210 protein-coding genes, 3 tRNA genes, 1 other RNA gene and 5 pseudogenes (2 of these 219 cut by a window edge) are annotated in these 227473 nt (G+C 66.3%); 93 read left to right on the top strand and 126 right to left on the bottom strand.

The window, feature by feature from the left end; genetic code table 11:
• From bamB to ndk, 7 genes are all read right to left on the bottom strand, one after another.
• Positions 1 to 362, bottom strand: the 5' end (the start) of a protein-coding gene (gene bamB / locus DIE15_RS11155) for an outer membrane protein assembly factor BamB (protein WP_057925249.1). Its footprint begins 784 nt before the window's first position; the window shows 362 of its 1146 coding nt (coding positions 1-362); the start codon lies at positions 360 to 362; its stop codon lies off the left edge, out of view.
• Positions 363 to 402: 40 nt separating this feature from the next.
• The gene (locus tag DIE15_RS11150) at positions 403 to 1032 is read right to left on the bottom strand and encodes a tetratricopeptide repeat protein (protein ID WP_124833206.1); all 630 of its coding nucleotides are present in this window, start codon (positions 1030 to 1032) and stop codon (positions 403 to 405) included.
• 55 nt (positions 1033 to 1087) lie between these two features.
• Positions 1088 to 2428 (bottom strand): histidine--tRNA ligase, encoded by a 1341-nt coding sequence (gene hisS, locus DIE15_RS11145; protein WP_057925251.1) that lies wholly within the window; start codon positions 2426 to 2428, stop codon positions 1088 to 1090.
• Positions 2429 to 2448: 20 nt separating this feature from the next.
• Positions 2449 to 3753 (bottom strand): flavodoxin-dependent (E)-4-hydroxy-3-methylbut-2-enyl-diphosphate synthase, encoded by a 1305-nt coding sequence (gene ispG, locus DIE15_RS11140; protein ID WP_027787235.1) that lies wholly within the window; start codon positions 3751 to 3753, stop codon positions 2449 to 2451.
• A 106-nt stretch (positions 3754 to 3859) separates the two neighbouring features.
• Positions 3860 to 4876 (bottom strand): helix-turn-helix domain-containing protein, encoded by a 1017-nt coding sequence (locus DIE15_RS11135; protein ID WP_057925252.1) that lies wholly within the window; start codon positions 4874 to 4876, stop codon positions 3860 to 3862.
• A 191-nt stretch (positions 4877 to 5067) separates the two neighbouring features.
• Positions 5068 to 6207, bottom strand: coding sequence for a 23S rRNA (adenine(2503)-C(2))-methyltransferase RlmN (gene rlmN, locus DIE15_RS11130; protein WP_057925253.1), 1140 nt, complete (start codon positions 6205 to 6207; stop codon positions 5068 to 5070).
• A gap of 55 nt (positions 6208 to 6262) precedes the next feature.
• Positions 6263 to 6688: a nucleoside-diphosphate kinase gene (gene ndk, locus DIE15_RS11125; protein ID WP_011352265.1), complete on the bottom strand. Its 426-nt coding sequence runs from the start codon at positions 6686 to 6688 to the stop codon at positions 6263 to 6265.
• Positions 6689 to 6938: 250 nt separating this feature from the next.
• Here ndk and DIE15_RS11120 point away from each other — a divergent pair, with 250 nt between their 5' ends.
• Positions 6939 to 7637: a Bax inhibitor-1/YccA family protein gene (locus DIE15_RS11120; protein ID WP_006761414.1), complete on the top strand. Its 699-nt coding sequence runs from the start codon at positions 6939 to 6941 to the stop codon at positions 7635 to 7637.
• A gap of 62 nt (positions 7638 to 7699) precedes the next feature.
• Here the strand turns inward: DIE15_RS11120 and rlmD are convergent, their stop codons facing one another.
• Positions 7700 to 9097 carry a 23S rRNA (uracil(1939)-C(5))-methyltransferase RlmD gene (rlmD, locus tag DIE15_RS11115; protein ID WP_124833205.1) on the bottom strand — a complete coding sequence of 466 codons (1398 nt, stop codon included), beginning with the start codon at positions 9095 to 9097 and terminating at the stop codon, positions 7700 to 7702.
• A 217-nt stretch (positions 9098 to 9314) separates the two neighbouring features.
• Here rlmD and DIE15_RS11110 point away from each other — a divergent pair, with 217 nt between their 5' ends.
• Positions 9315 to 10169 (top strand): endonuclease/exonuclease/phosphatase family protein, encoded by an 855-nt coding sequence (locus DIE15_RS11110; RefSeq protein ID WP_124833204.1) that lies wholly within the window; start codon positions 9315 to 9317, stop codon positions 10167 to 10169.
• A 27-nt stretch (positions 10170 to 10196) separates the two neighbouring features.
• Here the strand turns inward: DIE15_RS11110 and DIE15_RS11105 are convergent, their stop codons facing one another.
• The 10 genes from DIE15_RS11105 to ffs form a co-directional block, all read right to left on the bottom strand.
• On the bottom strand, positions 10197 to 10973 hold the full coding sequence (locus DIE15_RS11105; RefSeq protein ID WP_124833203.1) for a 3'-5' exonuclease: 777 nt from the start codon (positions 10971 to 10973) through the stop codon (positions 10197 to 10199).
• Positions 10974 to 10976: 3 nt separating this feature from the next.
• Positions 10977 to 12062 carry an RNA polymerase sigma factor RpoS gene (gene rpoS / locus DIE15_RS11100; RefSeq protein ID WP_057925256.1) on the bottom strand — a complete coding sequence of 362 codons (1086 nt, stop codon included), beginning with the start codon at positions 12060 to 12062 and terminating at the stop codon, positions 10977 to 10979.
• 11 nt (positions 12063 to 12073) lie between these two features.
• Positions 12074 to 12955, bottom strand: a complete 882-nt coding sequence (locus tag DIE15_RS11095; protein ID WP_124833202.1) for a peptidoglycan DD-metalloendopeptidase family protein — start codon at positions 12953 to 12955, stop codon at positions 12074 to 12076.
• Positions 12956 to 12960: 5 nt separating this feature from the next.
• Positions 12961 to 13890: a protein-L-isoaspartate(D-aspartate) O-methyltransferase gene (locus tag DIE15_RS11090; protein ID WP_057925434.1), complete on the bottom strand. Its 930-nt coding sequence runs from the start codon at positions 13888 to 13890 to the stop codon at positions 12961 to 12963.
• Entirely contained in the window at positions 13887 to 14648 is a 762-nt protein-coding gene (gene surE / locus DIE15_RS11085) for a 5'/3'-nucleotidase SurE (RefSeq protein ID WP_057925258.1), read from the bottom strand. Before surE ends, DIE15_RS11090 begins: the two co-directional genes overlap by 4 nt.
• A gap of 218 nt (positions 14649 to 14866) precedes the next feature.
• Entirely contained in the window at positions 14867 to 16072 is a 1206-nt protein-coding gene (locus DIE15_RS11080; protein ID WP_057925259.1) for a CaiB/BaiF CoA-transferase family protein, read from the bottom strand.
• Between the two features lie 48 nt (positions 16073 to 16120).
• On the bottom strand, positions 16121 to 16717 hold the full coding sequence (gene recR, locus DIE15_RS11075) for a recombination mediator RecR (protein WP_014896897.1): 597 nt from the start codon (positions 16715 to 16717) through the stop codon (positions 16121 to 16123).
• A gap of 40 nt (positions 16718 to 16757) precedes the next feature.
• Positions 16758 to 17084: a YbaB/EbfC family nucleoid-associated protein gene (locus DIE15_RS11070; RefSeq protein ID WP_006755698.1), complete on the bottom strand. Its 327-nt coding sequence runs from the start codon at positions 17082 to 17084 to the stop codon at positions 16758 to 16760.
• 94 nt (positions 17085 to 17178) lie between these two features.
• Positions 17179 to 19515, bottom strand: coding sequence for a DNA polymerase III subunit gamma/tau (locus tag DIE15_RS11065; RefSeq protein WP_057925260.1), 2337 nt, complete (start codon positions 19513 to 19515; stop codon positions 17179 to 17181).
• Positions 19516 to 19642: 127 nt separating this feature from the next.
• Positions 19643 to 19741, bottom strand: an RNA gene (gene ffs, locus DIE15_RS11060) — signal recognition particle sRNA small type.
• 403 nt (positions 19742 to 20144) lie between these two features.
• On the opposite strand from ffs, the gene trxA reads away from it, so the two are divergent.
• The 8 genes from trxA to DIE15_RS11020 all read left to right on the top strand — a co-directional run bounded on the left by trxA (position 20145) and on the right by DIE15_RS11020 (position 28769).
• Positions 20145 to 20471, top strand: a complete 327-nt coding sequence (gene trxA / locus DIE15_RS11055) for a thioredoxin TrxA (RefSeq protein WP_006402348.1) — start codon at positions 20145 to 20147, stop codon at positions 20469 to 20471.
• A 194-nt stretch (positions 20472 to 20665) separates the two neighbouring features.
• The gene (gene rho, locus DIE15_RS11050; protein WP_006478662.1) at positions 20666 to 21928 is read left to right on the top strand and encodes a transcription termination factor Rho; all 1263 of its coding nucleotides are present in this window, start codon (positions 20666 to 20668) and stop codon (positions 21926 to 21928) included.
• 132 nt (positions 21929 to 22060) lie between these two features.
• Complete coding sequence (locus tag DIE15_RS11045; RefSeq protein WP_057925261.1) at positions 22061 to 22561, top strand: MerR family transcriptional regulator; 501 nt, start codon at positions 22061 to 22063, stop codon at positions 22559 to 22561.
• Positions 22558 to 24114 (top strand): MFS transporter, encoded by a 1557-nt coding sequence (locus DIE15_RS11040; protein WP_124833201.1) that lies wholly within the window; start codon positions 22558 to 22560, stop codon positions 24112 to 24114. The genes DIE15_RS11045 and DIE15_RS11040 overlap by 4 nt, the downstream gene beginning before the upstream one ends.
• 38 nt (positions 24115 to 24152) lie before the next feature.
• Positions 24153 to 24986 carry a zinc-dependent peptidase gene (locus DIE15_RS11035; protein ID WP_057925263.1) on the top strand — a complete coding sequence of 278 codons (834 nt, stop codon included), beginning with the start codon at positions 24153 to 24155 and terminating at the stop codon, positions 24984 to 24986.
• A gap of 157 nt (positions 24987 to 25143) precedes the next feature.
• A complete protein-coding gene (locus tag DIE15_RS11030; protein ID WP_057925264.1) occupies positions 25144 to 25410 on the top strand; it encodes a type B 50S ribosomal protein L31 in 267 nt (88 codons plus the stop codon).
• Between the two features lie 150 nt (positions 25411 to 25560).
• Positions 25561 to 27393 carry a glycosyltransferase family 39 protein gene (locus DIE15_RS11025; RefSeq protein ID WP_124833200.1) on the top strand — a complete coding sequence of 611 codons (1833 nt, stop codon included), beginning with the start codon at positions 25561 to 25563 and terminating at the stop codon, positions 27391 to 27393.
• Between the two features lie 2 nt (positions 27394 to 27395).
• On the top strand, positions 27396 to 28769 hold the full coding sequence (locus tag DIE15_RS11020) for an MATE family efflux transporter (protein ID WP_057925266.1): 1374 nt from the start codon (positions 27396 to 27398) through the stop codon (positions 28767 to 28769).
• On the opposite strand, the gene lipA is transcribed toward DIE15_RS11020, so the two are convergent.
• The 6 genes from lipA to DIE15_RS10990 all read right to left on the bottom strand — a co-directional run bounded on the left by lipA (position 28766) and on the right by DIE15_RS10990 (position 34872).
• Complete coding sequence (lipA, locus tag DIE15_RS11015) at positions 28766 to 29731, bottom strand: lipoyl synthase (RefSeq protein ID WP_124833199.1); 966 nt, start codon at positions 29729 to 29731, stop codon at positions 28766 to 28768. The genes DIE15_RS11020 and lipA overlap by 4 nt on opposite strands.
• 2 nt (positions 29732 to 29733) lie before the next feature.
• Positions 29734 to 30849 (bottom strand): acetoin dehydrogenase dihydrolipoyllysine-residue acetyltransferase subunit, encoded by a 1116-nt coding sequence (locus DIE15_RS11010; protein WP_057925268.1) that lies wholly within the window; start codon positions 30847 to 30849, stop codon positions 29734 to 29736.
• A 4-nt stretch (positions 30850 to 30853) separates the two neighbouring features.
• Positions 30854 to 31858: an alpha-ketoacid dehydrogenase subunit beta gene (locus DIE15_RS11005; protein WP_124833198.1), complete on the bottom strand. Its 1005-nt coding sequence runs from the start codon at positions 31856 to 31858 to the stop codon at positions 30854 to 30856.
• A 61-nt stretch (positions 31859 to 31919) separates the two neighbouring features.
• The gene (locus DIE15_RS11000; protein ID WP_057925270.1) at positions 31920 to 32903 is read right to left on the bottom strand and encodes a thiamine pyrophosphate-dependent dehydrogenase E1 component subunit alpha; all 984 of its coding nucleotides are present in this window, start codon (positions 32901 to 32903) and stop codon (positions 31920 to 31922) included.
• Between the two features lie 76 nt (positions 32904 to 32979).
• Positions 32980 to 33756 (bottom strand): SDR family NAD(P)-dependent oxidoreductase, encoded by a 777-nt coding sequence (locus tag DIE15_RS10995; RefSeq protein WP_124833197.1) that lies wholly within the window; start codon positions 33754 to 33756, stop codon positions 32980 to 32982.
• A 57-nt stretch (positions 33757 to 33813) separates the two neighbouring features.
• Positions 33814 to 34872 carry an ATP-NAD kinase family protein gene (locus DIE15_RS10990; RefSeq protein ID WP_057925272.1) on the bottom strand — a complete coding sequence of 353 codons (1059 nt, stop codon included), beginning with the start codon at positions 34870 to 34872 and terminating at the stop codon, positions 33814 to 33816.
• A 523-nt stretch (positions 34873 to 35395) separates the two neighbouring features.
• On the opposite strand from DIE15_RS10990, the gene DIE15_RS10985 reads away from it, so the two are divergent.
• Positions 35396 to 37312, top strand: a complete 1917-nt coding sequence (locus DIE15_RS10985) for a sigma-54-dependent Fis family transcriptional regulator (RefSeq protein WP_124833196.1) — start codon at positions 35396 to 35398, stop codon at positions 37310 to 37312.
• 20 nt (positions 37313 to 37332) lie between these two features.
• Here the strand turns inward: DIE15_RS10985 and DIE15_RS10980 are convergent, their stop codons facing one another.
• On the bottom strand, positions 37333 to 37776 hold the full coding sequence (locus DIE15_RS10980) for a carboxymuconolactone decarboxylase family protein (protein WP_057925274.1): 444 nt from the start codon (positions 37774 to 37776) through the stop codon (positions 37333 to 37335).
• Complete coding sequence (locus DIE15_RS10975) at positions 37760 to 38221, bottom strand: MerR family transcriptional regulator (RefSeq protein WP_057925275.1); 462 nt, start codon at positions 38219 to 38221, stop codon at positions 37760 to 37762. Before DIE15_RS10975 ends, DIE15_RS10980 begins: the two co-directional genes overlap by 17 nt.
• Before the next feature lie 286 nt (positions 38222 to 38507).
• Between DIE15_RS10975 and DIE15_RS10970 the strand changes: the two genes are divergently transcribed.
• On the top strand, positions 38508 to 39101 hold the full coding sequence (locus tag DIE15_RS10970) for a helix-hairpin-helix domain-containing protein (RefSeq protein ID WP_124833195.1): 594 nt from the start codon (positions 38508 to 38510) through the stop codon (positions 39099 to 39101).
• A gap of 88 nt (positions 39102 to 39189) precedes the next feature.
• The gene (locus tag DIE15_RS10965) at positions 39190 to 39621 is read left to right on the top strand and encodes a YidB family protein (protein ID WP_057925277.1); all 432 of its coding nucleotides are present in this window, start codon (positions 39190 to 39192) and stop codon (positions 39619 to 39621) included.
• Between the two features lie 132 nt (positions 39622 to 39753).
• On the opposite strand, the gene clpB is transcribed toward DIE15_RS10965, so the two are convergent.
• Both clpB and DIE15_RS10955 read right to left on the bottom strand, forming a co-directional pair.
• Complete coding sequence (clpB, locus tag DIE15_RS10960; protein WP_057925278.1) at positions 39754 to 42351, bottom strand: ATP-dependent chaperone ClpB; 2598 nt, start codon at positions 42349 to 42351, stop codon at positions 39754 to 39756.
• A 156-nt stretch (positions 42352 to 42507) separates the two neighbouring features.
• Complete coding sequence (locus DIE15_RS10955; protein WP_057925279.1) at positions 42508 to 43026, bottom strand: Rrf2 family transcriptional regulator; 519 nt, start codon at positions 43024 to 43026, stop codon at positions 42508 to 42510.
• Positions 43027 to 43301: 275 nt separating this feature from the next.
• Here DIE15_RS10955 and DIE15_RS10950 point away from each other — a divergent pair, with 275 nt between their 5' ends.
• Complete coding sequence (locus tag DIE15_RS10950; protein WP_057925280.1) at positions 43302 to 43862, top strand: group III truncated hemoglobin; 561 nt, start codon at positions 43302 to 43304, stop codon at positions 43860 to 43862.
• Positions 43863 to 43920: 58 nt separating this feature from the next.
• On the opposite strand, the gene DIE15_RS10945 is transcribed toward DIE15_RS10950, so the two are convergent.
• From DIE15_RS10945 to DIE15_RS10915, 6 genes are all read right to left on the bottom strand, one after another.
• Positions 43921 to 44397 (bottom strand): molybdenum cofactor biosynthesis protein MoaE, encoded by a 477-nt coding sequence (locus DIE15_RS10945; protein WP_057925281.1) that lies wholly within the window; start codon positions 44395 to 44397, stop codon positions 43921 to 43923.
• 157 nt (positions 44398 to 44554) lie between these two features.
• Positions 44555 to 44812: a molybdopterin converting factor subunit 1 gene (gene moaD / locus DIE15_RS10935; RefSeq protein ID WP_011885003.1), complete on the bottom strand. Its 258-nt coding sequence runs from the start codon at positions 44810 to 44812 to the stop codon at positions 44555 to 44557.
• 19 nt (positions 44813 to 44831) lie between these two features.
• Positions 44832 to 46079, bottom strand: coding sequence for a gephyrin-like molybdotransferase Glp (gene glp / locus DIE15_RS10930; RefSeq protein WP_124833194.1), 1248 nt, complete (start codon positions 46077 to 46079; stop codon positions 44832 to 44834).
• A 256-nt stretch (positions 46080 to 46335) separates the two neighbouring features.
• Positions 46336 to 47787 (bottom strand): threonine synthase, encoded by a 1452-nt coding sequence (thrC, locus tag DIE15_RS10925; protein WP_057925435.1) that lies wholly within the window; start codon positions 47785 to 47787, stop codon positions 46336 to 46338.
• A gap of 17 nt (positions 47788 to 47804) precedes the next feature.
• Positions 47805 to 49133, bottom strand: a complete 1329-nt coding sequence (locus tag DIE15_RS10920; protein ID WP_057925283.1) for a homoserine dehydrogenase — start codon at positions 49131 to 49133, stop codon at positions 47805 to 47807.
• Between the two features lie 53 nt (positions 49134 to 49186).
• Positions 49187 to 50425 carry a pyridoxal phosphate-dependent aminotransferase gene (locus DIE15_RS10915; RefSeq protein WP_124833193.1) on the bottom strand — a complete coding sequence of 413 codons (1239 nt, stop codon included), beginning with the start codon at positions 50423 to 50425 and terminating at the stop codon, positions 49187 to 49189.
• A gap of 316 nt (positions 50426 to 50741) precedes the next feature.
• Between DIE15_RS10915 and DIE15_RS10910 the strand changes: the two genes are divergently transcribed.
• The 9 genes from DIE15_RS10910 to DIE15_RS10870 all read left to right on the top strand — a co-directional run bounded on the left by DIE15_RS10910 (position 50742) and on the right by DIE15_RS10870 (position 59101).
• Positions 50742 to 51116 carry an Mth938-like domain-containing protein gene (locus DIE15_RS10910; RefSeq protein ID WP_006754746.1) on the top strand — a complete coding sequence of 125 codons (375 nt, stop codon included), beginning with the start codon at positions 50742 to 50744 and terminating at the stop codon, positions 51114 to 51116.
• A gap of 136 nt (positions 51117 to 51252) precedes the next feature.
• Positions 51253 to 52929 carry a glycosyltransferase family 39 protein gene (locus DIE15_RS10905; RefSeq protein WP_124833192.1) on the top strand — a complete coding sequence of 559 codons (1677 nt, stop codon included), beginning with the start codon at positions 51253 to 51255 and terminating at the stop codon, positions 52927 to 52929.
• Positions 52930 to 52942: 13 nt separating this feature from the next.
• Complete coding sequence (locus DIE15_RS10900; RefSeq protein WP_057925286.1) at positions 52943 to 53314, top strand: EamA family transporter; 372 nt, start codon at positions 52943 to 52945, stop codon at positions 53312 to 53314.
• Positions 53315 to 53444: 130 nt separating this feature from the next.
• Positions 53445 to 54596, top strand: a complete 1152-nt coding sequence (locus DIE15_RS10895) for a DegT/DnrJ/EryC1/StrS aminotransferase family protein (protein ID WP_124833191.1) — start codon at positions 53445 to 53447, stop codon at positions 54594 to 54596.
• 6 nt (positions 54597 to 54602) lie between these two features.
• Positions 54603 to 55625, top strand: a complete 1023-nt coding sequence (locus tag DIE15_RS10890; RefSeq protein WP_057925288.1) for a glycosyltransferase — start codon at positions 54603 to 54605, stop codon at positions 55623 to 55625.
• The gene (locus DIE15_RS10885; RefSeq protein ID WP_124833190.1) at positions 55622 to 56569 is read left to right on the top strand and encodes a formyltransferase; all 948 of its coding nucleotides are present in this window, start codon (positions 55622 to 55624) and stop codon (positions 56567 to 56569) included. The genes DIE15_RS10890 and DIE15_RS10885 overlap by 4 nt, the downstream gene beginning before the upstream one ends.
• Positions 56566 to 57621: a bifunctional UDP-4-keto-pentose/UDP-xylose synthase gene (locus tag DIE15_RS10880; RefSeq protein ID WP_057925290.1), complete on the top strand. Its 1056-nt coding sequence runs from the start codon at positions 56566 to 56568 to the stop codon at positions 57619 to 57621. Before DIE15_RS10885 ends, DIE15_RS10880 begins: the two co-directional genes overlap by 4 nt.
• Before the next feature lie 13 nt (positions 57622 to 57634).
• Positions 57635 to 58531 (top strand): polysaccharide deacetylase family protein, encoded by an 897-nt coding sequence (locus tag DIE15_RS10875; protein WP_124833189.1) that lies wholly within the window; start codon positions 57635 to 57637, stop codon positions 58529 to 58531.
• A 108-nt stretch (positions 58532 to 58639) separates the two neighbouring features.
• Positions 58640 to 59101, top strand: coding sequence for a peroxiredoxin (locus DIE15_RS10870; RefSeq protein WP_124614501.1), 462 nt, complete (start codon positions 58640 to 58642; stop codon positions 59099 to 59101).
• 192 nt (positions 59102 to 59293) lie between these two features.
• Here the strand turns inward: DIE15_RS10870 and DIE15_RS38040 are convergent.
• Positions 59294 to 59538, bottom strand: a pseudogene (locus tag DIE15_RS38040) (hypothetical protein); the annotation flags it as partial.
• Between DIE15_RS38040 and DIE15_RS10860 the strand changes: the two are divergent.
• Both DIE15_RS10860 and DIE15_RS10855 read left to right on the top strand, forming a co-directional pair.
• Positions 59434 to 61254, top strand: a complete 1821-nt coding sequence (locus DIE15_RS10860) for a PhoH family protein (protein ID WP_057925292.1) — start codon at positions 59434 to 59436, stop codon at positions 61252 to 61254. The pseudogene DIE15_RS38040 and the gene DIE15_RS10860 sit on opposite strands and share 105 nt — an antisense overlap.
• Before the next feature lie 236 nt (positions 61255 to 61490).
• On the top strand, positions 61491 to 62543 hold the full coding sequence (locus tag DIE15_RS10855) for a C40 family peptidase (protein ID WP_124833188.1): 1053 nt from the start codon (positions 61491 to 61493) through the stop codon (positions 62541 to 62543).
• A gap of 119 nt (positions 62544 to 62662) precedes the next feature.
• Here the strand turns inward: DIE15_RS10855 and DIE15_RS10850 are convergent, their stop codons facing one another.
• From DIE15_RS10850 to DIE15_RS10805, 10 genes are all read right to left on the bottom strand, one after another.
• Positions 62663 to 63673, bottom strand: a complete 1011-nt coding sequence (locus DIE15_RS10850; RefSeq protein ID WP_057925294.1) for an inorganic phosphate transporter — start codon at positions 63671 to 63673, stop codon at positions 62663 to 62665.
• A gap of 10 nt (positions 63674 to 63683) precedes the next feature.
• Positions 63684 to 64310, bottom strand: coding sequence for a DUF47 domain-containing protein (locus DIE15_RS10845; RefSeq protein ID WP_044847234.1), 627 nt, complete (start codon positions 64308 to 64310; stop codon positions 63684 to 63686).
• A 146-nt stretch (positions 64311 to 64456) separates the two neighbouring features.
• Positions 64457 to 65839, bottom strand: a complete 1383-nt coding sequence (locus DIE15_RS10840) for a replicative DNA helicase (RefSeq protein ID WP_044847233.1) — start codon at positions 65837 to 65839, stop codon at positions 64457 to 64459.
• A 142-nt stretch (positions 65840 to 65981) separates the two neighbouring features.
• Positions 65982 to 66434, bottom strand: a complete 453-nt coding sequence (rplI, locus tag DIE15_RS10835) for a 50S ribosomal protein L9 (RefSeq protein ID WP_057925295.1) — start codon at positions 66432 to 66434, stop codon at positions 65982 to 65984.
• 27 nt (positions 66435 to 66461) lie between these two features.
• Positions 66462 to 66737, bottom strand: a complete 276-nt coding sequence (rpsR, locus tag DIE15_RS10830; protein WP_004193360.1) for a 30S ribosomal protein S18 — start codon at positions 66735 to 66737, stop codon at positions 66462 to 66464.
• A gap of 4 nt (positions 66738 to 66741) precedes the next feature.
• Complete coding sequence (gene priB / locus DIE15_RS10825) at positions 66742 to 67041, bottom strand: primosomal replication protein N (RefSeq protein ID WP_006486250.1); 300 nt, start codon at positions 67039 to 67041, stop codon at positions 66742 to 66744.
• Between the two features lie 40 nt (positions 67042 to 67081).
• Positions 67082 to 67456 carry a 30S ribosomal protein S6 gene (rpsF, locus tag DIE15_RS10820; protein WP_006755436.1) on the bottom strand — a complete coding sequence of 125 codons (375 nt, stop codon included), beginning with the start codon at positions 67454 to 67456 and terminating at the stop codon, positions 67082 to 67084.
• Between the two features lie 241 nt (positions 67457 to 67697).
• Positions 67698 to 68594 (bottom strand): anti-sigma factor, encoded by an 897-nt coding sequence (locus tag DIE15_RS10815; protein ID WP_124833187.1) that lies wholly within the window; start codon positions 68592 to 68594, stop codon positions 67698 to 67700.
• Positions 68584 to 69225 (bottom strand): RNA polymerase sigma factor, encoded by a 642-nt coding sequence (locus DIE15_RS10810; RefSeq protein ID WP_057925297.1) that lies wholly within the window; start codon positions 69223 to 69225, stop codon positions 68584 to 68586. Before DIE15_RS10810 ends, DIE15_RS10815 begins: the two co-directional genes overlap by 11 nt.
• A 173-nt stretch (positions 69226 to 69398) precedes the next feature.
• Positions 69399 to 70310: a LysR family transcriptional regulator gene (locus DIE15_RS10805; protein WP_057925298.1), complete on the bottom strand. Its 912-nt coding sequence runs from the start codon at positions 70308 to 70310 to the stop codon at positions 69399 to 69401.
• A gap of 171 nt (positions 70311 to 70481) precedes the next feature.
• On the opposite strand from DIE15_RS10805, the gene gcl reads away from it, so the two are divergent.
• The 4 genes from gcl (at position 70482) to lysM (ending at position 74973) form a co-directional block, all read left to right on the top strand.
• On the top strand, positions 70482 to 72257 hold the full coding sequence (gene gcl / locus DIE15_RS10800; RefSeq protein ID WP_124833186.1) for a glyoxylate carboligase: 1776 nt from the start codon (positions 70482 to 70484) through the stop codon (positions 72255 to 72257).
• A gap of 43 nt (positions 72258 to 72300) precedes the next feature.
• A complete protein-coding gene (hyi, locus tag DIE15_RS10795) occupies positions 72301 to 73110 on the top strand; it encodes a hydroxypyruvate isomerase (RefSeq protein WP_124833185.1) in 810 nt (269 codons plus the stop codon).
• Between the two features lie 26 nt (positions 73111 to 73136).
• Positions 73137 to 74045 (top strand): 2-hydroxy-3-oxopropionate reductase, encoded by a 909-nt coding sequence (locus tag DIE15_RS10790; RefSeq protein WP_260428227.1) that lies wholly within the window; start codon positions 73137 to 73139, stop codon positions 74043 to 74045.
• Positions 74046 to 74502: 457 nt separating this feature from the next.
• The gene (lysM, locus tag DIE15_RS10785; protein WP_124833183.1) at positions 74503 to 74973 is read left to right on the top strand and encodes a peptidoglycan-binding protein LysM; all 471 of its coding nucleotides are present in this window, start codon (positions 74503 to 74505) and stop codon (positions 74971 to 74973) included.
• A 90-nt stretch (positions 74974 to 75063) separates the two neighbouring features.
• On the opposite strand, the gene DIE15_RS10780 is transcribed toward lysM, so the two are convergent.
• On the bottom strand, positions 75064 to 76086 hold the full coding sequence (locus DIE15_RS10780) for an asparaginase (protein ID WP_057925302.1): 1023 nt from the start codon (positions 76084 to 76086) through the stop codon (positions 75064 to 75066).
• 272 nt (positions 76087 to 76358) lie between these two features.
• Here DIE15_RS10780 and DIE15_RS10775 point away from each other — a divergent pair, with 272 nt between their 5' ends.
• The 3 genes from DIE15_RS10775 to DIE15_RS10765 all read left to right on the top strand — a co-directional run bounded on the left by DIE15_RS10775 (position 76359) and on the right by DIE15_RS10765 (position 78243).
• The gene (locus DIE15_RS10775; RefSeq protein WP_057925303.1) at positions 76359 to 76649 is read left to right on the top strand and encodes a PsiF family protein; all 291 of its coding nucleotides are present in this window, start codon (positions 76359 to 76361) and stop codon (positions 76647 to 76649) included.
• Positions 76650 to 76969: 320 nt separating this feature from the next.
• Complete coding sequence (locus DIE15_RS10770; RefSeq protein ID WP_124833182.1) at positions 76970 to 77428, top strand: hypothetical protein; 459 nt, start codon at positions 76970 to 76972, stop codon at positions 77426 to 77428.
• Positions 77429 to 77655: 227 nt separating this feature from the next.
• Entirely contained in the window at positions 77656 to 78243 is a 588-nt protein-coding gene (locus tag DIE15_RS10765) for a YSC84-related protein (RefSeq protein ID WP_057925305.1), read from the top strand.
• Between the two features lie 107 nt (positions 78244 to 78350).
• Here DIE15_RS10765 and DIE15_RS10760 read toward each other — a convergent pair whose 3' ends face one another.
• The 9 genes from DIE15_RS10760 to mltG all read right to left on the bottom strand — a co-directional run bounded on the left by DIE15_RS10760 (position 78351) and on the right by mltG (position 86938).
• Positions 78351 to 79415, bottom strand: a complete 1065-nt coding sequence (locus DIE15_RS10760; protein WP_124833181.1) for a glycosyltransferase family 4 protein — start codon at positions 79413 to 79415, stop codon at positions 78351 to 78353.
• A 260-nt stretch (positions 79416 to 79675) separates the two neighbouring features.
• Positions 79676 to 80851 (bottom strand): AAA family ATPase, encoded by a 1176-nt coding sequence (locus DIE15_RS10755; RefSeq protein WP_124833180.1) that lies wholly within the window; start codon positions 80849 to 80851, stop codon positions 79676 to 79678.
• Between the two features lie 40 nt (positions 80852 to 80891).
• On the bottom strand, positions 80892 to 82064 hold the full coding sequence (locus tag DIE15_RS10750; protein WP_124833179.1) for a mechanosensitive ion channel family protein: 1173 nt from the start codon (positions 82062 to 82064) through the stop codon (positions 80892 to 80894).
• A 96-nt stretch (positions 82065 to 82160) separates the two neighbouring features.
• Positions 82161 to 82517, bottom strand: a complete 357-nt coding sequence (locus DIE15_RS10740; protein ID WP_006485939.1) for a Rap1a/Tai family immunity protein — start codon at positions 82515 to 82517, stop codon at positions 82161 to 82163.
• 123 nt (positions 82518 to 82640) lie between these two features.
• Positions 82641 to 83351: an ankyrin repeat domain-containing protein gene (locus DIE15_RS10735; protein WP_124833177.1), complete on the bottom strand. Its 711-nt coding sequence runs from the start codon at positions 83349 to 83351 to the stop codon at positions 82641 to 82643.
• 43 nt (positions 83352 to 83394) lie between these two features.
• On the bottom strand, positions 83395 to 84174 hold the full coding sequence (locus DIE15_RS10730) for a TatD family hydrolase (RefSeq protein ID WP_014896836.1): 780 nt from the start codon (positions 84172 to 84174) through the stop codon (positions 83395 to 83397).
• 78 nt (positions 84175 to 84252) lie between these two features.
• Positions 84253 to 85281 (bottom strand): DNA polymerase III subunit delta', encoded by a 1029-nt coding sequence (locus tag DIE15_RS10725; RefSeq protein ID WP_057925310.1) that lies wholly within the window; start codon positions 85279 to 85281, stop codon positions 84253 to 84255.
• A 17-nt stretch (positions 85282 to 85298) separates the two neighbouring features.
• Complete coding sequence (gene tmk, locus DIE15_RS10720; protein ID WP_124833176.1) at positions 85299 to 85919, bottom strand: dTMP kinase; 621 nt, start codon at positions 85917 to 85919, stop codon at positions 85299 to 85301.
• Positions 85919 to 86938, bottom strand: a complete 1020-nt coding sequence (mltG, locus tag DIE15_RS10715; protein ID WP_057925312.1) for an endolytic transglycosylase MltG — start codon at positions 86936 to 86938, stop codon at positions 85919 to 85921. Before mltG ends, tmk begins: the two co-directional genes overlap by 1 nt.
• A 77-nt stretch (positions 86939 to 87015) precedes the next feature.
• Between mltG and DIE15_RS10710 the strand changes: the two genes are divergently transcribed.
• Positions 87016 to 88050, top strand: a complete 1035-nt coding sequence (locus tag DIE15_RS10710) for a folate-binding protein YgfZ (protein WP_124833175.1) — start codon at positions 87016 to 87018, stop codon at positions 88048 to 88050.
• Between the two features lie 76 nt (positions 88051 to 88126).
• Entirely contained in the window at positions 88127 to 88972 is an 846-nt protein-coding gene (locus tag DIE15_RS10705) for an NRDE family protein (protein ID WP_124833174.1), read from the top strand.
• A gap of 16 nt (positions 88973 to 88988) precedes the next feature.
• Here the strand turns inward: DIE15_RS10705 and DIE15_RS10700 are convergent, their stop codons facing one another.
• The 6 genes from DIE15_RS10700 to DIE15_RS10675 form a co-directional block, all read right to left on the bottom strand.
• Entirely contained in the window at positions 88989 to 89429 is a 441-nt protein-coding gene (locus tag DIE15_RS10700) for a GNAT family N-acetyltransferase (RefSeq protein WP_057925315.1), read from the bottom strand.
• A 34-nt stretch (positions 89430 to 89463) separates the two neighbouring features.
• Positions 89464 to 90423 carry an alpha/beta hydrolase gene (locus DIE15_RS10695; protein WP_124833173.1) on the bottom strand — a complete coding sequence of 320 codons (960 nt, stop codon included), beginning with the start codon at positions 90421 to 90423 and terminating at the stop codon, positions 89464 to 89466.
• A gap of 61 nt (positions 90424 to 90484) precedes the next feature.
• A complete protein-coding gene (locus tag DIE15_RS10690; RefSeq protein WP_124833172.1) occupies positions 90485 to 91483 on the bottom strand; it encodes an NADP-dependent oxidoreductase in 999 nt (332 codons plus the stop codon).
• Positions 91484 to 91590: 107 nt separating this feature from the next.
• Complete coding sequence (locus tag DIE15_RS10685) at positions 91591 to 92070, bottom strand: PaaI family thioesterase (RefSeq protein ID WP_006753420.1); 480 nt, start codon at positions 92068 to 92070, stop codon at positions 91591 to 91593.
• Complete coding sequence (locus DIE15_RS10680) at positions 92067 to 92384, bottom strand: Dabb family protein (protein WP_057925319.1); 318 nt, start codon at positions 92382 to 92384, stop codon at positions 92067 to 92069. Before DIE15_RS10680 ends, DIE15_RS10685 begins: the two co-directional genes overlap by 4 nt.
• Before the next feature lie 308 nt (positions 92385 to 92692).
• Positions 92693 to 93223, bottom strand: coding sequence for an isochorismatase family protein (locus DIE15_RS10675; protein WP_057925320.1), 531 nt, complete (start codon positions 93221 to 93223; stop codon positions 92693 to 92695).
• Between the two features lie 172 nt (positions 93224 to 93395).
• Between DIE15_RS10675 and DIE15_RS10670 the strand changes: the two are divergent.
• Positions 93396 to 93911 (top strand): annotated as a pseudogene (locus DIE15_RS10670) (hypothetical protein); the annotation flags it as partial.
• Positions 93912 to 94057: 146 nt separating this feature from the next.
• Here DIE15_RS10670 and DIE15_RS10665 read toward each other — a convergent pair.
• The 5 genes from DIE15_RS10665 to DIE15_RS10645 all read right to left on the bottom strand — a co-directional run bounded on the left by DIE15_RS10665 (position 94058) and on the right by DIE15_RS10645 (position 101583).
• Positions 94058 to 95458 (bottom strand): sensor domain-containing diguanylate cyclase, encoded by a 1401-nt coding sequence (locus DIE15_RS10665; protein ID WP_057925322.1) that lies wholly within the window; start codon positions 95456 to 95458, stop codon positions 94058 to 94060.
• Positions 95459 to 95771: 313 nt separating this feature from the next.
• Positions 95772 to 96950 (bottom strand): acetyl-CoA C-acyltransferase, encoded by a 1179-nt coding sequence (locus DIE15_RS10660; RefSeq protein WP_057925323.1) that lies wholly within the window; start codon positions 96948 to 96950, stop codon positions 95772 to 95774.
• Positions 96951 to 96993: 43 nt separating this feature from the next.
• Positions 96994 to 97626 (bottom strand): bifunctional nicotinamidase/pyrazinamidase, encoded by a 633-nt coding sequence (gene pncA, locus DIE15_RS10655; protein WP_057925324.1) that lies wholly within the window; start codon positions 97624 to 97626, stop codon positions 96994 to 96996.
• A gap of 43 nt (positions 97627 to 97669) precedes the next feature.
• Positions 97670 to 99754, bottom strand: coding sequence for a 3-hydroxyacyl-CoA dehydrogenase NAD-binding domain-containing protein (locus DIE15_RS10650; RefSeq protein ID WP_124833171.1), 2085 nt, complete (start codon positions 99752 to 99754; stop codon positions 97670 to 97672).
• A 185-nt stretch (positions 99755 to 99939) separates the two neighbouring features.
• Complete coding sequence (locus tag DIE15_RS10645; protein WP_124833170.1) at positions 99940 to 101583, bottom strand: 3-(methylthio)propionyl-CoA ligase; 1644 nt, start codon at positions 101581 to 101583, stop codon at positions 99940 to 99942.
• 164 nt (positions 101584 to 101747) lie between these two features.
• Between DIE15_RS10645 and DIE15_RS10640 the strand changes: the two genes are divergently transcribed.
• From DIE15_RS10640 to DIE15_RS10620, 5 genes are all read left to right on the top strand, one after another.
• Complete coding sequence (locus tag DIE15_RS10640; protein ID WP_124833169.1) at positions 101748 to 103316, top strand: YdiU family protein; 1569 nt, start codon at positions 101748 to 101750, stop codon at positions 103314 to 103316.
• Between the two features lie 38 nt (positions 103317 to 103354).
• On the top strand, positions 103355 to 103786 hold the full coding sequence (gene msrB, locus DIE15_RS10635) for a peptide-methionine (R)-S-oxide reductase MsrB (protein ID WP_057925328.1): 432 nt from the start codon (positions 103355 to 103357) through the stop codon (positions 103784 to 103786).
• 124 nt (positions 103787 to 103910) lie between these two features.
• Positions 103911 to 104441 (top strand): septation protein A, encoded by a 531-nt coding sequence (locus DIE15_RS10630; RefSeq protein ID WP_057925329.1) that lies wholly within the window; start codon positions 103911 to 103913, stop codon positions 104439 to 104441.
• 1 nt (position 104442) lies between these two features.
• Positions 104443 to 104751, top strand: a complete 309-nt coding sequence (locus DIE15_RS10625) for a BolA family transcriptional regulator (protein WP_057925330.1) — start codon at positions 104443 to 104445, stop codon at positions 104749 to 104751.
• 18 nt (positions 104752 to 104769) lie between these two features.
• Positions 104770 to 105552: a peptidylprolyl isomerase gene (locus DIE15_RS10620; protein ID WP_057925331.1), complete on the top strand. Its 783-nt coding sequence runs from the start codon at positions 104770 to 104772 to the stop codon at positions 105550 to 105552.
• A gap of 172 nt (positions 105553 to 105724) precedes the next feature.
• On the opposite strand, the gene DIE15_RS10615 is transcribed toward DIE15_RS10620, so the two are convergent.
• Both DIE15_RS10615 and purL read right to left on the bottom strand, forming a co-directional pair.
• On the bottom strand, positions 105725 to 106267 hold the full coding sequence (locus tag DIE15_RS10615; RefSeq protein WP_124833168.1) for a GNAT family N-acetyltransferase: 543 nt from the start codon (positions 106265 to 106267) through the stop codon (positions 105725 to 105727).
• Entirely contained in the window at positions 106267 to 110331 is a 4065-nt protein-coding gene (gene purL, locus DIE15_RS10610) for a phosphoribosylformylglycinamidine synthase (protein WP_124833167.1), read from the bottom strand. The genes DIE15_RS10615 and purL overlap by 1 nt, the downstream gene beginning before the upstream one ends.
• Positions 110332 to 110661: 330 nt before the next feature.
• Between purL and DIE15_RS10605 the strand changes: the two genes are divergently transcribed.
• The 3 genes from DIE15_RS10605 (at position 110662) to pgi (ending at position 115295) form a co-directional block, all read left to right on the top strand.
• A complete protein-coding gene (locus tag DIE15_RS10605; protein WP_057925335.1) occupies positions 110662 to 111966 on the top strand; it encodes an FAD-dependent oxidoreductase in 1305 nt (434 codons plus the stop codon).
• A gap of 49 nt (positions 111967 to 112015) precedes the next feature.
• Positions 112016 to 113560, top strand: coding sequence for an NAD(P)H-hydrate dehydratase (locus DIE15_RS10600; protein ID WP_124833166.1), 1545 nt, complete (start codon positions 112016 to 112018; stop codon positions 113558 to 113560).
• 112 nt (positions 113561 to 113672) lie between these two features.
• Complete coding sequence (gene pgi, locus DIE15_RS10595; RefSeq protein WP_124833165.1) at positions 113673 to 115295, top strand: glucose-6-phosphate isomerase; 1623 nt, start codon at positions 113673 to 113675, stop codon at positions 115293 to 115295.
• A gap of 74 nt (positions 115296 to 115369) precedes the next feature.
• On the opposite strand, the gene DIE15_RS10590 is transcribed toward pgi, so the two are convergent.
• The gene (locus DIE15_RS10590) at positions 115370 to 116071 is read right to left on the bottom strand and encodes an ABC transporter ATP-binding protein (RefSeq protein ID WP_124833164.1); all 702 of its coding nucleotides are present in this window, start codon (positions 116069 to 116071) and stop codon (positions 115370 to 115372) included.
• Here DIE15_RS10590 and DIE15_RS10585 point away from each other — a divergent pair.
• Positions 116070 to 116750 (top strand): arylesterase, encoded by a 681-nt coding sequence (locus DIE15_RS10585; protein WP_124833163.1) that lies wholly within the window; start codon positions 116070 to 116072, stop codon positions 116748 to 116750. The two genes, DIE15_RS10590 and DIE15_RS10585, sit on opposite strands and share 2 nt — an antisense overlap.
• Positions 116751 to 116881: 131 nt before the next feature.
• On the opposite strand, the gene DIE15_RS10580 is transcribed toward DIE15_RS10585, so the two are convergent.
• The 7 genes from DIE15_RS10580 to tig form a co-directional block, all read right to left on the bottom strand.
• Entirely contained in the window at positions 116882 to 118816 is a 1935-nt protein-coding gene (locus tag DIE15_RS10580) for a SurA N-terminal domain-containing protein (protein ID WP_124833162.1), read from the bottom strand.
• A gap of 320 nt (positions 118817 to 119136) precedes the next feature.
• A tRNA-Asp gene (locus DIE15_RS10570) sits at positions 119137 to 119213 on the bottom strand.
• 23 nt (positions 119214 to 119236) lie between these two features.
• Positions 119237 to 119312 (bottom strand) — tRNA-Val (locus DIE15_RS10565).
• 206 nt (positions 119313 to 119518) lie between these two features.
• A complete protein-coding gene (gene lon / locus DIE15_RS10560) occupies positions 119519 to 121942 on the bottom strand; it encodes an endopeptidase La (RefSeq protein ID WP_006760949.1) in 2424 nt (807 codons plus the stop codon).
• Positions 121943 to 122139: 197 nt separating this feature from the next.
• Positions 122140 to 123411, bottom strand: coding sequence for an ATP-dependent Clp protease ATP-binding subunit ClpX (gene clpX / locus DIE15_RS10555; RefSeq protein WP_006754177.1), 1272 nt, complete (start codon positions 123409 to 123411; stop codon positions 122140 to 122142).
• Positions 123412 to 123575: 164 nt separating this feature from the next.
• On the bottom strand, positions 123576 to 124229 hold the full coding sequence (gene clpP, locus DIE15_RS10550; RefSeq protein ID WP_124833161.1) for an ATP-dependent Clp endopeptidase proteolytic subunit ClpP: 654 nt from the start codon (positions 124227 to 124229) through the stop codon (positions 123576 to 123578).
• Between the two features lie 140 nt (positions 124230 to 124369).
• Entirely contained in the window at positions 124370 to 125716 is a 1347-nt protein-coding gene (gene tig, locus DIE15_RS10545) for a trigger factor (RefSeq protein WP_057925341.1), read from the bottom strand.
• Between the two features lie 373 nt (positions 125717 to 126089).
• Between tig and DIE15_RS10540 the strand changes: the two genes are divergently transcribed.
• Positions 126090 to 127259, top strand: coding sequence for a glycerate kinase (locus DIE15_RS10540; RefSeq protein WP_124833160.1), 1170 nt, complete (start codon positions 126090 to 126092; stop codon positions 127257 to 127259).
• 62 nt (positions 127260 to 127321) lie between these two features.
• A complete protein-coding gene (locus DIE15_RS10535) occupies positions 127322 to 127771 on the top strand; it encodes a MarR family winged helix-turn-helix transcriptional regulator (RefSeq protein WP_057925343.1) in 450 nt (149 codons plus the stop codon).
• A 252-nt stretch (positions 127772 to 128023) separates the two neighbouring features.
• On the opposite strand, the gene DIE15_RS10530 is transcribed toward DIE15_RS10535, so the two are convergent.
• On the bottom strand, positions 128024 to 129022 hold the full coding sequence (locus tag DIE15_RS10530) for a 2-dehydropantoate 2-reductase (protein WP_057925344.1): 999 nt from the start codon (positions 129020 to 129022) through the stop codon (positions 128024 to 128026).
• A 100-nt stretch (positions 129023 to 129122) separates the two neighbouring features.
• Positions 129123 to 130268: a helix-turn-helix transcriptional regulator gene (locus tag DIE15_RS10525; protein WP_124833159.1), complete on the bottom strand. Its 1146-nt coding sequence runs from the start codon at positions 130266 to 130268 to the stop codon at positions 129123 to 129125.
• Between the two features lie 302 nt (positions 130269 to 130570).
• Here DIE15_RS10525 and DIE15_RS10520 point away from each other — a divergent pair, with 302 nt between their 5' ends.
• The 4 genes from DIE15_RS10520 (at position 130571) to DIE15_RS10505 (ending at position 134312) form a co-directional block, all read left to right on the top strand.
• A complete protein-coding gene (locus DIE15_RS10520; RefSeq protein ID WP_124833158.1) occupies positions 130571 to 131617 on the top strand; it encodes a porin in 1047 nt (348 codons plus the stop codon).
• Positions 131618 to 131639: 22 nt separating this feature from the next.
• Positions 131640 to 132857, top strand: coding sequence for an MFS transporter (locus DIE15_RS10515; RefSeq protein WP_124833157.1), 1218 nt, complete (start codon positions 131640 to 131642; stop codon positions 132855 to 132857).
• A gap of 16 nt (positions 132858 to 132873) precedes the next feature.
• Entirely contained in the window at positions 132874 to 133983 is a 1110-nt protein-coding gene (locus tag DIE15_RS10510; protein ID WP_124833156.1) for a class II histone deacetylase, read from the top strand.
• 98 nt (positions 133984 to 134081) lie between these two features.
• A complete protein-coding gene (locus DIE15_RS10505) occupies positions 134082 to 134312 on the top strand; it encodes a hypothetical protein (RefSeq protein ID WP_057925349.1) in 231 nt (76 codons plus the stop codon).
• A gap of 92 nt (positions 134313 to 134404) precedes the next feature.
• Here the strand turns inward: DIE15_RS10505 and DIE15_RS10500 are convergent, their stop codons facing one another.
• A complete protein-coding gene (locus tag DIE15_RS10500; protein ID WP_124833155.1) occupies positions 134405 to 134701 on the bottom strand; it encodes a hypothetical protein in 297 nt (98 codons plus the stop codon).
• A gap of 439 nt (positions 134702 to 135140) precedes the next feature.
• Here DIE15_RS10500 and DIE15_RS10495 point away from each other — a divergent pair.
• Positions 135141 to 135398 (top strand): annotated as a pseudogene (locus tag DIE15_RS10495) (transposase); the annotation flags it as partial.
• Between the two features lie 244 nt (positions 135399 to 135642).
• On the opposite strand, the gene DIE15_RS10490 reads toward DIE15_RS10495, so the two are convergent.
• On the bottom strand, positions 135643 to 136692 hold the full coding sequence (locus DIE15_RS10490; protein ID WP_124833154.1) for an IS110 family transposase: 1050 nt from the start codon (positions 136690 to 136692) through the stop codon (positions 135643 to 135645).
• 71 nt (positions 136693 to 136763) lie between these two features.
• Here DIE15_RS10490 and DIE15_RS10485 point away from each other — a divergent pair.
• Positions 136764 to 137684, top strand: a pseudogene (locus tag DIE15_RS10485) (IS3 family transposase); the annotation flags it as partial.
• Here DIE15_RS10485 and DIE15_RS10480 read toward each other — a convergent pair.
• Positions 137604 to 138260, bottom strand: coding sequence for a glycine betaine ABC transporter substrate-binding protein (locus tag DIE15_RS10480; RefSeq protein WP_185734419.1), 657 nt, complete (start codon positions 138258 to 138260; stop codon positions 137604 to 137606). The pseudogene DIE15_RS10485 and the gene DIE15_RS10480 sit on opposite strands and share 81 nt — an antisense overlap.
• 880 nt (positions 138261 to 139140) lie before the next feature.
• Between DIE15_RS10480 and DIE15_RS10475 the strand changes: the two genes are divergently transcribed.
• The 9 genes from DIE15_RS10475 (at position 139141) to dmpG (ending at position 146565) form a co-directional block, all read left to right on the top strand.
• The gene (locus DIE15_RS10475; protein ID WP_057925352.1) at positions 139141 to 139458 is read left to right on the top strand and encodes a hypothetical protein; all 318 of its coding nucleotides are present in this window, start codon (positions 139141 to 139143) and stop codon (positions 139456 to 139458) included.
• Between the two features lie 33 nt (positions 139459 to 139491).
• The gene (locus DIE15_RS10470) at positions 139492 to 139824 is read left to right on the top strand and encodes a hypothetical protein (protein ID WP_057925436.1); all 333 of its coding nucleotides are present in this window, start codon (positions 139492 to 139494) and stop codon (positions 139822 to 139824) included.
• Positions 139825 to 139884: 60 nt separating this feature from the next.
• Entirely contained in the window at positions 139885 to 140922 is a 1038-nt protein-coding gene (locus DIE15_RS10465) for a TRAP transporter substrate-binding protein (RefSeq protein ID WP_057925353.1), read from the top strand.
• An 88-nt stretch (positions 140923 to 141010) separates the two neighbouring features.
• Positions 141011 to 141532: a PPC domain-containing DNA-binding protein gene (locus DIE15_RS10460; RefSeq protein WP_057925354.1), complete on the top strand. Its 522-nt coding sequence runs from the start codon at positions 141011 to 141013 to the stop codon at positions 141530 to 141532.
• A 48-nt stretch (positions 141533 to 141580) separates the two neighbouring features.
• The gene (locus tag DIE15_RS10455) at positions 141581 to 143449 is read left to right on the top strand and encodes a TRAP transporter large permease subunit (RefSeq protein ID WP_409364296.1); all 1869 of its coding nucleotides are present in this window, start codon (positions 141581 to 141583) and stop codon (positions 143447 to 143449) included.
• 7 nt (positions 143450 to 143456) lie between these two features.
• Positions 143457 to 143750, top strand: coding sequence for a YciI family protein (locus tag DIE15_RS10450; RefSeq protein ID WP_124833151.1), 294 nt, complete (start codon positions 143457 to 143459; stop codon positions 143748 to 143750).
• A 7-nt stretch (positions 143751 to 143757) separates the two neighbouring features.
• A complete protein-coding gene (locus tag DIE15_RS10445; RefSeq protein WP_124833150.1) occupies positions 143758 to 144552 on the top strand; it encodes a fumarylacetoacetate hydrolase family protein in 795 nt (264 codons plus the stop codon).
• A 13-nt stretch (positions 144553 to 144565) separates the two neighbouring features.
• Positions 144566 to 145513 (top strand): acetaldehyde dehydrogenase (acetylating), encoded by a 948-nt coding sequence (locus DIE15_RS10440; RefSeq protein WP_057925358.1) that lies wholly within the window; start codon positions 144566 to 144568, stop codon positions 145511 to 145513.
• Positions 145514 to 145524: 11 nt separating this feature from the next.
• Entirely contained in the window at positions 145525 to 146565 is a 1041-nt protein-coding gene (dmpG, locus tag DIE15_RS10435; RefSeq protein ID WP_124833149.1) for a 4-hydroxy-2-oxovalerate aldolase, read from the top strand.
• A gap of 63 nt (positions 146566 to 146628) precedes the next feature.
• On the opposite strand, the gene DIE15_RS10430 is transcribed toward dmpG, so the two are convergent.
• The 3 genes from DIE15_RS10430 to DIE15_RS10420 form a co-directional block, all read right to left on the bottom strand.
• The gene (locus DIE15_RS10430; RefSeq protein WP_124833148.1) at positions 146629 to 147522 is read right to left on the bottom strand and encodes a LysR family transcriptional regulator; all 894 of its coding nucleotides are present in this window, start codon (positions 147520 to 147522) and stop codon (positions 146629 to 146631) included.
• Positions 147523 to 147984: 462 nt separating this feature from the next.
• Positions 147985 to 149187, bottom strand: coding sequence for an integrase arm-type DNA-binding domain-containing protein (locus DIE15_RS10425; RefSeq protein WP_124833147.1), 1203 nt, complete (start codon positions 149185 to 149187; stop codon positions 147985 to 147987).
• Between the two features lie 173 nt (positions 149188 to 149360).
• A tRNA-Leu gene (locus DIE15_RS10420) sits at positions 149361 to 149447 on the bottom strand.
• 246 nt (positions 149448 to 149693) lie between these two features.
• On the opposite strand from DIE15_RS10420, the gene hpnD reads away from it, so the two are divergent.
• A complete protein-coding gene (gene hpnD, locus DIE15_RS10415) occupies positions 149694 to 150527 on the top strand; it encodes a presqualene diphosphate synthase HpnD (RefSeq protein ID WP_057925361.1) in 834 nt (277 codons plus the stop codon).
• A 25-nt stretch (positions 150528 to 150552) separates the two neighbouring features.
• On the opposite strand, the gene DIE15_RS10410 is transcribed toward hpnD, so the two are convergent.
• From DIE15_RS10410 to DIE15_RS10400, 3 genes are all read right to left on the bottom strand, one after another.
• On the bottom strand, positions 150553 to 151773 hold the full coding sequence (locus tag DIE15_RS10410) for a DUF1501 domain-containing protein (protein WP_057925362.1): 1221 nt from the start codon (positions 151771 to 151773) through the stop codon (positions 150553 to 150555).
• A gap of 67 nt (positions 151774 to 151840) precedes the next feature.
• Positions 151841 to 153241, bottom strand: coding sequence for a DUF1800 family protein (locus DIE15_RS10405; protein WP_124833145.1), 1401 nt, complete (start codon positions 153239 to 153241; stop codon positions 151841 to 151843).
• A 120-nt stretch (positions 153242 to 153361) separates the two neighbouring features.
• On the bottom strand, positions 153362 to 153640 hold the full coding sequence (locus tag DIE15_RS10400) for a hypothetical protein (protein WP_057925364.1): 279 nt from the start codon (positions 153638 to 153640) through the stop codon (positions 153362 to 153364).
• 258 nt (positions 153641 to 153898) lie between these two features.
• Here DIE15_RS10400 and ompR point away from each other — a divergent pair, with 258 nt between their 5' ends.
• From ompR to DIE15_RS10375, 4 genes are all read left to right on the top strand, one after another.
• The gene (gene ompR, locus DIE15_RS10390) at positions 153899 to 154633 is read left to right on the top strand and encodes a two-component system response regulator OmpR (RefSeq protein WP_004192636.1); all 735 of its coding nucleotides are present in this window, start codon (positions 153899 to 153901) and stop codon (positions 154631 to 154633) included.
• A 40-nt stretch (positions 154634 to 154673) separates the two neighbouring features.
• Entirely contained in the window at positions 154674 to 156035 is a 1362-nt protein-coding gene (locus DIE15_RS10385) for an ATP-binding protein (RefSeq protein ID WP_057925365.1), read from the top strand.
• 189 nt (positions 156036 to 156224) lie between these two features.
• Positions 156225 to 156773 (top strand): peroxiredoxin, encoded by a 549-nt coding sequence (locus DIE15_RS10380; RefSeq protein WP_031399305.1) that lies wholly within the window; start codon positions 156225 to 156227, stop codon positions 156771 to 156773.
• A 76-nt stretch (positions 156774 to 156849) separates the two neighbouring features.
• The gene (locus tag DIE15_RS10375) at positions 156850 to 157377 is read left to right on the top strand and encodes a carboxymuconolactone decarboxylase family protein (protein ID WP_057925366.1); all 528 of its coding nucleotides are present in this window, start codon (positions 156850 to 156852) and stop codon (positions 157375 to 157377) included.
• Positions 157378 to 157592: 215 nt separating this feature from the next.
• Here the strand turns inward: DIE15_RS10375 and ispF are convergent, their stop codons facing one another.
• Both ispF and ispD read right to left on the bottom strand, forming a co-directional pair.
• Entirely contained in the window at positions 157593 to 158078 is a 486-nt protein-coding gene (gene ispF, locus DIE15_RS10370) for a 2-C-methyl-D-erythritol 2,4-cyclodiphosphate synthase (RefSeq protein WP_057925367.1), read from the bottom strand.
• Positions 158079 to 158108: 30 nt separating this feature from the next.
• Positions 158109 to 158819 (bottom strand): 2-C-methyl-D-erythritol 4-phosphate cytidylyltransferase, encoded by a 711-nt coding sequence (gene ispD / locus DIE15_RS10365; protein ID WP_057925368.1) that lies wholly within the window; start codon positions 158817 to 158819, stop codon positions 158109 to 158111.
• Positions 158820 to 158927: 108 nt separating this feature from the next.
• On the opposite strand from ispD, the gene mfd reads away from it, so the two are divergent.
• From mfd to DIE15_RS10345, 4 genes are all read left to right on the top strand, one after another.
• A complete protein-coding gene (gene mfd / locus DIE15_RS10360) occupies positions 158928 to 162401 on the top strand; it encodes a transcription-repair coupling factor (RefSeq protein WP_124833144.1) in 3474 nt (1157 codons plus the stop codon).
• Positions 162402 to 162519: 118 nt separating this feature from the next.
• Complete coding sequence (argE, locus tag DIE15_RS10355; RefSeq protein WP_124833143.1) at positions 162520 to 163740, top strand: acetylornithine deacetylase; 1221 nt, start codon at positions 162520 to 162522, stop codon at positions 163738 to 163740.
• 60 nt (positions 163741 to 163800) lie between these two features.
• Entirely contained in the window at positions 163801 to 164820 is a 1020-nt protein-coding gene (locus tag DIE15_RS10350; protein WP_124833142.1) for a threonine/serine dehydratase, read from the top strand.
• 175 nt (positions 164821 to 164995) lie between these two features.
• Positions 164996 to 165424: a DUF3574 domain-containing protein gene (locus DIE15_RS10345; RefSeq protein ID WP_124833217.1), complete on the top strand. Its 429-nt coding sequence runs from the start codon at positions 164996 to 164998 to the stop codon at positions 165422 to 165424.
• A gap of 84 nt (positions 165425 to 165508) precedes the next feature.
• On the opposite strand, the gene DIE15_RS10340 is transcribed toward DIE15_RS10345, so the two are convergent.
• Entirely contained in the window at positions 165509 to 168046 is a 2538-nt protein-coding gene (locus DIE15_RS10340) for a penicillin-binding protein 1A (RefSeq protein ID WP_124833141.1), read from the bottom strand.
• Between the two features lie 439 nt (positions 168047 to 168485).
• Between DIE15_RS10340 and DIE15_RS10335 the strand changes: the two genes are divergently transcribed.
• The 4 genes from DIE15_RS10335 to DIE15_RS10320 all read left to right on the top strand — a co-directional run bounded on the left by DIE15_RS10335 (position 168486) and on the right by DIE15_RS10320 (position 171889).
• Entirely contained in the window at positions 168486 to 169166 is a 681-nt protein-coding gene (locus DIE15_RS10335; protein WP_044843730.1) for a PspA/IM30 family protein, read from the top strand.
• Positions 169167 to 169244: 78 nt separating this feature from the next.
• Complete coding sequence (locus DIE15_RS10330) at positions 169245 to 170435, top strand: M48 family metallopeptidase (protein ID WP_124833140.1); 1191 nt, start codon at positions 169245 to 169247, stop codon at positions 170433 to 170435.
• 234 nt (positions 170436 to 170669) lie between these two features.
• Complete coding sequence (mscL, locus tag DIE15_RS10325; RefSeq protein ID WP_057925374.1) at positions 170670 to 171101, top strand: large conductance mechanosensitive channel protein MscL; 432 nt, start codon at positions 170670 to 170672, stop codon at positions 171099 to 171101.
• A gap of 341 nt (positions 171102 to 171442) precedes the next feature.
• Positions 171443 to 171889, top strand: coding sequence for a hypothetical protein (locus DIE15_RS10320; protein ID WP_027784713.1), 447 nt, complete (start codon positions 171443 to 171445; stop codon positions 171887 to 171889).
• A gap of 77 nt (positions 171890 to 171966) precedes the next feature.
• Here the strand turns inward: DIE15_RS10320 and DIE15_RS10315 are convergent, their stop codons facing one another.
• On the bottom strand, positions 171967 to 172860 hold the full coding sequence (locus tag DIE15_RS10315) for an NAD(P)-dependent oxidoreductase (RefSeq protein ID WP_124833216.1): 894 nt from the start codon (positions 172858 to 172860) through the stop codon (positions 171967 to 171969).
• Between the two features lie 135 nt (positions 172861 to 172995).
• Between DIE15_RS10315 and DIE15_RS10310 the strand changes: the two genes are divergently transcribed.
• Together DIE15_RS10310 and DIE15_RS10305 are read left to right on the top strand one after the other, a co-directional pair.
• Positions 172996 to 173205 carry a dodecin gene (locus DIE15_RS10310; protein WP_006755984.1) on the top strand — a complete coding sequence of 70 codons (210 nt, stop codon included), beginning with the start codon at positions 172996 to 172998 and terminating at the stop codon, positions 173203 to 173205.
• A gap of 224 nt (positions 173206 to 173429) precedes the next feature.
• Positions 173430 to 174359 (top strand): LysR substrate-binding domain-containing protein, encoded by a 930-nt coding sequence (locus tag DIE15_RS10305; RefSeq protein ID WP_057925376.1) that lies wholly within the window; start codon positions 173430 to 173432, stop codon positions 174357 to 174359.
• A gap of 126 nt (positions 174360 to 174485) precedes the next feature.
• On the opposite strand, the gene DIE15_RS10300 is transcribed toward DIE15_RS10305, so the two are convergent.
• Entirely contained in the window at positions 174486 to 175898 is a 1413-nt protein-coding gene (locus DIE15_RS10300; protein ID WP_124833139.1) for an 8-oxoguanine deaminase, read from the bottom strand.
• A gap of 126 nt (positions 175899 to 176024) precedes the next feature.
• Here DIE15_RS10300 and DIE15_RS36955 point away from each other — a divergent pair, with 126 nt between their 5' ends.
• From DIE15_RS36955 to DIE15_RS10285, 3 genes are all read left to right on the top strand, one after another.
• Positions 176025 to 176333: a hypothetical protein gene (locus DIE15_RS36955; RefSeq protein ID WP_160327440.1), complete on the top strand. Its 309-nt coding sequence runs from the start codon at positions 176025 to 176027 to the stop codon at positions 176331 to 176333.
• 77 nt (positions 176334 to 176410) lie between these two features.
• Positions 176411 to 176764, top strand: coding sequence for a hydroxyisourate hydrolase (uraH, locus tag DIE15_RS10290; RefSeq protein WP_124833138.1), 354 nt, complete (start codon positions 176411 to 176413; stop codon positions 176762 to 176764).
• 53 nt (positions 176765 to 176817) lie between these two features.
• Positions 176818 to 178011: a urate hydroxylase PuuD gene (locus tag DIE15_RS10285; RefSeq protein WP_057925379.1), complete on the top strand. Its 1194-nt coding sequence runs from the start codon at positions 176818 to 176820 to the stop codon at positions 178009 to 178011.
• 98 nt (positions 178012 to 178109) lie between these two features.
• On the opposite strand, the gene DIE15_RS10280 is transcribed toward DIE15_RS10285, so the two are convergent.
• Positions 178110 to 178520, bottom strand: coding sequence for an ACT domain-containing protein (locus DIE15_RS10280; RefSeq protein ID WP_057925380.1), 411 nt, complete (start codon positions 178518 to 178520; stop codon positions 178110 to 178112).
• 55 nt (positions 178521 to 178575) lie between these two features.
• Between DIE15_RS10280 and DIE15_RS10275 the strand changes: the two genes are divergently transcribed.
• Complete coding sequence (locus DIE15_RS10275; RefSeq protein ID WP_124833137.1) at positions 178576 to 178788, top strand: hypothetical protein; 213 nt, start codon at positions 178576 to 178578, stop codon at positions 178786 to 178788.
• Between the two features lie 75 nt (positions 178789 to 178863).
• Here DIE15_RS10275 and DIE15_RS10270 read toward each other — a convergent pair whose 3' ends face one another.
• The 11 genes from DIE15_RS10270 to DIE15_RS10220 all read right to left on the bottom strand — a co-directional run bounded on the left by DIE15_RS10270 (position 178864) and on the right by DIE15_RS10220 (position 189074).
• The gene (locus tag DIE15_RS10270) at positions 178864 to 179376 is read right to left on the bottom strand and encodes an ureidoglycolate lyase (protein ID WP_057925381.1); all 513 of its coding nucleotides are present in this window, start codon (positions 179374 to 179376) and stop codon (positions 178864 to 178866) included.
• Complete coding sequence (gene alc, locus DIE15_RS10265) at positions 179373 to 180386, bottom strand: allantoicase (protein WP_057925382.1); 1014 nt, start codon at positions 180384 to 180386, stop codon at positions 179373 to 179375. Before alc ends, DIE15_RS10270 begins: the two co-directional genes overlap by 4 nt.
• A 62-nt stretch (positions 180387 to 180448) precedes the next feature.
• Entirely contained in the window at positions 180449 to 180970 is a 522-nt protein-coding gene (uraD, locus tag DIE15_RS10260; protein WP_124833136.1) for a 2-oxo-4-hydroxy-4-carboxy-5-ureidoimidazoline decarboxylase, read from the bottom strand.
• The gene (puuE, locus tag DIE15_RS10255; protein ID WP_124833135.1) at positions 180967 to 181920 is read right to left on the bottom strand and encodes an allantoinase PuuE; all 954 of its coding nucleotides are present in this window, start codon (positions 181918 to 181920) and stop codon (positions 180967 to 180969) included. The genes uraD and puuE overlap by 4 nt, the downstream gene beginning before the upstream one ends.
• A gap of 150 nt (positions 181921 to 182070) precedes the next feature.
• Positions 182071 to 182907, bottom strand: coding sequence for an aspartate/glutamate racemase family protein (locus DIE15_RS10250; RefSeq protein WP_124833134.1), 837 nt, complete (start codon positions 182905 to 182907; stop codon positions 182071 to 182073).
• A 10-nt stretch (positions 182908 to 182917) separates the two neighbouring features.
• A complete protein-coding gene (locus DIE15_RS10245) occupies positions 182918 to 184402 on the bottom strand; it encodes an NCS1 family nucleobase:cation symporter-1 (protein WP_057925386.1) in 1485 nt (494 codons plus the stop codon).
• A 149-nt stretch (positions 184403 to 184551) separates the two neighbouring features.
• Complete coding sequence (locus DIE15_RS10240) at positions 184552 to 185256, bottom strand: GntR family transcriptional regulator (protein ID WP_057925387.1); 705 nt, start codon at positions 185254 to 185256, stop codon at positions 184552 to 184554.
• A 307-nt stretch (positions 185257 to 185563) separates the two neighbouring features.
• Positions 185564 to 186502, bottom strand: a complete 939-nt coding sequence (gene ldcA / locus DIE15_RS10235; protein WP_057925388.1) for a muramoyltetrapeptide carboxypeptidase — start codon at positions 186500 to 186502, stop codon at positions 185564 to 185566.
• Between the two features lie 108 nt (positions 186503 to 186610).
• On the bottom strand, positions 186611 to 187192 hold the full coding sequence (gene tadA, locus DIE15_RS10230; protein ID WP_124833133.1) for a tRNA adenosine(34) deaminase TadA: 582 nt from the start codon (positions 187190 to 187192) through the stop codon (positions 186611 to 186613).
• Positions 187189 to 187590, bottom strand: coding sequence for a DnaJ family domain-containing protein (locus DIE15_RS10225; protein WP_014896765.1), 402 nt, complete (start codon positions 187588 to 187590; stop codon positions 187189 to 187191). Before DIE15_RS10225 ends, tadA begins: the two co-directional genes overlap by 4 nt.
• Positions 187591 to 187862: 272 nt before the next feature.
• On the bottom strand, positions 187863 to 189074 hold the full coding sequence (locus tag DIE15_RS10220; RefSeq protein ID WP_124833132.1) for an MFS transporter: 1212 nt from the start codon (positions 189072 to 189074) through the stop codon (positions 187863 to 187865).
• A 345-nt stretch (positions 189075 to 189419) separates the two neighbouring features.
• On the opposite strand from DIE15_RS10220, the gene DIE15_RS10215 reads away from it, so the two are divergent.
• Genes DIE15_RS10215 through DIE15_RS10180 form a run of 8 tightly spaced genes read left to right on the top strand, consistent with a single transcriptional unit; the run spans position 189420 to position 196725 of the window.
• Complete coding sequence (locus tag DIE15_RS10215) at positions 189420 to 190187, top strand: GntR family transcriptional regulator (RefSeq protein ID WP_057925392.1); 768 nt, start codon at positions 189420 to 189422, stop codon at positions 190185 to 190187.
• Positions 190187 to 191926 (top strand): fumarate reductase/succinate dehydrogenase flavoprotein subunit, encoded by a 1740-nt coding sequence (locus DIE15_RS10210; RefSeq protein ID WP_124833131.1) that lies wholly within the window; start codon positions 190187 to 190189, stop codon positions 191924 to 191926. The genes DIE15_RS10215 and DIE15_RS10210 overlap by 1 nt, the downstream gene beginning before the upstream one ends.
• A gap of 17 nt (positions 191927 to 191943) precedes the next feature.
• Entirely contained in the window at positions 191944 to 192189 is a 246-nt protein-coding gene (locus tag DIE15_RS10205) for a ferredoxin family protein (RefSeq protein ID WP_006755644.1), read from the top strand.
• A 38-nt stretch (positions 192190 to 192227) separates the two neighbouring features.
• Positions 192228 to 193652, top strand: a complete 1425-nt coding sequence (locus DIE15_RS10200) for an ABC transporter substrate-binding protein (protein ID WP_124833130.1) — start codon at positions 192228 to 192230, stop codon at positions 193650 to 193652.
• A gap of 38 nt (positions 193653 to 193690) precedes the next feature.
• Positions 193691 to 194566 carry an ABC transporter permease gene (locus tag DIE15_RS10195; protein ID WP_057925394.1) on the top strand — a complete coding sequence of 292 codons (876 nt, stop codon included), beginning with the start codon at positions 193691 to 193693 and terminating at the stop codon, positions 194564 to 194566.
• Positions 194563 to 195354, top strand: coding sequence for an ABC transporter ATP-binding protein (locus DIE15_RS10190; RefSeq protein WP_057925395.1), 792 nt, complete (start codon positions 194563 to 194565; stop codon positions 195352 to 195354). Before DIE15_RS10195 ends, DIE15_RS10190 begins: the two co-directional genes overlap by 4 nt.
• A gap of 34 nt (positions 195355 to 195388) precedes the next feature.
• Positions 195389 to 196384, top strand: coding sequence for a HEAT repeat domain-containing protein (locus DIE15_RS10185; protein WP_057925440.1), 996 nt, complete (start codon positions 195389 to 195391; stop codon positions 196382 to 196384).
• On the top strand, positions 196381 to 196725 hold the full coding sequence (locus tag DIE15_RS10180; RefSeq protein WP_124833129.1) for a gamma-butyrobetaine hydroxylase-like domain-containing protein: 345 nt from the start codon (positions 196381 to 196383) through the stop codon (positions 196723 to 196725). Before DIE15_RS10185 ends, DIE15_RS10180 begins: the two co-directional genes overlap by 4 nt.
• 120 nt (positions 196726 to 196845) lie before the next feature.
• Here DIE15_RS10180 and DIE15_RS10175 read toward each other — a convergent pair whose 3' ends face one another.
• The 14 genes and pseudogenes from DIE15_RS10175 to DIE15_RS10110 form a co-directional block, all read right to left on the bottom strand.
• Entirely contained in the window at positions 196846 to 197454 is a 609-nt protein-coding gene (locus tag DIE15_RS10175) for a 2'-5' RNA ligase family protein (protein ID WP_260428225.1), read from the bottom strand.
• A gap of 562 nt (positions 197455 to 198016) precedes the next feature.
• A complete protein-coding gene (locus tag DIE15_RS10170; protein ID WP_057925398.1) occupies positions 198017 to 199249 on the bottom strand; it encodes a Wadjet anti-phage system protein JetD domain-containing protein in 1233 nt (410 codons plus the stop codon).
• Positions 199246 to 202629: an ATP-binding protein gene (locus DIE15_RS10165; protein ID WP_124833128.1), complete on the bottom strand. Its 3384-nt coding sequence runs from the start codon at positions 202627 to 202629 to the stop codon at positions 199246 to 199248. The genes DIE15_RS10170 and DIE15_RS10165 overlap by 4 nt, the downstream gene beginning before the upstream one ends.
• Positions 202616 to 203257, bottom strand: coding sequence for a DUF4194 domain-containing protein (locus tag DIE15_RS10160; protein WP_124833127.1), 642 nt, complete (start codon positions 203255 to 203257; stop codon positions 202616 to 202618). The genes DIE15_RS10165 and DIE15_RS10160 overlap by 14 nt, the downstream gene beginning before the upstream one ends.
• A gap of 2 nt (positions 203258 to 203259) precedes the next feature.
• Complete coding sequence (locus DIE15_RS10155; RefSeq protein ID WP_057925400.1) at positions 203260 to 204714, bottom strand: DUF3375 domain-containing protein; 1455 nt, start codon at positions 204712 to 204714, stop codon at positions 203260 to 203262.
• 10 nt (positions 204715 to 204724) lie between these two features.
• A complete protein-coding gene (locus DIE15_RS10150) occupies positions 204725 to 207304 on the bottom strand; it encodes a DEAD/DEAH box helicase (protein WP_124833126.1) in 2580 nt (859 codons plus the stop codon).
• 294 nt (positions 207305 to 207598) lie between these two features.
• A pseudogene (locus tag DIE15_RS38035) lies at positions 207599 to 208536 on the bottom strand (nucleotidyl transferase AbiEii/AbiGii toxin family protein).
• Positions 208520 to 209341 carry a type IV toxin-antitoxin system AbiEi family antitoxin domain-containing protein gene (locus DIE15_RS10140; protein WP_057925401.1) on the bottom strand — a complete coding sequence of 274 codons (822 nt, stop codon included), beginning with the start codon at positions 209339 to 209341 and terminating at the stop codon, positions 208520 to 208522. The pseudogene DIE15_RS38035 and the gene DIE15_RS10140 overlap by 17 nt, the downstream one beginning before the upstream one ends.
• Before the next feature lie 465 nt (positions 209342 to 209806).
• Positions 209807 to 211426, bottom strand: a complete 1620-nt coding sequence (gene guaA / locus DIE15_RS10135; RefSeq protein ID WP_124833125.1) for a glutamine-hydrolyzing GMP synthase — start codon at positions 211424 to 211426, stop codon at positions 209807 to 209809.
• A 107-nt stretch (positions 211427 to 211533) separates the two neighbouring features.
• Positions 211534 to 212142 carry a hypothetical protein gene (locus DIE15_RS10130; RefSeq protein WP_124833124.1) on the bottom strand — a complete coding sequence of 203 codons (609 nt, stop codon included), beginning with the start codon at positions 212140 to 212142 and terminating at the stop codon, positions 211534 to 211536.
• Positions 212143 to 212148: 6 nt separating this feature from the next.
• Positions 212149 to 213609 (bottom strand): IMP dehydrogenase, encoded by a 1461-nt coding sequence (gene guaB, locus DIE15_RS10125; protein ID WP_044843752.1) that lies wholly within the window; start codon positions 213607 to 213609, stop codon positions 212149 to 212151.
• A gap of 51 nt (positions 213610 to 213660) precedes the next feature.
• Entirely contained in the window at positions 213661 to 213843 is a 183-nt protein-coding gene (locus DIE15_RS10120; RefSeq protein ID WP_124833123.1) for a hypothetical protein, read from the bottom strand.
• A gap of 42 nt (positions 213844 to 213885) precedes the next feature.
• Positions 213886 to 214713 (bottom strand): DUF2182 domain-containing protein, encoded by an 828-nt coding sequence (locus DIE15_RS10115; RefSeq protein WP_057925404.1) that lies wholly within the window; start codon positions 214711 to 214713, stop codon positions 213886 to 213888.
• 30 nt (positions 214714 to 214743) lie between these two features.
• On the bottom strand, positions 214744 to 215508 hold the full coding sequence (locus tag DIE15_RS10110; protein WP_124833122.1) for a DUF899 domain-containing protein: 765 nt from the start codon (positions 215506 to 215508) through the stop codon (positions 214744 to 214746).
• 113 nt (positions 215509 to 215621) lie between these two features.
• Here DIE15_RS10110 and DIE15_RS10105 point away from each other — a divergent pair, with 113 nt between their 5' ends.
• The 3 genes from DIE15_RS10105 to DIE15_RS10095 all read left to right on the top strand — a co-directional run bounded on the left by DIE15_RS10105 (position 215622) and on the right by DIE15_RS10095 (position 218720).
• A complete protein-coding gene (locus DIE15_RS10105; protein WP_124833121.1) occupies positions 215622 to 216842 on the top strand; it encodes a helix-turn-helix domain-containing protein in 1221 nt (406 codons plus the stop codon).
• 30 nt (positions 216843 to 216872) lie between these two features.
• The gene (locus DIE15_RS10100; RefSeq protein ID WP_124833120.1) at positions 216873 to 217556 is read left to right on the top strand and encodes a glutaminyl-peptide cyclotransferase; all 684 of its coding nucleotides are present in this window, start codon (positions 216873 to 216875) and stop codon (positions 217554 to 217556) included.
• A 180-nt stretch (positions 217557 to 217736) separates the two neighbouring features.
• Positions 217737 to 218720, top strand: coding sequence for a DMT family transporter (locus DIE15_RS10095; protein WP_124833119.1), 984 nt, complete (start codon positions 217737 to 217739; stop codon positions 218718 to 218720).
• Positions 218721 to 218793: 73 nt separating this feature from the next.
• Here DIE15_RS10095 and DIE15_RS10090 read toward each other — a convergent pair whose 3' ends face one another.
• Complete coding sequence (locus DIE15_RS10090) at positions 218794 to 219117, bottom strand: RnfH family protein (protein ID WP_057925408.1); 324 nt, start codon at positions 219115 to 219117, stop codon at positions 218794 to 218796.
• Positions 219118 to 219121: 4 nt separating this feature from the next.
• On the bottom strand, positions 219122 to 219559 hold the full coding sequence (locus tag DIE15_RS10085) for a type II toxin-antitoxin system RatA family toxin (protein WP_124833118.1): 438 nt from the start codon (positions 219557 to 219559) through the stop codon (positions 219122 to 219124).
• A gap of 98 nt (positions 219560 to 219657) precedes the next feature.
• On the opposite strand from DIE15_RS10085, the gene smpB reads away from it, so the two are divergent.
• Positions 219658 to 220104, top strand: coding sequence for an SsrA-binding protein SmpB (gene smpB / locus DIE15_RS10080; RefSeq protein ID WP_057925410.1), 447 nt, complete (start codon positions 219658 to 219660; stop codon positions 220102 to 220104).
• 247 nt (positions 220105 to 220351) lie between these two features.
• Here the strand turns inward: smpB and DIE15_RS10075 are convergent, their stop codons facing one another.
• The 3 genes from DIE15_RS10075 to ppsA all read right to left on the bottom strand — a co-directional run bounded on the left by DIE15_RS10075 (position 220352) and on the right by ppsA (position 224438).
• Complete coding sequence (locus DIE15_RS10075) at positions 220352 to 221287, bottom strand: SPFH domain-containing protein (RefSeq protein ID WP_057925411.1); 936 nt, start codon at positions 221285 to 221287, stop codon at positions 220352 to 220354.
• A gap of 33 nt (positions 221288 to 221320) precedes the next feature.
• Positions 221321 to 221755, bottom strand: a complete 435-nt coding sequence (locus tag DIE15_RS10070) for an NfeD family protein (protein ID WP_057925412.1) — start codon at positions 221753 to 221755, stop codon at positions 221321 to 221323.
• Positions 221756 to 222038: 283 nt separating this feature from the next.
• Positions 222039 to 224438 (bottom strand): phosphoenolpyruvate synthase, encoded by a 2400-nt coding sequence (gene ppsA / locus DIE15_RS10060; RefSeq protein ID WP_057925413.1) that lies wholly within the window; start codon positions 224436 to 224438, stop codon positions 222039 to 222041.
• Positions 224439 to 224813: 375 nt separating this feature from the next.
• On the opposite strand from ppsA, the gene DIE15_RS10050 reads away from it, so the two are divergent.
• Complete coding sequence (locus tag DIE15_RS10050; protein WP_057925414.1) at positions 224814 to 225629, top strand: pyruvate, water dikinase regulatory protein; 816 nt, start codon at positions 224814 to 224816, stop codon at positions 225627 to 225629.
• 114 nt (positions 225630 to 225743) lie between these two features.
• Here DIE15_RS10050 and DIE15_RS10045 read toward each other — a convergent pair whose 3' ends face one another.
• The 3 genes in view from DIE15_RS10045 to lpxB are tightly spaced (each overlapping or abutting the next) and all read right to left on the bottom strand, a layout consistent with a single transcriptional unit that may run on beyond the window.
• Entirely contained in the window at positions 225744 to 226526 is a 783-nt protein-coding gene (locus DIE15_RS10045) for an RNA methyltransferase (RefSeq protein ID WP_124833116.1), read from the bottom strand.
• A complete protein-coding gene (rnhB, locus tag DIE15_RS10040) occupies positions 226523 to 227167 on the bottom strand; it encodes a ribonuclease HII (protein ID WP_057925416.1) in 645 nt (214 codons plus the stop codon). The genes DIE15_RS10045 and rnhB overlap by 4 nt, the downstream gene beginning before the upstream one ends.
• Positions 227164 to 227473: the end of a lipid-A-disaccharide synthase gene (lpxB, locus tag DIE15_RS10035; protein ID WP_124833115.1), read on the bottom strand. Its footprint extends 860 nt past the window's final position; the window shows 310 of its 1170 coding nt (coding positions 861-1170); its start codon lies off the right edge, out of view; its stop codon occupies positions 227164 to 227166. The genes rnhB and lpxB overlap by 4 nt, the downstream gene beginning before the upstream one ends.

Below are 227473 nucleotides of genomic sequence, written 5' to 3'. Positions count from 1 at the left end.
ACGAACACGCCGCCCTTCAGCGCACCGACCGCGGTCAGGTTGCCATCGCTGCCGACACCGGCCGACAGGTCCGAACCGACCTTCGAGCGCCACAGCGTCTGGCCCGTCTTCGCGTCGATCTTCTCGACCGAACCGTTCTCGCCCGCCGCGTAGACGGCGTCGCCCACGGCCACCGGCGAGAACAGGTAGCGCCCGCCCTTGCCGACGCTCGCCTTCCAGACCTCTTGCACGTCCATGACGGGCTTGAACTCGGTGAGCGGAGTCGGCACGCGGCGCGCGTCCTTCGACGACGAGCAGGCCGCCAATGCCAGGACAGCCGCCGCGCAGGCTACGGGCACAGCGTAACGTTTCAGCAAATTCATCGGTTAGCGAAGCAGAGTTAAGAGGTTGAGGGGGCCGCGATCAGCCGCCGAGCGCGTCGAGCTTGAACTGCACGAGCTGGCGCGCGGACTGGTCGTCCTGCGACAGGCCGTCGAGCGCGAGCTTGTACGCGGCGCGCGCATCGTCGGTCTTGCCTTGCGCGGCAAGCAGATCGCCGCGACGATCTGCCACGAGGCCCTTGAATGCATCGACCGGCGTGCCGGAGAGCAGCGCGAGGCCCGCATCGTACGCCTTCTCGTCGAGCAGCAGCGATGCGAGACGCAGCTTCGCGATCTGCTTGTACTCGTCGTCCTTGGCATGATCGACGGCCCATTGCAGCTGCGCCTTCGCGCCGGCGGCGTCGCCGGCCGCGTACAGCGTCTTCGCGGCCGCGAGCGCCGTCATCTGCGCATACGGCGTGCTGCCGAACTTGTCTTCCATGTCGGCGGCCGCACGGACCATCGTCGCCTTGTCGTTTGCGGCGGCGGCCTTCTGGACCTGCTCGTACAACCCGGAAGCCTCGGCGGCCTGACGGCGCTGCCAGTAATTCCAGCCGTTGAAGCCGGCCGCGACGACCAGCGCCGCGAGCACGATCCACGTGGTGAGGTTGCCCCAGCGGGCCCACCACGCCTTGAGACTTTCAATCGATTCTTGTTCGTCGTGATAACTCATCGGCGAGCGATTCCTTCCTGTTCAGGCCTTTCTTGTCGAGCGAATGCTAGCGCGATCAGTCGTCGCCGTCTTCGGCGGATGCAACCATCGCATTGATTAGGAATTCGGTCAAGCTTTCGACCGGTACGGTCTGCTGAACGTTCTTTTCCCCTTCCTGGCCCGCACCGCGCAGCGCTTTCACGCCCACCGTACCGTTCGCGACCTCTTCTTCGCCGAAGATCACCGCGAACGCCGCACCGCTTGCATCGGCGCGCTTCATCTGCGACTTGAAGCTTGCCGGCGCGCCGTCGGCGCTGCAGTGGAAAATCACGTCGAGGCCCGTATCGCGCAGACGCTCGGCCGCGATGAACGCCTGTTCGCGCGCCGTCTCGCCCTGGTGCACCACGTACACGTCGACACCTTCCTGCTCGGGCGCGAGATCCTCTTCCTTCAGCAGTTCGAGGATGCGCTCGATGCCCATCGCCCAGCCGCACGCAGCGGTCGGCTTGCCGCCGAGCTGCTCGATCAGGGGATCGTAGCGGCCGCCTGCCGCGACCGTGCCCTGCGCGCCGAGCTTGTCGGTCACCCACTCGAACACGGTCAGGTTGTAGTAGTCGAGGCCGCGCACAAGACGCGGATTGATCTTGAACGGAATGTTGTTCGCGAGCAGCAGGCGCTGCACCCCTTCGAAGTGCGCACGCGATTCGTCGCCGAGGAAGTCGATCAGCTTCGGCGCGTTCTGCGCGATTTCCTGCAGCGCGGGGTTCTTCGTGTCGAGCACGCGCAGCGGGTTCGTATACAGGCGGCGCTTCGCGTCCTCGTCCAGTACATCGGCGAATTGCTCGAGGTACTTGATCAGCTCGACACGGTGCGCGGCGCGCTCTTCGGCGAGGCCGAGCGAGTTGATTTCGAGCTTGATGCCGGTCAGCCCGAGGTCGTCCCACAGGCGCTGGCACATCATGATGATCTCGGCATCCGCATCCGGGCCCGCGAAGCCGAGCGCCTCGACGCCGACCTGGTGGAACTGGCGGTAGCGGCCGCGCTGCGGACGCTCGTGACGGAACATCGGGCCGATGTACCACAGGCGCTTCGGGCCGTCGTACAGCATGTTGTGCTCGATCGACGCGCGCACGACGGCCGCGGTGTTTTCCGGGCGCATCGTCAGGTTCTCGCCGTTCAGCGCGTCGGTGAAGCTGTACATCTCCTTCTCGACGATGTCCGTGACTTCGCCGATGCCGCGCGTGAACAGCTGCGTGTGTTCAACGATCGGCGTGCGGATGTTCTGGTAGCCGTACGCGCGCAGCAGCGATTTCACGGTAGCTTCGAAGAACTCCCACAGGCCGGCATCCTGCGGAAGGATGTCGTTCATGCCTTTGACGCCCGTGAGCTTCTCGATCTTGCGTTTCTGTTCAGTCATCGTTCGTGTGTGTGGACGAATTAGTTCAAGGCCTCGGTGCGGCCGTAATTGCGTGCGACGTAGTCGCTGACGATCTGCTGGAATTCCTCGGCGATCCGCTCGCCGCGCAGCGTCTTGACCTTCTCGCCGTCGATGAAGACGGGCGCGGCCGGGTTCTCGCCCGAGCCCGGCAGGCTGATGCCGATGTTCGCGTGCTTCGATTCGCCGGGGCCGTTGACGATGCAACCCATCACCGCGACGTTCATCTTCTCGACACCCGGATACTCCTTGCGCCAGACCGGCATCTGCTCGCGCAGGTAGGTCTGGATCTGCATCGCGAGCTCCTGGAACAGCGTGCTCGTCGTGCGGCCGCAGCCGGGACACGCGATCACCATCGGCGCGAACGAGCGCAGGCCCATCGTCTGCAGGATTTCCTGGCCGACGATCACCTCACCCGTGCGCGACGCGCCCGGTTCCGGCGTCAGCGAGATGCGGATCGTGTCGCCAATCCCTTCCTGCAGCAGCACGCCGAGCGCGGCCGTCGACGCGACGATGCCCTTCGAGCCCATGCCGGCCTCGGTCAGGCCAAGATGCAGCGCGAAGCCGCAGCGGCGGCCGAGTTCCCGGTACACGGCGATCAGGTCCTGCACGCCGCTGACCTTGCACGACAGCACGATGCGGTCGCGGCCGAGGCCCAGTTCGACCGCACGCTCGGCCGAGCCGATCGCCGACTGGATCAGCGCTTCGTACATCACGCTCTGCGCATCCCACGGCTGCGAACGCGCGCCATTCTCGTCCATCATGCGCGCGAGCAGGTCCTGGTCGAGGCTGCCCCAGTTCACGCCGATCCGAACCGGCTTGTCGTACTTGGCCGCGGCTTCGATCATCTGCGCGAACTGCGTGTCGCGCTTCGCGCCCTGGCCGACGTTGCCCGGGTTGATCCGGTACTTCGACAGCGACTCCGCACAGCCCGGGTAGTCGCGCAGCAGCAGATGGCCGTTGTAATGGAAGTCGCCGACGAGCGGAACGGTCACGCCCATCCGGTCGAGTTGCTCGCGGATCGCCGGCACGGCGGCCGCGGCCTCCGGCGTGTTGACGGTGATACGTACCAGCTCGGAACCCGCATTCGCGAGTTCCTTGATCTGGATCGCCGTGCCGATCGCATCGGCCGTGTCGGTATTCGTCATCGACTGCACGCGCACCGGCGCATCGCCGCCGATCGTCACGAGCTGCCCGCCCCAACGAACATCCACCGCATGCGACACGCGACGCGGCTGATGCCCGCCGAACACCGGCTCGGTTGAACAAATCTGACTGCTGCGTGGGGATTGAGCTTCGGATTGCATCGATAGATCCATTTACGCGGAATGCGCCGCGAGGCGGCGCATGAATTGAAAAAGCGCCGTGCCCTCGCGGCCTGTCCAGGACGGGCCTTCGCCACGGCGCTTGACGTCAGGGCAACGTGAACCGCGCCACGTTACCCCGCGCTGCCGAATATTTTGCCGGATCGACAGGTTTTCCGTCGAACGCGACCGCGTCGAGGCCTGCCTTGTTGCCGATCGTGACCTTGAACGGCCCGGTGCCGGCGACCTGCTTCGTCTCGCCGGCCCGCACCAGCGCCGAGAACAGCTCCTTGCCGTTCTTGTCGCGCACGCTGAACCAGCAATCCTGCTTGACCTTCAGTTCGACCAGCGACTGGCCTGCCGCCACCACGACGCTCGCGGGCTGGGCCGGTACGACCGTACCGTTCGCCACGGCCGTCACGACGGCGGGTTGCGACGCAGGCGCTGCTGCGACCGCCGGAGCCGGTACTGGCGCAGCCGACGCGGCAGCCTGCGGCGCCACGGCGGATGCTACAACCTGCGCCGGAGCATCGTTGCCGGCTGCCGTCGACGCGCCGCCCGCAGCCGCCTCTGCGACGGAAGACGCCGCCGGTGCGCTGGCTGCCGACGCATGTTCTGCATCGCCGCCCTTGAAGCGCGCGAGCCAACTCGACGAATCGCCGCCAGTGTGCCACATGAGTACCGCGATTACCGCGACGACGACGATCGCCGTCCCCCACAGCCACGGATGGTGGCGCGACGAGCTGCCGAGCGGGATCGATACGCGGCCGCGCGGCAAATCCGTCCCCGACGACGCGGGCATCGACAGATCGACTTCCGGCACGCCGCGCTCACGCCGCAATGCCTGCGCAAACGGTTCCGGATCGACGCCGAGCATCTTCGCATAGCTGCGCACAACGCCGAGCGCGAACGTCACGCCGGGCAAATGACTGATGTCGCCTGCCTCGAGCGCACGCAGCTTCTGCGGGGCGACCTTGAGCCGCGCCGACACGTCGTCAACCGTCCAGCCCTTCGCCTCCCGGAGCTGCGCCAGCCGGCCGCCGACGGCTACCAGCGTTTCAAGCCCCGCCGGTGCCGGCTTCGCGGCATTGGTCTCTGCGCCGTTTGTCGGCTGCGGCTCACTCATCCTTGTCCTCGCGTCGATTCTTCTTCACTGGCGAGCACCGCCGGCTCCCGCCGGCCGGCACCCGCAACTGTCCATTTCATGCGCGGCGCCAAGGCGCCGCGACCGATCGCTATTCGCGTGCTGTACCGCCAAAAAGGTTCGGGCATTCGCGGCCAGGCCACCCCGATTGGGCGTCCCCGACCAGCCCCCCGTCAAATCGCCCGAACTTCGATGATTTTTGCTGTTGCGCCCGTTCGCTCCGCCAGGCGCGTGCGGTCCTTCACGGCGCCGGCCAGCTGGCCGCACGCGGCGTCAATGTCGTCGCCACGCGTCTTGCGCACGGTCGTGACGACACCCGCGTCGATGAGGACCTGTGCAAAGCGCTTGATCTGCTCCGGCTTCGAGCGGATGAGGCCCGATTCCGGAAACGGATTGAACGGGATCAGATTGAACTTGCACGGCACGTCACGCGTGACGGCCAGCAGTTCGCGCGCATGCGCCTCGGTGTCGTTGACGCCGTCGAGCATGCAATATTCGAAAGTAATGAAGTCGCGCGGTGCGACCTTCAGATAGCGCTGGCACGCAGCCATCAACTCGCGAAGCGGATGCTTCTTGTTGAGGGGCACCAGCTCGTCGCGCAGCGCATCGTTCGGCGCGTGCAGCGAAACGGCGAGCGCGACCGGCAACTCGGCGCCGAGGCGGTCCATCATCGGCACCACGCCGGACGTCGACAGCGTGACGCGGCGGCGCGACAGGCCGTACGCGTTGTCGTCAAGCATCAGCCGCATCGCGGGCACGACCGCGCTGTAGTTCAGCAACGGCTCGCCCATGCCCATCATCACCACGTTGGTGACGACCCGCTCGGCCTTGCCGTTCGGACCGGGCGCGCGACCGAGCGACGCACGCAATGCAAATTCGGCCATCCGGAGCTGGCCGATGATTTCGGCTGTCGACAGGTTACGGGAAAAACCCTGCTTGCCCGTCGAGCAGAAGCGGCAGTTCACCGCACACCCGGCCTGCGACGACACGCACAGCGTGCCGCGCGTTTCTTCCGGGATGAACACGGTTTCGACCGCATTGCCGTTTCCGACGTCGATCAGCCACTTGCGCGTGCCATCGGTGGAAACGTGATCGCTGGCGATCTCGGGCATCACGATCGACGCGCGGCCCTTGAGTTTCTCTCTCAAGGACTTCGCGAGATCGGTCATGCCGTCGAAGTCGCCAGCGTTGTACTGGTGGATCCAGCGCTGCAACTGCTTGGCGCGGAACGGCTTCTCGCCGAGGCTGCCGCAGTACGCGACAAGACCCTCGGCATCGAAGTCGAGAAGATTGACGGAAGTTTCGCTCGTCATGATGTGCTGCCTTGCCGCGTGCGCTGAATCCTGCCTACTTGCTGCCAGCCAGGGCTTAGCGCGAGTAAACGTTCATTTCCGGGAAGAAGAATGCGACTTCGACCGCTGCCGTTTCTGCAGCGTCCGAGCCATGCACTGCATTCGCGTCGATGCTGTCGGCGAAGTCGGCGCGGATCGTGCCCTTTTCCGCCTTCTTCGGATCCGTCGCACCCATCAGGTCGCGGTTCTTCAGGATCGCGCCTTCGCCTTCCAGAACCTGGATCATCACCGGGCCCGAGATCATGAAATCGACGAGATCCTTGAAGAACGGACGCGCTGCGTGAACCGCGTAGAACTTCTCTGCGTCAGCACGCGACAGGTGTGCCATGCGCGATGCGACGATCTTCAGGCCGGCGCCTTCGAAACGGCTGTAGATCTGGCCGATCACGTTCTTTGCCACCGCATCCGGCTTGATGATCGACAGGGTGCGCTCGATTGCCATAAAAACTCCAAAAAATTAAGAAGTTACAGGTTCAAATGAATCCGCTATTGTAGCACGATCCCGTGTATCATTGCGATTGAACCCTTACACAGCCGAAAGGTTCAGAATCGATATGTTTTTGCGCCGCCCGGCCATTGAAACCTCGCGGCGCGGAACGTATCTTAGCCATAGCTGCTCCGGTTTGCTGCGCCGCACATCGCGCGCGCCGAACCGTCCCCGGACGCCCACGCGTTCAATGTTAGGAGAAACCATGAACGACTATCCGTACAATTTCGGCCGCGGCGGCTCCGTCAGCACCGCGGAGGTTCGCAATCGCGTGCTGCGGAACACGTACTGGCTGCTCGCGCTGTCGATGGTTCCGACGGTGCTCGGTGCATGGGTCGGCGTCGCTACGGGCTTCTCGCTGTTCGCGGCCACGAGCCCGATGATGAGCCTGCTCGCGTTCTTCGCGATCGCGTTCGGCTTCATGTTCGCGATCGAGCGGACGAAAAACAGCGCGGCCGGCGTATTCGTGCTGCTCGGCTTCACGTTCTTCATGGGCCTGATGCTGTCGCGCCTGCTGAGCTTCATCCTCGGCTTCTCGAACGGCCCGTCGCTGATCATGCTCGCGTTCGGCGGCACCGGCATCATCTTCGCCGCGATGGCGACGATCGCCACCGTCAGCAAGCGCGATTTCTCGGGGCTCGGCAAGTGGCTGTTCATGGGCGTGATCGTGATCCTGCTGGCCTCGGTCGCGAACATCTTCCTGCAGCTGCCGGCGCTGATGCTCACCGTGTCGGTGCTCGCGATCGCGATCTTCTCGGCCTACATGCTGTTCGACGTCCAGCGCGTCGTGAACGGTGGCGAAACGAACTACATCTCGGCCACGCTCGCGATCTACCTCGACCTGTACAACGTGTTCACGAACCTGCTCGCGCTGCTCGGCATCTTCGGCGGCAACCGCAACTGACGTTCGCCGCATCCCATGAAAAAACCGGCCCGAGGGCCGGTTTTTTTACGTCCGCCGCCCGCTCAGTCGCGCTCGAACAGCGCGATCGATTCGACGTGCGACGTATTCGGGAACATGTTCACGACCCCGGCGCCCTTCAGGCGGTAGCCGGCCTCGTGCACGAGCAGGCCTGCATCGCGCGCGAGCGTGGACGGGTTGCACGACACGTAGACGATGCGCTTCGGCAGCGGACCTTCGCCGCTCTGCGCGATTTCGGCCAGCGCCTTCGACACGGCGAGCGCGCCTTCGCGCGGCGGGTCGATCAGGAACTTGTCGAATGCGCCGAGCGCACGGATGTCGTCGCCCGTCACTTCGAACAAGTTCCGGCACGCGAACGTCGTGTGGCCGTCGACGTCGTTTTCGCGCGCATTCGCGAGCGCGCGCGTCGTCAGCGTTTCGCTGCCTTCGATGCCCATCACCTCGCGCGACAGGCGCGCGAGCGGCAGCGTGAAGTTGCCGATCCCGCAGAACAGGTCGAGCACGCGATCGTCGCGCGACGGCGCGAGCAGGCGCAGCGCGCGGCCCACCAGCACGCGGTTGATCTGATGATTGACCTGCGTGAAGTCGGTCGGCTTGAACGGCATGCGGATGCCGAACTCCGGCAGCGTGTAGTCGAGCGGCACGTCGAGCGGATAGAACGGCGTCACCGTGTCCGGGCCCTTCGGCTGCAACCAGAACTGCACCTTGTGCTCGTCCGCGAACGCGCGCAGCAGTGCTTCGTCGTCCGCATTGATCGGCTCCAGCACGCGCAGCACGAGCGCCGTGACTTCCGAACCGACCGCGAGCTCGATCTGCGGCATCCGGTCGCGGATCGACAGCCCCTCGACGAGCCGGCGCAGCGGCACGAGCATTGCCGACACGTGCGGCGGCAGCACTTCGCAGCTCGTCATGTCGGCGACGTAGCTGCTCTTCTTCTCATGGAAGCCGACCAGCACGCCGCCCTTCTTCGCAACGTTGCGCACGGTCAGGCGCGCACGGTAGCGGTAGCCCCACGACGGGCCGTGGATCGGCGCGAACATCGTCTCGGCGCGCAGCTTCGACAGGTGCCACAGGTTGTCCTCGAGCACGCGCTGCTTGATCGCGACCTGCGCGCGCATCTCGAGATGCTGCATCGAGCAGCCACCGCAGGTGCCGAAGAATTTGCATTTCGGCTGCGTGCGCAGCACGCTCGGGCGCAGAATGTCGACAACGGTCGCCTGCTCATAGCTCGGCTTGCGACGGTAGCTCGAATACGTCACGCGTTCGCCGGGCAGCGCGCCCTCGACGAAGATGACCTTGCCCGGCGTGCCGTCCTCGGTCGCCGTGCGGCCGACACCGCGCGCTTCCATGTCGAGCGATTCGATCTCGAGAACCGGGGCAGGCCCGGGCGCGACGGGCGCATTTTTCGATTTGCGCGCAGAAGTGGGGACGGCTTCGGACACCAGCTTTTCCTGACAAAACGTTGAAGAAGGCGAGATTGTAGACGACGAAAGCCCGCATCGCCCGCTTTCGTCGCGCAAGCATCGAGACTGACGCACCGATCGCGCCACGCAATGCGGAAAACGGCCTGAAGGCATGCGCCCCAAGCCGCCCAACCACATGCGCGGCGCCTCGTCGCGCCAAGCGGCGGTACAACTTCGGCTCGCAGGAGACTCGACCATGCGACTGATCGACTGGAACATTCAATGGGGTCGGGACGCGGACGGCGTCGTCGACCTCCCGCGCACCATCGCCGCCGCCCGCCTGCTCGACGACTTCGACGTGCTGTGCCTGCAGGAAGTCACGCGCGGCTTCGGCGCATTGCCCGGCCAGCCGGGCCCCGACCAATTCGCCGAACTGGCGGCGCTGCTGCCCGGCTATACGATCGTCGATGTGATCGGCGCCGACCTGCCGGCGCTCGAACCCGGCGCGCCACGCCGTCAGTTCGGCAATGCGATCGCGACGCGGCTGCCGGTCGGGCGCGTGCTGCGCCAGTTGCTGCCGTGGCCGGCCGACGCCGGCACGCCGTCGATGCCGCGCGTCGCGCTGGAGGTCGAACTGGCGACGCCGTCAGGCCCGCTGCGGGTCGTCACGACGCACCTCGAATACTATTCGGCGCGCCAGCGACTCGCGCAAGTCGACGCGCTGCGCGCTCGGCACCAAGAGGCGTGCGCACACGCGGACCGGCCCGCGCCGGCCGAGAATGCGACGGGGCCGTTCAGCGCAACCGGCCAGCCGCGCGACGCGATCGTCTGCGGCGATTTCAACAGCGCGTTCGGCAGCGACGCGTACCGGCGCCTGCTGGAGCCGGTCGCCGACGCGCCGCCGTTCGTCGATGCGTGGGTCGCCCGACACCCGGGCCGCACGCCGCCGCCGACCGCCGGCGTTTACGACACGGTGCAGTGGTCGGAGGGGCCGCTCGCATGCGATTTCGTGTTCGTGACCGATACGCTGCTGCCGCGCGTCACGCGCTGCGAGATTGACGGCGACGCGCGCGCGTCGGATCACCAGCCGGTCGTGCTCGAACTCGATTGAGCACGGTTTCGACGCCGGCCGTCCGCGTCAAGCGTCGAAACCGGCCAGATATTCGGCCCAATGCGCCGCGGGCTCCTGCGCAAGCGAATTTTTCACGAGCAGGATCTCGTCCGCATATTCACTCGGCGTCAGGCCGCCGCGCATCAGCTGGAAGCGGCAATAGAGCAGATAGGTATTGACGACGTCGGTTTCGCAGTAGTTGCGGATTTCCTCGATCCGCCCGTCCTGGAATGCCGGCCACACCTGGCTGCCGTCCATCCCGAGCTTGCCCGGGAAGCCGCACAGCTTCGCCAACGCGTCGAGCGGCGCATTCGCGCGTGCCTGATACATCGCGAGCACATCCATCAGATCGGTATGCCGCGAGTGATAGCGCGCGATGTAGTTGTTCCACTTGAAGTCGCGGTCGTCCTCGCCAAGATCCCAGTAACGGGTCGCGGGGATCCCGTGCACGAGCGCACGGTAGTGGAGCACAGGCAGATCGAAGCCGCCGCCGTTCCATGACACGAGCTGCGGCGTGTATTTCTCGATCACGCGGTAGAACGACTGGATCAGTGCCGCCTCGTTGTCCTGCGGCGTCCCCAGCGAACGCACGCGGAAACCGTTGTTGTCGCGGAACACGCAAGAGATTGCCGCGATGCGCTGCAGATGATGCGGCAGAAAATCGCTGCCGGTCTTCTCGCGGCGCGCGGCGAACGCATGTTCGGCCACCGCGGCATCGTCGAGCGTCGCGGGCAGGTCTTCCAGACGGCGAATGCCGTCGACATCGGGAATGGTCTCGATGTCAAAAACGAGAATCGGAGTCATCAGTTACAGAACGGCGTCCTTGCGCACGCCATTGGAGGCGAAGAACCGCTTGAGGCGCACCAGCGCTTCCTGCTGGATCTGCCGCACGCGCTCGCGCGTGAGCCCCATCTCGTCGGCTAGCTCCTCGAGCGTGGCCGGTTCGATGTGGTTCAGGCCGAAGCGGCGCTCGATCACGTGCCGATGCTTGTCGGACAGCCGCGACAGCCACGCGCGCGTGAGCGTCTCGAGCTCGCGATGCTGCACCTCGGCATCGGGCGACTGGCTCTGATCATCGGGCAGCAGGTCGAGCAGGCTGCTCGCGGGATCGAGGTCGAGCGGCGCGTCGAGCGACGCGGTGTGCTCGTTGAGCGCGAGGATGTCCGTGACTTCCTCGGCGGTCTTGCCGGTGAGATAGGCGATGTCGTCGATGCTGGCTTCGCGGCGTTCTGCCGCCTCGCCCGTCGACATCGAATTCTTTTCGAGGTGGCGCTTCGCGCGCAGCACCTGGTTCAGTTCGCGGATCACGTGCACCGGCAGGCGCACGGTGCGGGCCTGGTTCATGATCGCCCGCTCGATGCTCTGGCGGATCCACCACGTCGCATAGGTCGAGAAGCGGAAGCCGCGCGTCGGGTCGAATTTCTCGATCGCGTGCATCAGGCCGAGGTTGCCTTCCTCGATCAGGTCGAGCAGCGGCACGCCGCGGTTCAGGTAACCCTTCGCGATGCTGACGACGAGACGCAGGTTGCGCTCGATCATCACCTGCCGCGCCTCGAATTCGCCGGCCTTCGCAAGACGGGAATAGCGCTGCTCCTCCTCGACGGTCAGGAGCGGCTTCACGCTGATACGGTTCAGGTAATGCTGGATCGTGTCGGCCGTGAGTTCGGCCTGCAGCAATGCGCGGAAATCGTCGACGTCGGGCGCGGCTTCCGTACGGCCTTCGCGCTCGTCGTCGCCGTCCGCTTCGGCGTCGCTTGCCTCGGGATCACGTTCGTTTTCCGCGACGTCGTCTTCGTCGTCCTTCGAAGCGCCAGCTCGCTCCACCGATGCTTGCGTGGCACGACTGATCTTCTCAGACCCGGCTTGCGGCTCGTGGCGCTTCGATTTCGGCATGGTCGTCTCGGTTATTGAGGCGGCAAATACTTCAGCGGATCGACAGGTTTACCCTGCCGGCGAACCTCGAAATGCAGCATCACGCGGTCGGCATCGCTGTTACCCATCTCGGCGATCTTCTGCCCCTTCGTTACCGCGTCCCCCTCTTTTACCATCAAAGCGCGATTGTGTGCATACGCTGTGAGGTAAGTTGCATCGTGTTTGATGATAATGAGGTTGCCGTAACCACGCAGGCCATTGCCCGAGTAGACGACGCGGCCGTCGGCCGCCGCCTTTACGGCTTCACCGGACGTGCCGCCGATATTGACGCCCTTGTTCTTTGCGTCGTCGAAGCCGTTCAGCACGGGACCGCGCACGGGCCACGCAAACGTCACGGGGCCGCTCGGCGCTGCTGCCGTATCGCTCGATGCGGCAGCAGCCGGCGGCGTGATCGCGGACGACGAGCCTGCGGCCGGGGTCGCGGGACCGCTGCTGAGCGGTGCGGTCGCGACGGCGGCGCCGGCGATCGGTGCGGCAGCCGGCGAGCCGGCAACCGCAGCGCCGCCCGGCGGCGCGACACGCAGCAGTTGGTCGACTTCGATCTGGTTCGGGTTCACCAGGTTGTTCCACGTGGCGATGTCGCGATAGTTCTGCCCGTTCTCGAGTGCGATCCGGTACAGCGTGTCACCCGGTTTCACACGGTAGAAGCCGGGCGGCGGCGGGCCGAGCGGCACCGCCGGCTGCGCGGCAGCGGTCGTGCCGAGCGATCCGGAGCGGTCGACGACGGGCGCGTTGTCGAGCCGCGTCGCACAGGCGGCCAGCAGCGTGGAGAACGCAGCCACACAGATCGCGCGCTGGGCGAACGTGAGCGGTTCCCTGGTTCGGTGGTTTTGCATCGCGCGCAACATACTCATCGGTTTCAAATCACTCCGGATTTTAAAGGGACAAAGAAAACGCGATCAAGCCGCGACTCTCGCCATTGCGCGTGCGCGACGCGCTCGACAAGCGTGAGCACCTGATGCTGCCCGCTCTGCGCGCCGACCGGCGCGACGAGCCGCCCACCGATCGCGAGTTGCTCGAGCAGCGCCTGCGGCACGTCGAGCCCCGCCGCAGCGATCACGATCGCGTCGAACGGGGCCGCGGACGGCAGGCCGACACGCCCGTCGCCATAATGCAGACGGATGTTCGGCACGCGCAGCGGCCGCAGGTTCAGCTTTGCGCGCTCGTAGAGCGGCTTGATGCGTTCAATCGAATACACGTCGCGTGCCACGTGACTCAGCACCGCGGCCTGGTAGCCGCAACCGGTGCCGATCTCGAGGACGCGCTCGAGCGTGCGGCCAGCTGTCGCGAGCTCAATCATGCGCGCGACGACCGACGGCTTTGAAATCGTTTGCTGGTGGCCGATCGGCAACGCGGAATCCTCGTAGGCCTGCGTCGCGAGCCCCGGATCCACGAACATGTGGCGCGGCACCGCGGCCATCGCATCCAGCACACGCGCGTCGGTTACGCCGTTCGCGCGCAGGCGTTCGACCATGCGCTCGCGCACACGTTCCGAGGTCAGTGCGAACGCACCGGCCGGCGCGACGCTGGGCGCGGCCGGCTTCGGCAGCGCGGGCTTCAGCACGGTCGGCTTCGGCGTGGTTGCCGGCTTCGCGGCGGCCGGGCCGGGCAGCGCTCGGGCAGCGCTCGTTTTCACCGCCACCGGCTTGAGCGCGGCTGCGGGCTTGTCGACGGCCTTCGGTGCCGCGATCGCCGCATGGCGCTCGCCGGACCGGCCCTCCGATTTGCGTGGCGCTCGCTTGAGATCTTCGAGCGCGAGCGGAAACCGCTTCGCGCGCTCGCCGCTCATGAAGCCCGCCCTCCTGCGCGCGCCCATTCGCGCGTTGCAGGCAGCATTTGTGTATGCGTGAGATCGAGCTGCAGCGGCGTGATCGATACGAAACCGTTTGCGACGGCGTGGAAATCGGTGCCTTCGCTCGCGTCCAGCGCCGCACCCGCGGCGCCGATCCAGTAGACCGGCTCGCCGCGCGGGTCGGTCTGGCGAATTACCGGCTGGGACGGGTGACGCTTGCCGAGGCGCGTGACCTTCCAGCCTTTCAGTTCGTCGTACGGCAGATTCGGAATATTGACGTTCAGCAGCGGCTGACCAGGCAGCGGGTGCGCGAGGTAATGCTCGACGATTTCCGCAGCGACGCGCGCCGCGTCCCCCAGATGCGCCCAGCCCTTGTCGGCCAGCGAGAACGCGATGGCCGGCACGCCGAACATGATGCCTTCGGTCGCGGCCGCAACCGTCCCTGAATAGAGCGTGTCTTCGCCCATGTTCTGGCCGTTGTTGATCCCCGACACCACGAGGTCCGGCCGCGCATCGGCCATCCCCGTCAACGCGACGTGCACCGAATCGGTCGGCGTGCCGTTCACGTAGAAGAAACCCGTATTCGTCGCGCGCTGCACCGACAGCGGCCGCGACAGCGTGAGGGAATTCGATGCGCCGCTGCAGTTCTGCTCGGGCGCGATCACCGTGAGGTCGGCCAGCGGCTGCAGCGCGTCGCTGAGCGCGGCGAGACCGGGGGCGAGATAGCCGTCGTCGTTGCTGAGTAGGATTCGCATCCGGCGATTGTAACCGAGGAAAGATGGCGCGAGAGCGACAGTCCGGCGGCCGCGGGCGGGTCCGCACGCACGATGCGCGTGCGGTGCGCCGCCGCGTTGCGCGGCGGTGTTCTGCGAATTCGAGAAAATGCCGGCCGCACGCAGCTTTCCGTCCTGAAGAAAGTGTCGAGCAATCCCCCTCGGGTAAACCTGACGCGCAGCGCCAGGTCTCGCGGCGCTCAGATCGCGCCGGCTTCGCGCAGCGCGGCGATCGCCTGCGCGTCGTAGCCGAGGCCGCGCAGCACCTCGTCCGTATGCTCGCCGAGTTCGGGCCCGAGCCAGCGCGTTTCGCCCGGCGTGTCGGACAGCTTCGGCGTGATGTTCGGCAGCGGAATGTCGGTGCCGTCGGCCAGTTTGAAACGCTGGATCATCTGCCGTGCGACGAACTGCGGATCGGTGAACATGTCGGCAGCACTGTAGATGCGCCCGGCCGGCACGTCGGCCGCGTTGAGCACGGCCAGCGCGTCGTCGATCGTGCGCGGCGCGAGCCACGCGGCGATCGCGTCGTCGATTTCCTGCGTGCGCGGCACGCGTCCGTCGTTCCGTGCGAGTGCAGGATCGTCGGCGAGATCGTCGCGCTCGATCGCCTTCATCAACCGCTTGAAGATCGGGTCGCTGTTGCCGCCGATCACGATGCTGCCGTCGCAACACGCGTAGGTGTTCGACGGTACGATGCCCGGCAGCGACGCGCCGGTGCGCTCGCGCACCATCCCGTACACGCCGTACTCGGGCACCACGCTTTCCATCATGTTGAACACCGCTTCATACAGCGCAACATCGACCACCTGCCCCGCACCGCCGTTCACCTTGCGATGGTGGAGCGCCATCAGTGCGCCGATCACACCGTGCAGCGCGGCGATCGAATCGCCGATCGAGATGCCGATACGCGGCGGCGGCAGGTCCGGATAGCCGGTGATGTGGCGCAATCCGCCCATCGATTCGGCAATCGCACCGAAGCCGGGCCGGTCGCGGTACGGGCCCGTCTGCCCGTAGCCGGACAGGCGCACCATCACGAGACCGGGGTTGTCGGCCGACAGCACGTCGTAGCCGAGCCCGAGCTTCTCGAGCAGGCCCGGGCGGAAGTTTTCGATCACGATGTCGGCCTCGCGCGCGAGCTGCCGCGCGATCGCCTTGCCGGCATCGGATTTCAGGTTGAGGGTGACCGATTTCTTGTTGCGCGCCTGGACCGACCACCACAGCGACGTGCCGCCCTGCTCCGGATGCAGCTTGCGCCACTTGCGCAGCGGGTCGCCGCCGTTCGGATCCTCGATCTTGATCACTTCCGCGCCGAATTCGGCAAAGAGGCGCGACGCGAACGGCCCCGCGATCAGCGTCCCGAATTCGAGCACTTTGACGCCCGCGAGCGGGCCCTGGCTGGTGCTCATGTGTCTCCCTGACATGAGGAACGACGCCGCCGGCCGGCGGCGCCCTGCTTACATCGTGCGGCGGTCGAGCATCGCGCGGGCGATGGTGCCCGCGTCGACGTATTCGAGCTCGCCGCCCACCGGCACGCCGCGCGCGAGGCGCGTGACCGCGAGCCCCCGCGCCTTCAGCGTCTGGCCGAGGTAGTGCGCGGTGGCTTCGCCCTCGTTCGTGAAGTTGGTCGCGAGCACGACCTCCTTGACGATCCCGTCGGACGCGCGCCGCACGAGGCGGTCGAAATGGATTTCCTTCGGGCCGATCCCGTCGAGCGGGCTCAGCCGCCCCATCAGCACGAAATACAGCCCGCGATACGTCATCGTCTGCTCGAGCATGATCTGGTCGGCCGGCGTCTCGACGACGCACAGCAGCGTCGGATCACGCTCCTCGTCGCTGCACACCTCGCAGATCTGCGCTTCCGTGAACGTGTTGCACTTCTCGCAGTGCTGCAGGTGCTCGGTCGCGAACAGCAGCGACCGGCCGAGCCGCTCCGCGCCCTCCCGATCGTGCTGCATCAGGTGGTACGCCATGCGCTGCGCGGATTTCGGCCCGACGCCGGGCAATACGCGCAACGCTTCGACGAGCGCGGACAGGGCGGACGGCTGTTTCATACGGCGGCTGAAGGCTGAACGGGCTGAACGGACGCTGTGCTCAGAACGGCAGCTTGAAGCCCGGGGGCAGCGGCAGGCCCGACGTCATGCCGCTCATCTTTTCCTGCGACGTCGCTTCGGCCTTGCGCACGGCATCGTTGAACGCGGCCGCGACCAGATCCTCGAGCATGTCCTTGTCATCCGCGAGCAGGCTCGGGTCGATCGCCACGCGACGCACTTCGTTGCGGCAGGTCATCGTCACCTTGACGAGGCCCGCACCCGACTGCCCTTCGACTTCGATCTGCGCAAGCTGCTCCTGCATCTTCTTCATGTTTTCCTGCATTTGCTGCGCTTGCTTCATCAATCCGGCGAGGTTGCCTTTCAACATGGGAATACTCCTTCTTGATCGTGTGAAAACCGGCCCGCGGCGCGTGCCGGTCAATGTGTGCGGGCGTGATTGTGCCTGTCGCGGTGCAATGCGTTCAATGCAGCGTCGGCGGCGTGCCGTCCGGCGTCGAATCGGCGAGCGGCCGCACCGAGCCCTCGACGATGCGCGCGCCGAAGTCACGCACGAGTTGCTGGACGAACGGATCGCCATGGATGTCCTGCTCGGCCTCGCGCTGGCGTGCCGCGCGTGCGGCTGCATCGAGCGCCGCCGCGGTGCGCCGCGCGGGCCCCACCTCGACCGCGACCTCGACCGGCTTGCCGAGCGCGTCGGCAAGCGCGGCCTTCAGCTTCGCGACCTGGGCGGCGTCTGCATACTGCGGCACCGGCACGGACAGTTTCAACGTCGTCGCATCGACGGCCGTCAGTTCGCTGTTGAACGCGAGTTGATAGGCGACACCCTTCAGCGACAGCCGGGCGGCAAGCGCCGGCCATTCACCGTCGAAGCCGACCGGATCGAGCGCGATCGCGGGCGGCAGCGGACGCGTGTCGACCGGTGCGGACGGGCGAGCTTCCGCCGGCGTCGGCGCAATGCGCACGTCGTCGGGACCGCTGTCGAATACCGGGACGAAGCCGTCGTCGGCCGCGCCGCCGAACATCTCGTCGGCGCTGAGCGGCACGTATTCGTCCGGCGGGATGTCTTCCCACGGCGGCGGCGCCTGGCGCGCATCGGCAGCCTGCGGTGCGCGAGCCGCCGCACGCGGCGTCGGCACCTGCACGGCAGGACGCGACGACGCCGGTTTCTCGACGGCCGGCTGGGCTGCCGCCGGCTTCGGCGCGGCGCCCGCCCGCGAGCGGTCGGACGACACGCGCATGCCGGCATTGCGCAGCACGTCCAGTGCGGCAGCAGCGCCGCCGCGGGCCGACGGACGCGCGGCCGGCGCAGCACGCGGCGCCGGTTCGGCGGGCGCTGCAGGTTCGTCGATGCGTTTGGCGGCTGCAGGCGTTTCGGATTCGTCGCGGACGGCCGGCGGCACATCGCTCGCCGCTGCCGTCCGAGGTGCCGGATTCGCTTGCGGCTGTGCTGCGGCCGGCGCTTCGGCCAAAGCCGCTGCCGGTGTCGAAGCGGGCTTCACGGCAGGCGAAGTCACTGCATCGTCAGACTGGGCCGGCGACGGGCGCGCCGCGGGCGCGACCGGAGCGGCAACTTGCGGGCGCGCTGCCTCCACGGCAGCAGCCGGTGCCGACGGTGACTTGGGCGCGGTCGCCGATGCAGCGGCGGCCGCCGCACGCGGCGCGGGTGCGGCACGCGGCATGGCCGGCTGGCCGCCCGGCACACTGCCGGTGCCGACGGCCGGCTCGAATGCGAGCATCCGCAGCAACGTCATCGTAAAACCGGCGTATTCGTCCGGCGCAAGGCCGAGCTCGGCACGTCCGACCGTCGCGATCTGATAGAACAGCTGAACCTGCTCGGGGCTCAGCGTCTGCGCGAAGCGACGCAGATCGGCCGCTTCCGGCCATTCGTCGAGCACCGAGCCCGGCGCGAACTGCGCCCATGCGATCCGGTGCAGCAGGCTCGCGAGATCCTGCAGCGCGGTGGAAAATGACAGGCTGCGCAGCGACATCTCGTCGGCGATCGCAAGGATCTCCGGGCCGTTGCCGGCCGCGAGCGCATCGAGCAGGCGCACCATGTAGGTCTGGTCGAGCGCGCCAAGCATGCCCGATACCGCCGATTCGGTCACTTCGTTCGCCGAATAGGCGATCGCCTGGTCGGTCAGCGACAGCGCATCGCGCATGCTGCCCTGTGCGGCGCGCGCGAGCAGACGCAGCGCCTGCTGCTCGAACGAGATCTGTTCTTCGCCGAGGATCCGTTCGAGATGCGACACGATGTGCCCGGCCGGCATCTGCTTCAGGTTGAACTGCAGGCAGCGCGACAGCACGGTGACGGGAATCTTCTGCGGATCGGTCGTCGCGAGAATGAACTTGACGTGCGGCGGCGGCTCCTCGAGCGTCTTCAGCATCGCGTTGAACGCGTGGTTCGTCAGCATGTGCACTTCGTCGATCATGTAGACCTTGAAGCGTGCATCGACGGGCGCGTAAACCGCGCGCTCGAGCAGCGCGGCCATCTCGTCGACGCCGCGGTTGCTCGCCGCGTCCATCTCGACGTAGTCGACGAAGCGGCCTTCGTCGATCTCGCGGCACGAGCGGCACACGCCGCACGGCTGCGACGTGACGCCGGTTTCACAGTTGAGCGCCTTCGCGAAGATCCGCGACAGCGTCGTCTTGCCGACGCCGCGGGTTCCGGTAAACAGATAGGCGTGATGGAGACGCCCGCCGTCGAGCGCGTGCGTGAGCGCCCTGACGACGTGCTCCTGGCCGACGAGCGAAGCGAAATCCTTCGGACGCCACTTGCGTGCGAGAACTTGATAGGTCATCGAGAAATTGTATCAGTAACGCTGCATCGCGCCGACACGCGAAACGGTGCGGAAGACGGGCAAAGCGAGGGCAAAACGGAGAATGACGCAGAAATAAAAAACGCCCGGCGAACGGGGCGAGAAGAAAGGTGACGAGCCCAACCCTCGGCACTGGCGGAAAACGATTGTGGCTGCTTCGTTCCCGACCTGACCAGGTTCACCGCCCCACCATGCGAGGAGGCCCGTCACGGCATATTCTATCATCGCTTCCAGCCGAATGCGACCGTTTGTTCGCAACAATGCGAATGATCGAGCAAACCGGCGCGCGCGTGGGCGCATGGCGCCGGTTCAGGCACGCAGGAAGTTACCGCGCCTCTTGCATTTTGCGGGCCTGCCTCCACCTTCGGAGCGCAACGGTCGAACGGCGCGTCGTACCCCTACTCGCGTAGCGGCTACTATCGCCGCCCGCAGCAGATAGCAATTTAGGCTAATATGACGCCCGAACGACCCGCGAGCCGCGCCATGCAGCGCTTACGCCCTTCCTTCCGGAGAGCGGAGTGACCTGCCGCAGCGGCCGGCAGCCGACAGGCCGCCGGAGCGCCGCAACGCGCCAAGCAGGCAGTCCCCGAACCGTAAGAGGTATTGACCCAATGAGCGAACAGATCAAACACATCAGCGACGCATCGTTCGAACAGGACGTCGTCAAATCCGACAAGCCCGTGCTCGTCGACTTCTGGGCCGAATGGTGCGGCCCGTGCAAGATGATCGCCCCGATCCTCGACGAAGTCGCGAAGGACTACGGCGACAAGCTGCAGATCGCAAAGATCAACGTCGACGACAACCAGGCAACGCCTGCGAAGTTCGGCGTGCGCGGCATCCCGACGCTGATCCTGTTCAAGAACGGCGCAGCTGCCGCACAGAAGGTCGGCGCGCTGTCGAAGTCGCAGCTCACCGCATTCCTGGACAGCCACCTGTAATACCGGCCGTTCCGCGGACGTGTTGTCAACCGGCAACACGTCCGCCGTCAAGCCGCCGATCGGCCGCTCAGGCACGAATCGGCGTATGCTAGAATCAAAAAACGTCTACAAGACGCATTAAGTCTCAGAGCGCCTCCGCTCGCCCTCCTCCCTTATTTCTTTTCGTCGCTTCTCCTCCCTGGCGGGTTCTCCGTATGCATTTATCCGAGCTCAAGTCTCTGCACGTGTCCGAACTGATCGAAATGGCCAATGGCCTGGAGATCGAAAACGCGAACCGCCTGCGCAAGCAGGAGCTGATGTTCGCCATTCTCAAAAAGCGCGCCAAGACGGGAGAGACGATCTTCGGCGACGGTACGCTCGAAGTGCTGCCGGACGGTTTCGGCTTCCTGCGCTCGCCGGAAATGTCGTACCTCGCGAGCACCGACGACATCTATATCAGCCCGTCGCAGATCCGCCGCTTCAACCTGCACACCGGCGACACGATCGAAGGTGAAGTCCGCACGCCGAAGGACGGCGAGCGCTACTTTGCGCTGGTGAAGGTCGACAAAGTCAACGGGCAGCCGCCCGAGGCCTCGAAACACAAGATCATGTTCGAGAACCTCACGCCGCTGCACCCGAACAAGCCGCTGTCGCTCGAACGCGAAATGCGCGGCGAGGAGAACGTCACGGGCCGCATCATCGACATGATCGCGCCGATCGGCAAGGGCCAGCGCGGCCTGCTCGTCGCGTCGCCGAAGTCGGGCAAGACCGTGATGCTCCAGCACATCGCACATGCGATCAAGCAGAACCACCCGGACGTCATCCTGTTCGTGCTGCTGATCGACGAGCGCCCTGAAGAAGTGACCGAAATGCAGCGTTCGGTCGCCGGCGAAGTGATCGCATCGACGTTCGACGAACCGGCCACGCGTCACGTGCAGGTCGCCGAAATGGTGATCGAGAAGGCCAAGCGCCTCGTCGAAATGAAGCACGACGTCGTGATTCTGCTCGACTCGATCACGCGTCTCGCACGCGCGTACAACACCGTGATCCCGGCATCGGGCAAGGTGCTGACGGGCGGTGTCGACGCAAACGCACTGCAGCGTCCGAAGCGCTTCTTCGGTGCGGCGCGCAACATCGAGGAAGGCGGCTCGCTGACGATCATCGGCACCGCGCTGATCGAAACCGGCAGCCGCATGGACGACGTGATCTACGAAGAATTCAAGGGCACCGGCAACATGGAAGTGCACCTCGAGCGCCGTCTCGCGGAAAAGCGCGTCTATCCGTCGATCAACCTGAACAAGTCGGGCACGCGTCGCGAAGAAATGCTGATCAAGCCCGAGATCCTGCAAAAGATCTGGGTGCTGCGCAAGTTCATCCACGACATGGACGAAGTCGAGGCCATGGAATTCCTGCTCGACAAGATCCGCCAGACGAAGAGCAACTCCGAGTTCTTCGACCTGATGCGTCGCGGCGGCTGATCGCCCTCGCCCCGCCACGAACGGCCGCCCGCGCATTTCGCCCGGCGGCCGTTTTTCCGGCCCAACCTGTACGTGAACGTGCAGGTTGATCTATAATCGCGTCACCATTCCGACCGAAGCCGCGCCATCCCCATGCCGAACGACGCCTCCCCTTCGCTGCTGACCGTGAGCGATGCCGCATCGCGGCTCGGCGTCACGCCGCGCACGCTGAAGTATTACGAAGAGCGCGGGCTCGTCACGCCGTCGCGCAGCGGCGGCCGCTATCGCCTTTACGACGAAGCCGATCTCGAACGCTTCGCCCGCATCTTGCGGCTGCGCGCGCTCGGCTTTTCGCTGCACGGCATCACCGAGATGCTCAAGCGCCCGCTCGAAGAAACAGGCGACGGCCGGCGCCGCTATTCGGACGCATCATTACGCGACATCCGCACGGGGCTGGCCGAGCAGATCGACACGCTCGACCAGCGGATCGCGGCCGTCCAGCGCGAACTGAAGGAAGCCGTTGCGCTGCGCAAGGAACTGCAGCACGACATCGACTACATCGAGCGGCGGCTCGCCGGTGAAAACCCCGACGCGCTGATCGCGCAGCGGCAGGCCGAAGCCGGCACACGACGCGCGCGCAAGGATCGGGAATGAACGTCGCGCCCGGTCGCTCGCCGCTGTGGAGTCGCGCGAACCTGCGCGCAGACCTGTTCCCGTGGGCGCTCGCGCTCGTCACCGGCATCGACTATTTCGACAACGCGACCTTCTCGTTCTTCGCAAGCTACATCGCGGGCGGTATCAACGCGTCACCGGACGAACTCGTGTGGTCGTCGAGCGCGTATGCGGTCACGGCCGTGCTCGGCATCCTGCAGCAGCAATGGTGGGTCGACCGGCTCGGACATCGCCGCTACGTCGCCGGCTGCATGCTGATGTTCTCGTTCGGCGCGATCGCGGCCGCACTCGCCGACACGTCGCTCGAACTCGCGTTCGCGCGCGGCTTCCAGGGCTACTTCATCGGCCCGATGATGGGTGCGTGCCGGATCCTGATCCAGATCAGCTTCAAACCGCAGGAACGGCCGCCGGCCACGCGCGCGTTCCTGGGCATGATCCTGCTCGGCAGCGCGCTTGCGCCGATCGTCGGCGGGCTGCTGGTCGCGCATTCGACGTGGCGCGCGCTGTTCGCATGCACGGCACCCGCGGGCATCGCGTTCGCGATCCTCGCGCTCCTCACGTTGCCCGATTCGGGCAGGACGCGCGACGACGAACGCGGCTCCGGGCATTTCTGGCCGTACGTCGTGTTCGCGCTCGCGCAAGGTGCGCTGCAGATCGTGCTGCAGCAGGTGCACTACCAGCTCTACAGCGGCTCGCCGATGCTGATCATGCTGACGTTCGCCGGTCTCGGCGCGCTCGCGTGGTTCGCCTATCACCAGTGGAACCATCCGACGCCGCTCGTGCGGCTGCATGCGCTTCGCGAGCGCACGTTCCAGGTCGGGCTGCTGCTGTACATGTTCTATTACTACGAGTCGACCGGCTTCAGCTACCTGACCTCCCGCCTGCTCGAAGGCGGGCTCGGCTATCCGGTCGAGAACGCCGGGCGCCTGGTCGGCACGATGTCGCTGATCTCGGCGACGGCGCTGTTCGCCTACCTGCGCTATGCGAAGCACGTCACGCACAAGAAATGGTTCGTGGTGCCGGGTTTCGCGATCGCGATCGTCGCCGCGCTATGGATGACGCGGATGACGCCGCAGGTCGGCGAGGCCGCACTGATCGTCCCGCTGCTGCTGCGCGGGTTGCTGTTGCTGTTCATCGTGCTGCCGGTCGCGAACCTGACGTTCCGCATCTTCGCGATCGACGAATACACGCACGGCTACCGGCTGAAGAACATCGTGCGGCAACTGACGATCTCGTTCGCGACGTCGTCGGTGATCATCGTCGAGCAGCACCGGCTGGCCGTGCATCAGACGCGGCTCGTCGAGCGCGCGAGCGTGTTCGATCCGCTGTTCCAGCAGACCGTCGACGCCCTCGCACGCAGCTATGCGGCCGCCGGCCATGCACTGAACGAGGCGCACGCCCTCGCGATCGCGTCGATCGCGAGGATGGTCGCGCAACAGGCGTCGTTCCTCGCGTCGCTCGACGGTTTCTATTTCCTCGCGGGCGTCGCGCTGGTCGGCGGCCTCTTCGCGGCATGGCAAAAAGAGATCGATTGAGTTAAAAGTCAGGCTTTGGATTTTCCCGCGCTGCCTCCATGCTCTCGAAACTGACCCGCTGGTTCGACGACCGTCGACGCGACCGCGCGCTGCGCAGCCATTCGATTCCCGATGCGCTGTGGCAGGACACCGTCGCGCGCCTGCCGTTTCTCGACGCGCTGCCGCCCGGCGACCTGAGCCGGCTGCGCGAGCTGACGAGCCTGTTCATCGCGAAGAAGTCGTTTTCGACCGCACACGGGCTCGAGCTGACCGACGAGATGATCGTCGCGATCGCCGCGCAGGCGTGCCTGCCCGTGCTGAATCTCGATTTGTCGCTGTATGACGGCTGGGTCGGCGTCGTCGTGTATCCGGGCGAATTCGTGATCCGCAAGACCGTGCAGGACGAGGACGGCGTCGTCCATGAAGTCGAGCAGGACGCGAGCGGCGAAGCGTGGGAAGGCGGCCCGGTGATCCTGTCGTGGGAAGACGCACAGATGACGGACGGCCGCGACGCGTACAACGTCGTGATCCACGAGTTCGCGCACAAGATCGACATGGTCAACGGCGAAGCCGACGGGTATCCGCCCCTCTTTCGCCGCTGGCACGCGCCGCACCTCGACGCGCAGGCGTGGGCCGACGTGTTCGAGCATGCGTACGACCAGTTCTGCGCACGGGTCGACGCGGTGCCGGATCGCGCGTGGACACGCTTCGAACGGGAATCGCTGATCGATCCCTATGCAGCCGATCACCCGTCGGAGTTCTTCGCCGTGTGCAGCGAGGCGCTGTTCGTGCGGCCGCGCGCGTTCGAGTCCGAATTTCCGGAGCTCTACCGGCTGCTCGCCCGCTACTACCGACAGGATCCGGCCCGGACGGGCGCCCTCGACGCGCGCTGAAAATTATTCGTCAACCGTCTGATTTTCTGGCATAATCGCCGTTTTTCGACCTTAGGCAAGTGGCTCGCGCCGGGCTTGACGTCGGCTGAATCGCGCAAATTCGTGCGATCCGGCACGGCAAGCGGCGGGTTGGCTACCGCTCTCACCAAGGAACATCATGAAACCTGGCATTCACCCGGACTACCGCGAAGTCGTCTTCCAAGACATGTCGAACGGCTTCAAGTTCATCACGCGCTCGACGATCCAGACGCGTGAAACCATCGAACACGAAGGCAAGACCTACCCGCTCGCCAAGATCGAAGTGTCGTCGGAATCGCACTCGTTCTACACGGGTCAGCAAAAGATTATGGACACGGCAGGCCGTGTCGAGAAGTTCAAGAACAAGTTCGGCGCACGCGCCAACGGCAAGGCTACTGCAAAGTAAGCTTTGTACCGATCCGGTGGTTGCAACGCACCGGTACCGCACGAAAGGGCAGCCCAGGCTGCCCTTTTTTGTCTCCGCTCGCCGGGAAACTGCCAACCGCCGGCCGGCGCCCGGGCAATCGTCTGACGCGCAACGGCCGGCGCGTCTACAATGCCGGATGCTCGAATCCGGCTCGTCCGCGCACGACCGCGCCGGCCGCCCGCTCATAACAAATCGCTCATCTGCATGAAGCCTGTCGTTCGTCTCACCGCCTCCGCCACGCGCGCGCTGCCGCGCTGGCTGCTGCTCACGCTCTGCCTCGTCTACGCGGCGTTCGGCCTGTTCGGCCGCGACCCGTGGAAGAACGAGGATGCGGCGGGCTTCGGCGTGATGTGGACGATGGCCACCGGCGGCTGGCATGACTGGCTGCTGCCGAATCTCGTCGGCAAGTTCATCACGACCGACGGGCCGCTCGGCTACTGGCTCGGCGCACTGTCGATCCGCGCACTGGCGCCGTGGGTCGACGCGAGCAACGCGTCGCGCGTCGACACGGGCGTGCTGTTCTGCGTCGCGTGCGCGTTCGTCTGGTACGCCGCCTACCTGCTCGGCCGGCGCGCCGAGGTTCAGCCGTTCAAGTACGCGTTCGGTGGCGAACCGGAACCGCGTGACTACGGCCGCACGCTCGCCGACGGTGCGCTGCTGATCCTCGTCGCGTGCTTCGGGCTCGCGGAGCGCGGCCACGAAACGACACCGCAACTCGCGCAGTTCGCGTGGATCGCGATGCTCGTGTACGGCATCGTGCGCGGCATCGACAAACCGATGCAAGGGGCGCTGTGGTGGGGCGTCGCGATCGGCCTCGTCGGCCTGTCCGGCAACCCGGTGCTCGTCGTCGCGCTGCTCGCCGGCACGGCTGTGCTGTGGCTCGTCACGCCGGAGATGCGCAACCTGCGCCTGCCGCTGATCGGCGTGCCGCTCGGAGCCGCGATCTTCGCGCTGTGGCCGCTCGCCGCCCTCAACGCGGCGCCCGACGACGCCGCGTGGTTCTTCAACCAGTGGATCCACGGCAGCCTGATGCGCTTCTCGGGCCCGCCGACCGCGGTGCTCGGCTATGCGGCGAAGAACCTGCCGCTCTTCACGTGGCCCGCGTGGCCGCTCGCAATCTGGGCCTGGTGGAGCTGGGCCGGCATGCGCCGCCGCGCGCACGTCGCGATTCCGCTGTCGGTCGTGGTGCCGCTCATCGCGCTCGTGATCCTGCAGAGCCAGCAGTCGAACCGCATGTACATGCTGCTGCTGCCGCCGCTCGCGGTGCTCGCCACCTTCGCGCTGCCGACTCTCAAGCGCGGCGCGATCAATGCGTTCGACTGGTTCGCGGTGCTGAGCTTCACGATCCTCGGCACCTTCGTGTGGCTCGTGTGGCTCGCGTCGCTCACCGGCTTCCCGCATCCGCTCGCGCGCAACCTCGCGCGCCTCGTGCCGGGCTACGAGCCGCACTTCAAGATCCTGTCGTTCATCTGCGCGGTGATCGTCACCGTGTGCTGGTGCCTGCTCGCGCGCTGGCGCATCTCGCGCCAGCCGAAGGTGCTGTGGCGCAGCGTCGTGCTGTCGGGTGCGGGCACCACACTGATGTGGGTGCTGCTGATGACGCTGTGGCTGCCGATCGTCAACTACGGCCGCACCTACAGCGACGTCGCGCAACAGATCGCGTCCCATTTGCCGAAAGACTATGAGTGCATCTCGCCTGTCCGGCTCGGCGATGCGCAGATCGCGACCTTCGCGTACTTCGGCGACATGCACTTCGAATTCTCCGGCGACTGCGACGTGATCCTGCGCCAGGACCGCGCAGACTTCGGCGAGCCCAGCGCGATGTCGCAATACGTGTGGCGTCTCGTGTGGGAAGGCCGCCGCGTCGCCGACCGGGACGAGCGCTTCCGCCTGTACGAGCGTATCGAGCGGCCGACGACGCCCGTCAAGCGCCGCGGCCCGCGTCACCGGACGGTCGATTGACGATGTTCGCCGACATCCGTCGGATCGTCGGTCTCGCATGGCCGGTGCTCGTCGGCCAGCTCGCGATCATCGCGTTCGGCGTGATCGACACGGCGATGGTCGGCCGCTACTCGGCCATCGACCTGGCGGCGCTCGGGCTCGGTTCGTCGATCTATGTGTCGGTCTATATCGGGATGACGGGCATCCTGTCCGCGCTGCAGCCGATCACCGGACAGCTGTACGGCGCGCGGCGCTATGCGGAGATCGGCGAGGAAGTCCGCCAGGCGCTGTGGCTCGCGCTGATGCTCGCGGTGCCCGGCTTCCTGCTGCTGCATTTTCCCGAACCGCTGCTGCACATCGCCCATGCACCGCCCGCGCTGCACGACCGCACCGTCGATTACCTGCGCATCCTGTCGTACGGCCTGCCGGCGAGCCTCGTGTTCCGGATCTACAACGCACTGACCAATGCGGCCGGCAAGCCGCGCCTCGCGATGATCCTGCAGGTCGGCGCGCTGCTGCTGAAGTTTCCGCTCAACGTGTTGTTCATCTTCGGCGGGTTCGGCGTGCCGGCCCTCGGCGGCCCCGGTTGCGGGCTCGCGAGCACACTGATCAACTGGGCGCTCGCGCTGATCGGCTTCACGCTGCTCGCGAAGCTCGACGTGTTCGCACCGCTCACGATCTTCGCCCGCTTTTGCTGGCCCGTATGGGCGCGCCAGAAGGCGATCCTGAAGCTCGGCGTGCCGATGGGCCTGTCGTACCTGATCGAGGTCACGTCGTACACGTGCATGGCGCTTTTCATCGCGCAGTTCGGCACAACGACGCTCGCCGGCCACCAGATTGCCGGCAACATCGGCGCGGTGCTGTACATGACGCCGCTGTCGATCGGCGTCGCAGCCTCGACGCTCGTCGCGCGCGCACTCGGTGCCGGCCGCCCGGACGAGGCGCGCCTGCTCGGCCGGCACAGCGTGATGCTCGCGTGCGGGATCGCGGCCGCTTACGGCGTGCTCGTGTTTACGCTGCGGCCGCTGATCGTCAGCGGCTACACGCCGAACCCGGCCGTCGCCGCCGCCGCGCTGCCGCTGGTCGCGATCGTCACCTGCTACCACTTCTTCGATGCGCTGCAGATCACGTCCGCATTCGTGCTGCGCGCGTACAAGGTCGCGGTCGTGCCGACCGTGATCTATGCGGTCGCGCTGTGGGGCGTCGGGCTCGGCGGCGGCTACGTGCTCGGCTTCGACGTCGGCGGCATCGCGCCGGCATGGCTGACCGGCGCGCGCGGCTTCTGGTTCGCGAACACGGTCAGCCTGATGCTCGCGGGCGCGGGCCTCGCGCTCTACCTGCGACACGTCAGCCGCGCGCAGCTGTCCGTTAGCGCAGACACTCGGCCCGCGGTTTAAGCATCCTCCAGCACGTCGGCCGCGTGATAAGACGATCTCACGAGCGGGCCGGCAACGACTTCCCTGAAACCGAGCGCGAGCCCCTCGTCGCGCCACGCGGCGAACGCCTCGGGGCTCACGTAGCGCCGCACCGGCAGATGGTGCGCGGACGGCGCGAGATACTGCCCGAGTGTCAATACGTCGACCTCGTGCGCACGCAGGTCGCGCAGCGTGTCCCGCACCTCGTCGTCGCGCTCGCCGAGCCCGAGCATCAATCCCGATTTCGTCACGAGCGTCGGCCGCGCGGCCTTCGCCTGCGCGAGCAGTTCGAGCGAACCGCGATAGTCGGCGCCGGGCCGCGCCGCCCGATACAGCGACGGCACGGTTTCGATATTGTGATTGAACACGTCCGGCCACGCCGACGACAACGCATCGAGCGCACGTGGAACGCGGCCGCGGAAATCGGGCGTCAGCACCTCGACGCCGATGCCCGGCACGCTCGCGCGCACCGCCGCGATGCAGGCGGCGAAATGCGCGGCCCCACCGTCGCGCAGGTCGTCGCGATCGACCGACGTGATCACGACGTAGCGCAGCCCGAGCGCCGCGACCGCGGCGGCGAGCCGCGCGGGCTCGTCGGGATCGAGCGGATCAGGGCGGCCGTGTGCGACGTCGCAGAACGGGCAGCGCCGCGTGCACAGCCCGCCCATGATCATGAAGGTCGCGGTGCGCTGCGCGAAGCATTCGCCGATGTTCGGGCACATCGCCTCCTCGCAGACGGAATGCAGCCGGTGATCGCGCAGCACGGCCGCCATGTCGGCGACCGCCCCGCCCATCATCGGCCGCGCCCGCAGCCACGGCGGCTTCGGCAGCGCCGCGCCGACCGCGGGCTCGACGCGCACCGGAATGCGCGCGAGCTTGTCGCGGCTCCTCGCGCCCGGCTGGCCGAGCGCGGTAAGGCTGGGTCGTTCGAGCGCGGCGGCCATCGTCAGTCTCCGAGAAACGCGACGATCAGGCGGTTCACGTCGGCAGCCGCCTCCATCTGCACCATGTGACCGCTGCCGGCGATTACCTCGGCCCGCACGCCATCCGGCAAGCCCTGCGCATGCTGCGCGGGAATCACCTGGTCACGCTCGCCCCAGATCACGAGCGTGCGCGGCGCGAGCGACCCGACGCGATCGCGGAACACGCGCCGCTGGGTCGCGCCGTCGAACGCGGCGTTCGCGATCTTCTCCAGCGCGACCTGCACGCCTTCGAGCCGCTTGTACTTGACGAGATCCTCAACCAGTTGGCGCGTGACGAGCGCGCCGTCCGCGAACAGCGCGCCGAGGTGCGGCTTCAGCGTATTGCGGCTGTTGCCGGCGACGAAGCCGTCGATATAGCTGCGGTTGATGTCGGTGCCGAGCCCGGCGCTCGCGATCAGCGTCAGCGACGCCACACGTTCCGGCGCTCGCTCGGCCGCCGCCATCGCGACCGCGCCGCCCATCGAATGGCCGATCAGGTGCGCGCGGTCGATGTGTTGCGCATCGAGCAGCGCGAGCACCGCATCGGCCAGTTCGTCGAGGCTGCCGGTGTCGACCGCCTTGCCCGACTCGCCGTGCCCGGGCAAATCGAGCGCCCACACGGGCCGGTGCGCGGCGAGTTCCGCATGGTTGAACAGCCAGTTGTTCAGGTCGCCGCCGAAGCCGTGGATCAGCACGGCGGGCGTGCCCGAACCATCGCCCAATTTCAGGAACCGGACCGTGCGTCCGCCGATCTGCGCTTTCTCGGGCTGCGGGCCCGCCGCGTCGTCGGCGGCCTCGCTCGGCGTGAAATCGCGCTGGAAATCGGCGATCGCCGCATCGATGTCGGCATCACTTGCGTCGGCCGCCGCCACCACGCCGAGCAGCGCACCGACCGGCAGCGTCTCGCCCTCCTGCGCGACCTGCCGGCGCAGCGTGCCGTCGAATGCGCACTCGACGCCCGACGAAATCTTGTCGGTCTCGACGTCGAGCACTTCGTCGCCCTTCGTCACGCGCTCGCCAATCGCCTTCAGCCAGCCGTTGACCTGCCCCTGCTCCATCGACAGCCCCCACTTGGGCATCGTGATCATGTGAATCGACATCGTGTCAGCTCCTCGTCTTCAGTACCGCCTGCGCGATTGCGTCGGCGGACGGGATGTACAGGTCTTCCAGCACGCCGGCGAACGGCGTGGGCGTATGCGGTGCGGTCACCAGCTCGATCGGCGCCTTGAGCGACCGGAACGCGCGCTGCGCGACGAGCGCGGCGATGTCGGTCGCGATCGAGCAGCGCGGGTTCGCCTCGTCGACGACCACCACATGCCCGGTGCGCTCCGCGCTTTCGAGGATCGTTTCCTCGTCGAGTGGCGACGTCGTGCGCAGGTCGATCACGTCGACCTGGATGCCGTCCTTCGCGAGCTTCGCGGCCGCGTCGGTCGCGAGATGCACCATCCGCCCGTACGTGACGATCGTCGCGTCGTCGCCGTCGCGCACGACATTCGCCTCGCCGAACGGAATCGCATAGGATTCCTCAGGCACGTCGCCTTCGCGCGTGTAGAGCAGCTTGTGTTCGAGGAAGATCACGGGATCGTTGTCGCGGATCGACTGGATCAGCAGCCCCTTCGCGTCGTAAGGCGTCGACGGGCATACAACCTTCAGCCCCGGGATATGCGTAAACAGCGACGTGAGCATCTGCGAATGCTGCGCGGCCGCGCGCAGGCCGGCGCCGTACATCGCGCGGATCACGACCGGCGTCACGGCCTTGCCGCCGAACATGTAGCGGAACTTCGCCGCCTGGTTGAAGATCTGGTCGAAGCACACGCCCATGAAATCGATGAACATCAGCTCCGCGACGGGCCGCATTCCGCACGCGGCCGCGCCGACCGCCGCGCCGATGTAGCCGCCTTCCGACAGCGGCGTGTCGAGCACGCGGCCCGGAAACTTGTGGAACAGCCCCTTCGTCACGCCGAGCACGCCGCCCCATGCATCGTCCTCGCCCGGCGCGCCCGCGCCGCCTGCATTGTCCTCGCCCATCACGATCACGCTGTCGTCGCGCGCCATTTCCTGCGCGAGCGCCTCGTTGATCGCCTGCGAATAAGTGATCTTCCTTGCCATGTCTGTCTCCTGGGATATTCGGTTCGCCGTGCCGGCTGCCGGTTGCTGGGTCAGGCCGCGTTCACGGGTACGACACGTACACGTCGGTCAGCAGGTCGGTTGCGTCGGGCAGCGGCGCGGCTTTCGCCTGCGCGACCGCGTCGTCGATCAGCGCCTTCACCTGCGCATCGACCGCGCGCAGGTCGTCGGTCGTCAGCGCTTCGGCACGCACGACGCGCGTTTCGAAATGCTTCAGGCAGTCCTTCTCGTCGCGCAGCTTCTGCACTTCGCCCGGCGCGCGGTAGGTCTGCGCATCGCCTTCGAAGTGTCCGAAGTAGCGCGTGAACTTCACCTCGACGAGCGTCGGGCCGCCGCCGTTGCGCGCGCGTGCAACCGCTTCGCCGAGCGCCTCGTGCACCGCGAAGAAGTCGAAACCGTCGACGATCACACCCGGCATTCCGAAGCCGTTCGCACGATCGGCGATGTTGTCGGTCGCGACCGACCAGCTCGACGACGTCGCTTCCGCATAGCCGTTGTTTTCGGCCACGAAGATCGCCGGCAGCCGCCACACCGACGCGAGGTTCATCGATTCGAAGATCACGCCCTGGTTCGACGCGCCGTCGCCGAAGAAGCACACGCCGACGCCGCCCGTCTTCTTGTGCTTCGCCGCCAGCGCGGCACCGCACACGAGCGGGCCGCCCGCGCCGACGATCCCGTTCGCGCCGAGCATCCCCATCGACAGGTCGGCGATGTGCATCGAGCCGCCCTTGCCGTGACAGACGCCGGTCTTCTTGCCGTAGATCTCGGCCATCATCCCGTGCACGTCGACGCCTTTCGCGATGCAGTGGCCGTGCCCGCGGTGCGTGGTCGCGACGTAGTCCTCAAGACCGAGGTGCAGCATCGTGCCGACTGCAGATGCCTCCTCGCCCGCATACAAATGGACGAAACCGGGGATTTCGCCGGTCGCGAACTCGACGTGCAGGCGCTCCTCGAATTCGCGGATCGTGCGCATCAGCCGGTAGGCGTCCAGCAGCTTGTCCCTGCTGAGCTGTGTCGAAACGGTCATGTGTGTCTCCTGGTAGGTCTGACTGCGAATGCCGCCGCGGCAACGCCCCGGCGACGGATTGCACGGCCTGCGGCCGTCAGTGGAACGTGAAGCCGCCGTCGACGTTGACGGACTGGCCCGTCACGTTGTCCATCGTCGCGAAGAACAGCGCGAGCCGGCCCATGTCTTCCGGCGTCTGCGCGCGGCCCTGCGGAATCAGCGTCAACTGGTGCCGCTGCCACGACGCCTCGACCGTTTCGCCGTCGGTCTTCCACTCGTCGGACAGCCGGTCCCACATGTAGGTACGGACGATGCCGGGGCAGATCGCGTTGACGGTCACGCCGTCGCGCGCGAGCTCCTTCGCGAGCGCATTGGTGAAGCCGACGACCGCGAATTTCGATGCGCTGTAATGGGCGAGATTCGGAAAGCCTTCCTTTCCCGCGATCGACGCGACGTTGATGATCCGGCCGCGACCCTGCGCCTTCAGATACCCGAGCGCCGCCCGGCAGCCGAGGAACGTGCCCTTTGCGTTCACGTCCATCACGAAATCCCAGTCACGCTCTGTCAGTTCAGCGACCGGATGAATGCTGATCACGCCCGCACAATTCACAAGGATGTCGAGCCCGCCGAGTTCGGCGATCGCCTGTGCGACCATCGCGTCGACCTGTGCGGCCTGCGTGACGTCGACCTTCGCAATCATCGCTCGGCGGCCCAGCGCGCGCACCTCGCGCGCGGTGGCGCCGAGCGCGTCGTCGAGCAGATCGGCCAGCAGGATGTCGGCGCCCGCACCGGCGAGCGACAGCGCAATGCCGCGGCCGATGCCGCGCGCGCCGCCCGTGACGATGGCGACCTGTCCTTCGAGAGGGGTTGTCATGACGATGTCTCCTTGATGATCGTTATGGATGTCGAAGTCTTGCGTGAAACCGGATGCTCATTCGAGCCACGCGCCGGCGTCGCGCAATACCTGCCGAGACGACGCGTAACGCAGCGTGCGGCCGACATCGACCGTCAGCGGCCCGCACCAGTCGAGCGCGATCTCGTAGCGGTCGCCGCGCGCGACCTCGATCTCGCGCTCGCCATCGAACGCGAGCGTGCCGTGCTCGAACGGAATCATCTGCCACGCCCCCGGTTCGAGCCGTTCGCAGCTGCGCATCACCACGCGATCGACGCGGCCGGGGGCGATCGGCGCGACGAGCGGCGTGCCGGCTGTCTTGCCGTCGGCGGCGAAGCGCATCGCAAGCCCGTGCGGCGCGCTGCGCTCGAGCGGCGCCCACGCGCCGCCGAGTGCGGACAGCCCGATGCCGTCCGGCTCCGCGAAGGTCAAGTAGAGCGTGTCGATATCGTCGGGCGCCGAAATCGCGCGCGCGCCGATGAAGCGCTGGCGTGCCGCGCACACGTCGACGAGCGCGATCTCCTCGCGCCCCGCGTTCGCACCCGCGACGCAGCGCACGACAAGCCGCTTGTTGCGCACGAACGCGACCTCGGCCGGCACGGCGCCGGTCGCGGCGAGTCCTGCCGCGACGCCCGCGACGGTCGCCTCGCGATGTTCGGGAAACGCGTTGTTGGTACCGGTGGACAGCGCGACGAGCGGTGTCGCACCGCAATGCGCGGCCACCGCGCGATGGGTGCCGTCGCCGCCGAGCACGACGATCAGCGCGACTTCCATCCGGTTCATGTACGCGGCGCCCGCCTGTGTGTCTGCGACGGAATCCGAGATCGGCAGGTCGACGAATTCGACGTCGGGCCAGCGCTCGTGCGGCGCGACCGCGCGATGCGTATCGAGCGCACGCATCAGCAGCGTCGCGATGCCCGTCCTGTCGCGCAAGGTCAGCACGCGCTCGACGCCCATCGCGCCGAGGCCGGCGAGCAGGCGCACGACCATGTTGGCCTTTTCCGCGGTCGGGAACACGGATGCATGCGTCGTCAGGCGGCGAATGTCGCGCCCCGATGCGGGGTTCGCGATCACGCCAACGGTCACGGGCGTCGTCACGGGCTTGTCTCCATCCAGTGGGCCAGCGCTCGCGCACCGGCCCTGCATGTGTCGTCCGCCGTCATCGAGGGCAGCGGATCGTCTTCGCCGACGCGACTGCGCCGGGCTTGCCCGTGACATCTGCAAGCGGCGTGCCATCGTGTGTGCAATGACCGGGAAACCCGCGCGCAAACTGGCTCGGCGGACATCCACGCCACCGACATCTGCTGCTGTTACAGCTCGGCGCGCCGCGAGACCGCCCCTGCGTCTCACGCCATCGATCGCGCGACACGCCAGCTTCGGCGGCGTAATCGGCGCTGCTGTCCGGCCGGCAACCCCGACGCACCGCGGCGCGGCATGCAACGCCGTGCTCCGGACCCCATCGCGCTCGCCATGCCCGCGCGTCTCAACCGCGCGAGACCGGCTGAGATACCGGTGAGACGAACGTCTCACGCCGCGCGCGTGCTGCGATGCAATGTGATCCGCGCAAGCGGATGTGCTACAAGAAGATCGAATTCCTCGCCGTACGGAACCGGAGCCGACCATGCCCTATGCCGTCCCCCAGGCCCAGCACGCCGACCGTGTGCTCGGCGCGCTCGCCGGACGCCTGCCCGCGCCGGCGGACTCCGCGCGTCTCGTGTCGTCGTGGCAGCGCTCGCTCGAGCGCTACGCGCTCGACCCCTCGTCATCGATCGGCCCGCGCGTGCTCACCGCGGCCGAGCTGCGCGAGGTGCGCGACAAGGAGGAGGCGTTCCTGCGCGCCTCGGGCCAGTGCCTCACGCGCCTGCACGACATGATTCGCGTCGCCGACTACTGCGTGATGCTGACCGACGCGCACGGCGTGACGATCGACTACCGGATCGATCGCGAACGCCGCACCGACTTCCGCCATGCGGGGCTGCACATCGGCTCGTGCTGGTCGGAGAGCGAGGAAGGCACCTGCGGCGTCGCGAGCGTGCTGACCGATCTCGCCCCGATCACCGTGCACAAGACCGACCACTTCCGCGCCGCATTCACCACGCTCACCTGCAGCGCGGCCCCGATCTTCTCGCCGGGCGGCGAACTGATCGGCGTGCTCGATGCGTCGGCCGTCCAGTCGCCCGACGGCCGCGACAGCCAGCGTCTCGTGTATCAGCTCGTGCGGCAGAGCGCGGCGCTGATCGAGGATGGGTATTTCGTGCACAGCACCGCGCAGCACTGGATATTGTTCGGGCATCCGAACCGTCACTACGTCGAGGCACAGCCCGAATGGCTGATCGCATTCGACGAATGCGGCAACATCGTCGCCGCGAACCGGCAGGCGCGCGACGCGCTGCCGGCGCTGCGCGAACCGCGCCATATCGACGAGATCTTCGATGCGACCGAGATGCCGCTGCGCGACGCCGCACGGCTCGATGCGATCGTCGCGCTGCGGCTGCGCGCGACCGGTGCCCCGCTCTATGCGCGACTGCGTGCGCCGCTACGGCGTGCCGGCCGCGAAACCGGCACCGCATCGCGCCGCCCCGGCACCGCGCAGCGTCATGTCGGCGCGCTGACGCCGTTCCTGAACAGCAGCGACGCGCGCGTCGCGCAGCAGGCCGAACTCGCGCTGCGCGTCGCGAGCAAGCGGCTGCCGATCCTCGTGCTGGGTGAAACCGGCGCGGGCAAGGAAGTGTTCGCGCGCGCGATCCACGACGCCGGTGCGCGGCGTGCGCGGCCGTTCGTCGCGGTCAACTGCGGCGCGCTACCCGAAGCGCTGATCGAAAGCGAACTGTTCGGCTACGCGGCCGGCGCGTTCACCGGTGCGCGCAAGCATGGCGCGCGCGGCAAGATCGCACTCGCCGACGGCGGCACGCTGTTCCTCGACGAAATCGGCGACATGCCGCTCACGCTGCAGACGCGCCTGCTGCGCGTGCTCGCCGACGGCGAGGTCGTGCCGCTCGGCAGCGATACGCCCGTGCGCGTCGATCTCGACGTGATCTGCGCGACGCACCGCGATCTCGCGCAGATGGTGGCCGACGGCACGTTCCGCGAGGACCTGTATTACCGGCTGAGCGGCGCAACGTTCGAACTGCCGCCGCTGCGCGAGCGCGCGGACGTGCGCGACGTGATCGCCGCGGTGTTCGCCGAAGAGGCGCAGGCGACCGGCCACGTGCTCATGCTCGACGCGACGCTCGCCGAACAGCTCGCTGCCTATCCGTGGCCCGGCAACGTGCGCCAGCTGCGCAACGTGCTGCGTTATGCGTGCGCGGTGTGCGACGCCGCGCGCGTGACGGCGCGCGACCTGCCGGCCGATCTCGCCGCTCAGCTCGGTGCCGGTCCGGCCGGCGCGCTGCCGGACGACGAACGCAGCCGCATCGTCGCGGCACTCACCGCGCATCGCTGGCGGCCCGACGCGGCCGCGGAAGCGCTCGGCATCTCGCGCGCGACGCTATACCGGCGCATCGCGAAGCACCGGATCGTCGCGCCGCACCGCGCGTAATGCGCGAGCGCGCCTACCGCTCATGCCTCATGCACGGCTGCTTCGCGCGCGTTCGCGGTGTCACCGGTCTCGCCGGCCGCTTCGTCGCGCCGCGTGAACACCTCGTGTGCGGCGAACAGCGCGTTGAGCGCGGCCGGAAAGCCCGCATAGACGGCCATCTGCATGAACACCTCGACGATCTCGTCGCGCGTGCAGCCGACGTTCAGCGCGGCCTCGATATGCACCTTCAGTTGCGGCTGCGCGTTGCCGAGCGCGGCCAGCGCCGCGATCGTCGCGATTTCGCGCGCTTTCAGGTCGAGCTGCGGCCGGCTGTAGATGTCGCCGAAACCGAACTCGACGATCAGCCGCCCGAAGTCCGGCGCGATCGGTGCGAGGGCCGCAATCACGCGCTCACCCACTTCGCCGTCGATTTCCTTCAGTTTGTTCCAGCCGCGCGTATAGCGGTCTTCAACGAGTCGTTCCATTGTGTCCGTCCTGTTCCGATAGAGCGTGAGAAGGTTTTGCCCGTCGTGCCATATCCCGCTCCTGTGCCTCATAGTTCACGATCTTGTCGCTGATCACGTCGAGGCTCGCCTGCAGCTCCGCGATATGCGCGCGCACCGCGTCGCGATGCGCGACCAGCAGGCTGCGCCGCGCACCGAAGGTCGACTCGCCTTGCGCGCGCAGTGTCGCGAATGCCTGCATCTGCGCGATCGGCATGCCGGTCGCCTTCAGGCGCATCACGAAGGCCAGCCAGTCAAGGTCGGCCGGCGCATAGAGCCGGTGCCCGGCCGCCGTGCGCGAAATCGCGCGCAGCAGGCCGGCCTGCTCGTAGTACCGCAGCGTATGCGTCGACAAGCCGGTCATTTCGGCGACCTGGCCGATCGTCAGCGGGCCGGCGGAGGAAGGTTGGGATACGGTTTTCGACATGGCAGGAACAAGGTTAGGAGTTAGAGTTCACTCTAAGTCAAGCCCTGTCGAACAGCCAGCACGACGAATATCGGCGACGCCCCGGCAACACCGTAAAGAATGGTCAAAATCGCCGCCCGGCGCGGGTTTCGGTCTTTACAGCGACGCAAGCCTTCAGCAAGATTCGGTCAGCTTGTCTCAAAAAGGGCACGCATTTGTCCTATGCTTAACGGCGACGCCCGGCCAGGCCTCGCGCCGTCGTCCGTTGCAACAGCCATTCATCCGTCAGAACCAGGGAGCCTTTGCCATGCTGAAAAAGCTGCTGATGCTGTTCGTCGCGCTGTCGCTGTCGCTCGCCGCCGGTCTCGCCGCGGCCGTCGAAGTCAACACGGCCGACCAGGCCGCGCTCGAATCGGTGAAGGGGCTCGGGCCCGTGAAGTCGAAGGCAATCATCGACGAACGCACCAAGAACGGCCCGTTCAAGGATGCGGACGATCTCGCGAACCGCGTGAAGGGTCTCGGCACGAAATCGGTCGGGCATCTCGAGGAAAACGGCCTGACGGTCGGCGGCTCGTCGACGCCGCCGAAGGGCGTGAAGCTGTCGAAGCCGGCCGCGACCACGTCGGCCACGACGTCGGCGGGCACCGCGTCGACATCGACGACCGCGACCGCCGGCACGACGGCGACGGCACCGGCCGCGAGCGCACCCGAAGCGGCAACCAAGCCGGCGAAGAGCAAGCGCGCATCGAAGAAGGACAAGGCGGCCGCAGCCGCGGCGGCATCCGCCGACGCGGGCGCGAGCGCGCCGGCCGCAGCGTCGTCCACGAAGGCGGCGAAGGGTTCGAAGAAGAAGAGCAAGAAGGACAAGGCAGCCTCCGCCGCCGCGGCGTCGGGCGCCTGATGTGCGCCGCGCGCGCGACGGCGTGCGCGCGGCATTCGATCAACGGGCGCCGTCGTTGCGGCGCCCTTTTCAGTGAAGGTGAAGAACCATGGGTCTCCTCGACATCGTCGGTGGTCTGATCGGCGGCCAGGCCGGCGGCAACTCGCAAAGCGCACTCATCACGACCGCGCTCGAATTCATCAACAACCAGCCGGGCGGCCTGAACGGGCTGATCGAGAAGTTCAAGGCCGGCGGCGCCGGCGACATCATCGGCTCGTGGGTCGGCACGGGCGAAAACCAGCCGATCTCGGCGGACACGCTGCAGAACGTGCTCGGCTCCGACGCCGTCGGCGCGCTCGCGAGCAAGGTCGGCATCGATCCGTCCCAGGCATCGTCGATCCTCGCGCAGGTGCTGCCGCACGTCGTCAACGGCGCGACGCCGAACGGCGAAGTGCCGGCCGGCGGCCAGGTCGACACGTCGAACGTGCTCGGCGCTCTCACGCAGCTCGCCGGCATGTTCGGCGGCAACAAGCAGGCCTGAGCCCGCACGCACCGCACCGGCTGACGGCCGCGGCAGCTATTTCGGCCGCTCCATATGCAAACACCCCGCCTGAGCGGGGTGTTTGTTTTTGCGCGCCCGGCGCGAACCGGGCGTGCGGCCGATGACCGGCGATCAGTGCACGACGCGGTCGAACACGAACTTGCCGTCGTTGACGTCGACCGGGATCACGTCCTTCGGACCGAAGCGGCCCGCGAGGATCAGCTTCGCGACCGGGTTCTCGATCTCCTGCTGAATCGCGCGCTTCAGCGGTCGCGCGCCGAACAGCGGATCGTAGCCGACCTTGCCGATCTGTTCGAGCGCCGCCGGCGACACGTCGAGCGCCATGTCGAGCTTCGCAAGCCGGTCGTGCAGGCGGGCGAGCTGGATCTTCGCGATCGACTCGATATTGCTGCGATCGAGCGCGTGGAACACGACGACGTCGTCGATCCGGTTCAGGAACTCCGGACGGAAGTGCTGCTTCACCTCGAGCCACACGGCGTCCTTGATCTCTTCCTGCGGAGACCCCGTCATGGCCTGGATCACCTGCGAGCCGAGGTTCGACGTCATCACGATCACCGTGTTCTTGAAGTCGACCGTACGGCCCTGCCCGTCGGTCATGCGACCGTCGTCGAGCACCTGCAGCAGTACGTTGAACACGTCCGGATGCGCCTTCTCGATCTCGTCGAGCAGGATCACGCTGTACGGCTTGCGGCGCACGGCCTCCGTCAGGTAGCCGCCTTCCTCGTAGCCGACATAGCCCGGCGGCGCGCCGATCAGTCGCGCGACGCTGTGCTTCTCCATGAACTCGCTCATGTCGATGCGGATCAGATGCTCTTCCGAATCGAACAGGAACGCCGCCAGCGCCTTGCACAGCTCGGTCTTGCCGACACCCGTCGGGCCGAGGAACAGGAACGAGCCGTACGGACGGTTCGGATCGGCGAGACCCGCGCGCGAACGACGGATCGCATCCGCGACCGCGCTGATCGCCTCGTGCTGGCCAACCACGCGCTCGTGCAGCTTTTCCTCGATGTGCAGCAGCTTCTCGCGTTCGCCCTGCATCATTCGCGACACCGGAATCCCGGTTGCGCGCGACACGACTTCCGCGATTTCTTCCGCACCGACCTGCGTGCGCAGCAGGCGCGGACGCGTCGGGTTGTGCTGCTCCTGCTCTTCGGCCTGCGTAACCTGCTTCAGTTGCGACTCGAGTTGCGGCAGCTTGCCGTACTGCAGTTCGGCGACCTTCTCCAGCTTGCCTTCGCGCTGCAGACGCGCGATGTCGGCCCGCACCTTCTCGATCTCTTCCTTGAGCTGCGCGCTGCCCTGCACCGCGGCCTTCTCGGCGGTCCAGATCTCATCGAGGTCCGCATATTCGCGGCCCAGACGCTCGATCTCTTCCTCGATCAGCTGCAGGCGCTTCTGCGATGCCTCGTCCTGCTCCTTCTTCACGGCCTCGCGTTCGATCTTCAGCTGGATCAGACGACGGTCGAGCTTGTCCATCTCTTCGGGCTTCGAATCGATTTCCATCTTGATCTTCGATGCAGCCTCGTCGATCAGGTCGATGGCCTTGTCCGGCAGGAAACGGTCGGTGATGTAGCGGTGCGACAGCTCGGCCGCGGCGACGATCGCCGGGTCGGTAATGTCGACGCCGTGGTGCAGTTCGTACTTCTCCTGCAACCCGCGCAGGATCGCGATCGTCGCCTCGACGCTCGGCTCGTCGACAAGCACCTTCTGGAAGCGGCGCTCGAGCGCGGCATCCTTCTCGATGTACTTGCGGTATTCGTCGAGCGTGGTCGCGCCGATGCAATGCAGCTCGCCGCGCGACAGCGCCGGCTTCAGCATGTTGCCTGCGTCCATCGCGCCTTCGGCCTTGCCGGCGCCGACCATCGTGTGGATCTCGTCGATGAACACGATCGTCTGGCCTTCGTCCTTCGCGATGTCGTTGAGCACGGCCTTCAGGCGCTCCTCGAACTCGCCGCGGTACTTCGCGCCGGCGAGCAAGGCGGCCATGTCGAGCGACAGCACGCGCTTGCCCTTCAGCGTTTCGGGCACTTCGCCGTTGACGATCCGCTGCGCGAGCCCTTCGACGATCGCGGTCTTGCCGACGCCCGGCTCGCCGATCAGCACCGGGTTGTTCTTGGTGCGGCGCTGCAGGATCTGGATCGAGCGGCGGATTTCGTCGTCGCGGCCGATCACCGGGTCGAGCTTGCCCGCGCGGGCGCGCTCGGTCAGGTCGACCGTGTATTTCTTCAGCGCCTCGCGCTGGCTCTCCGCGTCCTGGCTGTGCACCTGCGAACCGCCGCGCACCGCGGCGATCGCGGCTTCGAGCGCCTTGCGCGTGAGGCCGTGCTGACGGGCGAGCTTGCCGGCTTCGCCCTTGTCGTCGGACACGGCGAGCAGGAACATCTCGCTCGCGATGAACGTGTCGTTGAGCTTCTGCGCTTCCTTGTCGGCCTGGTTCAGCAGCCCGGCCAGCTCGCGGCCGATCTGGATGTCGCCGCCCGTGCCCGTCACTTGCGGCAGGCGCGAAATGGCCTCGTTCAGCGCGCCTTGCAGCGCCTGCACGTGAACGCCTGCGCGCGACATCAGCGAGCGGGCAGAGCCGTCCTGCTGCGCGACCAGCGCCGCCAGCACGTGAACGGGTTCGATGTATTGATTGTCGCGACCTGCCGCGAGACTTTGCGCGTCCGAGAGCGCTTCCTGGAACTTGGTGGTGAGCTTGTCGATTCTCATTTAGTGAGACCTCCAATTTTCGATTAACACCAAGATGAGGATCGTTATACGGGTTTCAAGCGAAATTCGGGTTGATTCAGCGCAAAAATTGCCGGATGGCGATGTGGCGGCCTGCGGGCGCGCCGCGGCCGGCCGAGGAGGGGCTGCGCCGGCGTGTCAGCCGGCTTTCGAGGATGATTCGGCGGACGCAGGCGCGTCATCCACCGACGGCTCGGCACGCACCAGCGCGATCGGACGAATGCCCAGCAGCGCGACGAGCGGCGACGCGGGTACGGCGAGCTCGCCGAGCGTGTGGCGGTCGAGTTCGGTGAAGAACGCGTCGCGCGCGGCCGCCAGCACGCCCTTCAGGCGGCACTGGGGCTCGATCACGCAGCCGCGCGACTCGCCGCCGTCGGCCGAAAAGCAGCCGACCAGCGCGAAATCGCTCTCGGTCGCGCGCACCACCTGCCCGACCGTCAGCTTCAGCGAGTCGGGGAACAGCCGCAGCCCGCCGTTGCGGCCGCGAACGGTATCGACCCAGCCGAGCTCGCCGAGCTGCTGGACGACCTTCATCAGATGGTTCTTCGAGATGCCGTAGGCGTCCGAGATCTCCTGGATCGTCGCGAGCCCCTCGCCGCGCACGGCGAGGTACAACATGACGCGCAACGAGTAGTCGGTGTAGTCGGTGAGTCTCATGAGCGAATACGGAAAATTATCGATCGTGCCCCGATGATGCGAGCCGGGTCAATCGAAGCGCGCGCCGGATCGACTGTCCGGGCCGCTTGACGGCGCCGGGTTGCCGGGACGGCCTGCGCGCAATAAGATGCGTGGCATCTACACATTTTTCAGGCATCAGTGGACGCTATTTTGCGTCAAAATCCTGTCGGCGTCCTGCGCATTGCCCGCGCTGCCGTTCCGCCGGCACGGTGCCGACGCCCCGCCAACGCCCCGATTTTCCGGCCCTTTTTGCCATGACTGCCCTGCCCGCCTCGCCCGATACCGTGCCGGCCCGCCCCCGCGACGCCGAACCGACCGAAGACAACATCCGCGATCTCGTGTACGCGTTCTACGACCGCGTGCGCGCCGATCCGCTGCTCGGCCCCGTGTTCGACGCGAAGCTGAACGGTCGCTGGGACGACCATCTGCCGAAGATGGTCAACTTCTGGTCGAGCCTCGTGCTCGGCACCAAAGGCTATCGCGGCAACGTGCAGCAGGCGCATCAACCGCTCGACGGGATCGAGCCCGCGCATTTCAGCCGCTGGCTGTCGCTGTTCCTGAAGACCGTCGAGGGGCGCTACACGCCGCCCGCGGCGATCCGCTTCATGGAACCGGCGCTGCGGATCGCGCAGAGCCTGCAGCTGAGCCGCTTCGGCTGGGATTATCAGATTCCGCCCGAGCAGCAGGCGCTGCTCGATGCGATCGCACCGCGTCGCCGCGACGCGGGCGACGATCCGCATGCGCTGCCGTCACGCGCCCGCGGCGAGCCGTTTCCGACGAAGATCATCGGGCGCGGCGTCGATCCGGACGCCTGAGCGGCTTGCGACAATCGAACGGCCTGCGGCACAACGCCGCACGCCCCAAACGCTGCGCTCAGCGCGGCGTGTTGCCCGATTCGACGCCCCAGCGCGCGAGCGCCGCATCGTCGGTGCTGCGGGCGTCGACCCAGCGTTCGCCGTCCGGCGTCGTTTCCTTCTTCCAGAACGGCGCCTCGGTCTTCAGGTAGTCCATCACGAACTCGCACGACGCGAACGCGTCGCCGCGGTGCGACGCGACCGTCGCGACCATCACGATCTGGTCGAGCGGCAACAGCCGGCCGACGCGATGCACGATCGCGACGTCGATCCCGGGCCAGCGCCTGCCGGCTTCGGCGGCAATCTTCTCGAGCGCCTTTTCGGTCATCCCCGGATAGTGCTCGAGTTCCATCGCGGCAACCGAATCGCCTTCGTTCAGGTCGCGCACCGTGCCGACGAAGCACGCGACCGCGCCGATCTTCGGGTTGCGCGCGCGCAATGCCGCGACTTCGGCGTTCAGGTTGAAATCATCGGTCTGGATTCGTACGGTAGCCATCGTTCGGTCCTGTCGACCAGAGTTAGCGCTTTAGCGCTTACTCTGGTCCCATGCTTCGCGGTCGACCAGAGTTGGCGCTTGAGCACTTCCTCCGCTCCCATGCTTCGCGGTCGACCAGAGTCAGCGCTTGAGCCCTTCCTCTAGCCCCATGCAAAGCTCAGCCGCCGGTCACCGGCGGAAAAAACGCGACCTCGCAGCCGTCGGTAAGCCGCGTCTCCGGGTCGGTCATCTCGTGATTGCACGCCATGCGCAACGCGCGCCCTTCGGCGAGCGTCTCGGCCCACGCGCCGCCGCGCAGGCGCAGCCATGCGCGTACGTCGCCGACGGTCGTCACGCCGTCCGGCACGTCGGCCTGCTCGTCGGATACGCCTAGCGCCTCGCGCACGCTTGCAAAGAATTTCAGCTGAATCTTCATAGGTCGGGAAGCCATCGCATTACGACAGCAGTTCGGAAAACGGAATGAAACGCACGGTCTCGCCCGCGCTGATCGCGTGCTGCGGCGGATTGTCGATCAGGCCGTCGCCCCAGACCGTCGACGTCAGCACCGCCGAACTCTGGTTCGGGAACAGGTCGAGACCGCCGGCGGCATTGACGCGCGCGCGCAGGAATTCGTTGCGCCGGTCGCCCTTGCTTTGCGAGAAGTCCGCGCGCAGCGACAGCGCGCGCGGCGCGACGTCGCGCACGCCGGACAGGCGCAGCAGGAACGGCCGCACGAACAGCAGGAACGTGACGAAGCTTGACACGGGGTTGCCCGGCAGCCCGATGAAGTGCGCATCGGGGCGTGCGTCGCCGCGGCGCACCGCGCCGAACGCGAGCGGCTTGCCGGGCTTCATCGCGATCTGCCACAGCGCGAGCCGCCCTTCGGCCTCGACTGCCGGTTTCACGTGATCCTCGTCGCCGACCGATACGCCACCGCTCGTCAGGATCACGTCGTGATCGCGCGTGGCCTCGCGCAGCGCGTCGCGCGTCGCGGCGAGCGAATCGGACACGATCCCGTAGTCGGTCACATGGCAGCCGAGCCGCTCGAGCAGCCCGCGCAACGTGAAACGGTTCGAGTTGTAGATCGCACCGGGTTTCAGCGGCTCGCCGGGCATCGTCAGTTCGTCGCCGGTGAAGAACACCGCGACGCGAGTCCGCCGCGCGACCGACAACTGCGCACAGCCGACCGATGCGGCGAGGCCGAGCGCCTGCGGCGTGAGCCGCGTGCCGGCCGGAAGGATCACCGCCCCCTGGCGGATGTCCGCGCCCTGCGCGGTGATCCATTCACCGGCCTTCGGCGTGTGCAGGATCTCGACCGCATCGCCGTCAGCCGACGCCTGTTCCTGCATCACGACGGCGTCGGCGCCGGGCGGCACCGTCGCGCCGGTGAAGATCCGCGCGGCCGTACCCGCCGCGAGTGGCACGGCCGGATGGCCGGCCGGGATCCGCTGCGACACCGGCAGGCGCCGTTCGCCGTGCAGCAGGTCCGCGACGCGCACCGCATAGCCGTCCATCGCGCTCGTATGCATCGGCGGCACGTCGAGCGGCGAGCTCACGTCGGCCGCCAGCACGCGGCCGAGCGCATCGAGCGTCGCGACGGTTTCGGCGCCGGGCAGCGGCTTCGCAGCTTCGAGCAGCGCGGCGAGCGCTTCCGCGGTCGACAGCATCGGCGCGCGCGGCGCCACGGAATTCGGATTCGACATCGATGGAATCGGGGGATCGTTGGAGTCAATACGTCATTGTAGCGACGCCGTCGCGCGGACGTGCGATATGGCGGACATGCGAAAACTGTGATCGGCGCGAAAGCGCGGCACTGGCACTTGTTTCGCGCGGCACCGGACGGCATGCGCGCGCACGGCCGGCGCCAAACGAAACGGCCGGAACCCCGATCCGTGAGACGAATCGGCATTCCGGCCGTCCAGCACCGCCGGCCTTGCGACCCGGTGGCCCGACGCTACGTTACGCGCCCGTATGCGCGGCGATGAAGTCCTTCACCTGCTGCGCGTCGGCCTTCACGACCTCGAAACGCTGCGGCAGCGCCTCGAGCCCGTCGAATGCGGCCGGCCGCTCGGCTTCGCGATCGAGCGCTTCGCGGATCGTCTCGCCGAACTTGATCGGCTGGGCCGTTTCGAGCACGACCATCGGCACGCCCGCATCGAGATGCTCGCGCGCGACCTTCACGCCGTCGGCCGTGTGCGTATCGATCATCGTGTCGTAGCGCGAGAACACGTCGCGGATCGTCGCGATGCGGTCCGGGTGGCTGCTGCGGCCCGACACGAAGCCGAACTCGGCCACGCGCGCGAAATCGCCGCTCGCCGCGAGATCGAACCCGCCCTTCTCCTCGACGTCGCGGAACAGCTGCATCACACGTGCCGGATCGCGGCCGAGCAGGTCGAACACGAAGCGCTCGAAGTTCGACGCCTTCGAGATATCCATGCTCGGGCTGCTCGTGTGATACGTGTTCTCCGCGCTGCGCACGCGATATGCGCCGGTGCGGAAGAACTCGTCGAGCACGTCGTTCTCGTTGGTCGCGACCACGAGCTTCGCGATCGGCAGGCCCATCATCCGTGCGATGTGGCCCGCGCAGACGTTGCCGAAGTTGCCCGACGGCACCGTGAACGACACGCGCTCGTCATTGGACTGCGTCGCCGCGAAATAGCCCTTGAAGTAGTACACGACCTGCGCGACGACGCGCGCCCAGTTGATCGAGTTGACGGTGCCGATCTTCTGCTGCGCCTTGAACGCGTGATCGTTCGATACGGCCTTCACGATGTCCTGGCAGTCGTCGAACACGCCTTCGACCGCGAGGTTGAAGATGTTCGGATCCTGCAGGCTGAACATCTGGGCCGTCTGGAACGCGCTCATCTTCTTGTGCGGCGACAGCATGAACACGCGCACGCCGGCCTTGCCGCGCATCGCGTATTCGGCCGCGCTGCCCGTGTCGCCCGACGTCGCGCCGAGAATGTTCAGCGCTTCGCCGTGCTTCGCGAGCGTGTACTCGAACAGGTTGCCGAGCAGCTGCATCGCCATGTCCTTGAACGCGAGCGTCGGGCCGTTCGACAACTCGAGCAGCGACAGTGCCGCGCCGTTCTCGGTGCCGAGCGTCTTCAGCGGCGTGATGTCGGACGCGTTCTCGCCGTGGCGCGTGTTGCTGTACACGGCCGCCGTGTACGTGCGGCGCGTGATCGCGCGCAGGTCGTCGGCCGGCACGTCGTCGCAGAACTTCGACAGGATCTCGAACGCGAGATCCGCGTACGGCAGCGTGCGCCAGCGCGCGAGTTCGTCGGCGGACACCTTCGGGTACTCGGCCGGCAGGTACAGCCCGCCGTCCTTCGCAAGACCGCCGAGCAGGATGTCGGAGAACGTGTGGCGCTCGCCGATGCCGGCGCCGCGCGTGGAGATGTAGTTCATCATGTCGTTCCTGGCCCTCAGTTCAGCGCTTCCATGCGCAGCTTCGTCACCTTCGAGACCACCGTCGAGAGGTTCTCGATCTGCACGATCGCCGCATTGACGTTCTTCTCGAGCGTGACGTGCGTGATCAGGATGATGTCGGTTTCGCCGTTCGCGTCGTCGACCTGCTCCGACTCCTTCTGCAGCAGCGCGTCGATCGAGATGCCCGATGCGGCGAGGATGCGCGTGATGTCGGCGAGCACGCCCGTCTGGTCGGCCACGCGCAGGCGCAGGTAGTAGCCGCTCGTCACTTCGTCGATCGGCAGGATCGGCGTGTTCGACAGGCTGTCCGGCTGGAACGCGAGGTGCGGCACGCGATGCTCCGGGTCGGCCGTATGCAGGCGCGTGACATCGACGAGATCCGCGACGACCGCCGATGCGGTCGGCTCCGCGCCGGCACCCTTGCCGTAGTACAGCGTCGTGCCGACCGCGTCGCCGTGCACGACGACCGCGTTCATCGCGCCCTCGACGTTCGCGAGCAGGCGCTTCTCGGGAATCAGCGTCGGGTGCACGCGCAGTTCGATGCCTTTTTCGGCGCGGCGCGTGATGCCGAGCAGCTTGATCCGGTAGCCGAGCTCTTCCGCGTAGCGGATATCGGTCGCATCGAGCTTGCTGATGCCTTCGACGTACGCGCGATCGAACTGGACCGGCACGCCGAACGCGATCGCGCTCATGATGGTCGCCTTGTGCGCGGCGTCGACGCCTTCGATGTCGAAGGTCGGATCGGCTTCCGCGTAGCCGAGCTCCTGCGCGGCCTTCAGCGCGGTCGCGAAGTCGAGCCCGCGGTCGCGCATTTCCGACAGGATGTAGTTCGTCGTGCCGTTGATGATGCCCGCGATGTACTGGATGCGGTTGGCGGTCAGGCCTTCGCGCAGCGCCTTGATGATCGGGATGCCGCCGGCGACGGCCGCCTCGAACGCGACCATCACGCCCTTTTCGCGCGCGGCCTCGAAGATCTCGGTGCCGTGCACCGCGAGCAGCGCCTTGTTCGCCGTCACGACGTGCTTGCCGTTCGCGATCGCGCGCAGCACGAGCTCGCGCGCGATGCCCGTGCCGCCGATCATCTCGGCGATGATCGCGATCGACGGATCGTCGACGACCGCGTTGAAGTCGTCGGTGATCTGCGCGGCGCCGGCGTTGCCGCCGAGCGCAGCCTGCGCCTTGGCCGGGTTGCGCACCGCAATGCGCGCAATCTCGATGCCGCGCCCCGCGCGTCGCTTGATTTCTTCCTGGTTGCGGTGCAGCACCGTGAAGGTGCCGCTACCGACGGTGCCGAAGCCCAACAGGCCAACTTTGATCGGTTCCATGCTGCGTGTGATCGATGAGTAAGAGTGAATGAATGCCGGGTGATCCTGTCCGCTCAGACCGAATGGCGCTTGCGGTAGCCGTCGAGGAAGCGCGCGATCCGGTTGATCGAATCGGTCAGGTCGTCGAGATTCGGCAGGAACACCACGCGGAAGTGATCCGGGGCCGCCCAGTTGAAGCCCGTCCCCTGCACGAGCAGCACGCGTTCCTCGAGCAACAGGTCGAGGATGAACTGCTGGTCGTTCTGGATCGGATAAAGCTTCGGATCGAGGCGCGGGAACATGTACAGCGCGGCCTGCGGCTTCACGCAGGTCACGCCGGGAATCGACGTGAGCATGTCGTACGCGAGCTCGCGCTGCTTGTACAGGCGCCCGCTCGGCACGATCAGCTCGTTGATGCTCTGGTAGCCGCCGAGCGCGGTCTGGATCGCGAACTGCCCGGGCACGTTCGCACACAGGCGCATCGACGAAAGGATCCCCAGGCCTTCCAGGTAATCCTTCGCGCGCCGGCGGTTGTCGCCGCCGAGGCCCGACACGGCCATCCAGCCCGCGCGGTAGCCGCACGAGCGATAGCTCTTCGACAGGCTGTTGAACGTGACGGTGATCACGTCTTCCGACAGCGAACCCAGCGCGGTGTGCTCGAGCTCGTCGTAGACGATCTTGTCGTAGACCTCGTCGGCGAACACGATCAGCCCGTGCTGGCGCGCGATCTCGAGCAATTCGAGCAGCAATTCGTCGGAATAAAGCGCGCCGGTCGGGTTATTCGGGTTGATCACGACGATCGCCTTGGTGTTCGGCGTGATCTTGCGGCGGATGTCGTCGAGGTCGGGCATCCACGCGCTCTGCTCGTCGCACACGTAGTGCACGGGCGTGCCGCCCGACAGGCTCACGGCGGCCGTCCACAGCGGGTAGTCGGGCGCCGGCAGCAGCACCTCGTCGCCGTCGTTCAGGAGCGCCTGGGTCGCCATCACGATCAGCTCGGACGCGCCGTTGCCGATGTAGATGTCGTCGAGGCCGACGCCCAGGACGCCCTTTTGCTGCGTGTAGTGCATCACGGCCTTGCGGGCCGAGAACACGCCCTTCGAATCCGAATAGCCGGACGACGCCGGCAAATTGCGGATCATGTCCTGGATGATCTCGTCCGGCGCGTCGAACCCGAACGGCGCGAGGTTGCCGATGTTCAGCTTGATGATGCGGTGGCCTTCTTCCTCGAGGCGCTTCGCGTGCTCGAGCACCGGGCCACGGATGTCGTAGCAGACGTTGAGCAGCTTGTTCGACTTCTGAATCGGTTTCACGACGACACGTTTCCTGGGTTGGCCTTGCGGCCGGGGGACGGGATCAAAACTGGAGAGCGGCCGGTCTGTGCGCGCTGTCTAGACTGGGAAAAAGCGGGCGGTCGGACGCAGCTTGTGGCGACGCACGATGCAAGTGGCGCCCGGGGGCGACCAAAAAGTTATAATTTAGCGGATTTTGGCCGACTTTCGCAATGCACCATGGCCGCTGCGGGCCCGCGCCGTCAGGCGTCCCGCGCGCGCCGGGTCGCGAAACCGGCCGCCCGGGCCCGTGCGGCCCTTGCCAGACATTCCCTCCACGGAACCGCGGAATACCGATTTGAAACTGCACCAGGACACGAGCGGCGCGCTCAACACCGTCACCGGCTACGGCCCCGATTATGTCGACGTCAATCTCCAACGCCACGAAGGCAGCGTCATCGTGCTGCCCGGCGCGCCGGTGCGGGACTGGCCCGTGTCGTCGTTCGACGCGCTCGCGCCCGAGCATTTCGCGATGCTGCTCGACCCGGCACCCGAACTCGTGATCTTCGGCAGCGGCGCGCGGCTGCGCTTCCCGCACCCGCGGCTCGTGGCCGCGCTCACGGCCAAGCGGATCGGCGTCGAGACGATGGATTTCCAGGCCGCCTGCCGTACCTACAACATCCTGATGGCCGAGGGCCGCAAAGTCGCCGCCGCGCTCTTAATTGAACGTTAATCCCCGATGCGGTAAAACTCGGGCCGGCGCACCGGGTCGATCCCCGGATCATCATCCGGATCGATCACCGGCAGCCCGCCCGCCTCCGGCGCAACCCGCCGGCGGCCCATCACAACAACCAACAGGCTGAAAATCCATGAACGATACGCCGTCGAGGCTACCGCTCAATCGCATCACGCTCGCCCTCCTGCTCGTCGCGCTCGCGATCGTCTGGTTCGCGCCGCTCGGGCTGCGCCACCTGATCCCGAGCGACGAAGGCCGCTACGCGGAGATGGCTCGCGAAATGTTCGTCACCGGCGACTGGATCACGCCGCGCTACAACGGCTACAAGTACTTCGAAAAGCCGCCGCTGCAGACCTGGCTGAACGCGCTCACGTTCGCGTGGTTCGGCATCGGCGAATGGCAGGCGCGCCTCTACACGGGCCTCGCCAGCTTCGCCGGCGTGCTGCTGGTCGGCTTCACGGGCGCGCGCCTGTTCAATCCGCTGTCGGGCTTCCTCGCGGCCGTCGTGCTCGCGTGCTCGCCGTACTGGAACCTGATGGGCCACTTCAACGCGCTCGACATGGGGCTCGCGTTCTGGATGGCGCTGTCGCTCTGCGCGCTGCTGCTCGCGCAGCGCCCCGGGCTGCGCGCGAGCGCGGTGCGCGGCTGGATGTGGATATGCTGGGCCGCGATGGCGTTCGCTGTGCTGTCCAAGGGCCTCGTCGGCCTGATCCTCCCGGGCGCCGTCCTGGTGCTCTATACGCTGATCGCCCGCGACTGGGCGCTGTGGAAACGGCTGTACCTGGTGAGCGGCCTCGTGATCTTCTTCGCGATCGTCACGCCATGGTTCGTGCTCGTCCAGCAGCGCAACCCCGAGTTCTTCAACTTCTTCTTCATCGTCCAGCAGTTCCGCCGGTACCTGACCCCCGAACAGAACCGCCCGGGCCCGCTCTATTATTTCGTGCCGGTGCTGCTGGTCGGCTTCCTGCCGTGGCTCTCCGTCGCGTGGCAGAGCATCCGCCATGCGCTGCGCATGCCGCGCCAGCCGAACGGCTTCTCCCCGATGCTCGTGCTGCTGATCTGGAGCGCGTTCATCTTCCTGTTCTTCAGCGCGTCGCATTCGAAGCTGATCTCGTACGTGCTGCCGGTCGCGCCGGCACTTGCGCTGATGATCGGCGCATACCTGCCGCTGATGACCGCCGAGCGGTTCCGCCGCCACCTGCTCGGCTACCTCGTGTTTCTCGTCGTCGCGGCGTTCGGAATCATCTTCCTCGCCTACCAGGGCGACGCACGCACGCCGAACGCGCTGTACCGCGCGTTCCAGATGTGGCTGTACGCAGGCCTCGCAGTCGCGGCCGCGCTGACGCTCGCGGCCGCGTGGCTCAACCGCCGCGCGGGCGTCGCGGCCGCGATCGCCGCGTTCGGCGCCGCATGGCTCGCGTTCGGCACGATCGGCGGCACCGGCCACGACGAATTCGGCCGCTACAGCTCGGGCGCGCTGCTCGCACCCGCCGTGCGCGCCGAACTGGCGAAGCTGCCGCCCGACACGCCGTTCTACTCGATCCAGATGCTCGATCACACGTTCCCGTTCTATATGGGCCACACGACGATCATGGTCCAGCGCCAGGACGAGCTCTCATTCGGGATCTCGGTCGAGCCGAACAAATGGATCCCGACCGTCGGCCAATGGATCGAACGCTGGAAGCAGGAAACCCATGCGCTCGCGATCATGCCGCCCGGCCAGTACGACACGCTGGTCAAGCAAGGCGTGCCGATGCGCGTGATCGCGCGCGACAACCGCCGCGTGATCGTCGAGAAACCGCAATCGTAAGGACGCCCACCGCATGAATCCCGTTTCGTTCGTCTGCATCATCACCGGCGTGATGCTCAACGCCTGTGCGCAACTTCTGCTGAAAGCCGGCGTCAACGCCGTTGGACACTTCGAATTCAGCCGTGCGAACCTCATCCCGGTCGGCCTGAAGATCGCGACCCAGCTGCCGATCATCGGCGGCCTCGGCTGCTACGTGCTGAGCGTCGTCGTCTGGATCCTCGGGCTCTCGCGGGTCGACGTGTCGATCGCGTATCCGATGCTGTCGCTCGGCTACGTGGTCAATGCGTTCGCCGCCTGGTACCTGTTCGGCGAAGTGCTGTCGGTGCAACGGCTCGTCGGCATCGGCATCATCCTGATCGGCGTGCTCGTGCTCGCGCGAAGCTGAGCACGCCCCGCCGCGTTAAGCGTCCGCCTACAAAAAATCACGGTACGAATCCGCCAACCGGTGTTTAATGCCGGTTTCGGGCCGGATCGCCCGACCCCTTTATTACACGCCATTACAGGCCAACGCGTTCATGAGCCAGACTACCGCTCCGTTTCTGCCGTTCACTCGCCCCGAGATCGATGAGGAAACCATCCAGGGCGTCGTCGACGTGCTGCGCTCGGGCTGGATCACCACCGGCCCGCAGAGCCAGAAATTCGAAGCCGCGCTGTCCGAGTATTGCGGCGGCCGTCCGGTCCGTGCGTTCAATTCCGGCACCTGCACGCTCGAGATCGGCCTGCGCATCGCAGGCGTCGGCCCGGGCGACGAGGTGATCACGACGCCGGCGACGTGGGTGTCGACCAGCAACGTGGTCCTCGAGACCGGCGCGACGCCCGTGTTCGCCGACATCGACCCCGTCACGCGCAACATCGACCTCGACAAGCTCGAGCAGGCGATCACGCCGCGCACGAAGGCGATCATCCCGGTCTACCTGGCCGGCCTGCCGGTCGACATGGACCGCCTGTACGCGATCGCACGCGCGCACAACCTGCGCGTGATCGAGGACGCCGCGCAGGCACTCGGCTCGACGTGGCAAGGCAAGCGCATCGGCGCGCTCGGCGACATCGTGTCGTTCAGCTTCCACGCGAACAAGAACCTGACGACGATCGAAGGCGGCGCGCTCGTGCTGAACAACGAGGCCGAGGCGACGCTCGCGCAGAAGTACCGGCTGCAGGGCATCACGCGCACGGGCTTCGACGGGATGGACTGCGACGTGCTCGGCGGCAAGTACAACCTGACCGACGTCGCCGCTCGCGTCGGCCTCGGCCAACTGCCGCACCTCGAGCGCTTCACCGCGCAGCGCCGCGCACTGGCGCGCGCGTATTTCGCCGCGCTCGACGACGGCCCGGCCGTGAAGCTCGGGCTCGGCCTGCCCGTCGCCGATTTCGAGAACAGCAACTGGCACATGTTCCAGGTCACGCTGCCGCTCGACCGGTTGTCGATCTCGCGCGCCGATTTCATGGCGCAGATGAAGGAACGCGGGATCGGCACGGGCGTCCACTACCCGGCCATCCATCTTTTCACGCTGTACCGCGCACGCGGCTTCAAGGAGGGCATGTTCCCCCACGCCGAGCGGTACGGCGCGTCGACCGTCACGCTGCCGCTCTTCACGCAGATGACGGAAGACGACGTGCGTCGCGTGGCCGACGCCATCAACCAGATTTGCGAACAATACGGAAAATAAGCGTACATGAATCACCTTGAAGCACGCGCCGGGCATCCGGGCGCCGCGAACCCGGAAGTATCGGTCATCATCCCCGTGTACAACGAGGAAGACGGCCTGGCTGCGCTGTTCGCGCGCCTGTACCCGGCACTCGACGCACTCGGCACGTCGTACGAAGTGATCCTGATCAACGATGGCAGCCGCGACCGCTCGGCCGCGATGCTGGCGGACCAGTTCCACGTGCGGCCCGACACGACGCGCGTCGTGCTGCTCAACGGCAACTACGGCCAGCACATGGCGATCCTCGCCGGCTTCGCGCAGTCGCGCGGCGACATCGTCATCACGCTCGACGCCGACCTGCAGAATCCGCCCGAGGAAATCGGCAAGCTGATCGCGAAGATGCGCGAGGGCTACGACTACGTCGGCTCGATCCGCAAGCAGCGCCAGGACAGCCTGTGGCGGCGCAAGGCGTCGCAGATGATGAACCGGCTGCGCGAGCGCATCACGCGGATCAAGATGACCGACCAGGGTTGCATGCTGCGCGCGTACAGCCGCCGCATCATCGACACGATCAACGTGTGCGGCGAAGTCAACACGTTCATCCCCGCGCTCGCGTACACGTTCGCGCAGAAGCCGACTGAAATCGAGGTCGCGCACGAGGAACGTTTCGCGGGCGAATCGAAGTACTCGCTGTACAGCCTGATCCGGCTGAACTTCGACCTCGTGACGGGCTTCTCGGTCGTGCCGCTGCAGTGGCTGTCGTTCATCGGCGTGATCCTGTCGCTCGGCTCCGCCGCGCTGTTCGTGCTGCTACTCGTACGCCGCTTCATCGTCGGCGCGGAAGTGCAAGGCGTGTTCACGCTGTTCGCGATCACGTTCTTCCTGCTCGGCGTGATCATCTTCGCGCTCGGCCTGCTCGGCGAATACGTCGGCCGGATCTACCAGCAGGTGCGCGCACGGCCGCGCTACCTGATCCAGGCCGTGCTCGAGCAGCACGACGGCATGCCGGCGGTGCCGGCCGGCACGAACCGCACGGAGGCGTCGCAATGAAGCCGCGCGCCGTCGTCTTCGCGTATCACAACGTCGGCGTGCGCTGCCTGCAGGTGCTGCTGGCACGCGGCGTCGACGTCGCGCTCGTCGTCACGCACGAGGACAACCCGAACGAGAACATCTGGTTCGGCAGCGTTGCGTCCGTCGCCGCCGAGCACGGAATTCCGGTCGTCACGCCAGCCGACCCCGCCGATCCGGCGCTGCACCGCACGGTATCCGACGCACAGCCGGACTTCATCTTCTCGTTCTACTACCGCCACATGCTGCCGGTGGACCTGCTCGCAATCGCGCCGCGCGGCGCGTACAACATGCACGGTTCGCTGCTGCCGAAATACCGGGGTCGGGTACCGACCAACTGGGCCGTGCTGAACGGCGAAACGGAGACCGGCGCGACGCTGCACGAGATGGCCGCAAAGCCGGACGCCGGCGCGATCATCGGCCAGACCGCGGTGCCGATCCTGCCCGACGACACGGCCACGCAGGTGTTCGACAAGGTGACGGTCGCCGCCGAGCAGACGCTCTGGCGCGTGCTGCCCGCGCTGCTCGCGGGCGACGCGCCGCATCTGCCGAACGATCTCGCGAGCGGCAGCTACTACGGCGGCCGCAAGCCGGAAGACGGCCGCATCGACTGGTCGAAGCCGGCCGCGCAGGTCTACAACCTGGTGCGCGCGGTCGCGCCTCCGTATCCGGGCGCGTTCACCGACGTCGGCGGCACGCGTTTCGTGGTCGCCCGCGCACGCCTCGCGGCGCCCGGCAGCGCCGCCGCCTCGGCCGCGGCAGATTTGCCGCCCGGCCTGCACGTAAGCGATAATGCGCTATTCGGCGTCTGCGGCGACCGCCGCGCCCTATCCATTCTCGAGCTGTGGCAGCAGCGCGACGGCAGCGAAGCCGTCGTGACGCCCGCGGAATTCGCGCAGTTCATTCATTCTTCCCGTCATTCATGAAAGCAAAAAAAGTCCTGATCCTGGGTGTGAACGGCTTCATCGGCCATCACCTGTCGAAGCGCATTCTTGAAACCACCGATTGGGAAGTGTTCGGCATGGACATGCAGACCGATCGGCTGGGCGATCTCGTCAACCACGAGCGGATGCATTTCTTCGAAGGCGACATCACGATCAACAAGGAGTGGGTCGAGTATCACGTGAAGAAGTGCGACGTGATCCTGCCGCTCGTCGCGATCGCGACGCCCGCGACCTACGTCCAGCAGCCGCTGCGCGTGTTCGAGCTCGACTTCGAGGCGAACCTGCCGATCGTGCGTTCGGCCGTCAAGTACGGCAAGCACCTCGTGTTCCCGTCGACCTCCGAGGTCTACGGCATGTGCTCGGACGAGCAGTTCGATCCGGATGCATCGGCGCTCACCTACGGCCCGATCAACAAGCCGCGCTGGATCTACGCGTGCTCGAAGCAGCTGATGGACCGCGTGATCTGGGGCTACGGGATGGAAGGCCTGAACTTCACGCTGTTCCGTCCGTTCAACTGGATCGGCCCGGGCCTCGACTCGATCTACACGCCGAAGGAAGGCAGCTCGCGCGTGGTCACGCAGTTCCTCGGCCACATCGTGCGCGGCGAGAACATCAGCCTCGTCGACGGCGGCTCGCAAAAGCGCGCGTTCACGGACATCGACGACGGCATCAGCGCGCTGATGAAGATCATCGAGAACAAGAACGGTGTCGCGTCGGGCAAGATCTACAACATCGGGAATCCGAAGAATAACTTCTCGGTTCGCGAGCTCGCGCACAAGATGCTCGAACTGGCCGCCGAGTTCCCGGAGTACGCCGATCTGGCCAAGCAGGTGCAGCTCGTCGAAACGACATCGGGCGCGTACTACGGCAGCGGCTACCAGGACGTGCAGAACCGCGTGCCGAAGATCGACAACACGATGCAGGAGCTCGCATGGGCGCCGCAATCGACGTTCGACGACGCGCTGCGCAAGATCTTCGAAGCGTATCGCGGCCACGTCGCCGACGCGCGCGCGCTCGTCGAACAGCAAGGCTGACCGGGACGCTCGCTTGGCTCGTATCGTTCTCAAGATCGACGTCGACACGCTGCGCGGCACGCGCGAAGGCGTGCCGAACCTCGCGCGCATCTTCGACCGCTTCAGTGCGCGCGCGACCTTCCTCTTCAGCCTCGGGCCCGATCACACGGGCTGGGCGCTGCGGCGCGTGTTCCGCCCCGGCTTCCTGAAGAAGGTGTCGCGCACGTCGGTGGTCGAGCATTACGGCGTGAAGCAGCTGATGTACGGCGTGCTGCTGCCGGGCCCCGACATCGGCCGCCGTGCGATCGCCGACATGCGCGCGATCCACGAGGCCGGCTTCGAATGCGGGATCCACACGTGGGATCACGTGTACTGGCAGGACAACGTGCGCGTGCGCGATCGCGACTGGACCGCGCGCGAAATGCAGAAGAGCCACGCACGCTTCGTCGACGTCTTCGGCGCGCCGCCCGTCACGCACGGCGCGGCCGGCTGGCAGATGAACGACGCGGCGTTCGAGCAGATCGACGCATGGGGGATGCGCTACGCATCCGACGGTCGCGGCCATTCGCCGTACCTGCCCGTGGTCGGCGGCCGCACGCTGTCGCACGTGCAGATGCCGACCACGCTGCCGACGCTCGACGAAGTGCTCGGCATCGACGGCATCGACACGCACAATGTCGCCGCGCATATCCTGAAGTTCACGGAAACCAACCCGCACGACCAGGTGTTCACGCTGCACGCGGAACTGGAAGGCCAGAAGCTCGCGGCCGTGTTCGAGCAACTGCTCGCCGGCTGGCGCACGCAGGGCCATACGTTTGTGACGATGGGCGATTACCACGCGACGCTGGACCGCGACTCGCTGCCATCGTACCCTGTCACGTGGGGCGAGATCCCCGGGCGCTCCGGCGAACTGATCGTCCAGCCCGACTGAGTTCGCGCGCGCCGGCGCCGCGTGCCGCGCCCTTGCGGCGTGCCGCCGCGACGCCCCGCCGAACCGCGCCGCCCGAGCGGCGCCTTTCCATAACAACAGGAGAAACACGTGTCCGTCGAAGTTGACCGTCAAGTTCCCGATTTCACCGCACCGGCTACGGGCGGCGACATTTCGCTGTCCGACCTGAAGGGCAAGAAGCTCGTCCTGTATTTCTATCCGAAGGACAACACGCCGGGCTGCACGACCGAAGGCCTGCAGTTCCGCGATCTCTATCCGAAGTTCAAGAAGGCCGGCGCCGAAGTCATCGGCGTGTCGCGCGACAGCCTGCGCTCGCATGACAATTTCAAGGCAAAGCTCGAACTGCCGTTCCCGCTGATTTCCGATGCCGACGAAGCACTGTGCGCGCTGTTCGATGTCATCAAGATGAAGAAGATGTATGGCAAGGAAGTGCGCGGAATCGAGCGTTCGACGTTCCTCATCGACGCCGACGGCATGCTTCGCCAGGCATGGCGCGGCATCAAGGTGCCCGGTCACGTGGACGACGTGCTAAGTGCTGTACAAGCGCTTTGAGGCGCGTTATATTGGGCCGCAATGAATGCCAGTTCGCCCCATATTTCTCGTAGCTGCGCCGGTGCCCGTTGCGATGCTTCCCGGCACCTGACGCGCATCACGACGGTATCAGCCGAGCCGCATGTCCCTGTCGATGGGGCAGCGGCTTTTTTTATGGACTGCGCGCCGGCCCTCGGTCCGGCCCTCACCCTGTCAAGGAGCTGATCGACACTTAGGCGAACCGGCTAGACGAAACTCCTGTGCGCCACCGCGCGCAAACTGCATGCGTCTACGTCACGCAGGATGCGATCAGCGGCGCACTTCATGCGACACGATTCCTCCCGAGGGACACCATGCCTTTGCCTACTCCCCCCAGCAAGCTCGGCAGCCTGCTGCCGCCCGACGAATACAAGGCGAAAGCGCGGCCCGCGAAAGCCGCGAAGAAATCCGCCGAAGGGGACGCATCCACAGCCGGTGACTATGGCCCGGCCAGCGTGGCCCAACCGATGACCGAAGCCGCGAACACGGTCGCACCGCTGCGTGCGGTCGCGCCGTCGTCGGCGCAACCGGCCGCAAGCACGCCTGCGCGCGGCCGCAAGACCAAGCAGACGGCAGCGCTGCTGCAGCCGATGCAGGCACCGGCAGAACCCGCGCCCGCCGAAACCGCCGCGCCGGTCGTTGCGCGCAACGACAAGCCGGCCGCTGGTAAACCGGCCGCGACGCCCGCGCGCGATGCCGGCGCCGCGACGAAGTCGCGCAGCCACAAGCCGGCCGAAGCCGAACTGCAAAAGCTGTTCGTGCTCGACACCAACGTGCTGATGCACGACCCGAGCAGCCTCTTCCGCTTCGAGGAACACGACGTCTATCTGCCGATGATGACGCTCGAGGAGCTCGATAACCACAAGAAGGGGATGTCCGAGGTCGCGCGCAACGCGCGCCAGGTGAGCCGCACGCTCGACGCGCTGGTCGCCGACGGCGGCCCGATCTCGACCGGCATTCCGCTGTCGCGCCTCGGCAGCCGCGAGGCGCTCGGCCGGCTGTACTTCCAGACGAAGCTCGCCGACATCGCGCCGGTCGAAGGCCTGCCCGAGGGCAAGGCCGACAACCAGATCCTCGGCGTCGTGCGCGCGCTGCAGCGCGACCGGCCGGATCGCCAGGTCGTGCTGGTGTCGAAAGACATCAACATGCGGATCAAGGCGCATGCGCTCGGCCTGCCCGCGGAAGACTACTTCAACGACCAGGTACTCGAGGACAAGGACCTCCTCTATTCCGGCGTGCGCGAACTGCCGCAGGACTTCTGGACCAAGCATGCGAAGGGAATGGAGAGCTGGCAGGACACGAAGACGGGCACCACGTACTACCGCGTGACGGGCCCGCTCGTCGCGTCGATGCTCGTCAACGAGTTCGTCTATCTCGAACCGCAGAACGGCGAACCGACGTTCCACGCGATCGTCCGCGAGCTGAACGGCAAGACGGCGCTGCTGCAGACGCTGCGCGACTACAGCCACCACAAGAACAACGTGTGGGGCATTACCGCGCGCAACCGCGAGCAGAACTTCGCGCTGAACCTGCTGATGAACCCCGAGATCGACTTCGTCACGCTGCTCGGCCAGGCCGGCACCGGCAAGACGCTCGTCGCGCTCGCGGCCGGCCTCGCGCAGGTGCTCGACGACAAGCGCTACAACGAGATCATCGTGACGCGCGCAACCGTCCCCGTCGGCGAGGACATCGGGTTCCTGCCCGGCACCGAGGAAGAGAAGATGCAGCCGTGGATGGGTGCATTCGACGACAACCTCGAAGTGCTGCAGAAGACCGACGACGCAGCCGGCGAATGGGGCCGCGCGGCCACGCAGGAGCTGATCCGTTCGCGCCTGAAGGTGAAGAGCATGAACTTCATGCGCGGCCGCACGTTCGTCGACAAGTACCTGATCATCGACGAAGCGCAGAACCTGACGCCGAAGCAGATGAAGACGCTCGTGACGCGCGCGGGCCCCGGCACGAAGATCGTGTGCCTCGGCAACATCGCGCAGATCGACACGCCTTACCTGACGGAAGGCAGCTCGGGCCTGACCTACGTCGTCGACCGCTTCAAGGGCTGGGGCCACAGCGGCCACGTGACGCTCGCGCGCGGCGAACGCTCGCGGCTCGCCGACTACGCGTCGGACATCCTGTAACGCGCGACCGGCTCCCCGCCGGCTCTCGACGCCACGCGGCGCTCCATTTCCGGAGCGCCGTTTTTATTTTTGGGGTCGGGAATGTTGGTCATGTTTCGTTACGCAACAACCTCACTTACGCGCGAAACTTCAAGTAAATTCTCAGGAATGGTTGCCTAAGCCCCGCCGGAACGTCTACCATCGGGTCTGTCTGTTGTCATACGATTCGCGAGTGCGCCGCGCTCGTCCGCCTTGCCATGCTTCGAATCTGGGTTCCCGTCGCCGTCGTTTCACTGCTCGCGGCCTGCTCCAGCGTGCCGCCGCAGTCGGCCTCGCGCACCTCCGGCATGAAGATCACGACGCCGCGCGCATTCCCCCCGCCCGCCAATTTCCCGAAATTCGTCGATCACAGCGTCGGCCAGGAAGAAATCTCGATCCAGGCGATGAGCCTCGTCGGCGTGCCTTATCGCTGGGGCGGTAACACGCCAGCGAGCGGCTTCGACTGCAGCGGGCTCGTGCGCTACGTGATCGGCCGCGCGGCAGACGTGAACCTGCCGCGCACGACCGCCGACATGAGCAGCCGCGGCGTGTCGATCGACCCCGACCAGGTCGCGCCAGGCGACCTGATCTTCTTCAATACGACCGGACGCCCGCACTCGCACGTCGGCATCTATGTCGGCAAGCTGCGCTTCGTCAACGCGCCGTCGACCGGCGGCACCGTACGGCTCGATTACCTGACGAACCCGTATTGGGCCAAGCGCTTCGACGGTATTCGCCGTGTCGCGCCGCCGCGCGGCACGCCTGCCCCGTTCGATGCGCCGACCTACGAGGCACGGCGCAACGCACCGGCTGCCGTCGTCACTGCCGCCGCGCAGCGACAGCCTGCCTATGCCGCTCCGCAAGCCAGCTCGGCCCCGTCGGCCGCACCGATCGTGCAAGCCGCACCGGTCGCAGCGACCGCTGCGGTTGCCCCGGCAGCCGCACCCGCCGTCGATCCGTACGAACCGCCGCCGCGCGTGCAGGCCGCTCGGCAGCAGGCAACCTCGGCGAACGGCGACATGACCGCCCTGACCGCCAATGCGGCGGCGTCTGGCCCGGCAGAGGTCGGCACGCAGATTCCGACGACGACGCTGACGGCCGCCCAGGCGGCCGCATTCGATGACGAACCGCCACCCGCGGCCGCCGCACCGTCGCCGCGCACCACCGAACCCGTGCAGGTGCTGCGGGCGTCGACGCAATCCGCGCCCGTCAGTCCGCGCACCGGCACGGCGGACGATCCGATCGCCCGCTTCGCGAACGGAAGTTACTGACGTCGCACATCCTCCGGCGGCAGCCCCGCCATGGGCCACCCCTTTCCCGAGCACCAAAGAAAATGCGCCGCAACCTCGCGGTTTGCGGCGCATTTCGTGTCGATCCGGCAGCGGCGGAATCAGAAGATCTGGTGCCCGAGCCACCAGCCGCCGGCCGCGAACAGCGCGGAAGCCGGCAGCGTCAGCACCCACGCCCACACGATGTTGCCGGCGACGCCCCAGCGCACGGCCGACAGCTTCTGCGTCGCGCCGACACCGACGATCGCGCCGGTAATCGTGTGCGTGGTCGACACGGGAATGCCAAGGAACGACGCGATGAACAGCGTGATCGCCCCGCCGCTTTCGGCACAGAAACCGCCGACCGGCTTGAGCTTCGTGATCTTCTGGCCCATCGTGCGCACGATGCGCCAGCCGCCGAACAGCGTGCCGAGGCCCATCGACAGGTAGCACGCGCCGATCACCCACGCGGGCGGCGCATCGGACGTCGCCGACGCATAGCCCGTCGCGATCAGCAGCATCCAGATGATGCCGATTGTCTTCTGCGCGTCGTTGCCGCCGTGGCCCAGGCTGTACAGGCCGGCCGACAGCAGCTGGAGCCGGCGGAAGCGCCTGTCGACCTTGCTTGGGGCGGTACGGAAGTACAGCCATGACACGCCGAGCATGAACAGCGAGCCGAGGATGAAGCCGAGCAACGGCGAGATGAAGATGAACGCGACGGTCTTGAGCAACCCGTCGATGTTCAGCGAACCCCAGCCGGACTTTGCGAGCGCTGCGCCGACGAGGCCGCCGATCAGTGCATGCGACGAGCTCGACGGAATCCCGTAGTACCACGTGATCACGTTCCAGCCAATCGCACCGACCAGCGCGCCGAACACGACGTAGTGGTCGACGATCTCGGGATCGATCGTGCCTTTACCGACGGTCTGCGCGACCTTCAGGTGGAAAATGAAGTACGCGATGACGTTGAACGCTGCCGCGAACACCACGGCTTGCTGGGGCTTCAGCACCCCGGTCGACACGACGGTGGCGATCGAGTTCGCGGCGTCGTGGAAGCCGTTCATGAAGTCGAATACGAGCGCGACGAGCACGAGCGTCGCGACCATCCATAGGGCGAGTTGTATCGAATGCATCGTGGTCCGCTCAGGCGTTTTCCAGCACGATGCCTTCGATGATGTTCGCGACGTCCTCGCACTTGTCGGTGATCTCTTCGAGCAGTTCGTAGATCGCCTTCAGCTTGATGAGCGTCTTCACGTCGTCTTCCTCGCGGAACAGCTTCGACATCGCCGCACGCAGCACACGATCGGCCTCCGACTCCCAGCGGTCGATCTCCTCGCACTGCTTGAGGATCTGCGCCGACTGCTTCATGTCGGACAGCAATCCGACGGCCTGCTGCACGTGTTGCGCCGACTGCGTGACGATGTGCGCGAGTTGGCTCGCCTCCGACGTGACGGACTGCACGTCGTACAGCGACACGGCCGTCGCGACGTCTTCCATCAGGTCGAGGATGTCGTCCATCGTCGTGATCAGCTTGTGGATCTCGTCGCGATCGAGCGGCGTGATGAAGGTCTTGTGCAGCAGATCGATCGCTTCATGCGTCAGCTTGTCAGCGGCCTTCTCGGCGGTCTGCACGTTTTGCTTGTGAATCTCGGCGTCGGCGAGATTGTCGATCAGCAGTTCGAGTTCGCGGCCACCGGAAACGATGTGCTTCGCGTGCGCGTTGAAGAGTTCAAAGAACTTGCCCTCGGTGGGCATGAATCGACCGAACATGGGATTCCTGAGAGATTGTCAAACGACTGTCACGAAAACGGGCGATATTGTACCGGTTTAGGTCGCGACGCGACGCGCGCATATGCGCGCGCCGGGATTGGATACAACGCTTGGTGAAATAAGGGTTTACATCCGGCGCGGAAGCGTTACTCCCCGTAGAAGTTCTGCGCCCCTGCAAAGTTGTCGAACTTCGTGTATTGCCCCAGGAACGTGAGCCGAACGGGACCGATCGGACCGTTACGCTGTTTGCCGATGATGATCTCGGCCGTTCCCTTGTCCGGGCTGTCCGGATTGTAAACCTCGTCGCGATAAATGAACAGGATCACGTCCGCGTCCTGTTCGATTGCGCCCGATTCACGCAAGTCGGACATCACCGGACGCTTGTTCGGACGCTGCTCCAGCCCGCGGTTCAGCTGCGACAGCGCGATCACCGGCACGTCCAGCTCCTTCGCCAGACTCTTCAGCGATCGCGAGATTTCCGAGATTTCGGTCGCGCGGTTCTCGCCCTGCGACGAGCCCGACATCAGCTGCAGGTAGTCGACGATGATCAGGCCGAGCTTGCCGCATTGCCGCGCAAGACGTCGTGCGCGCGAGCGCAACTCCATCGGGTTCAGGCCGCCCGTCTCGTCGATGAAGAGCTGCGCCTCGCTCATCTTCTGCACCGCGTGCGTCAGCTTCGGCCAATCTTCGTCCGTCAGTCGGCCGGTACGCATCCGGTGCTGGTCGAGCCGGCCGATCGAGCCGAGCATACGCATCACGAGCTGCGTACCCGGCATTTCCATCGAGAACACCGCCACGGGCAACCCATACTCGACCGCGACGTATTCGCCGATGTTCATCGAGAACGCCGTCTTACCCATCGACGGACGCCCTGCCACGATGATCAGTTCGCCGCCGTGCATTCCGGACGTCATCCGGTCGAGGTCGACGAAGCCCGTCGGCGTGCCCGTGACGTCGCTCGGGTTCGCGGTGTGATACAGCGTGTCGATTCGCTCGACGACCTGCGTGAGCAGCGGGCCGATCTCGAGGAAGCCCTGGTTGCCGCGCGCGCCCTCTTCGGCGATCGAGAACACTTTCGACTCGGCCTCGTCGAGCAGTTGACGGACTTCCTTGCCCTGCGGATTGAACGCGTCGGCCGAGATTTCATCGGCGACCGACACGAGCCGGCGCAGCACCGCACGGTCGCGCACGATTTCCGCATAGCGGCGGATGTTCGCGGCGCTCGGCGTGTTCTGCGCGAGTGCGTTCAGGTACGCGAGCCCGCCGACGTCGTCGGCCTTGCCGGACGTGGTCAGCGCTTCGTACACGGTCACGACGTCGGCCGGGCGCGTCGACGCGATCAGCCGGCCGATGTGCTCGTAGATGATCCGGTGGTCGTAGCGATAGAAGTCACCCTGCGACAGGAAGTCGGCAATCCGGTCCCATGCCGCGTTGTCGAGCAACAGGCCGCCGAGCACCGACTGCTCGGCTTCGACCGAATGCGGCGGGACTTTCAGCGATTCGATTTGAGGATCTTGCGGCGCGTTCATGGGTTGGGATTATCGCGAATAACCTACGACGATGCTAGAGAGACGGGCGCCGGCGAACAGGCAATAAAAAAGGCAGGCCCCGGTTGCCCGGGCACCTGCCCTTGTCCGGACGGCGGAAGCCGCCCGGAAAGCTTGCGTACGCTTACGCGTGGTCGCCGATCACGTTGATCGTGACGTCGACGACGACGTCCGTGTGCAGCGCGACCTGAACGACGTGCTCGCCGATCATCTTCAGCGGGCCTTCCGGCATGCGAACTTGCAGCTTCTCGACTTCGAAACCTGCCTTCTTCAGCAGTTCCGCGACGTCGCCGTTCGTGACCGAGCCGAACAGACGGCCGTCGACGCCCGACTTCTGCGTGACTTCGAACGATTGGCCGTTCAGCTTCTCGCCGACTGCCTGCGATGCTGCCAGCTTTTCAGCGGCGATCTTTTCGAGTTCAGCGCGGCGAACTTCGAATTCGGCGATCGCTTCCTTCGTTGCACGGCGAGCCTTGCGGTTCGGGATCAGGAAGTTGCGAGCGTAACCGTCCTTGACCTTGACGATATCGCCGAGGTTGCCCAGATTGGCGACTTTTTCCAACAGAATGATTTGCATTCGAATTCTCCTTATTGCGTCGCCTGATTACGCCTTGTGCTGATCGGTGTACGGCAGCAGCGCGAGGAAACGCGCACGCTTGATTGCCGTATCCAGCTGACGCTGATAGTGCGCCTTCGTACCCGTCAGACGAGCCGGCGTGATCTTGCCGTTTTCGCCGATGAAGTCCTTCAGCGTTTCCGTGTCCTTGTAGTCGATCTGCTCGACGCCGGCTGCCGTGAAACGGCAGAACTTCTTGCGCTTGAAGAGCGGGTTTTGTTGCTGACGACGCTTGTCGAATTTCTTACCAGTCGGGCGGGCCATGATTTCAGTCCTTTCCTATGTCCTGCAATGCAGTGATGTGAAACACCAAGGTTCTCGCGTTGCGGCTTTTCTTTGCCAGGAAGCCCGTGAACAGCGTCTCGACGCCCATTTCACGACTTTCCAGCTTGCCGCTCGCCTCACCGGCCGCCACCGCCTCGATCGTCATTTCGACCTGACGGGGAATGCCTGCTTCGACGACTTCCGTGCGGTGATGCAACGTGGCGCTTGCGATCGGAACACCTGCCGGCGTATATCGCACCGGTGCGCGTTCGACGACGCTCGCCGTCAATTGCAACCTGTTCACGTGAGTGGCGCGCTCCTTGGTGGCTTAATAAGTGACTAACTTAAGCCTGCGCTTCGGTCGGCTGAGCTGCAGCCGCCTTCTTGGCTTCTTCGCGCTGAACTTCCTTCATCATCGGCGACGGGCCGGTCTCGGCCTTCTTCATCTTGACGATGAGGTGACGCAGCACGGCGTCGTTGAACTTGAACGCGTGTTCGAGTTCGTCGAGCGTCGTCTGGTCGCACTCGATGTTCATGCAGACGTAGTGAGCCTTCGCGAGTTTCTCGATCATGTAGGCCAGCTGGCGACGGCCCCAGTCTTCGACACGGTGGATCTGGCCGCCGTGCGTCGTGATCGTGGTCTTGTAACGCTCGATCATCGCGGGCACTTGCTCGCTTTGATCGGGGTGCACGATGAATACGATTTCGTAATGACGCATTACACACTCCTTGTGGATTGAAGCCACCCGGGCGTCTGAACCGGTGTGGCAAGTGAGAAGCCGAAGATTTTAACCCGGATACGGGGCGCACGCAACACCGATCGGCAATTTCCGACCGGATTCGGCCATGTTTTCAAAGACTTGAATCGTGCCGACGGTCGAAACGGCCGTCGGCGTGCCCACCCAGAAATCGGGGCTCGAATATCGCGTGCAGATTCCGGGCCGACGACGCGGCCTGCCGTCACTCGCTGCGCGCCTCGCCAAGCCGCGCGTCGAGCGCCGCCCTGAACTCGGCCAGCGCCGACGGCTCGGCGTCGGTCACGGCCCACCAGGTCATCCCGGCCGCCTCCCAGCGATCGAGCGCGTAGCCCTGCGACACGGTCGCGTACGGCGCGGCCTCCCGGCCAACGCCTGCCGGCCGCACGTACACGTCGATCACGTGCTGCCGGTATCGGTACACGAGTACCGCGACGCGACGCCGCCCGACGTAGTCGAGCCGGCCGCCCGCGAGCGGGAAACCGCTCGCCGACAGGTCCTCGACCGGCGGCGCATAGTCGAGCCGGCCGTTGAACCACGGCTTGACCGTATGCCGGTCGGTCGAAATCACGTCGATGTCGCGCGCCGACAGGCCGGCCCGCACGTGGCTCGCGACCAGCTCGTCGACCGCCTGGTCGGTTTCGGCATGGCGGGCCGACAACGTCACCCCCGCCGCCGCAAGCGCAACCACCAGCGCCACGCCCCAGCCGAGCCCGGGCAGCACCGTGATGCGCGGCCCCAGTCCGGCAGACGCCGGGCGAGCCGATACGCCACGTCCGGCCGGCCACGAGAACCAGCGGCGACCGTTCGGCCGAGGCCGAGGCCGCGCCGCTGCGTCAGGCGGCGCTTCCGACGGGGCCGGCCCGCGCTCCTGCGCACCCCGTCCCGCCGGCAGCGCCGCCAGGATGCCCGCGCGCAGCGCATCCGGCGCGCGGTGATAGTCGGCCTGCCGCACGGCCCGCCCCAGCGCGACGATCCGCTCGCGTTCGCGACGGCACGCATCACACCCCTCGACATGCCGCTGGACGCGCAATGCATCGGGCGCCGACAGCTCGCGGTCGACGTCCGCGTCCAGCAACGCTCGCGCTTCGTTACAGTCCATCGATCGCCTCCGATGCGGTTCCGCTTGGCGACGCACGTCCCGGCACGGGTCCGGACGTCGGCGCCTGCACGCCGCCCAGCAGCGCGGCGAGCTTGCGCCGGCCGCGTGCGAGCCGCGACATCACGGTGCCGACCGGTACGTCGGCAATCGCCGCGATCTCGCGGTAGCTCAGGTCCTCCATCTCACGCAGCACCAGCACCTCGCGGTATTCGGGCGGCAGCTTCGCGAGCGCCGCGTTCACGAGCCGCACGTTCTCGCCGCGCAGCAGATGCGCGAGCGGATCCTCGGTCGCCGGCTGCCAGTCGTCGGGCACGTCGGTATCGTCGAGCGTGTCAGGCAGCGCGACTTCGTGCGCATGCGTGCGCCGCCGCCATTCCGTGTACCAGGTGTGGCGCACGATCGTCAGCAGCCACGGCCGCGCGTTATCGCCGCGACACGAATCGACGAAGCGCAGCGCGCGCATGCATGCGTCCTGAACGACGTCGTCCGCATCGCCCGCGTTGCCGCTCAGCCAGCGCGCGAGGTTGTACGCGGCGTCGAGATGCGGCAGCACGAGCGCGCGAAACCGCTCGCCGCGCGCAACCGCGTCGTCCTCTGCCCGCTCGTCGACCGCCTGTCCGGCTTGCCCCACATGGCCTCCCTGGTCCTGGCGGCCAAAGCCGCGCCCGTCTCGCGTCCGTTCCCGCGCCCGATGCCCGGACAGACCGGCAGCGTGCGCACTCGATGACCTTACCGCCGCTGCGTCGAGTTTATTCCCGCACGAAGCCGACGAAGTGCAAAAAATGCCGGGACCTGCCGCGCCCGTTACGGCGTGCTGCTCCAGTAGCCGGGGCGCGCATACGCTTCGCGCAGGTAGTCGATGAAGTAGCGCACGCGCGCGGGCACGTAGCGCTGCTGCGGATAGACCGCGAGGATGTCGTAGTCCGGCAGCGCGTATTCGTCGAGCACCGTCTCGAGTTCGCCCGTCTCGAGCTGCGCGGCGATCTCCCAGGTCGAGCGCCAGCCGAGCCCGAGGCTCTCGGCCACCCAGCGATGCAGCAGCTCGCCGTCGTTGCAGTCGAGATTGCCGGCCACCCGCATCGTCACGATCTTGCCGTGGCGCTGAAAATACCAGCCGCGGTTCTGGCCGCCCTGCAGATTAAACGCGAGACAGTTGTGCCTGAGCAGGTCGTCGAGCGACTTCGGGCGGCCGTGCTTGCGGAAATACTCGGGGGTGCCGCACACGACGCGCCGGTTCGACGCGAGCTTCACCGCGACGAAGTTCGGATCGACCGAGCCGCCGATCCGGATCGACAGGTCGTAGCCTTCTCGCACGAGATCGACGACGCGATCGGTCAGGTTGAACGACAGCTGCATTTCCGGCTTGTCGGCGAGGAACCCAGGCGCATGGGGCGCAACATGCTTGCGGCCGAACGCGGCCGGCGCGGACACGATCAGGTGCCCGCTGACCGCACGCCGCCCGGCGGCCAGCTCGTTCTCGGCCTGGTCCCATTCGGACAGCAGCCCGCGACAGCGCTCGAGGAATGCGGCGCCCTCCTCGCTGACCACCAGCCGCCGCGTCGAGCGGTACATCAGCTTCACGCCGAGGCGCTTCTCGAGCGCGTCGATACGCCGCCCGAGCACCACCGGTGATACGCCCTCCTCGAGCGCCGCCGCCGCGAGGCTGCCCGCGTCCGCGACCCGCACGAACGTCTCGATCTGCTTGAAACGATCCATCTCCCGTCTCCGTCCCGGCTCCGACACCGGCGGGAAGCCCCGTCCGGCCGTCATTCCATACTTTTAGTTTCGAAATAAGCGACTTCGGCTGATCTTATCAAACCTTTCCTGCGTCCCTAAAGTGTTCCCAACAGACCGATTCGCAAGATCCGCACATTCAAGGAGACATTCATGGCCAAGATGAGAGCCGTCGACGCAGCCGTACTCGTGCTCGAGAAGGAAGGCATCCAGACCGCGTTCGGCGTGCCGGGCGCAGCAATCAACCCGTTCTATTCCGCGATGCGCAAGTCGGGCGGCATCAGCCACGTGCTGGCTCGCCACGTCGAAGGCGCGTCGCACATGGCCGAAGGCTTCACGCGTGCCGCACCGGGCAACATCGGCGTGTGCATCGGCACGTCGGGCCCCGCCGGCACCGACATGATCACCGGTCTCTATTCCGCATCGGCCGACTCGATTCCGATCCTCGCGATCACGGGCCAGGCACCGCGTGCGCGCCTGTACAAGGAAGACTTCCAGGCCGTCGACATCGAGTCGATCGCGAAGCCCGTCACCAAGTGGGCCGTCACCGTGCGCGAGCCGGCGCTCGTGCCGCGCGTGTTCCAGCAGGCATTCCACTTGATGCGCTCGGGCCGTCCGGGCCCGGTGCTGGTCGACCTGCCGATCGACGTGCAGCTCGCCGAAATCGAATTCGACATCGACACGTATGAACCGCTGCCGGTCTACAAGCCTGCTGCCACCCGCGCGCAGATCGAGAAGGCGCTCGCGATGCTCAACGACGCGGACAAGCCGCTGATCGTGTCGGGCGGCGGCGTGCTCAACGCGGCAGCCGAAGACCTGCTCGTCCAGTTCGCCGAAACGATCGGCGTGCCGGTGATCCCGACGCTGATGTCGTGGGGCGCGATTGCCGACGACCACCCGCTGATGGCCGGCATGGTCGGCCTGCAGACGTCGCACCGCTACGGCAATGCCACGATGCTCGCGTCCGACTTCGTGCTCGGCATCGGCAACCGCTGGGCGAACCGCCACACGGGCAGCGTCGAGGTCTACACGAAGGGCCGCAAGTTCGTGCACGTCGACATCGAGCCGACGCAGATCGGCCGCGTGTTCGGCCCGGATCTCGGCATCGTGTCCGACGCGAAGGCCGCACTCGAGCTGTTCGTCGCGGTCGCCCAAGAATGGAAGGCTGCCGGCAAGCTGAAGGACCGCAGCGCGTGGGTCGCCGACTGCCAGGCGCGCAAGCGCACGCTGCAGCGCAAGACGCACTTCGACAACGTCCCGGTCAAGCCGCAGCGCGTGTACGAAGAGATGAACAAGGTGTTCGGCCGCGATACGTGCTACGTCAGCACGATCGGCCTGTCGCAGATCGCCGCCGCGCAGTTCCTGCACGTGTTCAAGGCACGCAACTGGATCAACTGCGGCCAGGCCGGCCCGCTCGGCTGGACGATTCCCGCCGCGCTCGGCGTGCGTGCGGCCGACCCGACCCGCCCGATCGTCGCGCTGTCCGGCGACTACGACTTCCAGTTCATGATCGAGGAACTGGCTGCCGGCGCGCAATTCAAGCTGCCATACGTGCACGTCGTCGTGAACAACTCGTACCTCGGGCTGATCCGCCAGGCGCAGCGTGCGTTCGACATGGACTACTGCGTGCAGCTCGCGTTCGACAACGTGAACGCACCGGAGCTGAACGGCTATGGCGTCGATCACGTGGCGGTCGCCGAAGGTCTCGGCTGCAAGGCGCTGCGCGTGTTCAAGCCGGAAGAGATCGAGCCGGCGCTGCGCCAGGCGCAATCGCTCGCTGAAGAGTTCAGCGTGCCGGTGGTCGTCGAAGTGATCCTCGAGCGTGTGACGAACATTTCGATGGGCACCGAAATCGACGCGATCAACGAGTTCGAGGAGCTCGCCGAGAAAGCCGAGCACGCACCGACCGCGATCTCGATGCTCGACTGAAGCGCACGACATTTTTGACTGACCGACCGAAGAGGCTTAGCTCATGCCGAAGTTTGCTGCAAACCTGACCATGCTGTTCAACGAAGTGCCGTTCCTCGACCGCTTCAAGGCGGCCGCGGACGCGGGCTTCGACGCCGTCGAGTTCCTGTTCCCGTACCCGTATGCAAAAGAGGAACTCGCCGAGCGGCTCGAGACGCACCGCCTGCGCCTCGTGCTGCACAACCTGCCCGCCGGCAACTGGGACCAGGGCGAGCGCGGCATCGCGTGCCTGCCCGATCGCGTCGGCGAGTTCCAGGAAGGCGTCGGCCGTGCGATCGAATACGCGAAGGCGCTGAAGGTGCCGCAGCTGAACTGCCTCGTCGGCATCCCGTCGGCGAGCACGGCGCGCGACAAGACCTTCGTCACGATCGTCGACAACCTGCGCTTCGCCGCCGACGCGCTGAAGCGCGAAGGCATCCGCCTGCTCGTCGAGCCGTGCAACAGTTTCGACATCCCGGGCTTCGCGCTGAACCGCTCGTCCGAAGGGCTCGACGTGATCCGCGCGGTCGGCTCGGACAACCTGTTCCTGCAGTACGACATCTATCACATGCAGCGCATGGAAGGCGAACTGGCCGCGACGATCGAACGCAACCTCGCGTCGATCGGCCACGTCCAGCTCGCGGACAACCCGGGCCGCAACGAGCCGGGTACGGGCGAGATCAACTACGCGTTCCTGTTCGCGCTGCTCGACAGGGTCGGCTATGCCGGCTATGTCGGCTGCGAATACAAGCCCCGCACCACCACGACGGAAGGGCTCGGCTGGCTGCAAAGCGTCGCCGGCTGCGCACCGGGCTCGGCGCGCCGCGCCGCCTGAGATCCGCCCTTCCCGCTTTCGCCCCTATAGGAGACTTACACATGGCAACCATCGGTTTCATCGGCCTCGGCATCATGGGCGCGCACATGGCGCGCAACCTGCTCAAGGGCGATCATCAGCTCGTCGTGAACGGTGCGTTCCCGATCCCGGACGACCTGCGCGCGAGCGCGAAGGTCGTCACGAACTCGACCGAAGTCGCGCAGAACGCGGACATCATCATCTCGATGGTGCCGGACACGCCCGACGTGCGTAACGTGCTGTTCGCCGACGACGGCGTCGCAAAGGGCCTGACGGCCGGCAAGCTCGTGATCGACATGAGCTCGATCTCGCCGCTCGACACGCAGGAATTCGCGAAGCAGATCAACGCGCTCGGTTGCGACTACCTCGACGCGCCGGTGTCGGGCGGCGAAGTCGGCGCACGTGAAGCGACGCTGACGATCATGGTCGGCGGCCCGGAACAGGCATTCGAGCGCGCGAAGCCGCTGTTCGAGAAGATGGGCAAGAACATCACGCTCGTCGGCGACAACGGCGCGGGCCAGACCTGCAAGGTCGCGAACCAGATCATCGTCGCGCTGAACATCGAAGCGGTCGGCGAAGCACTGCTGTTCGCCGCACGCTCGGGCGCCGATCCCGAGCGCGTGCGCCAGGCGCTGATGGGCGGCTTCGCCGCATCGCGCATCCTCGAAGTGCACGGCGCGCGCATGACGAAGCGCACGTTCGATCCGGGCTTCCGCATCGAGCTGCACCAGAAGGACCTGAACCTCGCGCTCGACGGCGCACGCAAGCTCGGTCTCGCACTGCCGCACACGGCGAGCGCGCAGCAACTGTTCAGCGTGTGTGCGTCGCACGGCGGCAAGGCATGGGATCACTCGGCGCTCGTGCGTGCGCTCGAGATCATGTCGAACTTCGAAATCGGCCAGACGCCGGCTGCGTAACGCGGATGCCGCGGCGCGCGTTTCGCTGCAACGGCGAACGCGCGCGACGAATGCTCGCGATCCGGCCGCGGCCGATCGCATCGATGCACGAATACACGTGCATCACGGTGGGGCGTCCCGCCACGCATCGCTGAACGCGTGCGCGACGGGGCGAAAAACGCCGCTCTGGGCTGAGAGCGGCGTGGTGGGGTCCGCAGCGGCACCCGGCGGCGCCGGGGAAGCCTTGGTCGGTCAGACGTCGTCGTCGGGTGTCCGCCTGTCGGATTTCGCGTATTACATTTCTTTACGTTCACGCGTACGATTTTTCATGCAATCGTCGTGATGAACGCCTACACTTTCGCCACGCCTTTCGAGAAATCCGCCGCGCTTGCGCTCACTCCGGTGACCGCGCCCAGCGCGGTGTTTTTTTCGCCACTTCACGGCGCGTTTTCTTTTCAACCACCTAGGGAGTGCAGCGATGGGTCTTCTTTCGTTTATCAAAGAGGCGGGTGAAAAACTGCTGGGTCACGCTGACGCACAAGCGGCGGAAGATCCGAATGCCGCGAACCAGACCGCGGCCGACGCGATCAAGAACTACATCAGCACGCAAGGTCTCGACACGTCGAACCTGACCGTCGCGTTCGACGGCGCGTCGCGCACGGTCACGCTATCGGGCAGCGTCGCCGACCTCGACACGAAGGCGAAGGTCAAGGTCGCGGCCGGCAACGTGCAAGGCGTCGCGGGCGTGAACGACGACGACCTTCAGCCGGACGATCCGGAAATTCAGTACCACGACGTGAAGCCGGGCGACACGCTGTCGGCGATCGCCAAGGAAGTGTATGGCGACGCGAACAAGTATCCGGCGATCTTCGAGGCGAACAAGCCGATGCTGTCGAGCCCGGACCGGATCTACCCGGGCCAGAAGCTCGTGATTCCGCCGCAGTCCTGAGCAATCGCGCAGTAACTGACGCAAAAAAAGGCAGGCCATCGGCCTGCCTTTTTCATGCGCGCCGCGTGCTGCCCGATCGGCGGCCGTCGGTCACAGCATGTCGAATGCGCGTTGCAGCGCATCGCGCCCGTGAATGCCGTTCGCGAGCGCCAGCATCAGCAGCACGCGCGCCTTGAACGGACTCAGCGACCCGGCGCTCACGAAACCGAGCGCATCGTCGTTCGCGGCGCCGTTGCGCATCACGTGCCCCGAGCCGACGCGCGACGCGCGCACCACGGCAACGCCCGCGTTCACCGCATCGGCGAGCGCGGCCTGCAGCGTCGCATGGATCGACCCGTTGCCGGTGCCCGCGACGACGAGGCCGCGCACGCCGGCCGCGACGAGTGCATCGACGGCCGTGCGAGTCACGCCCGCATAGCTCGCGACGACTTCGACCGGCGGCCATGCCGCGGCGATCGCCAGATGCGCATCGCGCGAGCGCGTCACGCGGCGCGCGAATTCGACGCGGCCGTCCTGCACCCAGCCGAGCGCGCCCAGCTCCGGCGACTGGAATGCGTCGACTGCGTAGGTGCTCGTCTTCAGGACGTCGCGGGCGCCGTGGATCCGGTTGTTGAACGCGACGAGCACACCCTGCCCGCGCGCGGCCGGGTGAGCGGCGACCGTCACCGCGTTGAGCAGGTTCAGCGGGCCGTCGGACGACAGCGCGGTAGCCGGCCGCATCGCGGCTGTCAGCACGACCGGCTTGTCGCCGGTCACGACCAGATGCAGCGCGTACGCCGTTTCCTCGAGCGTGTCGGTACCGTGGGTGATCACGATGCCGTCGATCGCCGGATCGGCCATCAGCGCGTCGATGCGCGCGGCGAGCGTATTCCACAGCGGCAGCGCGAGATCCTTGCTGTCGATGCTGGCGACCTGCTCGGCGTCGATGCGCGCGACCGACGCGAGCGCCGGCACCGCGTCGAGCAGGAAATTGACGCCGAGCGCGCCGGCCTGGTAGCCGGCCGTGCTGGCGGCGTCCGGCGCGGCGCCGGCGATCGTGCCGCCGGTGGCGAGTACGGCGATGCGCGGCAGGGCCGTCGCGGACGAAGGGGATGCGGGGTTCGGAGTATTCATGGCCGCGATTGTAATGGCTCGCGGCCGGCATCCGGTAGGTTCTGCATGCATGGCGGGCCGGACGCCGAGCGTCATGGTTTGTCCCGAGCACCGGCGCGCGCACGCACCGTCAACGGCTGCGCGGCCCGCCGCGTTATAGAAAGGCCGTTCTGGTGTTTTCACATTGATTTGCCATAATCGGAGCGCGCGGCGCGATGCGGCCCTGTTGCCGTTGCGCCGGGCTTCGTGACGGCGTCGATATAAAACGCAATTCACCCCATGGGAGTGTCGAAATGAAAATCCAATCGCTCGTAGCCGCAGTGCTTCTCGGCGGCATGCTGGCGTCCCCCGCTTTCGCGGCGAACAGCCAGCAGGACAAGATGAAGGCCTGTAACACCCAGGCCGCCGGCAAGACGGGCGACGAACGCAAGGCGTTCATGAAGGACTGCCTGTCGGCCAAGCCCGCGAAGAAGATGACGCAGCAGGAAAAGATGAAGGCCTGCAACACCCAGGCCGCCGACAAGAAGGGCGACGACCGCAAGGCATTCATGAAGAGCTGCCTGAGCAACCAGCCGGCCGCCTGAGTTCCCGCGCTCCCGCACGAATGCCGCGCACCGCTTTGGCGGGCGCGGCATTTTTGTTTTCGTTGCACGCGCATCGACGCAGGCGATGACGCCGGATACGCCACCGAACCGCCGGACGGCCGGTTCCACACCGCCGCCCCGATACATGCCGCCGTCCTCCCGCCCCGCTTTCCGGGCGCGCCGTGCGAATGCCGCCACATGGTGCGGCAATTCGCCGCGATTTCTTCTATGATGGCTGCAACGCGGCCCATCCAAGTACAAGAAGCGCCATCGGGCCGCCCTCGAGACGGACGCGCACGCCGCGTCAAACGGAGGCATGGATGGCATGGAGACAACACCGCTGGTTCCGCCGCTGGCTGATCGTGATCGTGTTCTGGGCCGTGCCCGTCGCGATCGTCGCCGTGCGCGAGATCCGCGAGGAAATGGCGTACAACAAGGCCGACCTGCAGCTCGCGCTGACCACTTGGCAGCTCACCGACGCGCAGCAGGCCGCGGGCGCCGCCGCGAAGTGCCACGGGGATCCTGACGCGGCACGCGCGGCCGGCTGCCCCGCCGACGTGCTGGCCGCCAACGCGGCTCGCCAACAGGCAGCCCGCGACGAATACGTGGTGCGCCGCAATACGCTCGCCGGTTACCTGTGGCACGCGTTCGTCGGCTACTGGGTCGTGCCGGCCGCGTTCCTGTTCGCGTGCGGTGTCGTGATCGCGCTGATCCGCCGCGCATTGCGGCGCCCGCCGATCAAGCCGCCCACCCCGCCGGCACCGCCCGTCACGCACTGACGCGCGCCGCCGCGCCTGGTTCCCGTTTTTCCTGCCCACCGTCGGCCGCGCGACGCGTCGATGTGCGCGCGCCGATTCGTCCGTTGGCACGCCGCGACATCCTCCAGATGATTTGACGCTTTTTCACGCGCCGACGAAATGGGGTTGTAATCCGCTGTGATATAACTGCCGACGTGACCCGCTCCTGAGCGAGACTCACTCCGAACATCATCCGCTGGAGAAGAACGATGCAAAAACGGAATCTTGTGCTGAAAGCCGCCGCTGCGCTGATCGTCGGCAGCCTTGCGCTCACCGGCTGCACCACCACCCCTGACAAGCCCGACAACGCGGCGACCAACGCGTCGAAGCGTCAGGCGATCGATGCGAGTGTCGATGCCACGCTGTCGCGCCTGTATTCCACGGTCAAGGGTTCGCGTGAACTCGTCGCGAAATCGCGCGGCGTGCTGGTCTTCCCGGACGTGATCCAGGCCGGCTTCATCGTCGGCGGCCAGACCGGCAACGGCGCACTGCGCGTCGGCGGCAGCACGGTCGGCTACTACAACACGTCGTCGCTGTCGGTCGGCCTGCAGGCCGGCGCGCAGTCGAAGGCGATCGTGTTCCTGTTCATGACGCAGGAAGCGCTCGACGAATTCCGCGGCTCGGACGGCTGGGCCGCCGGCGCCGGCGCCTCGGTCGCACTCGTGAAGATGGGCGCGAACGGTGCGGTCGATACGACCACGGCCACCGCACCGGTCCAGGTCATCGTGCTGACCAACGCCGGCCTGATGGGCGACGTGTCGATCAACGGCACGAAGGTCACGAAGCTGAAGATCTGACGCTGCGGCGTTCTCGCCCGTGCGCGCCGCGCGCGGGCGACATGCAAACGGCGATGCCCTCGCGGACATCGCCGTTTTTTTATCCGCGTACCTGGTGCATCAGGGCATCAGGTCGTCGAGTCGATCACCTTGAAGCGCGAGCGCTTCTGCGCGCGGATCAGCGACTGGTACACGTCGACGTACTGCTGCGCCATCCGCCGCGACGTGAAACGCTCCTCGAAGCGCTGCCGCACGCGTGCGCGCGGCAGCAGGTGCAGCCGGTTCACGGCTGCGACCGCACTGATCTCGTCCTCGACGATGAAGCCCGACACGCCCTCGTCCAGCACTTCCGGCACCGCGCCGCGATTGAACGCGATCACCGGCGTGCCGCACGACATCGCCTCGATCATCACCAGCCCGAACGGCTCCGGCCAATCGATCGGAAACAGCAGCGCATGCGCGCCCGACAGGAATTCGGCCTTCTGGTGATCGGCGATCTCGCCGATGTATTCGACGTGCGGCAGCGCGAAAAGCGGCTTGATCTCCCGTTCGAAGTATTCCTGGTCGGCCGCGTCGATCTTCGCGGCGATCCGGATCGGCAGCCCGCACTGGCGCGCGATGCGAATCGCCGTGTCGACCCGCTTCTCCGGCGAGATGCGGCCGAGAAACGCGAGATAGCGCGGCTCGACGGGCTGCGGCAGGTACAGCGTATCGGGCAGCCCGTGGTAGACGGTCGTCAGCCATTTCGCCTGCGGCAGCGGCTGGCGCTGCGAATTCGAGATCGAGATCACCGGCGCGGTGTTGAACGTGTCGAACACCGGTTGCTGTTCGGGCAGGTCGAGCCGGCCGTGCAGCGTCGTCACGAATGGCGTTTCCTGTCGGTTGAAGACAGAAAACGAGTAGTAGTCCATGTGGAAATGGAGCACGTCGAAGTCCTTCGCGCGGCGCGCGACCGTCTCCATCAGCAGCATGTGCGGTGCGACACGGTCGCGGATCGACGAGTCGAGCCGCAGCGCGCGCGGCCACACCGGTTCGAGCTTCGCCCGGGTCGTCGAATCGCCGCTGGCGAACAGCGTCACGTCATGGCCGAGGTCGACGAGCGCCTCGGTAATGTAGGACACGACGCGCTCCGTGCCGCCGTACAGCTTTGGCGGTACGGATTCGGTCAGCGGGGCGATCTGAGCAATTCTCATGGTCCACGTCTCCTGTGTCCTCGTTCGGCCGGCAGGGGGCTCGTCCACTTCCGGCTGCGGGCAGCGCGCCGGCAGGTTATCCCATTATTATTCGCGATCCCGATGCCCGGAAGCGCGGCTCTTTCATTTTATGGGGGTTGTTACAGACAGGATACATTCGTCTCGGGCCCGCCCGCACCGCTTCGGTGCAGCTTGACCGGCGCAGCGGGCGACCGACGGCGTGTCTCTACCGGCAGGCCGCACGCCCGCCGCCCTGCCCGTCAGCGCGACGGCCACTTCCACGGCGGCAGGTCGCGCGTGTCCGCATCGACGAGCACGGTCGCGCCGAGTTGCTTGTCGAGCACCAGCGACTCGCAGCCGGCCTCGCGTTCGAGCGTCGCGATGAGCCGCGCCGCATGCGATACGACCAGCACCTGCGAACGCTGCGCGGCCTGCGCGATCAGCCGGCCAAGCGCCGGCAGCAGATCGGGGTGCAGGCTCGTCTCCGGTTCGTTCAGCACCATCAGCGCGGGCGGTCGCGGCGTCAGCAGCGCGGCCGCGAGCAGCAGGTAGCGCAGCGTACCGTCCGACAGCTCGGCGGCCGACAGCGGCCGCAGCAGCCCCGGCTGGCGCATCAGCACGTCGAAGCGGCCGCGGCCGCCCGGATTGTCGATGTCGATCGACGCCCCGGGGAATGCGTCGTCGATCGCCGCATCGAGCGCGGCGGCGTCGCCGATCTCGCGGATCGTCTGCAGTGCGGCCGCCAAGTCGGCGCCGTCGTCCGCGAGCACCGGCGTATGGGTGCCGATGTGCGACTGCCGGGCCGGCGCCTGCGCGTCGGTCCGGAAGTGATCGTAGAAACGCCACGAGCGGATCCGCTCGCGCACCGCGATCATCTCCGGCGCGCCGACCGGATCGGCGAACTCGGTCATCATGCTGTCGAAACTCGCGACCGGCTGCGGTACCGTGTGCCAGTCGCCCGCACCGGTGCGGGTGCGGATCTGCGCGCCCTGCCGGTCGACCAGCAGCGTCGACGGGCGCAGCAGCGCGCCGCCCCAGATGCATTCGCGCTTCACGACGGGATCGAGTGCGAACTGCGACCGGCTCGGGGTCGGCAAGCCGAGATCGATCGCATAGCCGAAATCGTCGCCCGCGAAACCGAGCTTGAGACTCACGGGGCCGCTGCGCACCGTGCCGGTCACCGGCGTGTCGCCGCTCAGCATCGAGCGAGAAAAGCGCTCGGGGCCGGCCCACAGCGTCGACGGCAGCCCGCCTTCGCGCGCGAGCGACGGAATCACACGCCCCTGCGCGGTGTCGGCCAGCAGCCGCAGCGCGCGGTACACGCTCGACTTGCCGCTGCCGTTCGGCCCCGTGACGACGGTAAGCGCCGCGAGCGGCACGATCAGCTCGCGCAGCGAGCGGTAGTTGGCAACGGCGAGTGTCTTCAGCGCGGTCATGGAGGGAATGTCGGCAGCTATCGCAACCAGGGGCGCGCGTTCAGCGGCCTTCGGTGGCCTTCGGATCGGCCGCGGTGTTGGCCGCCGTGCTGGCGGCGGGCGGCCGCGCATGCGGCCGCTCGGGATTCGGCTCGCCCGGCGCCGATTCGTGCGGATACAACTCCATCCGGCTGCGCGGCAGGCATTGCGGAAAACGCGCCTGCAGATACGCGATCAAGCCCTCGCGCACGCGGCAGCGCAGGTCCCAGCACGCCGACGAATCGACCGCGCTCACGAGCGCGCGCAACTGCATCGCGCGCTCGGTCGCGTCGGTCACCTGCAGCACCTGCACGCGGCCGTCCCACTCGGGCGCCGCATGGACGAGCCGCGCGAGCTCCTCGCGCAGCGGCGCAAGCGGCGTGCGGTAGTCGACCGACAGGTAGACCGTGCCGATGATCTCCGAGCTGCTGCGCGTCCAGTTCGTGAACGGGTTTTCGATGATCCACTGCAACGGAACGACCAGCCGGCGCTGGTCCCACAGCCGCACCGACACGAACGAGCCGGTGATTTCCTCGATGCGGCCCCACTCGCCCTGGATCACGACGACGTCGTCGAGCCGGATCGGCTGCGTGAGCGCGATCTGCAGCCCCGCGATCAGGTTGCCGAGCACCGGGCGCGCGGCGATACCGGCAACCAGCCCCGCGACGCCGGCTGACGCCAGCAGGCTCGCGCCGATCTGGCGCACGTTCGGGAACGTCATCAGCGCGGCGCCCGTGCCGATGATCACGATGAGTACCATCACGGTACGCACGAGCACCTTGGCCTGCGTGTGGACGCGCCGCGCGTGGAGGTTGTCGGCCGCATCCATCGGATGGGCCTGGATGATCGCATCGCCGACCCCGGCCGCGAGCCGCACCAGCAGCCAGGTCAGCGACACGATGGAGCCGACCGCGGCCGCAGTACGCATTCCGCGTACGAACGACATGCCGTCGTCCGCCTGGACCCACAGGAATTCCAGCGCGAGCAGCCCGAGCGTGACGAGCGACGGTTTGTCGATGCAGCGCAGGATCACGCTCATCAGCGGATACGGCTGCGCGATCCGCTTGACGATGCGTGCACCGAGACGATGCACGATCACGACGACGAGTACGACGATAGCCGACACGCACAGCGTGCCGAGCCACGAATGCAACGGCGCATCGGCGATGCGCTGCAGTTCCTCGATTGAAATCATCGGCGCCCGGGATGCTTCTGTTATGAGGCGCAGCGGCCTCGTCCTGGATGCGTCGGCGACGTCCGGGCGGCGCATGCGCCCGAACCCGGCGTCAGATCAGTTGCCGCTTCTGCAGGGAAACGCCTTGCCGAGACCGAGCGACACCGCGGTGCTCGCGTTGTAGTCGGCCAGCTTCGGGTTCTCCGCGATGTACTTGCGCACCGCATCGGTCATCTGCTGCGCCCGGATGTCGGGCGGCAGGCAGAAATACTGCCCGACGCGCGGCCCGGTCGTGCCGCCGATCGCGTCGATGGTGTTGTAGACGCCATCGGCGGCGCCTTCGATGTAGGCCGCGCACGACGCCCGCGACTTGACGTCAGTCTTCGCGCACAGCCGGTCGAGATCCGCGCCCGTGAAAGCCGCCGCCGACAACGGCACGGCAAACGCCGCGGCACAAAACATAGCCCGCAACATGGTGTTCCTTATGTCAATGCGACGCGAGGCCGCTCACTGCGCTGACCGGCGCGGCGGGCCGGACGCCCGCTGCCGGCCGGCTTCCGGCCGGCCGGGCGCGCTCCGCCACCGCGCCGAAAACCGTCATTTTGCACTCTTTTGAGCATCTGCCGGCGCCGATGCGCCGACGCGCACCGTCCGCTTGCTCAGGATATCGATCGCGTCCGGCGCCTTGTAGTGCTTCGCGAACTCGAGTGCGGTGATGCCGAGCTGGTTCTTCACCTGCGGATCGGCGCCCTGATCGAGCAGCAGGTTGACCGTCGTCGCATGGTTGCCGCGGGCGGCCATCATCAGCGGCGTCGTGCCGTTCGGCGACGCCGTGTCGATATAGGCGTCATGGTCGAGCAAGACCTTGACGACCGCGTCCTGGCCGTTGGTGGCCGCGTAGTGCAGCGGCGCCCAGCCCTTCTTGCTGACTTCAGCGCCCTTGTCGATCAGCAACTTGACGAGCCCGACGTCGCCGTTCAGCGATGCGAGCATCAGCGCGTTCTCGCCGGCCTTGTCTTCCTTCTCGAGGTCGACGTTCGGCGTCGTGGCGAGCGCCGCCGCGACCTTGTCGGATTTCTCGCGTGCGGCGATCACGAGCAGCGGGTCGCCGTTCGGCGCGAGCGTGTTCGGATCGAGCTTGCCGCTCTTCAACTGCTTGCCGATGTCGTCGATGTCGTCGAACTTGACCGCCTTGACGATCGCGTCGAGCGACTCGGCATGCGCGCCGGCAGCGGCAATGAGGCTGCTCGCGACGAGCGCGGCGGCGACGAGTGCGCGCTTGGGCAGGTATGTGGTCGGCTTCGTCATTGTTGTGGGCTCCTTCCCTGGGTTGTCGGCTGGACGCGCGTCGTTAGCGGGCGATCTTGAACAGCCGGAAAAAGTTCTGCGTCGTCGCATCGGCCAGCGCCTCGACGGCGATCCCGCGCTCGGATGCGATAAAGCGTCCGACATGGCTGACGTACGCAGGTTCATTCGGCTTGCCGCGATACGGCACCGGCGCGAGGTACGGCGAGTCGGTCTCGATCAGCAGCCGGTCGAGCGGCACGCGCCGCGCGACGTCCTGCACGTCGGTCGCGTTCTTGAACGTGACGATGCCCGACAGCGAGATATGGAAGTTCTGCGCGAGCGCCTGCTCGGCGACCGGCCACGGCTCCGTGAAGCAGTGCATCACGCCGCCCGGCACGTCGGCGCGCTCCTCGGCCATGATCCGCAGCGTGTCCTCCGACGATGAGCGCGTATGGATGATCAGCGGCTTCATCGTCGCGGTCGCCGCACGGATATGCGTGCGAAAGCGCTCGCGCTGCCATTCCATGTCGGCGATCGAGCGGCCTTCGAGGCGGTAGTAGTCGAGGCCCGTCTCGCCGATCGCGACGACCTTCGGGTGCGCGGCCAGCTCGACCAGTTCCGCGAGCGTCGGCTCCCGGGCGTCCTCGTGATCCGGATGCACGCCGACCGACGCATAGACGTTGTCGTGCGCCTGTGCGATCGCGAGCACGTCGGGCAGCGTCTCGAAGTCGACCGATACACACAGCGCGTGCGTGACGTCGTGCTCGCGCATGTTCTCCAGCACGGCTGGCAGGCGGTCGGCGAGACCCTTGAAATTGATGTGACAGTGAGAATCGACGAACATCGTGTTTCCTGAATTCGTAAGACGAGTGCTATGCGCTCGCCGGCAATCGTTGCCCCGCCGGAAGGAAACAATACGCGCTCACGCGAACATTTCCCGATAACCGAGAAACAGTTCCTCAAACACGAGCCGGGCATTGAGCGGATGGTTCTCGACGGTCCGCTGGCGTGTCACGGCTTTCATGAAGCGCGCGAACGCATTCGCGTCGACGGCTTGCGCGCAGCGCGCGAGCGCGCCCGCCTGCATCGGGAAGTAGCGCGGCGCGCCCGCCATCCGCTGCGCGAGCAGATCGTACAGCCAGCGCTGCAGCCAGCCGAGCACCAGCGGCACCGGCAGTTTCTGCAGCGTCTCGCCGCAGGCGAACGGATCGCACGCCGCGCCGGCCGCGAGCTGGCCAAGCGTGAAATCGCGCAGCGGACGGTTCTCGTCGCTCGCGAGCGCCAGCGCGGCAAGCGGCGCGCCGCCGGCTTCGGCGAGCAGCGCGCGCGCATCGTCGACACCCTGCGTCGCAAGCCACGCCGCGGCCGCGTCGGGCGCGGGCACGGTCATCGGCCACTGCCGGCAGCGGCTGATGATGGTCGGCAGCAGCCGGTCGATGCGTGCCGACACCAGCAGGAACACGACGCCGGACGGCGGCTCCTCCAGCGTCTTCAGCAGCGCGTTCGACGCGGCGACGTTCAGCGCCTCGGCCGGATACAGCACGACGACGCGCGCGCCGCCGCGGTGCGAACCGACCCCGCAGAAGTCGAGCAACGCACGCACCTGCTCGATCTTGATCTCCTTGCTCGGCGCGCGCGTCTTCTTGCCGCCGTCGTCCGCGTCGGCCGGCTTCGCGTCGTCGGCCGCGCCCGGCGCTTCGCCCGCGAGCGCCTCGGGCAGCACGATCCGGTAGTCCGGATGGTTGCCCTGCGCGAACCACGTGCAGGCCGCGCAAGTGCCGCACGGCTCGCCGTTCGACTGCGGCGCTTCGCACAGGAAGCCCTGCGCGAGATGCTGCGCGAACTGCAGCTTGCCGATCCCGGCCTGGCCATGCAGCAGCAGCGCATGCGGCCATTGCGGGCGCAGTTGCTGCAAGCGATTCCAGTCGTCGGTCTGCCACGGGTAGATCATTGGTGCTTTCCTTCGTGTTACAGCGCGGCGAGCACGCGTTCGAGCTGCTGACGGATCTCGGGAATCGACTGCGTCGCGTCGACGATCGCGAAGCGGTGCGGCGCCTCTTCCGCGCGCCGCAGATATTCGCCGCGGGTGCGCGAGAAAAACGCGTCCGACTCGCTTTCGAACTTGTCGGGCATGCGCGCGGCGCCGCGACGCTCGCTCGCCACCTGCGGCGCGACGTCGAACAGCACCGTCAGGTCGGGCTGGAACCCGCCCTGCACCCACCGCTCGAGCGTCTCGAGCTTGTCGCGCGGCAGCCCGCGACCGCCGCCCTGGTACGCGAACGTCGCGTCGGTGAAGCGATCGGACACGACCCAGTCGCCGCGTGCGAGCGCGGGCTCGATCACGAGCGCGAGGTGCTCGCGGCGCGCGGCGAACATCAGCAGCGCTTCGGTCTCGAGATCCATCGGCTGGTTCAGCAGGATCTCGCGCAGCTTCTCGCCGAGCTGCGTACCGCCCGGCTCGCGGGTGACGACGACCTGCCGGCCGGCCGCGGCCAGCTTACTCTGAAGGCGTTCGCAGAACCATTGCAGGTGGGTGGTCTTCCCCGCCCCGTCGATGCCTTCGAACGTGATGAATTTACCGCTCGCCATTATTGACCTCGTATGTACTTGTCCACGGCCTTGTTATGATCGCCGAGCGTGTCCGAGAATACGCTCGTGCCGTCGCCCTTCGCGACGAAATAGAGCGCGCTCGTCGGGGCCGGATTGATCGCCGCTTGCAGCGAGGCGACGCCCGGCAGGGCGATCGGCGTCGGCGGCAGCCCACGGCGCGTATAGGTATTGTAAGGAGTGTCGGCCTGCAGGTCGCGCTTGCGCAGGCGGCCGTCGTACGCGTCGCCGAGGCCGTAGATCACCGACGGATCGGTTTGCAGCGGCATCCCGATGCGCAGCCGGTTCGCGAATACCGCAGCGACGAACGCGCGGTCGGCCGCATGGCCCGTTTCCTTTTCGACGATCGACGCAATCGTCAGCGCTTCGTAAGGCGACTTGTACGGCAGCCCCGGCGCGCGTGCGGCCCACGCTTCGTCGAGACGCGTCTGCATCAGGTGGTACGCGCGCCGGTAGATGTTCAGGTCGCTCGTGCCCTTGTCGAACAGGTAGGTATCCGGGAAGAACAGCCCCTCGCCGCTGCCGCGCTGGATCGCGCTGTCCGACGCGCCGATCGCGCGCAGCAGCTCGGCGTCGCTCATGCCGGCCGTTGCATGCGCGAGGTCGGGATTGCCGTCGAGTTCCGCGCGCATCCGTTTGAAGGTCCAGCCTTCGATCACGGTGGCGACGTACTCGTTCACGTCGCCGCGGGCGATCTTCTGCAGCACGTCGTACGGCGTGACGCCGGTCTTGAATTCGTAGTTGCCGGACTTGAGCCGGCTCGACAGCCCGAGCAGGCGCGTCATCGCGACGAAACCGAACGGCTCGATCGGCACGCCGCCGCGCTTGAGCTGCAGCGCGACGCTCTTCACGCTGCTGCGCGGCTTGATCGTGACGTCGAGCGACGCAGCGCCCAGCAGCAGCGGCCGGGTTGCCCAGTAATACCCGCCGCCCGCGCCGGCAGCGGCCACAACGACGGCCAGCGCCACGACCGTCGCGGCGCATTTCTTCAGTAGGGACATGGAAACGTGACTCAGGTAAGACCCATATAATACTTGCTCGCCTTCGTCAAAGTCAGGGTTGACTGTTCCCTCATTCCATGAGCACACCGTTCGCTTCACCGGCCGCCCAGGCCGCATCCGTCTCGCTCCCCGTTTTCCCCCGCGCGTCCGCCGCCGATTTCGACGCGCCGGGCGCCTGCATGCCGCTTGCGCAGTTCGGCGTGATCGACGTGGCCGGCGACGACGCCGCGACGTTCCTGCACAGCCAGCTCACCAACGACATCGAACATCTCGACGCCGCGAGTGCGCGCCTGTCCGGCTACTGCTCGGCGAAGGGCCGCCTGCTCGCGTCGTTCCTCGCCTGGCGCGCCGGTCACGGCGTGCGCCTGCTGGTCTCGAAGGATGTCCAGGCCGCCGTGCAGAAACGGTTGTCGATGTTCGTGCTGCGCGCGAAGGCGAAGCTGACGGACGCGAGCGACACGCTCGCGGTGGTCGGCTTCGCGGGCGACGTGCGCGACGCGCTGTCGGGGATCTTCGATGCGCTGCCGGACGGCGTGCACGTGAAGGTCGACGGCCCGTCCGGCGCGCTGATCCGCGTGCCGGACGCGGCCGGCCGCAAGCGCTACCTGTGGATCGGGCCGCGCGCGGAAGTCGACGCGCGTCTCGCCGCGCTCGCCGGCACGCTGCCGGTCGTGTCGCCGGCCGTCTGGGACTGGCTCGACGTGCGCGCGGGCGAGCCGCGCATCACGCAGCCGGCCGTCGAACAGTTCGTGCCGCAGATGGTCAACTTCGACGTGATCGGCGCCGTTAACTTCAGGAAGGGGTGCTACCCGGGCCAGGAAGTCGTCGCGCGCAGCCAGTACCGCGGCACGATCAAGCGCCGCACCGCGCTCGCGCACGTCGCCGGCGAGACCGACACCGTGCATGCCGGCGTCGAGCTGTTCCACAGCGACGACCCGGGTCAGCCGTGTGGCATGATCGTCAACGCGGCGGCCGCGCCCGCGGGCGGCGTCGACGCGCTCGTCGAGATCAAGCTGGCCGCGCTCGACAACGGCACGGTGCACCTCGGTTCGGCCGACGGTCCGGCGCTCGCGTTCGACGCGCTGCCGTACGCGTGGCCGACCGAAGCGTGACGCACTGACAACCTGTTCGCACGCCGGCCCGCAGATGGCGGCCGGCGCGCGATGTTTCCTGCGAGAGATTCGCCCGATGTGTCTGATTGCCTTCGACTGGCAGCCTGATGCCGCCGCCGGTCCTGTCTTTACCCTGACCGCCAACCGCGACGAATTCTTTCGCCGTACGAGTGCGCCGCTTTCGTGGTGGGAGGACGTGCCGGGCGTGCTGGCCGGCCGCGATCTCGAAGCGGGCGGCACGTGGCTCGGCGTGTCGCGCGACGGCCGCTTCGCGGCGCTGACCAATTACCGCGCGCCGTTCGACATTCGCGCGGGCGCGCCGACCCGCGGCAAGCTCGTGTCCGATTTCCTCCGCGGCCCGTCCGTCGCGCCGCTCGATTACCTCGGCGAACTGGCCGAGCATGCGGCCGTGTACAACGGCTTCAACCTGCTGGTCGGCGACTGGAAGCGGCGCGAGCTCGCATGGTTCTGCAACCGCGCGGCCGAAGGCGAAACCAGTGTCGCCGCGCCGGTCGCGATCGTCGCCGGCGTGCATGCGCTGTCGAACGCGCGGCTCGATACGCCTTGGCCGAAAGTCGTGCGCAAGCGCGCGGAGCTCGGCACGCTGCTGACCGACAACCCGACCCCGTCGCTTGACGAACTGATCGAGCTGATGCGCGATCCGCATGTCGCGGACGACGACGCGCTGCCGCACACCGGCATTCCGATCGAGCGCGAGCGTGCGCTGTCGGCTGCGTTCATCGAGACGCCGGAATACGGTACGCGCGGCACGACCGCGCTGCGCGTGACGATGAAGGAAGGCGTGCGGCTGACGGTCGACATCAAGGAACGCTGCGACGACGACGGCTCGCACCGCACCGTTCGCCCGGGCACGTTCGAGCGCACGTTCACGTTCGACATCGACGCGACGCAGCCGCGCTGAACCTGCGCGTGCGGCGCTAGGGCGCGCGCGCCATCTCGACGTGCGGCACGCCCACTTCGACGAACGGATCGCCGATCGTCGTGAAGCCGTGCCGCACATAGAACGACACCGCGGCATCCAGCGCGTAGAGCCGCACGACCGGCTCGCCGCGGTGCCGCGCCGCATCCAGCAGCGCGTGCAGCACGGCCGATCCGGCGCCCTGCCCGCGCGCGTCGGCCAGCACCGCGACGCGACCGATCGTGCCGGAGCGCAACAGCCGCCCCGTCGCGACCGCGCGGCGTGTGCCGGTCGCCGCGTCGACCCGGTAGGCCACCGCGTGCAGCGACAACGGATCCTCGTCGTCGAGCTCCCATTCCGGCGGAATCCGCTGCTCGCGCACGAACACCGCATCGCGAATGCGCGCGGCATCGCCGCCCAGCACCGTCCAGTCGCCCGTTTCCACCCAGCCGTCGGTCATCGCTTCCTCCGCGCGGCGTCGGGCGCCGCCATCGTCAAACGTCGTCGAATGCGGCCCTGAGCGCCGCCACCGCGTCGGCATGCGCGGCCCGCACCTCGGGCACATAGCCGCCCATCTTGAAGAACTCGTGGATCATCCCCGGATAGCAGGCGAGCGTGACCGTGTTGCCGGCCGCACGCAGCTTGTCCGCATACGCGGCGCCCTCGTCGCTCAGCGGATCGTATTCGGCCGTCGCGATCCATGCCGGTGCGACACCGGCGAACGACGGTGCATCGCGCCTGCCGTCGAGCGGCGCGAAACGCCAGTCGTCGCGATCGGACCGATCGCGCACGTATTGCGTGAAGAACCACTGGATCGTGTCCTGCGTCAGCAGGTAGCCGTTCGCGAGGCGCGCGTGCGATTCGGTGTCCTGGTGGCCCGTCACGCCCGGATAGATCAGCATCTGCAGCGCAAGATCGATGCCCGCGTCGCGCGCGAGCACCGCGCAGACGGTCGCGAGCGTGCCGCCCGCGCTGTCGCCGCCGACCGCGAGCCGCGTCGCGTCGATGCCGAACGCGGCGGCCTCGCGATGCAGCCAGCGCAATGCGTCGTCGGCGTCGTTCACCGCGGTCGGAAACTTGTGTTCGGGCGCGAGCCGGTAGTCGACCGACAGCACCGCGCACTGTGCATCGCGCGCGAACATCCGGCACAGCGCGTCGTGCGTGTCGACGCTGCCGACCGTGAAGCCGCCGCCATGGTAATAGACGAGCGCCGGCAGCGGCTCGGCGAGGCTCGGTTCGACCGGCACGTACAGCCGCGCGCCGATCATGCGGCCGTCGCGCGTCGGCACGACGCAGGCCTCGACCGAATGCATCGGCGCGGGCGCGACGTCGAGGATCGGCGCGCTCTTCTCGTACGCGGCGCGCGCCTGCTGCGGCGTCTGGTGGTGATAGGACGGACGTTTCGCGCGCTCGACCATGTCGAGCACCTGGGCGATCTTCGGATTCAGCGGCATCGGTGAGGACGGCGCGTGCGGCGCCGCGAGCGGACAAGCGTCACATGATGCCATGCGCGGGTCAGACGAGCTGCACGAGCTGCTTGCCGAAATTGCGCCCTTTCAGGAGCCCGACGAACGCCTCCGGCGCCCGCTCGAGCCCGTACGCGATCGTCTCGCGGTAATGCAGTTGCTTCGTCGCAACGAGTTCGCCGAGTTCAGCCAGCGCGGGCGACCACGCGTCGGGATGCTCGAACACGATGAAGCCCCGCATCGTCAGCCGCGAGCGCAGGATCAGGCCCGGATTCGCGAGCGGTACGGGCACGCCGTCGTAGCCGGCGATCATCCCGCACACGGCAATCCGGCCGAACGCGTTCATGCGCGCCATCGTCGCGTCGAGCACCGCGCCGCCGACGTTCTCGAAGCAGCCGTCGACGCCGTCCGGCGTCGCGGCAGCCAGGTCGTCGGTCAGCCGGCCGGCCTTGTAGTCGACGCACGCGTCGAAGCCGAGCGTGTCGACTACGTAGCGGCACTTGTCGGGGCCGCCGGCAATCCCGACCGCGCGACATCCGGCACGTTTCGCGAGCTGGCCGACGACGCTGCCGACCGCGCCGCTCGCCGCACTGACCACGACGGTTTCGCCGGCCTTCGGCGCGATGATCCGGTTCAGCCCGACCCACGCGGTCACCCCCGGCATGCCGGCCACGCCGAGCCATGCGGACAGCGGCACCCGCGACGTGTCGACCTTGCGCAGCCCGCTGCCGGTCGACGTGCCGTATTCCTGCCAGCCGAACTGGCCGACCACCTGCTCGCCGACCGCAAAATCCGGATGCCGGGACTCGATCACCTCGCCCGCCGTGCCGCCGATCATCACCTCGTTCAACGGCTGCGGCGCCGCGTACGACTTCGCATCGTTCATGCGTCCGCGCATGTACGGATCGAGCGACAGGAAGTGGTTGCGCACCCGCAGTTCGCCGTCCGCCAGCGGGGCGAGCGGGGTTTCGACGAGCCGGAAGTTGTCGGCGCTCGCGACGCCTTGCGGGCGCGACCCGAGCAGGATCTGGCGGTTGACCGTGTTCATTGCAGCCTCCCTGGCCTCATTCGCGCGTATCGTCGTCCCGCTGCGCATCCGAGCCTCAAAACGAAACGGCCCTGCCTGTGATCAGGCAGGGCCGCGCGTTCCGGCGCTTACGCGTCGCTCGGGCCGGGCTGGGCATCCGGTGCCGTGCGCGTGCGTTGCCGCTTGATGTCGCGGCCCACCGCGAGCCGCCGCATGTACTTGAACGTGCCGAGCGCCTTCGCGACGAAGTTGCCGTCGCTGTCACGCACTTCGCCTTCGCAGTACGCCATCGTCGTCGAACGATGCATCACGCGGCCATACGCGCGCAGTTCGCCGCGCCCCGGCTGCATGAAGTTCACCTTCATCTCGACCGTGACGACACCGACGCCGTCGTCGGTCAGGCTGCGCGCGGCCATCGCGAGCGCGATGTCCGACAGCGTCATCGTCACGCCGCCGTGCGCGATGCTCCACGTGTTCATGTGCCGCTCGTCGAGCGGCAGCACGATTTCGCTCGCCCCATCCTTCGCGGACACGAGCCGCACGCCGAGCAGATCGACGAACGGACTTTCAATCGACGGGCCGTCCGTCGGGGACGCCGCGTCGCTCATCGTGCCGCGCTTTCGGACAGATAGTCGACGCACTGGCGCGATTCGGCCACCGCAACGACGAATTTCTTCACTTCCTGGTGAACCGGGTGCACCTGATACGCATCGAGCGCGGCCTGGTCCGTGAAATCGGACACGAGCACGACGTCCGACGTCGCGTCGAGGCCCGGCGTCGCCACGCCGACGTCGAGTTGCAGAATACCCGGCACGAGGTCGCGGCAGCCTTCGAGCTTTTCCTTCAGCTTCAGCGCGTTCTGCGCGCGCGTGCCGCCTTCGGCCGATTCCTTCAGCTTCCACATGACGATATGTCTGATCACTTCCGTTGCTCCTGTTCGTGTTGATTCGCCATTCCGGCCGAAACCCTCGCCGGTCATGGATGTTCCACTGCTCCGCCATTCACGCGCGCCGGCAAGCGCGGCCGGCCACGGGAACGCGGATGTCCAAACGGGCATCATTTCACACCTGCGGCAGCGATGCCCGCTTTTTCTCCGCCTCTCTCGCCGATGCCAGGCCCCCGCTCGCGAGTGCCGGCCCGCCAGACTAGCCTGCGCCAACGAACAGTAACCAGAGGCTCGCCTGCCCGGTTGCCGACGTGGCGTTCCGGGCCGCACCCGGACGCCGTGATTCACTTGATCAGTTGCAGCACGTCGCGAAAACGCGGATGCCGGCTGGAGCCCAGCCATTCGAACCCGATCATCTCGACGGTCGCAATCTCCACGCCCTTCGCCCGGAGCCTGTCGATCGCCGCATCGCGATCCACCGTCTTGCGAGAGCCCACGGCATCGCGGACCACCGTGACTTTACGGCCGCTACGCAACAAGCCGAAGGCCGTTTGCAACACGCAGACGTGTGCCTCGCAACCGGCAACGATGACATTGCTGCGCTCGGCCGGAAGCGCATCGGCCAGACCATCCGCGCACGCGTCGAAATGGTCCTTGGCCACGGTCTCCGAGCACAACTCCTTGAGGTCCGACACGTTCTCGCCAAGCCGGAGCGGACTCTGCTCGGTACCGATGACCGGCACCTCGAAGATCCGCGCAATTCGGCCGAGCCGAACGGCCTGTGCCACGACAAGCGTCCCGTCGTGGATCGCCGGCATCAGTCGGGGCTGAAAATCAACCAATACGAGCACTGAATCGTCGGGTACGTGTAGCACCGCGCTTTCTCCAAAATAATGCAAAGGCGATCTCGACCGCCGACGATCGCCGATGAAACGCCCGGCTCCGCGAAGGACCGAAATCGAAAGCGGAGGAAGCCTCCAAGCCTACCAAATTTGTCGGCTTCGACGAGTGAACCGCGGGCATTGCAGTTCGTGACCGGAATTCAAAGGCGGCTTCGCGCTGCTGTTCGGCACGCCGCCGGACGACGAACTCCAGCGGCTCGTCACCGACGTCGGGATGCTGATCGCGAACCCCGCCTATGCGAGCCAGGCGCTGTGGCCGAAGTTCACGAGTTCCGCGTATCACGGCACGGTGATCTGGTCGTGGCAGCAGGCGATGTGGGTCGCCGGGCTCGATCGGCAGCTCGCGCGCCAGGACCTGTCGGACACGACGCGCACGCTGCTGACGCAGGCACGGCAGACGATCTGGCAAGTGATCTCGAACGGACGCGACATGCGCACGTCGGAGATGTGGACCTGGTCATACGTCAACGGCCAGTACCAGACCGATGCATTCGGCACGCGCAGCGCGGATGCGACCGAGGCCAATGCGGCGCAGCTATGGAGCACGACGTATCTCGTGATCCGCGATCCGCAACTGCGCTCGGGCAAGTACTGGTGGCAGGCGTCGCAGCGGATGCGGGATGCGCAGCCCGAGAAAGCGGCGGCCGTTGCGTCGCGATAGATGACCTGCCAGTCAAACGAAAGCCCCGCACGCGGATTCACGTGCGGGGCCTCGTCCAGGTTGTCCGCGAACCGCGGTGTCCGTCACATCGCCCCATCGTGCTGCATTTGCACGCGCCGCGTCGCCGGATGCGCGGCGGTCGTTCGTCAGTGCGCGACCACGCGATTGCGCCCGTCGCGCTTGGCCTGGTACAGCCGTTCATCGACCGCGCGCAGCAGCGCATCGACCGTGCTGCCGTCGACGCCGTACTGCGCGACGCCGACGCTGACCGTCACCTGCACGCGCTTGAAATCCAGCCCGAACGGCGAACTCGCGATCGACGAACGCACGCGCTCGGCCGTCATGCGCGCGCCTTCGAGCGGCATCTCGGGCAACAGCGCCATGAACTCCTCGCCGCCGACCCGCGCAAGCGCGCCCGCCGGACGAATCGCCTCGAGACACTGGCGCACGACGCCGCGCAGCACCTCGTCGCCGATCTGGTGCCCGTACGCGTCGTTGATGTGCTTGAAGTTGTCGAGATCGAGCGCGAGCAGGCAGAACGGCGTGCCGTCGCGCTCCGCGCGGACGATCTCGCGCTCGATCTGCGCGATGAACTGACGGCGATTCGACGCCCCCGTCATCGGATCGGTCGCGGCCATGTACTCGAGCTTCTGGTTCGTGCGCCGCAACTCCTGCAGCGCACTCTCGGTGCGCGCCATCGATTCCGACAGCCGGCTCATCAGGTCCTCCTGGCTGTAGATCGCCGAGAACGAGCGGGTCGTCTGCAGCGCCTGGACGACGCCGTAGCTGAGCAGGAAGAATCCACCCGCGAAGATCGCATGCGCGAGCCACCACATGTGGTTCCACGGCTTGCCGAGCATGAACGCGAGCGACGACAGCGCGAACGCCATGATCGACATGCCGTAGATCACCATCAGCGGCGAACGGATGCGCCGTGCAAGCAGCACGCCGACATTCAGCAGCGAAAACACCAGCGCGCCGCCTTCCATCGACATCCGCGTGCCCAGCGCGCCGGCGATCGGCGAATACGCAATGTACGCAACCGCCACGTTGATGGTCATGAAAAACGCGATCCACGGCAGCCAGGTTCGCGCACGCGTACGCTTCTCCGCGCGATCGGGCGGATCCGAATACGACAGCAGGCCCGTCAGCAACAGGATCGACATCACGAGACGAGACGCGGGTCCGTACAGCAGGAACAGCCAGATATTGTGGTGCGCCATCCCGGTGAAAAGACCGTGCAGCGCGTAGATCATCGCGAAACCGAGAAAGCCGAGTGTCAGCCAGCGCAGCAGCGGCTCGCCGGACGACCGGTAGCACACCCACGTTACGTACGTGACGAACGCGCCCTCGAGGGTTGCGGCCGCGATCGCGATTTCATGGAATGCGTGGCTCTCGAACACGACGTGCGGGTCGCTGAAGAACCACAGATAGCCAATCAGATAGGCCGGCAGCAATGCGAATCCGACCAGCAGGCATTTTGCGTAGAGCCTCGCGGCCGCGCTGACGACGCGCGGCGGTTCCCCGGCTGCATAGATCGTGCTCAATTTATTCCCCGTTCGGTCTGCTGCGTGGTTCGAACGTCCACGGCGCCGGAAACGCACGATGCATCGTCTTCGCCGGCTACCGGAAACGCGCCGCGTGCGGTGGTGCGACGCACGCGCTGGCCCATCCCGCCGAAAGGCAAATGTCAGAGCAAGTATAGATGCGGCAATTCGTTTGACAAGTAAGGGGAAACGGCAACATCGAATCCGCGCCGTTTATCTCCCGACCCTTACGAATCGTATGCAATGGTGCCGATTCGTCGCGCGGTCGCGACTTCCGTCGAAGGAAGCCGCAACCGCCGCACAGCCAAAAAAATCAGATGATTTCGAACAGGCCGGCCGCCCCTTGCCCGCCGCCGATGCACATCGTGACGACCACGTATTTCACGCCGCGCCGCTTGCCTTCGATCAGCGCATGGCCCGTCAGGCGCGCCCCCGATACGCCGTACGGATGGCCGACCGCGATCGCGCCGCCGTTCACGTTCAGGCGGTCGTCAGGAATTCCGAGCGTGTCGCGGCAGTACAGCACCTGCACCGCGAACGCTTCGTTCAGCTCCCACAGGCCGATGTCGTCGACTTTCAGGCCTGCCTGCTTCAGCAGCTTCGGCACCGCGAATACCGGGCCGATGCCCATCTCGTCCGGCTCGCAACCGGCCACCGCGAAACCGCGGAACACGCCGAGCGGCTGCAGCCCTTCGCGCTGCGCGACATCCGCGTTCATCACCACGCATGCCGACGCGCCGTCCGAGAACTGGCTCGCGTTGCCTGCGGTGATCACGCCGCCCGGCACGGCCGAACGGATCTTCGACACGCCTTCGAGCGTCGTGTCGGGCCGGATGCCTTCGTCGGCCGACACCGTCACGTCCTGCGTGAACAGCCGGCCCGTCGCCTTGTCGGCGATGCCCGCGCGCACGGTGATCGGCACGATCTCGTCACGGAAGCGCCCGGCTTCCTGCGCGGCCGCGGCCCGCAGTTGCGACTGCACGCCGTACTCGTCCTGCCGCTCCTTCGCGATGCCATAGCGCTTCGCGACGTTCTCCGCCGTCTGCAGCATGTTCCAGTAAATCTCGGGCTTGTGCTGGACGAGCCAGCCCTCCTGGATCATGTGGTGGTTCATCTCGTTCTGCACGCACGAGATCGATTCGACGCCGCCTGCGACATACACGTCGCCCTCGCCCGCGATGATCCGCTGTGCGGCGAGCGCGATCGTCTGCAGTCCAGACGAGCAGAAACGATTCACCGTCATCCCCGGCACGCTCACCGGCAGGCCGGCGCGCAGCGCGATCTGCCGCGCGATGTTGGCGCCGGTCGCGCCTTCCGGGTTCGCGCAGCCCATGATCACGTCCTCGATGCGCGCGGGGTCCAGCTTCGCGCGTTCGAGTGCCGCGGCGACCACGTGGCCGCCGAGCGTCGCGCCGTGCGTCATGTTGAATGCGCCGCGCCACGATTTCGCGAGCGGCGTGCGTGCGGTCGATACGATTACGGCTTCGGTCATGCGAATCTCCTTCGGTCCTGCTTCATGTCCTGATGGGAATGCGCTACGCCGTCGGGCGCGCGCCCGCGGACGTCACATGTGCGACGCCCGCCGCCTGCATCTGTTGCCATGCGTGCGCGAGCGACCCGTTCAGGTCGATCGCGCGGCACGCATCGTTGATCACTGCGGCTTCGAAACCGGCCGCGCGCGCGTCGAGCGCCGACCACGCGACGCAATAGTCGGTCGCGAGGCCACAACACCACACGCGCTTCGCGCCGAGTTCGCGCAAATAGCCGGCGAGCCCCGTGCGCGTCGTGCGGTCGGCTTCGACGAACGCGGAATAGCTGTCGACCTGCGCGTCGCCGCCCTTGCGGATCACGAGCCTCGCATGCGGGATGTCGAGGTCGCGATGCAGCGCCGCGCCTTCGGTGTCCCGCACGCAGTGCACGGGCCACAGCACCTGCTCGCCGTACGGCAGCGCGAGCGTCGAGAACGGCTCGCGCCCCGCATGGTTCGCCGCGAACGACACGTGTTCGCGCGGGTGCCAGTCCTGCGTGAGCACGACCTGGTCGAAGCGTTGCGCGAGCGCGTTGATCACCGGCACGACCGCGTCGCCGTCCGGCACCGCGAGTGCGCCGCCCGGCATGAAGTCGTACTGCACGTCGATCACGAGCAACACGTCGTCAGTGCGTTTCATTTCAATTCTCCTTGCGAGCCAGGTCGTGCCGTTACGCGGGCCGTCAGCCGTTGAACCCGCGCCCGGCCGCCGCCAGCTCGACGATCGACGGCGCGAGCTGCCACGCATCGCCGTTCGGTGCGGCCGCGTAGTGGCGGATCGCCCGTTCGACGTTGTAGAGGCCGACCATGTCCGCGTACAGCATCGGGCCGCCACGCCACAGCGGGAAGCCATACCCGGTCAGATAGACCATGTCGATGTCGGACGCCTTCGACGCGATCTTCTCCTCGAGAATCTTCGCACCCTCATTGACGAGCGCGAACACGAGCCGCTCGACGATCTCGTCGTCGCCGATCTTGCGCCGCTCGACGCCGCGCTCCTTCGAATACGCGACGACCATCTCGTCGACGAGCGCCGACGGCTTCGCCTTGCGCTCGCCCGGCACGTAGTCGTACCAGCCGCCACCCGTCTTCTGGCCGAAGCGGCCCTGCTCGCACAGGCGGTCGGCGATCTTCGAGTACTGCAGATCGGGCTGCTCGACATAGCGGCGCTTGCGGATCGCCCAGCCGATGTCGTTGCCGGCGAGGTCGCTCATCCGGAACGGGCCCATCGCGAAACCGAACTTCTCGATCGCACGATCGACCTGCGCGGGCAGCGCGCCTTCCTCGAGCATGAAGAGCGCCTGGCGGATGTACTGCTCGATCATCCGGTTGCCGATGAAGCCGTCGCACACGCCCGACACCACCGCCGTCTTGCGAATCTTCTTGGCGACCGCCATCACGGTGGCGAGCACGTCCTTCGCGGTCTGCGCGCCGCGCACGACCTCGAGCAGCTTCATCACGTTCGCGGGACTGAAGAAGTGCATGCCGACCACGTCCTGCGGACGCTTCGTGAACGCGGCGATCTTGTCGACGTCGAGCGTCGACGTGTTCGACGCGAGAATCGCACCCGGCTTCGCCACCGCGTCGAGCTGGCCGAACACCTGCTCCTTCACGCCGAGTTCCTCGAATACGGCCTCGACGATCAGGTCGGCATCCTTCAGGTCGTCGTAGGACAGCGTCGGCGTGATCAGCGCCATGCGCGCGTCGAGCTTCTGCTGCGTGAGCTTGCCCTTCTTTACCTGCGCGTCGTAGTTCTTGCGAATCGTGGCCAGCCCGCGGTCGAGTGCGTCCTGCTTCGTCTCGAGGAGCGTGACGGGCAGCCCCGCGTTGATGAAGTTCATCGCGATCCCGCCGCCCATCGTGCCCGCGCCGATCACGCCGACGCGGCGAATCTCGCGCACCGGCGTATCGGCCGGCACGTCGGGAATCTTGCTCGCCGCGCGCTCGCCGAAGAACGCATGGCGCAGCGCGCGGCTTTCCGGCGTCATCATCAGCGCGACGAAGCCGTCGCGCTCGGCGACGCTGCCCTTGTCGAAGCCGTTCAGCACGCCGGCCTCGATCGCGTCGATGCACTTGTGCGGCGCGGGGAAATTCGGCGCGGCGGCGCGCGCCGAATTGCGCGCGAACTGGATGAAGCCCGCGGCGTTCTCGTGGACGATCTTGCGATCGCGCACGCGCGGATGCGGCCCCTTCTGCGCGCCGACCTTGCGCGCGAATACGACGGCCGCGTCGAGCAGGTCGCCGTCGGCCATTTCGTCGAACAGCCCGCTCGTCGCGAGCTGCTCCGACGGCACCGGCGCGCCCGACACGATCATGTTCAGCGCGGTTTCGAGCCCCACCGCACGCGGCAGCCGCTGCGTGCCGCCGGCGCCCGGCAGCAGGCCGAGCTTCACTTCAGGCAGCGCGACCTGCGCACCGGGCGCCGCGACACGATAGTGCGCGCCGAGCGCGAGCTCCAGGCCGCCGCCCATCACGACGCTGTGCAGCGCCGCGACGACCGGCTTCGCGCTCGCCTCCACCGCGCGGATCACGGTGTGCAGCGTCGGCTCCTGCAGTGCCTTCGGGGTATTGAATTCGGTGATGTCGGCGCCGCCCGAGAACGCGCGGCCCGCGCCGGTCAGGACGATCGCCGTGACCGACGGATCCTGCACGGCGCGATCGAGCGCCTCCAAGACGCCCTGGCGCGTCGACAGGCCGAGCCCGTTGACGGGCGGATTGTTGAGCGTGATGACGGCCACGCCGTCGCGAATCGAGTAATCCACTGCCATCTGCCTGCCTCCATGCATCGCGCGCCGGGGTGGCTGCGCTTCATTGTGCGCGGTCGAACAGCCGCATGTCCGGATCGAACGGAGGCAGCATACAACAAAAAAGCACGGTCGTTCAATTTGAATTTTTTCCCGACCCGGGGGCCGGATCGGGCGACCGCTCGGTGGACCCCGTCGCCGGTCCCGGCTTACGGCTCGCAGACCGCTGTCGGCAGCACGTAGTCGCGGAACGTCTCGCGCAGCTTCAACTTCTGCAGCTTGCCGGTCGCGGTGTGCGGCAGCGATTCGACGAACACGACGTCGTCGGGCACCCACCACTTCGCGACCTTGCCCTCGTAGAACGCGAGCAGCGCGTCGCGGGTCAGGTTCGCCCCCTCGCGCGGCACCACGACGAGCAGCGGACGCTCGGTCCATTTCGGGTGCGCACACGCGATGCACGCGGCTTCGGCGACGCCCGGGTGCGCGATCGCGACGTTCTCGATGTCGATCGAGCTGATCCACTCGCCGCCCGACTTGATCACGTCCTTGCTGCGGTCGGTGATCTGCAGGAAGCCATCGGGGTCGATCGTCGCGACGTCGCCGGTCGGGAACCAGCCGTCCGACAGTGGCGACGTATCGCTCTTGAAGTAGTGATCGATCACCCATGGCCCGCGCACCTGCAGTTCGCCGAACGCTATGCCATCCCACGGCAGTTCGTGGCCGTCGTCGCCGACGATCCGCATGTCGACGCCGCAGATCACGCGCCCCTGCTTCTCGAGCAGCCGGCGCTGCGCGTCGAGCGGCCGCTGCGACTGCGCCCAGTTCAGCTTCGCGAGCGTGCCGAGCGGCGACAGCTCGGTCATCCCCCACGCGTGGATCACGCGCACGCCGTATTCGTCCTCGAACGTGCGCAGCATCGCGGGCGGGCATGCGGAGCCGCCGATCACCGTGCGGTTCAGCGTCGAGAAGCGCACGCCGGCCTCGCGCATGTAGTTCAGCAGCCCGAGCCACACGGTCGGCACGCCCGCGGAGAACGTCACGCGCTCGGCCTCCATCAGTTCGTACAACGACTTGCCGTCGAGGTCCTTGCCGGGCAGCACGAGCTTGCCGCCCGTGAGCGGCACCGCGTACGGCAACCCCCATGCGTTCACATGGAACATCGGCACGACCGGCAGCACCGCATCCAGCGCCGACAGGTTCATCGCGTCGGGCAGCGCCGCACCGTACGCGTGCAGCACCGTCGAGCGATGCGAATACAGCACGCCCTTCGGGTTGCCGGTCGTGCCCGACGTGTAGCAGAGGCCCGACGCCTGCAGTTCGTCGAGGCGTGGCCAGTCGTAGCGGCCGTCCTCGGCGTCGACGAGCGTTTCATAGCACAGGTACGGCGTCGCACCGGACGGCAGGTGCGCTGCGTCCGTCATCGCGACCCAGCCCTTCACGTGCGGGCATTGCGGCGCGATCGCATCGACGAGCGGCGCGAAATTGATGTCGAAGAAGACGTAGCTGTCTTCCGCGTGATTGACGATGTAGGCGATCTGCTCGGGAAAGAGGCGCGGGTTGATCGTATGGCACACGGCGCCCATCCCGCCGATCCCGTAATACGCCTCCAGATGCCGGTAGCCGTTCCAGGCCAGCGTGCCGACGCGCTCGCCCGATTCGACGCCGAGCCGTGCGAGCGCCTGCGCGAGGCGCTTCGCGCGTTGCTCGCAGTCGCGGTACGTGTAGCGATGCAGGTCGCCTTCCACTCGCTTCGACACGATCTCCGTGTCGCCCGCATAACGCGCGGCATGCGCGATCAGCGACGACACCAGCAACGGCATGTCCATCATCTGGCCCAGCAACGGCTTACCCATCGTCTTGTTCTCCCTGAAGGACGCGAATCGGTGACCAGCCTCGAAGCGGTGCGCCTGCCTGCTGCCCGTCCACGGACCGGACAGGCCAGACGCCGGGCGCGCGGGCTACCATGCGGGCGGCGCGGCGCCGCCTTACAATATCGGCTTACCCAGAGGCGCTCAACATGTCGTTTTCCCGAAGCGCAGCCGATACGGCTGACACTCTCCCCGACCTCGCCGCCACGCTCGGCACGCCGGCCGATGACGCGTTCGTCACGCTCGGCGACGCGTTTCATACGCGGCTGCCGGCCGCGCCGTTGCCCGCGCCGTACGTCGTCGGCTTTTCCGACGAAGTCGCGCAGTTGCTCGGCCTGCCGCCCTCGCTCGCGGCACGTCCCGGATTCGCCGAGCTGTTCGCCGGCAACCCGACGCGCGACTGGCCCGCGAACGCGATGCCGTACGCATCGGTGTACTCCGGTCACCAGTTCGGCGTATGGGCCGGCCAGCTCGGCGACGGCCGCGCGCTGACGGTCGGTGAACTCCCCGGCGCCGACGGCCAGCGCTACGAACTGCAGCTCAAGGGCGGCGGCCGCACGCCGTACTCGCGCATGGGCGACGGCCGCGCGGTGCTGCGTTCGTCGATCCGCGAATTCCTGTGTTCGGAAGCGATGCATCATCTCGGTATTCCGACCACGCGCGCGCTCACGGTAATCGGCTCCGACCAGCCGGTCGTGCGCGAGGAGATCGAGACGTCGGCCGTCGTCACGCGCGTGTCGGCGAGCTTCGTGCGCTTCGGCCACTTCGAGCACTTCTTCTCGAACGATCGCCCGGACCTGCTGCGCCAGCTCGCCGATCACGTGATCGACCGCTTCTACCCGGCATGCCGCGATGCCGACGATCCGTACCTCGCGCTGCTCGAAGCCGCGATGCTGCGCACGGCCGACCTCGTCGCGCAATGGCAGGCGGTCGGCTTCTGCCATGGCGTGATGAACACCGACAACATGTCGATCCTCGGCGTGACGATCGATTACGGTCCGTTCGGCTTCGTCGACGCGTTCGACGCGAACCACATCTGCAACCACTCCGACACGAGCGGCCGCTACGCGTACCGCATGCAGCCGCGCATCGCGCACTGGAACTGCTACTGCCTCGCGCAGGCGCTGCTGCCGCTGATCGGGCTGCAGCACGGGATCGCCGATGACGATGCACGCGCCGAGCGCGCGGTCGACGATGCGCAGGCCGTGCTCGCGAAGTTTCCGGAACGCTTCGGCCCCGCGCTCGAACGCGCGATGCGTGCGAAGCTCGGCCTCGAGCTCGAACGCGAGAACGACGCCGAACTCGCGAACAAGCTGCTCGAGACGATGCATGCGAGCCATGCGGACTTCACGCTGACGTTCCGTCACCTCGCGCAGTTGTCGAAGCACGACGCGAGCCGCGACGCGCCGGTGCGCGACCTGTTCATCGACCGCGACGCGTTCGACGCGTGGGCGAACCTCTACCGCGCGCGGCTGTCCGAGGAGACGCGCGACGACGCGGCCCGCGCGGCCGCGATGAATCGCGTGAACCCGAAATACGTGCTGCGCAACCATCTGGCCGAAGTCGCGATCCGGCGCGCGAAGGAAAAGGACTTTTCCGAAGTCGAACGGCTCGCGCAGGTGCTGCGCCGGCCGTTCGACGAACAACCGGAACATGAAGCGTATGCGGCATTGCCGCCCGACTGGGCCGGGTCGCTCGAAGTGAGCTGCTCGTCGTGACCCGCACGACCCGGCCGACCGATCAGGAGAACTCTCACATGTCACACGATTCCGACGATAAAACCTACCCGTACCGGAAGGACGATGCCGAACTGCGCCGCCGGCTCACGCCGATGCAGTACGAGGTCACGCAGCATGCGGCGACCGAGCGCGCGTTCACCGGCGAATACACCGACACCGAGGACGCCGGCATCTATAAATGCGTCGTCTGCAGCACGCCGCTGTTCGAATCCGGCGCGAAATTCCATTCGGGCTGCGGCTGGCCCAGCTACTTCAAGCCGCTCAACGGCGAGGTGATCGACGAGAAGATCGACCGCTCGCACGGGATGGTGCGTGTCGAAGTCCGCTGCAACCATTGCGGCGCGCATCTCGGCCACGTGTTCGAGGACGGCCCGCGCGACCAGACCGGTTTGCGGTACTGCATCAATTCGGCTGCGTTAAACTTCGAGTCCCGACCCGAAAACGAATGAGCGGTGCCGGACGGATCGATCGGGCAGCCTTGCCGGCTGCTCCGATCCCGGACGGTGGCGCCTGGCGGGTCCCCACAACGGTGAAAGGCCGCGCAATGCGGCCTTTCACGCAGCTGCGAGCGCCATGAAATTCCTGTTCGATCTGTTTCCGATCATCCTGTTTTTCGCCGCCTTCAAGGTCTGGGGCATCTTCACCGCCACCGCCGTCGCGATCGTCGCGACACTGGCCCAGGTCGCGTGGGTCGCCTTCCGGCACCGGAAGGTCGACACGATGCTGTGGGTCAGCCTCGGCGTGATCGTCGTCTTCGGCGGCGCCACCCTCGTCCTGCATGACGAAAAATTCATTCAATGGAAACCGACTGTGCTGTACTGGCTGTTTGCGATCGGGCTGTTCGCCGCGCGCTATGCGTTCGGCAACAACCTGATCGAGAAGATGATGGGCAAGCAGCTCACGCTGCCACACCCCGTGTGGGACAAGCTGAATGTCGCGTGGGCGCTGTTCTTCGCGGTGCTCGGCGTCGCGAACCTGTACGTGGTACACAACTTCACCGAATCGCAATGGGTGAACTTCAAGCTGTTCGGCACGACGGGCGCGATGGTCGTATTCATCATCCTGCAGAGCCTGTGGCTCACGAAGTACCTGAAGGACGAATGACATGACCGACGCCTTTCTGAACGCCTCGCCCGACGAACGCATCGCGCTGATCGAAGCGCGCCTCACCGCATCGCTCGCACCGCTGTCGCTCACCGTGCGCGACGACAGCGCGCAGCACGCGGGTCACGCCGGCGCGGCTGCGGGCGGCCACTTCACGGTCACGATCGTGTCGGCCGCCTTCGCGGGCAAGCCTCGCGTCGCGCGGCATCGGCTGGTGTATGATGCGCTCGCTGATGCGATGCAGCGCGGCATTCACGCGCTTGCGATCGTGGCTTACACGCCCGAAGAATTCAACGAATCTTCAATCTAGTCTCAACAGGAATTCCCGATGATCCTGAAATCCCCCCGCCTGTGGGTCGCGGCGGCTGCTTTTGCAGCGGCACCGGCATTCGCCCAGAACATCGCCGTCGTCAACGGCACGCCGATTCCGAAGTCGCGCGCCGATGCGATGGTCGCGCAGCTCGTCCAGCAAGGCCAGACCGACAGCCCGCAACTGCAGCAGGCCGTGCGCCAGGAACTCGTGAACCGCGAAATCCTGATGCAGGAAGCGATCCGCGAAGGCATCCCGAACCGTCCGGACGTGAAGGCGCAGGTCGCCGTCGCGCAGCAGACGGTCGTGCTGCGCTCGATGATCGAGAGCTTCCTGAAGAAGAACCAGCCGACCGACGCGGAAGTGAAGGCGCGCTATGACGATCTCGTGAAGGGTGCCGGCGGCAACCGCGAGTACCACCTGCACCACATCCTCGTCGACAGCGAGCAGCAGGCGAAGGACCTGATCGCGAAGATCAAGGCCGGCGCGAAGTTCGAGGATCTCGCGAAGCAGTACTCGAAGGATCCGGGTTCGGGCAAGAACGGCGGCGATCTCGACTGGTCCGACCCGAAGGCGTACGTACCGGAATTCGCGGCGGCAGCGCAGAAGCTGCAGAAAGGCCAGATGACCGACACGCCGGTGAAGACGCAGTTCGGCTGGCACATCATCCGTGTCGACGACATCCGCGACATCGCCCCGCCGCCGTTCGACCAGGTGAAGGCGCAGATCGCGCAGCAACTCGTGCAGCAGAAGCTGCAGGCGTTCGAGGAAGGTCTGCGCCAGCAGGCGAAGATCCAGTAACGTCGGCGACGCTCGCTTACGCAAAGGCCGCTCTCTGTGGAGCGGCCTTTTTCTTTTTCAGGTGCGCTTGCTTGCGGTCAACCGATCCACACCGCGGCCGCGCACAAGAAAAAGCCGCTTCAAGGCGGCTTTTCAGAACGGCAGGATCACGTACGGGCAGCGCAGCGAACCGCTATGCCGGATAGAACGCAGCGTGATAACGGACCTCCCCCGACGGCCGCGGCGCGGCGTCGTCGAACGCCAGCGCGAGGAAATACTCGGGTGGCGCCCCCGGGAACACGAGATCGCCGGACGGCGCGAAGTTGAAACGCGCGTAGTACGCGGGATCGCCGAGCACGACGCAGCCGCGCGCACCGAGCCGGCGCAACGCGTCGAGCCCCGTGCGCACGAGTCCCGCACCGATGCTCTGGCGCTGGCACTCGGGCCGCACCGCGAGCGGCGCAAGCCCATACCACGCGTGGCTGCCGGCCGGCTCGCCGCCGATCGACACCGGCGAGAACGCGACATGGCCGATCACGCGGTCATCACGCTCCGCAACGAGCGACACGCCGAGCGCGCCGTCCGCGCGCAGCGCGTCGACGATCTGCCGCTCGAACTGCCCGTGCTGCGGTTCGCCCTCGAACGCAGCCACGATCACGCGACCGATCGCCTCGACGTCGCTCGCGCGTTCGTCGCGCAGCGTGACGATCTCGACCGGTGCGTGCGGATCGAACATCAGCCGATCCAGCGGCGTGCGTTACGGAACACGCGCATCCACGGGCTCGCTTCGTCCCACCCTTCCGGATGCCAGCTCATCGTGACCGTGCGGTGCACGCGCTCCATGTGCGGCATCAGCACCGAGAAGCGGCCGTCGGCCGTCGTGACCGACGTGATGCCGGCCGGCGACCCGTTCGGGTTGAACGGATAGCGCTCGGTCGCTTCGCCGCGGTGGTCGACGTAGCGCATCGCGACCGCGACGCGATCGATGTCGCCCTGCTGCGAGAAGTCCGCATAGCCTTCGCCGTGCGCGACCGCCACCGGAATCCGCGAGCCTTCCATCCCTGCGAAGAAGATCGACGGCGACTTCTCGACCTCGACGAACGAGAAGCGCGCCTCGAACTGCTCGGACTTGTTGCGCGTGAACTTCGGCCACGCTTCGGCACCCGGAATCATCGACGCGAGGCTCGACAGCATCTGGCAACCGTTGCAGATGCCGAGTGCAAACGTGTCGGGGCGCGCGAAGAAGGCCGAGAACATGTCGGCAAGGTTCGCGTTGAAGCGGATCGTCTTCGCCCAGCCTTCGCCGGCACCCAGCACGTCGCCGTACGAGAAGCCGCCGCACGCCACCGCGCCCGCGAAATCGGCGAGCGTCGCACGACCGGCCAGCAGGTCGCTCATGTGCACGTCGTGCGCATCGAAGCCCGCGCGGTCGAACGCGTACGCCGTTTCAAGGTGCGAATTCACGCCCTGCTCGCGCAGGATCGCGACGCGCGGGCGAGCGCCCGTCGCAATGAACGGCGCGGCGATGTCGTCGGCCGGATCGAACGTCAGCACCGGCGAGATGCCCGGGTCGGCCGCATCGAGCAGCGCGTCGTATTCGGCATCCGCACACGCGGGGTTATCGCGCAGGCGCGCGATGCGCCAGCTCACTTCACCCCATGCACGATGAAGTTCGGCGCGCGGCGCGTCGAAGATCTTCTTCGCGTCGCGGTACACCTCGATCACGTCGCGATCGTTGACCGTTCCGATCACGTGCGAGCACGCCGACAGGCCGAACTCGCGCAGCGCGCCCAGCACCGCGTCGCGATCGGCCGCGCGCACCTGCACGACGGCGCCGAGCTCTTCCGAGAACAACGCGCGCAGCGTGCGATCCTCGCGACGGCCGCTCGTCTGCTTCGCCCAGTCCTTCGCGTCGCCGTAGTCGGACTCGTGATTCGGGTCGAGCGTCAGCATGTCGACGTTCAGCGACACGCCCGCGTGACCCGCGAACGCCATTTCGCACACTGTCGCCCACAGGCCGCCGTCCGAGCGGTCGTGGTACGCGAGCAGCTTGTCTTGCGCGTTGAGCGACTGGATCGCGTTGAAGAAGCGCTTCAGGTCTTCCGGATCGTCGACGTCCGGCGTCGCATCACCGACCTGCTGCGTGACCTGCGCGAAGATGCTGCCGCCCATCCGGTTCTTGCCGCGACCGAGATCGATCGCGATCAGCACGCTGTCGCCTGCGTCGGCGATGCGGCGCAGTTGCGGCGTCAGGTGACGGCGCACGTCCTCGACCGGCGCGAACGCCGAGATGATCAGCGACACCGGCGACACCACTTCCTTCGCGATGCCCTGCTCGTCCCACTTGGTCTTCATCGACAGCGAATCCTTGCCGACCGGAATGCCGATCCCGAGCGCCGGGCACAGTTCCATGCCGATCGCCTTGACCGTGTCGAACAGCGCGGCGTCCTCGCCGGCCGTGCCGCATGCGGCCATCCAGTTCGCCGACAGCTTCAGCTTGTCGAGCGACGCGATCGGCGCGCTCGCGATGTTCGTGATCGCCTCGCCAACGGCCATGCGGCCCGATGCCGGCGCGTCGATCACCGCGAGCGGCGTGCGCTCGGCCATCGTCATCGCCTCGCCCTTGAAGCCCGCGTAGTCGAGCGCGGTCACCGCGCAGTCGGCCACCGGCACCTGCCACGGGCCGACCATCTGATCGCGCACCGACGTGCCGCCGACCGAACGGTCGCCGATCGTGATCAGGAACGACTTGCTGCCGACCGTCGGGTGCTTCAGCACGTCGACCGCGACTGCCGACAGCGCGACGCCCGTCACGTCGACCGGCGCACGCTCGGTGGCGACACGCGTGACGTCGCGGTGCATGCGCGGCGGCTTGCCGAGCAGCACCTCCATCGGCATATCGACCGGGTACTCCTCGACGCCCGTCGCTTCGTCGTCGACGAGCTTCAGCTCGCGTTCGTCGGTCGCGACGCCGACCACCGCGAACGGGCAGCGCTCACGCGCGCAGATTGCCTCGAAGCGCGGCAGGTCGGCCGGCGCAATCGCCAGCACGTAGCGCTCCTGCGCTTCGTTCGACCAGATTTCGCGCGGCGACAGGCCCGATTCCTCGAGCGCGACCTTGCGCAGTTCGAAGCGCGCGCCCTTGCCCGCGCCGTCCACGATTTCGGGGAACGCGTTCGACAGGCCGCCCGCGCCAACGTCATGGATGCTCAGGATCGGGTTTTCCGCGCCGAGCTGCCAGCAGCCGTTGATCACTTCCTGTGCGCGACGCTCGATTTCCGGGTTGCCGCGCTGCACCGAATCGAAGTCGAGTTCGGCCGTGTTCGCGCCGGTCGCCATCGAGCTCGCGGCGCCGCCGCCCATCCCGATCCGCATGCCGGGGCCGCCGATCTGGATCAGGAGCGAGCCTGCCGGCACGTCATGCTTGTGCGTATGTTGATCGGCGATGTTACCGAGGCCGCCCGCGATCATGATCGGCTTGTGATAGCCATGCACCTTCCCGCCGACGTTCTGCTCGTACACGCGGAAGTAGCCGCCGAGGTTCGGGCGGCCGAATTCGTTGTTGAACGCGGCGCCGCCGAGCGGGCCGTCGATCATGATCTGCAGCGGCGATGCGATGCGATCCGGACGGCCGTACGGGCCATGCGCGTCGTTCGGGTTGCGCTCGCCGACCGGCTGAGCCGCGTCGCGTGCGTTTTCCCACGACTGGCGTGCGTCGGGCAGATCGAGGTTCGACACGGTGAAGCCGGTGAGGCCGGCCTTCGGACGCGCGCCGCGGCCCGTCGCGCCTTCGTCGCGGATCTCGCCGCCCGCGCCGGTCGCCGCGCCCGGGAACGGCGAGATCGCCGTCGGGTGGTTGTGCGTCTCGACCTTCATCAGCGTGTGCGTGAGCTCGGTGTGGCGGCCATAGCGTTCACCAGGCTCGCCGGCCGCACCCGCGTTGCGCGGGAACCAGCGTTCGGCTTCGGCGCCGACCATGATCGACGAGTTGTCCGAATACGCGACGATCGTCCCCTGCGGGCTCAGCTTTTCGGTGTTGCGGATCATCGCGAACAGCGACATGTCCTGCTCCTGCCCGTCGATCGTCCACTGCGCGTTGAAGATCTTGTGGCGGCAATGCTCGCTGTTCGCCTGCGCGAACATCATCAGCTCGACGTCGGTCGGGTTGCGTTCGAGCTTGCGGAACGCGTCGACCAGATAGTCGATCTCGTCGTCGGCAAGCGCGAGACCCAGCTCGACGTTCGCGCGCTCGAGCGCGCCGCGGCCGATGCCCAGCACGTCGACGGTTGCGAGCGGCTTGGCCGGCAGTTCGTCGAACAGGTGCTTCGCGTCGTCGCGCGCGGCGACCACGCTTTCGGTCATCCGGTCATGCAGCGCGGCCGCGACCGCTGCGCGCGCATCGTCGGACAGCGCCTTCTTGCCGCCGAGCAGGCCCGACTTCAGCGTGACCGTGAACTCGACGCCGCGCTCGATGCGGCGTACCTGCGTGAGGCCGCAATGCTGCGCGATATCGGTCGCCTTGCTCGCCCACGGCGAAACCGTGCCGAAGCGCGGCAGCACGACGAAGGTCTCGGCCGTCCCCTTTTCGGCCGCCGGCTCGAACGGCGCGCCGTAGTGCATCAGCGCGTCGATGCGGGCGCTGTCGTCGGCCGACAACGGCTCGACCGCATTGACGAAGTGCAGGAACTGGCCGCGCACCGCGACGATGTTGGCGTCGATTTGCCTGAGCGTGTCGAGCAGACGGGTTTGACGGAAATCGGAGAGGGCCGAAGCGCCGGGAAAACACGAGAAGTGAGCCATGGGCTGGACTGACGTCGATGAGTCGCGCGAGGTGGCGACGTGGGGCGAAAGGAAGGCCGTAATTATACCCGGAAGTCGGTCGCCCCAGACCGGCTGATCGGCACGGGTCGCGCACCGCGACGGTGCACCGGCACCCGCGCGCCCAACCGCCCCGCCGGGCCTGCGTGCGCGGCCGCGGCAACCGGCGGCGGCACGACGGCGGAACAGGATAGGCTCGCGTGGCGCCGGTTCGCGCGATTTTGGCGCTATCATTCCCGGTTCACCGGGCCGCGGGCCCGTCAGCGAATTCTCACCGGGCGGCTTGTGCGCCGCCCGTCATCGAAGCAATCCATGGATGTCATCGTCATCGGCGGCGGAATCAGCGGCGTCGCCACCGCCTACCAGCTGCGCGCGGCCGGCCATCGCGTGTGCGTGGTCGAACGCCACGCGACCGTCGCGCAGGGCTCGACCTACGGCGACGGCGGCACGCTGCTGCCGAGCCCGCTCGACGTCTGGTTCGGCCCGACCTTCATGCGCCAGCGCCAGCCGCGCGACACCGGCATCGTCTACAAGCCGGGCTTCAACGGCGGCGTGCGCCGCTTCGTCAAGCAGCTCGCCGCGCTGCGCGAGCCCGACGCATTCGCCGCGCAGTACGCGCGGCTGCGCCCGCTGATCGACGCGTCGCGCGAGTCGCTCGCCGACATCGAGGCGCGCTTCCAGCTCGAATTCGAGCAGAAACCGGGGATCCTGCACGTCGTGCGCGACCCGCGCGACTGGGAAGCGCTGCAGCCGGCACTCGACCTGCTGCGCACGCTCGACCAGCCGTACCGCGTGCTCACCGCCGACGAATGCGCGGCACTCGAGCCGTCGGTGCCGGCCGAGCCCGGCTTCGCCGGCGGCGTACTGCTCGAGAGCGAGCGCACCGGAAACTGCCCGTTGTTCGCGAAGCTGGTCAAGCAAACGCTCGACGAGCATGGCGTGCAGTTCCGCTTCGGCGCGGACGTCGCCGCGATCCGCGTCGACACCGGCCGCGCCGCGGTCGAGCTCGCAGCGCCGGCCGGGGGCCGGCATGCGACGAAGGCGCGCGAGGTCGACGTGATTTCGGCCGACGCGATCGTGATCGCCGCCGGCGCCGGCAGCCTGCCGCTGCTCGAGCGGCTCGGCTGGCGGCTGCCGCTGCATCCGGTCCGCGCCCATACGCTGACCGCGCCGGTCGCGTACGAAGAACATGCACCGCACCTGAGCGTCGTCGATTCGATCAAGCGGATCTCGATCACGCGCACCCATCAGCGGCTGCGCGTCGGTGGCGGTGCCGTGCTGCAGAGCCTCGCCGACACCGCGAAGCCGCTCCCCGAGCCGCTGTCCGAGGCCGCGCTCGCGCTGCTCGGCCAGGCCGTCCACGACTGGGTGCCGGGCGCCGCGAAGATTTCCGCGGCCCTCTCGTGGCAAGGCACGCAGCTGCTGTCACCGGACGGCCTGCCGGTCGTCGGTCCGACCCCGCATTCGCGCGTGTTCGTCAATTTCGGCCACGGCCCGGCCGGTTGGGGCCTCGCGTGCGGGTCTGCTAAAGTGGTGACCGACTGTCTGGGCGGCGACACGCAGCAGTGGCCCGCCGACACCCTCGCCGCGCTGAGCGCCGCGCGCTTCACGACCTGACCGCCGCGGGCCCGTCCCGGGCGGCTCCCTGCCCGCCGCCATGACCCCGATGACGAATGCCCGCCCGCTTCCCGATCCAGCCCCGCTCGCGCTGCTGCGCGTCGCCGACCTGCGCGCGGCCGAGACGGCCGCAACCGCCGAACTGCCGCCGCACACGCTGATGGGCCGCGCGGGCGCCGCCGCCGCGCGCTGGCTGTCCGAACGGGTCGCCGGCGACGAACGTCCGGTCTGGTTCGCGGTCGGCCCCGGCAACAACGGCGGCGACGCACTGGTCGCCGCCGCGCAACTGCAGCAGCTCGGCGTCGCGACGCAGGCGTGGATGCCGGTGCCGGTCAAGCCGGACGATGCGCAATGGGCGCTCGGCCTCGCGCGCGCGGCCGGCGTGCCGCTGTCGACCGAACCGCCCGCCTCGCTCGACGATTACGCGTGGGTCGTCGACGGTCTGTTCGGCATCGGCCTCGGCCGCGCACTCGACGGCCCGTTCGCCGCACAGGCCGCGCGCATCGCCGCACACACACGAAACGGCGGCCGCGTGCTCGCGCTCGACGTGCCGAGCGGACTGGACAGCGACACGGGCCGGATCGTCGGCGCGGGCGTCGCCGTCGCCGCAACGCATACGCTCACCTTCATCGGCGCAAAGCCGGGCCTTTACACCGGCGACGGCCGCGATCTCGCCGGCGAGATCGACGTCGCGTCGCTCGACGTCGCACCGCCTGCAGCACCCGCCGTCCTGCTGAATGCGCCGGCACGGTTCGCCGCCGCGCTGCCCGCTCGCGCGTTCGCGTCGCACAAGGGCACGTTCGGCAGCCTCGCGGTGCTCGGCGGCGACACCGGCATGTGCGGCGCGCCGATCCTCGCCGCGCGTGCCGCGCTGTTCGTGGGCGCCGGCAAGGTGCATGTCGGCTTTCTCGGCGCCGGCGCGCCGCCGTACGATCCGCCGTTTCCCGAACTGATGCTGCACCCGGCCGACGGCCTCGACCTCGATGCGATGTCCGTGATCGCGGCAGGCTGCGGCCTCGGCACGCGCGAGGCCGCGGCAACCCTCGTGCACGACGTGCTCGCGCACGACGCCGTGACGCTGCTCGACGCCGACGCGCTGAACCTCGTCGCGACCCACGCCGATCTCGCCGCCGCCGTTGCCGCTCGCGGCGCGCGCGGCATCGCGTGCGTGCTGACGCCGCATCCGCTCGAGGCAGCGCGGCTGCTCGGCAGCGACACCGCGACGGTGCAGCACGACCGGCTCGCTGCGGCCCAGGCGCTCGCCGCGCGCTACGCGAGCATCGTCGTGCTGAAGGGTTCGGGCACGGTGATTGCGGCGCCCGACGGCCGCCTCACGATCAACCCGACCGGCAACGCCGCGCTCGCGACCGGCGGCACCGGCGACGTGCTCGGCGGCCTGATCGGCGCGTTGCTCGCGCAGCGCGTCGCCCCGTACGAGGCGGCGCTCGCAGGCGTGTACCTGCACGGCCTCGCGGCCGACACGCTGACCGCGAACGGCACGGGCCCGGCCGGCCTCACCGCGGGCGAACTCGCGCCAATGGTGCGCGCACTGATCAATCGCCTTTTTTACCCGTCGCCGCGCGCCGCCATATAACGCCGCTATACTGGGTGCCCCCGCCGCACGGCGGGTCCTCTCGTCCGCCGGCCATCCGATCCCGATGCGCCGGCGCGGCATTCCTCCCGATTCACGCTTCACTCGAACCGCCATGACGCTGAATTCGCTCCCCGCCTGGACTGCCCTTCAATCCCACTTCGAACAGATCCGCCATGCGCGGCTGCGCGACTGGTTCGCACCGGAAAACGACCGCGCGCCGACCCGTGCCGAACGCTTCACGATCCCCGGCGGCGGCCTTGCGGCCGATTTTTCGAAAAACCGCATCGACGACGACACGCTGCGCCTGCTCGTGCAGCTGGCCCGCGAAGCGGGCGTCGAAGCGCGCCGCGACGCGATGTTCGCCGGCGAGATCGTCAACCCGACCGAAGGCCGCGCCGCGCTGCACACGGCATTGCGCGCGACCGACCCGCACGCGCCGTTCCATGCGCAGGTCAGCGCCGAGCGCGCGAAGATGGCGACCTTCGCACGCGCCGTGCGCAGCGGCGCGTGGACCGGCTACACCGGCAAGCGCATCCGCCACGTGATCAACATCGGTATCGGCGGCTCGGATCTCGGGCCGAAGATGGTCACGCACGCGCTGCACCATGTCGCGACGCCGGAGCTCTCGACGCACTTCGTGTCGAACGTCGACGGCGCCGATCTCGCGCGCGTGCTCGAACAGGTCGATCCGGAAGAAACGCTCGCGATCATCGTGTCGAAAACGTTCACGACGCTCGAGACGATGACGAACGCACGCTCGCTGCGCGACTGGTTCGTCGCGCGCGGCTGCCCCGAGGACGCGCTCGCGAAGCACTTCGTCGGCGTGTCGGCAAACCCGGCCGAAGTCGTGAAGTTCGGGATCGCCGCGGACAACGTGTTCGAAATGTGGGACTGGGTCGGCGGCCGCTACTCGCTGTGGTCGGCGGTCGGCCTGTCGATCATGATCGCGATCGGGCCCGAGCAGTTCGACGAACTGCTCGCGGGCGCGAACGACATGGACCGCCATTTCCGCGAAGCGCCGCTCGAGCGCAACCTGCCGGTGCTGCTCGGCCTGATCGGCATCTGGTATCGCAACTTCTTCGGCTCGCAGAGCTATCTCGTCGCGCCGTATTCGGAAGCGCTGCACTACCTGCCGTCGTACCTGCAGCAGCTCGAGATGGAAAGCAACGGCAAGTCCGCGCGCCTGGACGGCACGTTCGTCGACTACCCGACGTCGGCCGTCACGTGGGGCGAGCCGGGCACCAACGGCCAGCACGCGTTTTTCCAGATGCTGCACCAGGGCCCGACGATCGTGCCGATCGACTTCATCGCAGTGCTCACGCCCGAGCATCCGCTCGCGAGCCATCATCCGAAGCTGCTCGCGAACTGCTTCGCGCAAAGTGAAGCGCTGATGCTCGGCCGCACGCTCGACGAAGCGCGCAAGGTCGCCGGGCCGGCCAAGGAAGCGCTCGCGCCGCACCTGACGTTCCCCGGCAACCGTCCGACGACGACGCTGCTGGTGGATGCGCTGACACCGCGCACGCTCGGCGCGCTGATCGCGCTCTACGAGCACAAGGTGCTGGTGCAGGCGACGGTGTGGGACATCAATCCGTTCGACCAGTGGGGTGTCGAGCTCGGCAAGATTCTCGGCAAGGTCGTCGAAGCCGACCTGTCGGCCGAGTCGGTCGATCCCGCGAAGCACGATTCGTCGACGACCGCACTGATCGAGCGCGCGCGTGCGGCGCTCAAGCGCTGACGCGACGACGTCATGCGCATGCCGTTCGCGCGGGGCGATGTGCCGCGCGAACGGCGCAAGAATTCAGTGTCGCGCTACGCCGCGGGCGGGGCGACGATCCGTCCTGTGTCGAGGGTGACCATCGTCACGCAGCGCCGCGCGAGTTCGGCATCGTGCGTGACCAGCACGAGCGTCGCGCCGTGCGTGCGATTCAGTTCGAACATCAGGTCGATGACCGCGTGGCCCGTGGCCGCGTCGAGGCTGCCGGTCGGTTCGTCGGCGAACAGGATCGACGGATGCGTGACGAACGCGCGCGCGAGCGCGACGCGCTGCTGCTCGCCGCCCGACAGCAGCTTCGGATAATGTGCGGTGCGCTCGCCGAGACCGACCTGTACGAGCAGCGCGCGGGCACGCTCGGCCGCGTCGCGCGCACTGATGCCGCCCTGCAGTTCGAGCGGCAGCATCACGTTCTCGAGCGCCGTCAGGTGCGGCATCAACTGGAACGACTGGAACACGAACCCGACTGCGCCGTTGCGCAGCGCGGCGCGCTCGTCCTCGTCGAGCTGGTCGAGCGCGCGGCCGAGCAGGCGAACCGTGCCGCTCGTCGCGCTGTCCAACCCCGCAAGCAGGCCGAGCAGCGTCGATTTACCCGACCCCGATGCACCGACGATCGCGAGGCTGCTGCCGGGCCGCACGGCGAGCGTGATGCCGTCGAGGATCGTCAGCTCGCCCGTAGCGTCGGCGACCCGCTTGCACACGTCATGGACTTCGATGATCGGATCGGTAATCTTGAACATGGACACGACATTCCGCTGGAAAAGACGCACGGCGCTCGCCGTGCTGCTGGGTACGCTGCTCGCAGTAACCGTGCCCGCGCGCGCCGCGACGGCGGCGGCCTCGGCATCGGGCCAGGGCCGGCCCGCGCTCGTCGTGCTCGGCGACAGCCTGTCGGCCGAATACGGGCTGCCGCGCGACACCGGCTGGGTGGCGCTGCTGCGGCAACGGCTCGCGACCGAGCGAATCGATTATAGCGTCGCGAACGCAAGCGTCAGCGGCGACACCACGAGCGGCGGGCGTGCACGGCTGCCCGCGGTGCTGCAACGGCTCAAGCCGTCGATCGTCGTCGTCGAGCTCGGTTCGAACGACGCGCTGCGCGGCGTGCCGCTCGCGACGACCGAGCAGAACCTGCGCGGCATCATCGCCGATGCGCGGCAGGCACGCGCGAAGGTCGTGCTGGTCGGCATGTACGTACCGCCCAACTACGGGCCCGACTACACGCAGAAATTCCACGCGGTCTATACGCGACTGTCGAAGGAGTTCGGCGTCCCGCTCGTGCCGTTCCTGCTGGCCGGCATCGAGAACAAGCCGGAGATGTTCCAGTCGGACCAGATGCATCCCGCGCAGCAGGCGCAGGGCATCCTGCTCGACAACGTCTGGCCGGCGCTGAAGCCGCTGCTCGGCAAGCCGCGCGGCTGACCTGACGACTCGCCGCCGGAAAGCAAAAAGCCCCGCTTCGCGCGGGGCTTTTTGTCGTTGCGTGCGAAACCGTGAACGACGCTTCGCTTGGTTGCCGCTTGGTTACCGCTTGGTTACCGCCTAGTTGCCGTTCAGTTGCCGCTGTCCTGCGACTGGCTCTGCGTGGTGCCGTACAGCTTCACCTTCGAGCGGTCGCGCAGCGCGGCGAGATACGCTTCGCCCTCGCTTTGCGCTTCGACCTGCGCCATCTGCTGCTGCGCAGCCGCGAGCTGCTGCGGATCGACGGCCGTGCCCGGGATCACCGCGTTCACGCGATAGATCGCGTAGCCGTCCGCACCGAGATCGACACCGACGTACGCCGGCAGCGTCTTCGCATCGATCTTGTAGACGGCACTCAGCGCCGCCGGCGTGAGCCCTTGCGACTGCGTGCGCGACACCTTCTGCGCGGCAGCGAAACCATCGGCCGATTTCGACTTCTGCAGCTCGGCCAGCTTCGCCGCACCGTCCTTCTTCGCAAGTTCCGCAGCCTGCTCGGCGACGACCTTCTGACGCACCGCGTCCTTGATCGCGTCCAGCGCCGGCACGGCAGCCGGCTTGTAGTCGGTCACGCGCGCCGAGATCAGCGTGTTGTTGCCCACGTCGATCGCCTGCGTGTTGTTCTGGTTCTTCACCGAGTCGTTCGCGAACACGGCGGCGAGGAACTTCGGATTGTTCAGCGGGCTCGTCGGCGGCAGTTGCGGATTCGGCGTCGGCGTGACGGTGGCCGTCTGGATCGTCAGCTTGTACTTGTCGGCTGCCGGCTGCAGCGTTTTCGCCTTTTCATACACGGTCGACGTGAAGCCTTCTGCGTTATCAGAGAACGCCTTCGCTGCGTACTGCTGCTTCAGGTCCACCGCGATCTGGTCCTTCACGTCCGCGAACGGCTTGACCACCGATGGCTTCACTTCCGTGGCCTTCAGGATGTGGAAGCCGAGATCCGACTGCACGACACCGCTCACGTCGCCCTGCTTCAGCGCGAACGCGGCATCGTCGAATGCCTTGCCGCCCGCCGTCGAGCCGCGCGTAATGAAGCCGAGGTCGCCGCCCTTCGCTGCCGACGGCGCATCTTGCGAGCTCTTCTGCGCGATCTGCGCGAACTGGTCCGGATGCGCCTTCACGTCGGCCAGCAGTTGTTCGACCTTCGCCTTCGCTGCCGCCTTGTCGGCAGCGCTTGCATCGCTCGCCGCGGCGATGAAGATGTGGCTCACGCGCACCTGCGCTTCCGAGCGGAAGTGCGTCGGGTTGTCGTCGTAGAACTTCTTGACGTCCGCATCGGTCGGTTGCGCGCTTGCGGCGGCAGCGGCCGGCGAATAGACGAGATACTGGATCGTCGCGGTTTCCGGCGTCGCGAAGCTCTGCTTGTGCGCGTCGTAATACGCGGTGAGCTGTGCCTCGGTCGGCTGCACCTTCGCCGCGTAGTCGCTCGTCTTCAGCACGAGCGCCTGCACTTCACGCTGCTGCGCGGCCAGTTCCGACAGGCGTTGCGCCGGGCCCTTCGGCGTGAATGCGCTCGCCACGATGCTTGCGGGAATCTGCTGCAGCGCGAGGCTGTAACGCACGCGCTCCTGATACTGCTCGGGCGTCATCCCCTGGAACGACAGCAGCTGCGCATAGCGCTGGACATCGATCGAACCGTCGGGCTTCTTCAGCGACGCGATCATCGGGTCGCTCATCAGCGCGTCGCGCACGGCGTTGTCGGATGCCGTCAGGTGCAGGCGCTGCGTCTCGTCGGCCAGCACGCGTTGCTGGATCAGGCCGTCGAGCACCTGCTTGCGATGTTCGGGTGTATCGAACATCTTGACGTCGAACTGGCCGCCGAGCGCCTGGCGCGCCTGGTCGATCTGCTGGCGAAATGCGCCGTCGAATTCGACCCGCGTGATCTTGTGCCCGTTGACCGCCGCGACGTTCGCACTGTCGTCGAAGAAGCCGCGGAAGCCTTGGATCCCGACGAAACCCAGCCCCGGCAACACGATCAGGAGCAGGAGCGCCATCATCAGGCGCTGGTGATTACGGAAGAAATCGAGCATGCGTGACGGGAAAATTGGACAAAACGTCCGATATTACAACATACGGGGTAGCACGGGAGAAAAGCAGGTGCGCAACGAACGAGCGCGACCGACGATGCAAATGAAAAAGCCCGCACAAGGCGGGCTTCTTCATTTTCTGGCGGAGCGGACGGGACTCGCCTACATCCCGCAGGCCGCGGCTGCGCGTGCACGCGCAGCCCTTCGAGTCCCGCCGGAAGCCGCGCAGGCGGCTTCCTCCACTCCGCAGTCACGCGCCCGCAAGCGGGCACGAACAGAAATACAAATGAAGAAGCCCGCACGAGGCGGGCTTCTTCATTTTCTGGCGGAGCGGACGGGACTCGAACCCGCGACCCCCGGCGTGACAGGCCGGTATTCTAACCGACTGAACTACCGCTCCTTGGCCTGGCTGAATCGTGAAACTGGTGGGTGCTGAGGGGTTCGAACCCCCGACCTACGCCTTGTAAGGGCGCCGCTCTACCAGCTGAGCTAAGCACCCGTTTCCGATTCGTTCTGGCTGCGATCTGCGTTTCGGCATCAACAACCAGCGAGCCCGCAAGTTTAATTCAATCCCGATCATTTTGCCAAGCCCGCGTGCGAACTTTTTTTTTTCAACGCTCACGCGCACGATTCCAATGCGCATAAAAAAACCCGCGGCCACGCCGCGGGTTTCGCGAACAACCGTCAGCGACGGCGTTCAGGTTCTCAGTGCTTGACGACTTCCGTCGAGCCGGCATCCTTCGCCGCCTCGCCGACGGGCGCCGCAGCCTTCGCCTCTTCTTCCGGCGGCAGCGGGGTCGGCGTACGTTCGAGCGCGAGTTCGAGCACCTTGTCGATCCAGCGGACCGGCACGATCTCGATCGCGTTCTTCACGTTGTCCGGAATGTCCGCGAGATCCTTCACGTTCTCTTCCGGGATCAGCACGAGCTTGATGCCGCCGCGATGCGCCGCCAGCAGCTTTTCCTTCAGCCCGCCGATCGGCAGCACTTCGCCACGCAGCGTGATCTCGCCCGTCATCGCGACATCGGCACGCACGGGAATCCCCGTCAGCACCGACACCAGCGCGGTCGTCATCGCACCGCCGGCGGACGGGCCGTCCTTCGGCGTCGCGCCTTCCGGCACGTGGATGTGGATGTCCTGCTTCTCGAACGCTTCGTCCTTGATGCCCAGACGCCGCGAACGCGAGCGCACAACCGAACGCGCAGCCTCGACCGACTCCTTCATCACGTCACCGAGCGAACCCGTGCGAATCACGTTGCCCTTGCCCGGCATCACCGCGGCTTCGATCGTCAGCAGGTCGCCGCCGACTTCCGTCCACGCGAGGCCCGTCACCTGACCGACCTGGTTTTCCTTCGCCGCGAGGCCGAAGTCGTACTTGCGCACGCCGAGGAACGTATCGAGGTTCTCGCCATCGACCTTGATCGCGCCCGATGCCTTCTTCAGCAGCAGCATCTTCACGACCTTGCGGCAGATCTTCGACACTTCCCGCTCGAGCGAACGCACACCGGCTTCGCGCGTGTAGTAGCGGATGATGTCGCGGATCGCCTGCTCGGTGACGTCGACCTCGCCGTCCTTCAGCCCGTTGTTCTTCTTCTGCTTCGGCAGCAGGTAACGCTGCGCGATGCTGACCTTCTCGTCTTCCGTGTAGCCCGACAGACGAATCACTTCCATCCGGTCGAGCAACGGCGGCGGGATGTTCAGCGAGTTCGACGTCGCGACGAACATCACGTCCGACAGGTCGAAGTCGACTTCGATGTAGTGGTCGGCGAACGTGTGGTTCTGTTCCGGATCGAGCACCTCGAGCAGCGCCGACGACGGATCGCCGCGGAAATCCATGCCCATCTTGTCGACTTCGTCGAGCAGGAAGAGCGGATTGCGCACGCCAACCTTCGCGAGGCTTTGCAGGATCTTGCCCGGCATCGAGCCGATGTACGTCCGGCGGTGACCGCGGATCTCGGCTTCGTCACGCACGCCGCCGAGGGCCATCCGGACGAACTTGCGGTTCGTCGCACGCGCGATCGACTGGCCGAGCGAGGTCTTGCCGACGCCCGGAGGCCCGACGAGGCACAGGATCGGGGCCTTGACCTTGTCCACGCGCTGTTGCACCGCGAGGTACTCGAGGATGCGTTCCTTCACCTTCTCGAGGCCGAAATGATCCTCGTCGAGCACCTGCTCGGCGTTCGACAGATCGTTGTTGACCTTGCTCTTCTTGCGCCACGGCAGGCCGATCAGCGTGTCGATGTAGTTGCGCACGACGGTCGCTTCGGCCGACATCGGCGACATCAGCTTCAGCTTCTTCAGCTCGGCATCAGCCTTCTTCTTCGCTTCCTTCGGCATGCGCGCGGCGTTGATGCGCTTCTCGAGTTCCTCGAGATCCGCACCCTCTTCGCCTTCGCCCAGTTCCTTCTGGATCGCCTTGACCTGTTCGTTCAGGTAGTACTCGCGCTGGCTCTTTTCCATCTGGCGCTTCACGCGCCCGCGGATGCGCTTTTCGACCTGCAGGATGTCGATCTCGGCTTCGAGCTGCGCGAGCAGGTGCTCGAGGCGCTCGATGACCGGGAACATCTCGAGGATGTGCTGCTTCTGGTCGAGCTTCAGCGGCAGACGCTCGGCGATCATGTCGGCGAGACGACCGGCTTCATCGATGCCCGACAGCGACGTGAGAATCTCCGGCGGGATCTTCTTGTTCAGCTTCACGTACTGGTCGAACTGCGACACGATCGCGCGGCGCAGCGCTTCCGTTTCCGCGCTGTCGGCGTGATCGGGCTCGAGCGGCATCACTTCGCAGGAGAACTGCGTCTCCTGTTCTTCGATCGACAACGCCTTCGCACGCTGCAGGCCCTCGACGAGCACCTTCACGGTGCCGTCCGGCAGCTTCAGCATCTGCAGGATGTTGGCGATACAACCGACCTCGTACATATCCTTTTCGGTCGGTTCGTCCTTGGCCGCGGTTTTCTGGGCGACGAGCATGATGTGCTTGCCGCCTTCCATCGCTGCTTCGAGGGCCTTGATCGATTTCGGCCGGCCCACGAAGAGCGGAATCACCATGTGCGGGAAAACGACGACATCCCGCAGCGGCAGCAGCGGGAGCGTGATGCGTTCCGGCGGGAGAAGTTGGGTGCCTGACATTTCATTTCCCCATGAGTGGAATCAATTGTTCGGTAATTGAGGCCGCCACAACGAATTGCAAGCCTTCAAGTGCGGGAAATATTCGGTAAGAAAGTAACCACCGCGTGTCGAGTCAGAGTTACCCACAAGATAAACGAAAAAAAGCCGCCCACGGTCTCATGAACGGCCTTTTTCGCAGAACATCGTCGGCAAGCCGGTCAGTTCGAACCCGCCACCTTCGGCGTGTCCTCATAGATCAGCAGGGGCTTGCCGTCGCCATCGATGACGTTCTCGTCGATGATGACCTTGCTGACCCCTTTCATCGCCGGCAGTTCGTACATTACGTCGAGCAATGCCTGTTCGATGATCGAACGCAAACCGCGCGCGCCGGTCTTGCGGCGGATCGCCTTGCGGGCGACTGCCTGCAACGCGCCCGGCCGGATTTCCAGCTCGACGCGCTCCATCGCGAACAGCTTGTGATATTGCTTGACGAGCGCGTTCTTCGGCTCGACGAGGATCTTCATCAGCGCGGCTTCATCGAGCTTGCCGAGCGTCGCGACCACCGGCAGGCGACCGATCAATTCGGGGATCAGTCCGAATTTGATCAGGTCTTCCGGTTCCGTCTCGCGCAGCACTTCGCCCGCGTCGCGCTCCTGCTTGCTCTTGACCGTCGCGCCGAAGCCGATACCCGTCTTTTCGGTGCGATCGGTGATCACCTTCTCGAGACCGTCGAACGCGCCGCCGCAGATGAACAGGATGTTGGTCGTGTCGACCTGGATGAAATCCTGGTTCGGGTGCTTGCGGCCGCCCTGCGGCGGCACCGACGCCATCGTGCCTTCGACGAGCTTCAGCAGCGCTTGCTGGACACCCTCGCCCGACACGTCGCGCGTGATTGACGGGTTGTCCGACTTGCGGCTGATCTTGTCGATTTCATCGATATAGACGATCCCGCGCTGGGCCTTGTCGACCTCGTAGTTGCAGTTCTGCAACAGCTTCTGGATGATGTTCTCGACGTCCTCGCCGACGTAGCCGGCTTCGGTCAGCGTCGTCGCATCGGCGATCACGAACGGCACGTTCAGCAACCGCGCAAGCGTCTGCGCGAGCAGCGTCTTGCCGGAGCCCGTCGGGCCGATCAGCAGGATGTTGCTCTTCGACAGCTCGACGTCGTCCTTCTTGTCGAGATGCTTCAGGCGCTTGTAGTGGTTGTACACGGCCACCGCGAGGATCTTCTTCGCACGCTCCTGGCCGATCACGTACTGATCGAGGATGTCGCGAATTTCCTGCGGGCTCGGCAGATCCGACCGGGACAGGCTGGCCTCGACGCCGGCGGCAGCCGCCTCGTCGCGAATGATCTCGTTGCAGAGGTCGATGCACTCATCGCAGATGAATACCGACGGGCCCGCGATGAGTTTCTTGACCTCATGCTGGCTCTTCCCGCAGAACGAGCAATACAACAGCTTCTCGCTGTTCGAACCTTTTTTGTCCGCCATGAATGTAGAGCCTCCGGACAGGTAGATGACATGATACGCCGAATGCTCCGAACGCCGCGCCTAGGGCGCGACCGGAGTCGGCTGGATGCGCTTGCCGCAGATGCTCAAGGCACTCGGGACGTAGCAGGGGCGCCGCGCGAATCGGGGCGGCACCCCACTTAAGCTCACGGGCGCTTCAGCAGCACCTGGTCGATCAGCCCGTACGCCTTCGCGTCCTCGCTCGACATGAAGTTATCACGGTCGGTGTCGCGCGCGATGCGCTCGACGTCCTGGCTCGTGTGCTGCGCGAGCAGGTTGTTCAGCCGTTCCTTCAGGTAGAGGATTTCGCGCGCCTGGATCTCGATGTCGGATGCCTGGCCGCGTGCGCCGCCGAGCGGCTGGTGAATCATCACGCGCGAGTTCGGCAGCGCGAAACGCTTGCCCTTCGCGCCCGATGCGAGCAGGAACGCGCCCATGCTGGCCGCGAGGCCCATGCAGAGGGTCGATACGTCCGGCTTGATGAACTGCATCGTGTCGTAGATCGCCATGCCGGCCGACACCGAACCGCCCGGGCTGTTGATGTAGAGGCTGATGTCCTTGTCGGGATTCTCGCTCTCGAGGAACAGCAACTGCGCGACCACGAGGTTGGCGGTCTGGTCGTTCACTTCGCCGACCATGAACACCAGGCGCTCCTTCAGGAGACGCGAATAAATATCGTACGAACGCTCGCCGCGGCCGCTCGTTTCGACGACGATCGGCACCAGCCCCAGCGCTTGCGCCTCGAAACCTTGCGGCGCGTTCGAAGCAAGCATGTCCAGCAATTCAGCGCGAGTGATCATTCAATGAACCTTGTTCGAATGGAAAATTGAACGGAAGGAAGCCGCCCGCTCAATCGCCATATTAATGGCAACCGTGCGCTTGACGTAAAAACGGCGTGCAGGCCGTCGCTCCGACAGCCGGCACGCCGCTAGAGCGACGCTTACGCTTGCGCCGATGCGCTCGCGAGTGCTTCGAAGCTCACTTCCTTGTCCGTCACCTTTGCCTTGCCCAGCACGAAGTCGACGACGTTGCTTTCAACGACGAACGCTTCCATCTCGGCGAGGCGCTGCTGGTTCGAATAATACCAGCGGACCACTTCCTTCGGGTCTTCGTAGCTCTTCGCGAACTCGTCGACTTCCGCGCGGATCTGTTCCGGCTTCGCTTCCAGGCTGTTCGACTTCACGAGCTCGGCCAGCACGAGGCCCAGCTTCACGCGACGCTCTGCCTGCTCGGCGAACATCTCGGCCGGGATCGGTGCGTCCTTCGCGTTCGGCACGCCGCGCTGCGCCAGATCCTGGCGAGCCATTTCGACGAGGCGTTGCTGGTCCTGCTCGATCAGCGCCTTCGGCACGTCGAGTTCGGAAATCTTCAGCAGCGCGTCCATCACCTGGTTCTTGACGATCGACTGCGTGCGGCGCTTCGCTTCACGCTCGAGGTTTTCCTTGATCTCGCCGCGCATCTTCGTCAGGTCGCCGTCTTCGATGCCGAGCGACTTCGCGAATTCGCCGTCGATTTCCGGCAGGTGCGGCCATTCGATCTTCTTCATCGTGACCGTGAATTGCGCCGTCTTGCCCGCCACGTCCTTGCCGTGGTAGTCGTCCGGGAACTTCAGGTCGAACGTGCGCTGTTCGCCAGCCTTCAGGCCGAGCGCCGCCGTTTCGAATTCCGGCAGCATGCGGCCTTCGCCGAGCACGAACGGGAAGTCTTCGGCCGTGCCGCCCTGGAACGCGACGTCGTCGATCTTGCCGACGAAGTCGACCGTCACGCGGTCGCCGTTCTTCGCTGCGGTGTCTGCGCCGCCGTCGCCGTGCTCGCCGGCTTCGCCGCGAGCGTGGAAGTGCACGCGCTGCTTGCGCAGGATGTCCAGCGTGCGGTCGATTTCGGCGTCGCCGATCGACGTCGTCGAGCGCTCGACTTCAGCCGTCGCCAGATCGCCGATCTTCACTTCCGGGTAGACCTCGAACGTCGCGTCGAACGCGTACGCATCTTCAGCCTGTTCCTGCTTCGGCTCGAAGCTCGGCTGGCCGGCGACGCGCAGGTTTTCCGCGCGGCTGATCGTGAAGAATTCCTGGCCGATCTTGTCGCTCAGCACTTCCGCTTCGACCTGACCCGAGTACTGCTGGGCAACCATCTTCAGCGGCACCTTGCCCGGGCGGAAACCCGGCATGCGAACGTTCTTCGCGAGTTTCTGGATACGGGCGTCGATTTCCTTCTGCACGGTGTCCTTCGGCAGGGAAATCGTCACGCGGCGTTCAAGCTTGCCGAGGTTCTCAACAACGTTAGCCATGGCTTCAATCGTCCTAAAATTATTCGAGCGAATCGGGTTTTCCTTGCCGTGCCTGCCTGCAGCGTGAGGTGCGTCACACACACGCCGCGCCGGAGCGCCACGCCATCCCTGCACGCGCCGGATGGCTAGCGCAAGCGGCTCGGAGCACGGCTTTGGCCGGAAGAATCGACTATTCTAGCAAACAATTTTCCTCGCACCGCTAGATCGGCACGACGTACGTGCATACCCGCTGTCCGTGCACGGCGATGTTCGCAGATCGCCGCTATGCCGAACGCCGTATCCACCGCCGGCCCACCATCCTGTAAGCTCCGATTGAGGGTGCGTCGCCGTCACGCCCCCATTCCTCACATCAATTACACCTTCCGGAGACACCATGCCGCAACACCCGTCCGCGCCTGTCGTCGTCATCGCGCCCGATTCGTTCAAAGGCTCGCTTTCCGCCGAGCAGGTCGCGGACGCGATCGCCACCGGCATCCGCCGCGCCCGGCCCGACGCGGTCGTGCGCTGCTGCCCGATGGCCGACGGCGGCGAAGGCACGCTCGACGCGATGCTGGCAGGCGGCGGCACGCGGCGTGCGCTGCGGGTGGCCGGCGCGTCGCTCGCGGCACGCGATGCGGCAGTCGGCGTGATCGACGCGCGCACGGCGATCGTCGAGACGGCCGAGATCGTCGGGATCACCGATGCGGTCGGCATGAGCGTACCGGTCGACGCGCGCAGCACGCGCGGGATGGGCGAAGCGATCCGCACGCTGCTCGACGAAGGCGTGCGCCGCTTCTTCGTCGCACTCGGCGGCAGCAGCACGAACGACGCGGGTGCAGGGCTGCTCGCGGGCCTCGGCCTGCAGTGCTTCGACGCGGCCGGCCAGGCAGTCGAACCCGTCCCGTCCCGGCTCGCCGACATCGCGCGGATCGACGCATCGGGGCTCGATCCGCGCCTGAAGGAAGCGGAATTCGTCGGCATGTCCGACGTCGACAACCCGCTGACCGGCGCGCACGGCGCGACCGCGGTGTTCGGCCCGCAAAAGGGCGTGACGCCTGAGCAGGTCGAGACCCTCGACGCTGCGCTCGGCCGCTTCGCCGACCTGCTCGAGGCCGCGCTCGACCGGCGTCCCACGGGGACTTCCGCTGGTCGTGCCCGCGACTTGCCGGGCGCCGGCGCCGCGGGCGGCCTCGGTTTTGCGCTGCACATGCTGGGCGCGCAGTTCGAAGCCGGCGCGGAAGTCGTCGCACGGCAGGTCGGGCTCGATGCGGCGCTCGCCGGCGCCGACTGGCTGATCACCGGCGAAGGCCGCTCCGACGTGCAGACGCTGCACGGCAAGGCGCCGTTCATCGCCTGCCGTCACGCGCGGACCGCGGGCGTGCCCGCGTCGCTGCTGTCGGGTGCGGTCGACCCGGCCGCGCTGCCGCGCCTGTCCGAACACTTCTCTGGCTGCTTCTCGCCGGCGCCGGGGCCGATCACGCTCGACGTCGCGATCCGCGACGCGGCGAATCTGCTCGTGAACGAAGCGGAACAGTTGACACGGCTGAAGTACGGCGCACACTGACCGTTGACCCGAGCGCGCGATACAGGAACAATCGGGCCCGCCCTTTTTCTTCAGGATTCGACATGAAAGGCCGTCAAGCCGGGCTCGATCAGTTTCTGACCTATCGCCTCCATGCGCTCACGAAGCGATCCGACCGCGGGATCGCCGAGGTGTACCGGTACAAGCTGGACATCTCGCTGCCCGAGGCGCGCGTGATCGCCGCCGTCGGCGCGTTCGGTCCGTTTTCGATCATGGATCTCGCGCGCCACACCAATCTCGACAAAAGCCAGGCGAGCCGCGCGGCAGAAGCGCTGCTGCGCCAGGGGCTGCTCGAGCGCAGCGCGAGCGAGGAGGACGGCCGGATCGTGCTGATCGCGCTGACCACCGACGGCCGCGCGCTGCATCGCAAGATCATGCCGATCGTGCGCAAGTGGAACGAAGGCTTGCTCGCATGCCTGTCCGACAGCGAGCGCCAGGCGTTCGAGCGGCTGCTCGACAAGGTGGTCGCGCACGCGGTCGAACGCGACGAGTGAATCGCGCAGCGGGCGCAATCCGTGCCGCACGCGCGTTGCACATGCGCGGTACACGCACCGGAATTGCCGCGCGGGCCGCGCAGACGCGTCACGAGCGATCCGGCGCCCGCCCGTTTATCCAGACGAATCTGCAGGTCGCCCGAGTCGCGCAAGCACATGGGCGTCGGCCCGGCCTCCCCTGCCGGCCACGTACCGAACGACTGCTCGTCGTTCTTCATCACGCCAGGCCATCCCCGCAGCGATCCCTTTTCGCTATAGCCCGCTGTTCACCGCGCGCTGACGCAGCAGCCCAAGCACCGCGTCGCAATACGGCGTCGGCACGTCGAGCTTGCGACCCAGCTCCGGAAACACGCCGAGGATCGGCCCGATTTCGAGCGGTCGCCCAGCCTCGAAATCCTGCAGCATCGACGTCTTGAACGCGCCGAGCTTGCGCGTCACGGCAATCCGTTCCGGCCCGCTCATCCCCGTATCGAGACCAAGCTTCGCACCGATCGCGGCCGCCTCCTCCATCATTCGCAACGCGAGATCCTGCGTGAACGGATCGTCGAGCAGTTGCTCGGCGGTCGAACCCGTGAGCGCACTCAACGGATTCATGTTCATGTTGCCCCACAGCTTCGCCCAGATCTCGGTGCGGATCACCGGCGTCGATTCGACATCGAAGCCGCCCGAGGCGAGCGCCGCCGCGAACCGCGCGGCAGGCGCGTCGAGCCGCGGATCGGTCGAGCCGATGATCAGGCGATTGCCGCGGCCGCGGCGCACGATACCCGGCGCATCGGTGCTCGACGACAGATGCACGACGCAACCGATCGCCTGCGCGGGCGGCAGCGCCGCCGAGACGGCACCGGCCGGATCGACCGCATCGAGCGGCACGCCGTCGATCGGGCCTGCGAGCCCGTGCGTGAACCACCACGGCAGCCCGTTCATCGCGGCGACGATCACCGTGCCAGGCCCGACCAGCGGCGCGATGCGCGCGGCCAGCGCCGGCAGCGCCTGCGCCTTCAGCGCGATCACCACGTAGTCCTGCACGCCGAGCGCGGCCGCGTCATCACTCGCGCGCACCGGGACCGACGACACGGCGCCCGCCTCGTCGACCACGCGCACGCCGTGCGCGTTCAGCGCATCGAGCGTCGCACCGCGCGCGTATGCGCTCACCGTCATGCCGGCCCGCGACAGCGCTGCCGCGAGCAATCCGCCGATCGCGCCGACACCGACCACCGCCGCGCGCACCGACCCTGAATTCGTGTCGTTCATGATGGAAATCCGTCTGCTGGGAGCTGACGAGCATAACGCCCAATGGTTGCGGATACAACCATTCTCGCGTGTGCCCGCGGCAGGTGTTCGCCTGAGCGATTCAGCGCGGCACGGCGCCCGCCTCCACGGGCTCGTCGTCAACCGGACCGCCCGTCGCGCCGAGCACGCCGGCGATCTGGCTCTTGTCGTGCATGCCGAGCTTGCGGTACGCGCAGCGCAGGTAGTGACGCACGGTCGTCGGTGAAATCGCCATCTGCTGCGCGACCTCCTTGTGCGAGCGCCCCGCACCGTAATAGCGGATCGCAGCCAGTTCGCGCGGGCTGAGCCGGTCAAGCAGCGAACGCGGCCGCGCCTCGATCTGGAACAGCCCCGCGACGGGCACGCACTGGATGCGCAACGCATCGCCGACGAAGGGCTGGCCCGACTGGCGCCGCACATGCGCGACCAGCGGCTCCGGTACGCGCGAGCCCGTCCACGCCGGCCATTCGGTCCGCAGCACGTCGTCGAAACCATGATCGGCGTGATGCAGCACGCCGAAGTTGTCGCACAGCGCGCGTGCCGCCGGCGCAACCGCATCGCCGCGCTCGCGCGTGAGCTGGGCCGTGCGATTGATCGTCAGCGCGGCCGCCAGATGCGGGATCACTTCCTCGAAGCGGCTCGCGTCGTCATCGTTGAACGGACGGTTCAGGCCCTGGCGGTAGATCGACATGAAGGTCGTCAGCCCGAAGCGGCGATCGAGCGTACACACGCACATCAGTTGCGCCAGCCCGTACTTCACGCACCAGTCGCGAAACCGCACGTCGCCCCCCGGCTCGACGATCGACAGACGCACCGCGCGACCATATGCGCCGGGCAGCGTGCGCTGCGCGAACGGATCGCAATCGCGCACGCGTTTCCAGTCGCTGAAGAACGCATGCGGAAGACGGTACAGGAAACTGTTGTGCATCACGGGGCCGGTCGGCACGTGCGTCGCGACGCCGGTCCATGCGGCATCGAACGGGATCAGCGCCTGCAGCAGCGAAAAGAAGCGGCACTCGAATTCGCCGATGCCCGACTGCGCGGCGACCGCGTACAGGTCGAGCAGCATCAGGCCGAGTTCTCGCTGCGCCGCGTCGCCGCGCGTCACACCGTCGAAATCGGCGCGTCGGGACGGCAGCGGCGGCCATGCGGATTCGTCGAGCACGATCGCGGCCGGTACGTCGCGCAGCGCGTCGAGATCCGGCCCGATATCCGTCGTGATCCTCACCTTCCGCTCCCCTGCCCGATCGGGCTGCTGATGCGCGCAACGCAGACCGGCCGATTATAGCGACCGGCATTTTTGGCGGGCCCCGCCGCGGGAACGCGCGACAACCCCATCCATTTGGACGGTACGCCCCGCGTTGCTGCTGCGCAGCACGCCGTGCGGCGGCGTCGCACCATGTCCATGCCGTGCACCGCGGGTTTTCCATACCGTTCATCTGCACGACTGTTCGCCGGCTTTCCTGCTGCGGACACTGCGTCGCGACAACACCAACGACACACGATGCAGGACGGTATGGAGAACCCCACGTGATGACACCTCGCTTCATCCGCACGGCCACGGCCGCCGCGGCGCTCGCCGCTTGCAGCCTCGCCGCGCACGCGCAATCGACCCTCACGCTGTACGGCGCGCTCGACGCCGGCGTGCAGTACCTCACGCATGCCGACGGACGGCACGCGGCCGTGCAGTTGCAGAACTACGGGATCCTGCCGTCGCAGGTCGGACTGAAGGGCAACGAGGATCTCGGCGGCGGCTGGCGCGCGCTGTTCAAGCTCGAACAGGGCCTCAACCTCAACGACGGCACCGCGACCGTCCCCGGCTATGCATTCTTCCGCGGCGCGTACGTGGGTGTCGCGGGCCCGATCGGCACCGTCACGCTCGGGCGGCAATTCAGCGTGCTGTTCGACAAGACGCTGTTCTACGACCCGCTGTGGTACGCGTCATACAGCGGCCAGGGCGTGATCGTGCCAATGACGGCGAACTTCATCGACCACTCGATCAAGTACCAGTCGCCGACGTTCGCCGGCTTCGATGTCGAGGCGCTCGCGGCGACAGCCGGCGTCGCGGGCAATACACGCGCCGGGCGCGTGCTCGAACTCGGCGGCCAGTACACGAGCAACGGATTGTCGGTCAGCGCGGTACTGCATCAGGCGCACGGCGACGCATCCGCAGCGGACGACGCGTCCGCGCGCCGCCGCGAACTCGGCACGCTCGCCGCACGTTATGCATTCGCGACGCTGCCGCTCACCGTCTACGCGGGCGTCGAACGCCTGACCGGCGACCTCGATGCGGCACGCACGATCGTCTGGGGCGGCGCGCGTTACCTGACGCCGGGCGGAATCGGGCTGAACGCGGGCGTCTACCACACCGATTCACGCACGCCGGCGATCGGCCACCCGACGCTGTTCATCGCGAGCACCACCTACGCGCTGTCGAAACGCACCGTCGCCTACGTGAACCTCGGTTATGCGCGCAACAGCGGCCAGAGCGCGCAGACCGTCTACGAATACGACCCGACGCCGCTCGCCGGTGCATCGCAGTTCGGCGCGATGGTCGGCATGTACCACCTGTTCTGATTCCGTCCAGCGAGATCCCTTCATGAAAACCCTTTGCTCCGATGCCGCGCTGCCGTCCGACGGCCGCGCGTCGACTTTCGCGCGCTCGACGCTCGTCGCGCTCGTCGTGTTCGCGGCCATCACGCCGCTGCTGCTGCTCGTCGCGCCGGCCGTCGCCGGACAGCTGGTGACGCAGCTCGGGCTGTCCGCGTCGCAGATCGGCACCTACTTCTTCGTCGAGCTCGGCGCGTTCAGCCTCGCGACCGTGCCGTCGTACCTGTGGCTCGGCCGCGTCGATGCGCGCCGCGTCGCCGCCTGCGCGATCGCGCTATTCGGTGCGGGCAACCTGCTGACCGCGCTGTGGATGCCCGGCTTCGTCACGCTGCTCGCGCTGCGCGCCGTCACCGCGCTCGGCGGCGGCTCGCTGATGGTGCTCTGCATGACCAGCGCCGCCACGAGCGAGAACAGCGACCGCGTGTACGGGCTGTGGGTGGTCGGCCAATTGATCGCGGGCGCGATCGGCCTGTTCGTGCTGCCTCACGTGTTCGCCGCGTTCGGGCTGCGCGCGCTGTACGCCGCGCTGGCCGTGCTCGCGCTGCTCGCGGCACCGCTATCACGCGGCTTTCCATCGATGCTCGGAGTGCGCACCGCGTCGGCACAAGAAGTACGCGGCACCGCGACAGATGCATCGCGACGCTTCGTCGCGCTCGCGATCGGCGCGGTGCTGACGTTCTATCTCGCGATCGGCAGCGTATGGACGTTCGCGAGCCGCGCGGCGGCGCAAGCCGGACTCGATCCGCAGTCGACCGGCAACGTGCTCGCGATCGCGAGCGTGATGGGGATAGCCGGCGCGGCGCTCGCATCGTGCGCGGGCGGCCGGCTTGCGCGGCGCGCGATGCTGGCTGCCGGTTACGCGCTGCTCGCGGCGTCGCTCGTCGCACTCGCCGCGCTGCCGCATGCGAGCGGCTACAGCGCCGCGATCTTCGCGTTCAAGTTCGCGTGGACCTTCGTGCTGCCGTTCATTCTCGCGACCGTCGCGCAGATCGACACATCCGGGCGCCTCGTCGCGACGCTCAATTTCGTGATCGGGGCGGGCCTCGCGGCTGGCCCGCTGCTCGCCGGGCTGCTGCTCGATGCCGGCGGCACGATGCGCGCGCTGTTCGCGGCCGCAACCGCCGTCGCGATCGCGTCGTTCGCCGCGCTGCGCCATATCGATCGCCGCGCACGCGCTGCGACGACTTCCGTTTCCTCCCAACCGTGACAGGTCAAGCTCATCCATGAATCGCACTGCCTTCTTCACCGACGAACGCACTTTCTGGCACACCGGCGGCACGCACGCGCTGTTCTTCCCGGTCGGTGGCTGGGTCCAGCCGCCGTCGAGCGCCGGCTATGCGGAATCGCCCGACTCGAAGCGCCGCTTCCTGTCGCTCGTGCAGGCGTCGGGCCTTGCCGCCCACCTCGACATGCGCTACGCCGCACCGGCCACCACCGGCGACCTGCTGCGCATCCATCCGGCAAGCTACCTCGACGCGTTTCGTGCGCTCAGCGATGCGCACGGCGGCGACCTCGGCGACCTCGCGCCCTTCGGCAAGGGCAGCTACGAGATCGCGGCGCTATCCGCGGGGCTCGCGATCGCGGCGGTCGACGCCGTCGTCGCCGAGCATGCGGCCAACGCGTTCTCGCTGTCGCGGCCGCCCGGCCATCACTGCCTGCGCGATCGCCCGATGGGCTTCTGCCTGCTCGCGAACATCCCGATCGCGATCGAGGGCGCGCGCGCGAAGCACGGCATCGGCCGCGTCGCGGTGATCGACTGGGACGTGCATCACGGCAACGGCACGCAGTCGATCTACTACGACGATCCGGACACGCTGACGATCTCGCTGCATCAGGACCGCTGCTTTCCGCCCGGCTACAGCGGCGGCGGCGATCGCGGCGAAGGCGCGGGCGTCGGTGCGAACCTGAACGTGCCGTTGCTCGCAGGCAGCGGCGACGATGCGTATCGCTATGCCTTCGAGCGGATCGTGCTGCCAGCGTTGGAGCGGTTCCGGCCGGAACTGATCGTCGTCGCGAGCGGCCTCGATGCGAGCGCGGTCGATCCGCTCGCGCGCATGCAACTGCATACCGACAGCTACCGGTTCATGACGCGCGCGGTGAAGGAGGCCGCACAGCGCCACTGCGGCGGGCGGCTCGTGATCGTCCATGAAGGCGGCTATTCGGAGGCGTACGTGCCGTTCTGCGGCCTCGCGATCGTCGAGGAGCTGGCCGGCATGCGCACCGCTGTCGCGGATCCGATGCTCGACCTCGCGATCGCTCAGCAGCCGGGTGAACGGTTCGTCGCGTTCCAGCGCGAGCGGCTCGACGAACTGGCCGTGTCGTTCGGGTTGTAACGCTGTGCCCACGCTACGGGGCCGGCATGCGCCGGCCCTTGCGCGATCGGTGCGGATGGGGTCTCCTGTGCTTTTACACCTGCCAGGCCCTTCTTCAGATGAAATCATCTCCGCGCGAACCCGACACCAACGACAAAGCGCGCCGCCAGCCGTCGAAGCTGGTTCTGAATATCGCCGCCGTACTGGTCGGCCTCGTCACATTCGCGATCGGCGTGGCGTGGTTGATCTATAGCTGGATCGTCGATCGCGAAGCGCAGTATTTCGCGATTCCGCTGGTGTTCTCGGTGCCGGTGATCGTCGCGGTCGCGGTGCGAAGTTTCTGGGATTAGGTCCGCTCAAAACGACAAAGCGCCGCGGTCGGTCGACGTGCGGCGCTTTTCATCAAATGCGGTAACGATATGCGCGGTTTGCCTCGGGCAACTCACAGGCCGGCGTGCCGGCACGGGTTGGGAACTGCACCCTGATACCCGCCGGCGAAACCCAATGCGGAGCCGAGCAGCGCCGTGCCGACCGATTTCAGGACGGTTTCGCCCGACAGCGACACGCCGCTCGAGATCAGTCGGCCCGAGTAGGCCGAGCACTCCGGCGACGATGCGTCGGTCTGCACGGGTTTGGCGCTCCATGCGACATTGTCGGCGGGCGTGGCGGCAAATGCCGGTCCAGCCAGCATCAGCGTCAGCGTCAGAACGGAAATCGACGTGTGTACGATGTTCTTCATCTATACCGTCCTCGGCAAAAAGCGCGTGTCGTGCATGAACAGTGATTACGATATTACGCGATTCGCGCCCCGAATTTCCGTGCGCCCGAGAGATCCCGCGTATCGCGCAGATACAGCCCGGCATCAACAAAAAAGCGCTGCCGGTCAACCGACCGACAGCGCTTCTTCCAGAACGGCCCCGGGGGAGGCACGTTCAACTTCCTGGTCTGAGGCCGACCCGAATCGACCGGCCGGATCCTTTGCCATCAATCAATTGTGTTCTTCTCGCCGAATAGTGGCCCCCATAGTTGCCCCCAATACTCGATGCTGCGGCGCTTGAAGCTCTGTTCGTGTCCTTGGTAACGCTCAATATTCGGCCGTCAGACTATCTGAGCTTCCCCTGAAATTTCGCCTTCCAGCAGGTCGCGTATAAACTCGACCCAAAGGAAGGAAAGTAGAGATGTTCAAGGTACCGCACCAGGTGTACACGGCAGAGTTCAAGGAAGCCGCCGTGCAACGAGTCAAGGACGGGCAAGGCCTGAGCGCCGTATCCCGGGAATTGGGTATGTCGACGCAGACCCTGCGCAACTGGCTGAAGGCCTCGGAGGCCGGCAAGCTCAATGGTCCGGGGGCGAAAGTCGTTACGGCGGAGCAAATGGAGCTCTCGCGGCTGCGAGCGGAGAACAAGCGCTTGCAGATGGAGCTGGAAATCGCAAAAAATGTATGGTCCGCCCCGGCTTTGCAAGCGGGTTCTGTGTGACGAAGCAGTTTGCGTAAATGTATCCGGCCTCTCGCGAGTCAGCCGCTTTTGGCGGCAAGGCCATGATGGGATATGCGCGCTCGGTTCCCAACAAGTGGCTCGACCCTGGAGGCCGTTTTTTTGACCCGGGTTTACCGAACGCCGTTGCACAGTTTCGTCATCAGGTATCAGCCTGCAAACTTGGAAGGGTAATCTTTGTCTCCTATTGCTGTTTCGGTTGCCTAAGATAGAGCGCACCCTCTCTGGTGAGCACGGCCCACGCGATTCGTGCGAGTTTGTTGGCCAAAGCGACGATGACTTTGTTGCGATGGATACCCCTCGCTTCCATTCGGCCTATCCAGGCGCCGAGATGATCTTTTGTTCGATCGAGATGCAGCACACAGGAACGAGCGCCGTGCACGAGCAGCTTGCGCAAATAGGGATTGCCGCGCTTGCTGATTCCGAGCAAGCACTGTTTGCCGCCCGTCGAGAATTCCTTCGGCACAAGCCCAAGCCAGGCAGCCAGATGCCGACCGGATTTGAATTGGGTGCCTGTCCCGGCGAAAGCAGTAATGGCCGTCGCTGTGAGTTGGCCGATACCCGGCACTGATGTCAGTCGGGTGGCAGCATCGTCGGCGCTGGCAATAGATTCGATTTGCTGCCGAAGTTGCAGCAGACGTGCCTCGATGGAACGATATTCCTGCCATAGCTCCTCGAGCAGGCGGCGCATCGACGGAGTCAGGCCGTTTTGGTCATCTGAGAGAATCGACGGCATGTCACGCACAAAGTATGCGGCGCCGACACTGATGGTGAGACCGTATTCGAGCAGAAAAGCACGGGCCTGATTGATGACGGACGTCTTGTTGGAGACGAGTCGTTGCCGGACACGGTGCAGCGCTTGTAAATCGAGCTGGGCCTCTGTCTTTGGCTGCGCGAAGCGCATGGTGGGACGGGAAATCGCTTCGGCAATCGCCTCTGCGTCGATCATGTCCGTCTTGTTGGACTTGACGAACGGTTTGACGAACTGCGCGGGGACTATCCGGACATCGTGACCGGCGAGGGCGGCCTTACGAGCAAGCCAGTTACTGCCAGGGCAGGCCTCCATCCCGACAACTGTTGGTGACGCACGGGCGAGGAATTCGATGAGGCGTTCGCGGGTGAAGCGGCTTCTGAACACCGGCTTGCCAGCGAAATCGAGCCCGACGACGTGAAACGCTGATTTGCCGATGTCGATGCCCATGCGAACCACGACAGGTTTGACAGGCTGACTCATGACACACCTCCTCGGAAGTTGTACGCGTCACCGCCGATTATGCGACTGCGGGAGGGGCGGACCATCCTATTAGCGGCGGCGTTCTTCGCGAAGGACCTCCTGTGAAGTTCGCCTGGATTGACACGCAGTGCCGACAATATCCCGTGTTGGCGCTGTGCGAGGTCCTTGGCGTAAGCGTTAATGGCTATCGCGCCTGGAAGCGCGGCGGCACGCCGGAGCGTCAGCGGCTGACCGATGCGCAGTTGCTCACGTTGATTCGGACGATTCACGCCGAGGTCAAAGGCGCCTACGGCTCGCCGCGCATGACCGAAGAGGTTCGCTCTCGGGGCTTCCCGGCCAGCAAGGCACGGGTAGAGCGGTTGATGAGCGCCAACGGCATTCGAGCCCGCCACAAGCGCCGTTACCGCGTAACAACCGATTCCCGGCACAAGTTGCCGGTCGCACCGAACGTGTTGAACCGCAACTTCACGCCGGCCGAGCCCAATCAGGTGTTCACCTCGGACATCACGTATATCTGGACCGACGAAGGCTGGTTGTATCTGGCGGTCACGCTGGACCTGTTCAACCGGGAGGTCGTGGGCTGGTCGGTCAAGCCGCGTATGACGGCGCAGCTCGTAACCGATGCGTTGACGATGACATGGTTCCGGCGCCGGCCCGCGCCCGGCGCGCTGCATCATTCGGATAGGGGCAGTCAATACGCCAGCCACGACTTCCAGCGCAAGCTGAGTTCGTACGGCATGCAATGCTCCATGAGCCGCAAAGGCAATTGCTGGGATAACGCGCCGACGGAAAGCTTCTTCAACAGCCTGAAGAACGAACGCGTGCATGGCACGAGGTATCGCACGCATCGCGAAGCCGTCGCGGACTTGTTCGAATACATCGAAGTGTTTTATAACCGCAGTCGTCGTCATTCATCGCTTGGCTTCGTGTCGCCAACCCAGTTCATGCAAGACTGGGTTGTGGCTCAGCGGACAAGGGATGCGGCTGCATAACCCCGGGGCCTCTGGAAGGCGAAAAACCGAGGGAACCTCAGATCCCAGATGGGCGGCCCATTCGCTCACCGGCGCGACACGCAACGAATAACCGACCGCCGTCAGTCCGTACGACGACATCACTTTTTCGGATCCGACCATCAGCCCCGACCCCGGACCGACGCCGGCAATATCTTTGTCCATTTTCGAGGCGACGTCCGGTTTGCGAAGATCGTCGATACTGGAAACATCGCTCTCCGGCACATAGGAAGGCACAGCCCAGAAAAGGCGTGCGTCGGTGTACAGCGTCGTCGCCTCAACGAGCTTGTCGGCCAATGGCTGCTGCAGCGGACCATGGGCGTGTGGAAGCCACGATGCGACGAGCACGTCAACCTTGCTCTTGCCCAGCGCGTCGTAAATCTGTGGATGATTTCCGCCAACGATGGTTACGGGGTGACCCAGTCTCTCCAGTACCTCGACAACAACCGCTGCCGCTACTTGATAGAACGTCAAATTGATTTCGCCCACGACCAGCGGGCGTCGAGATTGTTGCGCTTCACTTGCCCGTACAGCGTCAGGTATCAGGCCGATCAGCATCGACATCACCAGAATGTAACCAATCTTGCATCGCCTCATTTATCTCTATTCCGGTGGATTGTGACGGTCACGAAGGTCAAGCGCGCGCGATCGACAGGCTCCGACAGCATCGTTTGTCAAAGCGCAACGCACGCCGCGAAGCAGCCGTCGTGACGATCACTTTCCATCGATCGCCGCTAGCCCGCCGCGGAAACATAGTAGTACTCGTTTCTGCGTTGAATAAAAATGCGCATCGTGCGAAAACTCTTTTGAAAAAATCGGGAAAATTCCTGCGACCGATTCACTCCGATACGCTTGGCTCGGAGTGAATCTACGCATCACCGACAGGTACGCTCATGCAATGCAAACCGGTGGTGCGCACCTCACCGTCCATGCCGTCGCTGTCGTCCGATTCATGAAGGAGGAACAGCAATCAAATGGTCCGTCCGCCATTTTTCATCGACCGGGGATGAAGTGTCATGTATCGCGCCTCGGCCAATGACCGAGGCCGCGCGACAATCATGCCCGCTCCCTGCTCCGGGGTCCTCCCGGAAGCGACATCTTCTTTGGCATTTGAACGGCAGAGATCGTCCCAGGGCATGCCGATCGGCCCTACCCAAGCAATCCAAACGGTCCACATAGTCTCGCAGAGAACGAGACAGCGCACTTCCTCGACGGTCCATTCGTGCCACGTATTCGCTGCCGCATGCGCTCGGCAAGCGTGCATTCCTCTAACGAATCACAGCGATCGTGCCGGCAACTTGCGCTCACGTGTCGTTCGCGCACGCCACCCGGGAAAATCTGATATCTCGATTTGTGCATATGACGACGTAGCGCAATTTCGTACGCTTCAGGCGTCGAGTCGCAACACCTGCGACAGAACATTGACCTGGAGACATCAATGCCTTTGTTTCTGAACGAAGTATGGCTTGGCGACATCAAGCCACAAGTCATGGAAGAGGCCGTGACCTTTTTCGGCAACCTGAGCGTGGGTACCAAACCCGACAACCTTCCGCCCGATCTGCGCATGGTCGCGGGCCCCTGGCTCTCGGCCGAGGAGGCGAAGGTGATGTTCGTTTTCGAGATCGACGACCCGTCGACCATGTTCGATGCCTATGCCGAGCGCGTCATGAGTGGCCTGTTTGCTCACCGCAAGCTGACTCTGTTGTCCGGTTGGGACCAGTTGAAAGCCCATACGGATCGCGTGGCGAACGCCTGATCAGTGCACGTAAACGCCGAAGGAGAAAAGAAGATGCCCAAGTTTTTCAATGAAGTGTGGCTGCGCGACATGTCGCCCAAGACGATGCAAGGCGTAGTGGATTTCCTGGGGAAGCTGCGCGAAGGTGTGCGACCGCACAACCTTCCCGCGGACCTCAAGCTGCTGGCCGGCCCGTGGTTGTCCAACGAAGAAGCAAAGGTCTACTTCGTATTCGAGATCAACGACCCGACCGAAACGTTCGAGGCATTTGCGGAACGTGTGGCCGACGGGCTGTTCCTCAAGCGCCGGCTGACACTGATCCAGGATTGGGATGGCGCCCGGAGCTTCGCCACGTACCTGAGCAATCGACAGCCACTGACGACCTGATACCGCCCGCGTCATCCCGCTGAACACAATAAAAAGGCGGGAACCCACAGGAGACAAGTCATGAGCAGCATCAATAGCGGGCGTCGCCTGGCGCTCAAACAGGGGTTAGCCATTGCAGCGGCTTCGGCCGCCTCGGGCGTGATGTTCAGCCCACGGGCACGTGCGGCCGGGCAAACCTATCATTACAAGCTCGGCATCGCACTGGCACCCGGCCACCCGACCACGGCCAACTTGATCGCAGCAGCAGCCGAGATTGCCCGTGTCTCGAATGGTCGGCTGAACATCCAGGTATTTCCCAACAGCCAGCTCGGCAGCGACACTGACATGATTTCACAAGTGCGCTCCGGGGCCATCGACTTTGTCAGCACCGCGGGGCTCATCTGGGGCACGCTGGTGCCGACGGCATCCATCAGCGGGATCGGCTTTGCGTTTCCTAGCTACGACCATGTGTGGCGAGCCATGGATGGCGAGCTAGGGGCGCATATCCGCGCGGCATTCGCCAGGATCAACCTGGTACCTCAAGCTCGAATCTGGGACCACGGGTTCCGCCAGGTCACCAGCAGCAACCGGCAGATTGCCATGCCGCAGGACTTCAATGGATTCAAGATCCGCGTACCGCTGAGCCCCGCCCTCACCTCGTTGTTCAAGGCGTTTGGTGCCGCCCCCGCCGGCATCAATATGGCGGAGACCTATACCGCGCTGCAGACCAAAATCGTGGACGGACAGGAAAACCCGCTGACCATCCTGGAGACGCAGAAGCTGTACGAAGTCCAAAAGTACTGCTCGCTCACCTCTCACGTGTGGGACGGTTTCTGGCTGGTCGGTAACATGCGCACATGGAACGCCCTGCCCGAAGATTTGCGGCAGATTGCGTCCACGACGTTCGACGCCTATGCCGTCAAACAGCGCCAGGCCGTCGATGCTTTGAACGCACGCCTGCGCGAACAACTCAAGGACCGCGGCATGATCTTCAACCAGCCTGACGTAAAGGCCTTCCGCGACTACCTGAGCAAGGCGGGCTTCTACAAGGACTGGAAGAAGAAGTTTCCGGCCGACACGTGGTCGCTGCTCGAGAAGTATTCGGGCCAGCTCGCTTAGCCAAGTCACGTTCTCTCTACAACCGACCATGGCCGGTGGCATTGAGCCACCGCCAGGGTGGCACTCGCCCGCAAATACAGGAAACGTCATGAACTACATCAAGCGCCTGGCCTCGCTGTTCGTACTCGGCATCACGCTCTCTGCCCCGATGATGCACAGCGCGGTCGCAGCAGACCTCAAAGGCAAGTACATGAAGACCCCCACCGGCTATCTGATGGTGCTTCGCCATGGGGACAACGTGCTGGAAAGTCTGGCCCAACTCGCCCAGGCGGAGAAGATTCCGAGCGCCAGCTTCACCGGCATCGGGTTTATGTCCGAAGCCACGTTCGGCTTCTATGACTTCGACCGCAAGCAGTTCGACCCCAAGACGTTTCGCAATGTCGAGATGGCCAACATGACGGGATCGATTGCATGGAAGGAGGGCAAGCCATCCATCCACGCGCACGGCACAGTCACGGATGGCACGTTCAACAGTGTCGGCGGCCATCTTCTGGGCCTGACGGTTGGTACGGGTTCGTGCGAGATCACGATCATCGTCCATCCCGAGCGTCTGGAACGCTTCGTCGATCCGGAAATCCAGGCCAACGTGCTCGGGTTGCCGCAACGGTAATGGAGGCAAGTCATGTCCATCCATACGGTCGAAGTCGACTCGCAGGCCATGGATCGCCCTGCTGGCACCCCTGAACCGGGAACGCTCGCTCGCGTGCTGTATCTGACAGACAAGGTGTTGGGCGCGGCAACCGCGATCCCGGCCGCGCTGCTGGTGGTGGCGGAAATCGGTGTGCTGTTCAGCGGAGTCTTGAGCCGCTATGCCCTGCACACTCCGTTGATCTGGGTGGACGAGCTCGCCTCACTGCTTTTCATCTGGCTCATCATGCTGGGCTCCGCGGTCGCCTTCCGGCGCGGCGGCCACATGCGTATGACGGCGCTGGTCGATCGCGCCGCGCCCCACTGGCGCGGCGTGTTCGAGCTGGTCGCCACGGTGGCCGCCTTGACGTGGTTAGCGTTGGTCGCCCACCCGGCATACGAATTCGCCAGCGAAGAGGCGCTGGTCACCTTGCCCGCGCTGGATATCTCCAACGCCTGGCGCGCAGCCGCGCTACCCGTCGGCATCGGGATCATCCTGCTGATGAGCGTGGTACGCGTACTGATGACGTCGAGTCTGCGCACGGCACTGGTGGCGATGGTTGCGTGCGTTTGCGTCGTGGGAGCCCTGGTTGCACTGCAACCGCTGCTGCAAGCGCTCGGCAACGCCAACCTGCTGGTATTCTTCGTCGCCATCGTCGGGCTGCTGGTTTTCGCTGGCGTGCCGATCGCCTTCGCGTTCGGACTAGCGACATTCGGCTATCTGTCTCTCACCACCTCGACACCCACTACGGTGATCGTCGGGCGGATGGACGAAGGGATGTCGCACCTGATCCTGCTGGCGGTGCCCCTGTTCGTCTTTCTGGGGGTGCTGATCGAGATGACGTCGATGGCCAAGGCGATGGTGCAGTTCCTGGCCAATCTGCTCGGTCACGTGCGCGGCGGCCTGTCATACGTGCTCATCGGCTCGATGTACCTGGTGTCGGGCATCTCGGGCTCGAAGGCGGCGGATATGGCAGCAATCGCACCGGCCCTGTTCCCGGAAATGAAGAAACGTGGCGCCGAGGACGGCAACATGGTCGCACTACTCGCCGCCACCGGCGCGCAGACCGAAACGGTTCCGCCCAGCCTGGTGCTCATCACCATCGGATCCGTCACCGGTATCTCGATCTCCGATCTCTTCACGGGTGGCCTGTTGCCCGGCATCGTGCTGGCCGCGATGCTCGGCGCAGCGGTGTGGTGGCGCTCGCGCAAATCGAATTGCGCGACCACGGCCAAGGCAAGTTGGACTGCGGTGGGCAAAAGCTTCGTCGTCGCCCTCCCCGCGCTCGCGCTGCCGTTCGTCATTCGCGCTGCCGTCGTGGAAGGCGTCGCCACCGCCACCGAGGTGTCCACCATCGGCATCGTCTACGCGATCGTGGTGGGGCTACTGGTGTACCGCAAGCTCGACGTCCGGAAACTGTGGCCTGCACTCGTGGACACGGCCGCGCTGTCCGGCGCGATCCTGCTCATCATCGGCACTGCAACCGGCATGGCATGGTCGCTCACGCAATCCGGATTCTCCGGCGATCTGGCGGATGCCATGGCGAGGCTGCCGGGCGGCGCTGCCGCGTTCCTCGCAGTCTCCATCATCGCCTTCATGCTGCTCGGCAGCGTGCTGGAAGGGATTCCCGCCATCGTGCTGTTCGGCCCCCTGCTGTTTCCGATCGCCCGCCAGCTCGGCATTCACGACGTGCACTACTCGATGGTGGTCGTACTGGCCATGGGCATCGGCCTCTTCGCGCCTCCGTTCGGCGTCGGCTACTACGCGGCCTGTGCGATCAGTCGCACCCAACCGAGCGAGGGCGTACGCCACATCTGGCGCTACATGATCTCGCTCTTCATCGGCACCGCCCTCGTGGCAGCCGTGCCCTGGATCTCCATCGGCTTTCTCAACCATTGATCTCATCATGAAATTCGCAGCCATCGTCGAGTACGCCAACGAGCCCGAACGTATTGCACAGCTTCGGCCCGCCCATCGCGCCTATCTGCAGGACCTGTTGCAACAGGGGCGGCTGGTGGTCGCCGGCCCCTTTGCAGACGGCAGCGGTGCCCTGTTCGTCTATGAAGTCCCCAATGAGCATGACGCCTCGGAACTCGCCGCCAACGATCCGTTTGCCAAGGCGTCGCTGTTCAAGAGCGTCGTCATGAAGCCCTGGAAACTCGTCTTTTCGTGCCCTGACAACCTGAATCCCTCACTCTAAGGCGCCTATGAACATGGACACCGTAGTACTTGAAAGGCTGGCCACGTCCCTTCGCGAGGCGGCACGGGAGGGTCTTCCCATTCCTCCTGTGCGAGACGAACTGGCCGCGCTCGGCGTGGCCGGCGCCTATGCGGTACAGGAAATCAACACGCGCCACGGCCTCGAAATCGGGCGGCGTCTGACGGGCCGCAAGATCGGCCTCACGTCGCAATCCGTTCAGCAACAGCTGGGCGTGGATTCGCCGGATTTCGGCATGCTGTTCGCCGACATGGAGCTCGCGCCGGATGAGGTGGTCGCCTTGGGGCGCGTGCTCCAGCCGAAGGTGGAAGCGGAAGTGGCCGTGGTACTCGAGCGAGATCTTTGCCAGGAGCATGTGACGCTGTCCGAGTTGATGTCCGCCATTGCGTACGTCGTCCCGGCGGTCGAAATTGTCGGCAGCCGCATCAAGCACTGGGACATCAAGCTCCTGGACACCGTTGCGGACAACGCCTCATCCGGCCTGTACGCGTTGGGAACGCGGCCCAGGAAGCTGTCGGAAGTCGATCTGCGCACGTGCGGAATGCTCATGGAGCGCAAGGGGCAGGTCGTGTCCCTCGGCGTGGGTGCGGCATGCCTTGGACATCCATTAAATGCCGCGCTGTGGCTCGCTCGCAAGATGATCGAAGTGGCGCGTCCCCTCGTCGCGGGCGACGTCATCATGACCGGCGCACTCGGGCCCATGGTCACTATCTCGCCGGGCGACATCATCGAAACCACCATCGCCGGTCTGGGCGTCGTCACAACGGCGTTTGCGGCGACTTGAACGGGAGCACGTCATGTCAAGCAACAAGATCAAGGCCGCCATCATTGGCAGCGGCAATATCGGCACCGACCTCATGATCAAGATCATGCGGCATGCGAAACATGTGGAACTCGCCGCCATGGTCGGCATCGACCCGTGCTCGGAAGGATTGGCGCGTGCTGCACGCCTCGGCATAGCGGTCACGCATGAGGGCGTCGAAGGGCTGACACGCCTGCCTGCCTTCGAAGCCGTCGATCTCGTGTTCGACGCCACCAGCGCCGCCGCCCACATCGTCAATGATCGCTTCCTGCGCGAGCGAAAGCCGACCATACGCATGGTGGACCTGACCCCGGCGGCCATCGGCCCCTATTGCGTGCCGGTAGTCAACGGCGAGTACTGCCTGGACGCGCCCAACGTCAATATGGTCACGTGCGGTGGTCAGGCGACCATTCCCATCGTCGCGGCCGTGTCGCGCGTGGCCAAGGTGCGCTATGCGGAGATCGTGGCGAGTATCGCCAGCCGATCTGCCGGCCCCGGCACTCGCGCCAACATTGACGAATTTACCGAGACCACCACCAGAGCCATCCAGACCGTAGGCGGCGCCGAGCGCGGCAAAGCCATCATCGTGCTCAACCCCGCCGAACCGCCGCTGATGATGCGCGATACCGTCTACACCCTGAGCGAGCAGGTCGACGAGGCACGCGTTGCCCAGTCCGTGCAAGACATGGTGACCGCTGTGCAACGCTACGTCCCTGGGTATCGGCTCAAGCAGGACGTGCAGTTCGACCACGTGCACGATCTGAATGTCCCGGGCCTGGGGCGCATTAGCGGCTTGAAGACCACCGTGCTGCTGGAAGTCGAGGGCGCAGCCCACTATCTGCCGGCCTACGCCGGCAATCTGGACATCATGACTAGCGCCGCCCTGTCGACCGCCGAACGCATTGCCCAGCGCATGGTCGACAGCGACGTCGCCGCTATTTGAAGGAGTTGAACGTGAGCAAGAAAATCTACGTTTCCGACGTCACATTGCGCGACGGCAGCCATGCGATTCGTCACCAATATAGTATCGAGCAGGTCAAGGCGATTGCCGAGGCGCTCGATGCCGCCGGCGTCGATTCGATCGAGGTCGCCCACGGGGATGGGCTCCAGGGGTCGAGCTTCAACTACGGTTTCGGTGCGCACACCGATCTGGAATGGATTGAGGCCGTGGCCGATGTCGTGCGGCAAGCCAAGATCACGACCCTGCTGCTGCCGGGCATCGGCACCGTGCATGATCTCAAAGCCGCATATCGCGCAGGTGCCAGAATCGTGCGAATCGCTACGCACTGCACCGAGGCCGATGTCGCCAAGCAGCACATCGAGACGGCACGCGCGCTGGGCATGGAGGCGATCGGCTTCCTGATGATGAGCCATATGACGACCCCGGCCAAGCTGGCCGCCCAGGCCAAGCTCATGGAGAGCTATGGAGCGACCTGCTGCTACGTGGTCGACTCCGGTGGCGCGCTCGGCATGGAAGATGTCCGACATCGCATACGCGCGTTCAAGGACACACTCAACACTGAAACGCAGGTGGGCATCCACGCGCACCACAATCTGTCGCTGGGCGTGGCGAACTCCATCGTGGCCGTCGAAGAAGGTTGCGACCGTGTCGACGCCAGCCTGGCCGGCATGGGTGCCGGTGCGGGCAACGCGCCGCTCGAAGTGTTCATCGCCGCCGCCGACCGGCTCGGCTGGAACCATGGCTGCGACCTGTTCCGTCTGATGGACGCGGCGGAAGACCTGGTGCGACCGCTGCAGGATCGGCCCGTGCGCGTGGATCGCGAAACGCTCGCGCTAGGCTACGCCGGCGTTTACTCCAGTTTTCTCCGGCATTCCGAAGCAGCGGCCGCCAAGTACGGCATCAAGGCAGTAGACATCTTGGTCGAACTTGGCAAGCGACGCATGGTGGGCGGCCAGGAAGACATGATCGTCGACGTGGCGCTCGATCTGTTGCAGAAGCGAAAGACCGCCGAACCCTCAGTCGCTGTCCCTTGACTCATGGGTTGCGACGGCGGCCACTCCCGAAGGGCCGGCCGCCATCACGCTCGCTGGCGCGGCTCAGGTCTCGCGCTGCGTCAGCTTCCGGATAAGGCCTATGACGGTTCGACTGGCGTGCGTCAGCGGGCGCTGCGTGCTGACCGCAAGCACCAGCGTGCGCGTTAAAACCGGATCGGTGATGCGGCTGACTTGAATCCTCCCCAACTGCATCTCGACGCTCACTGCCTGACGGGTGAGGATAGTGTAGGCGGCACCGTTCGCCACGATCTCGCGCATGGCCGTGAGCGAATCGACTTCTATCTGGGTATTCAGATGCACGCCGGCTTTCTTCGCCTCGTCCAGCAGCATCATGTGAAATCCGTCCGGCGCGCCCGGCAGCACTAGCGGCAAACCGGCCACGTCGGCGAACCTGCAGTTGGGCTTACCCACAACGGGATCCCCGGCGCGGGCAATCAAATAGAGTTCATCCGTCACGAGCGCTTCATCGATCTTGTGGATGCGATCTCCGTATCGAGAAAAGACACCGACGTCTGCGCGCCCGTTGGCCAGCGCCTCTTCAATGTTGCCTGCGAACCCTTCCATCAAGCGCAGGTCGATCTTCGGAAAGTCTGCGCGCACGTGTTGGAATAGCGGACCAACGATCTGCTGGGTGATGGATGACTGCAGCGCGAGCCGCACCGGACCGCTCGGCACGTTCGATTGGTCCCTCACCTCGCTTGCCAGCAGTTCGAACTCACCTAGCAGCGACCTCACACGCGGCATCATGGACTGCCCGAACTCGGTCAAAACGACGCCTCGACCGGTGCGATAGAACAGCTTCGCCCCAATCTCGTTTTCCAAGGCGGCAATGTGCTTGCTGAGTGCAGACTGGGCGATCCCCCGCGATGCACAAACCTTGCTGAGACTACCCGTCTCGACAATGTCGAAAAACAATTGTAGGTGCTTGATGTCCATCCCGAGTCCACAGCCAGAAGATGGCCGGCTCTAGTGAGGAGGCCATGCGCATCTTCCACCACGGAAACCCTACCGGCAATGCGTAGTCAACCTACCCTTCGCCAGACCGCTCATCACGATGAACACGTCCCACAGCAGCCCATCTCCGGGGTCTTCTTTCCGAGCCGTTTCAGCCCTTGATTTCCTTGATGACTGCCGCCAGCTCCGATACCGGCACGACCGTCTCGCCCGTGTCAAAACGAACACCGAACGCTGCGCTCGAAAAACTTGACGCATCAGATCGCCCTGTATTGGCTTGGCGGCAGCTTGGGAAGGGTGAAGCGAGGCCGGACAAACGAGCAGTTTCGCGTTTTCACACAGCCTCGGTCGACAATGGAAGTTGGTCCCTGGACGCCAACGTCAACATTCGGCGCCACGGCTATCGGCTATCGAGGCAGCCGCGAATTGGGCGAGTGCGCATCCCTAAGAAACGGCGGCCACCGGGCCTTGCTTGAGCCGGTCGAGGTAGTCGGCCCACTTCTGCATCATCGCCCGGCGTTCTTTGATGAACCGGGTCCGGTTATATGCGCCGCCGAGCACATCAGGAACCGCGTGCGCGAGTTGATGCTCGATTACTTCCGGCTTCTGCTCAAGTTCCTCATGGAGGATCGTTCTGGCCATCGCGCGAAATCCGTGTCCCGTTATTTCTGTACGTGTGTCGTAGCCGAGTCGACGCAGCGCGGCATTGATAGCGGCATCGCTCATCGGGCGATTCCGATCGCGCGCGCCAGGAAACAAGTAGCGACCGCCTCCGGTCAGCGAGTGCAACTCGCGGAGAATCGCGACCGCCTGAGTCGCAAGCGGTACGAGATGATCGGTCTTCGTCTTCGTGACGCGATAACGCCACTCGGCCTTGTCAAGATCGAGTTGCGACCATTCAGCCTTCCGCAGCTCACCGGGGCGTACGAACAGCAGAGAGGCCAGTTTGAGCGCGCAGAGAACGGGAAAAGTACCGGTGAAGCCGTCAAACGCGCGTAGCATTTCACCCACCTTGATCGGCTCGGTGATAGAGGCGAAGTGAATCGTGCGTGTCGATGGAATTGCTCCGAGCAGGTCACGTGCCGGATCGGCCTTACAGTAACCTTCCTTGATGCCATATCGGAACGCCTGACTGAGTTCCGCACGTACTCGATGAGCCGTATAGCGCGCGCCTCGCGAATCAATACGCTTGAGCAGCGTAAGCACCTCCGGCGCATCGATCTCGGCGATTGGCCGCTTGCCGATCCACGGGAACACGTCATTCCTGAACCGCGCCAGCGTCTTTTCGTACTGCGCGAGTTCGACCGAAACGCGGCGCTCCTCCATCCAAGCGAGCGCGACAGCCTCGAATGAATTCGACGCTGCCAGCTTGGCGGCGCGCTTGTCCGCCTTCTTCACCTCTCCCGGATCAGTCCCTGCCGCGAGACGCTCGCGGGCCTCGGCGCGTCGCTTGCGCGCCGTTTGTAGCGAGACATCGGGATAGACCCCAAGAGAAATCCGCTTTTCCTTGCCGCCGAAGCGGTACTTCAATCGCCACCACTTCCCGCCAGCAGGAGAAATTTCCAGGTACAAGCCGCCACCGTCGAACAAGCGCGTAGGCTTCGCGGCAGGCTTGGCATTCTTGATAGCGGTATCGGTCAGCGGCATGGGGGCAACTCCATGACTGGGACGGGACGCACTTCTATGTTATCCCCAATGTTGCCCCAACTTGCCCCCAGCTTCAACCGGTAATGACCGGAACATCGCCGAATGAAAAAACCCGCGAAGCCTTTAGCTATCGCGGGTTTCAAGAGTTCTCGGGAACAAACCGGAACTTGAGTTGGTGCGTGAGGCCGGACTCGAACCGGCACACCCTTGCGGGCGTCAGGACCTAAACCTGGTGCGTCTACCAATTTCGCCACTCACGCGCATTTCCGTCGCCTGACCGCGCGGCACGCAAGATGCGTTCTCCACGCGCCCGGGACTTCCCGGGACTTCATGCCGACCCGAAAACCGGCACGCCCGATCAGGCGAGCGCGAGATTCTACCTGATCTGTACAACATTGTCTCGCCCCGCCCGGCACCTGCCGGACAGCGGTGCTAGAATGCCGCGCTCGACGTGCCGGCCACGCGCCGGCGCGCGCCCCGAACCCGCCTCCGCCACGATCCCACCCGTGAACTTCGACGACTACTGTCAGCAAAAGGCCGCCCCCGCGGGCTCCAGCGTCTACTACGCGCTGCGCCAGGCGCCGCTCGCCGCCGAACCGCGCCTGACCGCCCTGTTCGCGCTGCGCCGTGAACTCGAGGAAACCGTCAAGGAAACCAGCGACCCGACCGTCGGACACACGAAGCTCGCGTGGTGGCACAAGGAACTCGCGGCGCTCGCTGCCGGCGAACCGTCGCACCCGGTCACGAAGGCGCTCGCGCAGCACCACCCGGCGATCGCCGCCGAAGCCGACGCGCTGCGCACGCTCGTCAATGGTTACGGGATGGATCTCGAACAGGCGCGCTACCTGGATTTCGCGAACCTGCAGCGCTACATCGCACAGGTCGGCGGCACCTTCGCGTCGCTGGTCGCACGCGCGAGCGCCACCAACCCGACCGATCCGCAGCCGTGGGCGGCGGATGCCGGCCACGCGCTGATGCTCGCGCAATTCGTGCAGGAACTCGGCAACGATGCGCGCCATGGCCGCATCTATCTGCCGATCGACGAACTGCAACGCTACAACGTGACCGCGGCCGATCTGCTGAACCGCCGCTACAGCCCGGCCTTCACGGAGCTGTTGCAGTTTCAGACGGCCCGCGCGCGCGAAGCGCTCGCCGCCGCCGAAGCAGCGATCCCCGCTTCCGAACGCCGCGCGCAACGCACGCTGCGCGCGCAGATCGCACTGGCCGGCGCGCTGCTCGACGAAATCGAGCGCGACGGCTACCAGGTGCTGCACCAGCGCATCGCGCTGACGCCGATCCGCAAGCTGTGGATCGCGTGGCGCGCCGCTCGCCGCCACTGACCCGCACCGTACCGCGCGTACGACATCACGCCTTCAGCAGCGGCAGCGTGTCGAAGCGCTGCTGCAGCACGCGCGTCGCATCGAGCCCCCACCATGGCCCGAGCACGGTCGCATAAAGCTGGCGAAAATCGACCGCGACCGGGAGGTTGCCGTTGCCGTCGAGCCGCCCGAGCGCGGGCACCGCACCGTACAGCCCGCCAGCCACGCGGCCGCCCATCACGAAGTGCGGCGCGGCGGTCCCGTGATCGGTGCCGTTGCTCTGGTTTTCGCGCACGCGCCGCCCGAATTCCGCATACGTCATCACGAGCGTCTGGTTCCAGCGCCCGAGTTCGATCAGCGCGCCGCGCATCGCGCTCATCCCTTCCGCGAACTGCTTGAGCAGCGCAGCCTGCTGTCCCGGCTGGTTCTGGTGCGTGTCGAATCCGTTGAGCGTGAGCCGCAGCACCGCGACGCCGTCCTGCGCGCCGGGCCCCGACGCTTCGCATGCCGCGAGCACCTGCATCGCGGTCTTCACCGACGTCCCGAACGTACCGGCCGGAAAGGCCGTCCGGAACTCGCGCATCCCGCCACGGGGGCGCAGCCGGTCTGCCGCCTTCACGATGTCGTTCTCGACGTCGATGATGTGCGCGAGCGCAGGGTTCCGCTCGCGCAGCGACGACGGCTCGGCCAGCCGCGCCGCGCGGATGAACTGTGCGGGATTGACAAGCGCAATCGCGCGCGCGCCGTTCGCGAGGGGCCCCATCTCGGCGCTGCCGAGCACGACGCCGTCCGCCGCAAAGCCCGGCGGCACCGGCGCCTGCACGAACGTGCGCGTGAGCCAGCCTTCGTGCAGGTACTGATCCGAGCGCGACGCGGTATCCCAGATCTCGATCGAACGGAAATGCGACAGATTCGGCTGCGGATAGCCGACACCCTGCACGATCGCGACCTGCCCGTCGCGCCACAGCGGCATCAGCGGCGCGAGCGACGGATGCAGCCCCGCATGCGCGTCGAGCTGCAGCACCTGGTCGCGCTTGATGCCGATGCTGCGGCGGAACTGGTAGTAGAGCGGATCCGCATACGGCACCACCGTGTTGAGGCCGTCGTTACCGCCCTTCAGTTCGACGAGGATCAGCACGTTCGCATAGCCAGCCGCGGGCTGCCGCCCCGCCGCGGCCGTCGATGCGGCCCGCGCGGGCGGCTGCCACAACGACACGCCCGCCGCGGCCGCGGCGCCCGTCAGCGTCAGAAAATCACGTCGGTTCATCGCGCATCCTTCGGTTCGCCGTGCGGTATGGCCACCGCTGCAGCGTGCCTGCTCGTCGTCGTTTCAGTCATTTCAGTTGATAGGCCGGATCCATCAGCAACGCCTCGAGATACGCGCTGCCGGTCGAGTCCGTATCGATCGCCGCGACCGGCGACACCGGCAGCACCGCGTGCTGCAGTTGAAGCTCGGTGGACAATCCGGCAATCGCCTGCGGGCGCGCATGATACTGCGCGAGCCAGCGTTCGAGGTCGAATCGCAGGCCGCCGCGCGCGGGTGCCCGCATGCCGGCCGTCTCGGTCGCGCGGAACACCTGCTCGACGAACTGCTTGCGCGCGAGCAGCGTCGTGCTGTTGATCCACATCGCGCCTCCCGGCCAGCCCTTCACGTTCGGCGGATAGAACAGGTTCTGCCCGAGCGTGCGCACGGTGTTCGCGAGCATCTGCGGATCACCGTAAGCGATGTCGAACAGCCGCACCGACCCGACGACGAACTCGGCTGGCGACTTGACGAGCACGCCGCGATTGCGCGGATCCCAGAATTCGTCGGTCGACCATAGCGCGGCAAGCGCCGCGCGTATGTCGTAACCGCTCGCGCGAAACCGTTCGGCCACGACATCGAGCGCCCCGGTGTCGGGCGTATCGGACACGAACTCGCGCCACAGCTTGCCCGCGATGAAGCGCGCGGTGTCGGGCCGCTTCAGCAGGATGTCGAGAAACCCGTCGCCGTCGAACGTGCCGGTCTCGCCGAGAATCGTCTTGTCGCCCGCGTCGTGCCATTCGGGCCGCACCACGAAGCGCAGCGTATCGGGATCGACGCTCCAGCCGGTCATCGCGCGCGCGGCTTCCGTCACGTCGTGCTGGGTGTATTGCCCTTCGCCGAGCGTGAACAGCTCCATCACCTCGCGAGCGAAATTCTCGTTCGGGCGTCCCTTGCGGTTGCTCGCGCCGTCGAGATACTGAAGCATCGCCGGATCCTTCGCGACCGCATGCAGCAGCGTGCCGAAGTTGCCGAGCGCCTCGCGGCGAAACAGCGCGTTCTGCACGGCCATCGTCTGCGGGTACGGAACCTTGTCCTGCCCGGACGTGAAGTGCCCGTGCCAGAACAGCGTCATGCGCTCGGTGAGCGGCGACGACGTCGCGACCATCTCGTTGATCCATGCCGCGCGCAACGCGTCGTAGCGGCGATTGCGCTCGCGCTGCTCGTCGCGCCGCATGTCGGGTGTAAGCGCCTGACGCTGCGCGCGGGTCGGCGGCAGCTCGGCGAGCCAGTCGGGCCAGGTCGTCACGGGGTTGCGGCGCACGTTGCCGAGCGCATCGGCCACGGCTTGCGCACGTGTCATGCCGACGATGCGGACGACCTCGGCCGGAGCGGGAGAAAAGCCGGTACGGCTCAGGAAGAACAGCGCATCGTCGGCGTCGAGCGGCGCCTGCATCGCGGGCGGTGCCGGGGCGGCAGCGTTCGCTTTCATCGTCGTGGACTCCCGGAACGCACCGGCGGTGCGGATGCCGGTTCAACGGCAGCACGCATGCGAAAGTTGACGGAAAAATTGCTACGGAATCTTCCCGCGCCGTGCGAAGGCGCGTGCGTGTCAGCGCTTGTACAGCTCGCGGACGGCGTCCTCGATGTGCTGGCGCAGCAGGTGGCGCTCCTCGGGCGTCATGTGCCCGTCGCGGCGGTGCTGTTCGAGATCGGGAGGCACGGCGGAACGGACCGCCATGTCGGCGGCGCGGTCGGACTGCGGCACTTTGCCGCGCAGCAGCTTGCGCGACGATGCGCCCTGCTCGGGGCGCTGCGCATACGCGAAGTTCGACGCATATGGACCGGCAAGTGCGATCGTCAGCATCAGTGCAATCCGGGCAGATCGCATGACCGTCCTCGCTTCTTTGGTCGATTTGTTCCCTTCGTCACGCGGCAACCGGTTACCTCTGGTACTTGAAAAACCCTGCGGAATTCGGGTGTACAAAGATGAAAGATGGAGTGCAGGGGAGTATCTACCGAATTTCGGCTTCGAGTAAAGGAATCTCTATAGCCTGCCTTTACTCCGCACGGCACTACGGGTAAATTTTGTAACGGACTGTTACGCACGAAAATACGCAACCGTGCGTGATTTCCCATTCGCGATAAGATGCCGCTCATGGAAACGAAAAACCCCTCCAAGATTCTCGTCGTTGACGACGACCCGCGCCTGCGCGATCTGCTGCGCCGCTATCTCGGCGAGCAGGGTTTCAACGTATACGTCGCGGAGAACGCGACCGCGATGAACAAGCTCTGGGTGCGCGAGCGTTTCGACCTGCTCGTGCTCGACCTGATGCTGCCGGGCGAAGACGGCCTGTCGATCTGCCGCCGCCTGCGCGGCAGCAACGACCGCACGCCGATCATCATGCTCACCGCGAAGGGCGAGGATGTCGATCGCATCGTCGGCCTCGAGATGGGCGCCGACGACTACCTGCCGAAGCCGTTCAACCCGCGCGAACTCGTCGCGCGGATTCACGCGGTGCTGCGCCGCCAGGCGCCGGCCGAACTGCCGGGCGCGCCGTCGGAAACGACCGAGGTGTTCGAGTTCGGCGAGTTCTCGCTGAACCTCGCCACGCGCACGCTGACGAAGTCGGGCCAGGAAATTCCTCTGACGACCGGCGAATTCTCGGTGCTGAAGGTGTTCGCGCGCCATCCGCGCCAGCCGCTGTCGCGCGAGAAGCTGATGGAACTCGCGCGCGGCCGTGAATACGAAGTGTTCGACCGCAGCCTCGACGTGCAAATCTCGCGCCTGCGCAAGCTGATCGAACCGGATCCGGGCAGCCCGCGCTTCATCCAGACCGTCTGGGGCCTCGGTTACGTGTTCATCCCGGACGGCGCCGCCTGATCTTTTTCCTTTCCGGTTTCGCCCGTCCACGGCCCGTCCCATGCGTATCGACCGGCGCCTCCTGCAGCTCGCGTTCGGCGGGCTGTTCTGGCGCACCTTCCTGCTGATCGCGCTGCTGATCTCGGTCAGTCTCGCCGCGTGGTTCCAGAGCTTTCGCGTGATCGAGCGCGAGCCGCGCGCGCAACGCGTCGCGCTGCAGCTCGTCGCGATCGTGAAGCTCACGCGCACCGCCCTGCTCTATTCCGATCCCGATTTGCGGCGCGCGCTGCTGCAGGATCTCGAGAGCAACGAGGGCGTGCGCGTTTACCCGCGCGAGAAAACCGACAAGTTCAAGCTGCAGCCCGACGAATCGCTGAACCGCCTGATCGAACACGACATCCGCAGCCGCCTCGGCGACGATACCGTGATCGCGCAGTCGGTCAACGACATCCCGGGCGTGTGGATCAGCTTCAAGATCGACGACGACGATTACTGGGTCGCGCTCGATCGCGACCAGCTCGACAACGTCACGGGCCTGCAGTGGGCCGGCTGGGGCCTGTTCGCGCTCGCACTGTCGCTGTTCGGCTCCGCGTTCATCACGAGCCTCGTGAACCGGCCGTTCTCGCGGCTCGCGCTCGCCGCCCGCCAGGTCGGTTCCGGCCAGGCGCCGGAGCCGCTGCCCGAGCGCGGGATGGGCGTCGCGGCCGACACCAACCGCAGCTTCAACCAGATGGTGCGCGACCTCGAACAGCTCGAGGCCGATCGCGCGCTGATGCTCGCGGGCATCTCGCACGACCTGCGCACGCCGCTCGCGCGGCTGCGGCTCGAGACCGAGATGAGTCCATCCGACCAGGCGACCAAGGACGCGATGGTCGACGACATCGAACAGATGGACCGCATCATCGCGGCCTTCATCGATTACGCGCGGCCGACCCAGCGCAAGCCGGAGCCGGTCGACCTGTCGTCGATCGCGCAGGAAGTCGCCGCGCGCGTATCGGGCGAGGACGGCGTCGAGATCCGCACGCGGCTCGCGCCGAGCGCGGTGATCGAAGCCGACGAAACCGACATGCGCCGCGTGATCGGCAACCTCGTCGAGAACGCGCGCAAATACGGCCAGAGCCGGCAGGACGGCGTGTCGCGCATCACGCTCGAGACGCGCGTGACGCACGCGCGCGTCGAGCTGTCGGTGAGCGACGAAGGTCCCGGCATTCCCGAGGATCAGTTGCCGCTCGTGATGCGGCCGTTCTACCGCGTCGACACGGCGCGCACCAAGGCGGACGGCACGGGGCTCGGCATGGCGATCGTGCTGCGCCTCGTCGGCCGCTATCGCGGCGCGCTGCGCCTGCGCAACCGCAACCCCGAAGCGGGCCTCGAAGTCACCCTCGAATTCCCCGGCGCCGGCAAGGCGCGTGCGACGGCGTGACGCGTTCGCGCACGCTTCTTGCGGGTCACACTATCGCCGCGGTTGAAAAAAACTATGAGGCTTGTTAGCCAAAATCTATTGAAGCGTCTTGCTAATAGTGTTAAAGTCTACCCCATGCTGTCACATCAACGTTGCAGCACCGAGGTAGCTTGACTCAGTCTTCTTCCCAACTCATACAGGAGTATCCGCATGAAAACCGTGGGCGATAAACTCGAAGCATTCACCGTCGTAGCCGCGAAGCCGGGCTTCAACAACCACGAGGAAAACGGCCAGTCGGCGTTCGAGACCGTCACCGAAGCGTCGTTCCCGGGCAAGTGGAAGATCATCTACTTCTATCCGAAGGATTTCACGTTCGTGTGCCCGACGGAAATCGTCGAGTTCGCGAAGCTCACGAAGCAGTTCGAAGAGCGCGACGCCGTCCTGCTCGGCGGCAGCTCGGACAACGAATTCGTCAAGCTCGCATGGCGCCGTGAGCACAAGGACCTGAACAAGCTGAACCACTACTCGTTCGGCGACGTCAAGGGCGAGCTGATCGACCAGCTCGGCGTGCGCGACAAGGAAGCCGGCGTGGCCCTGCGCGCGACGTTCATCGTCGACCCGGACAACACGATCCAGCACGTTTCGGTGAACAACCTGAACGTCGGCCGTAGCCCGGAAGAAGTCCTGCGCATTCTGGACGGCCTGCAAACGGACGAACTGTGCCCGTGCAACCGCGCAGTCGGCGGCGCAACGCTGTAAGCGCATCGATGCACGAAGCCCGCGGCGCACGTCCTGCCTGCGGGCTTTTTTAACGGCCAACCCATAGGAGATATCAATGGAATTCATCGACTCGATTAAGGCACGCATCCCCGACTACGCGAAGGATATTCGCCTGAACCTCGACGGCACGATCTCGCGCTCGTCGCTCGAAGGCAACGATGCGGTCGGCGTCGCGCTGGCGGCGGCTGTTGCGGCGAAGAGCACGATCCTCGTGAAGACGATCCGCGAAGCCGGCGTGCTGTCGCCCGAAGAGACGAACGCCGTGCTGACGGCGGCCGCGCTGATGGGGATGAACAACACCTGGTATCCGTATGTCGAGATGGCCGACGACGCCGACCTGAAGACGCAGCGTGCCGAGCTGCGGATGGGCGCGTATGCGTCGCACGGCGGCGTCGACAAGCGCCGGTTCGAGATGTACGCGCTCGCCGCGTCGATCGTCGGCAAGTGCCACTTCTGTGTGAAGTCGCACTACGCGCTGCTGAAGAACGAGCAAGGGATGACAACGACGCAACTGCGCGACGTCGGCCGCATCGCGTCGGTGATCAACGCCGCCGCGCAGGTCATCGCCGCCGAAGGCGAGTAAGCGGCCGCGCGGTGCGGCGGCGTTCGACGCCGCACCGGCAGGCACCACGCCGCGGCCGGGCCGCCCCCGGGCCGCCAAACAAAAATGCCACGCAAACGCGTGGCATTTTTTTCATTCCGGCGGCACGACCTGCGCACCGCGTCCGACACCGGCGTCAAACCGGCGTCAAACCGGCGTCAAACCGGTGTCAAACCGGCATCGGCGGCATCAGGCGCTCACGCGCCCTGCTTCACCAGCAGCGCGGCAGCCTGCGCCTCGATGCCCTCGCCGCGGCCGAGGTAGCCGAGCTTCTCGTTGGTCTTCGCCTTCACGTTCACGCGCTCGAGCGGCAGCCCGAGATCGGCCGCGATGTTCGCGCGCATCCCGTCGATATGCGGCGCGAGCTTCGGCGCCTGCGCGATCACGGTGCTGTCGACGTTCTGGATCGTGAAGCCGGCCGCCTTCACGCGAGCGACGCACTCGCGCAGCAGCACGCGGCTGTCCGCGCCCTTGAACGCCGCGTCGGTGTCGGAGAAATGGCGGCCGATGTCGCCGAGCGCCGCCGCGCCGAACAGCGCGTCGGTGATCGCGTGCAGCAGCACGTCCGCGTCCGAATGGCCGAGCAGGCCGCGCTCGTATGGAATCGTCACGCCGCCGATGATGAGGGGGCGCCCCGGGACGAGCTGGTGCACGTCGTAGCCTTGTCCGATTCTGAAATCCATGCGTATTCCGGTTGAGATGTGAGGTGAAAGTCAGGAAGCGTTCGCGGGGCGCGCGAGGATCGCTTCCGCGAGCGCGAAATCTTCCGGGTATGTGACCTTGAAGTTGCGCAGGCTGCCCTGCACGACGCGTGGCGTATGGCCGGCCCATTCGATCGCGCTGGCCTCGTCGGTCAGGTCGTGCCCTTCGCGCTGCGCGCGCAGGATCGCGTCGCGCAGCATGCCGATGCGGAACATCTGCGGCGTCTGCGCCTGCCACAGCGCGTCGCGCGACTCGGTGCGCGCGATCGCGTCGCCGCCGGCCGGCACGCGCTTGAGCGTATCGGCCACCGGCAGCGCGACGATGCCGCCGACCGGATCGTCCTTCAGCGTCGCGACCAGCGTGCGGATCAGCGCCGGCGTGATGCCGGGGCGTGCGGCGTCGTGCACGAGCACCCAGTCCTGGTCGGTCGCGCCGAATTCGGCCAGCTCCAGCAGCCCGTTCAGCACTGAAGCCTGCCGCGAGCCGCCGCCGCAGCGGCGCACCGCGAAGCGCAGGCCCGCGAAGCGGCGCGCGTCGAAGTGCGTGTCGTCGGGTGCGAGGACGACGAGCGTCTGCGCGAATTCGCTGCACGCATCGAACGCGGCGAGCGTGTAATGCAGGAGCGCGCGGCCGGCCAGCGTGCGGTATTGCTTCGGCACGGCCGAACCGGAGCGGCTGCCCGTGCCGGCGCAAGGAATCAGGGCGAAAAGTCGGGGAGTCACGAAAGGGAAACGCCGGAAAGATGAAATCGAGAAGCGGATTTTATAATAGGTCTTTCGTCTCGACCGGCGCACCGCGCCGCGCCCGTGCCCGCCACCCCTGCCGTCCCTATGCCAGACAACGCTTCCACCCCGTTCGCCTCGCCCGTCGCCCGCGTCAAACCGGGCCAGCGGTTCGCCTTCGACGGCGCGCACGGCTCCGCCGACGCACTCGCCATCGCCCGCTATCTCGCCGACAACCGCGACGCGGTCCCGCTCCTTGCGGTGATCTGCGCGAACGCGGTCGACGCGCAGCGGCTGTCGCAGGAACTCCGCTACTTCTCGCCCGATGCACGCGTGCGCCTGCTGCCGGACTGGGAAACGCTGCCGTACGACACGTTCTCGCCGCACCAGGATCTGGTATCCGAGCGCCTCGCGACGCTGCACGACCTCGGCGAGGGCCGCTGCGACATCCTGCTGGTGCCCGCGACCACCGCGCTGTATCGAATGCCGCCCGCGTCGTTCATGGCCGCGTACACCTTCGCGTTCGCGCAAGGCGAGCGGCTCGACGAGGCGAAGCTGAAGGCACAGCTCACGCTGGCCGGCTACGAGCACGTGAGCCAGGTCGTGCGGCCCGGCGAATACTGCGTGCGCGGCTCGCTGATCGACCTGTACCCGATGGGCTCGCCGCTGCCGTACCGAATCGACCTGTTCGACGACCAGGTCGACTCGATCCGCGCGTTCGATCCCGATACGCAGCGCAGCCTCTACCCGGTGCGCGACGTGCGCCTCCTGCCCGGCCGCGAGTTTCCGTTCGACGAAGCCGCGCGCACGGCGTTCCGCAGCCGCTGGCGCGAGACCTTCGAAGGCGACCCGAGCCGCGCGCCGATCTACAAGGACATCGGCAACGGCGTGCCGTCGGCCGGCATCGAGTATTACCTGCCGCTGTTCTTCGACGAGACGGCCACGCTGTTCCACTACCTGCCGCAGGACGCGCATCTCGTGTTCGCCGGCGATCTGGAGGCGTCGATCCGCCGCTTCACGGCCGATACGAAGCAGCGCCACGCGTTCCTCGCGCACGACCGCGAGCGGCCGATCCTCGAGCCGCAGCGGCTATTCCTCTCCGACGAGGATTTCTTCGCGTTCGCGAAGCCGTTCGCGCGCGTCGTGCTGCCGGCGCAGCCGGCCGGCGGCTGGGCGACGGGCCTGCCCGAACTCACGGTCGATCGCCATGCGGACGATCCGCTCGCCGCGCTGCGCACGTTCGTCGAATCGTCGGGCAAGCGCGTGCTGCTGACGGTCGAATCGGCCGGCCGCCGCGAAACGATCCTGCAACTGCTCGCGGAGCATCACCTGCGCCCCGCGTCGAACGACCACTTCGCGGGCTGGCTCGAAAGCGATGCACCGTTCGCGCTCGGCGTCGCACCGCTCGCGAGCGGCTTCGCGGTGCCGGGCGAAGGCTACGCGATCGTCACCGAAACCGAGCTGTACGGCGCGCTCGGCCGGCGCGCGGGGCGCCGCCGGCAGGAACAGGCGAGCAACGTCGACGCGATGGTGCGCGACCTGTCGGAGCTGAAGGTCGGCGACCCAGTCGTCCATGCGCAGCACGGCATCGGCCGCTACATGGGTCTCGTGTCGATGGATCTCGGCGAAGGCGAGACCGAATTCCTGCACCTCGAATACGCGGGCGACAGCAAGCTCTACGTGCCGGTCGCGCAGTTGCACGTGATCTCGCGCTACAGCGGCGCCGATCCGGACAGCGCGCCGCTGCACGCGCTCGGCTCGGGCCAGTGGGAGCGCGCGAAGCGCAAGGCCGCGCAGCAGATCCGCGACACGGCCGCCGAGCTGCTGAACCTGTACGCGCGCCGCGCGGCCCGCGAAGGCCACGCGTTCTCGCTCGATCCGCGCGACTACGTGAAGTTCGCCGAAAGCTTCGGCTTCGAGGAAACGCCCGACCAGGCGGCCGCCATCGCGGCCGTGATCGGCGACATGACGAGCGGCAAGCCGATGGACCGCCTCGTGTGCGGCGACGTCGGCTTCGGCAAGACCGAGGTCGCGCTGCGCGCCGCGTTCATCGCGGTGCTGGGCGGCAAGCAGGTCGCGCTGCTGTCGCCGACCACGCTGCTCGCCGAGCAGCACACGCAGACCTTCGCCGACCGCTTCGCCGATTGGCCGGTGCGGATCGTCGAGCTGTCGCGCTTCAAGACCGCGAAGGAAGTCAACGCGGCGATCGCGCAGATCAACGAAGGCAGCGTCGACATCGTGATCGGCACGCACAAGCTGCTGTCGTCGGACGTGCAGTTCAAACGCCTCGGCCTCGTGATCATCGACGAGGAACACCGCTTCGGCGTGCGGCAGAAGGAAGCGCTGAAGGCGCTGCGCGCGGAAGTCGACGTGCTGACGCTGACCGCGACGCCGATCCCGCGTACGCTCGGGATGGCGCTCGAGGGGCTGCGCGACTTCTCGGTGATCGCGACCGCGCCGCAGAAACGGCTCGCGATCAAGACCTTCGTGCGCCGCGAGGAAGAAAGCGTGATCCGCGAGGCGATGCTGCGCGAGCTGAAGCGCGGCGGCCAGGTGTACTTCCTGCACAACGAGGTCGAGACGATCGAGAACCGCAAGGCGATGCTCGAGACGCTCGTGCCCGAAGCGCGCATCGTGATCGCGCACGGCCAGATGCACGAGCGCGAGCTCGAACGCGTGATGCGCGATTTCGTCGCGCAGCGCGCGAACGTGCTGCTGTGCACGACCATCATCGAGACCGGCATCGACGTGCCGAGCGCGAACACGATCATCATGCACCGCGCGGACAAGTTCGGCCTCGCGCAGCTTCACCAGTTGCGCGGCCGCGTCGGCCGTTCGCACCACCAGGCGTATGCGTACCTGCTGGTCCACGATCCGCAGTCGCTGACCAAGCAGGCGCAGCGCCGGCTCGAGGCGATCCAGCAGATGGAGGAACTCGGTTCGGGCTTCTATCTCGCGATGCACGACCTCGAGATCCGCGGCACCGGCGAGGTGCTCGGCGACAAGCAGTCGGGCGAGATCCACGAGATCGGCTTCCAGCTGTACACCGACATGCTGAACGACGCGGTGAAGGCGCTGAAGAACGGCAAGGAGCCCGACCTCACCGCCCCGCTCGCCGCGACGACGGAAATCAACCTGCATGCGCCCGCGATCCTGCCGGCCGACTACTGCGTGGACGTGCAGGAGCGGCTGTCGCTGTACAAGCGTCTCGCGAACTGCGAGCACGGCGACGCGATCGACGGCATCCAGGAAGAGCTGATCGACCGCTTCGGCAAGCTGCCGCCGCAGGCGCACGCGCTCGTCGAGACGCACCGGCTGCGGCTGGCCGCGAAGCCGCTCGGCATCGTCAAGATCGATGCGAGCGAGGCCGCGATCGGGCTGCAGTTCGAGCCGAATCCGCCGATCGATCCGATGCGCATCATCGAGATGGTGCAGAAGCATCGGCACATCAAGCTCGCGGGCCAGGACAAGCTGCGCATCGAGACGCGCTCGCCCGATCTCGCGATCCGCGTGTCGACGATCAAGGAAACGCTGCGCGCGCTCGCGCCGCGCGCCGACGCGGCGGCGAGCGCGGCACGCTGACGGCACGCTTACGGCACGCTTACGGCACGGCCGCGATGCTGCACCGCATCGCGGCCGGCGAAGGCGGGCGGACGCGTTTTTGAGTATGATTTTCCCATTCATCAGACGGAGTTTTGCCATGTCCACTCTCGACGCGACGGCGCCGTCCGCCGCCGACCAAGGCGACGCCTCGCTCGTCAGCCTGCCCTGGATCAAGCAGCTGGTGTCGATGGACACGACGAGCCGCGTGCCGAACCTCGGCCTGATCGAAACGGTGCGCGACGCGCTTGCCGCGAAGGGCATCGCGTCGACGCTCACGCACGATCCGCGCGAAGGCTGGGCCAACCTGTTCGCGACCGTGCCCGCATACGACGGCTCGACCGACGGCGGCATCGTGCTGTCGGGGCACACCGACGTCGTGCCGGTCGACGGCCAGCAGTGGGACAGCGACCCGTTCGCGCCCGAGCTGCGCGACGGCCGCCTGTACGGCCGCGGCACGTGCGACATGAAGGGCTTCATCGGCACGGCGCTCGCGCTGTTGCCCGAGATGCAGGCGACCCGGCTCGCGAAGCCGATCCATTTCGCGCTGTCCTATGACGAGGAAATCGGCTGCGCGGGCGCACCGCTCCTGATCGCCGATCTCGTCAAGCGCGGCGTGAAGCCGTCCGGCTGCATCGTCGGCGAGCCCACCAGCATGCGGCCGATCATCGCGCACAAGGGCATCAACGCGTACCGCTGCTGCGTGCGCGGCCATGCGGCGCACTCGTCGCTGACGCCGAAGGGCCTGAACGCGATCGAGTACGCGGCGCGCCTCATCTGCCACATCCGCGACGTCGCCGACCGCTTCCGTGCCGAAGGCCCGTTCGACGAGCTGTACGACGTGCCGTTCACGACCGCGCAGACGAGCACGATCCAGGGCGGCAACGCGATCAATACGGTGCCGGCCGAATGCCGGTTCGACTTCGAGTTCCGCAACCTGCCGACGCTCGATCCCGAGCAGATCTTCACGCGCATCGAAGCGTATGCGCAGGAAACGCTGCTGCCGCAGATGCGTCGCGAGCATCCGAACGCGGCGATCGAGTTCTCGAAGATCGCCGCGGCGCCGGGGCTCGACGCGACCGAACAGGCCGCGATCACGCAGCTCGTGCGCGCGCTGACGGCCGACCAGGACAAGCGCAAGGTCGCCTACGGCACCGAGGCCGGCCTGTTCGAGCGCGCGGGTATCCCGAGCATCGTCTGCGGGCCCGGCAACATCGAGCAGGCACACAAGCCGAACGAATATGTCGAGCTCGCGCAGCTCGCCGGCTGCGAGCAGTTCCTGCGCAAGTTCATCCGCAGCATGTCGGTCGACGCACACTGACCGCCCGCCACGCCGGCCTGCGTGTGCGGGCCGGCCCCTACCCCCGCCACCCGCCACGTCATGTCGACTGAACAACAGGGCACTGCCCATACGACGATCGACGGCGAGCCGATTCCGACGCTCGACGAAATCGCCGCGCAGCATTTCGCGTTGTCACCGTGGGTCGCACGCACCCCGGTGTTCGAGCGCGCCGATCTCCCGTCCCTCGAGGGCACGCACGTCAACTTCAAGTTCGAGCTGCTGCAGGCAAGCGGCAGCTTCAAGGCGCGCGGCGCGTTCACGCACCTGCTGGCACTCGACGAAGCGCGCAAGAACGCCGGCGTCACGTGCGTCTCGGCCGGCAATCATGCGGCGGCCGTCGCCTATGCGGCGATGCGGCTCGGCAGCAGCGCGAAGGTCGTGATGTTCCATACCGCGAGCCCGATGCGCATCGCGCAGTGCAAGCAGTACCGCGCGGAAGTCGTGCTCGCCGGCAGCGCGTCGCAGGCATTCGACCTCGTGCGGCGAATCGAGGCCGAGGAAGGCCGCTTCTTCATCCATCCGTTCAACGGCTATCACACGATTCTCGGCACCGCGACGCTGGGCTACGAATGGGCGACGCAGACGCCCGATCTCGACGCGGTGATCGTGCCGATCGGCGGCGGCGGGCTCGCGGCCGGCATGTCGACCGCGCTGCGGCTCGCGAATCCGCGCGTGCACGTGTACGGCGTCGAGCCGGAAGGCGCCGACGCGATGAGCCGCAGCTTCGCCGCCAATCACACGATCAAGATGAGCGCGATGCAGACCATCGCCGATTCGCTGATGGCGCCGCACACCGAGGAATACAGCTACCAGCTGTGCCGGCGCCACATCGACCGCATCGTCACGGTGTCCGACGACGCACTGCGCGCGGCGATGCTGTTCCTGTTCTCGCACCTGAAGCTGTCGGTCGAACCGGCGTGCGCGGCAGCGCTCGCGGCGCTGCTCGGCCCGCTGCGCGAAACGCTGCAGAGCAAGCGGGTCGGCGTGCTGCTGTCGGGCACGAACACCGACCCCGCAACGCTCGGCATGCATCTCGCGCACGCGAAACTGCATCACTGAATCCACGCAGGCTACTCAGGGTTATCCCCAGTTTATGTTGACAGCCCTGTTGATAACCCGCCGGACAAACACGCAAGTCATTGAGCAGGCAGCGTTTTATGCGCGCGAAGGGCGTCGGACGCGAAATAGGCAGATGCCGCCGCCGAGCGCGCGTCCCGCGACGTGGCGGCGTCGCATGCGCTCCATGATCGGCGCCGCCGCCCTTGCACTGTTCGCCGGTTGTGCGGCACCGCCCTCGCCCATCATCGACGCGTCTGCAGCCTGCATGCAGCCGGACGCGCACCGGATGCTGCAAGCCGACCTGCTGTTCGGGCGCGATATCGCGGGACGCGGCCCCGTCACCGATGCGGAGCGCGCGGCCTTCCTCGCCGACGTCGTCACGCCGCGCTTTCCGGACGGCTTCACATACTGGGACACCCGCGGCCAATGGCGCGACCGCGCCACCGGCCGGATCATCCGCGAAGCGAGCTTCGTGGTCCGTATCGTCGCCGACGATACCGCCGACACGCACGCGCGGCTCGCCGCGATCCGGCATGCGTACCGCGAGCGCTTCCGGCAGGAATCGGTCGGCATCACGCTCGTGCCGGCCTGCGCGTCGTTCTGATTCGCCCTACCGGGCCGAGGCCGCGACACGCAAAAAAACGGGCGCCCGAAGGCGCCCGTCGCATGCGAAACATCCGCGTACCGCTTACTTGTTCTCGAACATGTCCATGATCTGCTGCTTCTCCTGCTGCGTGACGGGCGGCGGTGCGAGCCCCTCCGAGCCGGCCGAGCCGAGCGCATCGTTCGCGCTGATCGCGTTCGCGGCCGGGTTGATGTCCACGCTCGCGACGAAGCCGTTGCCCGGCGTGCGATCGGCGTAGTACAGCTCGCCGTCGACCGTCGTCAGGCCGTCCGGCATCGGCATCTGCTGCTCGGGCACGCCGTTCAGCGCAGTGCGCATGTAGTTCACCCAGATCGGCAGCGCGAGCTGCGCGCCGAATTCGCGGCTGCCGAGGCTCTTCGGCTGGTCGAAGCCCATCCACGCGACCGCGACGAGCGACTGCTGGTAGCCGGCGAACCAGCCGTCCTTCGCATCGTTCGTCGTACCCGTCTTGCCCTGCAGGTCGCTACGGCCGAGCGCGTTGGTGCCGGCACCCGTGCCGGCCGTCGCGACCGTGTGCAGCAGGCTGTTCATCACGTACGCGTTGCGGCCTTCGATCGTGCGCGGCGCCGTGCCGCCCGCGACCACCGGCTGCGACTTCTGCAGCGGCTGGCCGCGCGCGTCGTCGACTTCGGCGATCAGGTACGGATCGACCTTGTAGCCGCCGTTCGCGAATACCGCATAACCGGTCGCGAGCTGCAGCGGCGTCACGAGGCCCGCACCGAGCGCCATCGGCAGGTACGGCGGCGTCTTCGCCGGATCGAAGCCGAAGCGCTGCGTCACGTACTGCTGCGCATACTGCGTGCCGATCGACGCGAGGATCCGGATCGACACGAGGTTCTTCGAACGCTGCAGGCCGGTACGCATCGTCATCGGGCCGTCCGGCTGGTCGTCGTCCTTCGGCTCCCACGCGGTGCCGCCCGGCACGCTCGGCGGGAAGTACAGCGGCGCATCGTTGATGATCGTCGCCGGCCCGAGCCCCTTGTCGAGCGACGCCGAATAGATGAACGGCTTGAACGACGAACCCGGCTGGCGCCACGCTTGCGTCACGTGGTTGAACTTGCTCTTGTTGAAGTCGAAGCCGCCGACGAGCGAGCGGATCGCACCGTCCTGCGGCGCGATCGCGACGAGCGCGCCTTCGACCTGCGGCAGCTGCACGACCTGCCAGCCCGTCTTGCCGTCCTTCAGCACGCGCACGATCGAGCCCGGCTTGATCCGCAGCGTGGCATTCGCACGCGGATTCAGCGCGGCCGACACGAAGCGCAGCCCGGCCGAGCCGATCGTCGTCGTCGCGCCACCGACGAACTGCACCTCGACCGCGTTCGGCGACGCCGTCAGCACCACCGCCGACTGCAGGTCGCCGTTGTCCGGATGATCGGCGAGCGCGTCGTCGATCGCCTCGTCGCGGTCGTCGCCAGCGGCCGGCAGGTTGATCGAGCCTTCCGGCCCGCGATAGCCGTGGCGGCGCTCGTAATCGAGAATGCCGCGGCGCACGGCCTGGTACGCGGCTTCCTGGTCGGCCGAGTTGATCGTCGTCGTGACGGTCAGCCCGCGCGTATAGGTTTCGTCCTTGTACTGCTGGTACATCATCTGCCGCACCATCTCGGAGACGTATTCACCGTGCACCGCGTACTGGTTGCCCGGCGTGCGCACGTGGATCTCTTCCTTCACCGCCTGGTCGTACTGCGGCTGCGTGATGTAGCCGATCTCGAGCATGCGCTTCAGGATGTATTCCTGGCGAACCTTCGCGCGCTTCGGGTTGACGACCGGGTTATACGCGGACGGCGCCTTCGGCAGCCCCGCGAGCATCGCCGCTTCCGCGAGCGTGATGTCCTTCAGGTCCTTGCCGAAATACACGCGCGCGGCGGCCGCGAAGCCGTACGAGCGCTGACCCAGATAGATCTGGTTCATGTACAGCTCGAGGATCTGGTCCTTCGTCAGCGCCTTCTCGATCTTGTACGCGAGCAGCATCTCGTAGATCTTGCGCGTGTAGGTCTTCTCGCTCGACAGGAAGAAGTTGCGTGCGACCTGCATCGTGATCGTGCTCGCGCCCTGGCGCGCGCCACCGTGCAGCAGGTCGGCCACGCCCGCGCGCAGGATGCCGACGAAGTCGACGCCGCCGTGTTCGTAGAAGCGGTAGTCCTCGATCGCGAGCACCGCCTTCTTCATCACGTCGGGAATGTCCTGGAAGCGCACGAGGCTGCGGCGCTCCTCGCCGAACTCGCCGATCAGCACGTGATCGGCGGTGAACACGCGCAGCGGCACCTTCGGCTGGTAGTTGGTCAGCGCATCGAGCGACGGCAGTTGCGGGGCCATCACGACGAGTGCGTAGCCGACGATCAGCGCGCCGACAATCGCGAGCGTCGCGAACAGCCCGACGAACCACAGTGCGACGCGCGAGCCGAACGAGCGGCGGCCGCCCCCGCCTCCGCTGCGCTGCGCGCGACGGTCGTCGTCGCGGTCGTCGTCGCGGTCGTCGCCGCGGTCGTCGTCGGGGTAATAGGCTCCCGATGGCGAACGGCGTAACGTGTAGTGAGGTTCGTTCCGGTCGGAAGGAGAAGACGGTCGTTTGATAATTGGCATGTCGGAATGGCGGGCGGCGTGGCGCCCTCGGACGCATGCGGAAATGCAAGCGGATGAATCAGAGTGGGTGCATCGCGGCAACTGTCACGTCGACAGACCCCGCCGCGCGGCGATCCGTTCCCGCGACGTGACAGCGCATTTTAATGAAATCGACCGATCGGCTTCGCGATTTTTTGTAAAAATTCCCGCATAACCGTGAATTGCGAAACGTATTGGCGGCATGCTCCGCCTATCATGGACTCGCGGCCCGGCGCGCGCCGCAGCGTTTCTTTCAAACACGAAAGGTTCGAGTTCTGCACGTGCATGCCGCTTGAACTCCGGCGCTTAAGCCGTATTTAAGGGGCCGGCGGTGTAATATCCGCCGGCTCACGCGGGTCGGATCCGATTCGCGACGGGCACTGCCGCGCTCACGCGGCACCTTTCAACCACGGAGGATTTCATGTCGCTTTTCGACTCTGTTTCGCGCACGATCAAAGGCCTGCTGAACGACGCGGCCGACTCGGTACAGGATCCGTCGCGCGACGCACGGCAGATCGTGCGGGAGCTCGACGACAGCATCGGCCGTGCCGAGAATTCGCTGATCGAGATCGAGGCACAGGTCGCGACCCAGCGCAGCAAGCGCGATGCGGCCGACGACAAGGTGAAGAAGTACGAGGACGGCGCGAAGCGCGCGCTGCAGGCCGGCGACGAAGCGCTCGCACGCGAGGCGCTTGCCGCGCAGTCGAACGCGGAAGCCGAGCGCGATGCGCTTGCGGCCGAGCTGACGACGCTCGAACCGTCGGTCGACAAGCTGAAGGGGCAGATCGCCGACATGCGCCAGCGCCGCAACGACCTGAATGCGCGCTCGAACATCCTGCAGGCGAAACAGGAAATCGCGCAGGCGAAGGACGTCGCGGCCAGCGCGCTGGGCGGCATCGGCGGCAAGAACCTGTCCGAGGACTTCCAGAAGCTCGAGGACAAGGTCGCGCTGCAGAACGCGCGCTCGGACGCACGCCTGAATTCGGCCGACACGTCGAGCGGCAAGGCGCTCGACGACAAGCTCGCCGCGCTGAACAAGGGCCCGTCGGTCGAGGATCGCCTCGCCGCGCTGAAGAAGCAGCTCGACACGCCCGCGCAGTAACGGCAACCGCGCCGCGGCCCGCCGGGCCCGCGGCGCGCACCGATCGTCAGGAGACGGGCGCTCGCGCCCGGTTCGACCATGAAGAAATCTCTCGCCGCGCTCGGCCTCTCGCTGATGCTGCTGTCGTCCGCCGCATTTGCGGTCCCGTCGCTGCAGCAAGTCGAGCAGTCGATCGCACAACGTGACTGGCAGCGTGCCGACACGCAGCTGTCGCAAGTCATCGATGCCCATCCGAACAACGCGCATGCGCGCTACCTGTACGCGCAGGTGCTTGACCGCGAAGGTCGCGCGTCCGATGCGCTCACGCAGCTGCAGAAGGCAAAGTCGCTCGATCCGCAACTGCGCTTCACCGACGCGTCGCACTTCGCGCAGACGGAATCGCGCATTCGCGCAGACGCCGCGCGCATCAGTGGCAACGCACCGTCGGCCACGCAGAGCGGTTCGTTGCAGTCGTCGCTCGCACCGGCCGTGCCGGTCGCGAAACATGGTCCGTCGACCGGCATGTGGATCGGCCTCGGGCTGATCGTCGCGATCATTGCGCTGGTGCTGCGCTGGACGTTGCGACGTGCACGCTCGGCCGACGACAGCCGCGCCGATGACGAACGCCGCACGCAGTTGAAGCGCGCGACCGACGTGCTGAACGACATTCGTCCGCTGAAACTCGACGCGAAGCTCTCGACCGCGCCCGGCGCGGCCGCGCTCACCGGCGAACTCGAAGGCATCGAGACCGATGCGCGCACGCTCGTCGAAACGCTGTCGAACGGCAAGAACCCGGTGCCGCCGTATCGCATCGACGAACTCGAGCAGCGGCATGCGAGCGTGAAGGCACGCGTCGAAGGCCGCCCCGATCCGGGCGCGCAACCCGCCGCGCCGGCGAACGGCAGCGGCTCCGTGTATGCGCAGGAAGCCGATCGCATGACCGGCATGCAAGGCCAGCCGTATCAGCAGCAACCGTACCCGCAGCAGCCGTATCCACCGCAACCGTATCCGCAACAGCAGCCACCCGTCGTGGTCCAGCAAGGCGGCGGTTTCGGCGGCGGGATGGGCGGGCTGCTGACCGGCGTGCTGCTTGGCGAAGCGATGTCGGGCGGCCGCGAGCGCGTGGTCGAGCGCGACGTGATCGTCGACGACCAGCGCCGACGCCAGGAGAACAACGATCCGGGCTTCGACCTCGGTCGCGGCGACAATTCGAACTGGAGCGACGGCAACGGCGGCGGCAGTGTCGATCTCGGCAGCAACGACGACGGCTGGACCGACGACAATACCTGAGCATTCGCACGCGGGCGCCGACGCATCGCGCGACGCCCGCCCCTCACGCCACGCTTCCTTTCATTTCCACTCGCGCCGGTCCCCTGATTTGTTAATCATTTCAAGATGGGCTACCGGCAATGGGGCACGTTCGCTATCATGCGGCCATCGGCGTGCCTCCGATCCCATCAGACGCTTCGCAGCCCTGCGCGTCGCGGCACGCCTCCCCTCGCCCCAACCAGGAGAAAGCCGCTCATGAGCATAATCAAGGAATTCAAGGAATTCGCCGTCAAGGGCAACGTGATGGATCTCGCCGTCGGCGTGATCATCGGTGGCGCATTCTCGAAGATCGTCGACTCGGTCGTGAAAGACCTCATCATGCCGGTCATCGGCGTGGTAACCGGCGGTCTGGATTTCTCGAACAAGTTCGTTCTGCTCGGCACCATCCCCCCGTCGTTCAAGGGTAATCCCGATTCGTTCAAGGACCTGCAGGCCGCGGGCGTTGCCGCGTTCGGCTACGGCTCGTTCATCACCGTGGCGATCAACTTCGTGATCCTCGCGTTCATCATTTTCATGATGGTGAAATTCATCAACAAGCTGCGCAAGCCGGAAGAAGCCGCGCCGGCCGCAACGCCGGAAGACATCGTGCTGCTGCGCGAGATCCGCGATTCGCTCAAGCAACGCTGAGCACCGCGCCACGCCGCAACTATCGGGCCCGCCATGTGCGGGCCTTTTTGTTGGGCGCGCGCCGCGCACGGCCGCGCGAGGCTTATCTCATTTTTTTGTGACGGGCGAATGCACGCGCGGGAAAAGCAGGTCTATGATGGAGACTAAACGACAGTACGGGCGCCAAGACGCTGGCTGTGTCGATCATCGTGGCAAGCGGGTCGACGGGAGACATTGATCGTCGTACCGCACGAGTGCAGCATTTTCGTGTGCTATAAAGGATCGGCATGCGGCGTACATAGCCGGGAGTGGGTCGCATGAAAATGCCGCATTTCTTGCAATTGTTTTTGAGGCGAGTGTTTATGTCCTTCCCGAAAAAACGTCGACGCGCGCAACAGGATGGCCAGGAGTCGTTCCTCGCGGTATTGCGCCATTCGAAACCTTTCGCGCAGCTCGACACCAAGATTGCCCGCGCCCGTGCGCAGGACGAACCCGTCCTCTATGCGCATGTGCTGCCCGGCCTCGATGTGCTTCTATGCAGCGTGCGCGGCGCACAGCCGCCCTATCCGGCCATTGCCGAACTGCGCAAGCGCTGCATCGAATCGATCGCCAACGCACTCGAACAGCCACTCGACGGTCTCGAGAACGGCGGGTACTGGTACGAGGCGAACGGCTTTGGCTTCCTCGTGTTCGCGAGCCGCGCGCGCGCGCGCATCCTGCCCGAATTTGGTGCAGGCACGAAGGCGAGCCTGCGCGGCGGGCTCGGGCGCCAGAACGCCGGCGACACGACACCGCGCTCCCTCGGCTGAACCGACACCGACACGATGGGCCGCCTCCGGGCGGCCCATCGGCCATTCAGGTTTCCCGCTTTACTGCCGCCGCGCGATCACCGTGCCGTCCCGCGCCCGTTACCGGGCCGGACGATGTCGATGAACGCGGCGAAATCGGCACCGGCGAGCCCCTGCGCGGCGCCCAGACGCAGCACCTGCTGCACCGTGGCCGATACGGGCATCACCGCGCCCGTATCGCGCGCGGCATCGGCAATTGCGTCGACGTCCTTCTGGAACGTGGCGAGCGCGCCGATCGACGGATGGCCGCCCGACGTCATGCGCGGCACGAAGGTCTGCAGCAGCACCGAATCGGCCCACCCGCCCGCCAGCGCGTCGGCCAGACGCGCGGCGTCGATGCCGCTCGCCTGCGCCAGGCCGACGGCTTCCGCGATCGCGGTCACCGTCGCGGTGACGATCGCCTGGTTGCACAGCTTCGCGGTCTGGCCCGCACCCGCGTCGCCAATGTGCGTGATGCGCGATGCGTAGGTGTCGATCAGCGGCCGCACCGCATCGAGATCCGCCGCGCCGCCGCCCGCCATCACCGCGAGCGTGCCGGCCTGCGCGCCGGGCACGCCACCCGACACCGGCGCGTCGATCCAGCCGACGCCGAGCGCGGCCGCGCGCGCCGCGTAGTCGCGCGTCGCCGCAGGCGGAATGCTCGAATGATCGACGATGCGCTTCAAACGGCGCGCCTTCGCTTCGCCCGCAAGGAGCCCGTGCTCGCCGAACACGACGTCGCCGACCGCGCGGCCGTCGAGCACGCACACGAACACCGTGTCGACGCGCTCGGCCAGTTCGCGCGGCGTGTCGACCACTTGCGCGCCGTCTTTTTCAAGCGCCTCGGCCTTGCCGCGCGTCCGGTTCCATACGCTGACCCGGTGCCCCGCCGCCAGCAAATGCCGAATCATCGGCGCGCCCATCAATCCCGGTCCGCAAAATCCGACTTCCACGATGTTCCTCGTCTCCAATTGGGGTTGCACTTGCCGCCCATCATACCTATCACTCAAGAAGCCGGACACGCGCGGCGCCGCTTCGGTCCCGCCGCTTGCGCCGGCCGCCCATACCAACCTCCCAGGGAGCGCATCATGAGCGACCACGTCTACAAGCTGATCGAACTGACCGGCTCGTCGCGGCAATCTTGCGACGACGCCATCCGCAACGCGATCTCGAAAGCCGGCAAGACGCTGCACAACCTGCACTGGTTCCAGGTGACCGAAACACGCGGCCACATCGAAGGCGACCAGGTCATCCACTGGCAGGTCACGCTGAAAGTCGGCATGCGCATCGACGACTGACGCACCGCGCTCGTCACGCGCGGCGCCCTGACCACCGGATGCGTGCAATGCGCATCCGCGCGGCGCCGTGCTCGCCCGTATTCCGCCCCGTTCGGACCCCTTGCCGGGGCCCGGCCGGCGGGCGTCTGCGGGTATCCATCTCTTGACGCTGCCCGTGGTTCATATTAAAAACCATATATTCCCCCGCCCCCTCGATCAGCCCGGACATATAAAACGGAGATATCATGAGTCAGCAACGCGAGGCGATCGACACGTACCTCTTGCGCGTCTTGCACACCTTGTTGATGGAGCGCAGCGTTACGCGCGCGGCCGTCAAACTGAACCAGTCGCAACCGGCGATCAGCGCCGCGCTGCGGCGCCTGCGCGACATCACCGGCGACCCGCTGCTCGTGCGCGGCAAGTCCGGCATGGTCCCGACCGAATACGGGCTGCGCCTGCTCGAGCCGGTGCAGAACGCACTGCGCGAAATCGAGCGCATCAAGTTCCAGCAGCACAACTTCGACCCGGCCACGTCGATCCGCTGCTACCGGATCGGCTGCCCCGACTACCTGAACGTGCTGTTCGTGCCGACCGTGGTCGAACGCTTCCGCCAGGCCGCGCCGAATGCGACGCTCGAGTTTCACTCGCTCGGCCCCGCGTTCGACTACGAGCTCGCGCTCGAAGACGGCAAGCTCGACATCGTCGTCGGCAACTGGCCCGAGCCGCCCGAACAACTGCACCTGTCGAACCTGTTCGTCGACCAGATCGTCTGCCTGATGAGCAACACGCACCCGTTCGCGAAGCGCGGCGGGCTCACGCTCGACCAGTACCTGAATGCGCCGCATCTCGCACCGACGCCGTACTCGGTCGGCCAGCGCGGCGCGATCGACGTGCACCTCGCGCGCGAGCGGCTCAAGCGCCACGTGGTCGTCACGCTGCCGTACTTCAACCTCGCACCGTACGTGCTGGTGAAGTCCGACCTGATCTTCACGACGACGCGCCTGTTCGCCGATCATTACGCGAAGTTCCTGCCGCTGTCGGTCGTGCCGGCGCCGCTCGACTTCCCGCCGATGCAGTACTACCAGCTGTGGCACGAACGCTGCCACTACTCCGACGAAGTGCGCTGGCTGCGCGGCCTCGTCGCCGAAGCGACCCGCACGCTGATCGAGCCGTAATCGCGCACGATGCGCGCGTCGGTCATGCCGTGACGGCGTGACCCGGTGTGATGTGCCGCGTGCGGCGGCGGCTACAACCGCCGCGCGCCGATCCGCAACGCGCGGCGCGACCACCACGCCCGCGCGTCAGCGCGACGCCTCCACGAGTGCCTGCGCCAGCGCGTTGTGGCGCTCGATGACCGGCGGCAGGTCGAGCGTCGCGAGCCGCCCTTCCCGCACCACCACCTTCCCGTTCACCACCGTGTATGCCGTCTGCGACGGCGCACAGAACACGAGCGCCGCGACCGGATCGTGCAGCGCGCCCGCGAACAGCGGCTGGCGCAGGTCGAACGCGGCGAAGTCGGCGGCCATGCCGGGCTTCAGCGCACCGATGTCGTCGCGGTTCAGCACCTTCGCGCCGCCGAGCGTCGCGATCTCGAGCGCCTCGCGCGCGGTCATTGCATCGGGCCCGAATCCGACCCGCTGCAGCAGCAACGCCTGCCGCACTTCCGCGACCATCTGCGCGCCGTCGTTCGACGCGGAGCCGTCGACGCCGAGGCCGACCGGCACGCCGGCGAGACGCATCTTCTTCACCGGCGCGATGCCCGACGCGAGCCGCATGTTCGAGCACGGACAGTGCGCGACGCCGGTGCCGGTGCGTGCGAACAGGCCGATGCCTGCATCGTCGAGCTGCACGCAGTGCGCATGCCACACGTCGTGGCCGACCCAGCCGAGATCTTCCGCGTATTCGGCGGGCGTCATCCCGAACTTCTCGCGGCTGTATGCGATATCGTTGACGTTCTCGGCCAGGTGCGTGTGCAGCGACACGCCGTAGTCGCGCGCCAGCACGGCTGCGTCACGCATCAGGCCGCGGCTCACCGAGAACGGCGAACACGGTGCGACGACCACGCGCAGCATCGCGTAGCGGCCTTCGTCGTGATAGGTCTCGATCAAGCGCTGCGCGTCGCGCAGGATGTCGGGCTCGCGCTCGACGACCGAATCGGGCGGCAGCCCGCCGTCGCGCTGGCCGACGCTCATCGCGCCACGGCTCGCGTGAAAGCGCATGCCGATGCGCTGCGCGGCGCCGATGCTGTCGTCGAGCCGGCTGCCGTTCGGGTAGATGTACAGGTGGTCGCTCGACGTCGTGCAACCCGACTGCAGCAGCTCGGCCATCGCGGTGAGCGTCGACACCTCGATCATCTCGGGCGTCAGATGCGCCCAGATCCGGTACAGGTTCGTGAGCCAGCCGAACAGCTCGGCGTTCTGCGCGGCCGGCACCGCGCGCGTGAGGCTCTGGTACATGTGATGGTGCGTGTTCACGAGCCCCGGGATCACCAGGTGGCCGCGCAGGTCGAGCACTTCGTCGGCGGTGTCGGGCAGCTCGGCGCTCGGGCCGACCGCGACGATCCGGTTGTCTTCGATATAAAGCCCCGCGTCGCGCAGTTCGCGGCGCGTGTCGTCCATGGTCACGAGCACGTCGGCGTGCTTGACCAGCAGGGTTTTCGGGCGGGATGAGGAAAGGTGCGGCGCGCGTGCGCCGGCGTGCTGCTCGAGGTTCATGCGTTCTCCGCGTCGTTCTGCCCCCGGGAGCCGCTCCCGGAGACGCTCACAAAGCCGTTCGAACGCTGATTCGCGGCACGCCCCGGTGCCTGCGTCCGTTCGAACGCGCTGGCCCGGTTACCCGGCGTGAATGCCGTCTTCGGGGTACGCGCGGGCTGGAAGCCCGACGCGCACGGCGGCAGCATCGCCCAAGCGCGCGCGGCGCACAATGCGCGATCTGCAATACCGCGCTTCACGGTTTCGATATGGTACGCCGCACGGGAGGCCGCCGGGCGCCGGAATCCCGGGCTGCGCGCCGGTGCCGGCGTGCCGTCGACAGCGGTTCATGCGCGGCGCATTATCTTTGATATCGCGCCCGTATTTGCGCGGGGAACCTTTTTACAATGCCTGCACGGCGCTCGCTTCAATCTCGCCGACGGGTATGTAGCCACGTGACGTGGAGCCTCGATCCGCCGCACAGTCAATGGATCGAGTCGCCGCCGAACCTCGCATTCACACAAGGACAATTGCGAATGGGAAAGCTCACTACCCACGTACTCGATACGGCGCACGGTCGTCCCGGCGCTTCCATCAAGGTGGACCTCTACGCGCTGGACGGCGAATCGCGCCGCGCGATCAAGACCGTGCTGACCAATAGCGACGGCCGCTGCGACGAACCGCTGCTCGAAGGCGCGGCGCTCGCCGCCGGCGAATACGAACTCGTATTCCATGCCGGCGACTACTTCGCGTCGCTCGGCGTGAAGGTGCCCGAACCCCGCTTCGTCGACCGCGTCGTACTGCGCTTCGGCATCGCCGACACCACATCGCACTACCACGTGCCGCTGCTCGTGTCGCCGTGGTCGTACAGCACCTATCGCGGCAGCTGACACACGTATCGGCGCCCGCATCAAAGACAACGATCTGAGTCTGGAGGAGTTTCATGGAAGGCTTCATCACCGACTGGCTGAACCTCGCGCTGCGATGGCTGCACGTCATCGTCGCCATTGCGTGGATCGGCGAGTCCTTCTATTTCGTCGCACTCGACAACAGCCTGAAACCGCCTACCGACGCGAACCAGCGCAAGCGCGGCGTGTTCGGCGAACTGTGGCACGTCCACGGCGGCGGTTTCTACAACATGCAGAAGTACACGGTCGCCCCGCCGGAAATGCCGGATGACCTGCACTGGTCGAAATGGCCGTCGTACACGACCTGGCTGTCGGGCTTCTCGCTGTTCTTCGTGCTGTACCTGCTCGCACCGAACACGTACCTGATCGACAAGAGCGTGCTCGACATGGGCCCGGTGGTCGCCGTCGCATCCGCGCTCGGCTTCCTCGCGGCCGGCTGGATCGTCTACGACTCGCTGTGCCGCATCCTCGGCACCAACGATCGCGTGCTCGGCATCTGCGTCGGCATCTATGTCGTCGTCGCCGCGTACCTCGCATGCCACATCTTCTCGGGCCGTGCGGCATACCTGATCGTCGGCGCGATGCTCGCGACGATCATGTCGGCGAACGTGTTCTTCGTGATCATCCCCGGCCAGCGCAAGATGGTCGACAAGATGCTCAAGGGCGAAGAGCCGAACCCGATCTACGGCAAGCGCGGCAAGCAGCGCTCGGTGCACAACACGTATTTCACGCTGCCGGTCGTGTTCGCGATGCTGTCGAACCACTATGCGATGACGTACACGAACAAGTTCAACTGGGTCGTGCTCGTGCTGATCATGCTGGCCGGCGCGCTGATCCGTCAGTTCTTCGTGATGCGCCACCGCGGCAAGCAGCTGTGGTACCTGCCGATCGGCGGCGTCGCACTGCTGTCGGGCGCACTGGTGTGGACGATGCCCAAGCCGGTCGCACCGGAAGCACAGGCTGCCAACGCACCGAAGGTCGTGATCAACGACATCATGCCGATCCTGCAGCAGCGCTGCATCGAGTGCCACTCGGCCAAGCCGACGCTGATGGGCAGCGCGCCGGCCGGCGTGATGTTCGACACGCCGGACGAAGTGTCGAAGAATGCGCAGCGTATCTACGAACAGGCCGTGCGCCTGAAGGCGATGCCGATCGGCAACGTCACGCACATGACCGACGACGAGCGCGTGAAGCTCGCCGCCTGGTTCGAGGGTGGCGCGGCCAAGTAAGCCGCCCTGCGCCGACTCTCGATCGCCGGCGCAATCCTCTCCGTTCGCGGGCCCGGAAACGGGCCCGTTTTTTTTGCGCGTATGGAACGCGTTGCCCGCTAGCCGCGCATGGCGTCGCGCTGCAGCGCGACGAGCGCATCGAGCGCGCGCGGGCCGTCGTCGAACGGCACGAAGATGTGATCGTGATATGCGGCGGCCATCACGTTGCAGCTGATGCCGGCTGCGCCCAACGCCCGCGCGAACGCGGCCGTCAGGCCGACCGCCGCGAGATCCGAATGCACGGTCAGCGTGATCCACGCGGCGCGGAACAGCACGGGCCAGCCGCGGCGTGCGACCGTTTCCTCGCTGGCTACGACCGTCAGTCCTTCCGCTTCGCGGAACGTCGCAATCACTTCGGATAACGACACGTCTGCATCGGCCGGCAAAGACACGAAGGCGAATGCACCCGGATGCAGTTCGGGCTGCATCGTGCGCAGCAGGACCGCGAGGTCGTTTTCAGGTTGGCTCATCTGAGGAACACGTCCGGAACCGGACGTCAGGCGGTTGAGTTGCGGCCACGATAGCATGCGGCCGCACCTGGTGTGCCTCGGCGCGCCTCAACGCAATCGCAGCCTGCTGCCGGCCGACCTGCCTTCGCCGACAGGCGCCGTCGTGATGAGCTCATGGATGCCCGACATCGCCATGCGCCGGTTCGTTGCGGCGACGCTGCCCGATGCGTCGTCGTTCGTCGCGCTGCTGCAGCGTGCGCATGAACAGCAACCGCCGGCCGCGCCGTGATGCGCGCGCGGCGAGCATAAAAAAACCCGCGCAAACTGCACGGGTTTCTTCGAACGGCAACGGCTGCGATCCGGCTCAGGCCGTCACTGCATCCAGCGCGTCCTCGGTAAGCCACAGCGATTCCTGCAAGTCCTGCTCGTTCAGGTTCAGCCCGTCACCGCCGCGATCGACGACGATGAAGTCGCTGACGCCGCCCAGCGCGATCAGCGGGTGATGCCACACACCCTTCGCATAGTTGACGCCCTGCCACCCGCTCGTCACGAACGCGCGGATCTTCGCCGGATCGAGATCGCCCGCGGGCGCCACGACGACGAGATACGGCTGGTCGTTCAGCGGTACGAATGCCTGGCTGCCGAGCGGATGACGCTCGAGCATCTTCACCTCGAACGGCAGCGTACGCGGCTGGCCGCGGAACAAATTGACGAGCGTACGGCCGTCTTCGTCGGTCACGTCGACTTTCGCGAGATCGTGAAAGCGGATCGTCGTGCCGAGGTTGATCGGAATCTGCTTCGCGCCTTCCGTCTCGATCACGTCGCCGAACGGCGCGAACGCTTCCTTGGTCAGCGGTTCGATTGCAAGCGTCTTCATTTGTCGAGCGTCCCCCACAGACGCAGGCGCGATACGCCGCCGTCCGGAATGATGTTCAGGCGCACGTGGGTCACCGGGCCCAGCGAGGCGATTTCGTGTTCGAAGTAATGCTGCTTGTCCATCTGCAGCTTCTGTTCGCCGAGCAGCACCGGCCAGAACATCGACTGCGTGATCAGCGAACTGTCGGTGCCGCCCGACACGTACGCGGCCTGGATCGAGCAGCGGTCCGGGTAGTTGCCCTTGAAGAACGCGGTGTCGACTTCGATCTTGCGGATCACGCCCGGCTGCGCGAGCGCGATGATCGCCCAGTCGTTGCCTGGCTCGCGGCGGCGACGGGTTTCCCAGCCGTCGCCCATGTTCACGCCGCGGCCCGGCAGCAGCAGGTTCGACGCGACGCCGAAGTGCTGGTTGTTCGCGGCCACCACGTAGCCGCCGTTTTCCATCGCCGCGAGATCGAACTGCTCGGTCGCGCTCGCGCCGGCCCAGTCGAGCTGCGGCTGACCGTACACGCGCAGGCGCGCGATGCCGCCGTCCGGATAGATGTTCACGCGCAGATGCGTGAACGCACGGGCGTCGCTCGCTTCGACGTAGTGATGGCTGTTGCCCTGCAGCGTCGTCGACGGCACGATCTCGACCCACTCGGTCGCCTGCGTCGGCGCGCCGTCGGCCACGAACGCGGCCTCGATCGACGCGGCCGGCGGGAAGTTGCCGGTGAAGTGGCTCGTGTCGATGTCGAACCCCTTGATCACGCCCGGGCGCGCCAGCTTGACGATGCACCAGTCATAGCCCGTCGTGCGCTTGCGGCGCGTCTCCCAGCCGTCCATCCACTTGCCGTGGTCGTCGTACTTGCCGGGGATGAATACCGCCGGCTCGGGGTTCAGCATCCGGTCCTTCGGCGCGAAGAAGTCGTCGCTGGCCTCGAGCGCCTGCGCACCGAGACGCGGGTCGGCGAGATTCACGTAACGCCGCGTGAAATCGGGTGCGTTCGGATCGAGAAGCGGAACAGCCATGATGTTTCCTTGTTTCAGTGAGGCGATCAGGCCGCTGCGACGCAGCAGGCCGTGTTGCGGTGTCAGGCGTCGATCAGGTCGTCGAGGCGGAAGCGCGCGATCCGGTAGATCTGGTCGAGGCTCGTGCGCAGTTCCTCGGTGCGCGAATGATTCACGCGCGACTCGAAGTTCGCGATGATGCCGTGCCGGTCATAGCCGCGCACCGCGAGGATGAACGGGAAGCCGAACTTCTCGCGATACGTGCGGTTCAGCGTCAGCAGCTTGTCGAACTCTTCCTGCGTGCACTGGTCGAGACCCGCGCCGCTCTGCTCGCGCGTCGACTCGGCCGTCAGCTCGCCGCGCACGGCGGCCTTGCCGGCCAGCTCCGGGTGAGCGTTGATCAATGCGAGCTGGCGCGCTTCGCCGCCCGTCTCCACCGCATTCGACATCGTCTCGTGCAGCGCGTCGATGCTCGCGAACGGCCGCTCGCCCGCGGCAACCTCGGCCACCCACGGCGAATGTTCGAAGATCCCTGACAGCGCCGCGACGAATGCGCTCGGCGCCATCGTGTTCAGTTGATTCAACGTGTAACGCATCGCCTTCATGCTTTCCCTTCGTTTCGATGATTGGGCTGATACGGATGATGTTCACGCCAATGACGCGCGATATCGACACGGCGCGTCACCCATACGCGATCGTGCTTCTCGATGTGATCGAGAAAACGCTGCAGCCCGCGGAAACGTCCCGGACGGCCGAGCAGGCGGCAGTGCATGCCGATCGACAGCATCTTCGGCGCCTCGTCGCCCTCTGCGTACAGCACGTCGAACGCGTCGCGCAGGTAGTCGAAGAAGTGATCGCCGGTGTTGAAGCCCTGCGGCGTCGCGAAGCGCATGTCGTTCGTATCGAGCGTATACGGAACGATCAGTTGCGGCGACGTGCTGCCGCCCGACACCTCGACGTTCATCCAGAACGGCAGGTCGTCGCCATAGTTGTCCGAGTCGTACAGGAAACCGCCGTATTCCGCGACGAGACGGTGCGTGTTCGGGCTGTCGCGGCCGGTGTACCAGCCGAGCGGACGCTCGCCCGTCACGCGCTCGATCGCTTCCATCCCGAGGCGCATGTGCTCGGCCTCGAGCTCGGGCGTCATGCTCTGGTAGTGGATCCAGCGCCAGCCATGGCATGCGATCTCATGGCCGAGCTCGACGAAGGCGCGCGCGAGTTCCGGATGGCGCTCGACCGCCATGCCGACGCCGAAGACGGTCAACGGCAGCCCGCGCTTCTCGAATTCGCGCAGGATGCGCCACACGCCGGCACGCGAACCGTATTCGTAGATCGACTCCATGCTCATGTGGCGGTCCGGATACGCGGCCGCGCCGACGATTTCGGACAGGAACTGCTCGGAGCCCGGATCGCCGTGCAGCACACAGTTCTCGCCGCCCTCCTCGTAGTTCAGGACGAATTGCACGGCGACGCGGGCGCGCCCGGGCCAGTTCGCCTGCACGGGATGGCGGCCGTAGCCGATCAGGTCGCGAGGATAGTTGGGATCGAGTGACATGGGTTCGAAGTGCGGCGAAAGTTCGCTGAAATAATGGGTTCGCATCGACTCGCGCGGGTGCCGGAGGCCGGCCGCACGAGCCGACGCGATGACGGCCCAGTGTAGCGAAAAGGTTCATACGCGCCCATACAGCCGCGCAGATAGTGCATGTCAGACGGAGTGTATGTGCGGTTGCGGCAAATTCGGGACCGGTTCCGATGCGGCGACCCCGCTGCGCGCGGTGGCGGCGGACAACACGGCCGCCGACGCATCCTCCGACGGGCTGAAACGCGCGAATTCGCCGTCGTAGCGCTTCGGCAGCGGCCGCGCATAGTCGCCGCGCTTCGCGGTCGCGAGACGCAGCGCGACGAGCGCCTCGGCCCACTTGACGGCCGCCGTCACGCCCTCGACCACCGGCGCGCCGATCTGCTGCTCGATCTCGTGCGCGAATTCGGCCATCCCCGCGCAGCCGAGCACGATCGCGTCGGCCCCGTCCTCGTCGAGTGCGCGCCGGCATTCGTCGACGATGATCCGCCGCGCGGCCGAGCCGGGCCGGTCGAGCTCGAGCACCGCGACGTCGGTTGCGCGCACGTTGCGGCAGAACCGCTTCATCCCGTAGCGCTCGGCGAGATGCCACGCCATCCCGCAGGTGCGCGCGAGCGTCGTGACGACCGAAAAGCCCGGCGCGAGCACGCTCGCCGCGTGCATCGCCGCCTCGGCGATCCCGATTACCGGCCCGCTCGCGATCTCGCGCGCCGCATACAGGCCCGGGTCGCCGAAACACGCGATCACGTACGCATCGCAGCCGTCGCGCTCGCCCTGCGCGATCTCGGCCAGTAAACCGGGCGTCGCGAGTGCCTCGTCGTAATAGCCTTCGATCGACGGCGGCCCCATCGGCGGGCTCACCGCGATGACCTCGGTGCCCGCTACCGCGACTTCGCGCGCGCAGCGCCCCATCGCATCGGTCATCCGCTGCGTCGTATTCGGATTGATCAGCTTGATCTTCATCGCGCGCTCCTCAGGTCTTCGTGCTCACGAGCAGCCGGTAGAACACGAAGCCGAGCCCCGCGCCGATGAACCACGAGAAGTTCGCGGCGGCCTGCCAGCCCGGCACCATCACGCAGATGACGGCGATCACCGCGGCCGGCAGCAGCGCGGCGAGCGCGCGGCGGTTCACGCCGCCCGTGTACCAGTAGGTGCCGCTCTCCGACATCGTGTACAGGTCGTCGCGTACGAGCCGGCCGCGCTTGACGAGATAGAAGTCGGCGATCAGCACGCCGTACAGCGGGCCGATGAACGCGCCGAGCACGTCGAGCGTGTAGTGGATCACGGCCGGGTTGTTGAACAGGTTCCACGGCGTGATGAAGATCGACGCGACGGCCGCGAGCATCCCGCCCGCGCGCCAGCTGATCAGCCGCGGCGCGACGTTCGAGAAGTCGAACGCGGGCGACACGAAGTTCGCGACGATGTTGATGCCGATCGTCGCGATCGTGAACGTCAGCGCGCCGAGGATCACGGCGGTCGGATGGTCGATGCGGCCGACCGTCTCGACGGGGTCGGTGATGAGTTCGCCGAACACCGGCAGCGTCGCGGCCGTGGTGATCACCGTGACGAGCGAGAACGCGAGGAAGTTGACCGGCAGCCCCCAGAAGTTGCCGCGCTTCACTTCGCCGAACGAGCGGCAATAGCGCGAGAAGTCGCCGAAATTCAGCATCGGCCCGGAGAAGTACGACACGACGAGCGACACCGCCGTGATCATCACCGGAATCACTTCCGCGCCGTGATACTTGACGCCGCCGAGGTTGAGGCCGATGTTGCGCCAGCCCGCGCGCCACACCATGTAGCCGGCCAGGATGAACATCACGACGTAGACGGCCGGGCCCGCGAAGTCGATGAACTTCTTGATCGTCTCCATCCCGTTCCAGAATACGAACGCCTGCAGCACCCACAGGAGCATGAAGCCGGCCCAGCCGATCGCCGACAGCCCGAGGAAGCCGTAGCGATGGACGTCCGCGTACGGCATCCATTGCGGGAAAAACTTCAGCACGACGATCACGAGCGCGCTGGACGCGAGATAGGTCTGGATGCCGTACCACGCGATCGCGATCAACCCGCGGATCACGGCCGGCACGTTCGCACCCAGCACGCCGAATGTCGCGCGGCACGCGACCGGATACGGCACGCCGACCTGCTGGCTCGGCCGCGCGATCAGGTTGCACAACCGGTTCACGAGCGTGATGCCGACGATCAGCGCGATCAGCACCTGCCAGCTCGTCAGCCCGAGCGCGAACAGGCTGCCCGCGAACACGTAGCCGCCGACGCTGTGCACGTCCGACATCCAGAACGCGAAGATGTTGTACGACCCCCATGTCTGATTCTTAAGGGGTGCCAAATCTTCGTTGTACAAACGTGGACTGTAGCCATCCGGCAATGCGGAACCGCCGCCCGCGCCGCCTTCTTCCGCCGGATAGGCGCTGTCGTGCGCCACACTGAACTGAGCCATGACTTCTCCTTGACGCGGCCGAACGGCCGCTCCACCGCCATCGATATCGCTCCGGATCGTTGCCCGGAGTCGGACTGGCGGCCGGCGGCGTGAACCGCCGGCCTGCATTGCTCTCGTCGTGTGGCGCGCGGGCCGGTTCGCGTCGCCGCTCAGGCGCCGCCGAACACTTCGCGCAAATCGACCTGCCCTTGCGCGGGCCGGTCCAGCATCTTCAGTTCAACATGCTGCAGGTGGTGCGCCATCAGCGCCGCCGCCCGCTTCGGATCCCCCGCCTCCAGCGCGGCCAGGATCTCATCGTGGTCGTCGAACGAGCACGGGCTGCGCCCGTGCGATTCGTACAGTGCCGACATCAGCGTCGAGCGTGCGACGAGCCCGTCGAGGCATTCGCAGAGCGTCGCATTGCCCATCAGCGCGGCAAGCGCCGTATGGAATTCTCCCGACAGGCGGATCCACGCTGCGAAGTCGTGCCGCTCGAACGCCTTGCGCTCCTTGTCGATCAGCGCGGCGACGCCTTTCAGCCGCTTCGCGCCCGGCCCCGTCGCGAGCCGCTCGACGACGGCCAGCTCGATGATCCGGCGCATCTCGAACACCTCGTGCACGTCCTGCAGCGTCGGACTCGCGACGAACGCGCCGCGGTTCGGCTCGAGATCGACCAGCTTGTCGGCCGCGAGCTGCGCGAGCGCCTGCCGGATCGTCCCGCGCTTCACGCCGAACACGTCGCAGAGCTGCGCCTCCGTCAGCTTCGCGCCGGGCGCGAGCCGATGCTCGAGGATCGCGGTGCGAATCCGCTCGGCGATCGCTTCAGGACCGGCGGTGCCGGACGGATGGGAATCAGGCTCGTTCATGATCTGCATCGTGTGATGGTCCTTATCCTAGAACGGACATAAAGATTGTCAACAATTCTTTTCCTTAAATGCGCACAATCCGTGTGCATCTCATCGTGCCAGATTCGTGCGTGGCGCACAGAATCCAGGCACATCAAGGCTCTCTGGCTTATCCAAGGCGGCTCACGGTGTATACCCTCTCGGTCATTTTGTTGACAAAAATGGTGCATGCCACAACTTCATCCCGATTGATGTCGACGAAAATTTTCGACCGTTAGTTGCACACTTACTTAAAGAAAAAGGCGGGAACCCCGCCTTTCGAAGGTACCTGCCCGGCTCAGCCGAGATGCGGGTAGTCCGACAGCGTAAGCCGGAAGCCGTGCGCATTCGCGACGAGCTGCGCCTGCGCGCCGAACGGCAGCGTCAGCAGATCCGGCACGTGACCGAACTGCAGCCCCGTGACGACCGGGATGCCGACCACCGAGCGCACCTGGTCGATCATCGCCTGCATGTCGTAGCCGTTGTCGTACTCGAACGGCCGCGCACCGGTGAACTGTCCGAGCACGAGCGCCTGCTGGCGCGCGAGCAGCCCCGACAGATGCAGCTGGTAGATCATCCGCTCGATCCGGAACGGCTGCTCGTTGACGTCCTCGATGAACAGGATGCCGCCTTCGATATCGGGCATGTACGGCGTGCCGACGAGCGATGTGAGGATTGCGAGGTTGCCGCCCCACAGCGTGCCCGTCACGTTCACGGCCTGCACCTGCGGCGCTTCGGCGATGATCGTCGTGGTCGGCTGCGACAGCGTCTGCCAGAAGTGCCGCATCGTGAAGTCGCTCGGCGTTTCCGCGCCGAAGTCGGCCGACAGCATCGGGCCACCGAAGGTCTTGATGCGCGCCTTCGCGTACAGCGCGAGCTGGACCGCGGTGAAGTCGCTGTGACCGACCAGCGCGATCGGCTGGTCGCGCAGGCGGCGCTCGAGCCCGCGATAGTCGAGCCCGTGCAGGATGCGCGCGGCGCCATAGCCGCCGCGCACCGCGAGCGCGATGTCCGGCAGCGCGCGCTCCGGATCCGCGAGGCGATTCAGGTCGCCGGCCCGCTCGCCGTCGGTGCCGCCGAAACGCTGAAAGCGGCGCTGCGTCGCCTCGATGTTCTCGATGCGATGCTGCGCGCCGCTCAGGCGTTCGAGCGCACGATTGATCGCATCGGGATCATGCGGATAACCGGACGGCGCCAGCAGGCGGATGGTGTAGGACGCGGCGGGCTGGAAGGACATGGCGAAGGGTGTCGAGGTCGTCAAACCTGCTTAGAGGGTCCGAACCGTCTCCGGTTCACGAGGCGTGCACCCGCCCCGCTCCGGGCGATGGGCGCGCGGCGGAGGGGGTCACGACGCGTCGGATTCGGCGTCGCGGGCAAACCGTGCCTCGCGCAGCGCGCGGCGGCGCTCCGCGAAGAACGACTTCAGCGCGGCGCCGCACTCGTCGGCAAGCACGCCGCCGGTCACTTCGGTATGGTGGTTGAGCTGCGGATTCGCGAACGCGTCGATCACGCTGCCGCATGCGCCCGTCTTCGGATCGGCGGCGCCGTAGACGACCCGTGCGATGCGTGCGTGCATGATCGCGCCCGCGCACATCAGGCACGGCTCGAGCGTCACGTACAGCTCACAGCCCGGCATCCGGTAATTCTGCAGATGCTGCGCGGCCATGCGCAGCGCGGCCATTTCCGCATGGGCCGACGGGTCGTGCCCGCCGATCGGATGATTGAAGCCGCGTGCGATCACTTCGTCGCCGCGTACGAGCACGGCACCCACCGGCACTTCACCGGCCGCACGCGCCTCTTCGGCGGCGGCTTGCGCGAGACGCATGAAATGCAGGTCGCGCGCCGATACCGGCGTGGTTTCGGGAACGGGAGAATCGGAAGCGGCAGCGGATCCGGCTGCCGCGTCGTGCAGTGCGTCGGCGCTCACATCGGCCCCGCTTCGGCGGACACGTCGTCGAGCCCACGCTCGCACAGACGCTCCGCGATGCGCCGGCAATAGTCGCGCGGCATCACCATCGGGCCGCCGCGCAGTGATTCGAGCGCCATGTCGAGGGCGAGGATCTTCGCCTGCAGCCGGCAGCGCGCGGCACGGTCGCTGACTGCCTGCAGTTCGTCCTGCAGGTTGCGCAGCGCGCGCAGTTGCTCGACGGCCGGCGGCACGAAGCCCGCATTCTTCAGGATACGGTTGGCCACCCGCACCTCCTCGGGTACGAGCAGGTCGTCATCCAGCGCCTGCGGCGCGCCGGTACCCGGCAAATCGTCGAACTCACCCCGCGCGGCGGCGGCGGCAATTCGTTGTTCGACCAGTGCGTCAAGCAATCTCATCAGTCAATCGGAACAATGCGGCAGCCGAATTCTAGCAGGGTGACGCCCGTATGACAGGCTCTTCGAAGGGTTGCTCAATATTGTGTTTTTAGGGGCCGAATCGACGCGCATGCGCGCCGATCGCCACGATTTACCGCTCTGCTGCGCCGCAGCAGGCTCCGCGCGGGTTTGGCACGGTTTGTACCGGCGATGTCCGGCCCCGTTTTTTGTTTTCGCCCGGGCAGCCCGGCATTCCTCGTCCCGCCGAAAATCGCCGCTTCGTGGCCGCCGGGTCATGCGGCGAGCGTCTGCGACCGCGCCTTGGGAAACGGCCGGAACATCATCGCGCCGAGGAACGCGCCGATGCCGATCGCGAACGATCCGAGGTACAGCCAGCCGTAGCTGCCCAGCGCATCGACGATCAGGACGCCTGCAACCGGCCCCGCCGCCATCCCGAGGCTGCCGGCCATCGCGCAGCCGCCGATCACGGTGCCCATCATCCGCAGCGGGAAGTTCTCGCGCGCGAGCACCGCATAGAGCGGCATCACGCCCGCATAGATGAAGCCGAACAGCATCGCGACCGCGTAGAACCCGTCCAGCGTGCGCACGAAGTAGTAGCCGAGCGCGCCCAGCGCCTGCGCGAGCAACCCCGCCGCCAGCATGCGTTTCGCACCGAGGCGGTCGCCCAGCAGCCCGAACGCGATGCGCCCGCCCATACCGGCGAGCCCCTCGACGCTGTAGATCGATACCGCGGCGATCAGCGGGACCCCGCAGGTCACCGCGTAGCTGACCGTATGGAAGATCGGGCCGGAGTGCGTCGCGCAGCAGAAGAAATTGGTCAGCAGCAGCACGATGAACTGCGGCGAGCGCAGCGCGTCGCCGACCGACAGCGGCGCAGGCGCGCCGGCCGCCGCCGGTTCGGCCGGCGGGTGGTCGAGTGCCGGCGGACGCCGGACGAGCAGCGACGCCGGGATCATCACGGCGCCCGCCAGCGCGGCGATCGTCAGCATCGACGCGCGCCAGTCGTGGCGGGACACGAGCCACGCGGCGAGCGGCGACATCGTCATCGGCGCCATCCCCATCCCGGCCGATACGAGCGACACCGCGAGGCTGCGATGCGTGTCGAACCAGCCCGTCACGCATGCCATCATCGGCGCGAACACCGCGGCGGCGGCGCTGCCGACACCCAGCCCGAAAATCAGCTGGAACGCGAGCAGCGACGGCGCGCGGCTCGCGAGCGCGAGACTGGCCGCCAGCAGCACCGCGCCCGTCGCGACCACCGCGCGCGCGCCGATCCGGTCCGACAGGCTGCCCCACGCGATGCTCGCGAACGCCATCGCGATGAAGCCGAGCGTCATCGCGGCGGAAATGCCGGTCATCGACCACCCCGTGTCGCGCGCGACGGCCCGCAGGAACACCGGCAGCGAAAACATCGCGCCGATCGCGATGCAGCTCAGCAGGCCGCCCGCGGCAACGATCGTCCAGCGGTATCGGGAATCCGGCATCTGGCAGCTCCTTTCTCTGTCTTGCAGGCATCGACGGGAATCGGGCAGCGCTCGCGCATGGGCGCAGTGACACAACCCGGTCGACATCGATACGACGAACGGCACATCGGGAAATCGACAAGCGCGGCACGCCAGGTGCAAATTTCCGATTGTCGGCCGATTTGCGCGGATGACAAGGAGCCAGGGGGACCGATCGAAGTGCCGCCGGGGCGCCGGCTCCCTCATTCGGTCCACGGAGCCCCACCCCGCTTTTCCGGAATCGGAAAGTCGAAATCAGAAATAGTTGGTTTGGACGCGCGGGCCCGCTCACTACACTCGAGCCTTCTTGTCATAACAAGTTGACCGATGACCTCACCCAACGTCGTGCCGCTGTCGATGGCCCCGCTCTACGTGCAGATCAAGGACACGCTGCGCGCGCGCATCCTCGATGGCACCTATGCCCCGCACAGCCGGATGCCGTCCGAGCACGAACTCTGCGCGATGTTTGACGTGAGCCGTATCACGGTGCGCCAGGCGCTCGGCGACCTGCAGAAGGAAGGCCTGCTGTTCAAGCTGCACGGCAAGGGCACGTTCGTGTCGAAGCCGAAGGCTTTCCAGAACGTGACGTCGCTGCAGGGCTTTGCCGAAGCGATGTCGTCGATGGGCTACGAGATCGTCAACCAGCTGCGCAGCTTTCGCACCGTCAAGGCCGATCGCCATCTCGCGACGAAACTGAACGTGCCGGAAGGTGCGCCGCTCGTCGAGATCCGCCGCGTGCGGCTCTTGAACCGCGAGCCCGTGTCGCTCGAACAGACGTGGGTGCCCGAAGCGCTCGGCAAGCGGCTCGCCGGCGCCGATCTCGCGACCCGCGACATCTTCCTGATCCTCGAGAACGACTGCGGCGTGCCGCTCGGTCACGCCGACGTGTCGATCGACGCGATCCTCGCCGACGACGAAATCGTCGATGCGCTGCGCGTCGAGGAAAGCAGCCCGGTGCTGCGCATCGAGCGGCTCACGCACGACGCGTCGGGTACGCCGATCGACTACGAATACCTCTACTTCCGCGGCGACGCCTTTCAGTACCGGTTGCGCATCGACCGGCAGAAGACTCGCCAACCTGCAAGGAACCCGTGATGAATACCCATGTACTCGAATACGACATCGTCGTGGTCGGCGGCGGCACGGCCGGCCCGATGGCGGCGATCAAGGCGAAGGAGCGCGACCCGTCGCTGCGCGTGCTGTTGCTGGAGAAGGCGAACGTGAAGCGCAGCGGCGCGATCTCGATGGGGATGGACGGCCTGAACAACGCGGTGATCCCCGGCCATGCGACGCCCGAACAGTACACACGCGAGATCACGATCGCCAACGACGGGATCGTCGACCAAGAGGCCGTGCATGCATACGCGACGCACAGCTTCGCGACGATCGAACAGCTCGACCGCTGGGGCGTGAAGTTCGAGAAGGACGGCACCGGCGACTACGCGGTGAAAAAGGTCCATCACATGGGCTCGTACGTGCTGCCGATGCCGGAAGGACACGATATCAAGAAGGTGCTGTACCGGCAGTTGAAGCGCGCACGTATCGCGATCACGAACCGGATCGTCGCGACGCGCGTGCTGACCGACGTGCAAGGCCGCGCGAGCGGCGTGCTCGGCTTCGACTGCCGCACGGCGGATTTTCACGTGATCCGCGCGAAGGCCGTGATTCTGTGCTGCGGCGCGGCCGGCCGCCTCGGGCTGCCGGCGTCCGGCTACCTGATGGGCACGTACGAGAACCCGACCAATGCGGGCGACGGCTACGCGATGGCCTACCACGCGGGCGCCGCACTCGCGAACCTCGAGTGCTTCCAGATCAATCCGCTGATCAAGGACTACAACGGCCCCGCCTGCGCTTACGTGACGGGTCCGCTCGGCGGCTTCACCGCGAACGGCAAGGGCGAACGCTTCATCGAGTGCGATTACTGGAGCGGTCAGATGATGTGGGAGTTCTACCAGGAACTGCAAAGCGGCAACGGCCCGGTGTTCCTGAAGCTCGGCCACCTCGCGGAAGAAACGATTCAGACCATCGAGCAGATCCTGCACACGAACGAGCGGCCGAGCCGCGGCCGCTTCCATGCGGGGCGCGGCACCGACTACCGGCAGCAGATGGTCGAGATGCACATCTCCGAGATCGGCTTCTGCAGCGGGCACAGCGCGTCCGGCGTGTACGTGAACGCCCGCGCGGAAACGACCGTGCCGGGGCTCTACGCAGCCGGCGACATGGCGGCCGTGCCGCACAACTACATGCTCGGCGCGTTCACGTACGGCTGGTTCGCCGGGCAGAACGCGGCCGACTACGTGGCCGGCCGCGATCACGCGCCGGTGGACGACGCGCAGGTCGCGGCCGAGCGCACCCGCGTGCTCGCGCCGCTTGCGCGCGCACGCGGCCTCGCGCCCGCGCAGGTCGAATACAAGCTGCGGCGCATGGTGAACGATTACCTGCAACCGCCGAAGGTGACCCGCAAGATGGAAATCGGCCTGCAACGTTTTGACGGAATTATTGAGGATATCGAAGAAATAAAGGCGAACCATCCGCACGAACTGATGCGTGCTGCCGAAGTGCGGGCGATCCGAGACTGCGCCGAAATGGCTGCGCGTGCGTCGCTGTTCCGTACCGAGAGCCGCTGGGGACTGTACCACCATCGCGTCGATTTCCCGCATCGCAACGACGCGGAATGGTTCTGCCATACGTGGCTACGCAAAGACGCCGACGGCGCGATGCGCAGCGAAAAGCGTCCGGTCGAACCATACATCGTACCGCTCGCCGACGACGAACGCAGCGCCTACGCGCACCTGCGCATCCGCGAACCGGCCGCACTCGCGGCCGCCCTGTGACTCCGAGGAGCCTTACCGTGCCCCATACCCCGCACGACATCTTCCTGCGCAGCAGCGCACCCGTGACGATCGACGAGGACCGCTGCATCGCCGACAAGGGCTGCACCGTCTGCGTCGACGTCTGCCCGCTCGACCTGCTCGCGATCGACGTGACCAAGGGCAAGGCCTACATGCAGTTCGACGAATGCTGGTACTGCATGCCGTGCGAACGCGACTGCCCGACCGGCGCGGTCAAGGTCGACATCCCGTACCTGCTGCGCTGACCTGGCGCGCCGCTTCCCCACCATCGGACCTAAGACACATGAACCCTACGCTACGGATGTTCCGCCTGCTCACCGCATCGCTCGCGCTGTCGGCCGCCGGCCTCGCGCACGCCGACACGATCCGCGTCGCGATCGGCACGCAGGACACGACGATCAACTGCGCGACCGGCGGCCTGCTGATTCGCGAGCTGCATCTGCTCGACAAATATCTGCCGCACACCGGCAAGTACCAGGACGTGAAGTACGACGTGCAGTGGAAGGACTTCACGTCCGGCGCGCCGCTGACCAACGAGATGGTTGCCGGCAAGCTCGACTTCGGCGCGATGGCCGATTTCCCCGGTGCACTGAACGGTGCGGCGTTCCGCAAGGCCGGCCGCAAGAGCGTGTTCATCACCGTGCTCGACGGCAGCATCGAAGGCAGCGGCAACGGGATCGTCGTGCCGACGGATTCGCCGGTGCGCTCGCTCGCGGACCTCAAGGGCAAGACGATCTCGGTGCCGTTCGCGTCGACCTCGCACGGGATGCTGCTGCGCGCGATCAAGGCGCAGGGCTGGAACCCCGATACCGACGTGAACATCGTCACGCAGGCGCCCGAAGTGGCCGGCAGCGCATTGAAGGCCGGCAAGATCGACGCGCATGCGGACTTCGTGCCGTTTGCCGATCTGTTCCCGTATCGCGGCATCGCGCGCAAGATCTACGACGGTGCGCAAACCCATGCGCCGACTTTCCACGGCGCGCTCGTCGACGCGGACTACGCGCAGCGCTATCCTGAGGTGGTCGTCGCGTACCTGCGCGCCGCGATCGAAGCGAACCGCCTGCTTGCGCAGAATCCCGAGAAATACAGCCTGCTGATCGAAAAGGTCACCGGCATCGAGGCGCCGGTCGACTACCTGTATCACGGGCCGCTCGGCATCCAGACCCGCGACCTCACGTGGAAGCCCGAATACCGTCAGGCCGTCGCGACCGCCATCGACACGCTCAAGCTGCTGAAGAAGACCGACACCGCGCCCGATCCGGCGACCTTCATCGACGACCGCTATATCCGCGCCGCCTTCAAGGCGTCGGGGCTCGACTACGACGCCGCGCTGAAGCATTACGATAAGCAGCCGCTCGTCGCGAACGACGCGACGACGGGCAAGCCGATCCGCGACTTCAACGACGTCGCGCAGGTCTGGCTCGTCGGTGACCACCCCGTGCGCCACTATGCGAGCCCCGCCGCCGCATTCGCTGCGCTCGGCAAGCTCGGCGCGGATGCGAAAGTACGCGCCGTGTTCGTGCACGATCACACGAGCGGACTGAAGCTGTTCGCGGATCAGGCCTGGTACGTGAAGGACGCGCACGGCGTGCTGAGCGCGTTCCTGCTGAAGACGGGCGCCGATGCGTACGCGAAGCAGGTATCGGGTTCAGTGGTCGATTACGCGGCCGCGAAGACCGGGGCCACGCAGGCACTCGCGTCACGCTGAACGTCCCCCTTTTCCCTTCACAGCTACCGGATACTCGCATGGCCGCCACCTTCGAACTTGCCAAACGCCGTCTCTGCGCGTCGCCGCGCGCCGGCGACACCCGCACCGCACACGCCGCCGCGCGCGGCCGGCCGGCGTCGCTGCGCCGCCGCGCATGGCGGATCGCATCGCTCGCCGCCTGCATCGCGCTGTGGCAGGCGGCCGTCCAGTGGCGGCTGTCGCTCGGCATCGTCACGTTCGCGAACGTGCCGGCGCCTGCCGACGTCGGCCCCGCGTTGTGGTCGCTGCTGCATTCGCCGAAATTGCCGATGCACCTGTTCGCGAGCATCACGCGCGTGCTCGCCGGGTTCGTTGCCGCGGCATTCGCCGGCGTCGGCCTCGGGCTCGCAATCGGCCGCTATCGCACGCTCGAGGACACGCTGCTGCCACCGCTCGAAGTGTTGCGGCCGATTCCGGCCGTCGCGTGGATTCCGCTTGCCATCCTGATGTTTCCGTCGTCCGAACTCAGCATGATGTTCATCACGTTCATCGGCGCGCTGTTCCCGATCCTGCTGAACACCGTGCACGGTACGGAGGCCGTCGATCCGCGGCTCGTCGCGACTGCGCGCAGCCTCGGTACGCGCGGTGTCGCGCTCTACGTGGAAGTGATCCTGCCGGGCGCGGCGCCCGCGATCTTCACCGGCCTGTCGATCGGGATGGGCACCGCATGGTTCTGCCTCGTCACCGCCGAGATGATCGCGGGCCAGTACGGCATCGGCTATTTCACGTGGGAGTCCTACACGTTGCAGAACTACCCGGACATCGTCGTCGGGATGGCTGTGATCGGCCTCCTCGGCATGGGCAGCAGCCTGCTCGTCAAGCGGATCGGCACGGCCTTCACGCCGTGGTATGCACCGCGAGGAGGCCAGCAATGAGCGCGGCCGGTATCGCCACGCCGGCCGCGCCGGGCCGTGTCGGCGTCCGCGCGCTGACGATCGAGCTCGGGCCGCCGCATGCGCGTTTCGCGGCGCTCGATGCACTCGACGTCGACATCGCGCCCGGCGAATTCGTCTGCGTGCTCGGGCCGTCCGGATGCGGAAAATCGACGCTGCTCGGCGCGCTGGCCGGCCACGTCGCCGCGACGCACGGCCAGATCGTCGTCGACGGCGAACCGGTCGACCGCCCGCATCCCGATCGAGGGCTCGTGTTCCAGCAGCACACGCTGTTTCCGTGGAAACGCGTGATCGACAACGTCGCGTTCGGCCTCAAGATGAAGGGCGTGCCGGCGCACGAACGCCGTCGCGAGGCAGCCGCGCTGCTCGAACTCGTCGGGCTCGGCGGATACGGCGCGCACTACCCCGCGCAGCTTTCCGGCGGCATGCAGCAGCGCGTCGAGATCGCGCGCGTGCTGATCAACCGGCCGCGCATCCTGCTGATGGACGAACCGTTCGGTGCGCTGGACGCGCAAACGCGCCGCATGATGCAGACGCTGCTGCTCGACATCTGGTCGCGCATCGGCACCACCGTCCTGTTCGTCACGCACGACATCGAGGAAGCGCTGTTTCTCGGCGACCGCATCCTGATGCTGTCGCCGCGGCCGGCGCGCATCGTCGCCGACATTCGCGTGCCGCTCGCGCGGCCGCGCACCGACGACAGCACCACCGAGTCCGCATTCGTCGACATCAAGCGGCGCTGCCTTGCGCTGTTGCGTGATGCCGCGTGACGACGTGCCCTTCTACTGCCCCGACTTTTCGCCCATGACCGCTTCCTCTACTGCTTTTCCGCTGCCCGGCGCGCACGATCCCGATCTCGCCACGCTCGTCGCACGCGTTGCCGCACCCGACGCATCGGTGCGGCGCATCGCACTGCTAGAACTCGCCGATCTCGAGGATCCCGACCTCGTGCCGACCTTCGTTGCCGCACTGCGCGACGATCCGTCCGCCGACGTCCGCGGCGAAGCCGCGCGCGTGCTGGCCGCGTGGGAACAGCACGACGTCGTCGACGCGCTGTGCCATGCGCTGCTCGATGCCGACGACGACGTGCGTGCGACCGCCGCGCAAAGCCTGTCCGAGCTGAAGGATGTCGCGTCCGGCGCCGTGCTGTGCCGCTGGGCCGAACGCGCCGAGCCGTTCGTGCTCGGTGCCGTACTGCGCGGCTTGCGCGAACTGCGCGACCCCGACGCGTTTGTACCGGCGCTGCGCGCGCTCGACGCGCCGGCGCCGGCCGTGCGCGCCGAGGCCGTCGCCGTGCTCGGCTGGCTCAAGGACCCTCGCGCGCTGGCGCCGCTCGCTCGCGCCGCCACGGCCGACGCGCATGCGGACGTGCGGCGCATCGCGGTCGGTGCGGTCGGCTTTGCCACATCGAGCGACCCGGCTGTCGCGACCGCATTGCTTGCGGCACTGCGCGACGCCGAATGGCAGGTCCGCGAGGAAGCGGCCGCGACGCTCGGCAAACTGCGCGTCGCGATCGCACGCGATCCGCTCGTCGCTGCGCTCGGCGACAACTACTGGCAGGTGCGCTTGCGCGCGGTGCGCGCACTCGGCCAGTTGCGCGATGCCGCGGCGGCACCGGCCGTCGTCCCGTTGCTCGCGCATACGATCAGCAACCTGCGCAAGGAGGCCGCGCTTTCGCTCGGCGAACTGCGCGACCCTGCGACGCTATCCGCACTGCATGACGCGCTGGACGATCGCGATCCCGAGGTGCGCAAGGCCGTGCGGATCGCGATCACGCAGATCGAGGGAGACGCGCGATGATGGCGCCGACCGAGATCCTGCTCGACCATGCGGCGCATGCGTTGATGCTGCGCTGGCCGGACGGCGACATACAGCGCATCGGCTATGCACGTTTGCGCAGCGATTGCCCGTGCGCGGCGTGCCGGAAAATCCGGCTCGATGGCGGCCGGATCAATGCGCAGGCGGACCTGACGCTGGATGGCGTCGAAGCGGCCGGTTACGGCATTCGTTTGCTGTTCGGCGATGGACATGCGCGCGGGATTTATCCGTGGCCGTACCTGGCCGGACTCGGTGGGAACGACTCGGATGCGGCGGGGATCGGGTCGCGCGATCCACTTACCCCCGTCCATTCTGCGAGCTGAAGGAGGCCGGCGACAAATCGATCCGTATTGCGTCGCGCGTTATGGCGTCGCACCGCGCCACGACGTGGGGCACGCCGCGCGCGTCGCAGCGCTCCCCGCAACGGGGACGGAAGCGAGATATCAGTCCGAGGATCGGCGCGATGAGTCCGCAACCGTCAGCGGCCACCGTCCGATGACATCGTAATGCGTCCTGCCGAGCCAGCTGTGGATCAGCACGAACTCGGACACCGTCCAGGAAATCGGCTCGATCCGGTACTGACCGAGCCTTCGTTCTCCGTACAGCAACGTCACGTGGGGCGTGAAACGCGCACTCGACACGCGCAGCCCCGCTTCGCCGAGCGCACCGCGCAGCCGTTGCCGAAACGCAACCAATGCGTCGAGCCCCGCGCCGCCCGTCAGCACCAGCGGGCAATGCCCGGGACGTCCGTTGAAACTGACAAACTGGTCGAAGGTGACGCGAAACGACCGCACATCGATGCGGCGGGCCGCGGCACACGCGCGTGTGAGCGTGGCGCCCGGCACGCAGGCAAAATCACCGAGCGGATACAGCGTGACGTGCAGCCGCTCGGCGTCCAGCAGCCCGCTCCCGCCGCGGTTCCCGCCATGCAGCCGCCTCGCGATGCCGGCAAGGTGCGTGGCCGTATCCGGGTCCGGCATCGCCGCGAAGAAAAAGCGATGCTCGGCTACCGGGGGACGCACGTCGAATCCGGGGAGGGTCAGCTGGATCACGGCAGCATGGTCGATACGCCGATGGACGAGCGTCCATTATGATTAATCCAACAAATTCGCGCACGGCGCAAAAAAACGCCCGACGGGTTTCCCCTGCCGGGCGTTCGCATCATCCGATGCCGTGATCGGCTACCGGTGCGCGGCTCGGTGCCGGATCACTCCCATTCGATCGTCAATCCGCTCGCTACACCCTTGCGGGGACGGGGTTGCCGCCTGTTCGTGTATCGGAGATACCGTCACCGATACCGAAAAAAGTCGGCACCTATCGGCTTTGGACAGACTGCATCGGAGAATCAACCTGCGCTTTCGGTCAAAGATCACGTATGCCAACCTTCTGGAGACGCCTTCTGCGGGATACCGTCATCGATACCGTCAGGCACTTTCCAGCGAAATCCTCGAAGAGCTGACAGAAGCCGCGACCTTAACGCCGGCCACTCCTTCGGCAAAAAAGCATGAAACGTGTGCGACAACCACAGTAGGCGAAACGCAGCGGCCTGTTCGGCACGGAGATGCGACGAAACGGTCATCGGGGCAGTGAACTCCGGCCGGCAACTCGGAGTAATCACGCCAAAACCGCAAGCGCCGCTTCGACCCACCGGAAACCGATATGCTCTTGCTCGAGCCGCACGTTCCTGCGCAGCCGGTTGTCGCGCAAATCGTCGAACAGCGCTTGCTCGGCGGCGTCGAGTCGCGGCAAGTCGCGACGCACCGGTTCCTGCTCGTCGCGCCAGAACGCGGCATGCGCCATCAACGTCGCCCGGTCCATCAGCAAGGATTTGACGTGGCCGAAGTGGCCGCGCAACTGGTCGAGGATGGCAAAGCCGTGCGTATCGATATCCCCCCAGTAATGGATGTCGCAGCGGGATAGCCATTCTGCTTTCGACAGCGCGTCCCACCCATATCCCGCGCCGAAAACGACGATTGCATCTGCCATGGCCGGGAATGCAAGAAAATTCGTCTCGTTCTCGGTGATGAACACCCGGCGAATCGGCACCGCCAGCGCGGCAAAGCTATCCGCATCGAGGGCAATATCCGGCAGAACAGGGCCGGGAAGCACCGGCAGTCGCGCGTCGAGCAACCGAAACCGGATGCGAACCGGCTTCTCGCGAAAGCCGTAGCGGGCCGCAAATTGCCCGCTCCCGGTTTTCTCCGCTGCGATGGCCTCCGCCGGCAGCACGAGATCGAGCCAATCCGTCAGCACGCCTCGCCGGCTTTCGATGAATTTGCTCGGCACGCCGGCAATATCGACCTGCCTCAGATAAACGCCGGAACGCGGATGCCGTACGATCCAGTCGACCACTGCGAGCAGGCGCTCGCATTCGTCTGCCAACTCGAGTGCTTGCAGCGGGCGCCGGCGAAACCATGCCAGCAACTCGGGCTGCCGTGCACGCACGAGCCGTAGCAATCGGGTAAAACGTGCCGCATCGCCGCGCCTGCCGATCATTGCCAGCGCATGGTCCAGCCCATCGAGCCAGATGGCCTGCGGCACGCGTTGAACGCCCAGAACGCGATGGTTGAGTTCACGCCACTCGATCCTCGTCTCCTGGACGGACACGAGCTCGGCAATCCACTCCCGAACGGCCTGGAAATGGTCCATCAACTCCGTCGAAGTCGGCCCCTTCATCGCCAGCCGCAGCGGAAACGAACAACCGGACTGCGCGACGGCATGCGCCTCTTCGCCATCGACGCGCACTGCGTCGGTACACTCGCCGGCCGCCACGCTGCGCAACAACTCGCCGCGATCCCACAGACGTCGCACTTGCGCCTTCAAATCCGCAGCCGAGGTCCAGCTCACGCGATACCCTCCGCCTTGCGGGCGAGATGCTCCTCGATCGACAGATTACGCAGCTTCGACGCACGCCCCTCGTCGTTATGCACGAAGCCGACGCTGGACACGAACGGCTCGATCACGTGGATCTTCTGAAGCGGCGTCACGATCAGCAGTTGCAGGTTGAGTTGCTGGAACAACCTGAGCCCGTATTGCGCGGACTCGTCCGAGCCGCGCCCGAACGCCTCGTCGATGACCACGAACCGGAACGAGCGCGACCGCACCGCGCCCCATTCGAGGCCGAACTGATATGCGAGGCTCGCCGCGAGAATCGTGTAGGCCAGCTTCTCCTTCTGCCCACCGGATTTACCGCCCGAATCCGAATAATGTTCGTACTCCGTGTCGTCTTCGCGCCAGCGTTCGCTTGCGGCAAACAGGAACCAGTTCCGCACATCGGTGACCTTCGTCGTCCACCGGCGGTCGGCATCCGACAGCCCTTCACGGCCACGAAACCGGTCGACAATCGCCTTGACCTGCAAGAACTTCGCCTCCGAATACTGCGCATCGTCCGATCCGGTCAGCGCACCTTCGGTACAGGTCCGCAACTCGCCCTGGAAATCGCGGATATCCGCGTCAGGGCTCGCCTGCGCTTCCAGCACGATATACCGCCCCGGGTTGTAGTCGATCTGCGCGAGCGATTCATTGATGCGGGAAATGCGATCCCTGATTGTTTCGCGTTCGCGTGCCAGCTGCGCGTTGAAATTGGCGATCTCGTTGATCGTGTTGGTATTCAACAGTTCCTTGAAGCGCGCCTCGAAGCGTGGCAGATCGTCGGCATTCAATCGAGCCAGCAGTTCACGATACTCGAATGCAGCGTCGACGCTGGCGTCGAAATCGGCGGTATCGAGCTTGTACGCGTCCTTGAACGTCGACATGCTCTTAATGATGCGTTCGGTCAGCCGATCCAGACGCTTGGCCTCCGCATCCATGCGCGCCTGCAACGCGTCGCGCAATTCCCGTTCGCGGTGATCGCACGACTCGACCGACAACTGATGCTCACCGAGAACCTCCGTGCGCAGCCCCTCCAGCCGCTCGCGGATGTCGTCCGCCACATCGGCCAGCGAGGCGGACGTTTGCTCCCGCAGTGCATCCGCGGCATCGCGCTTCGCCTTGATGCCGCCCAGATCCATGTTGAGATCCGACAATGCTTTTTCGCTGTCCTTCAACGCAGCCTGTACCGATTCCAGTTGCGCGGCCAACGCCAGCAATGCGTTGCTGGCCGCTTCCAGACGCGCCTTCTCGTCCTGCAGACGGGCGATCGCCGCCGCGCAGCTTCGCCAATCGATCTCGCGAAAATCGTTGAATTCATTGAGCGCCGCCAACGCCTCCAGCCGATGCCGCAGTTTCGCCTGCTCCCTCTGTGCGCCGGCGATTTGGGCGCCGATGCCGCCGAGACGCGTCTCGAGTGTGCGCAATTGCCCCTCAAGCGTTGCAATCTTGGCCGCGTTGCTCCAGCCGAGGACATAGCGGCTTCGATCGTCCAGGCGATGCCGGTCGTCTTTCTCGTGTCGTTCGCCGGGCGCCTTGACCTGCCCAGTGCGGGTCAGCGCGCGAGACTCGCGGCGAAACTGCTCCTGCGTCGCACAGCACGCGTAATCGAAGCGCTGCGCGAGCGAACGCTCCAGCCAATCGTAGAACGGCGAATCCGGCTTGATCGCGACGCGGCGCACCAGCGAGTCGCGATGCAACTCGACGGCGCTCTGCTCGCGCGCCGGCCGCACGCGAAAGTAGACGAGCCGCCCGGCCAGATGGGTGCGGTCCACCCAGGCCGCGACATCCGGATAGTCCGCATCCGGCACGAGCAACGACAGACCGAAGTTATGCAACACGCGCTCGATCGCCCCTTCCCACTGATGCGCATCGTCACGTACCTGGATCAGCTCGCCGGTAAACGGCATGCCGTCCTCGTCGAGACCGAGTGCGGCGCACATCGCCGCGCGCATGGCAATCGACTCCTTCGGAATATTGCTGCGACGCGCCTTCAGGCTCGCGATTTCGTCGCTCAGCGTCTGATGCTCGCGCTTTCCGTCGCGCAGCGCCACACCCCACTCGGTGATCCGGTTCTGCAGATCGGCTTCCTGCTGCCCCGCGACTTCGCGGAGAGCGGCCACCTGCTGCCGCAGCGCGATGAAAGCGGGTTCGTCGACCGCGTTCGATTCGCCGATGGCGTTCAGCAACTCGGCATGCCGCTCGGCTCGCCGCTGCCGCCGATCGCGCTCGCGCTCCTCGTCCCGAATCTGCGCGGCAAGCTGCTCGAGCCGATCGCCGCCTTGCTCGGCAATCGCACGCTTGAGGCGATCGGCTTGCGTGCGCTCCTGATCGTGCTGCTCGATGCGCCGCTCCCGCTGCGCCGACACGCGGACGTGGTCTTCGGCGAGCAACTGCAGCCGCCTGTCCAGCAGACCCAGCTTCAACCCGGCGAAGTACGGCTTCAGCGCATCGCGGCACACGCGTGAACGCGCCTGCTCCGCCGACAGTTCGGCATGCTGATCGCAGTCCGACACCAGCGGTTTCAGCAATTCCACCTGGCGCTTAGCCTTGAGCACCGCTTCGTGCGCGCGATTCAAATCGTCGAAATGCGAGATCAGTGCGTCGATGCGCGGCGCGACGTCGAACGGTTCGAGCATATGACTGCGCACGAAGTCGGTCAGATTGCCGACCGACTTCATCGACACCGTCTGATGAAACAGCTCGAGCGCCTGCTCGCTCTCGATACCGAAGCGTCGGCGGAACCACGCGCCGTATTTCGGAAAGGTATCCTCGATTTCCGCACCCAGCGCGCGCAATTTCTTGCGCAGTTGAGCGACGTCCGAGCCGAAGCGCGTGAAATCGGTCGCAATCGACAGGTCTCGTTCGGCGCCCACGTAAAAGCGCGCTGGCTGGCTCTGCGCCTCCTTCATCCAGAAGACCTGCGCGAGCGAGACCGTCTGGTCATACCCCGCGTTGTGAAAAACACCGAGGATCACCGAGTAGCCATTGTGATCCCGCAATGAGACAGGCCGGGCCGTGCCGGTCACTTCATTGCGCTCCGACTTGAAATGCCCGAGCACGTAGGAGCGCAGCGTCCGTTCCTTGCTGTCCGCACCCGCCGCCTTGTTGTACGCGATACGTTGGGCGGGCACCAGCAGCGTCGTGACCGCGTCGACGAGCGTCGACTTGCCCGACCCGATGTCACCCGTGAGCAGGCCATTCCTGCCATCCAGATGAAGCGTCCAGACACGAGCGTCGAAGGTGCCCCAATTGAAAACCTCGAGACGCATAAGACGAAAGCCGGTGAGGGCATCGTCGGCGAGAAAATCCAGCTCGAGCGGCTGCGGAATCGCGTCGTCCGGCTTATTCATCGACATCGCCTCCGTGCTCCATCTCCGCGCCCGCCAACTGCGCGCGATATGCGGCGAGACGCGAGTCGAAATCCGACAGCCATTGCGCGTCGACGAACGCCTTGAGAATGCGCCGCACTTCGAAACTCGACGGCCCGCTCGCGGCCTTCAGCCTCCGCAGGAAGCCGAGCTCGACGACCTTGTTGACGTGCGTATCGATCTGATCGATCAGTTTCGCTTCGTTGCTGCTGTCCGGAAGAAAAACCCTCACGAGCTCGACGATGGCATCGCGCGACAGAATCAATCGTGTATCGCCCCCGCCGGCATCGAATTCGGCAAGTTTCTTGCGCAGCAACGCGAGCAGCAGGCTCACCGGAAAGGAAATCGGCCGCCGCGCGATCAGACGCGGCACCTTCCGTGCCGCATCTGACTCGACCTCTTCCGGACGGCTGCGCAGGAATGCGTAGCCTTCCGCGTCGTCCAGCACCAGTTCCAGGTCCAACACCCGGACGTAATCCCGCACGTGCATCTGCAGATCGAGCAGCGCGCTCCACAAGCGGTCGTCGTCCTCGCGATAGATCACGCCTTTGAGCAGCGTGACCGCCAATGTCGACAGATCGGCATTCGCGGCCGTCTCTTGCCGGTTCTCTTCCATGTTCATCTCACAAAGATCACCCGCGGCATCCGGGCACGTCTCGTCGTCGGGGCTTCGTCGGCACGAGTCGATTGCCATGCGATCAGTTCGATGGTTTCTTCGTCGACGACCGTCCTGAACGCGTCACTGCCCAGTTGCAGGTACGCGACCAGCTCGGCCAGCCCCTGTTGCAGCGGGTAAGACTCGATCAGTTCACGCAGCGTCACCTGCGAGCGATCCTGCAACGCATGCCGGATGCGTCCTGCGAGCCGCGCGCGGTCGATCACCACTTGCGCGTACAGCGCCGAAGCATCCAGTTCGACGTCCCCGGCTTCCAGTTCGACATCGTCGATCACCGGCTTGCGCGTCGGCACGTGCAACGGCCGCTCCATTGGCAACTCGACGTCCGACGACGCATCGGGGAGACTCATGAACGCGCCGGCCGGCGGCGCATCTCGCACGGCCACCGCCTTGGCTTCGATACCTCGCAGAATGTCCATAATGCGGCGATTCTCGAGCCACGCCTGATCGTCGAGGAACCGGCGCAGCTGCTGCGAAAGCTGGGCGACCGTGCGCTGGGTGTGCTCACCCGCCTCCAGCCAATCATAGTGCACGCGCGCGGTGCGGCCGTCGGGCTTCATGTCGGCCACGGCCGGCAGCGCGAGCACGTGCGCGAGCCCCTTCGTGAACTCGTCCTGACGCGTGCCGGACATCAGGAAATCCCAGAATGCACGAAAGCTTTTACCCTGATCCGAATCGCCGATCGCGTCGCGCTCGCCCATGATCTCCTCGAGCAACGCGCCCTTCGAGCCCTCCCACAATGCAATGCGCTCGCGCACGCGGCGGTCGAGCATCCGGAAATTCTGCTCGACCTCGCGAAAGTCGGTCAGCAACTCGCGCGCCAACTGCACGAATTGCTGAAAGCGGTCTCTGACGGCGGTGTCATCCAGCACGACGAGATCCCCGGACAACGCCCTCGAGATTTCCGCATCGATCTCGTCGCGACGCTTGCGCAATTCGGCAATGCGTTTTTCCGGATCGGCTTCACTCCCTTCGCACATCTGCCGGAGCAGTTCGAACAGCGTCAGCAGGCGCGACTCTGTGCCGACGAAGCTGCGCACCGTCAACGCATCCAGCCAGGCGATCGCCTTTTCCATCGCGGGCGTCAGGTCGAAGAGCGGCTCGTCCGAGCCTTGCCGGTAGAACTTGCGCAGCCAGCCCTTCTCAGGGCTCGCCCAGTCGTTGAGGTAGTCGAGCGCGCGTTTCGGGTAAGCGTCCGCGCCCAGACGGTCACGCAGGACGAAAAGCTCGTCTTCCAGCGCTTCCGACAGATCGGCTGCGGGTATCACCCGTACGTTCGGCGCGATGAAGACGCGATGCAGAAAGCTCGCGACTAGCGGCGCATGGTCGGACCGCAGCAGCCGCCACGCCGGATGCTGCATGCGGAGTGCTTCCAGCGTCGCATGGTCGAGTGTCATCGATTGCCACTCATTTCGCGGTATCGACGGCTTCCGCCGTCACGCCGCCGCTGCGCAGGGCCGATGAAATCGCCGACAACGCATCGGCCAGCCGTCTCGCCGTGTCGGGCGGCGGCAGCGGCAACCGGAGACTTCGCGCGCCCGTGGTAGGGTTGCGCTCGACCCATGGATGCGTGCTCGCCGTCCCTTCGGCGGATGCGTTCAATGCCGATACCAGTTCCACGCCGAACTGCAACAGTCCGGACCAGGGATCGGCGCGCACATCGCGCCACACAGGTTCGGCGGCGGCGACGCCGGAATGCGTGTGGTCATCAGCAAGATGCTGCGCGTCCCGGGCTTCTTCGGACCGTCCGCCTGGCGCAGCATCGGCGGAGGCGTCCACATCGGCGGCCGCGGCAGCAGCATCGGCATCGGCAGCAGCGGGTTCGGCATCGGCATCGATATCAGCCTCGACGCCGGCAACAGCACTCTCCTCCGGATCCGCCAGCGCGTCACCCTCGCCCATCCGACCCGTGACAGTCTCCACGTCTTTCATGAAGCGCGCGAGGCGCGAGCCTCCGAGCGAGATGTCGCCCGCGCCGCCGTCTAGGATGCCTGCCATCAGCGAGCGCTTGAAGGCCAGCACCGACAGCATGCCCTCCTCGATCGTGCCCTTGGCCACGTAATTGACGATCTGCACGGGCTTTCGCTGCCCCATGCGATAGATGCGCGCGATACGCTGCTCGAGCACGGCAGGGTTCCACGGCAGATCCATGTTCACGAGCGTCGATGCGTGCTGCAGATTGAGCCCCGTGCTGCCTGCGTCCGTCGACAGAAAAACACGGCAGTCCGGATCGTCCCGGAATCGCTCCACCAGTGCCGGGCGGCGTTCCGACGGCACGCCGCCGTGAAAGCTGACATAGCCGACGCCGAGCCGCTCGAGGCGGCGAATGACGATCTCGTGCGTGCGCGTCCATTGACTGAACACCACAGCTTTCGCGCCGGGCTCGGCCAGCAGGGTTTCGAACAGCACCGCCAGTTCGTCGGCCTTGACGCCGTGATCGGTCTCCTGGTCCAGCAAATAGGTACTGTTGCACGACATCCGCATGTTCTGCAGCGCGCACGTGAGTCTTCGCTGGTCGCGATCCGACAAAAATTTCAGTTTGCGCCAGCGATGGACGATCCTGGCCGCGGTCTCCGCGTTCTCCGCATGATGAGCCATCTGCTGCTCGGTCATCGGCACCAGCAGATTCTGGTCGGTACGCTTCGGCAACTGACGCAGCACCTCGGACTTGCGCCGGCGAATCATGATCGGCGCCAGGGTCTGATTGATCATGTCGAGCCCCGTGTACCCCGTCACGCGTCCGGCCTCGTCCTTGACCTGATGCTCATGCAGCAGTTTCCACGTCGGACCGAGGCGATGCTGGTCGACGAACTGGACGATGGAAATGAGTTCCTCCATCTTGTTTTCCAGCGGCGTGCCCGTCAGCACCACGCAATACGGACTGTCGATGCGCTTCAGCGCTTTCGCCGCGACGGTGTTCCAGTTCTTGATGCGTTGCGCTTCGTCGACGATCACGAGTTCCGGCGCCCACGCGGCAATCGTGTCGAGGTCGTATTTCAGCTTCTCGTAGTTGGTGATCTTGCAGAAATCTTCCTCCGCATATTCGCTTCGCCGCTGTGCGAGGTTTCCCGCGATCACGCGCGACGCCCGGCCGGAAAAGCGCGCGATCTCGCTCTGCCACTGATACTTGAGCGAAGTCGGGCAGACCACGAGCACTTTCGACACGCCGGCATGCCGCGCCAGAATCTCCGCGGCCGCGATCGCCTGAACGGTCTTGCCCAATCCCATCTCGTCGCCGATCAACGCGCGCCCGGCCCGTACGGCAAACAACGCGCCTTCGGCCTGATACGCATAAAGCGGCACCTTGAGCAGCTTCCTGAGTTGCGGATCGGCGGCGCCACCTGGAAACAGGCCATTGAGCATCGCGGCGCGGCGCAATGCATCGCTGCGCCCCGCGATGAAATCCAGCGCGTCGTCATAGGCGCGCAGTTCGTGTCCGGCCTTCGCCACGTGCGTAAGAAAGCGCCGCAGTTCGTCGAAGCAAGCCTCCGGCAATCGCCATCCGTCAGACACGTCGAACAACGCCGCGGCAGCGTCCGCCACTTTCGCCGGGCAATCGGTACCCGCTCGAAAATGGATCGTTCGCCCACCGTCGTTGCGCAAATACAGCTCCGAGAAAGCCGGCTGATAGCCGCGTGCGAATGCCGCCTTGGCGCCGCGCTTGCTCATCAGTTTCGACAGCGTGAATTCGATGTGCTTGCACGTGCCCAACTCGTTGGTCGCGTAGTCGGGACAGGCGCAGAAGTTGTCGCCCGGCCGCGTACCGCGGATTGCGACACGATAGTGGGATTTCGACTCCGGATTACCGATGCGGAATTCGGAGAAAAACGCGTCCGTCCCAAGATTCTCCAGGCTGAACGGCTGCTCGCGCCCGAACTGCCGGCGCAGCGCGCGCTGCCAATCGGCAGGGGCCATGTCATCCGGTGCGTGGGTTCTGGACAGCCTCGGGGGTTTGTGCTGCGTTGCAGCGTCGCGCTTGTTCTTCATCAGGTCGGGGGCATCGGCGGGTCATGCTCACGACCTCTCGCACCTTTTGCCGATGCGGGAGGCGGGCGATTTGCGGGAGTGACGACTTTGGCGACACCAACGTCAACCACGGCGAATTATATCGAACCAGCGACCTGATCCCGGCCGCCGGCTGTTTTCGCCCGTTCGGCAACGAGCTGCGTGACCCGATTCAACGTGGCCTTAAACAGACATCGATCCGCGGCATGGCGGGAAGGCAGGACATATCATCCGCTGTGTTTGGAAAAAAGCGTCGACAAGTTCTGCATGCGCGGTTCATGCGGTTCGCGTTGCGATCCGTTCCAGAGTTTGCTCGAGCTCCCGGCGATCGGCCTCGCGCTTGGCCGCAGTCCGCTGCGCCAGGTTATGCAACTTGCGCCGCACACCCGGTAGCTCATTCGCATGCGCAAGCCCGATAGAGCCGAAGTCCGGCTTCTCGTCCTCCACTGATCGAAGAAACGCCCGCGAAGGTTCGTCCAACCAGTTCGCCACTCGTGCCAGCAAACGCTCGCGGCTTTCCAGCAACGCTTCGGCGCTGACCGGCTCGGCCGTCATTCCCCTGAAGTGCGCATCGAACGTTGCAGCGAAATCCGCCGGTACTCGAGGCGCCAGCATCTCCCAAGCGGGCTTAGGGCTGCAGGTCAGATACACGAGAAAAGTCCGCCAGAGCACATCGTTCGCTCGTCCTCCAACAGCAGACCGACATCGAACAGGTCGCGCGGATGCTGCCGCAACAAGGCGGCGGCGAGCTTACCGGCATAGAGATCAGCGAAATCCAGCACCTGGACAGAGGCAAAGCCGAAGGCCTCCTCCACCTTCGGCCTGACCACCATGGTGCGTACTGGATGCACCGTGCCACGCATGACCGGCGTCGTCTCGATCTGCACGCGTGCGCGGCCGCGACTGACCACCAGCCGCGTGACCGATCCCGTGCCCTCTCCCGCCGACGACTGCACTTGAAGTTGCAGCGGACGGGCGCGTAGCGTAACGGCCAGTTGCTCCAGTGCCGCCGCGATCAGAGTTGCGTCCTCGGCAAAATCGTGTCCCGGCAGCCAGGCCAGATCAATGTCCACCGACAGCCGTGGAAGTTCGTGCTCGAACAGGTTGATCGCCGTACCGCCTTTAAGCGCGAAGCGCGGCTCCCGCGCAAGCACTGGCAGTATCTCGACCAGCAATTGCACCCAGTCGGTGTAGCGCTTATCCCAGGTGCTCATCCAAGTCTCCAGGCAATGTGATCTGGTAGGTCGGATGCAAGCGCCCGCCGGGGACCAGCGCACGCTTGCCCCGGCCCAGATCAACACCATCAAGGGGTACATGCAACAGCCACGCATGCCGATGGCGTTCGGACAGTGCCAGGAATAGCCGTTTCGCTTTGATACTGCGGCAATGGCGCAACAGCATAGCGACCCGCTGCGGCCGCAGCGTGGTCATTGCCTGCATCAAGGCATCCGCCTCGTAAACCAAGGCCGTATCCGACACTTCGTCGCACAACTCCAGCATGGCCCGCTCGGGCGTCGAGCAAGCCAAGGCACCCGTGCTCGGACTGGTCTCATGCCATACCAGCCCTCGGTCGAGCAGTACCTTCTCGGACACGTCGTGCGTGAACTGCAGCACTGGCCAATCGAATGGCCCCTTGCCATGAAACTCGAAGCGCTCCTTCAACGGCAGCTTGCACACCCATCCCGGCAGCCGGTTTGGTCCATAGAGCGTGATCGTACCGGCTTCGCCGAGACGCAGGTAATGCTCATGCCCCTGCATGGCCAGCGCAAAGCGCCCGCCAACATGCAGCGACAGTCTCTCATCGAATTGAAGGCTACGGACCACACCGTCCCATTGCAGGTGCCCGCCCTTCCTCATGTAGACGCCGCGCGCCGGCGAGACCAGCCAGCCGCTGGCCACGTAGCGTGCGACGAGGCTGCTGGAGTAGCCATGTGCTCGCAGCCACCGACTGGAAATCAGGGCGGCATCGCCGAGTTGTGTCAGCAGATGGTTTAGCTTTCGATGATTTTGATCACTCATAGTGCTCAAAATACACCTTTGGCAAACTCTAGCCAACCTCTATTGGTTTAAAAAATATAAAAATTGGTCACCCTGAGTGAGTTCTAAGTAGCCATGACGAACCGCGTGCAAGCGACACAGGCAGGCCTCCGGCATCAGAACCATAGTTGACCTCCCGCCCTTAGGAAGTTGCGGGTACCGCGGTCATCAGGAAGACACCAAGCGTCTAGCTGACGGCATGCAGATACCGTCACTGATACCGTCCACGCCGCTGGTATCAAGCGAGCCCCTACGCATGCTGCTCGCGTATACGTCAGAAATACCGTCAAATTGTGGTTGCTCGGGCTCGCAGCAGGTTCGGATGCACTTTTAGAATTCTCATATTTCTCAAGGGCTTACGAACCTGCACTGACCAATTTAGAATTGGGCCCACGCCATTTACGACGCACCGCAACGTTTTGATTTTAAAGGGAATTTACAAACCACTTATTCCCACTCGATCGTCGCCGGCGGCTTGCCCGAGATGTCGTACACCACACGGTTGATCCCGCGCACCTCGTTGATGATCCGGTTCGACGCGCGGCCGAGCAGCGCGTACGGCAGGTGCGCCCAGTGCGCGGTCATGAAGTCGGTGGTCTGCACCGCGCGCAGCGACGTCACGTAGTCGTACGTGCGGCCATCGCCCATCACGCCGACCGACTTCACCGGCAGGAACACGGCGAACGCCTGGCTCGTCAGGTCGTACCAGCTCTTGCCGACATCGGCTTCGCCGCACAGGCCGGCAGCCGCATCGTGCGCGGTCGCGGTCGTGTTGCGCAGTTCCTCGATGAAGATCGCGTCCGCGCGGCGCAGCAGGTCCGCGTACTCGCGCTTCACTTCGCCGAGAATCCGCACGCCGAGGCCCGGGCCCGGGAACGGATGGCGGTACACCATCTCCGGCGGCAGGCCGAGCGCGACGCCCAGCTCGCGCACTTCGTCCTTGAACAGGTCGCGCAGCGGCTCGAGCAGCTTCAGGCCGAGCGTTTCCGGCAGGCCGCCGACGTTGTGGTGGCTCTTGATCGTCGTCGCCTTCTTCGTCTTCGTGCCGCCCGACTCGACCACGTCCGGATAGATCGTGCCCTGTGCGAGCCACTTCGCCTTCGACAGCTTCTTCGCTTCGGCCTGGAACACCTCGACGAATTCGCGGCCGATGATCTTGCGCTTCGCTTCCGGATCGGTCACGCCAGCCAGGTGGCCGAGGAACTGCTCGGACGCATCGACGTGCACGACCTTCGCATGCAGGCGGCCCTCGAACATGTCGAGCACCATCTTGCCTTCGTTCAGGCGCAGCAGGCCGTGGTCGACGAACACGCAGGTGAGCTGGTCGCCGATCGCGCGATGGATCAGCGCAGCCGCGACGCTCGAATCGACGCCGCCCGACAGGCCGAGAATCACTTCCTCGTCACCGACCTGCTCGCGGATCTTCGCGACAGCTTCCTCGATGTGGTTCTTCATGATCCAGTCGGGCTTCGCGCCGGCGATCTGCAGCACGAAGCGTTCGATGATCTGGCGGCCCTTCACCGTGTGCGTGACTTCCGGGTGGAACTGCACCGCGTAGTAGCCGCGCGCCTCGTCGGCCATGCCGGCGATCGGGCAGCTCGGCGTCGACGCCATCAGCGCAAAGCCCGGCGGCAGCTCGGCAACCTTGTCGCCGTGGCTCATCCAGACCTTCAGCATGCCGTGGCCTTCGGCCGTCTTGAAATCCTCGATGCCGTCGAACAGGCGCGTATGACCGTGCGCACGCATTTCCGCGTAGCCGAATTCGCGATGGTCGCTCCACTCGACCTTGCCGCCGAGCTGCACGGCCATCGTCTGCATGCCGTAGCAGATGCCGAGCACCGGCACGCCGAGATCCCACACGGCCTGCGGCGCGCGCAGCTGGTGGTCTTCGTACGTGCTCGCGTGGCTGCCCGACAGGATCACCGCCTTCGGCGAGAACTCGCGGACGAAGTCGTCGGACACGTCGTTCGGATGAATTTCGCAGTAGACGTGCGCTTCGCGCACGCGGCGCGCGATCAGTTGAGTGACTTGCGAACCGAAGTCGAGAATCAGGATTTTGTCGTGCATGGCTGCGGACGGGATGAAGAGAATAAGAAAAGCAGCGCATGAAGCGCTGCATCAATAGCATGGACAACGGCGTCGTGCGGCAGGCGGCTCGCGCGACGCATCGCCGGTCAATCCTGCGACGGCGGGCGGGCGTCGAATGCGACGCTGCCGGACAATCGATCGGATGCGGCCGGCGTGGCTGCCGCGGCCGGCGCCGTGGGCGCCACCGGACGGCTGACGACCGGCTCGACCCGCTGCTGCGGTGCGGAGGCCGGCGCCGGTTCGGCCGGACGCTTCGCATCCCGAGCCTCGAGCGCCTGCGCCCTGTCCGCCCTTTCGCGCCGCCGCACGGCCGATGCGAGCCGCACGCCGCCGAGGCCCAGCACGATCAGCGCGACGCCGGCCATCGCCGACAGCACCCGACCGGCGGCCGCGAGCGCGGGACCGTTGCCGGTGCCGAACGACCACACGACCGTCAGCACGCCGATCAGCCAGTTCACATGGCCGACCGCACGCGCGACGGGCGCCGTGAGAACGCCGTTGACCGCCGCATGGAACGCGAGCCACGCGAGCCCGAGCAACGCAATGCCGAACGCCTGGCCGAGCATCGCCGGCTGGATGTTCGCCAATTGGAGCGCATTGAACAGCGCCTGCCAGGGCGTCAGCACGAACAGCACGCCGAACGCCAGCAGCAGCACGGCGTCGACGATCAGCACGGCTCGCAGCAGCGGTTTCATCGGCAATCAGTCCACGTGGTAGTTCGGCGCTTCCTTCGTGATCTGCACGTCGTGGACGTGCGACTCGCGCATGCCCGCCGCGGTGATCTGGACGAATTCGGCCTTGTCGTGCAGCTCGTCGATCGTCTTGCAGCCGCAGTAGCCCATGCTCGCGCGCACGCCGCCGACCAGCTGGAACAGGATCGCGTTGACCGAACCCTTGTACGCGACGCGGCCTTCGATGCCTTCCGGCACGAGCTTGTCGATGTTCGCGGAATTGTCCTGGAAGTAGCGGTCTGCCGCGCCATCCTTCATCGCACCGACCGAACCCATGCCGCGATACGACTTGTACTGGCGGCCCTGGTACAGGAACACGTCGCCCGGCGCCTCTTCGGTGCCCGCGAACATGCTGCCCATCATCACCGCGTTCGCGCCGGCTGCGAGAGCCTTCGACACGTCGCCCGAGAAACGCACGCCGCCGTCGGCGATGCACGGCACACCGGTGCCCTTCAGTGCTTCCGCGACGTTCGCGATCGCGCTGATCTGCGGCACGCCGACGCCCGCGACGATCCGCGTCGTGCAGATCGAGCCCGGGCCGATACCGACCTTGACCGCGTCCGCGCCGTATTCGACCAGTGCCTTCGCGGCGGCGGCCGTCGCGATGTTGCCGCCGATCACCTCGACGTGCGGGAAGTTCTGCTTGACCCAGCGCACGCGCTCGAGCACGCCCTTGCTGTGACCGTGCGCGGTATCGACGACGATCACGTCGACGCCGGCCTGCACCAGCAGCTCGACGCGCTCTTCGTTGTCGGGGCCGACGCCGACTGCCGCGCCTGCGCGCAGCTTGCCGTGCTCGTCCTTGCACGCATCCGGGTGTTCGGTCTGCTTCGTGATGTCCTTGACGGTCATCAGGCCGCGCAGTTCGAACGCGTCGTTGACGACCAGCACGCGCTCGAGGCGGTGGCTGTGCATCAGCGCCTTCGCTTCGGCGAGCGGCGTGCCCTCCTTGACCGTGACGAGACGCTCGCGCGGCGTCATGATCGACTTGACCGGTTCGTCGAGGCGCGATTCGAAACGCAGGTCACGGTTCGTGACGATGCCGACGAGCTGCGGGCCTTCGACGACCGGGAAGCCCGAGATGCCATGCTGACGCGACAGCGCGATCACGTCGCGCACCTTCATCTGCGGCGGAACCGTGATCGGATCGCGCACGACACCCGATTCGAAACGCTTGACCTTCGCGACCTCGCGGGCCTGCTCGGCCGGCGTGAGGTTCTTGTGGACGATACCCACACCACCCTGCTGCGCCATCGCGATCGCGAGGCGACCTTCGGTAACCGTGTCCATCGCGGCGGACACGAGCGGCATGTTCAGGGAGATGTTGCGGGTCAGCTTGGTCTTCAGGCTGGTGTCGCGCGGGAGAACGTCGGAGAAGGCGGGAACGAGGAGCACGTCATCGAAAGTGAGTGCTTTTTGGATCAGACGCATGGCAAATCCTATGGGCGCAAAAGCGAATTATACGCGAAGCGCTGCGAATTTTCACAACACGAACAACGGGTTAGCCGTTTCCAAGCGTTCGGGGACCGAATCGTTCGGTTCGCGGTTCGGTTCGTTTTCGATCGCCTTTCGTTTCACCCCGGCATCGCCCCATTCGCGCAGCCGGCCGGAATCGGGCCGATCGCACGTCGTTGCCGTACGATGCGGCACCTGGCGGCGGCGCATCCGCCGGCCTCGTTCCATGGGCGCTGGCAGCCCCTAACACCGCTAAACCAGCCCGCCCGCGGCGCACGCGATCATCGCTGCACCGGCCCCGATCGCGACGCCACCGACGACCCGCGCGACGCATTCGCCAGCCGGCGCCAGCCGCTCGGCGGCGATCGCCACCGTCACGACCGCCATGACGCGCAGGTCCATCATGCCGGCCGCCAGCGCGACGGCCATCAGGTTCCCGCAGCAGGCACCGCACCGTAGCGCGGCACGCGCGCCGTACCGCCACGCAACTCCGGCCCCGGCCTGCGCCCACCGCATGTCCCCGCCGCCCGGCGCGTGCCGGCAGCACGCGAGCCGGCGCACCTTCCAGCCGGAAAGCTGCAGCATGCCTGCTCCGAGCACGACCGCGCCGGCAGCAACCGGCATCGCGACAGCGAGTGCGGGCAGCCGTGTCGCGGCCGCCGCGAACGCTGCGCCCGCGGGAAACACCGCCGCACCGACCGCCATCCACACCGAGAAATACCCGGCGCCCGCAATCGCGACGCGCCACGCCGCGCGCGCGTCGCCCGCCGGGCCGAAGCCCTGCCGATATCGCCAGAGCACCGGCGCCGCTACCGGCAGCATCATCGTCACAGTCATCGCGCCCCACATGCCGGCGAACGCAGCGAACGCGCGCCCTGCCCGCCATCCGCACGGCCTGAGCCATCCGGCCGACAGCGTCCAGCCGCCCGCCATCGGCATGCCGCCCATCGCGTTCATCGATGCGTGCTGCACGAGCGTCGCCCACACGGCGGCGGCAAACACCGCGGCGAACGCGGCGCCGAACGCCAGCCGGCCGCCGCCCGAGGCGCCGGGCGCAGCCGGTTTCGTCGCAGAATTCATCGCCGGTTCCCACTGCTCGCCGACCTGCGCTCAACCGCGCGCGTATTCGTCATGACGACGCCACCACACGCCCGTCTCGTTGCGCCCGAGCGGCGCGCGATCGAGCCACTGGTACATCCCCCACAGCCCGTCGAGCCCGCGCGCATACGTCGAATACGTGTGATAAACGACGTCGGCCTCGCGCACGAACGCGCTCATTCCGGGCCGGTCGCGCGCGTACGTGGCGGCGTCGGTGCCGCACGTCGCCGCGAACTGCGCGACGGCGGCCGGCGGCGGGTCCATGTCCATCGCGTGGCCGGCCCGCGCATAGTTGTATTCGACGTCGCCGGTGCGCTGCTGCGCTTCCGTGAACGATACGTTGAAGTCGAAGTTGAACTCGCCGCCGTCCGACGACGCCCACGGAAAGTGCCAGCCCATCCGCTGCCGGTACGCGAGCAGCTTCGCGAGCGGCGCGCGCGACACCGCCGCGAGCGTCACGTCGTGGTTCGCGAGGTGGACCGCAAAACCGTCGAAGCCGTCGGCGAGCGCCGAGCACGACGGGCAGCCGGCTTTGTAGTCGGGACCGAACATGAAATGATAGACGAGCAGTTGCGAGCGGCCGCCGAACAGATCGCCGAGCGTCGCAGGGCCGTCCTCGGTATCGAACCGGTAGGTCTTGTCGACGCGCACCCACGGCAGCGCCTGCCGCCGCCGCGCGAGTTCGTCGCTCTGCCGCGTCAGCGACTTTTCTGCGTCGAGCAGCGCGCGGCGCGCAGCCAGCCATTCGGCGCGCGTTCCGGTGAGATGGTTCGTCATTGCGGGTTCCTCCTTTCGACAGGGATCCGGGCACGGCGCATCTGCCGTGTGCGTGGTGCTAGATTAGGGCCGGGCATCGGACCGCAGGGAGTGACAACTGTGTCGGGATTCGGATGGATTCGCTGATCACGGCCGCCGCGCGCGTGCTCGCGGCGGGCGACCCGCTCGGCGCGCTGAACCGCGTCGCGCTGCGCGACGACGCACCGGCGCTCGCATTGCGCGGCATCGCGATGGCCCAGCTCGGTGATTTCGAGCGCGCCCGGACGCTCGTGCGCGGCGCGGCCCGCGCGTTCGGCGCGAAGGAAGCCGTCGCGCGGGCGCGCTGCGTTGTCGCGGAAGCCGAGATCGCGCTGGCGTCACGCGATCTCGGCTGGCCGTCGCGCGCGCTCGACGCCGCCTGCGCGACGCTCGACGCCCACGGCGACCGCGCGAACGCCGCGCATGCGCGCTATCTCGGCGTGCGCCGGCTGCTGCTGATCGGGCGCGTCGACGACGCCGAACGCCGGCTCGCGAGCCTCGATCCCGCGCCGCTGCCGGCCGCATCGCGCGCGGCGCACGAACTGATCGCGGCCGGCATCGCGATGCGCCGCATCCGCCCGCACGCGGCGCGCATGGCCCTCGCCCGTGCGCGCGCGGCCGCGCGCGACGCCGGCATCGCCGCGCTGACTGCCGAAGTCGACACGGCCGCGCGCGTGCTCGATACGCCGGCCGCACGACTGATCGCGCGCGGCGCGTCGCGGCTCGTGCTGCTCGACGAGGTGGAAGCGCTGCTGGAATCGAACGCACTCGTCGTCGATGCATGCCGCCACGCGGTGCGCGACGCGCGCACGACCGTGTCGCTCGCGCGCCGCCCGGTGCTGTTCGTGCTCGCCCGCCTGCTCGGCGAGGCGTGGCCCGGCGACGTGTCGAGAAACGCGCTCGTCGCCGCGGCGTTTCGCGCGAAACACGCGGACGAATCGCATCGCGCCCGCCTGCGCGTCGAGATCGGCCGCCTGCGCGCGATGCTGCGACCGCTCGCGAACATCACCGCGACACCGCACGGCTTCGCGCTCGAACCGCTCGGCCTGCGCGAGACCGTCGTGCTCGCGCGGCCCGTCGACGACCGCCACGCGGCCGTGCTCGCGCTGCTCGCGGACGGCGAGGCGTGGTCGAGCTCCGCGCTGGCCCTCGCGCTCGGCGCGAACCAGCGCACCGTGCAGCGTGCGCTCGACGCGCTCGCGGAAGCGGACAAGGTGCAGGCGCTCGGCCGCGGTCGCGCGCGCCGCTGGATGACGCCGCCGCTGCCCGGATTCGCGACGACCTTGTTACTCCCCGCGCCACTGCCGGGCGACTAGGATGGGTACACCAACGACGAGGTGACGGACATGAAACGCTCCACCGCAGACATCCTCCGCGAATACGGCCCGTTTCCGGGCGGCGACGGCGTGCACGGCGTCACGTTCGACGGGCAGCACGTGTGGTTTGCGTCCGGCGACAAGCTGAACGCGCTCGACCCCGAACGCGGCACGACCGTGCGCGCACTCGACGTCGCCGCGCACGCGGGCACCGCGTTCGACGGGCGCCACCTGTTCCAGATCGTCGAGGACCGCATCGAGAAGATCGATCCCGGCTCGGGCCGCGTGCTCGCGACGATCCCCGCGCCCGGCGGCGGCGCCGATTCCGGGCTCGCCTGGGCCGAAGGCACGCTGTGGGTCGGCCAGTACCGCGAGCGCAAGATTCATCAGGTGGATCCGCAGTCGGGCGCCGTGCTGCGCACGCTCGAATCGAACCGCTTCGTCACCGGCGTGACGTGGGTCGACGGCGAGCTGTGGCACGGCACCTGGGAAGCGGACGAGAGCGAGCTGCGGCGGATCGACCCGCGCACCGGGCAGGTGCTCGAGCAGGTCGACATGCCGCCCGGCGTCGGCGTGTCGGGGCTGGAGTCCGACGGTCGCGACACGTTCTACTGCGGCGGCGGCAACAGCGGCAAGCTGCGCGCCGTGCGCCGTCCCGCGCGCTCATCCGCCGCGGGCGACGGTGCGGCGGCGGCCGAACCGGCAGAGGACTGATCCGCTGATCGTCGAAGGGCAGCCCGGCCCGCCGCGATCCCCGGCAAACAGGACCGGATCGCGGCGGCGCTCGCGGCCGATGCCGAAGCCCACCCGCCTCCGAGTGCAGGAATGAACAAGACGCGGTCGCGCCGCCGTCGCTAACATGCGCGCTCGTCAGTCTTTCGTTCGGAGCAGTCGATGCAGCGCGGTGTGGTGTATGGCGTCCTCGCGGGCGCGTTGTGGGGCATGGTGTTTCTCGTGCCACGGCTGATGACCGACTTCTCGCCGCTGCTGCTGAGCGCGGGCCGCTATGCGATGTACGGCCTCGTGTCGCTGGCGGCGGCCCTGCCGGCCGCCCGCTCGCTGCTCGCGCGGCTGACCCGCGAGGATCTCGTCGCGCTCGCGAAGCTCGCGCTGATCGGCAACGTCGCGTACTACATGCTGCTGTCCGGCGCCGTGCACCTGATCGGCATCGCGCCCAGCTCGCTGATCGTCGGCGTGCTGCCCGTGACCGTCACGCTCGCGGGTCTCGGCGATCGCGGCGCGGTGTCGCTGCGGCGTCTCGCCGCCCCGCTCGCGCTGGTCATCGCCGGCATCGTCTGCATCAACATCGACCTCTTCACATCGGAAGCCGCGCAGGCGACGACGCTCGGCCAGAAGCTCGCCGGCATCGCCTGCGCAAGCGGCGCGCTCGCGAGCTGGACCTGGTACGCGGTCGCGAACGCACGCTACCTGCAGCGCCACCATCATTTCGGCGGCAACGAGTGGTCGGTGCTGTGGGGCGTCGTGACGGGCCTGATCGGCGGCCTCTGCTGGCTCGCGATCCTCGCGCTGCCGGCCGGCACGGTGCAGGCGGCGGTCCCGGCATCGCGCTGGCAGCTGTTCTGGCTGCTGAACCTCGCGCTCGCGATCGGCGCGTCATGGCTCGGCAACGGGCTGTGGAACGCGGCGTCGAAGCGGCTGCCGCTCACGCTGTCGGGCCAGTTGATCGTGTTCGAAACGGTGTTCGCGATGCTCTACGCGTTCGTCTACGACCACCGGATGCCGCGCGGGCTCGAGATCGCGGCGCTCGCACTGCTGCTGGCGGGCGTCTACGGGTCGGTGCGTCGCCACAGCGACACGCACGCTGGCGGCGATACGCCCGGCAGCGCGGCCGTGAGCGCAAACATCACGGCCCACTGAGCGCGGCCGCGCGTGGTCTGACGAATCGGAACGGTCGAGAACTGTGGAAATGAAACGGCGCTGGAGCGACGCGTCAGCGCGCGTCCTTGTGCATCCACTTGCGGCCCTCGATGGAGCCTTCGCGACGCGTCTTGTCGACGCGCCGCTGGCGCGCGAGCTTCGGATCGACAATCAACGGGCGGTAGATCTCGACGCGGTCGTGATCGGCGAGCGGCGCGTCGAGCGGCGCGAGCTTGCCGAACACGCCGGTTTTCGCATGCGCGAGATCGATCTCCGGGTGCAGTGCAAGCACGCCGCTCGCATCGATGGCCGAGCGCACGGTCGCGCCTTCGGGCAGTGACACCGGAATCAGCGTCTGGCGATCCGGTAGCGCGTAGCAGACTTCGATCGACAGCATCGCGTCACCCTTTCCCGTAGCGCTGGTCGGCGCGCTTCACGAACGAATCGACGAACGTGTTCGCGATGTGGCTGAACACGGGCCCGATGATCTTCTCGAGCAGGATGCTCGAGAACTCGTAGTGCAGCGCGAATTCGATCTTGCACGCATCGGAACGCAGCGCAATGAAGCGCCACGAGCCGGTGAACTTCTTGAACGGGCCGTCCGCGAACTCCATGTCGATCCGCGTCGGGCGCTGCTGCGAGTTGCGCGTCGCGAAATGCTGCTTGATGCCCTTGAAGTTGATGTCGATGCGCGCTTCCATCCCGCTGTCATCCTGACGGCGAATCTCGACGCCGCCGCACCAGGGCAGGAAATTGGGGTAGTCGGCCACATCGGTGACGAGGTCGAACATCTGTTCCGCCGAATGACGGATCAATACTGTTTTCTGGACATCTGCCATAAATCGCGCGGCATCGCTTGAGGTGAGAACGCAAGCCGGGCGATTCCCGCCCCGCTTTGCTAAAATCGTGATTTTAAACGAGTTGGCCCGATCCTTTCATGAGCATCATCGACAACAGGAAAGCGCACTTCGATTATCACATCGAGGAACGCTACGAGGCGGGGCTCGTGCTCGAGGGCTGGGAAGTCAAGGCGCTGCGCGCCGGGCGCGGCCAGATCAAGGAAGGCTATGTCGTGGTCAAGAACGCCGAGATCTTCCTGATCGGCACCCACATCAGCCCGCTGCCCGAAGCCTCGACGCACATCAAGCCCGACCCGGTCCGCACGCGCAAGCTGCTGCTGCACCGCGAGGAAATCAAGAAACTGATCGGCAAGGTCGAGCAGCGCGGCTACACGCTCGTGCCGCTGAACTTCCACTACAAGGGCGGTCGCGTGAAATGCGACATCGCGCTCGCGAAGGGCAAGAAGCTGCACGACAAGCGAGAAACCGAGAAGAAACGCGACTGGGAACGCGAAAAGGCCCGCATCATGCGCAACGGTACCTGAAACACACGCCCCGCATCGCAAACGACACGGCCCGCTCGCAGCGGGCCGTGTTGCTTTGGGACATGTGACTCGCGCATGCCGGGTGCCCGGCGGTGGCCGAGGCGCCATTCGGCACGCCACGGCGCCCGCTTCGGCTGCAGAAAAGGTGCCGACGGCGCCGCACATGCATCATTCCCGCCCCGACTGCGCGACGATTCGCCGCACGCCGATCACACGCGACGGCGGCCCGCAGACCGCGTAGTCCAGCTCAGGCCTTCCCGGCCGAGGCCGCTCCGGCGCTTTTGACGATCGTCAGCGCCGACGCGATCGCGGTGCCGAGATCCGACAGGTTCGCCGGCACGATCAACGTATTGCCCTGTTTGGCGAGATTCGAGAACGCGCCGACATACTGTTCGGCGACCTTCAGGTTCACGGCATCCATCCCGCCCTGCGACTGGATCGCGTTCGCGATCTTCTGGATCGCCTGCGCGTTCGCCTCGGCCACCGCGAGAATCGCGGCCGCCTCGCCCTGTGCCTGGTTGATCGCGGCCTGCCGCTCGCCCTCGGACTTCTGGATCGCCGCCTCGCGCGCACCCGACGCGAGGTTGATCTGCTCCTGCTTGCGGCCTTCGGATGCGGCGATCAGCGCACGCTTTTCCCGCTCGGCGGTGATCTGCGCCTGCATCGCGTGCAGGATCTCCTTCGGCGGCGTCAGGTCCTTGATCTCGTAGCGCAGCACTTTCACGCCCCAGTTCGCGGCGGCCTGGTCGAGCGCCGACACGATGTTGTGGTTGATGAAGTCGCGTTCCTCGAACGTCTTGTCGAGTTCGAGCTTGCCGACCACCGAGCGCAGCGTCGTCTGCGCGAGCTGCGTGATCGCGAGCACGAAGTTGCTCGACCCGTACGACGCCTTCATCGGATCGGTCACCTGGAAGTACAGCACGCCGTCGACCTGCAGCTGCGTATTGTCGCGCGTGATGCAGACCTGGCTCGGCACGTCGAGCGGAATCTCCTTCAGCACGTGCCGATAGGCGATCCGGTCGACGAACGGCAGCACGATATTGAGACCAGGCGACAGCGTCGCGTGATAGCGCCCGAAGCGTTCGAGCACCCATGCATGCTGCTGCGGCACGATCTTCACCGTCTTCGACACGATCACGATCGCGATGACGAGCAGGACAACCCAGATGATCAGCGAATCCATGAAGTGTTCCCTCCTTGTTTTATCAGTGGACGATCAACCCGCCGGTTTCGCTTTGACGACGAGACTGTTGCCGCGCACGGCGCTCACCTGATACACGCGCGCATCGTCGCGCTCGCCGGCCGCAAGCTCGACGTCCCAGTCGGCGCCACGATACTGCACGCGCGCGCGGCCGTCATGCCACGCGTCGACGGTGACGGTCGAGCCGATATCGAGATTGACGTCCGGATTCATCGACGTGTCGCGCTTCTGCTTACGGCCGAGCCCCGAGCGACGCAGCACGATCATCGCGACGATCGCAACCACCGCCGCCGCGCCGAACTGCACGTGCGGCGCGAAACCGGCGAGCTGCAGCAGCGCGCCCGCGAGAAAGCCGAGCGCGATCATCAGCAGGTAGAACGTGCCCGTCAGCAACTCGGCCACGACCAGCACGCCCACCGCAACCCACCAGAACAGATGCCCCGACATCATTGTGGTCTCCCGAAAAACGGCCCCCACGCTCACTATGTTCGCCGCCCCCAAGGGGGCGGTCGGCACTCTTGGCGCGGCCCGGCGAGTACCGACGGGGGCCCCCACGCTCACTACGTTCGCTGCCCCCCAAGGGGGCGGTCGGCACTCTTGGGGCGGCCCGGCGAGTACCGACAAACAAAAACACCCCGGTGCTTACCGGGGTGTTTATAGCATGGACCTTGCATTTTGCCTTCATTGAAGGAGCGACGGCGCCGCTCCTTCGCCGAAGATGCATTACCGACCGTTACTTCCGGTTGGCGAGCGCCTGCCACGTATCGATGATCGTGTCCGGGTTCAGCGAGATCGACACGATGCCTTCGTCGGTCAACCATTGCGCGAAGTCCGGGTGATCCGACGGGCCCTGGCCGCAGATGCCGACGTACTTGCCCATCTTGCGGCAGGTATCGATCGCACGCTTGAGCAGGAACTTGACCGCCGGATCGCGTTCGTCGAAGTCGACGGCCAGCAGTTCCATACCCGAGTCGCGGTCGAGGCCGAGCGTGAGCTGCGTGAGGTCGTTCGAGCCGATCGAGAAACCGTCGAAGTGCTCGAGGAACTCTTCGGCGAGGATCGCGTTGGTCGGGACTTCACACATCATCACGAGGCGCAGGCCGTTCTCGCCGCGCTTCAGGCCGAACTTCTCGAGCAGGCCGACGACACGCTCCGCCTGCTTCACGGTACGCACGAACGGCACCATGATCTCGACGTTGGTCAGGCCCATTTCATCGCGCACGCGCTTCAGTGCACGGCATTCCATCTCGAACGCCTGCGCGAAGTCCTCGGCGATGTAGCGCGACGCGCCGCGGAAGCCCAGCATCGGGTTTTCCTCGTCCGGCTCATAGCGCGAACCGCCGATCAGCTTCTTGTACTCGTTCGACTTGAAGTCGGACAGACGCACGATCACAGGCTTCGGATAGAACGCCGCAGCGATCGTCGCGACGCCTTCCGTCAGCTTGTCGACGTAGAACTGGCGCGGCGACGCGTGACCGCGCGCAACGCTCTCGACGGCCTTCTTCAGGTCCTGGTCGATGTTCGGGTACTCGAGGATCGCCTTCGGGTGCACGCCGATGTTGTTATTGATGATGAACTCGAGACGCGCGAGGCCGACACCGCCGTTCGGCAGTTGCGAGAAGTCGAACGCGAGTTGCGGGTTGCCGACGTTCATCATGATCTTGACCGGGATTTCCGGCAGCTCGCCGCGCTGCACTTCCGTGACTTCGGTCTCGAGCAGCCCGTCGTAGATCTTGCCTTCGTCGCCTTCCGCGCACGACACGGTGACGAGCGCGCCGTCCTTCAGCACGTCGGTCGCGTCGCCGCAGCCGACCACTGCCGGCACGCCGAGCTCGCGCGCGATGATCGCCGCGTGGCAGGTCCGGCCGCCACGGTTCGTGACGATCGCCGCCGCACGCTTCATCACCGGCTCCCAGTTCGGGTCGGTCATGTCGGCCACCAGCACGTCGCCCGGCTGCACGCGTTCCATTTCCGACGGATCCTGGATCACGCGCACGGGGCCCGCGCCGATCTTCTGGCCGATCGCGCGGCCCGTCGCCAGCACCTGCGACTGGCCCTTCAGCTTGAAGCGCTGCTCGGCCTTGCCGCTCGCCTGGCTCTTCACCGTTTCCGGACGTGCCTGCAGGATGAAGATCTTGCCGTCACGGCCGTCCTTGCCCCACTCGATGTCCATCGGACGCTCGTAGTGCTTCTCGATGATGACCGCGTACTTCGCCAGCTCGATCACGTCTTCGTCGGTGATCGAGTAGCGGTTGCGCTGCTCGTGCGGCACGTCGACCGTCTTCACGCGGCCCGGCTCGCCCGGCTGCGTGAATTCCATCTTGATCAGCTTCGAGCCGATCGAGCGGCGGATGATCGGGTACTTGTCCTGCGCGAGCGTCGTCTTGAACACGTAGAACTCGTCCGGGTTCACTGCGCCCTGCACGACGGTTTCGCCCAGGCCGTAGCTCGACGTGATGAACACGGCGTCCTTGAAGCCCGATTCGGTGTCGATCGTGAACATCACGCCGGCCGCGCCGACGTCCGAGCGGACCATGCGCTGCACGCCGGCCGACAGTGCGACTTCGGCGTGCGTGAAGCCCTTGTGCACGCGATACGAGATCGCGCGGTCGTTGTACAGCGACGCGAACACGTGCTTCATGCGGTCGAGCACGTCTTCGATGCCGACGACGTTCAGATACGACTCCTGCTGACCGGCGAACGATGCGTCGGGCAGGTCTTCCGCGGTCGCGGACGAACGCACGGCGAACGACAGCTCGCCCGGCGAGCCGCTCTTCAGGATTTCGAACTGGGCGCGGATTTCCTCCTCGAGACGTGCCTGCATCGGCGCATCGACGATCCACTTGCGGATTTCGGCACCGGCTTCGGCGAGCGCCTTCACGTCGTCGATGTCGAGCGACTCGAGACGCTTGGCGATGCGATCGGTCAGATCGTTGTGCTTGAGGAAATCGCGGAATGCGAGCGCGGTCGTGGCGAAACCGGTGGGTACGCGAACGCCTGCTTCGGAAAGCTGGCTGATCATCTCGCCGAGCGACGCATTCTTGCCGCCCACGATCTCCACATCGGTCATCCGCAACTGCTCGAACGGGATTACATACGCCTGGTCCTTTGCGACGTTTGCTGCGTTAGTCATACAAGCCCCTAAGTGTGAAAAAAATGCTCGATTGCGCAAGTGGGCTCGGACGCGGGCGCTTGCAAAAAGGCGCGGCGCGTCTTGCGCAACCTGTTGGAGAAACAATCGCAGCGGCGGAAAAACTTCCGACCCGATTTGCAAAAATCCCGGCAGAAGGGCGATATATTCAGACAAATCGCCGAACTTGCCGGGAATTTTCGAATCGAGCGGCCAAGCCTGGGGCGCTGTTCGCACCCTGCCCCCGCAATTGCTTATCCAACAGGTTGCCGCTATTCTACCGTGCCGGCTGCCGGATGTGGCGCGACCTTGTCACTGCGTGTGGAGGCGAACCTCCAGCGCCCGCGCAACCGCCCTTCACGCTCGACGCCCAGATTCATGCTGCCTACCGTTTTCATCGTCTCCGACGGCACCGGGATCACTGCCGAAACCTTCGCGCATTCGATCCTCTCCCAGTTCGACCAGAAATTCCGCCTCGTGCGCGTGCCGTTCGTCGACTCGCTCGAGAAAGCCTATGCGACCGTCGAGAAGATCAACGATGCCGCCGTGCACGACGGCCGCCGTGCGATCGTGTTCACGACGCTCGTCGACAGCGAGTCGAACGACATCGTCAAGCGCTCGAACGCGCTCGTGCTGGACATGTTCCAGCGCTTCGTCGAGCCGCTCGAGCAGGAACTGGAGCTGAAGTCGAGCCACGCGATGGGCCGCGGCCACCAGAACGCCGACACCGAGGAATACAAGACGCGGATCGAGGCGATCAACTTCTCGCTCGCGCACGACGACGGCCAGTCGAACCGCAACCTGTCGGAAGCCGACGTGATCCTGGTCGGCGTGTCGCGCAGCGGCAAGACGCCGACGAGCCTGTATCTCGCGATGCAGTACGGCGTGAAGGCGGCCAACTATCCGCTGATTCCGGAAGATTTCGAGCGCGGCAAGCTGCCGTCGGCACTGTCGCCGCATCGCGACAAGCTGTTCGGGCTGTCGATCGACCCTCAGCGCCTGTCGGAGATCCGCAACGAGCGCCGCCCGGGCAGCAAGTACGCGGCGCCGGAAAACTGCCGCTACGAGATCAACGAGGCCGAGGCAATGATGCGCCGCGAAGGGATCAACTGGCTGTCGTCGACACACAAGTCGATCGAGGAGATCGCGACGACGATCCTGCAGGAAATCCGCCTCGATCGGCAGTCATACTGACGACCGGCGTGCCGGCGGCCGTGGCCGCCGCCAAAAGCAAAAAGGCCGCGTTCGACGCGGCCTTTTTCGTGGTGCGGGATCTGCGCGGGCGACGCCGTGCGCCAGGTTGTCATGTCACGCGCGCCGCTGCTGCCGCACCTGCTCGAACAGGCACACCGCCGCCGCGGCAGCGACGTTCAACGACTCCATCCCGCCCGGCTGCGGAATCGTCACGCGATGCGTAGCCGCGTCGCGCCAGAACGCCGATACGCCGGCGCCCTCGTTGCCGAACACCCATGCGACGGGTCCGGCCAGATCGCAGTCGTAGACTGCCAGCGCGCCGTGCGAGTCGGTCAGCGCGACCGGCACGTCGAGCCGCCCGGCGAGCGCGTCCGGCTCGACATCCTCGTGGATCGACAGCAGGAAGTGCGCGCCCATCCCCGAACGCAGCACCTTCGACGACCACGCGTAGGCCGTGCCCGGTGCGCAGAACACGTGCCGCACGCCGGCCGCCGCCGCGCTGCGCAGGATCGAGCCGACGTTGCCGGCATCCTGCACACCGTCGAGCACCACCGACGTATGCGCGACACGCTCCGGCAGCGGCTGCTCCGGCCGATCGACGAGCAGCAGGAAACCCACGCCGCTGACCACGTTCGACAGTTGGCCGAACAGCGCGTCGGGCAGCGTGACGACTCGCTGGGCATCGACGCGCGCGATGATCGCCTGCGCTTCGTCGTGCGCGAGTGCGCCTTCGGTCGCGACACATAGCTCGGGTGTCGCGCCCGTGTCGAGATACGCGCTGGCGAGATGGAAACCTTCGAGCAGCGCCTGGCCGCCGCGCCGCTGCTGGGACGTCGAACCCGCGAGCGCCTTCAGGCGTTTGTATAGCGGGTTGTCACGGGATGTAATGCTTTTCATCGAATCAGGTCGAGTGCCGCGCGCACCGGCGCGAACGAGCGCCGATGCGCTTCGCACGGGCCGTGTTCGCGCAGCGCGGCAAGATGTTTCGCGGTGCCGTAGCCCGCATGCACGTTGAAGCCGTACACCGGGAAGCGTTCATGCAGGTCGACCAGCATGCGGTCGCGCGTGACCTTCGCGAGGATCGACGCGGCCGAGATGCTCGGCACGAGCGCATCGCCGCTGACGATCGCCTCGGCACGCACCATCAGCGTCGGACAGCGGTTGCCGTCGATCTGCGCAAGCGTCGGCAGCACCGACAAGCCCTCGACGGCCCGCTTCATCGCGAGCATCGTCGCGTGCAGGATGTTGAGCGTGTCGATCTCGTCGACGCTCGCCGACGCGACGCAATACGCGCGCGAACGCGCGACGATCAAGTCGTACAGCGCATCGCGCTTTTTCGCGGACAGCGCCTTCGAATCGTCAAGCCCGTCGATCGGCTGCGCGGGGTCGAGGATCACCGCGGCGGCCACGACCGGCCCCGCGAGCGGGCCGCGGCCCGCTTCGTCGACGCCGCAGACGATCTCGTCGGGCCGGCTGAAGTCGAACCCGCCCTGCACGTCGATCGACGCGCGGCGGCGTGGTGCACGAGCTGCCGTCATGCGCGCCCCTTGCGTTGCTCGAGTACGCGCACGACCGCCTCGGCGGCCTTCGCGGCCGTGTTCTGCCGCAGCGAAAGATGCATTTCGGTAAAGACTTCGGTCAGCGTGCGGCGGTTTGCGTCGTCGCGCAGCTGCGTGAGCGTCGCATCGGCGAGCGCCTCGGGCGTCGCGAAATGCTGCAGCAGCTCGGGCACGACGAAGCGCCCCGCCAGGATGTTCGGCAAGCCGACGTACGGCAGATAGCCCTGCCGGCGCATGATCTGCCCGGTCAGCCAGGGCACCTTGTACGAGATCACCATCGGCTTC

This window comes from Burkholderia sp. Bp9031, from assembly GCF_003857965.1.
Taxonomy (GTDB): domain Bacteria; phylum Pseudomonadota; class Gammaproteobacteria; order Burkholderiales; family Burkholderiaceae; genus Burkholderia; species Burkholderia ambifaria_A.
This window is presented reverse-complemented; position numbering and strand designations above follow the sequence as displayed.

What these genes read in the sequence shown, in the direction of transcription:
- ppsA (WP_057925413.1), bottom strand. Translation starts at nt 224,438, where the DNA reads ATGACTAACGCAGCAAACGTCGCAAAGGACCAGGCGTATGTAATCCCG.
- DIE15_RS10050 (WP_057925414.1), top strand. Translation starts at nt 224,814, where the DNA reads ATGCTGCCTACCGTTTTCATCGTCTCCGACGGCACCGGGATCACTGCC.
- DIE15_RS10780 (WP_057925302.1), bottom strand. Translation starts at nt 76,086, where the DNA reads ATGAATACTCCGAACCCCGCATCCCCTTCGTCCGCGACGGCCCTGCCG.
- rpsR (WP_004193360.1), bottom strand. Translation starts at nt 66,737, where the DNA reads ATGGCCCGCCCGACTGGTAAGAAATTCGACAAGCGTCGTCAGCAACAA.
- DIE15_RS10860 (WP_057925292.1), top strand. Translation starts at nt 59,434, where the DNA reads ATGCCTTTGCCTACTCCCCCCAGCAAGCTCGGCAGCCTGCTGCCGCCC.
- lon (WP_006760949.1), bottom strand. Translation starts at nt 121,942, where the DNA reads ATGTCAGGCACCCAACTTCTCCCGCCGGAACGCATCACGCTCCCGCTG.
- DIE15_RS10510 (WP_124833156.1), top strand. Translation starts at nt 132,874, where the DNA reads ATGAATCGCACTGCCTTCTTCACCGACGAACGCACTTTCTGGCACACC.
- DIE15_RS10980 (WP_057925274.1), bottom strand. Translation starts at nt 37,776, where the DNA reads ATGGAACGACTCGTTGAAGACCGCTATACGCGCGGCTGGAACAAACTG.
- DIE15_RS10905 (WP_124833192.1), top strand. Translation starts at nt 51,253, where the DNA reads ATGAACGATACGCCGTCGAGGCTACCGCTCAATCGCATCACGCTCGCC.
- DIE15_RS10625 (WP_057925330.1), top strand. Translation starts at nt 104,443, where the DNA reads ATGACCGACGCCTTTCTGAACGCCTCGCCCGACGAACGCATCGCGCTG.
- tig (WP_057925341.1), bottom strand. Translation starts at nt 125,716, where the DNA reads ATGGCTAACGTTGTTGAGAACCTCGGCAAGCTTGAACGCCGCGTGACG.
- DIE15_RS10475 (WP_057925352.1), top strand. Translation starts at nt 139,141, where the DNA reads ATGCCTTTGTTTCTGAACGAAGTATGGCTTGGCGACATCAAGCCACAA.
- DIE15_RS10220 (WP_124833132.1), bottom strand. Translation starts at nt 189,074, where the DNA reads ATGCCGGATTCCCGATACCGCTGGACGATCGTTGCCGCGGGCGGCCTG.
- guaB (WP_044843752.1), bottom strand. Translation starts at nt 213,609, where the DNA reads ATGCGTCTGATCCAAAAAGCACTCACTTTCGATGACGTGCTCCTCGTT.
- DIE15_RS10350 (WP_124833142.1), top strand. Translation starts at nt 163,801, where the DNA reads ATGTCGACTGAACAACAGGGCACTGCCCATACGACGATCGACGGCGAG.
- clpP (WP_124833161.1), bottom strand. Translation starts at nt 124,229, where the DNA reads ATGATCACTCGCGCTGAATTGCTGGACATGCTTGCTTCGAACGCGCCG.
- DIE15_RS10805 (WP_057925298.1), bottom strand. Translation starts at nt 70,310, where the DNA reads ATGGATCGTTTCAAGCAGATCGAGACGTTCGTGCGGGTCGCGGACGCG.
- DIE15_RS10285 (WP_057925379.1), top strand. Translation starts at nt 176,818, where the DNA reads ATGGAAGGCTTCATCACCGACTGGCTGAACCTCGCGCTGCGATGGCTG.
- DIE15_RS11120 (WP_006761414.1), top strand. Translation starts at nt 6,939, where the DNA reads ATGAACGACTATCCGTACAATTTCGGCCGCGGCGGCTCCGTCAGCACC.
- DIE15_RS10975 (WP_057925275.1), bottom strand. Translation starts at nt 38,221, where the DNA reads ATGTCGAAAACCGTATCCCAACCTTCCTCCGCCGGCCCGCTGACGATC.
- DIE15_RS10955 (WP_057925279.1), bottom strand. Translation starts at nt 43,026, where the DNA reads ATGAGACTCACCGACTACACCGACTACTCGTTGCGCGTCATGTTGTAC.
- DIE15_RS10320 (WP_027784713.1), top strand. Translation starts at nt 171,443, where the DNA reads ATGTCCTTCCCGAAAAAACGTCGACGCGCGCAACAGGATGGCCAGGAG.
- DIE15_RS10850 (WP_057925294.1), bottom strand. Translation starts at nt 63,673, where the DNA reads ATGCATTCGATACAACTCGCCCTATGGATGGTCGCGACGCTCGTGCTC.
- DIE15_RS10705 (WP_124833174.1), top strand. Translation starts at nt 88,127, where the DNA reads ATGTGTCTGATTGCCTTCGACTGGCAGCCTGATGCCGCCGCCGGTCCT.
- DIE15_RS10375 (WP_057925366.1), top strand. Translation starts at nt 156,850, where the DNA reads ATGGAATTCATCGACTCGATTAAGGCACGCATCCCCGACTACGCGAAG.
- DIE15_RS10685 (WP_006753420.1), bottom strand. Translation starts at nt 92,070, where the DNA reads ATGAGCGACGCGGCGTCCCCGACGGACGGCCCGTCGATTGAAAGTCCG.
- DIE15_RS10210 (WP_124833131.1), top strand. Translation starts at nt 190,187, where the DNA reads ATGAATACCCATGTACTCGAATACGACATCGTCGTGGTCGGCGGCGGC.
- DIE15_RS11105 (WP_124833203.1), bottom strand. Translation starts at nt 10,973, where the DNA reads ATGACTCCGATTCTCGTTTTTGACATCGAGACCATTCCCGATGTCGAC.
- DIE15_RS10155 (WP_057925400.1), bottom strand. Translation starts at nt 204,714, where the DNA reads ATGACACTCGACCATGCGACGCTGGAAGCACTCCGCATGCAGCATCCG.
- DIE15_RS11020 (WP_057925266.1), top strand. Translation starts at nt 27,396, where the DNA reads ATGTTCGCCGACATCCGTCGGATCGTCGGTCTCGCATGGCCGGTGCTC.
- DIE15_RS10130 (WP_124833124.1), bottom strand. Translation starts at nt 212,142, where the DNA reads ATGAAACCGCTGCTGCGAGCCGTGCTGATCGTCGACGCCGTGCTGCTG.
- mscL (WP_057925374.1), top strand. Translation starts at nt 170,670, where the DNA reads ATGAGCATAATCAAGGAATTCAAGGAATTCGCCGTCAAGGGCAACGTG.
- DIE15_RS10640 (WP_124833169.1), top strand. Translation starts at nt 101,748, where the DNA reads ATGTCGTTTTCCCGAAGCGCAGCCGATACGGCTGACACTCTCCCCGAC.
- pncA (WP_057925324.1), bottom strand. Translation starts at nt 97,626, where the DNA reads ATGAAACGCACTGACGACGTGTTGCTCGTGATCGACGTGCAGTACGAC.
- rplI (WP_057925295.1), bottom strand. Translation starts at nt 66,434, where the DNA reads ATGCAAATCATTCTGTTGGAAAAAGTCGCCAATCTGGGCAACCTCGGC.
- DIE15_RS10450 (WP_124833151.1), top strand. Translation starts at nt 143,457, where the DNA reads ATGAAATTCGCAGCCATCGTCGAGTACGCCAACGAGCCCGAACGTATT.
- DIE15_RS10425 (WP_124833147.1), bottom strand. Translation starts at nt 149,187, where the DNA reads ATGCCGCTGACCGATACCGCTATCAAGAATGCCAAGCCTGCCGCGAAG.
- DIE15_RS11080 (WP_057925259.1), bottom strand. Translation starts at nt 16,072, where the DNA reads ATGAGCACCAGCCAGGGCCCGCTCGCGGGCGTCAAAGTGCTCGAATTC.
- DIE15_RS10160 (WP_124833127.1), bottom strand. Translation starts at nt 203,257, where the DNA reads ATGGAAGAGAACCGGCAAGAGACGGCCGCGAATGCCGATCTGTCGACA.
- DIE15_RS10855 (WP_124833188.1), top strand. Translation starts at nt 61,491, where the DNA reads ATGCTTCGAATCTGGGTTCCCGTCGCCGTCGTTTCACTGCTCGCGGCC.
- DIE15_RS10045 (WP_124833116.1), bottom strand. Translation starts at nt 226,526, where the DNA reads ATGAAAAGCATTACATCCCGTGACAACCCGCTATACAAACGCCTGAAG.
- DIE15_RS10480 (WP_185734419.1), bottom strand. Translation starts at nt 138,260, where the DNA reads ATGCTGATCGGCCTGATACCTGACGCTGTACGGGCAAGTGAAGCGCAA.
- DIE15_RS10770 (WP_124833182.1), top strand. Translation starts at nt 76,970, where the DNA reads ATGGCATGGAGACAACACCGCTGGTTCCGCCGCTGGCTGATCGTGATC.
- DIE15_RS10330 (WP_124833140.1), top strand. Translation starts at nt 169,245, where the DNA reads ATGAAGAAATCTCTCGCCGCGCTCGGCCTCTCGCTGATGCTGCTGTCG.
- DIE15_RS10585 (WP_124833163.1), top strand. Translation starts at nt 116,070, where the DNA reads ATGGACACGACATTCCGCTGGAAAAGACGCACGGCGCTCGCCGTGCTG.
- DIE15_RS10440 (WP_057925358.1), top strand. Translation starts at nt 144,566, where the DNA reads ATGTCAAGCAACAAGATCAAGGCCGCCATCATTGGCAGCGGCAATATC.
- pgi (WP_124833165.1), top strand. Translation starts at nt 113,673, where the DNA reads ATGACGCTGAATTCGCTCCCCGCCTGGACTGCCCTTCAATCCCACTTC.
- moaD (WP_011885003.1), bottom strand. Translation starts at nt 44,812, where the DNA reads ATGAAGATTCAGCTGAAATTCTTTGCAAGCGTGCGCGAGGCGCTAGGC.
- hyi (WP_124833185.1), top strand. Translation starts at nt 72,301, where the DNA reads ATGCCGAAGTTTGCTGCAAACCTGACCATGCTGTTCAACGAAGTGCCG.
- clpX (WP_006754177.1), bottom strand. Translation starts at nt 123,411, where the DNA reads ATGGCGGACAAAAAAGGTTCGAACAGCGAGAAGCTGTTGTATTGCTCG.
- DIE15_RS10110 (WP_124833122.1), bottom strand. Translation starts at nt 215,508, where the DNA reads ATGACGAACCATCTCACCGGAACGCGCGCCGAATGGCTGGCTGCGCGC.
- DIE15_RS10895 (WP_124833191.1), top strand. Translation starts at nt 53,445, where the DNA reads ATGAGCCAGACTACCGCTCCGTTTCTGCCGTTCACTCGCCCCGAGATC.
- DIE15_RS10965 (WP_057925277.1), top strand. Translation starts at nt 39,190, where the DNA reads ATGGGTCTCCTCGACATCGTCGGTGGTCTGATCGGCGGCCAGGCCGGC.
- DIE15_RS10535 (WP_057925343.1), top strand. Translation starts at nt 127,322, where the DNA reads ATGAAAGGCCGTCAAGCCGGGCTCGATCAGTTTCTGACCTATCGCCTC.
- DIE15_RS10340 (WP_124833141.1), bottom strand. Translation starts at nt 168,046, where the DNA reads ATGCCAATTATCAAACGACCGTCTTCTCCTTCCGACCGGAACGAACCT.
- DIE15_RS10540 (WP_124833160.1), top strand. Translation starts at nt 126,090, where the DNA reads ATGCCGCAACACCCGTCCGCGCCTGTCGTCGTCATCGCGCCCGATTCG.
- DIE15_RS10695 (WP_124833173.1), bottom strand. Translation starts at nt 90,423, where the DNA reads ATGCCGCTGAATCCGAAGATCGCCCAGGTGCTCGACATGGTCGAGCGC.
- ndk (WP_011352265.1), bottom strand. Translation starts at nt 6,688, where the DNA reads ATGGCAATCGAGCGCACCCTGTCGATCATCAAGCCGGATGCGGTGGCA.
- DIE15_RS11035 (WP_057925263.1), top strand. Translation starts at nt 24,153, where the DNA reads ATGCTCTCGAAACTGACCCGCTGGTTCGACGACCGTCGACGCGACCGC.
- DIE15_RS10460 (WP_057925354.1), top strand. Translation starts at nt 141,011, where the DNA reads ATGAACTACATCAAGCGCCTGGCCTCGCTGTTCGTACTCGGCATCACG.
- DIE15_RS10240 (WP_057925387.1), bottom strand. Translation starts at nt 185,256, where the DNA reads ATGCAGATCATGAACGAGCCTGATTCCCATCCGTCCGGCACCGCCGGT.
- DIE15_RS10105 (WP_124833121.1), top strand. Translation starts at nt 215,622, where the DNA reads ATGGATTCGCTGATCACGGCCGCCGCGCGCGTGCTCGCGGCGGGCGAC.
- DIE15_RS10075 (WP_057925411.1), bottom strand. Translation starts at nt 221,287, where the DNA reads ATGGATTCGCTGATCATCTGGGTTGTCCTGCTCGTCATCGCGATCGTG.
- DIE15_RS10740 (WP_006485939.1), bottom strand. Translation starts at nt 82,517, where the DNA reads ATGTTGCGGGCTATGTTTTGTGCCGCGGCGTTTGCCGTGCCGTTGTCG.
- DIE15_RS10725 (WP_057925310.1), bottom strand. Translation starts at nt 85,281, where the DNA reads ATGATCTACCCGTGGCAGACCGACGACTGGAATCGCTTGCAGCAACTG.
- argE (WP_124833143.1), top strand. Translation starts at nt 162,520, where the DNA reads ATGTCCACTCTCGACGCGACGGCGCCGTCCGCCGCCGACCAAGGCGAC.
- DIE15_RS10970 (WP_124833195.1), top strand. Translation starts at nt 38,508, where the DNA reads ATGCTGAAAAAGCTGCTGATGCTGTTCGTCGCGCTGTCGCTGTCGCTC.
- DIE15_RS10195 (WP_057925394.1), top strand. Translation starts at nt 193,691, where the DNA reads ATGGCCGCCACCTTCGAACTTGCCAAACGCCGTCTCTGCGCGTCGCCG.
- DIE15_RS10600 (WP_124833166.1), top strand. Translation starts at nt 112,016, where the DNA reads ATGACGAATGCCCGCCCGCTTCCCGATCCAGCCCCGCTCGCGCTGCTG.
- DIE15_RS10630 (WP_057925329.1), top strand. Translation starts at nt 103,911, where the DNA reads ATGAAATTCCTGTTCGATCTGTTTCCGATCATCCTGTTTTTCGCCGCC.
- DIE15_RS10490 (WP_124833154.1), bottom strand. Translation starts at nt 136,692, where the DNA reads ATGAGTCAGCCTGTCAAACCTGTCGTGGTTCGCATGGGCATCGACATC.
- DIE15_RS10945 (WP_057925281.1), bottom strand. Translation starts at nt 44,397, where the DNA reads ATGGCTACCGTACGAATCCAGACCGATGATTTCAACCTGAACGCCGAA.
- DIE15_RS10100 (WP_124833120.1), top strand. Translation starts at nt 216,873, where the DNA reads ATGAAACGCTCCACCGCAGACATCCTCCGCGAATACGGCCCGTTTCCG.
- DIE15_RS10275 (WP_124833137.1), top strand. Translation starts at nt 178,576, where the DNA reads ATGCGGCCGCACCTGGTGTGCCTCGGCGCGCCTCAACGCAATCGCAGC.
- DIE15_RS10890 (WP_057925288.1), top strand. Translation starts at nt 54,603, where the DNA reads ATGAATCACCTTGAAGCACGCGCCGGGCATCCGGGCGCCGCGAACCCG.
- DIE15_RS10950 (WP_057925280.1), top strand. Translation starts at nt 43,302, where the DNA reads ATGACTGCCCTGCCCGCCTCGCCCGATACCGTGCCGGCCCGCCCCCGC.
- DIE15_RS10660 (WP_057925323.1), bottom strand. Translation starts at nt 96,950, where the DNA reads ATGACCGAAGCCGTAATCGTATCGACCGCACGCACGCCGCTCGCGAAA.
- DIE15_RS10750 (WP_124833179.1), bottom strand. Translation starts at nt 82,064, where the DNA reads ATGATTTCAATCGAGGAACTGCAGCGCATCGCCGATGCGCCGTTGCAT.
- DIE15_RS11025 (WP_124833200.1), top strand. Translation starts at nt 25,561, where the DNA reads ATGCCGGATGCTCGAATCCGGCTCGTCCGCGCACGACCGCGCCGGCCG.
- DIE15_RS10150 (WP_124833126.1), bottom strand. Translation starts at nt 207,304, where the DNA reads ATGAAGAACAAGCGCGACGCTGCAACGCAGCACAAACCCCCGAGGCTG.
- DIE15_RS10115 (WP_057925404.1), bottom strand. Translation starts at nt 214,713, where the DNA reads ATGAATTCTGCGACGAAACCGGCTGCGCCCGGCGCCTCGGGCGGCGGC.
- DIE15_RS10700 (WP_057925315.1), bottom strand. Translation starts at nt 89,429, where the DNA reads ATGACCGACGGCTGGGTGGAAACGGGCGACTGGACGGTGCTGGGCGGC.
- DIE15_RS10845 (WP_044847234.1), bottom strand. Translation starts at nt 64,310, where the DNA reads ATGTTCGGTCGATTCATGCCCACCGAGGGCAAGTTCTTTGAACTCTTC.
- DIE15_RS10730 (WP_014896836.1), bottom strand. Translation starts at nt 84,174, where the DNA reads ATGTTCGTCGATTCTCACTGTCACATCAATTTCAAGGGTCTCGCCGAC.
- DIE15_RS11045 (WP_057925261.1), top strand. Translation starts at nt 22,061, where the DNA reads ATGCCGAACGACGCCTCCCCTTCGCTGCTGACCGTGAGCGATGCCGCA.
- DIE15_RS10180 (WP_124833129.1), top strand. Translation starts at nt 196,381, where the DNA reads ATGATGGCGCCGACCGAGATCCTGCTCGACCATGCGGCGCATGCGTTG.
- rlmN (WP_057925253.1), bottom strand. Translation starts at nt 6,207, where the DNA reads ATGACGAGCGAAACTTCCGTCAATCTTCTCGACTTCGATGCCGAGGGT.
- DIE15_RS10755 (WP_124833180.1), bottom strand. Translation starts at nt 80,851, where the DNA reads ATGACCGCGCTGAAGACACTCGCCGTTGCCAACTACCGCTCGCTGCGC.
- DIE15_RS11040 (WP_124833201.1), top strand. Translation starts at nt 22,558, where the DNA reads ATGAACGTCGCGCCCGGTCGCTCGCCGCTGTGGAGTCGCGCGAACCTG.
- DIE15_RS10920 (WP_057925283.1), bottom strand. Translation starts at nt 49,133, where the DNA reads ATGGAACCGATCAAAGTTGGCCTGTTGGGCTTCGGCACCGTCGGTAGC.
- tmk (WP_124833176.1), bottom strand. Translation starts at nt 85,919, where the DNA reads ATGGCGAGCGGTAAATTCATCACGTTCGAAGGCATCGACGGGGCGGGG.
- DIE15_RS10095 (WP_124833119.1), top strand. Translation starts at nt 217,737, where the DNA reads ATGCAGCGCGGTGTGGTGTATGGCGTCCTCGCGGGCGCGTTGTGGGGC.
- ispG (WP_027787235.1), bottom strand. Translation starts at nt 3,753, where the DNA reads ATGCAATCCGAAGCTCAATCCCCACGCAGCAGTCAGATTTGTTCAACC.
- DIE15_RS11095 (WP_124833202.1), bottom strand. Translation starts at nt 12,955, where the DNA reads ATGAGTATGTTGCGCGCGATGCAAAACCACCGAACCAGGGAACCGCTC.
- recR (WP_014896897.1), bottom strand. Translation starts at nt 16,717, where the DNA reads ATGAAACAGCCGTCCGCCCTGTCCGCGCTCGTCGAAGCGTTGCGCGTA.
- DIE15_RS10165 (WP_124833128.1), bottom strand. Translation starts at nt 202,629, where the DNA reads ATGTCGATGAATAAGCCGGACGACGCGATTCCGCAGCCGCTCGAGCTG.
- rpoS (WP_057925256.1), bottom strand. Translation starts at nt 12,062, where the DNA reads ATGCCGAAATCGAAGCGCCACGAGCCGCAAGCCGGGTCTGAGAAGATC.
- DIE15_RS10310 (WP_006755984.1), top strand. Translation starts at nt 172,996, where the DNA reads ATGAGCGACCACGTCTACAAGCTGATCGAACTGACCGGCTCGTCGCGG.
- puuE (WP_124833135.1), bottom strand. Translation starts at nt 181,920, where the DNA reads ATGTCACTCGATCCCAACTATCCTCGCGACCTGATCGGCTACGGCCGC.
- DIE15_RS10455 (WP_409364296.1), top strand. Translation starts at nt 141,581, where the DNA reads ATGGATCGCCCTGCTGGCACCCCTGAACCGGGAACGCTCGCTCGCGTG.
- DIE15_RS10305 (WP_057925376.1), top strand. Translation starts at nt 173,430, where the DNA reads ATGAGTCAGCAACGCGAGGCGATCGACACGTACCTCTTGCGCGTCTTG.
- DIE15_RS10505 (WP_057925349.1), top strand. Translation starts at nt 134,082, where the DNA reads ATGAAATCATCTCCGCGCGAACCCGACACCAACGACAAAGCGCGCCGC.
- DIE15_RS10190 (WP_057925395.1), top strand. Translation starts at nt 194,563, where the DNA reads ATGAGCGCGGCCGGTATCGCCACGCCGGCCGCGCCGGGCCGTGTCGGC.
- DIE15_RS11110 (WP_124833204.1), top strand. Translation starts at nt 9,315, where the DNA reads ATGCGACTGATCGACTGGAACATTCAATGGGGTCGGGACGCGGACGGC.
- DIE15_RS10280 (WP_057925380.1), bottom strand. Translation starts at nt 178,520, where the DNA reads ATGAGCCAACCTGAAAACGACCTCGCGGTCCTGCTGCGCACGATGCAG.
- DIE15_RS10215 (WP_057925392.1), top strand. Translation starts at nt 189,420, where the DNA reads ATGACCTCACCCAACGTCGTGCCGCTGTCGATGGCCCCGCTCTACGTG.
- DIE15_RS10070 (WP_057925412.1), bottom strand. Translation starts at nt 221,755, where the DNA reads ATGATGTCGGGGCATCTGTTCTGGTGGGTTGCGGTGGGCGTGCTGGTC.
- DIE15_RS10765 (WP_057925305.1), top strand. Translation starts at nt 77,656, where the DNA reads ATGCAAAAACGGAATCTTGTGCTGAAAGCCGCCGCTGCGCTGATCGTC.
- uraD (WP_124833136.1), bottom strand. Translation starts at nt 180,970, where the DNA reads ATGAAGGCGATGCGTTACACGTTGAATCAACTGAACACGATGGCGCCG.
- hisS (WP_057925251.1), bottom strand. Translation starts at nt 2,428, where the DNA reads ATGACTGAACAGAAACGCAAGATCGAGAAGCTCACGGGCGTCAAAGGC.
- DIE15_RS10840 (WP_044847233.1), bottom strand. Translation starts at nt 65,839, where the DNA reads ATGAACGCGCCGCAAGATCCTCAAATCGAATCGCTGAAAGTCCCGCCG.
- clpB (WP_057925278.1), bottom strand. Translation starts at nt 42,351, where the DNA reads ATGAGAATCGACAAGCTCACCACCAAGTTCCAGGAAGCGCTCTCGGAC.
- DIE15_RS10900 (WP_057925286.1), top strand. Translation starts at nt 52,943, where the DNA reads ATGAATCCCGTTTCGTTCGTCTGCATCATCACCGGCGTGATGCTCAAC.
- DIE15_RS10225 (WP_014896765.1), bottom strand. Translation starts at nt 187,590, where the DNA reads ATGAGATTGCTTGACGCACTGGTCGAACAACGAATTGCCGCCGCCGCC.
- DIE15_RS10590 (WP_124833164.1), bottom strand. Translation starts at nt 116,071, where the DNA reads ATGTTCAAGATTACCGATCCGATCATCGAAGTCCATGACGTGTGCAAG.
- ldcA (WP_057925388.1), bottom strand. Translation starts at nt 186,502, where the DNA reads ATGTCCTTCCAGCCCGCCGCGTCCTACACCATCCGCCTGCTGGCGCCG.
- DIE15_RS10300 (WP_124833139.1), bottom strand. Translation starts at nt 175,898, where the DNA reads ATGAACCTCGAGCAGCACGCCGGCGCACGCGCGCCGCACCTTTCCTCA.
- DIE15_RS10335 (WP_044843730.1), top strand. Translation starts at nt 168,486, where the DNA reads ATGTCGCTTTTCGACTCTGTTTCGCGCACGATCAAAGGCCTGCTGAAC.
- thrC (WP_057925435.1), bottom strand. Translation starts at nt 47,787, where the DNA reads ATGAACTACATCTCCACGCGCGGCGCCGGCATCGGCGAGCGCCACACG.
- DIE15_RS10465 (WP_057925353.1), top strand. Translation starts at nt 139,885, where the DNA reads ATGAGCAGCATCAATAGCGGGCGTCGCCTGGCGCTCAAACAGGGGTTA.
- DIE15_RS11090 (WP_057925434.1), bottom strand. Translation starts at nt 13,890, where the DNA reads ATGAGCGGCGAGCGCGCGAAGCGGTTTCCGCTCGCGCTCGAAGATCTC.
- mfd (WP_124833144.1), top strand. Translation starts at nt 158,928, where the DNA reads ATGCCAGACAACGCTTCCACCCCGTTCGCCTCGCCCGTCGCCCGCGTC.
- DIE15_RS10735 (WP_124833177.1), bottom strand. Translation starts at nt 83,351, where the DNA reads ATGACGAAGCCGACCACATACCTGCCCAAGCGCGCACTCGTCGCCGCC.
- DIE15_RS10380 (WP_031399305.1), top strand. Translation starts at nt 156,225, where the DNA reads ATGAAAACCGTGGGCGATAAACTCGAAGCATTCACCGTCGTAGCCGCG.
- DIE15_RS10410 (WP_057925362.1), bottom strand. Translation starts at nt 151,773, where the DNA reads ATGAACCGACGTGATTTTCTGACGCTGACGGGCGCCGCGGCCGCGGCG.
- smpB (WP_057925410.1), top strand. Translation starts at nt 219,658, where the DNA reads ATGAGCATCATCGACAACAGGAAAGCGCACTTCGATTATCACATCGAG.
- DIE15_RS10445 (WP_124833150.1), top strand. Translation starts at nt 143,758, where the DNA reads ATGAACATGGACACCGTAGTACTTGAAAGGCTGGCCACGTCCCTTCGC.
- DIE15_RS10995 (WP_124833197.1), bottom strand. Translation starts at nt 33,756, where the DNA reads ATGACAACCCCTCTCGAAGGACAGGTCGCCATCGTCACGGGCGGCGCG.
- DIE15_RS11010 (WP_057925268.1), bottom strand. Translation starts at nt 30,849, where the DNA reads ATGTCGATTCACATGATCACGATGCCCAAGTGGGGGCTGTCGATGGAG.
- DIE15_RS10470 (WP_057925436.1), top strand. Translation starts at nt 139,492, where the DNA reads ATGCCCAAGTTTTTCAATGAAGTGTGGCTGCGCGACATGTCGCCCAAG.
- DIE15_RS10885 (WP_124833190.1), top strand. Translation starts at nt 55,622, where the DNA reads ATGAAGCCGCGCGCCGTCGTCTTCGCGTATCACAACGTCGGCGTGCGC.
- DIE15_RS10605 (WP_057925335.1), top strand. Translation starts at nt 110,662, where the DNA reads ATGGATGTCATCGTCATCGGCGGCGGAATCAGCGGCGTCGCCACCGCC.
- DIE15_RS10385 (WP_057925365.1), top strand. Translation starts at nt 154,674, where the DNA reads ATGCGTATCGACCGGCGCCTCCTGCAGCTCGCGTTCGGCGGGCTGTTC.
- rho (WP_006478662.1), top strand. Translation starts at nt 20,666, where the DNA reads ATGCATTTATCCGAGCTCAAGTCTCTGCACGTGTCCGAACTGATCGAA.
- DIE15_RS10140 (WP_057925401.1), bottom strand. Translation starts at nt 209,341, where the DNA reads ATGAGTGATCAAAATCATCGAAAGCTAAACCATCTGCTGACACAACTC.
- DIE15_RS10270 (WP_057925381.1), bottom strand. Translation starts at nt 179,376, where the DNA reads ATGAAGACGCTTGCAATCGAACCGCTGACCAAGGAAGCGTTCGCGCCG.
- DIE15_RS10085 (WP_124833118.1), bottom strand. Translation starts at nt 219,559, where the DNA reads ATGGCAGATGTCCAGAAAACAGTATTGATCCGTCATTCGGCGGAACAG.
- DIE15_RS10880 (WP_057925290.1), top strand. Translation starts at nt 56,566, where the DNA reads ATGAAAGCAAAAAAAGTCCTGATCCTGGGTGTGAACGGCTTCATCGGC.
- surE (WP_057925258.1), bottom strand. Translation starts at nt 14,648, where the DNA reads ATGCGAATCCTACTCAGCAACGACGACGGCTATCTCGCCCCCGGTCTC.
- DIE15_RS11005 (WP_124833198.1), bottom strand. Translation starts at nt 31,858, where the DNA reads ATGGCAAGGAAGATCACTTATTCGCAGGCGATCAACGAGGCGCTCGCG.
- DIE15_RS10400 (WP_057925364.1), bottom strand. Translation starts at nt 153,640, where the DNA reads ATGCGATCTGCCCGGATTGCACTGATGCTGACGATCGCACTTGCCGGT.
- msrB (WP_057925328.1), top strand. Translation starts at nt 103,355, where the DNA reads ATGTCACACGATTCCGACGATAAAACCTACCCGTACCGGAAGGACGAT.
- DIE15_RS10430 (WP_124833148.1), bottom strand. Translation starts at nt 147,522, where the DNA reads ATGGACATCAAGCACCTACAATTGTTTTTCGACATTGTCGAGACGGGT.
- alc (WP_057925382.1), bottom strand. Translation starts at nt 180,386, where the DNA reads ATGGCTGTTCCGCTTCTCGATCCGAACGCACCCGATTTCACGCGGCGT.
- gcl (WP_124833186.1), top strand. Translation starts at nt 70,482, where the DNA reads ATGGCCAAGATGAGAGCCGTCGACGCAGCCGTACTCGTGCTCGAGAAG.
- lipA (WP_124833199.1), bottom strand. Translation starts at nt 29,731, where the DNA reads ATGGCCGCCGCGCTCGAACGACCCAGCCTTACCGCGCTCGGCCAGCCG.
- DIE15_RS10405 (WP_124833145.1), bottom strand. Translation starts at nt 153,241, where the DNA reads ATGAAAGCGAACGCTGCCGCCCCGGCACCGCCCGCGATGCAGGCGCCG.
- DIE15_RS10185 (WP_057925440.1), top strand. Translation starts at nt 195,389, where the DNA reads ATGACCGCTTCCTCTACTGCTTTTCCGCTGCCCGGCGCGCACGATCCC.
- DIE15_RS10120 (WP_124833123.1), bottom strand. Translation starts at nt 213,843, where the DNA reads ATGCGCCGCCGCCAGGTGCCGCATCGTACGGCAACGACGTGCGATCGG.
- lysM (WP_124833183.1), top strand. Translation starts at nt 74,503, where the DNA reads ATGGGTCTTCTTTCGTTTATCAAAGAGGCGGGTGAAAAACTGCTGGGT.
- DIE15_RS10200 (WP_124833130.1), top strand. Translation starts at nt 192,228, where the DNA reads ATGAACCCTACGCTACGGATGTTCCGCCTGCTCACCGCATCGCTCGCG.
- purL (WP_124833167.1), bottom strand. Translation starts at nt 110,331, where the DNA reads ATGGCTCACTTCTCGTGTTTTCCCGGCGCTTCGGCCCTCTCCGATTTC.
- DIE15_RS10710 (WP_124833175.1), top strand. Translation starts at nt 87,016, where the DNA reads ATGAGCACACCGTTCGCTTCACCGGCCGCCCAGGCCGCATCCGTCTCG.
- guaA (WP_124833125.1), bottom strand. Translation starts at nt 211,426, where the DNA reads ATGCACGACAAAATCCTGATTCTCGACTTCGGTTCGCAAGTCACTCAA.
- DIE15_RS11070 (WP_006755698.1), bottom strand. Translation starts at nt 17,084, where the DNA reads ATGTTGAAAGGCAACCTCGCCGGATTGATGAAGCAAGCGCAGCAAATG.
- trxA (WP_006402348.1), top strand. Translation starts at nt 20,145, where the DNA reads ATGAGCGAACAGATCAAACACATCAGCGACGCATCGTTCGAACAGGAC.
- glp (WP_124833194.1), bottom strand. Translation starts at nt 46,079, where the DNA reads ATGTCGAATCCGAATTCCGTGGCGCCGCGCGCGCCGATGCTGTCGACC.
- DIE15_RS10580 (WP_124833162.1), bottom strand. Translation starts at nt 118,816, where the DNA reads ATGCTCGATTTCTTCCGTAATCACCAGCGCCTGATGATGGCGCTCCTG.
- DIE15_RS11065 (WP_057925260.1), bottom strand. Translation starts at nt 19,515, where the DNA reads ATGACCTATCAAGTTCTCGCACGCAAGTGGCGTCCGAAGGATTTCGCT.
- DIE15_RS10775 (WP_057925303.1), top strand. Translation starts at nt 76,359, where the DNA reads ATGAAAATCCAATCGCTCGTAGCCGCAGTGCTTCTCGGCGGCATGCTG.
- DIE15_RS10645 (WP_124833170.1), bottom strand. Translation starts at nt 101,583, where the DNA reads ATGGGTAAGCCGTTGCTGGGCCAGATGATGGACATGCCGTTGCTGGTG.
- DIE15_RS11150 (WP_124833206.1), bottom strand. Translation starts at nt 1,032, where the DNA reads ATGAGTTATCACGACGAACAAGAATCGATTGAAAGTCTCAAGGCGTGG.
- DIE15_RS11000 (WP_057925270.1), bottom strand. Translation starts at nt 32,903, where the DNA reads ATGACCGTTTCGACACAGCTCAGCAGGGACAAGCTGCTGGACGCCTAC.
- DIE15_RS10620 (WP_057925331.1), top strand. Translation starts at nt 104,770, where the DNA reads ATGATCCTGAAATCCCCCCGCCTGTGGGTCGCGGCGGCTGCTTTTGCA.
- DIE15_RS11030 (WP_057925264.1), top strand. Translation starts at nt 25,144, where the DNA reads ATGAAACCTGGCATTCACCCGGACTACCGCGAAGTCGTCTTCCAAGAC.
- DIE15_RS10815 (WP_124833187.1), bottom strand. Translation starts at nt 68,594, where the DNA reads ATGGACTGTAACGAAGCGCGAGCGTTGCTGGACGCGGACGTCGACCGC.
- DIE15_RS10530 (WP_057925344.1), bottom strand. Translation starts at nt 129,022, where the DNA reads ATGAACGACACGAATTCAGGGTCGGTGCGCGCGGCGGTGGTCGGTGTC.
- rpsF (WP_006755436.1), bottom strand. Translation starts at nt 67,456, where the DNA reads ATGCGTCATTACGAAATCGTATTCATCGTGCACCCCGATCAAAGCGAG.
- DIE15_RS11135 (WP_057925252.1), bottom strand. Translation starts at nt 4,876, where the DNA reads ATGAGTGAGCCGCAGCCGACAAACGGCGCAGAGACCAATGCCGCGAAG.
- DIE15_RS10345 (WP_124833217.1), top strand. Translation starts at nt 164,996, where the DNA reads ATGCGCTCCATGATCGGCGCCGCCGCCCTTGCACTGTTCGCCGGTTGT.
- DIE15_RS10090 (WP_057925408.1), bottom strand. Translation starts at nt 219,117, where the DNA reads ATGCTGTCGATCGAAGTCTGCTACGCGCTACCGGATCGCCAGACGCTG.
- DIE15_RS10250 (WP_124833134.1), bottom strand. Translation starts at nt 182,907, where the DNA reads ATGAAGATCAAGCTGATCAATCCGAATACGACGCAGCGGATGACCGAT.
- DIE15_RS10650 (WP_124833171.1), bottom strand. Translation starts at nt 99,754, where the DNA reads ATGGCAGTGGATTACTCGATTCGCGACGGCGTGGCCGTCATCACGCTC.
- ispF (WP_057925367.1), bottom strand. Translation starts at nt 158,078, where the DNA reads ATGGATTTCAGAATCGGACAAGGCTACGACGTGCACCAGCTCGTCCCG.
- DIE15_RS10615 (WP_124833168.1), bottom strand. Translation starts at nt 106,267, where the DNA reads ATGTTCGATCCGCACGCACCGGTCGAGATCGTCACGCTGCGCGACGAA.
- DIE15_RS10500 (WP_124833155.1), bottom strand. Translation starts at nt 134,701, where the DNA reads ATGAAGAACATCGTACACACGTCGATTTCCGTTCTGACGCTGACGCTG.
- DIE15_RS10760 (WP_124833181.1), bottom strand. Translation starts at nt 79,415, where the DNA reads ATGAGAATTGCTCAGATCGCCCCGCTGACCGAATCCGTACCGCCAAAG.
- DIE15_RS10690 (WP_124833172.1), bottom strand. Translation starts at nt 91,483, where the DNA reads ATGAACACGGTCAACCGCCAGATCCTGCTCGGGTCGCGCCCGCAAGGC.
- DIE15_RS10985 (WP_124833196.1), top strand. Translation starts at nt 35,396, where the DNA reads ATGCCCTATGCCGTCCCCCAGGCCCAGCACGCCGACCGTGTGCTCGGC.
- DIE15_RS10515 (WP_124833157.1), top strand. Translation starts at nt 131,640, where the DNA reads ATGAAAACCCTTTGCTCCGATGCCGCGCTGCCGTCCGACGGCCGCGCG.
- mltG (WP_057925312.1), bottom strand. Translation starts at nt 86,938, where the DNA reads ATGTCCCTACTGAAGAAATGCGCCGCGACGGTCGTGGCGCTGGCCGTC.
- uraH (WP_124833138.1), top strand. Translation starts at nt 176,411, where the DNA reads ATGGGAAAGCTCACTACCCACGTACTCGATACGGCGCACGGTCGTCCC.
- ompR (WP_004192636.1), top strand. Translation starts at nt 153,899, where the DNA reads ATGCCGCTCATGGAAACGAAAAACCCCTCCAAGATTCTCGTCGTTGAC.
- rnhB (WP_057925416.1), bottom strand. Translation starts at nt 227,167, where the DNA reads ATGACGGCAGCTCGTGCACCACGCCGCCGCGCGTCGATCGACGTGCAG.
- DIE15_RS10245 (WP_057925386.1), bottom strand. Translation starts at nt 184,402, where the DNA reads ATGGCTCAGTTCAGTGTGGCGCACGACAGCGCCTATCCGGCGGAAGAA.